General features: G+C 59.8%; 222 protein-coding genes and 2 tRNA genes (2 of these 224 running past the window's edge). 105 read left to right on the forward strand and 119 right to left on the reverse strand.

The features are described 5' to 3' along the window. Positions 1-597 carry the 3' portion of a vWA domain-containing protein gene (locus ACVWXD_RS17310; protein ID WP_095184104.1) on the forward strand. 582 nt of this gene lie to the left of the window's left edge, so the window shows 597 of its 1179 coding nt (coding positions 583-1179); its start codon lies beyond the left edge, outside the window; its stop codon occupies positions 595-597. A gap of 149 nt (positions 598-746) precedes the next feature. On the opposite strand, the gene ACVWXD_RS17315 is transcribed toward ACVWXD_RS17310, so the two are convergent. The 3 genes from ACVWXD_RS17315 to ACVWXD_RS17325 are packed head-to-tail and all read right to left on the reverse strand — an operon-like array spanning position 747 to position 3093. After that, positions 747-1655 carry a 5-oxoprolinase subunit C family protein gene (locus ACVWXD_RS17315; protein WP_095184103.1) on the reverse strand — a complete coding sequence of 303 codons (909 nt, stop codon included), beginning with the start codon at positions 1653-1655 and terminating at the stop codon, positions 747-749. Next, positions 1652-2356, reverse strand: coding sequence for a 5-oxoprolinase subunit PxpB (gene pxpB / locus ACVWXD_RS17320; protein WP_457371211.1), 705 nt, complete (start codon positions 2354-2356; stop codon positions 1652-1654). The genes ACVWXD_RS17315 and pxpB overlap by 4 nt, the downstream gene beginning before the upstream one ends. Next, positions 2353-3093 carry a 5-oxoprolinase subunit PxpA gene (locus tag ACVWXD_RS17325; protein ID WP_122752645.1) on the reverse strand — a complete coding sequence of 247 codons (741 nt, stop codon included), beginning with the start codon at positions 3091-3093 and terminating at the stop codon, positions 2353-2355. Before ACVWXD_RS17325 ends, pxpB begins: the two co-directional genes overlap by 4 nt. 177 nt (positions 3094-3270) lie before the next feature. Here ACVWXD_RS17325 and ACVWXD_RS17330 point away from each other — a divergent pair, with 177 nt between their 5' ends. Further along, a complete protein-coding gene (locus ACVWXD_RS17330; protein ID WP_122752644.1) occupies positions 3271-4185 on the forward strand; it encodes a LysR family transcriptional regulator in 915 nt (304 codons plus the stop codon). A gap of 123 nt (positions 4186-4308) precedes the next feature. Here the strand turns inward: ACVWXD_RS17330 and ACVWXD_RS17335 are convergent, their stop codons facing one another. The 3 genes from ACVWXD_RS17335 to ACVWXD_RS17345 are packed head-to-tail and all read right to left on the reverse strand — an operon-like array spanning position 4309 to position 6194. Continuing rightward, the gene (locus ACVWXD_RS17335) at positions 4309-4851 is read right to left on the reverse strand and encodes a DUF2937 family protein (protein ID WP_032888750.1); all 543 of its coding nucleotides are present in this window, start codon (positions 4849-4851) and stop codon (positions 4309-4311) included. A gap of 11 nt (positions 4852-4862) precedes the next feature. Further along, complete coding sequence (locus ACVWXD_RS17340; RefSeq protein ID WP_024074057.1) at positions 4863-5639, reverse strand: class II glutamine amidotransferase; 777 nt, start codon at positions 5637-5639, stop codon at positions 4863-4865. Positions 5640-5660: 21 nt separating this feature from the next. Next, positions 5661-6194, reverse strand: coding sequence for a hypothetical protein (locus tag ACVWXD_RS17345; RefSeq protein WP_032888746.1), 534 nt, complete (start codon positions 6192-6194; stop codon positions 5661-5663). A 24-nt stretch (positions 6195-6218) separates the two neighbouring features. Between ACVWXD_RS17345 and ACVWXD_RS17350 the strand changes: the two genes are divergently transcribed. After that, on the forward strand, positions 6219-8261 hold the full coding sequence (locus ACVWXD_RS17350) for a S9 family peptidase (protein ID WP_457371212.1): 2043 nt from the start codon (positions 6219-6221) through the stop codon (positions 8259-8261). Between the two features lie 67 nt (positions 8262-8328). Beyond that, on the forward strand, positions 8329-8802 hold the full coding sequence (locus ACVWXD_RS17355) for a cyclic nucleotide-binding domain-containing protein (RefSeq protein WP_032888741.1): 474 nt from the start codon (positions 8329-8331) through the stop codon (positions 8800-8802). Here the strand turns inward: ACVWXD_RS17355 and ACVWXD_RS17360 are convergent. Continuing rightward, positions 8799-9077 carry a hypothetical protein gene (locus ACVWXD_RS17360; RefSeq protein ID WP_032888738.1) on the reverse strand — a complete coding sequence of 93 codons (279 nt, stop codon included), beginning with the start codon at positions 9075-9077 and terminating at the stop codon, positions 8799-8801. The two genes, ACVWXD_RS17355 and ACVWXD_RS17360, sit on opposite strands and share 4 nt — an antisense overlap. A gap of 78 nt (positions 9078-9155) precedes the next feature. Here ACVWXD_RS17360 and ACVWXD_RS17365 point away from each other — a divergent pair, with 78 nt between their 5' ends. Beyond that, positions 9156-9842, forward strand: a complete 687-nt coding sequence (locus tag ACVWXD_RS17365) for a spermidine synthase (RefSeq protein ID WP_181643983.1) — start codon at positions 9156-9158, stop codon at positions 9840-9842. A 131-nt stretch (positions 9843-9973) separates the two neighbouring features. Here ACVWXD_RS17365 and ACVWXD_RS17370 read toward each other — a convergent pair whose 3' ends face one another. Further along, on the reverse strand, positions 9974-10894 hold the full coding sequence (locus ACVWXD_RS17370) for a ParB/Srx family N-terminal domain-containing protein (protein WP_457371213.1): 921 nt from the start codon (positions 10892-10894) through the stop codon (positions 9974-9976). Positions 10895-10995: 101 nt separating this feature from the next. Between ACVWXD_RS17370 and ACVWXD_RS17375 the strand changes: the two genes are divergently transcribed. From ACVWXD_RS17375 to ACVWXD_RS17385, 3 genes are all read left to right on the forward strand, one after another. Beyond that, positions 10996-11370 (forward strand): YajD family HNH nuclease, encoded by a 375-nt coding sequence (locus ACVWXD_RS17375; protein ID WP_003210675.1) that lies wholly within the window; start codon positions 10996-10998, stop codon positions 11368-11370. A 168-nt stretch (positions 11371-11538) separates the two neighbouring features. Next, positions 11539-12006: an RNA methyltransferase gene (locus tag ACVWXD_RS17380; protein ID WP_181643984.1), complete on the forward strand. Its 468-nt coding sequence runs from the start codon at positions 11539-11541 to the stop codon at positions 12004-12006. A gap of 67 nt (positions 12007-12073) precedes the next feature. Continuing rightward, complete coding sequence (locus ACVWXD_RS17385) at positions 12074-12424, forward strand: YgaP family membrane protein (protein WP_122680196.1); 351 nt, start codon at positions 12074-12076, stop codon at positions 12422-12424. Between the two features lie 145 nt (positions 12425-12569). Here the strand turns inward: ACVWXD_RS17385 and ACVWXD_RS17390 are convergent, their stop codons facing one another. Together ACVWXD_RS17390 and ACVWXD_RS17395 are read right to left on the reverse strand one after the other, a co-directional pair. Next, the gene (locus ACVWXD_RS17390; protein ID WP_457371214.1) at positions 12570-13790 is read right to left on the reverse strand and encodes a hypothetical protein; all 1221 of its coding nucleotides are present in this window, start codon (positions 13788-13790) and stop codon (positions 12570-12572) included. Between the two features lie 13 nt (positions 13791-13803). After that, positions 13804-14253: a YcgN family cysteine cluster protein gene (locus ACVWXD_RS17395; RefSeq protein WP_003172524.1), complete on the reverse strand. Its 450-nt coding sequence runs from the start codon at positions 14251-14253 to the stop codon at positions 13804-13806. A 153-nt stretch (positions 14254-14406) separates the two neighbouring features. Between ACVWXD_RS17395 and ACVWXD_RS17400 the strand changes: the two genes are divergently transcribed. Beyond that, the gene (locus tag ACVWXD_RS17400) at positions 14407-14991 is read left to right on the forward strand and encodes a nitroreductase family protein (protein WP_032888724.1); all 585 of its coding nucleotides are present in this window, start codon (positions 14407-14409) and stop codon (positions 14989-14991) included. Positions 14992-15037: 46 nt separating this feature from the next. On the opposite strand, the gene ACVWXD_RS17405 is transcribed toward ACVWXD_RS17400, so the two are convergent. The 6 genes from ACVWXD_RS17405 to ACVWXD_RS17430 form a co-directional block, all read right to left on the reverse strand. Next, positions 15038-17572, reverse strand: a complete 2535-nt coding sequence (locus ACVWXD_RS17405; protein WP_457371215.1) for an OspG family effector kinase — start codon at positions 17570-17572, stop codon at positions 15038-15040. Positions 17573-17714: 142 nt separating this feature from the next. Further along, the gene (locus tag ACVWXD_RS17410) at positions 17715-18647 is read right to left on the reverse strand and encodes a D-2-hydroxyacid dehydrogenase (protein ID WP_401382398.1); all 933 of its coding nucleotides are present in this window, start codon (positions 18645-18647) and stop codon (positions 17715-17717) included. A gap of 107 nt (positions 18648-18754) precedes the next feature. After that, positions 18755-19048, reverse strand: coding sequence for a YcgL domain-containing protein (locus ACVWXD_RS17415; RefSeq protein WP_032888718.1), 294 nt, complete (start codon positions 19046-19048; stop codon positions 18755-18757). Continuing rightward, entirely contained in the window at positions 19045-20178 is a 1134-nt protein-coding gene (rnd, locus tag ACVWXD_RS17420) for a ribonuclease D (RefSeq protein ID WP_099601387.1), read from the reverse strand. The genes ACVWXD_RS17415 and rnd overlap by 4 nt, the downstream gene beginning before the upstream one ends. Before the next feature lie 122 nt (positions 20179-20300). Next, on the reverse strand, positions 20301-20900 hold the full coding sequence (locus ACVWXD_RS17425; RefSeq protein ID WP_032888714.1) for a class I SAM-dependent methyltransferase: 600 nt from the start codon (positions 20898-20900) through the stop codon (positions 20301-20303). Between the two features lie 101 nt (positions 20901-21001). Further along, complete coding sequence (locus tag ACVWXD_RS17430) at positions 21002-22372, reverse strand: glutamine synthetase family protein (RefSeq protein ID WP_457371216.1); 1371 nt, start codon at positions 22370-22372, stop codon at positions 21002-21004. 367 nt (positions 22373-22739) lie between these two features. On the opposite strand from ACVWXD_RS17430, the gene ACVWXD_RS17435 reads away from it, so the two are divergent. Both ACVWXD_RS17435 and ACVWXD_RS17440 read left to right on the forward strand, forming a co-directional pair. After that, positions 22740-23513, forward strand: coding sequence for a transporter substrate-binding domain-containing protein (locus tag ACVWXD_RS17435; RefSeq protein WP_099601386.1), 774 nt, complete (start codon positions 22740-22742; stop codon positions 23511-23513). Between the two features lie 49 nt (positions 23514-23562). Next, entirely contained in the window at positions 23563-24402 is an 840-nt protein-coding gene (locus tag ACVWXD_RS17440) for a cache domain-containing protein (protein ID WP_032888706.1), read from the forward strand. A gap of 78 nt (positions 24403-24480) precedes the next feature. Here ACVWXD_RS17440 and ACVWXD_RS17445 read toward each other — a convergent pair whose 3' ends face one another. Next, positions 24481-25998, reverse strand: a complete 1518-nt coding sequence (locus ACVWXD_RS17445; RefSeq protein ID WP_457371217.1) for an MDR family MFS transporter — start codon at positions 25996-25998, stop codon at positions 24481-24483. 66 nt (positions 25999-26064) lie between these two features. Beyond that, positions 26065-27249: a 4-hydroxybenzoate 3-monooxygenase gene (pobA, locus tag ACVWXD_RS17450; RefSeq protein WP_178075188.1), complete on the reverse strand. Its 1185-nt coding sequence runs from the start codon at positions 27247-27249 to the stop codon at positions 26065-26067. A gap of 189 nt (positions 27250-27438) precedes the next feature. Between pobA and ACVWXD_RS17455 the strand changes: the two genes are divergently transcribed. Further along, on the forward strand, positions 27439-28317 hold the full coding sequence (locus ACVWXD_RS17455; RefSeq protein ID WP_032888697.1) for a helix-turn-helix domain-containing protein: 879 nt from the start codon (positions 27439-27441) through the stop codon (positions 28315-28317). On the opposite strand, the gene ACVWXD_RS17460 is transcribed toward ACVWXD_RS17455, so the two are convergent. Further along, a complete protein-coding gene (locus tag ACVWXD_RS17460) occupies positions 28310-28486 on the reverse strand; it encodes a hypothetical protein (protein ID WP_163033154.1) in 177 nt (58 codons plus the stop codon). The genes ACVWXD_RS17455 and ACVWXD_RS17460 overlap by 8 nt on opposite strands. Positions 28487-28586: 100 nt before the next feature. Beyond that, on the reverse strand, positions 28587-29492 hold the full coding sequence (locus ACVWXD_RS17465; protein WP_099601383.1) for a LysR family transcriptional regulator: 906 nt from the start codon (positions 29490-29492) through the stop codon (positions 28587-28589). A gap of 107 nt (positions 29493-29599) precedes the next feature. Here ACVWXD_RS17465 and ACVWXD_RS17470 point away from each other — a divergent pair, with 107 nt between their 5' ends. Next, positions 29600-30466 carry an MBL fold metallo-hydrolase gene (locus ACVWXD_RS17470; protein WP_099601382.1) on the forward strand — a complete coding sequence of 289 codons (867 nt, stop codon included), beginning with the start codon at positions 29600-29602 and terminating at the stop codon, positions 30464-30466. A gap of 34 nt (positions 30467-30500) precedes the next feature. Then, positions 30501-31115: an NAD(P)-dependent oxidoreductase gene (locus ACVWXD_RS17475; protein WP_095184086.1), complete on the forward strand. Its 615-nt coding sequence runs from the start codon at positions 30501-30503 to the stop codon at positions 31113-31115. A gap of 40 nt (positions 31116-31155) precedes the next feature. Here the strand turns inward: ACVWXD_RS17475 and ACVWXD_RS17480 are convergent, their stop codons facing one another. After that, a complete protein-coding gene (locus ACVWXD_RS17480; protein WP_122752635.1) occupies positions 31156-32034 on the reverse strand; it encodes a LysR substrate-binding domain-containing protein in 879 nt (292 codons plus the stop codon). Between the two features lie 110 nt (positions 32035-32144). Here ACVWXD_RS17480 and ACVWXD_RS17485 point away from each other — a divergent pair, with 110 nt between their 5' ends. The 4 genes from ACVWXD_RS17485 (at position 32145) to ACVWXD_RS17500 (ending at position 37707) form a co-directional block, all read left to right on the forward strand. After that, on the forward strand, positions 32145-33770 hold the full coding sequence (locus ACVWXD_RS17485) for a 5-guanidino-2-oxopentanoate decarboxylase (RefSeq protein WP_401382389.1): 1626 nt from the start codon (positions 32145-32147) through the stop codon (positions 33768-33770). Then, positions 33767-35209 (forward strand): aldehyde dehydrogenase family protein, encoded by a 1443-nt coding sequence (locus ACVWXD_RS17490; protein WP_457371218.1) that lies wholly within the window; start codon positions 33767-33769, stop codon positions 35207-35209. Before ACVWXD_RS17485 ends, ACVWXD_RS17490 begins: the two co-directional genes overlap by 4 nt. Positions 35210-35446: 237 nt before the next feature. Beyond that, positions 35447-36634: a CynX/NimT family MFS transporter gene (locus ACVWXD_RS17495; protein WP_457371219.1), complete on the forward strand. Its 1188-nt coding sequence runs from the start codon at positions 35447-35449 to the stop codon at positions 36632-36634. A 137-nt stretch (positions 36635-36771) separates the two neighbouring features. Next, positions 36772-37707 (forward strand): LysR family transcriptional regulator, encoded by a 936-nt coding sequence (locus tag ACVWXD_RS17500; RefSeq protein WP_099601376.1) that lies wholly within the window; start codon positions 36772-36774, stop codon positions 37705-37707. A gap of 3 nt (positions 37708-37710) precedes the next feature. Here the strand turns inward: ACVWXD_RS17500 and ACVWXD_RS17505 are convergent, their stop codons facing one another. From ACVWXD_RS17505 to ACVWXD_RS17515, 3 genes are all read right to left on the reverse strand, one after another. Continuing rightward, positions 37711-38073: a 5-carboxymethyl-2-hydroxymuconate Delta-isomerase gene (locus tag ACVWXD_RS17505; protein WP_032888675.1), complete on the reverse strand. Its 363-nt coding sequence runs from the start codon at positions 38071-38073 to the stop codon at positions 37711-37713. Positions 38074-38119: 46 nt separating this feature from the next. Beyond that, complete coding sequence (locus ACVWXD_RS17510; RefSeq protein ID WP_017526706.1) at positions 38120-39043, reverse strand: LysR substrate-binding domain-containing protein; 924 nt, start codon at positions 39041-39043, stop codon at positions 38120-38122. Between the two features lie 106 nt (positions 39044-39149). Beyond that, positions 39150-39296 carry a hypothetical protein gene (locus ACVWXD_RS17515; RefSeq protein WP_163034878.1) on the reverse strand — a complete coding sequence of 49 codons (147 nt, stop codon included), beginning with the start codon at positions 39294-39296 and terminating at the stop codon, positions 39150-39152. 197 nt (positions 39297-39493) lie between these two features. Here ACVWXD_RS17515 and tcuC point away from each other — a divergent pair, with 197 nt between their 5' ends. Both tcuC and ACVWXD_RS17525 read left to right on the forward strand, forming a co-directional pair. Further along, complete coding sequence (tcuC, locus tag ACVWXD_RS17520; RefSeq protein WP_032888673.1) at positions 39494-40798, forward strand: MFS transporter; 1305 nt, start codon at positions 39494-39496, stop codon at positions 40796-40798. Beyond that, a complete protein-coding gene (locus tag ACVWXD_RS17525) occupies positions 40798-41556 on the forward strand; it encodes a substrate-binding domain-containing protein (RefSeq protein ID WP_122680432.1) in 759 nt (252 codons plus the stop codon). Before tcuC ends, ACVWXD_RS17525 begins: the two co-directional genes overlap by 1 nt. Here ACVWXD_RS17525 and ACVWXD_RS17530 read toward each other — a convergent pair. Beyond that, positions 41548-42450: a LysR family transcriptional regulator gene (locus tag ACVWXD_RS17530; RefSeq protein ID WP_099601501.1), complete on the reverse strand. Its 903-nt coding sequence runs from the start codon at positions 42448-42450 to the stop codon at positions 41548-41550. The genes ACVWXD_RS17525 and ACVWXD_RS17530 overlap by 9 nt on opposite strands. Positions 42451-42661: 211 nt before the next feature. Here ACVWXD_RS17530 and ACVWXD_RS17535 point away from each other — a divergent pair, with 211 nt between their 5' ends. Further along, positions 42662-43504: a DUF6216 family protein gene (locus ACVWXD_RS17535; protein ID WP_095184080.1), complete on the forward strand. Its 843-nt coding sequence runs from the start codon at positions 42662-42664 to the stop codon at positions 43502-43504. A 68-nt stretch (positions 43505-43572) separates the two neighbouring features. Then, a complete protein-coding gene (locus ACVWXD_RS17540) occupies positions 43573-44463 on the forward strand; it encodes a hypothetical protein (protein ID WP_241089440.1) in 891 nt (296 codons plus the stop codon). A gap of 240 nt (positions 44464-44703) precedes the next feature. Here the strand turns inward: ACVWXD_RS17540 and ACVWXD_RS17545 are convergent. The 5 genes from ACVWXD_RS17545 to dapA form a co-directional block, all read right to left on the reverse strand. Beyond that, positions 44704-44793: transfer RNA gene (locus ACVWXD_RS17545), tRNA-Ser, on the reverse strand. A gap of 83 nt (positions 44794-44876) precedes the next feature. Next, positions 44877-45590 (reverse strand): phosphoribosylaminoimidazolesuccinocarboxamide synthase, encoded by a 714-nt coding sequence (gene purC / locus ACVWXD_RS17550; protein WP_003172493.1) that lies wholly within the window; start codon positions 45588-45590, stop codon positions 44877-44879. A gap of 27 nt (positions 45591-45617) precedes the next feature. Continuing rightward, on the reverse strand, positions 45618-46376 hold the full coding sequence (locus tag ACVWXD_RS17555; protein ID WP_032888564.1) for an MBL fold metallo-hydrolase: 759 nt from the start codon (positions 46374-46376) through the stop codon (positions 45618-45620). A gap of 4 nt (positions 46377-46380) precedes the next feature. Then, positions 46381-47496 (reverse strand): outer membrane protein assembly factor BamC, encoded by a 1116-nt coding sequence (gene bamC / locus ACVWXD_RS17560; protein WP_122680213.1) that lies wholly within the window; start codon positions 47494-47496, stop codon positions 46381-46383. Positions 47497-47513: 17 nt separating this feature from the next. Continuing rightward, a complete protein-coding gene (dapA, locus tag ACVWXD_RS17565; RefSeq protein WP_032888561.1) occupies positions 47514-48392 on the reverse strand; it encodes a 4-hydroxy-tetrahydrodipicolinate synthase in 879 nt (292 codons plus the stop codon). A gap of 272 nt (positions 48393-48664) precedes the next feature. Here dapA and ACVWXD_RS17570 point away from each other — a divergent pair, with 272 nt between their 5' ends. Both ACVWXD_RS17570 and ACVWXD_RS17575 read left to right on the forward strand, forming a co-directional pair. After that, positions 48665-49225, forward strand: a complete 561-nt coding sequence (locus ACVWXD_RS17570) for a glycine cleavage system protein R (RefSeq protein WP_003172487.1) — start codon at positions 48665-48667, stop codon at positions 49223-49225. A gap of 10 nt (positions 49226-49235) precedes the next feature. Then, on the forward strand, positions 49236-49709 hold the full coding sequence (locus ACVWXD_RS17575; protein ID WP_095184079.1) for a peroxiredoxin: 474 nt from the start codon (positions 49236-49238) through the stop codon (positions 49707-49709). 36 nt (positions 49710-49745) lie between these two features. Here the strand turns inward: ACVWXD_RS17575 and ACVWXD_RS17580 are convergent, their stop codons facing one another. After that, complete coding sequence (locus ACVWXD_RS17580) at positions 49746-50816, reverse strand: AI-2E family transporter (RefSeq protein WP_032888556.1); 1071 nt, start codon at positions 50814-50816, stop codon at positions 49746-49748. Positions 50817-50846: 30 nt separating this feature from the next. After that, positions 50847-51086: a sulfurtransferase TusA family protein gene (locus ACVWXD_RS17585; RefSeq protein ID WP_032888554.1), complete on the reverse strand. Its 240-nt coding sequence runs from the start codon at positions 51084-51086 to the stop codon at positions 50847-50849. A gap of 95 nt (positions 51087-51181) precedes the next feature. On the opposite strand from ACVWXD_RS17585, the gene ACVWXD_RS17590 reads away from it, so the two are divergent. Next, the gene (locus ACVWXD_RS17590) at positions 51182-52615 is read left to right on the forward strand and encodes a M48 family metalloprotease (protein ID WP_095184077.1); all 1434 of its coding nucleotides are present in this window, start codon (positions 51182-51184) and stop codon (positions 52613-52615) included. 67 nt (positions 52616-52682) lie between these two features. Here ACVWXD_RS17590 and ACVWXD_RS17595 read toward each other — a convergent pair whose 3' ends face one another. The 4 genes from ACVWXD_RS17595 to rpoE form a co-directional block, all read right to left on the reverse strand. Further along, on the reverse strand, positions 52683-54122 hold the full coding sequence (locus tag ACVWXD_RS17595; RefSeq protein WP_181644002.1) for a DegQ family serine endoprotease: 1440 nt from the start codon (positions 54120-54122) through the stop codon (positions 52683-52685). 223 nt (positions 54123-54345) lie between these two features. Beyond that, complete coding sequence (locus ACVWXD_RS17600; protein WP_457371220.1) at positions 54346-55308, reverse strand: MucB/RseB C-terminal domain-containing protein; 963 nt, start codon at positions 55306-55308, stop codon at positions 54346-54348. Between the two features lie 16 nt (positions 55309-55324). Further along, positions 55325-55906, reverse strand: a complete 582-nt coding sequence (locus ACVWXD_RS17605; protein WP_032888545.1) for a sigma-E factor negative regulatory protein — start codon at positions 55904-55906, stop codon at positions 55325-55327. A gap of 32 nt (positions 55907-55938) precedes the next feature. Further along, positions 55939-56520: an RNA polymerase sigma factor RpoE gene (gene rpoE / locus ACVWXD_RS17610; protein WP_003172477.1), complete on the reverse strand. Its 582-nt coding sequence runs from the start codon at positions 56518-56520 to the stop codon at positions 55939-55941. A 462-nt stretch (positions 56521-56982) separates the two neighbouring features. Between rpoE and nadB the strand changes: the two genes are divergently transcribed. After that, positions 56983-58599 carry an L-aspartate oxidase gene (nadB, locus tag ACVWXD_RS17615; RefSeq protein WP_401382277.1) on the forward strand — a complete coding sequence of 539 codons (1617 nt, stop codon included), beginning with the start codon at positions 56983-56985 and terminating at the stop codon, positions 58597-58599. On the opposite strand, the gene ACVWXD_RS17620 is transcribed toward nadB, so the two are convergent. Both ACVWXD_RS17620 and ACVWXD_RS17625 read right to left on the reverse strand, forming a co-directional pair. Next, positions 58568-59014: a protein YgfX gene (locus ACVWXD_RS17620; RefSeq protein WP_457371221.1), complete on the reverse strand. Its 447-nt coding sequence runs from the start codon at positions 59012-59014 to the stop codon at positions 58568-58570. The two genes, nadB and ACVWXD_RS17620, sit on opposite strands and share 32 nt — an antisense overlap. Continuing rightward, positions 58998-59252, reverse strand: a complete 255-nt coding sequence (locus ACVWXD_RS17625; RefSeq protein ID WP_032888540.1) for an FAD assembly factor SdhE — start codon at positions 59250-59252, stop codon at positions 58998-59000. The genes ACVWXD_RS17620 and ACVWXD_RS17625 overlap by 17 nt, the downstream gene beginning before the upstream one ends. Before the next feature lie 140 nt (positions 59253-59392). Between ACVWXD_RS17625 and ygfZ the strand changes: the two genes are divergently transcribed. Both ygfZ and ACVWXD_RS17635 read left to right on the forward strand, forming a co-directional pair. Then, the gene (gene ygfZ / locus ACVWXD_RS17630) at positions 59393-60334 is read left to right on the forward strand and encodes a CAF17-like 4Fe-4S cluster assembly/insertion protein YgfZ (protein WP_457371222.1); all 942 of its coding nucleotides are present in this window, start codon (positions 59393-59395) and stop codon (positions 60332-60334) included. A gap of 36 nt (positions 60335-60370) precedes the next feature. After that, the gene (locus tag ACVWXD_RS17635) at positions 60371-61192 is read left to right on the forward strand and encodes an HDOD domain-containing protein (RefSeq protein ID WP_032888536.1); all 822 of its coding nucleotides are present in this window, start codon (positions 60371-60373) and stop codon (positions 61190-61192) included. Here ACVWXD_RS17635 and ACVWXD_RS17640 read toward each other — a convergent pair whose 3' ends face one another. Next, positions 61193-62578, reverse strand: coding sequence for a sensor histidine kinase (locus tag ACVWXD_RS17640; protein ID WP_032888534.1), 1386 nt, complete (start codon positions 62576-62578; stop codon positions 61193-61195). After that, entirely contained in the window at positions 62571-63242 is a 672-nt protein-coding gene (locus ACVWXD_RS17645; RefSeq protein WP_017736361.1) for a response regulator, read from the reverse strand. Before ACVWXD_RS17645 ends, ACVWXD_RS17640 begins: the two co-directional genes overlap by 8 nt. Positions 63243-63477: 235 nt before the next feature. Here ACVWXD_RS17645 and ACVWXD_RS17650 point away from each other — a divergent pair, with 235 nt between their 5' ends. The 7 genes from ACVWXD_RS17650 to ACVWXD_RS17680 all read left to right on the forward strand — a co-directional run bounded on the left by ACVWXD_RS17650 (position 63478) and on the right by ACVWXD_RS17680 (position 71094). After that, positions 63478-64770: an OprD family porin gene (locus tag ACVWXD_RS17650; protein ID WP_032888532.1), complete on the forward strand. Its 1293-nt coding sequence runs from the start codon at positions 63478-63480 to the stop codon at positions 64768-64770. 41 nt (positions 64771-64811) lie between these two features. Further along, a complete protein-coding gene (locus tag ACVWXD_RS17655) occupies positions 64812-65801 on the forward strand; it encodes a Bug family tripartite tricarboxylate transporter substrate binding protein (RefSeq protein ID WP_163033161.1) in 990 nt (329 codons plus the stop codon). Between the two features lie 63 nt (positions 65802-65864). Beyond that, positions 65865-66323: a tripartite tricarboxylate transporter TctB family protein gene (locus ACVWXD_RS17660; RefSeq protein WP_032888529.1), complete on the forward strand. Its 459-nt coding sequence runs from the start codon at positions 65865-65867 to the stop codon at positions 66321-66323. Between the two features lies 1 nt (position 66324). Beyond that, positions 66325-67839, forward strand: a complete 1515-nt coding sequence (locus ACVWXD_RS17665) for a tripartite tricarboxylate transporter permease (protein WP_032888527.1) — start codon at positions 66325-66327, stop codon at positions 67837-67839. Then, entirely contained in the window at positions 67832-68866 is a 1035-nt protein-coding gene (locus tag ACVWXD_RS17670; protein ID WP_457371598.1) for an AbrB family transcriptional regulator, read from the forward strand. Before ACVWXD_RS17665 ends, ACVWXD_RS17670 begins: the two co-directional genes overlap by 8 nt. 69 nt (positions 68867-68935) lie before the next feature. After that, positions 68936-70246 carry an AAA family ATPase gene (locus tag ACVWXD_RS17675; RefSeq protein WP_457371223.1) on the forward strand — a complete coding sequence of 437 codons (1311 nt, stop codon included), beginning with the start codon at positions 68936-68938 and terminating at the stop codon, positions 70244-70246. Further along, positions 70243-71094: an HNH endonuclease family protein gene (locus ACVWXD_RS17680; protein ID WP_122755723.1), complete on the forward strand. Its 852-nt coding sequence runs from the start codon at positions 70243-70245 to the stop codon at positions 71092-71094. Before ACVWXD_RS17675 ends, ACVWXD_RS17680 begins: the two co-directional genes overlap by 4 nt. A gap of 11 nt (positions 71095-71105) precedes the next feature. On the opposite strand, the gene ung is transcribed toward ACVWXD_RS17680, so the two are convergent. Next, positions 71106-71798: a uracil-DNA glycosylase gene (gene ung / locus ACVWXD_RS17685; RefSeq protein WP_095184066.1), complete on the reverse strand. Its 693-nt coding sequence runs from the start codon at positions 71796-71798 to the stop codon at positions 71106-71108. A 136-nt stretch (positions 71799-71934) separates the two neighbouring features. Here ung and ACVWXD_RS17690 point away from each other — a divergent pair, with 136 nt between their 5' ends. Continuing rightward, positions 71935-73047 (forward strand): enoyl-CoA hydratase/isomerase family protein, encoded by a 1113-nt coding sequence (locus ACVWXD_RS17690; protein ID WP_095184065.1) that lies wholly within the window; start codon positions 71935-71937, stop codon positions 73045-73047. A 54-nt stretch (positions 73048-73101) separates the two neighbouring features. Here the strand turns inward: ACVWXD_RS17690 and ACVWXD_RS17695 are convergent, their stop codons facing one another. Next, positions 73102-73476 carry a hypothetical protein gene (locus tag ACVWXD_RS17695; protein ID WP_095184064.1) on the reverse strand — a complete coding sequence of 125 codons (375 nt, stop codon included), beginning with the start codon at positions 73474-73476 and terminating at the stop codon, positions 73102-73104. A gap of 307 nt (positions 73477-73783) precedes the next feature. Here ACVWXD_RS17695 and ACVWXD_RS17700 point away from each other — a divergent pair, with 307 nt between their 5' ends. From ACVWXD_RS17700 to ACVWXD_RS17730, 7 genes are all read left to right on the forward strand, one after another. Then, positions 73784-75406, forward strand: a complete 1623-nt coding sequence (locus ACVWXD_RS17700; protein ID WP_099601365.1) for a methyl-accepting chemotaxis protein — start codon at positions 73784-73786, stop codon at positions 75404-75406. A 67-nt stretch (positions 75407-75473) separates the two neighbouring features. Beyond that, complete coding sequence (locus ACVWXD_RS17705; protein ID WP_099601364.1) at positions 75474-75686, forward strand: cysteine-rich CWC family protein; 213 nt, start codon at positions 75474-75476, stop codon at positions 75684-75686. Next, positions 75676-76368, forward strand: a complete 693-nt coding sequence (locus tag ACVWXD_RS17710; RefSeq protein ID WP_401382264.1) for a pseudouridine synthase — start codon at positions 75676-75678, stop codon at positions 76366-76368. Before ACVWXD_RS17705 ends, ACVWXD_RS17710 begins: the two co-directional genes overlap by 11 nt. 306 nt (positions 76369-76674) lie before the next feature. Beyond that, positions 76675-77559 carry an alpha/beta fold hydrolase gene (locus ACVWXD_RS17715; protein WP_099601362.1) on the forward strand — a complete coding sequence of 295 codons (885 nt, stop codon included), beginning with the start codon at positions 76675-76677 and terminating at the stop codon, positions 77557-77559. Between the two features lie 122 nt (positions 77560-77681). Continuing rightward, positions 77682-77755, forward strand: a tRNA-Gly gene (locus ACVWXD_RS17720). Between the two features lie 184 nt (positions 77756-77939). Continuing rightward, positions 77940-78464, forward strand: coding sequence for a DUF3833 domain-containing protein (locus ACVWXD_RS17725; RefSeq protein ID WP_032888513.1), 525 nt, complete (start codon positions 77940-77942; stop codon positions 78462-78464). A 21-nt stretch (positions 78465-78485) separates the two neighbouring features. Next, a complete protein-coding gene (locus tag ACVWXD_RS17730; protein ID WP_032888511.1) occupies positions 78486-78791 on the forward strand; it encodes a DUF6482 family protein in 306 nt (101 codons plus the stop codon). A gap of 84 nt (positions 78792-78875) precedes the next feature. Here the strand turns inward: ACVWXD_RS17730 and ACVWXD_RS17735 are convergent, their stop codons facing one another. After that, positions 78876-80039, reverse strand: a complete 1164-nt coding sequence (locus ACVWXD_RS17735; RefSeq protein WP_181644013.1) for an MFS transporter — start codon at positions 80037-80039, stop codon at positions 78876-78878. 95 nt (positions 80040-80134) lie between these two features. Here ACVWXD_RS17735 and ACVWXD_RS17740 point away from each other — a divergent pair, with 95 nt between their 5' ends. From ACVWXD_RS17740 to ACVWXD_RS17755, 4 genes are all read left to right on the forward strand, one after another. Next, a complete protein-coding gene (locus ACVWXD_RS17740; RefSeq protein WP_181644014.1) occupies positions 80135-81028 on the forward strand; it encodes a LysR family transcriptional regulator in 894 nt (297 codons plus the stop codon). A gap of 125 nt (positions 81029-81153) precedes the next feature. Beyond that, positions 81154-81486, forward strand: coding sequence for a hypothetical protein (locus ACVWXD_RS17745; RefSeq protein WP_181644015.1), 333 nt, complete (start codon positions 81154-81156; stop codon positions 81484-81486). Positions 81487-81585: 99 nt separating this feature from the next. After that, positions 81586-82086 carry a methylated-DNA--[protein]-cysteine S-methyltransferase gene (locus ACVWXD_RS17750; protein WP_181644016.1) on the forward strand — a complete coding sequence of 167 codons (501 nt, stop codon included), beginning with the start codon at positions 81586-81588 and terminating at the stop codon, positions 82084-82086. A 111-nt stretch (positions 82087-82197) separates the two neighbouring features. Continuing rightward, positions 82198-82623 carry a low affinity iron permease family protein gene (locus ACVWXD_RS17755; protein ID WP_032888502.1) on the forward strand — a complete coding sequence of 142 codons (426 nt, stop codon included), beginning with the start codon at positions 82198-82200 and terminating at the stop codon, positions 82621-82623. Between the two features lie 54 nt (positions 82624-82677). Here ACVWXD_RS17755 and ACVWXD_RS17760 read toward each other — a convergent pair whose 3' ends face one another. From ACVWXD_RS17760 to ACVWXD_RS17775, 4 genes are all read right to left on the reverse strand, one after another. Beyond that, positions 82678-83205, reverse strand: coding sequence for a DUF4142 domain-containing protein (locus tag ACVWXD_RS17760; protein WP_005785958.1), 528 nt, complete (start codon positions 83203-83205; stop codon positions 82678-82680). Positions 83206-83323: 118 nt separating this feature from the next. Continuing rightward, entirely contained in the window at positions 83324-83965 is a 642-nt protein-coding gene (locus ACVWXD_RS17765; protein WP_032888500.1) for a LysE family translocator, read from the reverse strand. 54 nt (positions 83966-84019) lie between these two features. Then, positions 84020-84430 (reverse strand): fosfomycin resistance glutathione transferase, encoded by a 411-nt coding sequence (gene fos, locus ACVWXD_RS17770; protein ID WP_095184057.1) that lies wholly within the window; start codon positions 84428-84430, stop codon positions 84020-84022. Between the two features lie 12 nt (positions 84431-84442). Then, complete coding sequence (locus ACVWXD_RS17775; protein ID WP_375803679.1) at positions 84443-85360, reverse strand: LysR family transcriptional regulator; 918 nt, start codon at positions 85358-85360, stop codon at positions 84443-84445. A gap of 77 nt (positions 85361-85437) precedes the next feature. Here ACVWXD_RS17775 and ACVWXD_RS17780 point away from each other — a divergent pair, with 77 nt between their 5' ends. After that, positions 85438-85926 carry a DMT family transporter gene (locus ACVWXD_RS17780; protein ID WP_095184055.1) on the forward strand — a complete coding sequence of 163 codons (489 nt, stop codon included), beginning with the start codon at positions 85438-85440 and terminating at the stop codon, positions 85924-85926. A gap of 73 nt (positions 85927-85999) precedes the next feature. Here the strand turns inward: ACVWXD_RS17780 and ACVWXD_RS17785 are convergent, their stop codons facing one another. Together ACVWXD_RS17785 and yiaY are read right to left on the reverse strand one after the other, a co-directional pair. Continuing rightward, a complete protein-coding gene (locus ACVWXD_RS17785) occupies positions 86000-86674 on the reverse strand; it encodes an NAD(P)H-binding protein (protein ID WP_032888492.1) in 675 nt (224 codons plus the stop codon). A 91-nt stretch (positions 86675-86765) separates the two neighbouring features. Further along, positions 86766-87914, reverse strand: coding sequence for an L-threonine dehydrogenase (yiaY, locus tag ACVWXD_RS17790; protein ID WP_095184053.1), 1149 nt, complete (start codon positions 87912-87914; stop codon positions 86766-86768). A 124-nt stretch (positions 87915-88038) separates the two neighbouring features. Here yiaY and ACVWXD_RS17795 point away from each other — a divergent pair, with 124 nt between their 5' ends. Both ACVWXD_RS17795 and ACVWXD_RS17800 read left to right on the forward strand, forming a co-directional pair. Then, the gene (locus tag ACVWXD_RS17795; RefSeq protein ID WP_099601354.1) at positions 88039-89055 is read left to right on the forward strand and encodes a DUF4917 family protein; all 1017 of its coding nucleotides are present in this window, start codon (positions 88039-88041) and stop codon (positions 89053-89055) included. A gap of 460 nt (positions 89056-89515) precedes the next feature. Then, the gene (locus tag ACVWXD_RS17800; protein WP_032888485.1) at positions 89516-90415 is read left to right on the forward strand and encodes a DMT family transporter; all 900 of its coding nucleotides are present in this window, start codon (positions 89516-89518) and stop codon (positions 90413-90415) included. 41 nt (positions 90416-90456) lie between these two features. On the opposite strand, the gene ACVWXD_RS17805 is transcribed toward ACVWXD_RS17800, so the two are convergent. The 4 genes from ACVWXD_RS17805 to ACVWXD_RS17820 all read right to left on the reverse strand — a co-directional run bounded on the left by ACVWXD_RS17805 (position 90457) and on the right by ACVWXD_RS17820 (position 93879). Continuing rightward, on the reverse strand, positions 90457-91674 hold the full coding sequence (locus ACVWXD_RS17805; protein WP_122755715.1) for a class I SAM-dependent methyltransferase: 1218 nt from the start codon (positions 91672-91674) through the stop codon (positions 90457-90459). A 208-nt stretch (positions 91675-91882) separates the two neighbouring features. Next, positions 91883-92500 (reverse strand): TPM domain-containing protein, encoded by a 618-nt coding sequence (locus ACVWXD_RS17810; protein ID WP_032888481.1) that lies wholly within the window; start codon positions 92498-92500, stop codon positions 91883-91885. Between the two features lie 31 nt (positions 92501-92531). Beyond that, complete coding sequence (locus tag ACVWXD_RS17815; RefSeq protein WP_457371224.1) at positions 92532-93263, reverse strand: TPM domain-containing protein; 732 nt, start codon at positions 93261-93263, stop codon at positions 92532-92534. Positions 93264-93267: 4 nt separating this feature from the next. Next, positions 93268-93879, reverse strand: a complete 612-nt coding sequence (locus ACVWXD_RS17820) for a LemA family protein (protein ID WP_095184049.1) — start codon at positions 93877-93879, stop codon at positions 93268-93270. 244 nt (positions 93880-94123) lie between these two features. On the opposite strand from ACVWXD_RS17820, the gene bglX reads away from it, so the two are divergent. Beyond that, positions 94124-96415: a beta-glucosidase BglX gene (bglX, locus tag ACVWXD_RS17825; RefSeq protein WP_457371225.1), complete on the forward strand. Its 2292-nt coding sequence runs from the start codon at positions 94124-94126 to the stop codon at positions 96413-96415. Between the two features lie 127 nt (positions 96416-96542). Here the strand turns inward: bglX and ACVWXD_RS17830 are convergent, their stop codons facing one another. The 4 genes from ACVWXD_RS17830 to ACVWXD_RS17845 form a co-directional block, all read right to left on the reverse strand. Next, on the reverse strand, positions 96543-97700 hold the full coding sequence (locus ACVWXD_RS17830) for a phospholipase D-like domain-containing protein (RefSeq protein ID WP_032888320.1): 1158 nt from the start codon (positions 97698-97700) through the stop codon (positions 96543-96545). 1 nt (position 97701) lies between these two features. Beyond that, positions 97702-98292, reverse strand: a complete 591-nt coding sequence (locus tag ACVWXD_RS17835) for a YceI family protein (RefSeq protein ID WP_032888323.1) — start codon at positions 98290-98292, stop codon at positions 97702-97704. 83 nt (positions 98293-98375) lie between these two features. After that, a complete protein-coding gene (locus ACVWXD_RS17840) occupies positions 98376-98690 on the reverse strand; it encodes an amidase (protein WP_095184047.1) in 315 nt (104 codons plus the stop codon). Beyond that, positions 98687-99760, reverse strand: a complete 1074-nt coding sequence (locus ACVWXD_RS17845) for a serine hydrolase domain-containing protein (RefSeq protein ID WP_457371226.1) — start codon at positions 99758-99760, stop codon at positions 98687-98689. Before ACVWXD_RS17845 ends, ACVWXD_RS17840 begins: the two co-directional genes overlap by 4 nt. A 184-nt stretch (positions 99761-99944) precedes the next feature. Here ACVWXD_RS17845 and olsB point away from each other — a divergent pair, with 184 nt between their 5' ends. Both olsB and ACVWXD_RS17855 read left to right on the forward strand, forming a co-directional pair. Continuing rightward, entirely contained in the window at positions 99945-100700 is a 756-nt protein-coding gene (gene olsB / locus ACVWXD_RS17850) for an L-ornithine N(alpha)-acyltransferase (RefSeq protein WP_032888332.1), read from the forward strand. Continuing rightward, positions 100700-101491: a lysophospholipid acyltransferase family protein gene (locus ACVWXD_RS17855; protein ID WP_032888334.1), complete on the forward strand. Its 792-nt coding sequence runs from the start codon at positions 100700-100702 to the stop codon at positions 101489-101491. The genes olsB and ACVWXD_RS17855 overlap by 1 nt, the downstream gene beginning before the upstream one ends. 114 nt (positions 101492-101605) lie before the next feature. Here the strand turns inward: ACVWXD_RS17855 and ACVWXD_RS17860 are convergent, their stop codons facing one another. Beyond that, positions 101606-102190, reverse strand: coding sequence for an acyl carrier protein phosphodiesterase (locus ACVWXD_RS17860; protein ID WP_032888337.1), 585 nt, complete (start codon positions 102188-102190; stop codon positions 101606-101608). Positions 102191-102344: 154 nt separating this feature from the next. On the opposite strand from ACVWXD_RS17860, the gene ACVWXD_RS17865 reads away from it, so the two are divergent. Genes ACVWXD_RS17865 through ACVWXD_RS17875 form a run of 3 tightly spaced genes read left to right on the forward strand, consistent with a single transcriptional unit; the run spans position 102345 to position 104935 of the window. Further along, positions 102345-102671: an ArsR/SmtB family transcription factor gene (locus ACVWXD_RS17865; protein WP_260366649.1), complete on the forward strand. Its 327-nt coding sequence runs from the start codon at positions 102345-102347 to the stop codon at positions 102669-102671. A 13-nt stretch (positions 102672-102684) separates the two neighbouring features. Further along, a complete protein-coding gene (locus tag ACVWXD_RS17870) occupies positions 102685-103851 on the forward strand; it encodes an MFS transporter (protein WP_457371227.1) in 1167 nt (388 codons plus the stop codon). 28 nt (positions 103852-103879) lie between these two features. Continuing rightward, positions 103880-104935, forward strand: a complete 1056-nt coding sequence (locus ACVWXD_RS17875) for an alkene reductase (protein ID WP_181644502.1) — start codon at positions 103880-103882, stop codon at positions 104933-104935. A 305-nt stretch (positions 104936-105240) separates the two neighbouring features. On the opposite strand, the gene ACVWXD_RS17880 is transcribed toward ACVWXD_RS17875, so the two are convergent. After that, positions 105241-105873 (reverse strand): TetR family transcriptional regulator, encoded by a 633-nt coding sequence (locus ACVWXD_RS17880; RefSeq protein WP_032888346.1) that lies wholly within the window; start codon positions 105871-105873, stop codon positions 105241-105243. Positions 105874-106159: 286 nt separating this feature from the next. On the opposite strand from ACVWXD_RS17880, the gene ACVWXD_RS17885 reads away from it, so the two are divergent. From ACVWXD_RS17885 to adeC, 3 genes are read left to right on the forward strand one after another with little or no spacing between them, the layout of a single operon-like run. Then, complete coding sequence (locus ACVWXD_RS17885) at positions 106160-107308, forward strand: efflux RND transporter periplasmic adaptor subunit (protein ID WP_032888349.1); 1149 nt, start codon at positions 106160-106162, stop codon at positions 107306-107308. 3 nt (positions 107309-107311) lie between these two features. Further along, positions 107312-110473, forward strand: a complete 3162-nt coding sequence (locus ACVWXD_RS17890) for an efflux RND transporter permease subunit (protein WP_032888352.1) — start codon at positions 107312-107314, stop codon at positions 110471-110473. Beyond that, positions 110470-111927: an AdeC/AdeK/OprM family multidrug efflux complex outer membrane factor gene (gene adeC / locus ACVWXD_RS17895; protein ID WP_095184043.1), complete on the forward strand. Its 1458-nt coding sequence runs from the start codon at positions 110470-110472 to the stop codon at positions 111925-111927. Before ACVWXD_RS17890 ends, adeC begins: the two co-directional genes overlap by 4 nt. A gap of 81 nt (positions 111928-112008) precedes the next feature. On the opposite strand, the gene ACVWXD_RS17900 is transcribed toward adeC, so the two are convergent. Next, a complete protein-coding gene (locus ACVWXD_RS17900) occupies positions 112009-112956 on the reverse strand; it encodes a hypothetical protein (protein WP_032888358.1) in 948 nt (315 codons plus the stop codon). 209 nt (positions 112957-113165) lie between these two features. On the opposite strand from ACVWXD_RS17900, the gene ACVWXD_RS17905 reads away from it, so the two are divergent. From ACVWXD_RS17905 to ACVWXD_RS17920, 4 genes are all read left to right on the forward strand, one after another. Further along, on the forward strand, positions 113166-114863 hold the full coding sequence (locus ACVWXD_RS17905) for a molecular chaperone HscC (protein ID WP_122752602.1): 1698 nt from the start codon (positions 113166-113168) through the stop codon (positions 114861-114863). A 10-nt stretch (positions 114864-114873) separates the two neighbouring features. Further along, on the forward strand, positions 114874-116481 hold the full coding sequence (locus tag ACVWXD_RS17910; RefSeq protein ID WP_286818951.1) for a J domain-containing protein: 1608 nt from the start codon (positions 114874-114876) through the stop codon (positions 116479-116481). Between the two features lie 153 nt (positions 116482-116634). Continuing rightward, positions 116635-117885, forward strand: a complete 1251-nt coding sequence (locus ACVWXD_RS17915; protein ID WP_099601307.1) for an OprD family porin — start codon at positions 116635-116637, stop codon at positions 117883-117885. Positions 117886-117969: 84 nt separating this feature from the next. Beyond that, a complete protein-coding gene (locus ACVWXD_RS17920; protein WP_095184041.1) occupies positions 117970-118869 on the forward strand; it encodes a polysaccharide deacetylase family protein in 900 nt (299 codons plus the stop codon). 133 nt (positions 118870-119002) lie between these two features. Here the strand turns inward: ACVWXD_RS17920 and pcaC are convergent, their stop codons facing one another. The 11 genes from pcaC to pcaR all read right to left on the reverse strand — a co-directional run bounded on the left by pcaC (position 119003) and on the right by pcaR (position 129718). Beyond that, on the reverse strand, positions 119003-119401 hold the full coding sequence (gene pcaC / locus ACVWXD_RS17925) for a 4-carboxymuconolactone decarboxylase (RefSeq protein WP_032891541.1): 399 nt from the start codon (positions 119399-119401) through the stop codon (positions 119003-119005). Positions 119402-119411: 10 nt separating this feature from the next. After that, positions 119412-120203 (reverse strand): 3-oxoadipate enol-lactonase, encoded by a 792-nt coding sequence (gene pcaD, locus ACVWXD_RS17930; RefSeq protein ID WP_122764891.1) that lies wholly within the window; start codon positions 120201-120203, stop codon positions 119412-119414. Positions 120204-120213: 10 nt separating this feature from the next. Then, on the reverse strand, positions 120214-121578 hold the full coding sequence (locus ACVWXD_RS17935) for a 3-carboxy-cis,cis-muconate cycloisomerase (RefSeq protein WP_122680237.1): 1365 nt from the start codon (positions 121576-121578) through the stop codon (positions 120214-120216). Positions 121579-121588: 10 nt separating this feature from the next. Further along, entirely contained in the window at positions 121589-122884 is a 1296-nt protein-coding gene (locus ACVWXD_RS17940; RefSeq protein ID WP_032891544.1) for an MFS family transporter, read from the reverse strand. A gap of 188 nt (positions 122885-123072) precedes the next feature. Then, a complete protein-coding gene (gene pcaG / locus ACVWXD_RS17945; protein ID WP_032891545.1) occupies positions 123073-123639 on the reverse strand; it encodes a protocatechuate 3,4-dioxygenase subunit alpha in 567 nt (188 codons plus the stop codon). A gap of 1 nt (position 123640) precedes the next feature. Then, entirely contained in the window at positions 123641-124345 is a 705-nt protein-coding gene (gene pcaH, locus ACVWXD_RS17950) for a protocatechuate 3,4-dioxygenase subunit beta (protein ID WP_019817832.1), read from the reverse strand. 17 nt (positions 124346-124362) lie between these two features. Further along, positions 124363-125565 (reverse strand): 3-oxoadipyl-CoA thiolase, encoded by a 1203-nt coding sequence (gene pcaF / locus ACVWXD_RS17955; protein ID WP_177326468.1) that lies wholly within the window; start codon positions 125563-125565, stop codon positions 124363-124365. Then, positions 125562-126341: a CoA-transferase subunit beta gene (locus ACVWXD_RS17960; RefSeq protein ID WP_457371228.1), complete on the reverse strand. Its 780-nt coding sequence runs from the start codon at positions 126339-126341 to the stop codon at positions 125562-125564. Before ACVWXD_RS17960 ends, pcaF begins: the two co-directional genes overlap by 4 nt. Next, a complete protein-coding gene (locus tag ACVWXD_RS17965) occupies positions 126341-127198 on the reverse strand; it encodes a CoA transferase subunit A (RefSeq protein ID WP_457371229.1) in 858 nt (285 codons plus the stop codon). Before ACVWXD_RS17965 ends, ACVWXD_RS17960 begins: the two co-directional genes overlap by 1 nt. Positions 127199-127389: 191 nt before the next feature. After that, positions 127390-128730, reverse strand: a complete 1341-nt coding sequence (locus ACVWXD_RS17970; RefSeq protein WP_032891552.1) for an MFS transporter — start codon at positions 128728-128730, stop codon at positions 127390-127392. A 145-nt stretch (positions 128731-128875) separates the two neighbouring features. Next, complete coding sequence (gene pcaR / locus ACVWXD_RS17975; protein ID WP_032891554.1) at positions 128876-129718, reverse strand: pca regulon transcriptional regulator PcaR; 843 nt, start codon at positions 129716-129718, stop codon at positions 128876-128878. A gap of 569 nt (positions 129719-130287) precedes the next feature. Between pcaR and ACVWXD_RS17980 the strand changes: the two genes are divergently transcribed. Both ACVWXD_RS17980 and ACVWXD_RS17985 read left to right on the forward strand, forming a co-directional pair. Next, the gene (locus ACVWXD_RS17980) at positions 130288-130488 is read left to right on the forward strand and encodes a hypothetical protein (RefSeq protein ID WP_003172389.1); all 201 of its coding nucleotides are present in this window, start codon (positions 130288-130290) and stop codon (positions 130486-130488) included. A 312-nt stretch (positions 130489-130800) separates the two neighbouring features. After that, a complete protein-coding gene (locus tag ACVWXD_RS17985; protein WP_099601300.1) occupies positions 130801-132276 on the forward strand; it encodes an inorganic phosphate transporter in 1476 nt (491 codons plus the stop codon). Between the two features lie 178 nt (positions 132277-132454). Here ACVWXD_RS17985 and ccoM read toward each other — a convergent pair whose 3' ends face one another. Next, a complete protein-coding gene (gene ccoM, locus ACVWXD_RS17990; RefSeq protein ID WP_017530457.1) occupies positions 132455-132571 on the reverse strand; it encodes a cytochrome c oxidase subunit CcoM in 117 nt (38 codons plus the stop codon). Between the two features lie 143 nt (positions 132572-132714). Next, entirely contained in the window at positions 132715-132876 is a 162-nt protein-coding gene (locus tag ACVWXD_RS17995) for a hypothetical protein (RefSeq protein WP_095184037.1), read from the reverse strand. A 133-nt stretch (positions 132877-133009) separates the two neighbouring features. Here ACVWXD_RS17995 and ACVWXD_RS18000 point away from each other — a divergent pair, with 133 nt between their 5' ends. The 3 genes from ACVWXD_RS18000 (at position 133010) to ACVWXD_RS18010 (ending at position 135622) form a co-directional block, all read left to right on the forward strand. Continuing rightward, positions 133010-133882, forward strand: a complete 873-nt coding sequence (locus ACVWXD_RS18000; RefSeq protein WP_099601299.1) for a LysR substrate-binding domain-containing protein — start codon at positions 133010-133012, stop codon at positions 133880-133882. A 91-nt stretch (positions 133883-133973) separates the two neighbouring features. Further along, the gene (locus ACVWXD_RS18005) at positions 133974-134444 is read left to right on the forward strand and encodes a RidA family protein (RefSeq protein ID WP_099601298.1); all 471 of its coding nucleotides are present in this window, start codon (positions 133974-133976) and stop codon (positions 134442-134444) included. Continuing rightward, positions 134441-135622, forward strand: coding sequence for an aminotransferase class V-fold PLP-dependent enzyme (locus tag ACVWXD_RS18010; RefSeq protein ID WP_457371230.1), 1182 nt, complete (start codon positions 134441-134443; stop codon positions 135620-135622). The genes ACVWXD_RS18005 and ACVWXD_RS18010 overlap by 4 nt, the downstream gene beginning before the upstream one ends. On the opposite strand, the gene ACVWXD_RS18015 is transcribed toward ACVWXD_RS18010, so the two are convergent. Then, positions 135619-135960, reverse strand: a complete 342-nt coding sequence (locus tag ACVWXD_RS18015) for a hypothetical protein (RefSeq protein ID WP_032891563.1) — start codon at positions 135958-135960, stop codon at positions 135619-135621. The two genes, ACVWXD_RS18010 and ACVWXD_RS18015, sit on opposite strands and share 4 nt — an antisense overlap. 218 nt (positions 135961-136178) lie before the next feature. Here ACVWXD_RS18015 and rapA point away from each other — a divergent pair, with 218 nt between their 5' ends. Further along, positions 136179-139025 (forward strand): RNA polymerase-associated protein RapA, encoded by a 2847-nt coding sequence (gene rapA / locus ACVWXD_RS18020; RefSeq protein ID WP_032891564.1) that lies wholly within the window; start codon positions 136179-136181, stop codon positions 139023-139025. A 181-nt stretch (positions 139026-139206) separates the two neighbouring features. Here rapA and ACVWXD_RS18025 read toward each other — a convergent pair whose 3' ends face one another. Beyond that, positions 139207-140553, reverse strand: a complete 1347-nt coding sequence (locus ACVWXD_RS18025) for a spinster family MFS transporter (RefSeq protein ID WP_457371231.1) — start codon at positions 140551-140553, stop codon at positions 139207-139209. Between the two features lie 252 nt (positions 140554-140805). On the opposite strand from ACVWXD_RS18025, the gene ACVWXD_RS18030 reads away from it, so the two are divergent. The 3 genes from ACVWXD_RS18030 (at position 140806) to ACVWXD_RS18040 (ending at position 145954) form a co-directional block, all read left to right on the forward strand. Beyond that, a complete protein-coding gene (locus ACVWXD_RS18030; RefSeq protein WP_032891567.1) occupies positions 140806-141171 on the forward strand; it encodes a YkgJ family cysteine cluster protein in 366 nt (121 codons plus the stop codon). 138 nt (positions 141172-141309) lie between these two features. Next, complete coding sequence (locus ACVWXD_RS18035; protein ID WP_032891569.1) at positions 141310-143574, forward strand: putative bifunctional diguanylate cyclase/phosphodiesterase; 2265 nt, start codon at positions 141310-141312, stop codon at positions 143572-143574. Positions 143575-143776: 202 nt separating this feature from the next. Continuing rightward, on the forward strand, positions 143777-145954 hold the full coding sequence (locus ACVWXD_RS18040; protein ID WP_181642715.1) for a hypothetical protein: 2178 nt from the start codon (positions 143777-143779) through the stop codon (positions 145952-145954). A gap of 44 nt (positions 145955-145998) precedes the next feature. Here ACVWXD_RS18040 and ACVWXD_RS18045 read toward each other — a convergent pair whose 3' ends face one another. Continuing rightward, on the reverse strand, positions 145999-147090 hold the full coding sequence (locus ACVWXD_RS18045) for a hypothetical protein (RefSeq protein ID WP_122764887.1): 1092 nt from the start codon (positions 147088-147090) through the stop codon (positions 145999-146001). A 256-nt stretch (positions 147091-147346) separates the two neighbouring features. Beyond that, positions 147347-147652: a DUF2288 domain-containing protein gene (locus tag ACVWXD_RS18050; protein WP_099601291.1), complete on the reverse strand. Its 306-nt coding sequence runs from the start codon at positions 147650-147652 to the stop codon at positions 147347-147349. Positions 147653-147992: 340 nt separating this feature from the next. Between ACVWXD_RS18050 and ACVWXD_RS18055 the strand changes: the two genes are divergently transcribed. The 9 genes from ACVWXD_RS18055 to ACVWXD_RS18095 all read left to right on the forward strand — a co-directional run bounded on the left by ACVWXD_RS18055 (position 147993) and on the right by ACVWXD_RS18095 (position 155682). Beyond that, the gene (locus tag ACVWXD_RS18055; protein ID WP_032891577.1) at positions 147993-149120 is read left to right on the forward strand and encodes a branched-chain amino acid ABC transporter substrate-binding protein; all 1128 of its coding nucleotides are present in this window, start codon (positions 147993-147995) and stop codon (positions 149118-149120) included. Between the two features lie 229 nt (positions 149121-149349). Next, positions 149350-150273, forward strand: coding sequence for a high-affinity branched-chain amino acid ABC transporter permease LivH (gene livH, locus ACVWXD_RS18060; protein ID WP_003172375.1), 924 nt, complete (start codon positions 149350-149352; stop codon positions 150271-150273). Continuing rightward, positions 150270-151523 (forward strand): high-affinity branched-chain amino acid ABC transporter permease LivM, encoded by a 1254-nt coding sequence (locus ACVWXD_RS18065; protein WP_095184031.1) that lies wholly within the window; start codon positions 150270-150272, stop codon positions 151521-151523. The genes livH and ACVWXD_RS18065 overlap by 4 nt, the downstream gene beginning before the upstream one ends. Beyond that, positions 151520-152287, forward strand: a complete 768-nt coding sequence (gene livG, locus ACVWXD_RS18070; RefSeq protein WP_012722652.1) for a high-affinity branched-chain amino acid ABC transporter ATP-binding protein LivG — start codon at positions 151520-151522, stop codon at positions 152285-152287. The genes ACVWXD_RS18065 and livG overlap by 4 nt, the downstream gene beginning before the upstream one ends. A gap of 1 nt (position 152288) precedes the next feature. Continuing rightward, entirely contained in the window at positions 152289-152990 is a 702-nt protein-coding gene (locus ACVWXD_RS18075) for an ABC transporter ATP-binding protein (protein ID WP_095184030.1), read from the forward strand. A gap of 238 nt (positions 152991-153228) precedes the next feature. Next, on the forward strand, positions 153229-153525 hold the full coding sequence (gene bufA1 / locus ACVWXD_RS18080; RefSeq protein ID WP_032891579.1) for a BufA1 family periplasmic bufferin-type metallophore: 297 nt from the start codon (positions 153229-153231) through the stop codon (positions 153523-153525). A 26-nt stretch (positions 153526-153551) separates the two neighbouring features. Next, positions 153552-154427 (forward strand): MNIO family bufferin maturase, encoded by an 876-nt coding sequence (gene bufB / locus ACVWXD_RS18085; RefSeq protein ID WP_375803680.1) that lies wholly within the window; start codon positions 153552-153554, stop codon positions 154425-154427. Next, positions 154424-155200, forward strand: a complete 777-nt coding sequence (locus ACVWXD_RS18090) for an HvfC/BufC family peptide modification chaperone (protein WP_457371232.1) — start codon at positions 154424-154426, stop codon at positions 155198-155200. The genes bufB and ACVWXD_RS18090 overlap by 4 nt, the downstream gene beginning before the upstream one ends. Further along, positions 155197-155682, forward strand: coding sequence for a DoxX family protein (locus tag ACVWXD_RS18095; protein WP_032891582.1), 486 nt, complete (start codon positions 155197-155199; stop codon positions 155680-155682). The genes ACVWXD_RS18090 and ACVWXD_RS18095 overlap by 4 nt, the downstream gene beginning before the upstream one ends. Here ACVWXD_RS18095 and ACVWXD_RS18100 read toward each other — a convergent pair. After that, positions 155679-156587: a LysR family transcriptional regulator gene (locus ACVWXD_RS18100; protein ID WP_095184028.1), complete on the reverse strand. Its 909-nt coding sequence runs from the start codon at positions 156585-156587 to the stop codon at positions 155679-155681. The two genes, ACVWXD_RS18095 and ACVWXD_RS18100, sit on opposite strands and share 4 nt — an antisense overlap. 103 nt (positions 156588-156690) lie before the next feature. Here ACVWXD_RS18100 and ACVWXD_RS18105 point away from each other — a divergent pair, with 103 nt between their 5' ends. The 3 genes from ACVWXD_RS18105 (at position 156691) to ACVWXD_RS18115 (ending at position 159778) form a co-directional block, all read left to right on the forward strand. Continuing rightward, entirely contained in the window at positions 156691-157290 is a 600-nt protein-coding gene (locus tag ACVWXD_RS18105) for a short chain dehydrogenase (RefSeq protein WP_032891585.1), read from the forward strand. A 97-nt stretch (positions 157291-157387) separates the two neighbouring features. Beyond that, on the forward strand, positions 157388-158059 hold the full coding sequence (locus tag ACVWXD_RS18110; protein ID WP_032891587.1) for a COG3650 family protein: 672 nt from the start codon (positions 157388-157390) through the stop codon (positions 158057-158059). A 105-nt stretch (positions 158060-158164) separates the two neighbouring features. Further along, complete coding sequence (locus ACVWXD_RS18115; RefSeq protein ID WP_099601288.1) at positions 158165-159778, forward strand: NAD(P)/FAD-dependent oxidoreductase; 1614 nt, start codon at positions 158165-158167, stop codon at positions 159776-159778. Between the two features lie 122 nt (positions 159779-159900). Here the strand turns inward: ACVWXD_RS18115 and ACVWXD_RS18120 are convergent, their stop codons facing one another. Then, positions 159901-160995, reverse strand: coding sequence for a PLP-dependent cysteine synthase family protein (locus tag ACVWXD_RS18120; RefSeq protein WP_095184027.1), 1095 nt, complete (start codon positions 160993-160995; stop codon positions 159901-159903). Between the two features lie 216 nt (positions 160996-161211). Between ACVWXD_RS18120 and nhaA the strand changes: the two genes are divergently transcribed. Next, positions 161212-162387, forward strand: a complete 1176-nt coding sequence (nhaA, locus tag ACVWXD_RS18125) for a Na+/H+ antiporter NhaA (protein ID WP_095184026.1) — start codon at positions 161212-161214, stop codon at positions 162385-162387. Positions 162388-162464: 77 nt separating this feature from the next. On the opposite strand, the gene ACVWXD_RS18130 is transcribed toward nhaA, so the two are convergent. From ACVWXD_RS18130 to dinG, 6 genes are all read right to left on the reverse strand, one after another. Beyond that, on the reverse strand, positions 162465-162929 hold the full coding sequence (locus tag ACVWXD_RS18130) for an outer membrane lipoprotein (RefSeq protein ID WP_003189251.1): 465 nt from the start codon (positions 162927-162929) through the stop codon (positions 162465-162467). Positions 162930-163193: 264 nt separating this feature from the next. Then, a complete protein-coding gene (gene pdxH / locus ACVWXD_RS18135) occupies positions 163194-163841 on the reverse strand; it encodes a pyridoxamine 5'-phosphate oxidase (protein ID WP_032891594.1) in 648 nt (215 codons plus the stop codon). A gap of 27 nt (positions 163842-163868) precedes the next feature. Continuing rightward, positions 163869-165011, reverse strand: coding sequence for an OmpA family protein (locus tag ACVWXD_RS18140; protein WP_260366658.1), 1143 nt, complete (start codon positions 165009-165011; stop codon positions 163869-163871). A 143-nt stretch (positions 165012-165154) separates the two neighbouring features. Continuing rightward, on the reverse strand, positions 165155-166300 hold the full coding sequence (locus tag ACVWXD_RS18145; protein ID WP_181642718.1) for a serine hydrolase domain-containing protein: 1146 nt from the start codon (positions 166298-166300) through the stop codon (positions 165155-165157). Positions 166301-166382: 82 nt separating this feature from the next. Continuing rightward, positions 166383-168680 carry a beta-galactosidase gene (locus ACVWXD_RS18150; protein ID WP_260366659.1) on the reverse strand — a complete coding sequence of 766 codons (2298 nt, stop codon included), beginning with the start codon at positions 168678-168680 and terminating at the stop codon, positions 166383-166385. An 88-nt stretch (positions 168681-168768) separates the two neighbouring features. Continuing rightward, the gene (gene dinG / locus ACVWXD_RS18155) at positions 168769-170913 is read right to left on the reverse strand and encodes an ATP-dependent DNA helicase DinG (protein ID WP_181642720.1); all 2145 of its coding nucleotides are present in this window, start codon (positions 170911-170913) and stop codon (positions 168769-168771) included. Positions 170914-171012: 99 nt separating this feature from the next. On the opposite strand from dinG, the gene ACVWXD_RS18160 reads away from it, so the two are divergent. Beyond that, positions 171013-171477: a CopD family protein gene (locus tag ACVWXD_RS18160; RefSeq protein ID WP_032891599.1), complete on the forward strand. Its 465-nt coding sequence runs from the start codon at positions 171013-171015 to the stop codon at positions 171475-171477. Between the two features lie 76 nt (positions 171478-171553). Here the strand turns inward: ACVWXD_RS18160 and ACVWXD_RS18165 are convergent, their stop codons facing one another. Next, positions 171554-172312 (reverse strand): collagen-like protein, encoded by a 759-nt coding sequence (locus ACVWXD_RS18165; RefSeq protein ID WP_457371233.1) that lies wholly within the window; start codon positions 172310-172312, stop codon positions 171554-171556. A gap of 244 nt (positions 172313-172556) precedes the next feature. Between ACVWXD_RS18165 and ACVWXD_RS18170 the strand changes: the two genes are divergently transcribed. The 14 genes from ACVWXD_RS18170 (at position 172557) to pdeM (ending at position 187290) form a co-directional block, all read left to right on the forward strand. Beyond that, a complete protein-coding gene (locus ACVWXD_RS18170; protein ID WP_181642721.1) occupies positions 172557-173054 on the forward strand; it encodes a DUF6231 family protein in 498 nt (165 codons plus the stop codon). A 4-nt stretch (positions 173055-173058) separates the two neighbouring features. Beyond that, complete coding sequence (locus ACVWXD_RS18175) at positions 173059-173529, forward strand: YchJ family protein (protein WP_179179434.1); 471 nt, start codon at positions 173059-173061, stop codon at positions 173527-173529. A gap of 19 nt (positions 173530-173548) precedes the next feature. Beyond that, on the forward strand, positions 173549-174031 hold the full coding sequence (locus ACVWXD_RS18180; protein ID WP_032891606.1) for an LEA type 2 family protein: 483 nt from the start codon (positions 173549-173551) through the stop codon (positions 174029-174031). Further along, a complete protein-coding gene (locus ACVWXD_RS18185; protein WP_099601284.1) occupies positions 174028-174240 on the forward strand; it encodes an SEC-C metal-binding domain-containing protein in 213 nt (70 codons plus the stop codon). The genes ACVWXD_RS18180 and ACVWXD_RS18185 overlap by 4 nt, the downstream gene beginning before the upstream one ends. A gap of 180 nt (positions 174241-174420) precedes the next feature. After that, positions 174421-176862 (forward strand): penicillin acylase family protein, encoded by a 2442-nt coding sequence (locus ACVWXD_RS18190; RefSeq protein ID WP_181642722.1) that lies wholly within the window; start codon positions 174421-174423, stop codon positions 176860-176862. A gap of 201 nt (positions 176863-177063) precedes the next feature. Continuing rightward, complete coding sequence (locus tag ACVWXD_RS18195; RefSeq protein WP_260366660.1) at positions 177064-178068, forward strand: ligase-associated DNA damage response exonuclease; 1005 nt, start codon at positions 177064-177066, stop codon at positions 178066-178068. Then, positions 178065-179699, forward strand: coding sequence for an ATP-dependent DNA ligase (locus ACVWXD_RS18200; RefSeq protein ID WP_457371234.1), 1635 nt, complete (start codon positions 178065-178067; stop codon positions 179697-179699). The genes ACVWXD_RS18195 and ACVWXD_RS18200 overlap by 4 nt, the downstream gene beginning before the upstream one ends. A gap of 229 nt (positions 179700-179928) precedes the next feature. After that, on the forward strand, positions 179929-180708 hold the full coding sequence (locus tag ACVWXD_RS18205) for a transporter substrate-binding domain-containing protein (protein WP_032891615.1): 780 nt from the start codon (positions 179929-179931) through the stop codon (positions 180706-180708). A 57-nt stretch (positions 180709-180765) separates the two neighbouring features. After that, entirely contained in the window at positions 180766-181494 is a 729-nt protein-coding gene (locus ACVWXD_RS18210) for an ABC transporter permease (protein WP_032891617.1), read from the forward strand. Then, a complete protein-coding gene (locus ACVWXD_RS18215) occupies positions 181491-182201 on the forward strand; it encodes an ABC transporter permease (RefSeq protein WP_032891620.1) in 711 nt (236 codons plus the stop codon). Before ACVWXD_RS18210 ends, ACVWXD_RS18215 begins: the two co-directional genes overlap by 4 nt. A gap of 9 nt (positions 182202-182210) precedes the next feature. Further along, entirely contained in the window at positions 182211-183329 is a 1119-nt protein-coding gene (locus ACVWXD_RS18220) for a succinylglutamate desuccinylase/aspartoacylase family protein (RefSeq protein WP_457371235.1), read from the forward strand. A gap of 13 nt (positions 183330-183342) precedes the next feature. Further along, positions 183343-184107 carry an ABC transporter ATP-binding protein gene (locus ACVWXD_RS18225; RefSeq protein WP_032891624.1) on the forward strand — a complete coding sequence of 255 codons (765 nt, stop codon included), beginning with the start codon at positions 183343-183345 and terminating at the stop codon, positions 184105-184107. 58 nt (positions 184108-184165) lie between these two features. After that, positions 184166-186640: a ligase-associated DNA damage response DEXH box helicase gene (locus ACVWXD_RS18230; protein WP_099601281.1), complete on the forward strand. Its 2475-nt coding sequence runs from the start codon at positions 184166-184168 to the stop codon at positions 186638-186640. Further along, positions 186637-187290: a ligase-associated DNA damage response endonuclease PdeM gene (gene pdeM, locus ACVWXD_RS18235; RefSeq protein WP_457371236.1), complete on the forward strand. Its 654-nt coding sequence runs from the start codon at positions 186637-186639 to the stop codon at positions 187288-187290. The genes ACVWXD_RS18230 and pdeM overlap by 4 nt, the downstream gene beginning before the upstream one ends. 23 nt (positions 187291-187313) lie before the next feature. Here pdeM and ACVWXD_RS18240 read toward each other — a convergent pair whose 3' ends face one another. Together ACVWXD_RS18240 and dcd are read right to left on the reverse strand one after the other, a co-directional pair. Further along, positions 187314-187511, reverse strand: a complete 198-nt coding sequence (locus ACVWXD_RS18240; RefSeq protein ID WP_181642727.1) for a hypothetical protein — start codon at positions 187509-187511, stop codon at positions 187314-187316. 107 nt (positions 187512-187618) lie between these two features. Beyond that, positions 187619-188185, reverse strand: a complete 567-nt coding sequence (gene dcd / locus ACVWXD_RS18245) for a dCTP deaminase (protein WP_003172320.1) — start codon at positions 188183-188185, stop codon at positions 187619-187621. Positions 188186-188573: 388 nt separating this feature from the next. On the opposite strand from dcd, the gene ACVWXD_RS18250 reads away from it, so the two are divergent. Then, positions 188574-188783 (forward strand): cold-shock protein, encoded by a 210-nt coding sequence (locus tag ACVWXD_RS18250; RefSeq protein ID WP_002554837.1) that lies wholly within the window; start codon positions 188574-188576, stop codon positions 188781-188783. Positions 188784-188994: 211 nt separating this feature from the next. Here ACVWXD_RS18250 and rpoS read toward each other — a convergent pair whose 3' ends face one another. From rpoS to ACVWXD_RS18290, 8 genes are all read right to left on the reverse strand, one after another. Next, positions 188995-189999 (reverse strand): RNA polymerase sigma factor RpoS, encoded by a 1005-nt coding sequence (rpoS, locus tag ACVWXD_RS18255; protein ID WP_032891629.1) that lies wholly within the window; start codon positions 189997-189999, stop codon positions 188995-188997. Positions 190000-190104: 105 nt separating this feature from the next. Beyond that, positions 190105-190941, reverse strand: a complete 837-nt coding sequence (locus ACVWXD_RS18260; RefSeq protein WP_032891630.1) for a peptidoglycan DD-metalloendopeptidase family protein — start codon at positions 190939-190941, stop codon at positions 190105-190107. Positions 190942-191148: 207 nt separating this feature from the next. Further along, a complete protein-coding gene (locus ACVWXD_RS18265) occupies positions 191149-191784 on the reverse strand; it encodes a protein-L-isoaspartate(D-aspartate) O-methyltransferase (RefSeq protein WP_169899534.1) in 636 nt (211 codons plus the stop codon). A gap of 41 nt (positions 191785-191825) precedes the next feature. Continuing rightward, complete coding sequence (surE, locus tag ACVWXD_RS18270) at positions 191826-192575, reverse strand: 5'/3'-nucleotidase SurE (protein WP_032891631.1); 750 nt, start codon at positions 192573-192575, stop codon at positions 191826-191828. Then, on the reverse strand, positions 192563-193621 hold the full coding sequence (gene truD, locus ACVWXD_RS18275; protein ID WP_032891632.1) for a tRNA pseudouridine(13) synthase TruD: 1059 nt from the start codon (positions 193619-193621) through the stop codon (positions 192563-192565). Before truD ends, surE begins: the two co-directional genes overlap by 13 nt. Next, on the reverse strand, positions 193618-194091 hold the full coding sequence (ispF, locus tag ACVWXD_RS18280) for a 2-C-methyl-D-erythritol 2,4-cyclodiphosphate synthase (protein WP_181642728.1): 474 nt from the start codon (positions 194089-194091) through the stop codon (positions 193618-193620). Before ispF ends, truD begins: the two co-directional genes overlap by 4 nt. A 54-nt stretch (positions 194092-194145) precedes the next feature. Beyond that, complete coding sequence (gene fghA, locus ACVWXD_RS18285; protein WP_032891634.1) at positions 194146-194991, reverse strand: S-formylglutathione hydrolase; 846 nt, start codon at positions 194989-194991, stop codon at positions 194146-194148. An 8-nt stretch (positions 194992-194999) separates the two neighbouring features. Further along, a complete protein-coding gene (locus ACVWXD_RS18290) occupies positions 195000-196112 on the reverse strand; it encodes an S-(hydroxymethyl)glutathione dehydrogenase/class III alcohol dehydrogenase (RefSeq protein WP_032891635.1) in 1113 nt (370 codons plus the stop codon). Positions 196113-196222: 110 nt separating this feature from the next. Between ACVWXD_RS18290 and ACVWXD_RS18295 the strand changes: the two genes are divergently transcribed. Together ACVWXD_RS18295 and ACVWXD_RS18300 are read left to right on the forward strand one after the other, a co-directional pair. Then, a complete protein-coding gene (locus ACVWXD_RS18295; RefSeq protein WP_122755695.1) occupies positions 196223-197149 on the forward strand; it encodes a LysR substrate-binding domain-containing protein in 927 nt (308 codons plus the stop codon). A gap of 138 nt (positions 197150-197287) precedes the next feature. Then, the gene (locus tag ACVWXD_RS18300) at positions 197288-197743 is read left to right on the forward strand and encodes a hypothetical protein (RefSeq protein ID WP_122755694.1); all 456 of its coding nucleotides are present in this window, start codon (positions 197288-197290) and stop codon (positions 197741-197743) included. A gap of 138 nt (positions 197744-197881) precedes the next feature. On the opposite strand, the gene ispD is transcribed toward ACVWXD_RS18300, so the two are convergent. The 23 genes from ispD to rpsB all read right to left on the reverse strand — a co-directional run bounded on the left by ispD (position 197882) and on the right by rpsB (position 224026). Then, positions 197882-198589, reverse strand: a complete 708-nt coding sequence (ispD, locus tag ACVWXD_RS18305) for a 2-C-methyl-D-erythritol 4-phosphate cytidylyltransferase (protein ID WP_457371237.1) — start codon at positions 198587-198589, stop codon at positions 197882-197884. Next, a complete protein-coding gene (ftsB, locus tag ACVWXD_RS18310) occupies positions 198586-198864 on the reverse strand; it encodes a cell division protein FtsB (protein ID WP_003231201.1) in 279 nt (92 codons plus the stop codon). The genes ispD and ftsB overlap by 4 nt, the downstream gene beginning before the upstream one ends. Positions 198865-199035: 171 nt before the next feature. After that, positions 199036-200325, reverse strand: coding sequence for a phosphopyruvate hydratase (eno, locus tag ACVWXD_RS18315; protein ID WP_032891640.1), 1290 nt, complete (start codon positions 200323-200325; stop codon positions 199036-199038). 157 nt (positions 200326-200482) lie between these two features. Beyond that, positions 200483-201328 (reverse strand): 3-deoxy-8-phosphooctulonate synthase, encoded by an 846-nt coding sequence (kdsA, locus tag ACVWXD_RS18320; RefSeq protein WP_010563535.1) that lies wholly within the window; start codon positions 201326-201328, stop codon positions 200483-200485. A 5-nt stretch (positions 201329-201333) separates the two neighbouring features. Then, complete coding sequence (locus ACVWXD_RS18325; RefSeq protein ID WP_032891641.1) at positions 201334-202965, reverse strand: CTP synthase; 1632 nt, start codon at positions 202963-202965, stop codon at positions 201334-201336. Between the two features lie 273 nt (positions 202966-203238). Next, a complete protein-coding gene (gene tilS, locus ACVWXD_RS18330) occupies positions 203239-204549 on the reverse strand; it encodes a tRNA lysidine(34) synthetase TilS (RefSeq protein WP_457371238.1) in 1311 nt (436 codons plus the stop codon). Between the two features lie 161 nt (positions 204550-204710). After that, positions 204711-205658, reverse strand: a complete 948-nt coding sequence (locus tag ACVWXD_RS18335; RefSeq protein ID WP_457371239.1) for an acetyl-CoA carboxylase carboxyltransferase subunit alpha — start codon at positions 205656-205658, stop codon at positions 204711-204713. 128 nt (positions 205659-205786) lie between these two features. Beyond that, positions 205787-209308, reverse strand: coding sequence for a DNA polymerase III subunit alpha (gene dnaE / locus ACVWXD_RS18340; RefSeq protein WP_122680262.1), 3522 nt, complete (start codon positions 209306-209308; stop codon positions 205787-205789). A gap of 75 nt (positions 209309-209383) precedes the next feature. Next, positions 209384-210016 carry a ribonuclease HII gene (gene rnhB / locus ACVWXD_RS18345; RefSeq protein ID WP_122755691.1) on the reverse strand — a complete coding sequence of 211 codons (633 nt, stop codon included), beginning with the start codon at positions 210014-210016 and terminating at the stop codon, positions 209384-209386. Further along, on the reverse strand, positions 210013-211152 hold the full coding sequence (lpxB, locus tag ACVWXD_RS18350) for a lipid-A-disaccharide synthase (protein WP_032891645.1): 1140 nt from the start codon (positions 211150-211152) through the stop codon (positions 210013-210015). Before lpxB ends, rnhB begins: the two co-directional genes overlap by 4 nt. 2 nt (positions 211153-211154) lie before the next feature. After that, complete coding sequence (gene lpxA, locus ACVWXD_RS18355; RefSeq protein WP_032891646.1) at positions 211155-211931, reverse strand: acyl-ACP--UDP-N-acetylglucosamine O-acyltransferase; 777 nt, start codon at positions 211929-211931, stop codon at positions 211155-211157. Further along, positions 211928-212368 (reverse strand): 3-hydroxyacyl-ACP dehydratase FabZ, encoded by a 441-nt coding sequence (fabZ, locus tag ACVWXD_RS18360; protein ID WP_003172281.1) that lies wholly within the window; start codon positions 212366-212368, stop codon positions 211928-211930. Before fabZ ends, lpxA begins: the two co-directional genes overlap by 4 nt. 110 nt (positions 212369-212478) lie before the next feature. Further along, entirely contained in the window at positions 212479-213534 is a 1056-nt protein-coding gene (gene lpxD / locus ACVWXD_RS18365) for a UDP-3-O-(3-hydroxymyristoyl)glucosamine N-acyltransferase (protein WP_122680263.1), read from the reverse strand. A 3-nt stretch (positions 213535-213537) separates the two neighbouring features. Continuing rightward, positions 213538-214041 (reverse strand): OmpH family outer membrane protein, encoded by a 504-nt coding sequence (locus tag ACVWXD_RS18370; protein WP_003172279.1) that lies wholly within the window; start codon positions 214039-214041, stop codon positions 213538-213540. Positions 214042-214086: 45 nt separating this feature from the next. After that, positions 214087-216474, reverse strand: a complete 2388-nt coding sequence (bamA, locus tag ACVWXD_RS18375) for an outer membrane protein assembly factor BamA (RefSeq protein WP_095184009.1) — start codon at positions 216472-216474, stop codon at positions 214087-214089. A 74-nt stretch (positions 216475-216548) separates the two neighbouring features. Next, positions 216549-217901, reverse strand: coding sequence for a sigma E protease regulator RseP (gene rseP / locus ACVWXD_RS18380; RefSeq protein WP_095184008.1), 1353 nt, complete (start codon positions 217899-217901; stop codon positions 216549-216551). Positions 217902-217954: 53 nt separating this feature from the next. Next, positions 217955-219145, reverse strand: a complete 1191-nt coding sequence (gene ispC, locus ACVWXD_RS18385) for a 1-deoxy-D-xylulose-5-phosphate reductoisomerase (protein ID WP_457371240.1) — start codon at positions 219143-219145, stop codon at positions 217955-217957. Next, the gene (locus ACVWXD_RS18390; protein WP_032891652.1) at positions 219142-219951 is read right to left on the reverse strand and encodes a phosphatidate cytidylyltransferase; all 810 of its coding nucleotides are present in this window, start codon (positions 219949-219951) and stop codon (positions 219142-219144) included. The genes ispC and ACVWXD_RS18390 overlap by 4 nt, the downstream gene beginning before the upstream one ends. After that, entirely contained in the window at positions 219952-220707 is a 756-nt protein-coding gene (gene uppS, locus ACVWXD_RS18395) for a polyprenyl diphosphate synthase (RefSeq protein ID WP_401384671.1), read from the reverse strand. 16 nt (positions 220708-220723) lie between these two features. Beyond that, a complete protein-coding gene (gene frr, locus ACVWXD_RS18400; RefSeq protein ID WP_016974404.1) occupies positions 220724-221281 on the reverse strand; it encodes a ribosome recycling factor in 558 nt (185 codons plus the stop codon). Beyond that, complete coding sequence (gene pyrH / locus ACVWXD_RS18405; protein ID WP_003189161.1) at positions 221278-222021, reverse strand: UMP kinase; 744 nt, start codon at positions 222019-222021, stop codon at positions 221278-221280. The genes frr and pyrH overlap by 4 nt, the downstream gene beginning before the upstream one ends. 211 nt (positions 222022-222232) lie before the next feature. Then, positions 222233-223096 carry a translation elongation factor Ts gene (gene tsf / locus ACVWXD_RS18410; RefSeq protein WP_032891654.1) on the reverse strand — a complete coding sequence of 288 codons (864 nt, stop codon included), beginning with the start codon at positions 223094-223096 and terminating at the stop codon, positions 222233-222235. Between the two features lie 192 nt (positions 223097-223288). After that, complete coding sequence (gene rpsB, locus ACVWXD_RS18415; protein WP_003189158.1) at positions 223289-224026, reverse strand: 30S ribosomal protein S2; 738 nt, start codon at positions 224024-224026, stop codon at positions 223289-223291. A 387-nt stretch (positions 224027-224413) separates the two neighbouring features. Between rpsB and map the strand changes: the two genes are divergently transcribed. Together map and ACVWXD_RS18425 are read left to right on the forward strand one after the other, a co-directional pair. Beyond that, positions 224414-225196 (forward strand): type I methionyl aminopeptidase, encoded by a 783-nt coding sequence (gene map / locus ACVWXD_RS18420; RefSeq protein ID WP_032891656.1) that lies wholly within the window; start codon positions 224414-224416, stop codon positions 225194-225196. A 64-nt stretch (positions 225197-225260) separates the two neighbouring features. Beyond that, a protein-coding gene (locus ACVWXD_RS18425) for a [protein-PII] uridylyltransferase (RefSeq protein ID WP_032891658.1) crosses the window boundary here: on the forward strand, positions 225261-226491 show its 5' portion. Its footprint extends 1472 nt past the window's final position; 1231 of the gene's 2703 nt are visible here — the first part of the coding sequence; the start codon lies at positions 225261-225263; the stop codon falls past the right edge of the window.

The raw sequence follows: 226491 nt of genomic DNA on the forward strand, positions 1-226491 counted from the left end.
TTCGCGCGCCAGGGTGCGGCCGAAGAGCTGGACATCGACGGCACCATCGACCACACCGCCCGCGACGCCGGTTTGCTGAATATCCAGATGCGCCCGGAACGGCGCAACACCATCAAGTTGTTGCTGCTGTTCGATATAGGCGGCTCGATGGACGCCCACGTGAAGATCTGCGAAGAGCTGTTCTCGGCCTGCAAGACCGAGTTCAAGCACTTGGAATATTTCTACTTCCATAACTTCGTGTACGAGTCGGTGTGGAAGAACAACCAGCGCCGCACCTCGGAGCGCACTTCCACTCAAGACCTGCTGCACAAGTACGGCGCCGACTACAAAGTGATCTTTATCGGCGATGCGTCGATGGCGCCGTATGAAATCACCCAGGCTGGCGGCAGCGTGGAGCACTGGAACGAAGAGCCGGGGTATGTGTGGATGCAGCGCTTCATGGCCAAGTACAAAAAGCTGATCTGGATAAACCCGTATCCCAAGGATACGTGGGGTTACACCGCGTCAACGGGGATTGTGCGGGAGTTGGTGGAGGATCAGATGTATCCGCTGACATTGCGCGGGCTGGAAGAAGGGATGCGCTTCCTCTCCAAATAAACGCCGACCCAAATAATGCAGGAGATCTCATGTGGGAGGGGCGGTGCGACGATTCGACTTGCTCCCGATAGCCGTGTTTCAGTCAACACATCAGTGACTGAACCATCGTCATCGGGAGCAAGCCCCCTCTCACATTTTAAATTGCGGTGTTATGTAAATCGGCGCAAATACTCGACATGCTGCCGATGCGCCGTTTCCTGGACCACCGGTACCAACCTCACCTTTTCTCCCGGTAAACACTGCGCCAGCCGCGCCAGCGACAAAGGCGTCAACGCCCCCAGACGCGGATAACCGCCAATGGTCTGCCGATCATTGAGCAACACAATCGGCTGCCCATCCGGCGGCACCTGGATGCCACCCAACGGGATACCTTCGGAAATCAGCGACGGCCCTTGGTACCGCAACGGCGTACCGAGCAAGCGCATGCCCATGCGGTCGGCGCGACTGTCCAGGGCCCAATCGGTATTGAAGGCATCGAACAGGCTCTGGCCGCTGAACTGGCCGATTTGTGCACCGACGATCACATCCAGCGGCGCCTTGGCGGGCAACGCCTGTGCACTCAGCACTTTCATCGCGCCGCCCGTCCCGGAATAGGCCAACCGCCCGCCCTCGGCCAACGCTTTGCCGAATCCGTCCGGCCCGCCCAGTGCTTCACGCACCACCGTCGCACAACTGCCCAGCACATCCGGCGCATCAAACCCGCCGGGTGCCGCCAGGTACGCCCGCGCACCGTTGAACGGCTGGGTAAAGCGCAAACGCTGGCCTTTTTGCAGGATAAAACTGCGTCCCGGACTGATAGGGCGTTCATCGACATACGCGCCCAGGTCCGCACCGGCCAAGGCCAGCAGGCAATACTCCTCGGCCTGCACGGTAAAGCCGCCGAGGGTGATTTCCACCACCGGTGCGTCCAGCGCATTGCCCAGCAGCCAATTGGCCCACGACATCGACACCCAATCCAGCGCGCCGCCCTGGGTCACGCCCAGGTGGCGTACGCCAAAACGACCGGCGTCCTGCAACAGGCACAGCGGCGTGCTGGCCTCGATGATCAAGCGGCTCATGCCTGCGCCTCCAAAGGCGTGTCATCGCCACCCAGGTTGATAAATTCGGCACGACTGACCACTTCGAAGCGCACCGTGTCGCCAGGTTGCATGAGGCTGTAGCCGTCTCGCGCGCGGTCGAACAGTTTGGCGGAGGTGCGACCGATCAGGTTCCAGCCACCCGGAGAAACCACCGGGTAAGCAGCCGTTTGGCGCTCGGCGATCCCCACACTGCCAGCCGCCACGCGTTTGCGCGGTGTGCTGAGGCGTGGGCTGGCGAGGACTTCGTCCACCAACCCCATAAAGGCAAAACCGGGGGCAAAGCCAAGGGCGAAGACCTGATATTCGTGGGTGCTGTGGAGACGGATCACGTCGTCGACGGCCAGGCCACTGCGCTGGCTGAGTAAAGTCAGCTCCGGGCCGACGCTCAGGTCGTACCACACCGGCAGCACATGGCATTGACCGCTTCCCTGTGCCTGCGGCTGCAAGTCGGTGAGGGCGTGGTCGATCAGCTCTCGGGCCTGGGCAGGGCTCAGCGCGATGAGGTCGTAATGCACCATCAAGGTGGTGTAGGACGGCACCAGATCCACCAATGCAGCGCCGAACCCTTCTCGCAAGCGTTGCGCTGCGGCGAGCATCCACGGCATGTTGGCTTCTGCAATCGCATCGAACAGACGCACCATCAGGCAGTCGATGGCCACCACTTCAATCCGCGGCTTCATGCTGGCTTCAACGCCTCGCGGATACGCTGCACGGCAGCAATTGAACTGGCGTTGTCGCCATGCACGCACAGGGTATTGGCGTTTAGTACGAGGGCGCTGCCGTCGCTGGCCGTCAACGGTTCGCCACGAGAAATAGTCAGGGCTTGCTGGATGATCGTGTCGGCGTCGTGGTGCACAGCGCCGGGTAACTGGCGGGAAACCAAGTGGCCGTTATTGTCGTAGGCGCGGTCGGCGAAGGCTTCAAACCACAGGGTCACGCCATACTCATCGCCCAATGCCTGGGCTGCGCTGTTATCGCGAGTGGCCAGCAACATCAGCGGCAAGTCACCATAAGCGGCCACCGCCCCGATGACCGCACGCAGTTGTTTCGGGTTGGCCATCATGTCGTTGTACATCGCGCCATGGGGTTTGACGTAGCTGACGCGACCGCCTTGGGCACGGCAAATGCCATCGAGGGCGCCGATCTGGTAGTGCAGCAGATCCTGGATTTCCTGAGGGGTATAGGCCATGGAACGGCGGCCGAAGCCTTGCAAATCCTGGTATGCCGGGTGCGCCCCCACCTGCACGCCATGCTTGAGCGCCAAGCTAACAGTTTTGCGCATGATGCTCGGATCGCCGGCATGAAAGCCGCAGGCCACGTTGGCGCAATCAATGAACGGCATGACCTCGGCGTCCAGACCCATGGTCCAGTTACCAAAGCTTTCGCCGATATCGCAATTCAGTAAAAGACGGCTCACGGTCTGGCGCTCCTGTAGGACTTATTTTTTTGCAGTGTGGGATTTTTAACGCAGAACGTGCAACCTGTCCTGACACCCCCACGACGCTCATCGTGGAATACGCTCGATTTTTGGCGCTTGCCCGGTACGGCGTCCAACTAATAAAAACCGATCCATGCATAAGAAAAAGTTGATCCCATGAATTTGAAGTTCCTCGAAACCTTCGTCTGGGTGGCCAAGCTCAAGAGCTTTCGCCTGACTGCCGAGAAGCTGTTCACCACCCAGGCCTCGATCTCCAGCCGCATCGCCGTGCTGGAAAGCGAGCTGGGGGTGAAACTGTTTTTGCGTGATTCTCGAGGCGTAAGCCTGACCCCGGAAGGCTTGAAGGTGCTCGATTATGCCGAGCAGATGATGGTGACCATGCGGGGCCTGAAGCAGTCTCTGGAGACCACCAGCAGCAAGGTCGGGCGCATTCGGATCGGCGCGATGGACACGGTGATTCACACTTGGCTGAGCCCGTTGGTGGCGGAACTGATGGACCATTTCCCCTTGGTCGAAATCGAATTGGTCGCTGATACCGCGCTTAACCTCAGCGATCAGCTGCAAAAAGGCTTCCTTGACCTGATCCTGCAAACCGACCTGCTGCGCCTGGAAACCGTGCGCAGCCTGGAACTGTGCAGCCATCCCATGGCCTGGATCGTCGCCAGCCAATCGATCTATAACCGCGACTACGCCTCCCTCGCCGAACTGGCTCAGGAGCGGATCATCACCTACTCGAAAAACTCGCACCCACATCAGGATGTGCTGAGCCTGATGCAGGCCAACGGCGTGGCCGCGCCAAGGATGAACTGTGTGAATTCGGTGTCGGCGATTACGCGGTTGTTGCGCGATGGATTCGGCATTGGCGCACTGCCGCCGGTGTTGGTCAGCGAGGAACTGACGCGCGGGGAATTGGTAATGTTATCGATGGCGCAGAAACTGCCTAACCTGCAGGTGGTGGTGTCGTGGCGTGTGGGGGTGGAGTTGGTGGAGGAGATTGTCGGGCTGTGCCAGAAGGTCGTTGCCCGCTATGCCGAGGAAGTTGGCGAAGAGCGGATGGTGCTGGCCCCCTGACGAAACCCGGTTAAAAATGTGGGAGGGGGCTTGCTCCCGATAGCGGTGGGTCAGTACCTGAAGTATTGACTGACCTACCGCTATCGGGAGCAAGCCCCCTACCACATTTGACCGAGTTGGGCGTTAGAGACCTTTCAGGTCCCGCTCTTCAATCGGCCGGCTCTGGCGCAGGCGCTTGCCGCCCAACACGACCCAGTCGATCAGGCGGAACAGGCATTCCAATCCAAACGACAGCAGCATCGCCCCGCCCAATCCCCAACCCATGGCTTCTGGGGTCAGGAGGATCTGATAGCTGTAACCGTTCCAGGTTTCCTGGCGGATATCCGGGTCGGCGGCCACCGCCACTTGCAACGCGCGGATGTACCACGGGCCTTGCATGGCCTGGAATTGCTTGTCCAACGCAACTTGGCGATCAAGCATGGCGCCCAGGCTGTTGGCGTCGCTCTGGAAAACCGGGTCGTCACTGGCGCGGTAATGCGCGACCAACGCCTTCAAATCACCGTTGAAGAACTGCCGCGCGGTGGTTTCAAACCCGCTCAGCCCCGTCTGGGCCTCTATCAAGTGGGCTTCGACGCGCTTGGCGTAATCGTTGATAAATCCCGGCACTTGCACGCCGACCAACAGGCCAATGGCAAACAGCACCAACCGCAGATAGCTGAGCAACATGGTCGATATCCTTACTCAGTAATGCCCTGGCTGACGCATTCACCGCGTCGCCACAGGCTCCATTGGCCCGGTTCGTAACGGGTCCAGTTTTCGTTGTCGGTCAACGGCTCGGTGGCGATTACCGTCACTACATCATTGGGTGTGGTCTCGGCCTGAAAATCGACGATCACGTCGACATCTTTCAAGCGCGCCGGACCGAACGGGGCACGCCGGGTGATCTGCGCCAATTTGGTCGAGCAGTAGCAAAACAACCAGTCGCCATCGCTGAGCAGGCAGTTGAACACGCCTTTGCTGCGGTATTCGGCACAGGCGGCGATCAGGTCCGGCAGCATCTGTTCGATGTCCACCGGCTCGGGGAAGGCTTCGCGCACGCGGTTGAGCAAGTCGCAAAAGGCCGCTTCGCTGTCGGTATCGCCGACCGGGCGGTAGAAGGTGGCGCGGGGGTTGAAGTCCGCCAGTTGGCCGTTATGGGCGAAACACCAGTTGCGGCCCCACAGTTCGCGCACGAACGGGTGGGTATTGGCCAAGCTCACCTTGCCCACGTTGGCCTGGCGGATATGGCCGATCACCACTTCGCTCTTGATGGGATAACGCTGCACCAGCAGCGCGACTTCCGATTCACTGCTGGCGGCCGGGTCCTGGAACAGACGCAGACCACGGCCTTCGTAGAAAGCGATGCCCCAACCGTCGCGGTGGGGGCCGGTGCGCCCACCGCGCTGCATCAGCCCGGTAAAGCTGAACACGATATCGGTGGGGACGTTGGCACTCATGCCCAATAATTCACACATGCCAGGGCTCTCGCTGCAACGTTAAAGGCGCGGTTCGACCCGCATGCCACTGACAGGCGCCGGACGGCGGAATGGCTCGTCGTCTTCTTCCGCCGGCTCAGCGGCCAGGGCTGCATCGGTGGCAGCCTGGCGCTCACGACGCGCATTGGCGGCGCGCTCGATGGGCCAGCGGATCAACACAATCACCAGGTACACGCCAAAGGCGATCATGGTGTACATGAACAAATCGGAAATAGCCCGCCAGGCGTTATTGCCGACCTTGAGCACCAGGTCCAGGGCGGTAATTGCCACGGCCGGCGCGAACTGAGTCTTGACCGGGTCTACGATGGTCGGGCTGAACAGCAACACGGCCATCAGCAATTGCAGCGGCTCGCGCAACCAGCGCCACATCCAGCGCGTCATGCGCCACCACACCAACAGGCAGCCCAAAGCGGCGAAGGCGTAAAGGCCCCAAGCGGTCAGATAGTCGTTCTCGGTCATGGTGTCCATGGCAAGGTAGGCAAACAGGCGGCTATGATAACGGCTTTTGCGTGTCGCGGCTGCAAAGCCTGCCACCGTCCGCCAGATAGAGAATAATCCATGCCTGTATCGACGCCCCCGATTGCCCGAAAGGCCCCTGGCCAAGACCCTTACGCCTGGCTGCAAGAACGCGACAGCGCTGAAGTACTCGATTACCTCAAGGCCGAAAACGCCTGGCAGGAAGCCCAGCTCGCCGATCAGGCAGCCTTGCGCGAAAGCCTGTTTGAAGAGATCAAGGGCCGCATTCTCGAAACCGACCTGTCCCTGCCCTCGCCGTGGGGCCCGTACCTCTATTACACCCGCACCACCGCCGGTGACGAGTACGCCCGTCACTACCGCTGCCGCCGTCCGGCCGATGACAGCAACGTGGTGGACGACAGCAGCGAAGAGCTGTTGCTGGACCCGAACGAACTGGCCAACGGTGGCTTTTTCTCCCTCGGCGCATTCAGCATCAGCCCCGACCACAATCGCCTGGCCTACAGCCTGGACACCACCGGCGAAGAGATCTACACCCTGTTCGTGAAGGAATTGGCAACCGGCAAGGTCAGCGAGCTGGAGTTCCAGGACTGCGACGGCAGCATGACTTGGGCCAACGACAGCCTGACCCTGTTCTTCGGCGAACTGGACGAAACGCACCGCCCCCACAAACTCTATCGCTATCGCCTGGACGGCACGGCGGCGCAGGAAGTATTCCATGAGCCCGACGGGCGTTTCTTCCTGCATTGCTACCGTTCCAGCTCCGAACGCCAGTTGCTGGTGGCCCTGGGCAGCAAGACCACTAGCGAAGTCTGGGCCCTGGACGCCAACCAACCGCAGCAGGATTTCACCTGCCTGGCGCCACGGCTCGACGATCACGAATACGATGTCGACCACGGCCAACTGAATGGCGCCTGGACTTGGTTCATCCGTAGCAACCGTGATGGCATCAACTACGCCCTGTTTGTCGCAACCGACATTGGCGACGTGCCGACCGAGGATGAGTGGCAGAACCTGATCCCCCACAGCGATGAGGTGATGCTCGACGGCGTCAGCCTGAACACCAGCGCCATGACCTTAAGCCTGCGCATCGGCGGCCTGCCGGTGATCGAAGTGCACCCCGAGGGCCTGCCTGCCTATCGCGTGGAATTACCTGACGCCGCCTACAGCCTCTACGTACAGAACAGCCTGGAATTCGTCAGCGACAAGATCCGCCTGCGCTACGAAGCCCTCAACCGTCCGGCCCAGGTGCGTCAGTTGGAGCTGGCCAGCGGTACGCAGCAGGTGCTGAAGGAAACCCCGGTACTCGGCGTGTTCAATGCCGATGACTATGTCAGCCAGCGCCTGTGGGCCACCTCCGCCGATGGTACCCAGGTGCCGATCAGCCTGGTGGTCAAGCGCGACCAACTCGGCAAAACCACACCGCTGTACCTTTACGGCTACGGCGCCTACGGTTCGAGCTTAGACCCATGGTTCTCCCACGCACGCCTGAGCCTGCTTGATCGCGGCGTGGCGTTTGCCATCGCGCATGTGCGTGGCGGCGGCGAACTGGGTGAAGCCTGGTACCGCAATGGCAAGCAGGAACACAAGCAGAACACCTTCAGCGACTTTATCGCCTGCGCCGAACACCTGATCGCTCAAGGCCTGACCACCTCCAAGCAGCTGGCCATCAGCGGCGGCAGTGCCGGTGGCCTGTTGATCGGTGCGGTGCTCAACCAGCGTCCGGCGCTGTTCCACGCGGCGATTGCCGAAGTGCCGTTCGTTGATGTGCTCAACACCATGCTCGACCCGGAGCTGCCGTTGACCATCACCGAGTACGACGAATGGGGCAACCCCGAGGAGCCCGAGGTGTACGAGCGCATCAAGGCCTACGCGCCGTACGAAAACGTCCAGGCCCAGGCCTACCCGCACATGCTGGTGATCGCCGGCTACAACGACAGCCGCGTGCAGTATTGGGAAGCGGCCAAGTGGGTGGCCAAGCTGCGTGACACCAAGACCGACGACAACCTGCTGTTGCTCAAGACCGAACTGGGTGCCGGCCATGGTGGGATGAGCGGTCGTTACCAAGGATTACGTGACGTAGCGCTCGAATATGCATTTGTGTTCAAGGCGCTGGGGTTGATTTAGGAACTTAGCGCGGCGGGCCTGTCTGAACACAGGACCGCCTACTGATTGATGGACCAAGATTGCAGCCATGGCACTACCGACGCTAATGAATACCGAAATCCGCGACATGCTCATGGACTGCGGCCTGTTCGACCCTTTGTTGCCGGAAGATTTTCACGTCGCCGCCGGCTACTTCAATATCAGCAGCATTGCCCAGGACGAAGCGATCTTCCTCGAAGGCGATGCCGGCACCTTCATGTGCATCATCCACAGCGGCCAGGTGGCGGTGCAGAAAACCAATCACGACGGCCAGCGCCTGACCATCGCCACTCTGCGCAGCGGCCGGGCTTTCGGTGAGATGGCAGTACTCGATGGCGAGCGTCGCTCCGCCAGTTGCGTGGCTGCCAGTGATTGCGTGCTGTTGAACCTGGGCAAGGACTCCCTGGAAAAGATGCTCAACGAAACCCCGCGAGTGGCCGCGAAGATCATCCGCGCGATTGCGATAGCCCTGTCCAAGCGCCTGCGCATGGCTGATGGGCAGTTACTGTCGCAACAGTTTTAACCGCCGGGGGTCTTTGGTTTGCTGTCGTTCTGCTGCAGGCCGGGCACCGTCTGATCCTTCGGTGGCGTCGGTAACACGATGGGCGCCAAGGGCGGCGAGCCGTTGGTCTTGGGCAGCGCTGGCGGGCTGACTTGGGGATACAGCGTCGGCGTCGGCGTGCCCGGTGCACCGGGGGTTGGCGCGGGCGCGACCGGTACGGTTTGCAACTCCTGAGCCTGCGCCGCACCCAATGCGAGCGCGCTCAACACAATGACCGTTAGAATGCTGCACTTCATCGATGGCTCCATGGCCTGACCGGAATGTCGTAAGGCTACTCCCAACCGCGCAAGAATGCCCTTCCCAATGAGATTTCCATGAAACGTTTCGTTCTGCTGGACACCACCCCGATCCCCGACAACGGCGGTGCCTTGTGCCTGTTCGAATACGGCGAGGATTTTGTCATCAAGATCCAGGGTGGTGACGGCGGCCAATTGATGAACACGCGCATGCACGGCTCCGAAGATGCGCTGGCAGAAATTCCCTGCCGCAAAGTTGCCGGTCGTCATGATTCACGGGTGCTGATTGGTGGTTTGGGCATGGGCTTTACCCTGGCCTCGGCCCTCAAGCATTTGGGCAAGACTGCCGAAGTGGTTGTCGCCGAACTGGTGCCGGGCGTCGTGGAATGGAACCGTGGGCCGCTGGGGGAAAAATCCGGGCGCCCACTGCTGGACCCGCGCACCGTGATCCGCATGGAAGACGTGGCCAAGGTGCTGCAAGCCGAGCCCCAAGGCTTTGACGCGATCATGCTCGACGTCGACAACGGCCCCGAAGGCCTCACGCAAAAGGCCAACAGCTGGCTCTACTCTGCCGGTGGCCTGGCCGCCTGCGCCAAGGCCTTGCGGCCCAAGGGCGTGCTGGCGGTGTGGTCAGCGAGTGCCGACAAACTGTTCAGCGACAAACTGCGCAAGGCCGGTTTCAAGGCCGAGGAAGTGCAGGTATTTGCCCATGGCAACAAGGGCACCCGACACACCATCTGGATTGCGGAGAAGCTCAAGGGCTGAGCACCATTAACCAAACCACTGGAGATCCAATGTGGCAGGGGGCTTGCCCCTGATAGCGGTGGTTCAGTCAAAACATTTGGTGACTGACACTACGCTATCGGGGCAAGCCTCCTCCCACATTTTGATCCCTGTCAGTTGTGGGATTTGCGGTAGTCGATCACGTACGGGACTTTTTTGTCGAAGGTCTTCTGCAGCTCATCGCGATCCAGTTGGGTCATCCCACCCAGTTGCTGGGCGGTAAAACCGCTGCCTCCCACCGGTGATCCCGGCGCCAGGCTGACCATGCGCTTGGCGACTGCTTCGATCGCATCCTTGTAGCCGCCTTTTTTGTCCAGGTTGTACTGGCCCAGATCAATCTGCGTGCGCAGCCAGTTACCCCAATAGAACTCCAGGAATTCCGGGGCGATCTCGCCGCCATCCGGCTTGCCATAGGCGGCCTTGCGGGTGAAATACACCAGGCTGCGGAAGGTGTCGTCCTGCAGATTCTTGAAGCCCAGGTGAGCAGGCAGTTGCGTAGGCGGCAGGGTCTGGCCCCGATTGTCCTTGAGCCAGACCTTGCGCGCCGCTTCCATACGCTGCCAGAAGGTGGCGAGGTCTGGGCTGTTGCTGAAATCGTCAGTCACCTTGACCCACATTTTCAACTGAGGGCCGGCACCCGGCGTTTGCCAAAGGGTGGTGAAACTGTGGTGACCGTCGGTCAGGTACAACTGGCCACCAGGGCCGACCACCACGGTTTTCATGTCTTCGGGATGAGTGCCGACCGGGTCTTTGCACGTGAAGCTGGAAGGCGCAAGCAGGCTGGCGTTCTTGGGCACCTTGTCGGCCTCGCCCTGGCCGTTGGTTTCGCAGTATTCATCGAAGGCCTTGGTGGGTTTGTCGGCGAACAGCCCGAGGCTGTAGTAGATCTGGTCGAAACCCACCACGGCCTGGGTCGGGTGCAACTGTTCAAGGGTGACCTCAATCAACTGCCCGGGCTTGGGCGTCGAAAACGCTTGGGCTTGAGCCGCCAGCGCGCAGAAAAGCAGTGCAATTGTCCATGTGTACCAACGCATAGGTTTCAGATCCTTGTGAAATGAATGAACCGATACTACAAACGCCCGCCGACGGCTAGAATCAACGTTATCCGTGACCCACAAAATAGCCAGGAGCCATGATGAGCTCGACCAACCCGCCCTCCCACACCGCCAAGCTGGACCGCATCCTCGCCGATGCCCAGCGTGACCGGGAAATGGGCTACCGCGACAAAGCCCTCAAGATGTACCCCCACGTATGCGGCCGCTGCGCCCGTGAATTCGCCGGCAAGCGCCTGAGCGAACTCACCGTACACCACCGCAACCACAATCATGATGACAACCCTCAGGACGGCTCCAACTGGGAGTTGTTGTGCCTGTACTGCCACGACAACGAACACTCGCGCTACACCGATCAGCAGTACTTCGGCGAAGGCTCCACCAGCAGCCCGACGATTGCCAAGGCCACGCATAACCCGTTTGCGGCGCTGGCGGGGTTGATGAAGAAAGACGACTGAAGAGTGTTGTCGCCTGTCCTGGCCTCATCGGGAGCAAGCCCCCTCCCACATTTGAAAGTGTTCACAACTCAAAATGTGGGAGGGGGCTTGCTCCCGATAGCGTTAGCCCAAGCAATACATCACCTTCAAGCCGTATAATCGCCGCTTTTCTCCAAGGCACCCTTCCCCGTGGGCAATAAACGCTACAGCTGCATCGGTCTGTATAACCCCAAATCCCCCGAAAACGTCGGCTCGGTCATGCGTGCCGCCGGTTGCTACGGCGTGGCCTCGGTGTTCTACACCGGCGTGCGTTACGAGCGCGCCCGGGACTTCATCACCGACACCAAGAAGGTCCATCACGATATTCCGCTGATCGGCATCGATGACCTGAGAAAAATCCTGCCCCTGGGCTGTATCCCCGTCGCCGTGGAACTGGTGGATGGCGCCCGCCCCCTGCCTGAGTACACCCACCCCGACCGCGCGCTGTATATCTTCGGCCCGGAAGACGGCTCGCTGGATAAGGAGATCCGGGACTGGTGCGAAGACGTGGTCTACATCCCGACCACCGGCTGCATGAACCTGGCTGCCACGGTCAACGTGGTGCTCTATGACCGCCTGGCCAAGGGCAACAACACCCGTTCGGGCCCCAAGTATTGATTTTTTGGGAACATCCGACGCCCGCCAGCAGTCAGCTACTTACACTTGCCCTTGTTGGAGACAGATCATGAGCGACAGCAAAAACGTGCGACCTATCATCGAGCACACGCCCTTCCAGAGCCAGCCGACGCAAAACGTCCACGGCTGGGAACGCATCGGCTCGGTGGCCGGTGGCGTGATAATGCTCGGCAAAGGCCTGCGCCGTGGCGGGATTTTCGGTTTGATCCAGGTGGCGATTGGCGGTGTGGCACTGGCCCGTGGTTTTACCGGGCACAGCTCGCTCAAGGACAAGCTGGAACAGGGTCGCCAGGAAATGAACAGCGTGCGTACGAAGATCGAGCGTGCGGGTGCAGAGCTGAAAAACCTGAAGACCAAAGCTGAAGTGGCGGCTGAGAAAGCTGTGAAAACCACAGGCTGAAACTGGCTTTCGGTAGGTTAGAGATCCAAATGTGGGAGGGGGCTTGCTCCCGATAGCAGAATGTCAGTCAGCACATGTTGTGACTGAATCAGCGCTATCGGGAGCAAGCCCCCTCCCACATGTTGATTGATGCAGGGGTTGAAAATCAGCGCAGTAGCTTGGTATCCAGCACCACCGACGACTCGCCAATAATGCTCTCAGCCAGCTGCACGAACTCCGCCGTGGTAATGCTGTTCGCCCGCATCACCGCTTGCGCGAGGTCATCCAGCGAGCGTTTGTTATGGGTTTTCACCCGGATCTCGCTGTCCAGCTCCTGCAATATCACCACTGCCCGCGACACAGTTGCACCACTGACATGCTCGCCGCGTAGCGTCGTGACATCTTTGCCCTCCTTGCTCAACCGCGCCTGTATCGCCTGATACCGCTCATCGGTGATCCCACCGGCACGGCGCACCAGTTCGATGGCGTAATACTCCCCAAGCCCTTCGCTGATCCAGTCACTGGTGTCGTGATCGTTGAAACGTCCGATCGCCTGCACCACTTCACGAATCAACGGGCTGCTGCCGTTTTCGCTGACCAGCGGTGTGCGGCTGTTGAGGTAGATCGAGTCATGCGCCGAGAACACGCCACGGCGCATCGGATCACTGGCGCCCACCACCAACAGCTTGGTCGGATGACGCGGGAACGCGGCTTCGACCTGGGGCCAGACAAAGGTCAGCAACGTCAGCACGTCCATGCGGCGCATGGCCTGACCCTTGGGCGACGCCACGGTGACTTCGGTTTCGCCCAGGCGCACGCGGCGACTGCCAAGCGTGCCCGCGAGCATCCAGCCGGTGGGCCGGTCGAACAGGCGGGAAACGTTGTCGATGCGAAATTTATTCTTGCCGATACGGGGCCAGGCGGTTTCGACGCTTTTCCAGCCCGCAGGTAATTCGAACACCAGGCGCGAGACCAACTCGACGCCGTCCTGCTGGTCGAGCCGCGCGGTCGGCACCAGGTCTTCGCCGCGAAACAGCGCCCAACTCGCAGTCATACGTGCTTCATAGCTGCCCGGCTTGCGCGCCTGGGTGAGGTGCACGCGGTAGGTCAGACTGGCCTTGTCGGCGCTGGGCTGCCACACGCCCCGCTGGCCACTGACCTTCCACTGGCCGTCGGCCTTGAAGTCGCTATAACTGCCTGCCGGGCCCAGGTCAAAGTCCAGGCTGCGCACGGCCGAGCCTTGTGACAGGCTCAGGCGTACTTCAGCCTGATCGCTCTGGGGCAGCAATTTAACGTGATAATCCAGGTCGACTTTCCTGGCGCACCACGCAGGCATGCTCAGCGCCAGCAGCACCAGGCATGCCGCCAGCTGGGTTCCCACCTTCATACACACTCCTTTTTCAGCCTGCGCGGAAGATCAGGTAATCCTCCCAGTCGTCTTCAGGCACGCTGCCTTCGCTGAGCATGCGTCCAGACTGGGAAATGCGTTCGTGGTGCACGGCGTCGCGGTCGCCACAGACCAGGTGGTGCCACAGCGGTAAATCCTTGCGCTCGCTGACCAGGCGGTAGCCGCAGGTGGGCGGCAGCCATTTGAACTGATCGGCCTGGCCTGGGGTGAGCTGGATGCAGTCGGGCACCGAGGCGCGGCGGTTGGGGTAGTCGGTGCACTGGCAGGTTTTCAGGTCCAGCAGTTTGCAGGCGATACGGGTGTAATAGACGCTGTTGTCGTCTTCGTCCTCAAGCTTTTGCAGGCAGCACAGGCCACAGCCGTCGCACAATGACTCCCACTCCTCCTGGTCGAGGTGTTCAAGGGTTTTGCGTATCCAGAAAGGTTCGACTTTGGCGGCCATGGCTCTGCATCAGTATCGGTAGGTGAAAAGGCCGCCAGTCTAGTGCCCAAGCCCCTTGGAACCAAGCGCTTACGACTGGCGGTGTTACAACACTTGTCAGTCTAGCGGGCGCGCAGTAGCTTTGAGCGCCGAATTGACGATCAGGACCTGCTCATGACACGTGTTGCCGACTATCCGATCCACACCCAGTTCACCGACCGCTGGTCGCCCCGCGCCTTCACCGGCGAGAGCATCTCGAAAGAGACGCTGCTGAGTTTCTTCGAAGCTGCACGCTGGGCGCCGTCGGCCTACAACTCGCAGCCGTGGCGGTTTCTCTACGCGCGCCGCGACACGCCGGACTGGGAACGTTTCCTGGGCCTGCTCAATGAATTCAATCGCGGCTGGGCGCAGCATGCCTCGGCCCTGGTGATCATCGCCTCGAAAACCGACTTCGTCGCTCCCGGCGCCACGGAAGAAACCCCGGCGCTGTGGCACACCTTCGACACCGGCTCTGCTTGGGGCCACCTGGCACTGCAAGCCAGCCTCAGTGGCTGGCACACCCACGGCATGGCCGGTTTCGATCAGGAGCTGACACGCAAGGAGTTGAAGATTCCGGAAGGTTACGCGCTGCACGCGGCCGTGGCCGTTGGCAAGCTGGGAGACAAGTCGACCCTGCCGGAGTACCTGCAAGGGCGTGAAGTGCCGAGCCCGCGCAAGCCGCTGAGCGAGCTGGTGTCCGAAGGTGATTTCGGCCTCTGACAGCCAGCACCCTGCCGCCTGAACGCGGCAGGGTGTCTCTTGAGGACTACCGGGCGATCAGTTCGCTGAACGCCGAGCGCAGCTGCGTGATTTGCCGGTCATACACGTTCTTGACCGCCGGCACCATGAACTCGGCGGGCATACCGTTCATGTCGATGGGATAGAGCTTGTTGTCTGTTTTTGAGTACATGAAGTTACTCAACTGCGGGTCGTTATGAAAAATATCCCTGGCCTCCATTTGCGCTACCGCGTCGTCGAGTAACGAACGAGCTTCGGCGGGCAGGCTGCCTTTTTCGACATGGGCAAGATCAACCCCGTCAATTTTGCCCATCTTTATGTATTTGCGGCCGTCCTCGATCAATACCTCGGCAAAGCCCTCTCCGTAGTACTTGTTCAAATTGACCACTTCCATGTCGACGTAGCCCTCTACCGAGGTCAAGCGGGTCGGCCCCAAATCTTTATAAACACTCTTACCGTCGAGGCTTGTATACACCACGCCTTCGCCCCCACGGCCGATTTCGGGGCCGAGATCGGCTTTGACCGCAACCGGCTGGCCGCCCCGCGCGCCCAGTCGCCGCCATTGGTCATCCTGCACACGTTCGAGTAACAACGGAGTTTGCCGGTTGTTGTGGTACACCCGCGCCTGCACGCTGCCGTCCGCTCCGCGGGACACCTGCCGGACCTCATAAACGCCAGCCTGGCCGGACGCGTCGAGATGGCGCACATACGAGCGATGGCCGTCGGCAGCAACGTACACGCCCTGATTATTGCGCGAGAGCCCGGTGAGGCTCGACTCCGGTGCCCTGTAATGACGAAACAGCCCGTTGCTCAGCTCACCGGCAGAAGCACTGCCCCTGGTCACCCACCTGCCGCCGCTCACCAGCAGATCGCCGACGCCGCTCAAGGGGTTGAAGGCCTCCACCGCCGTTGCGCCAACAAACCTCACCGCCTTGGCCGCCTGGCGCGCAGTGGTCAAGGCGCCGCCCAGCACCTTACCCGCCTGCAGGGCTTTGCCGGCGCCCAACGTAACCAGGCCAACCGCATCCAGGCCCAGGTCGAACACGCCCTGCCCAATGTTGCCGTTTTGGAAGTTGACGATAGCCGAGCGCAAGGGGATCAGGTTCAGGAAGAATTCGCCAATGGCTTCATTGCGGGCGCTGTCCCGATCAAAGGACGTCAGGCCCCGGGCCTCGTTCATCAGATCGTCGTTGTTCAGGTCGAGGGATTTGACGAACACATCAGCAATGGCATGGCTGCGCCGCGAGTTGAGACTGTCAGAGGCTTGGGTGCCTTGGGGTTGCGCCGGGAAATCGCTGTCGGGCTCAAACTGAACGGTTCTAGAAAGAATATTCGCCTCGCGCGATTCCATATTCGCAGCGGTGTAAGGCGAAGTACGTCGGCGCAATAGAAAGTTTTCTTTCTCAACGGTGCCGTTTCGCGTGTCGAGGGTATAGAGATTGACCTCGCCGTTTCGAGTCGCCTTCACCTCCAGCGTATGGCCGCGCACGTGCAGCGCCGGCGGAGTAAACAGGTCTTTGGCAATTGTGTACTGGTTGGTGTGGAAGAATTCGAGCTTGCCGAACTCCAGGTTATTGCGGTCCTCCAGGGGCAACGTGGCGATCATCTGCCGCACACGACTCTGTTGCCCGGTTTGATGGGCGCTGATCGCCTGGTCGTAGGCCTTCGTGAATGCGCTGGCGACCTCCAGCTTGCCTTGTTGGTAAAGGCTGCAAAAACGGTCAATGGGCAGGCGTTTGTTATTGCTCACCCAATGTTCATCGGTCGCCAATGGGCCGCCGTGCATGACGATATCCAGCATAGAGCGTGAGCCGGGATGGATGCCTGGGCGCCCTTTGGTGAGCCTGGCCTTTTGAAAATGCCTGACTTCGAAGAGGCTCGGGTCGACGTCAGGAAACGCCCGCTCAAGCAGGGCCAGCGCCATGGCTCTGCGGCTGGGGATTGGCGTTTGCAGGAGGGCGCTGGTGCTTTTCAGCGCGCTGAGCTGTTCGTTGTAGGCCGCCCTCAGGCGCTCCATTGCACTGGCCGATGGCATCTCATCGGTGCGGGTCAGCACACCGTTGGCCACGCCCCACTCCGTCAGGGCCTGCCCATCGATGCGCTGGCGAGTGGCAGCGTCAAGGGTGAGCGATTCGGCGTTCAGCAAAATTTCGGCATACCCCATACCGAGCGTGCGGCCTGGCGCGTGGGCTTCGATCCTGCCCACAGCCATCGCCAACTGAGCCCAGAGCACACTGGCGCAGGTCACGCTGGCGGGAATGTCCTTGACCAAATATTCAGGTGCGGAATTGATCAGTAAGCGATACGCGGCCTGGTGGGCTGCTTGAACGCTGGCACCGCCTTTTTCGAGTAAATGGCTGGCCAATCGTTGGATGACGACCGAAGGCGGTTGCCCCCAATGGTCGCTACGCGTCAGGTCAAAGCCGGACAAGTCTTCAAGCGGTGCAGGGAGATCGACCGGACGCGAAGGGTCAGGCTCGCGGTCGGGGGTGCGGGTTACGTCATTGTGGTGGGCGGGCGCCATCGGGCGCGGCTGAACAGCGGGGGAAATAAGGGGCGTCATGGAAATACCTGTCCTTAGCCAAAAGGAGTCCGTTAAAGGCGCGACCTTGCGCCCTTTGCGGCCCTTGGGTGGAACGCGCCGTCAATGCGGTTCCATCCTGACTGTCAGGTTTTATGTAGGCCCAGCGAGCGGCGCGGTGACGTCAGTACCCGCGCTCGAAATCCACTTCTCCGCGTAATGCCTGCTTGGCCTTATACGCGCGGACATTTTCCAAGAACAACTCCACCATCATCGGCGGCGACGTGGGTGCGGAACTGTGCCCGGTCAACAGCAACCCCCAGGCGGTCCAGAATGGATGACGCTGCGGCAGTGGCTCCTGGCGACATACGTCGATCACTGCGCCGGCCAGGTGCCCTTCCTTCAGGGCTTCGACCAGATCAGCATCCACCACCGCCACGCCACGGCCGACATTGATAAACAAGCCCGTCGGTTTGAATTGCTTGAACAGCGCGGCGTCGTACAGGTCATGGGTGTTCGGCGTGTTGGGCAGCAGGTTGATCACGTAGTCCACCTCACCGACCAGACGCCCGATCTGATCAAGCCCGGCCACTTCGATAAACGGGGCCTGTTCACGCTCAGTACTGGCAATGCCATACAGCTTGACGCCAAACGGCACCAGAAACTCAGCCACACTCTGGCCAATATCGCCGGTGCCCACGATCAACACCTTACGCCCCGCCAGGCTCTGGCCGGTGCGGCTGTCCCACTTGCGCTCGACCTGGCTGACCAACCGCGCCAGTACTTCGCGTTCGTGGCCGAGCATATAAGTGAGGACAAACTCGGCCATGACCTGGCCAAAAATACCGACGGCGCGGGTCAAGCGATATTCGCGGGGCAAGCCTTCGGCCAGCAGGGGCGTGATACCGGCCCAAGTCGATTGCAGCCATTGTGGTTGGTGGCCCTGGCGCAACAGAGTGGCCAGCAGGTCCGGTTGGCCTAGCCAGACAGGGCAATCGGCGGCCAGACGAGACAGTTCGGCCGAGTCGCCACTGGTGAGCACCTCAAGGTCCGGCGCCACGTCATTGAGCAGTTGGGCGTAGAGCGGGTGATCCTGTTCAGCAATCAGAACACGCATGGTTCAAACCTTTCAAAAACAGTGCAGACGGCCGCCCGCTTCCTTACGGCCACCGCCCACTAATACGATTCCATTGAAACCTGTGCCCTGAAGCGGGCACTGACCGATTACATCGGGTCGTTACGACGCAGCAGCTCTTCGGGCAAGTGCTCGATGTACTCGTCCTCGGCCGGCGGCATTTGCAGGTGGTAGCCCTGCTTATCGAGGTTTTCCAGGACCACGACGATGTCTTCGCGCGACAGCTTGCGCTCTGGTGTCAGCACCATGTCGAAGGCGTGGTGCGGCTTGCCGAAGGCGACCATCAATGGCTCCGGCACGCGCTCAAGTGCATCGCTCTTGAGCACGTAGAGGTACATGCCGTCTTTTTTCAAGCTGCGGTAGATGGAACAAATACGTTTCAAGGCTGTTCTCCGGCAGTGGCCAGGCTGTCGAGCAGCGCCTGGCCCATCAACTCGCGGCGCCAGCCACGCAGCGAGTCTGGCAATTTATAAGGCCCATCGGGGTAGCCACTTTTAACCAGGGCTTCGAGGGTTTTCTTGCGCAGCATCAGTTCCGGCGCCATCTCCAGGCGTTCGGCGAATGTCTGGCCCAGGGCGCGCAGTTGCTTGATCAGCGTGGCAGCATCCACCGGCAGCGGTTCAGCCACAGCCGGCGGCCATTGGTCCGCGGGCACGCTGCCGGCACGTTTGATCAGGTCCAGCAGGAACTGGCCATCCTGACGCACGGTGCGCGGGTGCATGTCTTCGATCTTGCCCAGGGCGGCGAGGTTATCCGGCTGGGATTTGGCCAGGGGCCACAACGAGTGTTCACGAACGATGCGGTTGCGCGGCAGGTCACGGGCGCGGGCTTGCTGCTCGCGCCAGGCGCACAGTTCACGCAGTACGGCGAGTTGGGCGCGGGACAGTTTCCACGCCAGCTTGGCGTCGCGGTACACCTCGTACGGGTCGACTTCCCGGCGCAGGTTGGCCACCAGTTCGGCGCCATCTTCCAGCACCCAGGCATATTTATCGTCTGATAGCTGCGGCCGCAGGCGAATGTAGACCTCGGCCAGGTGTACCGCGTCTTCGGCGGCGTAGCTGATCTGGGTCTCGGACAACGGCCGCTGCAGCCAGTCCGAGCGGGTCTCGCCCTTGGGCAGCTCGATGTCGAGTACGGCTTGTACCAGGCGCGAGTAGCCCATGGAGAAACCGAGATTCAGGTAAGCGGCGGCCAATTGGGTGTCGAACAACGGCACTGGCAGGCTGCCAGTCAGGCGCAGCAACACTTCCAAGTCTTCGCTGCAGGCGTGCACCACCTTGATCACGGCTGGGTTTTCCAGCAGCTCGGCGAGGGGTTTCCAGTTGTCGATGGTCAGGGGATCGATCAGGTAAGCGCGTACGCCATCACCAATCTGGATCAGCCCGGCAATGGGGTAAAAGGTGTCGACCCGCATGAATTCGGTGTCGAGGGCGACGAATGGCAACTGCTGCCATTCGGCGCAATGCTGGCCGAGGCTATCGTTGTCGCAGATCCAGTGAATATCGATGGCCACACGGCTCTCCCTTGAAGAATGGCGCGCAGTATATATCGCGAAAGAGGCTAGCGAGCATCCGCAGTGCACTGGCAACCATGAAAACTCAGACAGGGGATGAAGAATAGCCCTACAGGACAGAGTTATCCTTTCTTACGAAGCACATAGACGCGCCACAGGCTGGAGCCGGGCATGAATTCCTGCTGGTTAAGGACCTTGAAACCAGCCTGACGAAACTCGTCGTCTACCGCCGTTCGCGAATTGACCGAGACAATCACCGTATCGCGGCTGACGCGGTGAAACTCCCGCAGCAACGCCAGACGTCCTTCGCTGCTGGGCACATGGCGAAATAACTCCAGGCAAAAGATGCAGTCCACTGCATTCGCCGACAAACCGATGGAAAACGCCGAACCCTGAAAGGTTTTGATCCGCTTTAGCAGCGTCGCCGGATGGTGGGTGCGCGCGTGATCGAGCATGTCCTGGGAGTTGTCCGAGGCAAGGATCACCCGGTTGATATGCTCGGCCAATACCGGCCAGAACCGTCCCGAGCCGCAGGCCAGGTCGAGGATCAGCCCCGGTTCGCCGGCAACCTTGAGTGCGTGGCGAACCAACCACTCGTCGCGCCATGACGCAAGGCGCCGCAGCATTCCGGGTGGGCGCGTGTCCGCACAGACCTTGGCATGTTCAAGGCCACAGCGCTCTGCGTATTCGATCTCGATGGAGGATGGTGGTTGTGGCGACATCACGGGCTCATTGGATTTAAACAGTGGTGAACGACCTTGATTCGCAGCTTAACTACCGCAACGTGAAAAAAAGGTCGAAGCCTCCACGCCCTTCAATCCATTCAGGCTTGATGCAGATACCAACGCCAATCCTGTTCGCCCACCTCGCCCATGAACTGCCGATACTCAGCGCGCTTCACCGCCAGGTACACCCCCAGGAACTCACTGCCAAACGTCTCGCGCGCCCAGCTTGAAGCTTCCAGCGCGCGCAGGGTGGTGAGCCAGTCGGTGGGCAGAAATTCCGTGGCCTGGGCGTAGCCGTTGCCTTCCACTGGTGCGCCCGGGTCGCGCTGTTCGCGGATCCCGCGATGAATACCTGCCAAGATCGCAGCAGCGGCAAGGTATGGGTTGGCGTCAGCGCCGCAGATGCGGTGTTCGATATGCCGGGAATTTGCCGGGCCACCGGGCACGCGCAGGCTGACGGTGCGGTTGTCCACGCCCCACGTGGCGGCCAGGGGCGCATAGCTGTTGGTTTGGAAGCGGCGATAGGAGTTGGCGTTGGGGCAAAACATCAGCAGCGAATCAAGCAAGGTGCTGAGCATGCCACCCACGGCCTGGCGCAACAGCGGCGTGCCGTCGGCAGCCTCGCTGGCGAACAGGTTATTGCCTTGGGCATCCGCCAGGCTGACGTGCATGTGCATGCCGGTGCCCGCCAGGTCGTCGAAGGGCTTGGCCATGAAGCAGGCAGCCATCCCGTGTTTGTGTGCCACGCCCTTGACCAGACGCTTGTAGCGCACCGCTTCATCCATGGCTTGCAGGGCGTCGGCGCGGTGTTCCAGAGTGATTTCCACTTGGCCGGGAGCGTATTCGGAGATCGCCGTGCGCGCCGGGATGCCTTGGAGCTTGCAGGCGCTATACAGGTCGGCGAGGAAGGGTTCGATCTGCTCCAGTTCGCGCAGGCCGTAGACCTGGGTCGAGCGCGGGCGACCACCGTCCACATTCCGCGCCGGTTGCGGGCGGCCGTGGCTGTCGGGTTTCTGGTCCAGCAAGTAGAACTCCAGTTCGGCGGCCATCACCGGGTAATAGCCATCGGCTTTAAGCCCGTCGATGACCTTCGCCAGCACATGCCGAGGGTCGGCCACGGTGGCGGGCAAACCTTCGGTGGGGTGCATGCTGACTTGCACCGCTGCGGTCGGGATCAACCGCCACGGCATAGGTTGCAGGCTGCCACTGACCGGATAAGCGCGGCAGTCGATATCTCCCACCTCCCACACCAGACCAGAGTTCTCCACGTCGTCGCCATTGATGGTCAGGCCGAGGATGGTACTGGGCAGGGGCCGGCCGCTTTCATACACCGCCAGCAGTTCATCGCGGTGCAGCAACTTGCCGCGGGGTACACCATTGTTGTCGAGGATAAACAGCTCGAACATCTCTATGTCCGGGTGTTGCTCAAGGAAGGACTGGGCTTCTTGCAGGCGCGCGAAATCGCTCATTGGGTTTCTCATACGTGTTCGTCAGGCAGGCGCACAGGCGCTGCCGGGCAGATGCGCAGGGGGCCGCGTCATCCATGGGGTAGATCAACGTAGGAGAAAGGCATCCGGCGGGCGCGCATGCCGACAGTGGAACAGCGCCCAGAACGCCAGTATGGACGGCAGTGTCGCGAGGTGGGTGGCGGCGGAACCGTCCATGGGAGAATCACGGTGATGAAGATGCCCGCAGCCTCACACGCCTGGATACGCTATTAAATTCAGGGATGACGGAGTTTGGTTACACCAACGCTAAACATTCGCCACGCCTTGCCACCCTGCCCCGGGCTGGAAATAATGACCGCCCCCGACCATGCCCCAAGGACTCGACCGCATGAAAGCTCCCTTCGCCCTGTGTGTACTTGCGAGCCTGGCCACCAGCGCCCTGGCCGACACTGCCCCGTCACGCCTCGACGACGTGCTCCAGCGCGGCACCCTCAGCGTGTGCACGACCGGCGACTACACGCCCTACACCAAGCTGCGCGCAGATGGCACCTATGAAGGCATCGACATTGCCATGGCCGAGTCCCTGGCCAAGAGCCTCAATGCGACAATCACCTGGGTGCCCACTACCTGGAAAACCCTGATGCCGGACTTCCTCGCCCAACGCTGCGATATCGCCGTGGGCGGTATTTCGGTGTCGCTGGAGCGTCAGAAAAAAGCCTTTTTCAGCCAGTCCCTCGGCGTTGACGGCAAGATCCCGCTGGTGCGCTGCGCCGATGTACAGCGCTACCAGACCGTCGAGCAGATCAACCAGCCCCAGGTGCGCGTGATCGAACCGGCGGGCGGTACCAATGAAGTGTTTGCCCGCGCCCATCTGGGCCAGGCGCAGATCCGCCTGCACGACAACGTGACCATCTTCGACGAACTGCTCGCCGGCAAGGCGGACGTAATGATCACCGACGCCAGCGAAGCCCGTTACCAGCAGAAGCAGAAGCCCGGGCTGTGCGCAGTCAACCCTGAGCGGCAAATGCAGTACAGCGAAAAGGCCTTTTTGCTGCCCCGCGATGATGTGGCCTGGAAAAGCTATGTCGACCAGTGGTTGCACCTGAGTGTCGCGACCGGTGTGTACCAGGGCATTGTCGACCAATGGTTGGCAGCGCCGTGAGCTAAGGCCGACTACGCTCTTGTCACACCAATAAGAACGAGGACGGAACATGAAGGGATTGCTCCGCATCACCTGGCTGCTGCTGTTGTGTTTCAGCCAGGTGCACGCCGAAACGACTCAGGATGAGGACGCCCAGGCGGCCAAGGCCCTGCTGGAAAAAGCCCTGGCTTACTACAAGACCAATGGCGATAAAGCCCTCGCCGTGTTCAGCCGCCAGGGGGAATTTATCGACCAGGACCGTTATGTGTTCGTGATCGATACCAAGGGCGTGCTACTGGCCAGTGGCGGCCCCTCCTCCGCGTTGATCGGCCGGGACGTTAACGAGGTATTGGGGCCGGACCTGAGCCAGTCATTCAAGGATGCCCTCAAGGTGCCTGAAGACCAGGGTATCCAGCAGGCCGATTACCGTTGGCAGAACTGGAACGACGGCAAGGTAGAGCGCAAACATGTGTTTTATCAGCGGGTGGGTGATCGCATCCTGGCCGTGGGCTACTACCTTCCACGGGCCACGCCGGAACAGGCGCGAGCCTTGCGCAACAAAGCGGTCAACGCGCTGCTCAAGGATGAACCCGGTACGCTCAAGGCCATCAACTCATTGCAGGGCGGCTTCCTACAGGATGACCTCTACGTGTTTGTGGTGGACCTGAACACCCAACGTTACGTGGCGCACGGCACCAACCTGCGGCTGGTCAACACTGACTTCAGCAAGATCAAGGACCCGGACGGCAAGCCGGTGGGCGAGCCGATCCTCAAGTTGATGGCGGAGCAGGACCAGGGGGAATACAAGTACCGCTGGAAAAACCCGGTGACCGACAAGATTGAGAACAAGCATGCCTATGTGCGCAAGGCCGGGCATTTCATGGTTGCGGTGGGTTACTACAGCCCGTGATCTGGACTGGAATGCAGTCAAATGTGGGAGGGGCGGTTCGACTTGCCCCCTTCCACACTTTGATCGCTATCGTGTCAGTTACTTAACTTTATCTTCCCGACCGCGCAGCACCCGGTTAGGCATCGCAATCGCCGCCGCCAACCCCAGCAACGAGACCGCCGCACTCACCATCAACGAATGTCGGAACGTCACCGCCAGCTCCCCGCGCAGTGCATCTTGCGCCGGGCCGGGAGCGGCGTTCAGGCCATCCAACAGCACATTGCCGGAGCTGCCCTCGGCCACCAGCGAACCGCTGGCCAAGTGAGCGAAGCTCGAATCCTGCAACAACGCCAGCAGCAGCGCCGACATGCACGCCACGCCCACCGCACCACCAAGGGAACGGAACAGGTTGGTGGTGCTGGTGGCGACGCCGATGTCGCGCTGTTCCACCGAGTTTTGCGAGCCCACCAGGGAGGTGGGGAATTGCATCCCGCCGGCGATCCCGCACAACAACATGAACACGCCGGTAAGCACTACGTCCTGGGGCGCGCTGAAGGCCATGCCCAGGATCGCCAGCGGGCTTAACAGTGCGCCGCCAAGGATCATCGGTTTATAACGTCCGGTCACCGAGGTCATGCGCCCTGCGGAATACGCGCCGATGGGCAAGCCGATGGCCAGTGGCAACAAGTGCAAGGCGGCACTGTCGGCCCCGCCTCCGGTCACGGTCTGAAAGCGCAGGGGCATCAGCACCGTCAGGGAAATCGCCTGGAAGCTGGTGAAGAACACCGTGCACCAACACAGCACCGCGCTGCGGTTGGCGAACAAGTGCATCGGCAGCAACGGCTCCCGCGCACGGCGCTCGTGCCACACGAACAACGCCAATGCCACCAGCGCGCAGGCCAGCAGCCCCAGCACCCCACTGTCACGCCAATGATGACCCTGACCAATTTCGGTGATACCCAGCAACAGGGCGGTCAGGCCAACGATCATCAACACGGTGCCGAGGTAATCGATGATCGGCTTGCGCTGCGGCACAGGCAGCCCCACCAGGGTGCGATGGGCCAAGTACCAGGCACCGGCGCCCAGCGGCAGGTTGATCAGGAATACCCAACGCCACGACAGGTACTCGGTCATGTAGCCGCCCAACACCGGACCGGCCACGCTGGCCACTGCGTACATGCTGCTGAAATAGCCTTGATAACGCCCACGTTCACGGGGCGGAATAATGTCGCCGATGATCGCTTGGCTCACCGAGATCATGCCGCCAGCGCCAATCCCCTGGAGCACCCGTGCCAGCACCAACTGCTCCATGCTTTGCGCCATGCCGCAAAACAGCGACGCCACGGTGAACAAGCCCATGCCGATCAGCATCATCGGCCGGCGCCCATACAGGTCGCCGAGCTTGCCGTAGATCGGCACCGCCACTGTCATTGCCACCATGTAGCCGGAGATCACCCAGGCCAGCAGGTTGACGTCGTGGAACCGCGCGGAGATAGCGGGCATGGACACGGCGACAATGGTCTGGTCCAGTGCGCCGAGGAAGATCGCCATCATCAACGAGGCGAGAATACTGCGCACCGCGGGAAGCGGTGGCGCGGGCTGATTGAGCTGAGTCACGACAGAACCTTCAAGCAAGGCCCGTGGGAAAAGTCGGCCCACGGCAATGCTCAATACGATAGCAGGCTATTCGATAGCCTCGTAAGGAAGCCCGACGTAATTTTCCGCGATGGTTTTGCGCCCGGCTTCGGAGTGGATGAAGTACTCCAGTTCGCTCTGGGCAATGCGCTGGCTGAAGCCGTCCGCCTCCGGGAATTGATGCAGCATCGAGGTCATCCACCAGGAAAACCGTTCGGCCTTCCACACCCGGCGCAGGCAGATGGCGGAATAGCGCTCCAACAAATCCACGCGCCCCTCGCGATACACCTTGAGCATGATCCTAAATAGCGTACTCACATCACTGGCCGCCAGGTTCAGGCCCTTGGCGCCGGTGGGCGGCACGATATGCGCAGCGTCACCCAGCAGGAACAGACGCCCGTACTGCATCGGTTCAGCCACAAAACTGCGCAACGGCGCGATGCTCTTTTCAATCGACGGCCCGGTGACCAACTGCTCGGCCAGGCTGCTGGGCAGGCGGGTTTTCAGCTCAGCCCAAAAGCGTGCGTCCGACCATTCATCCAACGGTTCTTCAGCCGGCACTTGCAGGTAATAGCGGCTGCGGGTCGGCGATCGCATGCTGCACAGCGCAAAGCCGCGGGGGTGTTTGGCGTACACCAGTTCGTCGTGCACCGGCGGGGTGTCGGCGAGAATGCCCAGCCAACCAAAGGGGTACACGCGCTCGAAGATTTTCAGTGATTCAGCGGGGATCGACTGACGCGCCACGCCGTGGAAGCCATCACAGCCGGCGATGTAGTCGCATTCCAGACGGAACGCCTCGCCCTGGTGTTCGAAGGTCAGCCAGGGTCGATCACTTTTGAGATCATGGGGCTGCACGTCACGCGCGTCGTAGAGCGTAACCGCGCCGGCAGCCGCGCGGGCGGCCATCAGGTCGCGGGTGACTTCGGTCTGGCCGTAGATCATCACCGATTGGCCGCCGGTCAGCGCCTTCAGGTCGATATGGGTGAGATGTCCGTCGAGCGCGAGCTCGAAGCCATCATGTACCAGGCCTTCGGCATCCATGCGTTGGCTAACGCCGGCTTGGCGCAGCAGGTCGACCATGCCTTGCTCCAGCACCCCGGCGCGGATGCGTCCTTGCACGTAGTCAGCGCTCTGGCGCTCTAGAATAAAGGTCTCGATGCCGGCGTTATGCAGCAGTTGGCCGAGCAACAGTCCGGAAGGACCGGCGCCGATAATGGCGACTTGGGTTTTCAGCGTTTTCATTATTTTTATGGCCCGCAAGTTCCACTCGAACGGATTGAGTGAAAGAGTTGTCATTGGTCTTGTGGCTGACATTTTTCACTTGAGTGCTTGGCATAAGAAGGTGAAAACTGCGACAAACCCTGCGCTTTTTGCCAATTTGGGCGATTACCGCACAACCGTCCTGAGTATCGGATTGAAACCATGACCAACACCGCGATTCCGGTCTTCAAGCTTTACGGGGAAAACCAGCAATGGCCGACCCCCGATTTGTTGCACTGCGAAACCATTTCCCGCCGCAGCCGGGAATACCAGTGGGAAATCCAGCCCCACCGGCACGCGGATCTGTGCCAGTTGTTGTACGTGCACAAAGGCCAGGCTCAACTGGAAATAGAAGGTCAGCGCACCACGCTCAACGAAGCCACGCTGCAGATATTGCCGCCGTTGTGCGTGCATGGGTTTCGCTTTGCCGAAGATGTCGAAGGTTATGTAGTGACACTCTCGGCGCCACTCGTGAGCCACTTGCAGGCCCAACTGGGCGCAACGGCCGGCGGTTTGCAGACCCTGGGCAGTTACCCGGCGGGCAAGGACAGTGACTACCTCAATAGCCAATTCGCCCGCCTGCAGGACGAATATGCAGAAGAGCAACCGGCCCGGGACATGATGATGCACGCCCTGGTCAGCGTGCTGCTGGTGTGGATCAGCCGTCAGGCCATCCAGCGTTGCCATCCGCGCGCGCCAAGAGGCCGCGAGTATTTCCGGCGGTTTACCCAATTGGTCGAACAGCACTACCGTGAGCACCCAAAGATTGAGGATCTGGCCCACAAGCTGGGTATCTCGGTCTCACATCTGAATGGGACATGTCGGGAACTCGGTGGCCAGCCCGCCCTGCAGATCATGCATGACCGCCAGTTGCTGGAAGCCAAGCGCCTGCTGACTTACACCAGCATGACCATCAATGAAATGTCGGAAGTGTTGGGGTTTTCCGACCCGACTAACTTTTCCCGGCTGTTTCGCCGCCGGGTCGGATTCTCACCCAAGGCGTTTCGCGAGCAACTCAAGGCCGAATCGACCACTACCTGAGCGCACTGAAACTGCCGGTGTGGGGGACACATTGGTCCTGGTTGCAGCTGATCGCAAAGGTCGGCTGCATACGGGTCTGCTCCACACGGTAGGCGGCAGTCCCGTACAGTGCGCTGGCCAAGGCGCAGAGAGTGAAAATCATCAGGTACTTTCTGGTTTTTATGCTCATGACAGAGACCTCTGGACGGATCTACATGACGCTGTTTAAAGCATAGGCCAGTCAGGGCGAGTTGCCATTATTGGACGACATTCAACAGGGTTATGTCGCCTCAGAGACCGATGTCCCACGCCGGCTCTTCAGGGAACCTCACCACCAGAAAATCCAGCAGGCTGCGCAACGCCGACGGCATGTGTTTGCGTGAGGCGTAGACCGCGTAGATGTTCATCTGCCGGGGTTCGGCGCGGGGCAGTAGGCGCACCAGTTCACCACGTCGGATGTGATCGCCGGCCTGGTAGCTGGGCAACATCGCCACCCCAGCGCCGGCCAGCGTCAGGCGTAGCAGCGTGCTCGCCTCGTTGGCGGTGATATTGCCGTGCACCGGCACCGACACGTGCTCGCCACTTTCTTCGAAATGCCACAGGCTTTTGCCGAAGTACGAGTGGGTCAGGCAGTTGTGCCGGGCCAGGTCTTCGACTTTTTGTGGGGCCGGATGCTCGCGTAGATACGCGGGGGTGGCGCAGACCACCGAGCGACAGACGGTCAGGCGCCGTGCGATCAGGTTCGGGTCCAGGTCATTGCTGGTGCGGATGGCCAGGTCGATGCGCTCGTCCACCAGATTCACCGTGCGATCGAGCATTTGCAGGTCGACCGTGACCAAAGGGTAGCGTTTGACGTACTCGGCAATCGCCTCGGCCAATTGCGCCTGGCCGAACGAGGTGCTGACACTCAGGCGCAGCAGGCCACGGGGCGCGTCATCGGGCTCACTGACGGCGGCCTGCATGTCGCCGCACAACTCCAGCAATTGGCGGCAGCGCGGCAAGGTCTCACCGCCCGCCGCCGTAAGACTAAGTTTGCGCGTGGTGCGGTGCAGCAGGCGCGCGCCGACCCAGTCTTCCAACTCGGCGAGGTAACGCGATACGACCGGCCGCGACAGGTCCAGATGGTCCGCGGCGGCGGACTGGCTGCCCAGGTCCACCACGGTGACAAACACGCGCATTGCTTGAAGACGATCCATGATTTGCCCGATTTCAGAAACAAACTATGTTCCAGCATCGCATTTTTAGTCTCGTTTAGTGCAACTAAGCTCTGTGCATCCTTTGAACCGATTGCTGGAGCTGCCCAATGCTTTCAACCCTCAAGCGCATGACCCTAGCCACCGCCGCCCTGGCCTTTGCCGCCCATGCCTCGGCGGCCGACTTGACCCTCGACGTGTACAACCCTGGCGAAGCGGCGATCTTCCCGGTGACCTCGGTGCTGGTCAGCGGCGCCAAAGACGCGATCCTGGTGGACGCGCAATTCGGCAAGGGCCAGGCCGAGCAACTGGTGCAAAAGATCCGCGCCAGCGGCAAACACCTGACCACCATTTACATCAGCCATGGCGATCCGGATTACTACTTTGGCCTCGACACCCTGACGGCCGCGTTCCCGGACGCCAAGGTGCTGGCTCCGCAACCGGTGGTCGACCACATCAACGCCACCGTGGCCGGCAAACTTGAGTTCTGGGGCCCGAAAATGGGCGCCGACAAACCGGCTAAAACCATCGTGCCCCAGGTGCTGCAAGGCCATAGCCTGACCCTTGAAGGGAAACAGTTGGACGTTATCGGCCTGGACGGCCCGCAGCCGGATCGCAGCTTTGTGTGGATCCCGTCGATCAAGGCGGTGGTCGGTGGCGTCGTGGTTGCCCAAAACATCCATGTGTGGATGGCCGATACCCAGGGCGCGCAATCCCACAAAGACTGGCTGGCCACCCTGCAACGCATCGAAAACCTGAAACCGCGTACCGTGATTCCGGGTCACTACCTGGGTACGCCGTCCGTGGCGTCGGTCACCTTTACCGCCGACTACATCAAGGCCTTCGACGTAGAAACCGCCAAGGCCAAAGACTCCGCCGCCCTCATCGCGGCCATGAAAAAGCGTTACCCCACCCTGGCGGACGAAAGCTCCCTGGAGCTGAGCGCAAAAGTCGCCAAGGGCGAAATGAAGTGGTGAAAACTCTCAAACCTTAACCGTACTGGAGAACGTCATGAGCAAGATCGCAATCATTGGGGCTACGGGCCGTGCCGGCAGCCAATTGCTGGAAGAAGCGTTGCGTCGTGGGCACAGCGTGACCGCCATTGCGCGTAACACCGACAAACTGGCAGCGCGCCCGAACGTCACTGTCAAACAAGTGGACGCGTTGGACGCCGATGCCCTGCAACAGGCCATCAGCGGCAACGACGTGGTGATCAGTGCCGCGCACTTCGCCACCCTGCCCGCCAGCGCCGTGATCGGGCCGGTGAAAAAGGCCGGTGTCAAACGCTTGCTGGTGGTGGGCGGTGCGGGTTCGCTGTTGCTGCCGGGTGGCGGTCGCGTGATCGACAGCGAAGGTTTCCCTGCTGAGTACAAGGCAGAGGCCAGCGCAGGAGCTGAATTCCTTGAAACCCTGCGTCAGGAACAAGAACTGGATTGGACTTTCCTGTCGCCATCGGCTCTGTTCGATGGCACCGAGCGCACCGGTAAATTCCGCCTGGGCCAGGATGATTTGCTGGTAAGCAGCGAAGGTACAAGCTCGATCAGCTTTGCCGACTATGCCATCGCGATGATTGACGAAGTGGAAACACCGAAGCACTCGCGCCAGCGTTTCACCGTCGGTTACTGACATTTGTGGGAGGGGGCTTGCTCCCTCCCACATTTGCCCTTCAGTGTTCTGGAGATTGTGCCTGGCTGACTAACCAATCCATTAGAGCTTCGAGCCCGGTCGACGGCGTCGTCCCCGGTGGATACACCAGGTAATACCCCATCCCCGTCTGTACCCGAAGTTCATACGGCATCACCAACCGCCCCGCCTTCACATCCTCGCCAATCAACGCACTGTCGCCTATCGCCACCCCGGAACCCTGGGAGGCCACCGTCATCGCCAAGTCCAGCGTTTCGAAATGATGGCCCTGGCTCAAATTGCTCAAGCGCGTGTTAGCAGCCTTCAACCATAACGCCCAGTCCCGTTCATCCCGCGTGGGATGCAGCAGCACCTGGTGCTGCAAGTCTTGCGGCGTGTGCAAGGCATCCGATAACCCCGGCGCGCAAACGGGCGTAAGTTGCTCATCGAACAAATGCCGCGCCTCGGCTGATTGTTCGGCAATGGGTGCGTAGATCACCGCTGCGTCAAACTGCTCGCGGCGAAAGTCCACGGTGTAAGCCACAGTGGTGGTGAGCTCCACCGGCACGTCCGGGCGCTCCTTTTGCCACTGCATCAAGCGCGGCAGCAACCAGCGCATCACACAGGTGGAGGCCTTGAGTTGCAGGGTCTGGCGGCGACTGCCGATCTGCTCCACCGCATCACCGAGCAAACCAAATACCTGCTGCGCACGCACTGACCACTCGCGCCCCTCTTCGGTCAGGCTCAAGCCCCGTGCCTGGCGTTGGAACAGCGCGTAACCCAAGTGACTTTCCAACCCGGCAATCTGCCGGCTCACCGCACCCTGAGTGATGTGCAGTTGCTCGGCGGCGCGGGTGAAGTTGCAGCACTGGGCCGTGACCCAGAAAGTGTGCAGCGCGGGCAGTGGTGGAAGACGTTTCATCGGGCTCAGCCATGACGTGAGGACATGGCTAGTATGACTTTTTATCGATTGTTGCCGCTACGGGCCAGCCGTTCCAATACCGCCTCGAATCAATAACAAGAGCGACTTGTATGGCGACCTGCGGCGAAGTGTTGGTGAAGCTCCTGGAAGGCTATGGCGTTGAACAGGTGTTTGGCATCCCCGGCGTGCACACCGTAGAGTTGTACCGCGGCCTGGCCCGTTCCAGTATCCGTCACGTCACCCCACGCCACGAGCAAGGGGCCGGGTTTATGGCGGACGGTTATGCACGCACCAGCGGCAAGCCCGGCGTGTGTTTCATCATCACCGGCCCAGGCATGACCAACATCACCACGGCCATGGGCCAGGCCTATGCCGACTCGATCCCGATGTTGGTGATTTCCAGCGTGCAATCACGCAGCCAGTTGGGCGGCGGGCGCGGCAAGTTGCATGAACTGCCGAACCAGAGCGCGATGATCGCGGGCGTGGCGGCGTTCTCCCATACCTTGATGTCGGCGGCGGAGTTGCCCGGGGTGCTGGCACGGGCATTTGCACTGTTCCAGGCCGGCCGTCCGCGGCCGGTGCATATCGAGATCCCGCTGGATGTGCTGGTGGAAAACGCCGACGCACTGCTGGGCAGCAAGCCGATCAGCGTCGCGCGCGCCGGTGCCGCACCCTCGGCGATCAAGCAGATGACTCAGTTGCTGGCGTGCGCCAAGCGCCCGTTGATTCTCGCCGGCGGCGGCGCCATCGATGCCGCGCCCGCGCTGACCCGCCTCGCCGAAACCCTCGGTGCGCCAGTGGCGCTGACCATCAACGCCAAAGGCATGCTGCCCGCCGCGCACCCGTTGCTGATCGGCTCCACCCAGACCTTGGTGGCCACCCGCGCATTAGTCGCCGAAGCCGATGTGGTGCTGGCCATCGGCACAGAGCTTGCGGAAACCGATTACGACGTGACCTTCGCGGGCGGGTTTGAAATTCCCGGCGCACTGCTGCGCATCGACATCGACCCGGACCAGACCGTGCGCAACTACACACCTCACGTCGCCTTGGTAGCCGATGCGCAGATCGCCACCGAAGCCGTGCTGGCCGAGTTGGACAGCAAGGAGTTACCCCTGCGCAACACCGACTGGGGCAGCCAACGCGTCGCGCGTTTGTGGGCTGAATTGGCCCCATCCTGGGACGCCGCCACCCGTGCGCAAACCCTGCTCCTCAATACGATCCTGGAAACATTGCCCGGTGCCGTCATGGTGGGCGACTCCACCCAACCGGTGTACAGCGGCAACCTCACCCTCAACCTCGACCACCCACGCCGCTGGTTCAACTCCTCTACCGGCTACGGCACCTTGGGTTACGCCTTGCCCGCCGCGATCGGCGCCTGGCTGGGGCGCGGCGATGGGCAACCGGTGGTGTGCCTGATCGGTGACGGCGGACTGCAATTCAGCCTGCCGGAACTGGCCAGCGCGGTGGAGGCACGCACGCCGATCATCGTGTTGCTGTGGAATAACCAGGGCTACGAGGAGATCAAGAAATACATGGTCAACCGCGCCATCGAGCCGGTCGGCGTGGACATCTACACACCGGACTTTGTCGGCGTGGCCAAGGCGCTGGGCTGCGCGGCTGAACGCATCGAGGGCATCGAGCCGTTACGCAACGCATTACTGGCCGCCTCTGATCGACAGGGGCCGACGCTGATTGAAATTGACCAAGAGCTTTGGATGAAGGAGGTCGCGGTATGAACGCAGTATTGAACGGTGTGTATATCGACGGCGAATGGCGTGCTGGCCACGACGTGCTGGAGGTGATCAACCCGGCGACCGAATCCCGCTTGGCCCAGGTCAGCGTAGGGGACATGGCTGCCGTGACCCAGGCAGTGGATGCCGCCAGTCGGGCGTTTGCCGGCTGGTCAAAAAGCACCGGCCGTGAGCGCGGCGCCCTATTACGCAAAATCGCCCAAGGCGCGCGCGAACAGCGCGAAGCCTTAATGCACCTGCAGTCGAGCAACAACGGCAAACCGCTGTTTGAGGCGGGCATCGATGTGGACGACGTGATCGCCACCTTCGAGTACTACGCAGGTGTTGCCGAGGACCTGGACGCCGGACAAGACCGGCCGGTGGCACTGCCCAGCGATGAGTTCAGCGCTCGCCTGCGCCGCGAGCCGTGTGGCGTAGTGGGGCTGATCGTGCCGTGGAATTTCCCCATGGTGACCACCGCCTGGAAACTCGCCCCCGCCCTCGCCTCCGGTTGCTGCGTGGTGCTCAAGCCGTCGGAAGTCACGCCCCTGGCAGAGCTGCAATTGGCGCGAATCATCGCCGAATCCGGGCTGCCCGCAGGCGTGTTCAACCTGGTCTGCGGCACGGGCCTGGCGGTCGGTGCACCGCTGGCAGCGGACCGTCGTGTGGCGAAAATCTCCTTTACTGGCAGTAATGCGGTGGGCGTGCAGGTGATGCAACGCGCCGCCGAAACCATCAAGGGCGTCAGTCTGGAACTGGGCGGCAAATCTTCGTTGCTGGTGCTGGCAGATGCTGACCTCGACTTGGCCGTGGAACTGGCCTGCGGCGGTGGATTTTTCAACGCCGGGCAGATGTGTTCTGCCACCAGCCGCGTCCTGGTGGCCGACACCTTGGCGGACGAATTCCTGCAACGCTTGCGGGCGCGGGCTGAAGGGATTCGCGTGGCTGACCCGTTTGCCGAGGACGTGGAAATGGGCGCGCTGATCAACCGTGCGCAGTATCAGCGGGTAGTGGGGCATATCCAGCGAGGCATCGAGGACGGCGCGCGGTTGCTGTGTGGCGGTGAACGTCCGGCGGATCTGGCCAGGGGTTATTTCATCCGCCCGACGGTGTTTACCGCTGTGCCGTTGGACAGTGCGTTATGGAACGAGGAAATCTTCGGCCCGGTGCTGTGTGTACGAAGTTTCGCAACTGAAGATGAGGCGATTGCCCTGGCCAACGACAGCGATTTCGGCCTGGTGGCCAGTGTGGTGGGCACCGATGTCGAGAGCGCCGAGCGAGTAGCAAATGCCCTGCAGGCCGGACTGGTATGGATCAACGCGCCGCAGGTGATCTTCCCGCAGACGGCGTGGGGGGGTTACAAGCAGAGCAGCATCGGACGCGAGCTGGGGCCTTGGGGGTTAGCGGCGTTTCAGGAGATAAAGCACGTCATTCGGTCTAACTGACACTGCAGCCCCTGCTGTAGAAGGTGAACCCCTGTGGGAGGGAGCTTGCCCCCGATAGCGGTGGATCAGTTACAGATGCTTAGACTGAAACACGGCTATCGGGGGCAAGCCCCCTCCCACATCTTGATTTGCGGTGTTTGTGGGAACTGCAATTTTTAGATAGTGCCTGCGACTTTCTCATTTGCCCCCCTGCCCCATGCGTGGCCTGATTCACCCTTGTTCACTCAAGGCAGGCCCATGGAAAACGTTCACGCAAAACCCACCACTGCCGTTTGGCTGATGATCAGCGTGGTGCTGGTCGCCCTTAACCTGCGCCCGTCGATGGCTGCAGTGGGGCCGTTGTTGTCTTCGATTCGTGGCGATGTGCCGTTGAGTTTCAGCAGCGCGGCGTTGCTGACCATGTTGCCGGTCATGACCATGGGCCTGGCGATGTTCTTTGGCATGGGCCTGGCCAAGCGTTTTGGTGAGCACCGCAGCATTGTCCTGTCGCTGCTGGTGATCGGCCTGGCGACGCTGTCGCGGTTGTTCCTGGATTCGGCGCTGGAGCTGATCGTCAGCGCGATTGCGGCGGGGATCGGTATTGCAATGATCCAGGCGTTGATGCCGGCGCTGGTCAAGTCGCGCTTCAGCGATAACGTTTCACTGTTCATGGGCCTGTACGTCACCGCCATCATGGGTGGCGCGGCGCTGGCGGCTTCGTTCTCGCCCTTCGTGCAAACGCACACCGGCAGTTGGCGTATCGGCCTGGCGATCTGGGCTGTGCTGGCGTTGCTCGCCTTGGTGTTCTGGTATGCCCAGCGCTCGGTAATGCCGCCATTACCCGAGGCCCGTTCCGGCCCGCAGGAATCATTTTTCGGCAATCGCCGCGCCTGGTTGCTGGCGATCTTTTTTGGTTTGGGCACTGCGTCCTACACATGTGTACTCGCGTGGCTGGCGCCGTACTACGTGGAGCAAGGCTGGAGCGAGCAGGACGCCGGTCTGCTGCTGGGCTTTCTGACCGCCATGGAAGTGGTGTCTGGCCTGATCACCCCCGCCATCGCCAACCGCCGCCAGGACAAACGCGGCGTGGTAGCCGTGCTGCTGGTGCTGATCATCATCGGTTTCTGCGGCCTGATTCTCAGCCCGCAATCCCTCAGTTTGCTGTGGCCGTGCCTGCTCGGCCTGGGCATCGGCGGCCTATTCCCCATGAGCCTGATCCTGTCCCTCGATCACTTGGACAACCCGCGCCGTGCCGGTGGCCTCACTGCCTTTGTGCAAGGCATCGGCTACCTGATTGCCGGCCTGTCGCCGCTGATCGCCGGGATGATCCGTGACCAACTGGGCAGTTTCGAATGGGCCTGGTGGTCGCTGACGGCGGTGATCGTATTGATGTTGCTGATCGTCACGCGCTTCAACCCGAGGCATTACGCGCAACATATCCGCTGAGGTCGTGTTGCAAACAGTATTTGTCCCACTGCAAACATAGAAACGCCCTACAGAGCTTTCTATTGGTACGCACGTTCCGTTAAGCTTTTGGGCTGTCTTGTACTGAGTTCGGTACAAAGGGTTTACGGACGAAACCGATGTTAAACAGTAACTTGCTCAGAAAACTCGATATGCAGGACTTGATGGTGTTTATCGCCGTCTACGACCAGAGCAGCGTTACCGAGGTGTCCGAAACGCTGTTCGTCAGCCAGTCCACCGTGAGCTACAGCCTGAAGAAGCTGCGCACCAGCTTTGAAGACGAGCTGTTTATCAACACCCGAGCGGGCATGCGTCCTACGTACAAGGCCACCACCATGTACGGCCATGTGCAGAAGATCCTCGAAAGCATCAACCTGTGCCACGCCGGTGGCCAGGCCTTCGACCCCACGCAAAAAGCCGTGACCTTCAACGTATGTGCACCGGAATACTTCGAACAGTTGATCCTGCCGCGCCTGCTGAAAACCTTCGACCGGGCCGACTTGCCGGTGATCGTCAATGTGCAGAAGCTGGAAACCGACATCCCCGCCGATGACTTGCGCGAAGGCCGTCTGGACTTGGTGATCTGCTTCGGCCCGCATTTTCATCGCGCCCACAAAGACTTCAAGACCCAGATGTTGCTAGAGGACGATTTGGTGTGTGTCTTCGATAAACGCTCAGCGCCCAGGGAGCCAGCATTCAGCCTGCAATCCTTCGTCGAACGGCGACATGTATTCCCCACGCCGTGGACCTCCGACACCAACATGATCGACGGCTGGCTGGCGCGCCAGGCCCACAAGCGCCAGGTGGTCGCCCGTGCTAACAGCTACAGCGCGGCATTGAAGATGATCACCGGCACCGACTTTATCCTCACCCTGCCCCGCCGCGTGCAAAAGCTACTGGCGCCGGAGCCGGTGTTCGGCCATTGCGAGGCGCCCAACGGGTTGCCGGGGTTCACCCTTGATATGCAGTGGAACGAAACCAGTGAACAGGACAGTGCCAATACCTGGTTTCGCGAGCAGGTGGTGAAGGTATGTGCCGATCAGGGCTTGTTGTAAGCCTTAGCCGATAGCGACTTTGCTATAGGCATCGCGGTCCATGTCGCGCAGTTCAACGCTCAGTTGTACCTGCACGCCTTCGGGCCACGGGCTAAGGTCCTGCAACACCGCCAGCAGGCTTTCCGACAGCTGCTGCTTGACCTGCGGCGAACGCCCGCTGAGCAATGACAGCTTCACCGCAATAAAGCCGCGCGGATTGAGGGAGGTACCTACCTGAAAATGCTCAAGCTTCACCGCACGGCTTTTGATATCGAACTCGGAGCCGAATTGCCCGGACGCCATTAGCACATTGTTGAGCCGCAACAGGGTTTTATCGACGGTCAGGTCTGTCAGGTTGGCGGTGTATTCCAGGTGCAGATGCGGCATGGGTTGCTCCGAGGCTTGTTGTAGGAAGATTCTTGAATATATAGCGTCACGCCTTGGCGCCCAACCCTCTATCGCTCATGAACGCCTCCAGTCTCGACCGCACCCAACGCTCGGCGGGGTCGGTGTCCACATGGCTGAGCCAAACCATGGACAAGTCCAACGTTGGTGTCTCGAACGGAAACGGCTCACAAAACAGATTGCCCGACACCGCCATGGCTTCGGCGGTGTAGTCCGGCAGGCTGGCGATGAGGTCGGTGCCGGCCAGCAACGCCGGCAACGCGCTGTATTGCGGTACCGATAAAACCACGTGGCGCTTACGGCCAATCTCGGCCAGCCACTCATCGGCAAAACCCGACACGTTGGCGGTGTGAGACACCAGCACATGGGGCCGCGAGCAATATTCGTCCAGGGTCAGCGGTGTGTCCGAGGCATCCGCGCGCAGGAGTCGCGGACGGATATGGCGCAGCAACTTGCGCTTGGCATTCGCCGGCAGACCACGGGTCTGGGTGATGCCAACGGTGATATCGCCGGACGCCAGCAGATCAGGGATGCGCCAATAATCCACATGCTGCACCACGAACACCACTTGGGGCGCTTCCTGGCGCAGCGCGCGCAGCAACGGCGGCAACAGGCCGAACTCGACATCGTCGGACAGACCGATGCGAAACGTCATGGTGCTGATGGACGGGTCAAAATCGTGGGTCAGGCTCAAGGCCGACGACAAGGAATCGAGGGCCGGGGACAGATGCTGAATGATTTCCTCGGCGCGCGCGGTGGGCTCCATGCGATGGCCAACACGAATAAACAATGGGTCGTTGAACAAGGTACGCAAACGGTTCAGGGCCGAACTGATGGTCGGCTGGCCGAGGAAAAGTTTCTCGGCCACCCGCGTCACATTGCGCTCAAGCATCAGTGCTTCGAAGACCACCATCAGATTGATGTCGGCCTTGCGTAATTCATTGCGATTCATCGGCGCCTGCCCGTTTCACCAAGACAGGTCGCAGTGTAGAAAGCGCGGCGCACGCCGTCTATGCGCTTAATTGCCGATAAGCTAGCATCACAGGCGGATAGGTTGCTCAGGGCTTGAGCGGAAACTCCTGATCGCGCTCGGAAAGCTCCGTACCGTCGTCCGGATGCTTCCAGGTCTGCGGCTTTTCCTCTTCGCGCTGCCGCTGGGGTTGCTCACGCTCTGGTTCATCGCGCCGCTTTTGTTCGTTACCCATAGCCACCTCTTTCCTTAAGCATAGGTCACCTGTTCAAGCATAGGACAGGGAAAGAGATTTTGACGGCCACAGGGATTGATAATCCCTGAACATCAATAAAGCCAAAATTTTCACTTATCATTTCTAAATGTGTCAGCCACTATCCATAGTCTTAAGCGAAATAAGCACTTTGAAAAGAACGCTGGAGACACAAAACCATGACTAGCCCTTCCCGCCCCGACTCTGCCCGCTCGAAAGTTGGCGCGGTATTCCGCGTTACTTCGGGCAATTTCCTCGAACAGTTCGACTTCTTTCTGTTTGGTTTCTACGCCACCTACATCGCGGCTGCGTTCTTCCCGGCCGCTAATGAGTTTGCGTCATTAATGATGACCTTCGCCGTGTTTGGCGCAGGCTTCCTGATGCGCCCACTTGGCGCAATCATTCTCGGTGCCTACATCGACGACGTCGGTCGCCGCAAAGGGCTGATCGTGACCCTCTCGATCATGGCCAGCGGTACGTTGCTGATCGTGCTGGTGCCGGGTTATCAGACCATTGGCCTGTGGGCACCGCTGCTGGTGTTGCTTGGTCGCTTGCTGCAAGGCTTCTCGGCCGGTGCGGAACTGGGCGGGGTGTCGGTGTACTTGTCTGAGATGGCCACCCCAGGCCGTAAAGGCTTCTACACCAGCTGGCAGTCGGGCAGCCAACAGATCTCCATCGTGGTCGCCGCTGCGCTGGGTTATGGCCTGAACGTGTGGATGGAACCGTCGGTGGTTGCCGACTGGGGCTGGCGCATTCCGTTCGCCGTCGGTTGCGTGATCATTCCGTTTATCTTTGTGCTGCGTCGCAACCTGGAGGAAACCGAAGAGTTCGCCAACCGCAAGCATCGCCCGACCATGCGCGAAGTGCTGGCAACCCTGGTGAAAAACTGGACCGTTGTGATCGGCGGCATGCTGATGGTGGCCATGACCACTACCGCGTTCTACCTGATCACCGTGTACGCGCCGACCTTCGGCAAGACCGTGCTGCAACTGAGCACCTCGGACGCCTTGCTGGTGACGTTGCTGGTGGCCGTGTCGAACTTTGTATGGCTCCCCATCGGCGGCACCCTCAGCGATCGCTTCGGCCGCAAGCCGGTACTGATCGCCATGACAGCGCTGGCGGTTCTTACAGCGTATCCAGCACTGTCTTACGTGGTGAATGCACCGAGCTTCGGCCATATGCTGGAAACCCTGCTGTGGTTCTCCTTCCTCTATGGCATGTACAACGGCGCGATGATCCCGGCGCTGACCGAAATCATGCCGGTGGAAGTGCGCGTGGCGGGCTTTTCCCTGGCCTATAGCCTGGCAACTGCGATCTTCGGTGGCTTCACCCCGGCGATCTCCACCTGGTTCATCCACATCACCGGGGACAAGGCCTCACCGGCCTACTGGATGATGTTCGCCGCACTGTGCGCACTGTGTTCGACCCTGGCGTTGTACCGCCGCGCCAACACTCGCGGGCAGATGCTGCAGGGGGCGGTATGATGCGACCTCTGCTCAACACACTGGCGGCCTTGGCCCTCGGCGCGCTGGCGCTGTCGGCCCAGGCCGAGGAGCTCAAGGTAATGACCTCCGGTGGCTTCACCGCCGCTTATAAGTTGCTTGGCCCGCAGTATGCCCAGCAAAGCGGTGACACCCTCGATACCATTCTCGGCCCGTCCATGGGCAAGGCGCCGGAAGCGATTCCCAACCGCCTGGCCAGGGGCGAACACGCCGATGTGGTGATCATGGTCGGCTACGCCCTGGATGACTTGATCAAACAAGGCAAGGTCGACCCAGCGTCTCGCGTGGAACTGGCGGACTCGCGGATTGGTTTGGTGGTGAAGGAAGGCGCGGCGAAACCCGCCATCGGCACCGATGCAGAGCTGAAGGCAGTGCTGAGCAAGGCCAAGTCAGTGGCGTACTCGGACAGTGCCAGCGGTGTGTATGTCGAGAAAGAGCTGTTCAAGAAGCTCGGCATGCCGGCCAAGGGCACGATGATCGAACGTATTCCGGTGGCTGAACAGGTTGCCAAAGGTGACTACGAAGTGGGTCTGCAGCAGGTCGCCGAATTGTTGCCCGTACCGGGCGTGACCTATGTGGGCAAAATCCCCGAAGACGTGCAGTCCGTTACGCGTTTTGCAGCAGGTATTCCGGTGAACGCCGAACACCCGACCCAAGCCAAGGCGTTGCTGAAGTACCTGGCCTCGCCCGAGGCGCAACCGCTGGTGCAATCCACCGGCCTGGATTCGGTGTCACGCTGACCGAAACGGCATCTCCCGCACCAACCGTTCCAACTCCAGCGCCGCGGGCGGCAATGTCCGCCCGCGGCGCTTGATCAAGCCCACATTGCGCATCACCTGCGGCTCCACCAACGGCACGCTTACCAGAACCGGGTGCGCGCACGCCGGCATTGCAATCGAAGGCACCATCGCTACCCCCAACCCCGCCTCCACCAACGCGATCATGGTGGTCACGTGGTGCGTCTCGCAGACACTCGGTTTTTTCACACGTACGCCGCGCAAGGCCTGGTCAAGCAGGAAGCGGTTGCCCGAAGTTTTGTCCACCGTGATGTAGTCATGCTCAAAGGCTTCGGCCCAGGTCACGCTGTCACGTTCGGCCAACGGGTGATCACGGCGACAGGCGAGTACGTATCGCTCCTGCAGCAGCAATTCGAACTCCACTTCATCGGGCAGGCTGCCGCTGAAACTCACGCCAAAATCCGCCTCGCCATTTTCCACCGCATTGCACACCTCACCGGCACTGGCATCCAGCACCCGCAGGCGAATCTTTGGATACAGCTTGTGGAATTCGGAGATCACGTGAGGCATGAAGTAGTACGCAGTCGAAGGCACGCAGGCGATGATGACATCGCCCATGCGCGTGGACGCGACGTTACTGATGCCCATCAGCGCGATGTCGAGGTCGTCGAGCATGCGCTCGACTTGCGGCAGGAATGCACGGCCCACCATGGTCAGGCTGACCCGTCGGGTGGTGCGCTCGAACAGCTTTACATCAAGCGCGGATTCAAGTTTTTCGATGCGCCGACTGAGCGCCGGTTGCGAGATACGGATGGCCTCCGCGGCGCCGCGAAAACTGCCCTTGTCTACCACAGCGCGGAAGGCTTGGAGGTCGTTGAGGTCGAAGTTAATGATCACGGAGAACGGCCAGTCAATAGCGGGATGGACGGCATTATCGTACGACTGTCGGTGGGAAGCCATGCATGAGGACCGCCAGAAAAACTGCAGTTGTGGCTTAGCCGGATTCTGAGAGCCCCGTCAGTTGCTTCCTGTTTTTTCTGACGTAAAGACACGCTCGCTCTGGTTCCCTAGAATCCCGCGTTCGACTTTATGACTAATGGACCCAGCCATGGCCGAACCGATCGTAAAAAGCACACCACTGACTTGGTACGTCGAGCATTTCGCCTTCTTCAGCGGTGCCTTTACCTTTCTCGCTATCGCGGGGCTGTTGATATTTATCTACCGACGTTCCGGATCGCTGCTGTTTTTGCGGGATTGGATATGGCGGTTTTTTGGGGGCAAAACGCGCTTCGAAACAGAACGTTTTGAACGCATGCGCAAGGATTTGCGCGAGCTTGAATATTACCGCTACGAATTCAACATCCCTGCCAAAACGCTGCGGGAGGCAGACTTGGCCGAGGATTGGATGTACAGCAATGAATTCGCCCCGCGCGACTTCGGCCGCGTGAAGCGCTACATAGAGTGGGGCGACTTCACAGCGCTGAATTTCATCACCCGGCGGTTCGCACAATGGCGCATCAACTGTTTTTTTGTACTCGCTTTCGTGCTTTTGGCAGGTGTAGCCATTGCGGTTCCTCTGATTGAATCAAAGTACCTGATGGTGTCCCTGAAAAACGCCCCAGATGCTCCATCGTTCTATTTATCTGAAGATAACGTGAAGTTCGGCATCTGGTCCGACAACGTCCTGATGGTAGAACACTGCCGGTCGTCCGAGTCGCTACAGGCTTTTCTTCTCCCGGGATTACCGGAAGAGAAACTCGACATCATTTGCTCATTCTTCCTCGACAAGAACTACAACAAATACGTACGAGAGGGTTTGAGCGAACAGCGCGGGCTACTGTTCTCGCTGGTACTCGTGTCGATGGCCTGGATGATTTACCTGGTGATCCTGATCGCGCGAATGGAAGTCGCCCGACGACTCTACAGACAATGGCAGGCCAACCAGTCTTGAAAAAGCTGCCTTGAAAAAAGCACTTAGGTGCGTAGTCTGCAATCCGTCCGTTTTCGACTGAGAGTTCAATGAGCAAGGCATCCGGCAGAAAAACGCTACATCGAGCGCTGAAAGGAGCTGTATGCCTGGTAGGCCTGCCCTGCCTCGCCGCGCTGGGCTTCTTCACTTGGCAAAACTTCTACCCCGTGAGTACGGCGAGCGGCTGGACTGTTCAGGTGCTGCACCGCGATGTGCCCAAAGCTGCCTCGCTGATGCCGTTACCGGACGGCGCGTTGATGGTCAGCCAGGAGCTCGACGACGCCAAGGGCAGTATCGTGCGCATTCACCTGGACGGGACACGCGAAGTGGTGGTGGGCAAGCTGTCCAAACCCGACGGTATGCTCTCCACCCGTGGCGGCTGGGTATTCAGCCAGGAAGCACTCGACTCTCCCGTCAGCTTCCTCAAGGACGGTACCGTCACAGAGTTATTCAGGGGCGAAAACGTGCAAGGTCTGTGGGACGACGGGGACTACCTCTATGCGATGGAGGACCGTCGCGACGAGGGCCGTCTCCTGCGTTATCGCTGGAGCGACCGGACCTTGAGCGTCGTGCGCAAAGACCTCGATGAGGGTGAATCCATCATCCGCTGCACCGATGGCCGCATGCTCTACACGAAGAAGAAAGAAGGCACGGTGCGTGAGCTAGCCGCAGACGGCAGTGATCCGGTGGTACTGGCCAAGCTGAACCAGCCGACGTTTTTGATGTGCGATGAGCGCGGGTTATGGATCAATGAAGACGCCACCCACCGTGCGCGGCTGTTGCTGATCGACAAACAAGGGCACCAGCAGACGATTTTGTCGTTCTTGAAAGCGCCACAATCGATCGTGCCGACTGCGCGCGGGACTTATCTGCTGGCCGAGGGCGGACGTGATCGCGTATTGGAGCTGACCCCGCCCCAACCCGCCGTCGCGCAGGAGTGAGCGCGCTGCTTATGCAGGTGATGCCATTTAGTGCGAGCGCCTCGGTGAGCGTCTCTCGGTAAATCAATATACCCGTCTCCCAAAAAACGATGGCGTGTCGACGAAGACCGGCAAACACCCAGGCTTCAATCTTGGAAGGAGGTATGAACAAAGCTGTGCGGAAGGGTATGTAGGACTTTTATGGCACCAAAAACGAAAAAGCCCCGTAGCTTATTCAGCTACGGGGCTTTTTCTATGTAATGGCGGAGAGATAGGGATTCGAACCCTAGGTACCGGTGAAGGTACAACGGATTTCGAATCCGTCCCATTCGGCCACTCTGGCATCTCTCCAACGGCGCGCATCATAACAGCATGATTCGTGGATGCAAAGCGCCTAAGCGATTTTTTTCCGTGCTATCAGATGCTTGCGTCGATTACAGCGGTACGCCGAGACGATTGGCGACTTCTTCGTAAGCTTCGATAACGTCACCGAGGCCCTGGCGGAAGCGGTCTTTGTCCATCTTCTTCTTGGTGTCCTTGTCCCACAGGCGGCAGCCGTCCGGGCTGAATTCGTCGCCCAGGACGATGGAACCGTCGTGGAACACACCGAATTCCAGCTTGAAGTCCACCAGCAGCAGGCCTGCGTCGTCGAACAGCTTGCTCAGTACGTCGTTGACCTTGAGGGACAGCTCTTTCATGCGAGCCAGTTGCTCAGCGGTGCCCCAGCCAAATGCCACGACGTGGGATTCGTTGATGAACGGGTCGCCCTTGGCGTCGTCCTTCAGGAACAGTTCGAACGTGTAAGGGTTGAGCTTGAGGCCCTCCTCCACACCCAGGCGCTTGACCAAGCTGCCGGCGGCGTAGTTACGCACGACGCATTCGACCGGGATCATGTCCAGCTTCTTCACCAGGCACTCGTTGTCGCCCAGCAGTTTGTCGAATTGGGTCGGAATGCCGGCCTCTTCGAGTTTCTGCATGATGAAGGCGTTGAACTTGTTGTTAACCATCCCCTTGCGGTCCAGTTGTTCGATGCGCTTGCCGTCGAACGCCGAGGTGTCGTTGCGAAACAGCAGGATCAGGCGGTTGGCGTCGTCGGTCTTGTAAACCGACTTGGCCTTGCCGCGGTAGAGTTCTTCACGTTTTTCCATGATGGGCTCCGCTTTGAGTGAGGTGGGCTAGGCGATATGTCGCCAGTCGAGCCCTGAATCTTGATCGGCCAATTGCAGCCAGTCCGGGTCGCACCCGAGGGTGTCGACAAAACATTGCCGGGCAAGCGTCGGCAGGTTGTTCTTGCTGCTCAGGTGGGCCAGGACCAGGTGTTGCAGGTCTTGCCAGCCCAACTCATACACCAGGTACGCCGCCTGGTGGTTGTTCAAATGTCCCAGTTCGCCGCCCACCCGCTGCTTGAGAAAGTAGGGATAGTGACCGCGAGCCAGCAGGTCTCGGCAGTGGTTGGACTCGATCATCAAGGCATCGAGGTCGCGGTAACCGTCCAGCACCTTGGCGCAGTAGGAGCCCAGGTCGGTCAGCACGCCGAAGCGTCGCTGGCCATCACTGAATACATACTGCGTCGGCTCCTGAGCGTCGTGCGCCACGGCAATCACATCAATGCTCAAGGCACCGATTTGCAGTTGCTCACCGCCAGCCAGGAAACCTGCGGGCTCAATGGGCTTGCGCATCCCGCGCAAGGTGCCGCGACTCAGGTACACCGGAAGATTGTAGCGCCGAGACAGCAAACCCACGCCATGCACGTGATCGGCATGTTCGTGGGTCACTAGAATAGCGCTCAGCTGCGTGGGGTGAACCCCCAGGCGCAGCAGGCGCCGCTCGGTTTCTTTTAACGAGAAACCACAATCCACCAGTACGTACGTGTCGTCGTGGGCGACCAGCGTGCCGTTCCCTTGGCTACCGCTACCGAGAACAGCAAAACGCATCGGATCAGCCCAGGTTGTCCTGAATTACGCCCAACACTTTGCGGGCTGTTTCAGCCGGCGCAACGGTGTTGATGTTCTTCTCAACAGTGACTTGCACAGTCTCGCCAACCTTGCTCAAACGAACCTGATAACGCTCGGCGCGGGTCTCGATTTCTTCCTTGGTCGGCTGGCTGCCAAACAGCTTGCCGAAGAAACCAGGCTCGTCGTCTTTGCGCTCGGCCTTTTCAGCCACGTTGATGTAGTAGAGGCCGAGGCTACGGTTGATGTCTTCAACACGCCAAGGGCCTTGCTCCAACGCGCGACCGACGCTGGCCCAGGCGCGGTCCAGGTCTTCACCCAGGTTCAGCACCACGTTACCACTGCCGTCCTCGGTGAGGCTGACGCGGCTCGGGGTGTCGTAATCACGTGCGGCGAGCAGGGAAACGGAACCGCCCTTCTCGGAAATACGGCTCATGCTGGCCAGCATCTCGTCGACCAGTGCCGAGTCAACGCCGGTGTTGACCGAACGGTTGGTGAAGGCGACGTTGGCGGTGCTGCCGGCAGGACGCTCGGCACTCACCACGTAGACTTCACTGGTATTGCGCTGCACGCCTGGCTCGATGCGAACACGCACGCGGGCTTCGCTGTCAGCCGCTACACCACTGGCTTGCAAACGCTTGGCCATGGTGGCGGACAGTTCGCTGCCTTGCTGCCATGCCGTGGTGAATTCGCCGGTCTGCGGGCGCTGCTCGTCGATGCGGAAACCGTTGTCCTGGAAGAACTGCACCGCCACTGGCCAGACTTCGGCAGGTGGGCGCTGAGCAACGATCCAGCGGGAATCACCGCTCTTCTGGAGGCTGTAGTCGCTGGCATCCGCCACGGCCGAGATCGGCTGTGGACGTGGCACTACGTATTCACCCTTGGTGGTGTCGTCGGCAACGTTGCGTGGAATCGGCAGCAACGGGTCAAGACGCTTTGCAACGTTGACGTCTGGCGGCAACTGCATCGGTTTGGTTGCTTGTGCTTCCAGGTAATCGCTGCCGCGGTCACGGAAGTAGCCTTCCGGGCCCCAGATCCAACCGCAGCCACTGGTGCTGGAGATAATCAAGGCAAGTGCGGAAAGTCCGGCCAATCGCTTCATGCGTAGTGCTTCCTCAATTAAACCAGGACGCCGGACTGGCGCAGGGCCTGTCGCAGCGGTTCGTGACAGGCTTCGCTGAGACGGGTGAGCGGCAGACGGATACCGTCCGGCATCAAGCCCATCTCGAACAGCGCCCATTTCACGGGAATAGGGTTGGATTCGATAAAGAGTGTCTTGTTGAGCGGCATCAGCTTCTCGTGGATCGCACGGGCGGTCACGGCGTCGCCAGCGATGGCAGCAGCGCACATGTCACTCATGGCACGTGGGGCCACGTTGGCGGTCACGGAGATGTTGCCCTTGCCACCCAGCAGAATCAGCTCGACAGCCGTGGCGTCGTCACCGGAATACAGCAGGAAGTCGCTGCTCACACCGGCCAGGATGTCTTTGGCGCGCTGCAGGTCGCCAGTGGCTTCCTTGATGCCGATGATGTTCGGCACGGTGGACAGGCGGATCACGGTCTCGGCCTTCATATCGCACGCGGTACGACCCGGCACGTTATAGAGGATCTGCGGGATGTCGACGGCTTCGGCAATGGTGCGGAAGTGCTGGTACAGGCCTTCCTGGGTCGGCTTGTTGTAGTACGGAGTCACCAGCAGGCAGGCGTCGGCGCCAGCCTTCTTGGCGTTTTTGGTCAGCTCGATCGCTTCGCGCGTCGAGTTGGCACCCGTACCGGCGATCACGGCGATGCGGCCCGCAACACGCTTGACCACGAACTCAATCACCTGGATGTGTTCTTCCACATCGAGGGTGGCCGACTCACCTGTGGTGCCGACCGCCACAATGGCGTTGGTGCCTTCTTGCAGGTGGAAGTCCACCAGTTTGCCCAGGCTGTCCCAGTCGAGATGACCTTGTGCATCCATGGGTGTGACCAGTGCCACCATACTGCCCGCAATCATGCAACCGCTCCTGCCGGAAAAAGAGAGCCGTAATGGTACTGGCGCCAAGATGCTTGTACAAGCGAAGTACCGCGTGAGGATGCGTTCTGGGGCAACTAAACGATGGGCAATGCCATCATTGGACGAAAGCATGGGTTACAGCAGGCTGGAATCACGCCGTTCACGTAATGAAAACGCCACCTCCTATCCCTTGGCGGCGCTTTTCGCTACCCTTCATGCTTTGATCGATACGGCCCTCATGGTATCGACCGCTCATCGTTTAGGAAGGCTGCATGTCCACCCCCACAGTTCGCGAACAATTCCTTGTTATCAGTGCCCTCGGCGCCAACCCCATGGAGCTGACGAACGTCCTGTGCCGCGCCAGCCATGAAAACCGCTGCGCCGTCGTGACCTCCCGCCTGACACGCCATGGCGAGTGCAGTGCGCTGGTCCTCCAGATCTCCGGCACCTGGGACGCCCTGGCACGCCTGGAAACCGGCCTGCCGGGCCTGGCCAAGAAACATGACTTCACCGTCAATGTAGTGCGTAGCGCCGCGCTGGAAAACCGTCCCCAGGCCCTGCCTTATGTGGCTTACGTCAGCTCGGCGTACCGCTCGGACATCGTCAACGAGTTGTGCCAGTTCTTTATCGACCATAACGTCGAACTGGAAAACCTGACCTGCGACACCTACCAGGCCCCGCAAACCGGCGGCACCATGCTCAACGCCACTTTCACCGTGACCCTGCCAGCCGGTGTGCAGATCAGTTGGCTGCGCGACCAGTTCCTGGATTTCGCCGACGCACTAAACCTCGACGCGTTGATCGAACCATGGCGCCCACAGAACCCAATGTAAGGAAGTATTCATGGCAGTAGTCATCGACCAACCCATAGCCGACTTCGAAGCCCAGGCCACCAGCGGCCAGACTTTTAGCCTTGCGGCCCTCAAGGGTAAGCAGGTGGTGATCTACTTCTATCCGAAGGACAGCACCCCCGGCTGCACCACTGAAGGCCAAGGCTTCCGTGACCAGTACGCGGCGTTCCAAGCGGCCAACACTGAAGTGTTTGGCGTGTCGCGCGACAGCGTGAAGTCCCACGAGAACTTCAAAGGCAAGCAGGAATTCCCTTTCGAGCTGATCAGCGACAAAGACGAGGCGGTTTGCCAGCTGTTTGATGTGATCAAACTGAAGAAGCTTTACGGCAAGGAATACTTGGGTGTGGATCGCAGCACCTTCCTGATCGACAAGGAAGGCGTGCTGCGCCAGGAATGGCGTGGCGTAAAAGTGCCAGGGCATGTGGATGCTGTACTGACAGCAGCGCAGGCTTTGAATAAGGCCTGAAAATGTGAGAGGGGGAGCAGGCTCCCCCTTTCCGTTTCAGAGTAAAGGCGCCACCACTGGCTCCTGCCGCGGCCACGCATCCAGCACTGCCTTGAACAGCGTTGCCAGGGGAATCGCAAAGAACACCCCCCAGAATCCCCATAGCCCACCAAACAACAATACCGCGCAAATGATCGCCACCGGATGCAGGTTGACCGCCTCCGAGAAGAGCAACGGCACCAGCACGTTGCCATCCAGGGTCTGGATGATCCCGTACACCGCCATCAGGTAGATGAACTGGTCGCTCCAGCCCCACTGGAACAAAGCGATCAGCGTAACTGGTACGGTCACCACTACCGCGCCGACATAGGGCACCACCACTGAAATACCGACCAGCAATGCCAACAGGGCCGCGTAATTCAGGTCCAGGGCAATAAAAGCGATGTAGGTAACGCCGCCGCAGATAATGATCTCGATGACTTTGCCACGAATGTAGTTGGCGATCTGCCGGTTCATTTCCTCGGCAACCCGAGTAATTAGCGCTCGCTCACGCGGCAGATAGCCACTCACCCAGCGACCGATCATGGCGCGATCCTTGAGAAAGAAGAACACCAGGATCGGGACAAGCACCAGGTAGATCATGATATTGACCAGCAGCGGCAAGCTGGACAGGGAAAACGTCAGCGCCCATTGCCCGAATTTCCCGATTTCGCCGCGCGCCACTTCAATGGCCTGCAACACCTGCTCATCCGATACCAGATGCGGATAGCGCTCCGGCAACAGCAGCAACAGCGACTGCCACTTGGCGAGCATGCCCGGCAACTCGTTGAACAGCGTTATCAGTTGGTGCCACAGCAGCGGCAACACCACCACGATAAACACCACCAGCAGGCCCATGAACAAGGCGAAGACCAGCCCCACTGCCGCACCACCTGGCAAGCGCAAACGCTCAAGGGTGGTGACCAGGCCCTGCATCAGGTAAGCGAGCACCATCCCCGCAAGTACGGGCGCCAGCATGCCACCCAAGGTGAGGACTGCGGTAAAGGCCAAAAACAACAGGACGGCTAGTACCACGGCTTCTTCATCAGAGAAGTAGCGCTGGATCCAGTCTCGTAACACTTTGAACATCAATCAACCTCGGGTGGTAGGGGCAACGGCTCAGGCCTTGCGCAACCAGTAACGGTACACACCGGCGGCATCTTCTTCATGCAACAACGTGTGGCCGGCCAGTTTGGCAAATGTGCGGAAATCCCTCTGGGAACCTGCGTCCGTTGCGGTCACCTTGAGCACGGCACCGCTGGTCAATCGGTTGAGTTCCAGCTTGGCCTTGAGCAAGGGCAACGGGCAATTGAGGCCGCTGGCGTCGAGCTCGGCATCAAAGGCTACAGCGTCGGTCATGGTTTTACTCCGGGCAAGCGTTCGGGGTGCTTAGAATATCTGGTCCGAAGCTCAGTGTCCGGCTACAGTAAGCTCTTTGTCGAAAGGCTATGTGCATGACTTTTTTGCGCCCCACCCTGCTGACGCTGGCTTGCCTGCTGGCCTCTCCAGGCTTCGCTGACGACCTGCCGTCGCTTGGCGACGCCAGTTCTGCCATTGTCTCGCCACAACAGGAATTCCAACTGGGCCGTGCCTGGCTGGCCTACCTGCGTGGGCAGGTTTCCCAACTGAACGACCCGCAACTCAAAGACTACGTCGAAACCAGCGTGTATAAGCTGGTAGAAACCAGCCAGGTGAACGACCGACGTCTGGAGTTCATCCTGATCAACAGCCCGCAACTCAACGCGTTTGCCGCGCCAGGCGGTATCGTCGGCGTGAACGGCGGCCTGTTCCTCAACGCCCAGACCGAAGGAGAATACGCCTCGGTGCTGGCGCACGAATTGGCTCACTTGTCACAGCGTCACTTCGCCCGTGGCGTTGAAGCGCAGCAGCGCATGCAGATCCCGATGATGGCTGCTCTCCTCGGTGGCATCATCGCGGCAGCCGCCGGCGCAGGTGATGCGGGCATTGCTGCGATCGCCGGCACCCAGGCGGCGGCAATCCAGGAACAACGGCGGTTCTCTCGGCAGAATGAACAAGAGGCTGACCGTATCGGTATCGTCAATCTGGAGAAAGCCGGCTACGACCCGCGCTCCATGCCGACCATGTTCGAGCGCTTGGGGCGTCAATACCGCTTCGACGCCAAGCCACCAGAATTCCTGTTGACGCACCCGGTCACTGAATCGCGGATCGCCGACACCCGAAACCGAGCCGAGCAATCCAAGCCCGGCGGAAAGGAAGACAGCCTGCGCTATCAACTGATTCGCGCACGGGTGCAGCTGCAATACGAGGACACCTCAGGACTCGCCGCCAAACGCTTCCAGGCGCAACTGGACGAGAATCCGAAAAACGATGTGGCGCGTTATGGCCTGGCCATCGCCCAAATCAAGGCCTCACAATTCAAGCAAGCGAGAGATAGCCTGCAACCGCTGCTGGCCAAAGCGCCCAATGACATCACTTATAACCTGGCGCAAATCCAGCTGGACATAGACAACAGCCGTCTAGCCGACGCCCAGCAACGCACGGATCGGATGCTGACCCAATACCCCGGCAACTATCCGCTGAATCAGATCCGAGTCGACCTGCTGCTTAAACAAAATCGTACCGCGGATGCGGAAAAGGCCCTGGATGGCCTGCTCAAGTCTCGTCCGGACGATCCGGACGTGTGGTATCAAGTCGCCGAGACACGCGGGTTATCCGGCAACATCATCGGCCTGCACCAGGCGCGCGCTGAATACTTTGCTCTGGTGGGCGACTTCCAGCAGGCGATTCAGCAACTGGACTTCGCCAAACGCCGCGCCGGCAGTAACTTTCCATTGTCGTCACGTATCGACGCACGCCAGCGTGAGCTGATCGAACAGGAACGCCTGGTAAAAGGGATGATGAGCTAAACCCATCACCCACAAAAAAGCCCCGCCATCGTTGACCGACGGCGGGGCTTTTTATTGGCTTAGCGGATTACTCGGCCAGCTTGAAGGTAATGAAGCTGGCGCGCCCCTGACGCAGCACGCGCATCGACACCGAGCGATTCTTCGGCAACGCCTTGGCGATATCAGTGAACTGCTTGATGGAGTCAATCGCCTGATTGTTCAGATGGGTGATCACGTCCCCCGGCTGCAGGCCGATCAACGCTGCTGGGCCATCCTGCACTTCCTTGATCACTACGCCGCCCTTGAGGTCGAAGCTTTTCTTCTGCTCTTCGGTCAGCTCAACGACTGCAATGCCCAGACGGTTGCTGCTTCGCTCAGCACCCGATTTGTTATTGCCGAGGGCGTCCAGAGTCGCACCTTCTTCAGGAATAGCGCCTACCGTCAGTTCAACGTTCTGGCGCTTGCCGTCACGAATTACTTCCAGCTTGGCCTTGCTGCCCGCCTTGAGTGCACCGACCAGGTGTGGCAGGTCGGCCGACATGACAATCGGTTGGCCATTCATGGTCAGGATCACGTCGCCGACTTGCAGACCGCCTTTAGCAGCAGGGCCGTCGTCCTGGATCTGTGCAACCAGAGCACCAGCAGGCTTGTCGAGACCGAAGGACTCAGCGAGGTCTTTGTTCACTTCCTGGATCACTACGCCCAACCAGCCACGGCTAACCTTGCCACCGCTTTTCAATTGGTTGGAAACATCCATGGCCACGTCGATCGGAATAGCAAACGACACGCCCATGAAACCACCGGAGCGGGTGTAGATCTGCGAATTGATACCCACTACTTCACCGGCCAGGTTGAACAGCGGGCCACCGGAGTTACCTGGGTTGATCGGCACGTCGGTCTGGATGAATGGCACGTAGTTCTCATTCGGCAGGCTGCGACCAATGGCGCTGACGATACCCTGAGTCACAGTGTGGTCAAAACCGAACGGCGAGCCGATGGCGACTACCCACTGCCCGGCCTTGAGGTCCTGGGATTTGCCCAGTTTCAAAACGGGAAGGTCCTTACCGTCGATTTTCAGCAGCGCAACGTCGGAACGTGGATCGGTGCCCACCAGCTTGGCTTTCAGCTCGCTGCGGTCGGCCAGGCGCACGAGAATCTCGTCAGCGTCAGCGATCACATGGTTGTTGGTAAGGATGTAGCCATCAGGGGAAATGATGAAGCCCGAGCCCAGGGACTGCGCTTCACGCTGGCCACCACCACCGCCACGAGGCGTGCGCGGTTGTGGCATGCCGCGCTCGAAGAACTCTCGCAGCATCGGCGGCAGGCCTTCCAGGTCAGGCATCTGCTGGTTCGACACTTTGCGATCTGGCAGTTTCTGCGTGGTGCTGATGTTCACCACGGCCGGCGAGGCTTGCTCAACCAATTGGGTGAAATCAGGCAACTCGGCCGCTTGTGCAGGCAAGGCCTGGCCAAGCACCAGTACCGTGGCGACTATGGATAGGTAGGATTTCAAACGTGGTATCGACATACAGCTCCCGTTACGACGAGCAGGGTTGAGCGACAGGGTTCAAGAAACGCCGAAAACTGCGACCGACATTTTTGTTCCGCGAACAAAACAAGGCCAGAGCCGACAAGCCCTGACCTATAAAAAACATGGGAGATTTTTGCAAGTGAAAATGCTGATCCAGACATTTCATGCTCTCGACAGCCAGCCTGACATGGACGTACAGTGGAAGAGCAGGATGAACAACTCACGGCTGGATGGTGGCCTTTTTTTCACCGCGCACCGACAGCGCGATACGCTCGGCGGTGCCTATAGGAATTTCACCAACTACCGTCACCATCATTTCGCCGTCCACCGTATTCAGCCGGCGGGACACAGCAACCGTGGGGCCCAATTGAGTGCGGGTTTCAGTCACGCTCACAGCGCTGATCGGCTCAAGAAATACCGAAAAACGTGCCAGCCCGTCTTCATACATCAAGCTGTCGACAGTGGCTTTGGTCTGAGCATCTTTACGGGCACTGCTAGTGGTCAGTTGAAAACCCGGCGGCAACCATTCCAAATGCCAAGCCTGAGTGGGCTCTACTTCCGACGCCTTAGTATCTGAGATAGCGATAGACGTGCATTCACTGCTGGGCTGCAAATCACGATCGGTGGGCGAGGTAGAAGTATTCAAGCGTGTGAATTGAAAGCGCTCCAGTAACTGCCCTTGATCGTTCAGCAACAGGGACTTGAGCGGCAATGCGGTTTCACGATCCAGATGCAGCTCAAAGCCATAACGGTATTGATCACGTGGCGTGATCGAAACGATGACTGCATTACGGCCGGCCACGCGGGACTTGCCGATGATGGCCAATTCGTAAAATTGATTGAGTTTTTGCGGGTCAAGCGCTCGTGAGGGTGCATCACGCGAATTGCCAATGCCAGCAACCAGCGTGCCGCTGACACATTGGGTGCGGCCATCCACTCGCACAACTTCCTGGGCAGAACCATCGAGCTGCAAGAGCCGCTCGCGTACCTGACCATTCTGGACACGATGCCAGATGTCGTGGGTGGAAAAACTGCCGTTACGTTCATAGACGAACGTACCTTCAAAGCTTTGCTGCTGCTCTGCACGCCCAAGTCGAGTCAGCCAATCTTGGGCTTCATCGGCATGGGCGGGTAGTGCAAACCAACCACTGAGAAACAGCGTAAGGAGCGGTATGGCGCGCATAATGCCCCTTAGCGGTTTAGCGATTTTCCAGGCTTGCAGCGCGAGCGTATGGCAGAGCGCTTTCAGTGCCTTTCAAGGCTGATTCCTGTGCGTGTTGGCGCAAGTAGCCTGGAAGACGCTGGTCCTGCGATTGCCCTTGAAGTACACCGTTGGCCATAGGGCCGGTGGTGTCAGAGCTTTCCTTGTAGCCGGCCAGTACAGCTGGGCCTTTGACTTGCGGACCGGCCATGACCGGCTGCTGAGTCTGTTGGGCCAGTTCGGCACCAGCAATTTCGTCCTGGTTGTACAGGCGAACACCAGCAAGCACTGCAACTGTCACCGAGGCAGCGACTGCCAGGCGACCCAGGCTACGCCAAGGACCACGAGCAGCTTTTGCCGGAACGGCTTCATCGGCCAGCGCAGCAGAAACAGCCGCAGCAATATCCAGACGAGGGATTAGAAGATCCTTATGCATCACCGCCCGAGCGACTTGGTAACGAGACCAGGTGTCACGGGTTTCGGCATCATCAAATGCGTTGAGCACTCGACGAAGTTCCAGTTCATCCGCTTCGTTATCCATCACTGCGGACAGCGATTCCTGCAGGGCATCACGACTCATGGCGGTTCCTCTCTTGGCTGTCGCCGCTGTCTTTAGTTTTCCTGCAACAAAGGTTGCAAGGCTTTATCGATGGCTTCCCGGGCCCGGAAAATCCGTGACCTCACAGTCCCCACCGGACACTGCATGACGCTCGCAATGTCTTCGTAACTCAGACCATCGAATTCACGTAAAGTTAACGCCGTACGCAAATCTTCTGGCAGTTGCTGAATTGTGCGATGAACGGTGCCTTCGATCTCGTCGCGCAGCAATGCACGCTCCGGCGACTCAAGATCTTTGAGGCCGTGATCACCATCGTAAAATTCTGCATCTTCTGAACTTACATCGCTATCTGGTGGGCGGCGTCCGCGAGACACCAGATAGTTCTTCGCCGTGTTGATGGCGATGCGGTACAGCCACGTGTAAAACGCACTATCACCGCGGAAATTGCCCAGTGCACGATAAGCCTTGATAAAGGCCTCTTGTGCAACGTCCTGCGCTTCATGGGTGTCGTGCACAAACCGCACGATCAACCCGAGAATTTTGTGCTGGTATTTCAGCACTAGCAGATCAAATGCTCGCTTGTCGCCGCGTTGAACGCGCTCGACGAGCTGCTGATCCTCTTCCTGGGTTAGCATGAACACTCCTCGTTGTACTTGAAGGAGGCTTGCATAACTAAACGATCAGGCTTGCAAACATAGACTCGGACTTTTCGCAAAAGTTCTCCCCCTTCAAGCAAGTTTCCGGCATGCACTGATTTGGCACACACGAAAAACGCAGCGCGGGCAACGCCGGCTGCGCGAATAATCTTGTCGCCGGTTTTCTGACGCGTCCAATGCTCCCGACGGGCCAATAAACTCAACGTTTCCCAGCTTTCGGGCAACCTGCTATTGAGTCGGGGCTTATGCAAAAAGTTCCCGCTTCAACAACCGGCTGATTTTACCCGAGCTGCGCACCGTAATCTCACATTGCCACGAATGCCCGGCTATTGTGCCGCTCCCCCCCTCTATATACTAGTGGCCCGTGTGACCCTTTGATTCGCCGATCCAGGCCTCCTGTCTGCGCCTGACCTTTGGATCGCTTTTTGCGGAATCCTTCAAATGAGCCAACAGTTTCAACACGATGTCCTGGTGATCGGCAGCGGCGCGGCAGGATTGAGCCTAGCGCTGACCCTTCCCAGCCATCTGCGCATTGCGGTCCTGAGCAAAGGCGACCTGGCCAACGGCTCCACATTCTGGGCCCAGGGTGGTGTGGCCGCCGTGCTGGATGATACCGACACGGTGCAATCCCACGTCGAAGACACCCTCAACGCTGGCGGTGGCCTGTGCAACGAAGATGCGGTGCGCTTCACCGTCGAGCATAGCCGCGAGGCGATTCAATGGTTGATCGATCAAGGCGTGCCGTTCACCCGCGACGAACACGCGAGCAGTGACGACGGCGGCTTCGAATTCCACCTCACGCGCGAAGGCGGCCACAGCCACCGCCGCATCATCCACGCCGCCGACGCCACCGGCGCCGCGATCTTCAAGACCCTACTCGACCAAGCCCGCCAGCGTCCCAACATCGAATTGCTGGAGCAGCGCGTCGCCGTTGACCTGATCACCGAAAAACGCCTGGGCCTGGACGGCGAGCGCTGCCTAGGCGCCTACGTGCTCAACCGTTCCAGCGGCGAAGTCGACACGTACGGCGCACGCTTCACCATTCTCGCGTCAGGCGGTGCGGCCAAGGTCTACCTCTACACCAGCAACCCCGACGGCGCTTGCGGCGACGGTATTGCCATGGCCTGGCGTTCGGGTTGCCGGGTGGCGAACCTGGAATTCAACCAATTCCACCCCACCTGCCTTTATCACCCGCAAGCCAAGAGCTTCCTGATCACCGAGGCGCTACGTGGTGAAGGTGCACACCTGAAACTACCGAATGGCGAACGTTTCATGCGGCGCTTCGACCCGCGCGCCGAACTGGCCCCGCGCGATATCGTCGCCCGCGCCATTGACCATGAAATGAAGCGCCTGGGTGTCGACTGCGTGTACCTGGACATCAGCCACAAACCCGAAGACTTCATTAAGACCCACTTCCCCACGGTCTATGAGCGCTGTCTGGCGTTCAATATCGACATCACCAAAGGCCCGATCCCCGTCGTGCCCGCCGCGCACTACACCTGCGGTGGCGTGATGGTCGACCAGCACGGCCGCACCGACGTGCCCGGCCTGTACGCGATTGGCGAAACCAGCTTCACCGGCCTGCACGGCGCCAACCGCATGGCCAGCAATTCGTTGCTCGAATGCTTTGTCTACGCGCGCTCGGCGGCGGCAGACATTCTCGACCAACTGCCGCACATCCCGGTGCCGACCGCCCTGCCCCGATGGGATGCCAGCCAGGTCACAGATTCGGACGAAGACGTGATCATCGCGCACAACTGGGACGAGCTGCGGCGGTTCATGTGGGACTACGTGGGGATCGTGCGAACCAACAAGCGCCTCCAACGGGCTCAGCACCGCGTGCGTTTGCTGCTGGATGAGATCGACGAGTTCTACAGCAACTATAAAGTCAGTCGTGACCTGATCGAATTGCGCAACCTGGCCCAGGTCGCGGAACTGATGATCCGCTCGGCCATGGAACGCAAGGAAAGCCGAGGCCTGCATTACACCCTCGACTATCCACAGATGCTGCCAGAAGCCCGCGACACTATTCTGGTGCCAACCACCTTCGGCGGCTGAACTTCAGGCGTACCCGCAGGCGCCGATGCACATCGGCGACCTGCGAATCCCATGGGACACAGACGGAACGCATCCGCCACTCGCCCTGAACCCGATAGCGCAATACGACAATCAGCGGCAACGCCAGGCTGTCGGGGCGCAACTGCACGCTGTGCCAACCGCGCTCATGACTGAACAACTGCCAGCCATCCTCATCGCGACGCAGGCCAACAATCGACGAACGGTGAGTCAACAGGACATGGCGCGGCAGCACCCAGGCCGCATGGGCCAGGCATAACAGCACGCCAAGGAAAGCAAAGGGGGAATCGAGGACCAACAACGCACCCAGCGCGAATAGCTGGGCAAGCACATACGCCGCCAGCATTAGCCGTGAGGCCTGCCAGCGGCATTCAAAACGATTACTTGGGCTGAACACGGTCCAGAATGATCCGAACCATACGCTGCAGCTCAGGATCTTCCGATTCGGCGCGTTCCATGAACCAGCCGAACATGTCCTGGTCTTCGCATTCGAGCAGACGGACATAGAGGTCGCGATCTACTTTATTGAGCGTGGCGTACACCTCTTTGGTGAAAGGCACCAACAACACATCCAGCTCCAGCATGCCACGACGGCTGTGCCAGTAGAGGCGATTGATTTCTACTTCTTCGACCATGGAGCGCTCCTCAAATAGCGCGCAAGTATACAGGCACCACGGCCCCGGAACAGCCGGCTTTGGTCGCACCATATGGAAACTATCCATTTGCCGGGCGCCCCTCTATGATGCACCCATGACTTTTTGACCTGCGATGACCCATGGCTGACTCCGCTTTTTTCTGCCCGCTGTCCCACGAAGGCGTTCTGGCCGTCCGCGGCTCCGACGCTGCCAAGTTCCTGCAGGGCCAGCTCACCTGCAACCTCAATTACCTGAGTGATACTCAGGCTAGCCTCGGCGCGCGCTGCACGCAAAAAGGCCGCATGCAATCGAGCTTCCGTATCCTCTTGCAAGGTGACGGAGTATTGATGGCGATGGCCACCGATTTGCTGGAACCGCAACTGGCCGACCTGAAGAAATACGCGGTGTTCTCCAAGTCCAAGCTCACCGACGAAAGCGCCGCCTGGGTGCGTTTCGGCCTATCGAACGCTGACCATGCACTCGCCAGCCTGGGTCTTGAACTTCCACCCGAGACTGACAGCGTAGCGCGTGCCGACGCACTGATCGCCATCCGCGTATCCCCAGCCCGCGCCGAACTCTGGGTGCCTGCCGAGCAAGCCGACACCGTGCGCAGCCAACTGGCCGCTCACGTAAAAGAAGCAGACTTGAATGAATGGCTGCTGGGCCAGATCCGCGCTGGCATCGGCCAGGTCATGCCGCAAACCCGCGAAGTCTTCATCCCGCAAATGCTCAACCTGCAAGCGGTGGGCGGCGTGAGTTTCAAGAAAGGTTGCTACACCGGCCAGGAAATCGTCGCGCGCATGCAGTACCTGGGCAAACTCAAGCGCCGCTTGTACCGCCTGAGCCTCAACGCGGCTGACATGCCCGAGCCAGGCACCCCACTGTTTTCCGCCAGCCACAACAGCTCGATCGGCGAAGTGGTGATTGCCGCAAAAGCTGACCAAGCGATTGAACTTCTGGCCGTATTGCAAGCCGAAGCAGCCGATAGTGGCGATGTGCACTTAGGCACACTGGAAGGCCCAGGTTTACACCTGCTTGAGCTGCCTTATACCCTCGACCGCGATCGAGAAATCCAGCGTTAGTCGCCGTACCTTTTTGCAGCACCCTAGAGAGCATGAATGAACAAACTGGCGGAAAAAGTCCAACAGGCGTTGGTTAAGGCCATCAACAACGATGACCTGGTTCTGCCGACATTGCCGGAAGTGGCCCTGAACATCCGTCAGGCCGCTGAAGACCCGGAAATCAGCATCAGCCACTTGAGCAAAGTCATCGGTCGCGACACCGCGCTGTCGGCGCGCCTGATCAAAGTGGTCAACAGCCCGTTGTTACGCGCCACTCAGGAAGTCACCGACCTGCACACCGCCATCACCCGGCTGGGTACCAACTACAGCAGCAACCTGGCCATCGGCCTGGTGATGGAACAGATCTTCCACGCCCGTTCCGAAACGGTAGAACAGAAAATGCGCGATGTGTGGCGCCGCAGCCTGGAAGTAGCGGGCGTGAGCTATGCCTTGTGCCGCAGCCACAGTCAGCTCAAGCCAGACCAGGCAGCGTTGGGCGGACTGGTGCACCAGATCGGCGTGCTGCCGATCCTGACCTACGCCGAAGACCACTACGAACTGCTGTCGGACCCGGTCAGCCTCAACCATGTCATCGACAGCATCCACCCGGTATTGGGCGACAAGTTGCTAGGTGGCTGGGACTTCCCGGAAATGCTGGCGAAACTGCCAGGCCAGTACCTGAACCTGGAACGCGACTCCGCCAGCCTCGACTACATCGACCTGGTGCAGATCGCCGTGCTGTATTGCCATCACGGCACCGATCACCCCTTGGCAAAGGTGGAAGTTTCCAACGTGCCGGCGATGAAGAAACTGCGGGTCGACCCCTACAGTGAAAAACTGCGCGCAGAGCTGGATGAAGCCCGCTTGATGTTCGACTGATCAACCGGCGATAAAACTTACCCGCACCTTCAACCCCGCCTGCGCACCATCGTGCAGGCTGATCTGCGCCAGATGGGCGCGGCAGATTTCGCCGACAATCGCCAACCCCAGGCCTGAGCCCATGCCTTGCTGGCTGCGGCGGTAGAAGCGCTCGAACACCCGGTCGCGTTCATCCAGCGGAATACCTGGGCCGTCATCTTCCACCTCCAGTACCGCAGGCGCCGACACCCGCAAAATCACGTTGCCACCCGGTGGCGTGTGGGCCAGGGCGTTGTCCACCAGGTTGCTCAGCAACTCGTTCAGCAGCGTCGGCTCACCGCGCAACCACACCGGCTCGTCGGCCTCAAGCGCCAATGCCACGCCACGCGCATGGGCCAGGGGCGCCATGGCCATGCCCAGTTCACGGGCCAGCTGGCTCAGATCCAGCAACTGCGCCCCCCCTTCGGCAATCGCCCGCGCGCCATTTTCAATGCGTGCCAGGGACAGCAATTGATTGGCCAGATGGGTCAGGCGGTCGGTGCCCTGGGCGGCGGTTTCCAGGGTGCTGCGCCAGGTCGCCGGATCTTCCGCGCGCAGACCCAGTTCCAGCCGCGCCTTGAGTGCCGCCAACGGTGTACGCAGTTCGTGGGACGCGTCGGCAATAAACTGCGCCTGGCGTTCGAACTGCCCGCGCAGGCGCTCAGTGAAGTGATTGAGGGAACGCACCAGCGGGCCGAACTCATGCTGCACCTCCACCAATGGCAAGGGCCGCAAGTCGTCGGGCTGGCGTTCTTCCACTGCCGTGCGCAAGCGCTCCAGCGGGCGCAGCGCTGCGCTTACGGCGAACCACACCAATAACAACGCGCCGATCGCAAGCATGCCCAAGCGCAGCAAGGTATCGGCCATCAGGCTGCGGGCCATGCTCACGCGCGCTTCATCGGTTTCGGCGACGCGGATTTCCGCCATGCCGTTCATATTCGGCTCGGAGACGGCCTTGAGCAGGCTGACCACACGCACCTGCTGGCCTTGGTACGTGGCGTTGTAAAACCGCGCCAGCGCCGGATAGTCATCGGTGCGAGGCGTGCCCGGCGGCGGGCCGGGCAGGTTCTCGTAACCGGAGATCAGCTTCTGGTCGATGTCATTGACTTGGTAGTAGATACGCCCGGCGCTGTCGTAGGCAAAGGTGTCCAGGGCGACATAGGGCACGTTGGCGCTGAGGGTGCCGTCCACTTGGGTCAGGCCGGCCGCGATGGTCCGTGCCGAGGCCAGCAACGTGCGGTCATAGGCGGTGTCGGCCGCTTCGCGACCGTTCCAGTAGGCACTCATGCCACTGGCGAGCATCAACAGCACCAGCAACAGCGCCAAGTTCCACAGCAGGCGCCAGCGCAGGCTGCTGGGCTTATGCATCGCGGGCTTCCAGCAGGTAGCCAAGGCCGCGGAAGGTCACGATGGCGATGGGCTGGCCATCGAGTTTCTTGCGCAACCGGTGCACGTAGATTTCGATGGCATCCGGGCTGGCCTCTTCGTCCAGGCCGAACACCTGGGACGCGAGTTGCTCCTTGCTCATCACCCGGCCCGGGCGCGCGATCAAGGCTTCGAGCACGGCTTGCTCGCGAGAGGTCAAGGTCATCAGCTCGCCGCCCACGGTGAAGCGCCGAGTATCGAGGTCGTACACCAACACGCCGCAGGTCTGCTGGCGCTCGCCGCCCAGCACGCTGCGGCGCAGCAGCGCCTTGACCCGGGCTTCCAGCTCCGTCAGTTCGAACGGTTTGGCGAGGTAGTCATCGGCGCCCAGGTTCAGGCCATGCACGCGGTCTTTCACATCACTGCGTGCGGTGAGCATCAGCACTGGCAGATTTTTTCCGCGAGCGCGTAGACGCGCCAGCACCTCGAAACCATCCATGCGCGGCAACCCCACATCAAGGATCGCCGCCGCGTATTCCTCGCTGCTCAAGGCCAAGTCCGCGGCCACGCCATCGTGCAGTACGTCGACGGTCAAACCCGTGCTCTTGAGCGCCTGGGCGACACTTTCGGCGAGTTGCAGATGGTCTTCAACCAAGAGGACACGCATGGATTTCTACCTCGTTCATGGGTGGTCGATGCCACGCCTTGGCGGGCAGTTTACAGGCGCCGCCTGCCCTGTGAAGCCCGAAAACATTGAAAGGCAGCTGAAAGGTTAGTGAAAGCTTCGCCCTTTAGCATCCAGCCAAGGTGGGTCATGCCCGCCGAGCGACCAGATGAGTCGCGACCGAAAAACGCCTCGATGCGTTTTCGCCAAAATAAGAACAATAACGGAGTGCAACACGATGCTGTCGACCCAGCCCCAGGCTTGCCCGCCTGTTCGTTTTTCCCGCCTGACCCACACAGCCCTTGCCAGTGCCGCTGCCCTTGCCGGCTTTTCGCCGCTTGCCCAGGCTGCCTTCTTTGAAGACAGCAGCGCGACCCTGGAAACCCGCAACATGTACTTCAACCGCGACTTTCGCGACGGCACCAGCGCACAGCAATCCAAGCGCGACGAATGGGCCCAGGGCTTCATGCTCAACCTGCAATCGGGCTACACCGACGGCACCGTCGGTTTTGGCGTCGACGCGCTGGGCATGCTCGGAGTCAAACTCGACTCCAGCCCCGACCGCACCGGTACCGGCCTGCTGCCGACCCATGACGATGGTCGCGCCGCCGATGAGTACTCCAAGCTGGGTTTGACCGGCAAAGTGAAGATCTCCGCCACCGAGCTGAAGATCGGCTCGCTGATGCCTGAACTGCCGATCCTCAAGCCCAACGACGGCCGCATCCTGCCGCAGACGTTCAACGGCGGCCTGCTGACTTCCAAGGAGTTCAAGAACCTGACGTTCACCGGCGGTCGCCTGGACAAGGCCAAGGACCGCGACGACAGCAACTACGAGGACATCGCCCTCAACAACAAGAACAGCCGCTTCCTCAGCGGCGCCACCGGCAAGCATTTCAACTTCGGTGGCGTGGACTATAAGTTCGCCGACAAGATCACCGGTAGCTACCACTTCGCCCAGCTCGACGACGTTTACCGCCAGCACTTCCTCGGCCTGGTGGCCGCACGCCCGATGGGCCCCGGCACCTTCGCCACTGACCTGCGCCTGGCTATCAGTGATGACACCGGTGCTGCCCGTGGCGGCAAGATCGACAATACCTCCCTCAACGGCCTGTTCAGCTATGCCCTCAATGGCCATAAGCTCAGCGCCGGCTACCAGCACATGTCCGGCGACAGCGCCTTCCCGTATGTGGATGGCAGTGACCCGTACCTGGTCAACTTCGTTCAGATCAACGACTTTGCCGGCGCCGACGAGCACTCCTGGCAGGCGCGCTACGACTACGACTTCGCCAAGCTGGGCATTCCCGGCCTGAGTTTCATGAGCCGTTACCTGTCGGGTGACAACATCAAACTCAAGAACGGCGAGACCGGTAAAGAGTGGGAACGCAACACCGAAATCAAGTACGTGGTGCAAACCGGCACGTTCAAAGACGTCGCTGTACGCCTGCGTAACGCCACGTACCGTTCCAACTACTCAGCCCGTGACGCGGATGAAATGCGCGTGCTGGTCAGCTACAGCGTTGCCCTTTGGTAAGTGTGCTCTGGAAGTAGAACCTCACAACAATAAAGACGGAGATAACCATGACCCTTTCACTGCGTAAATTTGCCCTCGCCGCCGGCTGCATGCTGTTCGCCGGCCAACTGCTGGCTGCCGATGAACCCAAGCGCCCGGAATGCATCGCCCCGGCCTCCCCCGGCGGTGGTTTTGACCTGACCTGCAAACTGGCGCAAAGCGCGTTGGTCAACGAGAAGTTGCTCAGCAAGCCGATGCGCGTGACCTACATGCCGGGCGGGGTGGGCGCAGTGGCTTACAACGCGGTGGTCGCCCAGCGCCCTGCTGATGCCGGCACATTGGTGGCCTGGTCCAGCGGTTCGCTGTTGAACCTGGCGCAAGGCAAGTTCGGTCGTTTTGATGAAAGCGCCGTGCGTTGGTTGGCGGCAGTTGGCACCAGCTACGGCGCCATCGCAGTGAAAAGTGATTCGCCCTACAAGACCCTCGACGATCTCGTCAAAGCCTTGAAGAAAGATCCGGGCAGCGTGGTGATCGGTTCCGGCGGCACCGTCGGCAGCCAGGACTGGATGCAAACGGCACTGATCGCCAAGGCAGCCGGGATCAACCCGCGCGAGCTGCGTTATGTCGCCCTTGAAGGTGGCGGCGAAATCGCTACTGCCCTGCTCGGCGGTCACATCCAGGTGGGCAGTACCGACATCTCCGACTCCATGCCGCACATCCTGAGTGGCGATATGCGCCTGCTGGCGGTGTTCTCCGAGAAGCGGCTGGACGAGCCAGAAATGAAGGACATTCCGACCGCCAAGGAGCAAGGCTACGACATCGTCTGGCCAGTGGTGCGCGGTTTCTACCTGGGCCCAAAAGTCAGCGATGCCGACTATGCCTGGTGGAAAGAGGCGTTCGACAAACTGCTGGCCTCGGACGAGTTCGCCAAGCTGCGTGACCAGCGTGAGCTGTTCCCGTTCGCCATGACCGGCCCGGAGCTGGACACCTACGTGAAGAAACAGGTGGCTGACTACAAAGTACTGGCCAAAGAGTTCGGCCTGATCCAGTAATCGCCCCGCCTTCTAAGTGCGGCCACGCCCTCTTTCACAAGGGGCGCGGCCCAGGAGTTCTACATGCTCTTACAACGCATTTTTGCCGCTGTGCTGTTGCTGGCCTGTGCCGGCCTTGCATTGATGGCTTGGCCGTATCAGGCGGCATTTTCCTACGAGCCGGTGGGGCCTCGTGCCTACCCGCTGCTGATGCTAGGGCTGATGAGCCTGGCACTGATCTACATGCTGTTTCGCCCGCAACCTACCAAGCACACCGAGGAAGAACCGGCGCTGGACCGCCAGACCCTGATCAAGATCTGCATCTGCGTAGCCCTGTTGATCGTGTTTGCCGCCACCTTCGAACCCCTCGGCTTCATTCTCAGCAGCATGCTGATCGGCATTCCCATGGCGCGTCTGTACGGCGGCCGCTGGGTGCCCAGCGTGGTGATCGTCAGCCTGATGGCCATTGGTCTTTATCTGCTGTTCGATAAAGCCATGGATGTTCCGCTGCCCCTCGGCCTGCTCGACGTTCTGGAGAACTGATATGGATACTTTCGGCTATTTGGGCCAGGGCTTCGGCGTTGCACTGTCCCCTTACAACCTGGTGACCGCCCTCTGCGGCACCTTGATCGGCACTGTGGTCGGCCTGCTGCCGGGCCTGGGCCCGATCAACGGCGTAGCACTGTTGATCCCCATCGCATTCGCACTGGGCCTGCCGCCGGAATCGGCGTTGATCCTGCTGGCGGCCGTGTATCTGGGTTGCGAATACGGCGGCCGTATCAGCTCAATCCTGCTGAACATTCCGGGCGAAGCGTCGACCGTGATGACCACCCTCGACGGCTACCCGATGGCCCGTAAAGGCCTGGCTGGCGTGGCGTTGTCCTTGTCGGCATGGAGCTCGTTCATCGGCGCGTTTATCGCTACCTGCGGCATGGTGCTGTTTGCGCCGCTGCTGGCCAAATGGGCAATTGCCTTCGGTCCGGCGGAATATTTCGTACTGATGGTGTTTGCGATTGTCTGCCTGGGCGGCATGGCCGGTGACAAACCGCTGAAAACGTTTGTTGCGGCGCTGATCGGCCTCTTCCTCTCGGCAGTGGGTATTGACGCCAACAGCGGCGTGTACCGGTTTACCGGCGACAACATCCACCTCACCGACGGCATCCAGTTTGTGGTGTTGGTGCTGGGCCTGTTTTCCATCAGTGAGATCCTGCTGCTGCTGGAAAAAACTCACCGTGGCCAGGAAGCGGTGAAGGCCACCGGGCGGATGATGTTCAACCTCAAAGAAGCGGGTTCGGTGTTCGTGGTGAACATCCGCTGCGGCCTGCTCGGTTTCATCATGGGTGTACTCCCCGGCGCAGGTGCGACATTGGCCTCGGCCGTCGCCTACATGACCGAGAAACGCCTGGCCGGTGCCAGCGGCAAATTCGGCCAGGGCGACATGCGTGGCCTCGCCGCGCCGGAAACGGCCATCGGTGCTTCCGCCTGTGGCGCCCTGGTACCGATGCTGACACTGGGTGTACCGGGTTCGGGCACCACGGCGGTGATGATCGGTGCTCTGTCGCTGTACAACATCACCCCTGGCCCGCTGCTGTTCCAACAGCAACCGGACATCGTCTGGGGCCTGATCGCCTCGTTGTTTATCGCCAACATCATGCTGGTGATCCTCAACATCCCGATGATCCGCATCTTCACGCGCATTCTCGCCGTGCCGAACTGGGCGCTGGTGCCGGTGATCGCCATCATCACAGCGATCGGTGTGTATGCGGTGCACGCCACCACCTTCGATCTGTTCCTGATGGTGGGTATCGGCATCTTCGGCTACATCCTGCGCAAGCTGGATTTCCCGCTGTCGCCGGTACTGCTGGGCTTTATCCTCGGCGGCCTGATGGAGCAGAACCTGCGCCGTGCGCTGTCGATTTCCAACGGTGCGCTGGAAATCCTGTGGTCGAGCCCGATCACCTTTGGCGTCTGGGTGCTGACCGCCATCATGCTGTTTGTACCGTTGCTGCGTATCTGGCGTAAACGTGCCCAACAGCGTCGTGCCGTGGCCGATGTCTGAGGTCACCTTTAAACAATGGTGGGGAACACCGCTGGTCGGTCTGGCCGGCGGTTACCTGGCCAGCCTGGTCGGCTGGCCTTTGCCGTATATGGTCGGTTCGTTGCTGGCGATCATCCTCGTGCGTTGCCTCACGCCGTGGCAGTTGGCGGAGATTCCCGGCGGGCGCAAATGCGGTCAATGGGTAGTGGGCATCGGCATCGGCTTGCACTTCACCCCGTTGGTGATTGAACAGGTGATGAGCCACTTCGGCCTGATCTTCTTCGGCGCGCTGGTCACCAGCCTGTCGAGCGTGGTCGGCGTGTGGCTGATGCGCCGCAGCGGTGAAGACCGCGCCACCGCGTTTTTCTCCAGCATGCCGGGCGGTTCCGGTGAGATGGTCAACCTCGGCGCACGCAATGGCGCGGTGCTTAGCCGCGTGGCAGCGGGCCAGAGCCTGCGGGTGCTGGTAGTGGTGTTGTGTGTGCCGGCGATTTTCAAGTATTTGCTGGAGGGCGGCGCGCCGCAGTTTCATCCGGCACCGGTGAGTTGGGCGTGGCTGGCGTTGCTGTTTCCTCTGGGTGCGCTGGTAGCCTGGGGCTGGCAGCGTTTGCGTCAGCCAAACCCTTGGTTGTTCGGCCCCTTGTTGGTGAGTGCCACCGCCAGCGTGGTGTGGGACCTGCACATCGGGTTACCTGACGGCGGCAGCCAGATTGGCCAATGGCTGATCGGCAGCGGCTTGGGCTGCCACTTCAATCGTCAGTTCTTCCGGCGCGCTCCGTCGTTCATGGTTCGCACCTTGATCGGCACGGCGTTGACCATGGCGCTGGCGACGCTGGCGGCGGTGGGCTTGAGTGCCCTCACCCACTTGGACCTGCGCTCATTGACCCTGGGCATGATGCCCGGCGGCATCGCCGAGATGAGCCTCACGGCCGAAACCCTGCAACTGTCGGTGCCGCTGGTGACGGCGATGCAGGTAATGCGGTTGTTGTTTGTATTGTTTCTGGCGGAGCCGTTGTTCCGGCATTGGAACCGCCAGTCGATGCACTAAATAGACGCCTTTGCCTGGCACCCAGATGAAACTTTGCTACCATCTGCGGCTTCGGAAGAGGTGGATTCCATGCATATTCAAAAGTTACAGATAGAGAACTTACGGTCTTTTAAGGCCGTAGGGCTCGACTTCAATGTGCCCGCCACAAGTAACTTACAGATCCAATACCCTAACGTGAATGTCTTGCTGGGAGATAACGGCCTCGGCAAGACCAGCGTATTGCGTGCAGTCGCATTGTCGGTGTTGGGGCCTTTGCTCAGCGGAGGGTCCGGCTTTGTTCCCGAAGGCCTGGTTCGTCGTACTGACGCCGCTGAAAAAAAAACGCCTCCCGCCACCATTACTGCAACGCTCCTTTCGACTGACGAAGAAAAAAATCCGAAGCAGACAGACCACCCGCTGCCCGATCAATTTTCGCTGAAGACCCAAATCAGTTCCTTCGGCTCCACTGAGCGCATGCGCAGCAAAGTGTCCCCACGCGATATCGAGAATACGGTCGAGTTTCTTCAGTTCAACGAAGACAATCCTGCGTTTTTCATTGTGGGTTATGGGGCGAGCAGAAGTGTCGAAGCCTCCGCCAGGGTAGATGAAAGTGCACGTAAAAAATCGCGCCTGCGCCGTTATGAACGGGTTGCCAGCCTCTTCGAAGAACACGTCACGCTAATGCCATTGTCCTATTGGCTGCCTGAATACGCCAAAAGCAACAAAGGCCGATACACCCAAGTCATCAACCTGATAAACGATCTGCTGCCTCTGAACTGTCAAATTCAGAAAACGGTGCAGGAAAACGAAAACTTATTTGAAATGAACGGCATTGTGCTGCCATTCCGAGCCTTGTCCGATGGGTTCAGGGCTTATATTGGCTGGATAGGCGACATGCTGTTTCATGTCTGCCAGGGTGTCGCGACAGGGCTGAAACTAAGGGAAATGCGAGGTGTTGTAATGGTCGACGAAATCGATCTGCACTTACACCCTGAATGGCAAAAAGTAGTCGTCCCCACTCTGGCAAAAGCCTTACCCAACGTTCAGTTCATCTTCACCACCCACAGCCCATTGGTGGTGGGTTCATTGATGTCACAAAACCTCTTTTTGCTGAGTCAGGAGAAAGGTTCGACGCTCATAAAGCGGCTGCCCGAACATGTGAGGGGCAAGAGTTCCGAACAAATTCTGCTTTCGCCCTATTTCGGCCTGGACAGTACTCGCGCCGAGTCTACGTCAATCAAACTCAACGAACTGGCACGCAGTGCCGTTTCCGGGAATCGCGACGCCAGCGCCAGCTACCTGAAACTTATGGCAACCGGCCTAGGGTTCGACCAGCCCCCGTCACCACCGACCACTTCTGCGCCTAAGCGAAGAAAGAACGGGGAAGGCGTCAAGAAATGATCCGTTATCCAATCCTGGAGAAAGATCTCATTGCACAAATCAAAGAGCGGAATAAAACCTGGCTTGGCCGTGCCAAGGCACGTACTGGAACTTACGTGGCTGCCGGTAAATACACCGGCGGTACTGAGTTCTGGGGCCAGATAAAAACCGTCTATATAGCGCTGCAATACGAAAAATGCGCATATTGCGAAACCAAACTTCAGGGTTCGGTGCTGGCGAGCAAAGTCCACGAAGTGGAGCACTATCGCCCCAAGTCCAGTATCCAGGCCTGGCCCATACACCTTAACTGGGCCACCGGCGCAGCGAGCGCAACGGGGTACTACAAGCTCGCTTATCATCACTTTAACTATGCGATTGCCTGCACCCGTTGCAACTCAACCCTGAAATCAAACTTTTTCCCCATCCGCGGCCATCGCGATGTGCAAGGTTCCGACCCCGCACAAATGGGCAACGAGTTAGCGCTGCTGCTCTATCCGATCTCAACGGTTGACGTGGACGACCCGCAAACGATCATTACTTTTGATGGCGTATTAGCGGTTCCGGCGCAGCAAAACGGGCACGCCTATGAACGGGCGGTCACCAATATCGAATTTTTCCAGCTGAACCATGAGGACCTCACCTCACGGCGAGCGCTTGCACTGATAGAGCTCTGGGTTGCGCTGGAAGCCTTGGCGGCGGACAAAACCGACGTCGCGACGCGAAAGGTCGCACAGCAACTGGTGACCTTCAAATGCAGCGCCCAGAGTGAGTTCACCGCTTGTAACCTCGCTTTCCGACAGCTCTACCAATCCGATCACAACGCCGCCAAACAGATGGCTCTCTTACTGGCGCAAGCCCTCCCGGAATAACCCAAGCCCCCTCACAGCAGCGGCAGCCGCCACTCAATCGGCGTCTCGCCATTCTGCTCAAGAAACTTGTTGGTACGGCTGAAATGCCCGCACCCCAGAAACCCTCGATACGCAGACAGCGGCGACGGATGCACTGACGTCAGTACCAAATGCTTGGTGGCGTCGACCAGTTTCTGCTTGCCTTGTGCATGGGCGCCCCACAACAGGAACACCAAATGAGGCTGGTGCTCGCTGACCACTTCGATAATCCGATCGGTAAAGAACTGCCAACCCTTGCCCGCGTGAGCGTTGGCGTTGGCGCGCTCCACGGTCATGGTGGTGTTGAGCAACAACACGCCTTGGTCGGCCCAGCTTTGCAGGCAGCCATGGTTGGGGATGTCGATGTTCAGGTCGCGCTTGAGCTCTTTATAGATGTTGGCCAATGACGGCGGCGTCGGCACGCCCGGTTGCACCGAGAAACACAAACCGTGGGCCTGGCCGGGGCCGTGGTACGGGTCCTGGCCGAGGATCACGACCTTGACCTTGTCCAGAGGCGTGGAGTTGAGCGCATTGAAAATCAGCGGGCCGGGCGGGTAGATCTCTTTGCCGGCTACGTGCTCCAGGCGCAGGAACTCGCGCAACTGAGCCATGTAGGGCTTATCGAACTCATCACGCAGGGCGTGTTTCCAGCTGGGTTCGAGTTTGATACGGTCGCCTTCGGTCATAGTTGAATTGTCTTGTAAAAAAGAATGAGGCGAACCCTAGGAAAGCCGGCCTTGCTTGTCAATTGATCTGACACACCATCGGCACTTTCCCACGAAGCGATCATACTGATCCTTCACCCTCCCGAATGAGGTCACAATGAACCTGCACTTCGAAGAGCTCACCGGCAGCGACGGCGCCCGCGTCGGCATCGCCAGCCTTGATGCTGAAGCATCCCTCAACGCCCTGTCCCTGCCGATGATCCTGGCCTTGAGCGATCGCCTGGATGCGTGGGCCAAAGACCCGAACATCGTCTGCGTGCTGCTGCGCGGTAACGGGCCCAAGGCCTTTTGCGCCGGTGGCGAGGTACGCAGCCTGGCAATGGCCTGCCTCGAACAACCCGGCGAAGTGCCCGCCCTGGGTGCACAGTTTTTTGCCGCGGAATACCGCCTCGACTACCGCCTGCATACGTACCCTAAACCGCTGATCTGCTGGGGCCACGGGTATGTGCTGGGGGGTGGCATGGGCCTGCTGCAAAGCGCGGCCATACGCATCGTCACGCCGAGCAGTCGCCTGGCGATGCCCGAAATCAGCATCGGCCTGTACCCGGATGTGGGCGCCAGTTGGTTTCTGTCGCGCCTGCCGGGCAAGCTCGGTCTATTCCTGGGCCTCACCGGCGCGTACATCAACGGCCGTGACGCCTTGGACCTGGGTCTGGCCGACCGTTTCCTGCGCGACGATCAACAGGACGAACTGCTTGATGGCCTGCTGCAACTCAATTGGCAGGAACAGACCGCGATGCAACTCAACAGCCTGCTCAAGGCCCTGGCCCAAGAGGCTGTCAGCCAGCAGCCCGAAGCCCAATGGCTGCCGCGCCGAGCGCAAATCGACGAATGGCTGGACGTGGGCGATGTGCGCTGTGCCTGGCGAGCGTTGAGCCCACTGCGCGACCACGCCGACCCGCTGTTCAGCCGCGCCGGCAAGACTCTAAGCGAAGGCTGCCCGCTGACTGCACACCTTGTGTGGGAACAGATCCAGCGCGCACGGCATTTATCCCTGGCCCAAGTGTTCCAGATGGAATACACCCTGAGCCTCAACTGCTGCCGTCACCCTGAATTCAGCGAAGGGGTACGCGCGCGGTTGATCGATAAAGACCAGAAACCCCATTGGCATTGGCCAGATATCAATACAGTCCCGGACGCCGTGGTACAGGCGCACTTTCATAAGGCGTGGGAAGGTCGCCATCCGCTGGCGGACTTGTCCGATTACTGATTGTTTTCTCCCACAAAAAACGGCGCTTCCTGCGCCGTTTGCATTCAACTCAGATCAACGGTGACCGCCGCGGCCACCGCCATGACCTCCATCGCGTCCATCGCGTCCGTGCCTGCCATTACCCCCATGTTCGCCCCAGCCCTGGTTCGGATAAGGCCGGTAACCGGCCCTCGGCCCAGCCGGGTAATAGCGTGGTGCCGGCTGGTAATAACGCGGCGCCGAGTAGTAACGCGGTGCTGGTGCGTAATAGCGCGGCGACGGGTAGTAATCACGGCGATATTGATACGCCGAGCCACCCCCGTAGTAATACGCCGGCGCCGGTGAGGTATAGACCTCGGATCGATAGTAGCTCTGGCCTCCATCGTAGTAGGGCACACAAGCGGAAAGGGTCAGACCGAGTAAAGCGCTGAGCAGCAGTCGTCGATACATGGCGGCCTCCTGGACCGCGAAAGAGCACCTCCAGCGACGCGGGAGGGCGGCATTCAGCTTTCACTGAATGACGAAATATCTGACATCAAAAACCGAATCTGGTGCGTTTTGGTAACAGATTGATACATCTGCATCCGCCAGATTTGTCATCCGCCCAAAATTGCCCATTGGTCGGAGTTTTTAACTGGATGGAACATTTTTGGATGTATTGAAACTTTAAATAATTGGATAGTGTCACTATGACATCGCACAATGCCAAGGAGGCTCTAGCGCGAGCACTCTACCCATATGACCTCGGATTTAAGCCATGAAGATTTCAACCAAACTGTTGCTCTCCTTTCTACTGTGCGCAGTCGTCACCCTGGGCGTGGGTTTACTGGGTATCAAGGGTGTGGTTCGCCTCGCCAACGCACTCGAACTGACGTTTTCGAACAATCTGGTTTCCGTGAGCAACACCGCGGCCACCCTCAACGGCCTGGTCGCCCACAACCGGGGCTTATACCGGTTGATGGATGCCAGCCAGGGCGACGTGTCCCAGCAAGACCGCGACCGCGTGCGCCAGGACATCGCCAAAGAACTCACGAACAGCCAGGCTGCCTACAAGATCTACCGCGCCACCCCGCTGGAAGACGACGAACGGGCAGCAGGCGACAAGCTCGACCAGCTGTGGCCCGCTTACATCAGCAGCTCCGAACGCATCATGTCGATGCTCGAAAGCAATCAGCTCGACCAGGCCCGCGCACAGCTCAACAGCACCAACAATGAAATGTTCCGCCAGGCACGCGACTTGATCCGCGTGATGATCGAGTCCAACAACCGCCAGATCAAAGAAGGCTCTATCGCCGCTGATGAGCTGCGCGACAGCGCGTTGACCTGGATGATCAGCGGCATCGTGCTTGCCTTCATCATCGCCATCACCATTGGTGTGTTGATCACCCGCCTGATCACCCGCCCCATCGCCCAGGCCGTGGAAAGCGCACAACGCATTGCCAAAGGTGACCTGACCCAAGCCATCGTCACCGAGCGTACCGATGAAGCCGGGCAACTGCTGATGGCGCTGTCCGATATGCAGGGTGGTTTGAAAAGCACACTGATGGAAATCGCCAACGCTTCTGACCAGTTAGCGTCGGCCGCCGAAGAACTGAGTGCGGTCACCGATGAAAGCAGCCGTGGCCTCACCCGCCAGAATGACGAAATCCAACAAGCCGCCACCGCCGTCAACCAGATGACCGCCGCGGTGGACGAAGTGGCAAGCAACGCCGTGTCCACTTCAGAAGCCTCGCGCCAAGCCACCACCGAAGCCGAAGAGGGCCGTGAGCAAGTGGCCCAGGCCGTGTCCGGCATGGGTTCGATGGTGGTCGAGATCAACGACTCCACCCAATCGGTCGCCGACCTTGCTGGCCAGGTCCGTGAAATCGGCAAGGTGATCGATGTGATTCGCGGCATCGCCGACCAGACCAACCTACTGGCCCTCAACGCGGCCATCGAAGCAGCCCGTGCGGGCGAACAAGGTCGCGGTTTCGCGGTGGTCGCCGATGAAGTCCGCGCCTTGGCTCATCGAACCCAAATCTCCACGGTCGACATCGAAAAAATGATCGGCGAAGTGCAGGTCGGCGCCGATGACGCCGTGGCCGCGATGAACAAGAGCCTGACCTGGGCCAACAACACCCAGACCCTGGCACAGAACGCCGGTGAGGCATTGGAGCGCATCACCGCCAGCGTGGCGAAGATCAATGAGCGCAACCTGGTGATCGCCTCCGCCTCCGAGGAACAGGCGCAAGTGGCCCGTGAAGTGGACCGCAACCTGCTCAACATCCAGGACCTGTCGACCCAGACCGCCGCCGGCGCCCACCAGACCAACGCCTCCAGCCAGGACCTGTCACGCCTGGCCACCTCGTTCAATGTGCTGGTCAGCAAGTTCCAGCTGTAAGTAGCCTGCCGTGGGTTGGCGCTGTATCGTGCAAGGCCAAGCGAACCTTGCCCGATCAGCCCACTCCATGACCACGCCAACCCTATGCCCCGCCTGCGGCGCCCGCAACGATTGCACCCTGGCCGACCCACGCACGGCCGACCAGGCCTGCTGGTGCTACAGCGTCACCATCGACCCCGCCGTACTTGAAGCGCTGCCGGATGAACTGCGCAACAAAGCCTGCCTCTGCCCGCGCTGCGCCCAAGTCGATGAACAGTTGCGTCGCCGCGATGCGAGTTGACCGTTTCCTCAGCAACCTAGCGCAGTTCAATCGCAAGCAGGTGCGTCTGCTATTGGTAGAACGGCGCGTGAGCGTCGATGGGGTGATCGTCAGCGACCCTCACCATGACGTACGGGAATTCAGCCGCGTGTGCGTTGACGACAACGTGCTACAGGCGGGCAAACCGGCGCGTTATTTCATGCTGCACAAGCCCCAGGGGTGTGTGAGTGCGACCTCAGACCCGCAACACCCCACGGTGCTGGACCTGCTACATGAGCCGGACAAAGCGGATTTACATATCGCCGGCCGTTTGGATTTCAACACCACCGGCCTGATGTTGATCACCAATGACGGCCAGTGGTCGCGCCGCTTGACGCAACCGACGACCAAGTTGCCCAAGGTCTATCTCGTTGCCACTGAACAGGCCATCGGCGCCGAGTACGCGACCACGTTCGCGGCGGGCCTGTATTTTGCGTTTGAGGACCTCACCACCCAGCCAGCCGAATTGGAGCTGCTGGGGCCGACGACCGCGCGGCTGAGCATCATCGAGGGCCGCTATCACCAGGTGAAGCGCATGTTCGGGCACTTCAATAACAAGGTGATCAGCTTGCATCGCGAACGTATGGGACCGCTTGAGTTGGATGCTGCACTGGCGCCGGGCGAATATCGGCCGTTGACGCTTCAGGAAATCCTCCAGGTCTGATGACCGTTCAGCCGGTGATGGCAAAAACCCATTTATAGGCCTTGCGACATCCCGAGTCTGTGCTTGAATCAAGCTCACCAGTTTAAATATGACTGGCGAGTCGCCTATAACCTCCAAGAAACACCTTGCCCACGCCCGCGCTTTATTCCACGGGCCTTCCAGGCAAACAGCCCGCCATAACAACACCCGTCGGCCAGCCGTCACCGGACCGACATGGGCCTTCATTTTTCAGGCGTATGCCTACCTGTCACAAAGCTCGTGCAGAGTTATCTGCGCGCCCTACCCGCTTGCCAGGAGTCTTACGACATGAGGCCAGAAATCGCTGTGTTGGATATACAGGGTCAGTATCGGGTTTACACGGAGTTCTATCGCGCGGACGAGGCTGAAAAGACCATCATTCTGGTCAACGGCTCAATGGCCACCACGGCATCCTTCGCCCAAACCGTGAAAAGCCTGCACCCGCAGTTCAACGTGGTTTTGTACGACCAGCCCTACGCCGGCCGTTCAAAAATCCATAACCGTCATGAGCAGATGCTGACGAAAGAAGTCGAAGGCCAGATCCTCCTGGAACTCATCGACCACTTTGCCGCCGAGCATGTGCTGTCGTTTTCCTGGGGCGGCGCCGCCACCCTCGTCGCCCTCGCCCAGCGCCCTCGCCGCGTGGAAAAGGCCGTGATCAGCTCGTTCTCCCCGGTGATCAACGCACCCATGCGCGACTATCTGGAGCGGGGTGTCGACTACCTCGGCAACCTTGACCGCGACCGCGTCGGCCACCTTGTTAACAGCACCATCGGCAAACACCTGCCATCGCTGTTCAAGCGTTTCAACTACAAACACGTCAGCAGCCTGGCCGAACACGAATACGGGCAGATGCACTTTCACATCAGCCAAGTGCTCACCAGCGACCGACTGTGCTACCTCAAGGCCGCCAAGGCGATCGATATTCCGGTGCTGTTCCTGAACGGCGAATGGGATGAATACACCAGCGCTCAGGACGCCAGGCAGTTTGGCAACTACGTGGCCAACAGCAGCTTCAGCACTATCCAGGCGACGGGGCATTTTCTGGACATGGAGCATAAGGCAGCGTGCAAGGATAGCCGGGAGGCGGTGGTGGGCTTTTTGAAACCGGAGCGGCAGGTCAGCCGATTGCGTTATCACCAAGGTCAGGCACAGCATGCATTTGCGATTTGAAATGATGATTCATGGCCTGGCTCGTTGTGGCGAAGGATCAGCCGCCTTCGCCGCAACCTGCACATTTTCAAAGAAAAACTTCAAATCCATGTGAACATCTGGTACAAAGTCAGCCGCTCTGAGCGGGTATAGTTTAATGGTAGAACAGTAGCTTCCCAAGCTTCCGACGAGGGTTCGATTCCCTCTACCCGCTCCACTCAGACATAGCACCCACGCCACTATCGTTTTGGCGGGGGATGCCCAAGAAACCGGCCCTTTGAGGCCGGTTTTTTTTATGCCCAGGATTTTCTCGTCCGCAAACCTGTACAAATACAAAATTCTGTACAACTATCAACGCTGGAGCGCTGGCACCACGCCTCGCACGATCAAGGAGCCGCGCAATGACGCGTCTGCTGGTTTCACTGTTGCTGGCGTTGAGCTTGGCGAGTTGCAGCCATGTGGAGGTCGATCACTACGCCGACCAGAAACCACAGCTGGACCTTGAGCGCTTCTTCAGCAAACCCGTCAAGGCCTGGGGCATCTTTGAGAAACGCTCGGGCGAAGTCGCCAAGCGTTTTGAAGTGGATATCGCCAGCCATCGCGAGGGCGACAAATTAATTCTCGACGAAAAATTCCTGTACAGCGACGGCACTCGCCAGCGACGTGTGTGGACCCTTACGCCCGATGGCCCGGGACGCTGGCGCGGACGGGCCGGTGATGTGGTCGGCGAGGCCATCGGCGAGGTCGCCGGGAACGCGTTGCGTTGGCGCTACCGGCTCAACCTCCCGGTGGAGGGCTCGGTATACGAGGTGAGCTTTGACGATTGGATGTACCTGATGGACGAGGACACGATGATCAACCGGTCGAGCATGACCAAGTTCGGCGTGGAATGGGGCCAGGTCACGTTGTTCTTTCGTCGCCAATAACCCCCAAAGGTAGGGTGAACCATGAATGTACAAAAGCTGACCCAACTGGCCGAGAAAGGTGAAATACGTAGTTTGGAGTTGCTGTCCCTGGAGGGCGGTTTCTATATCGCTCGTGTGAAACTGGATCAGGTCGACATCACATTACTGGACGATAACGGCAAGACACTGCGGCTGCGGTCCAGCACGCATTTGCGCGACCTGTTGCAGGGTGTTCCGCCATTTCCCTGTGTGCTGGTGCAACAGTGCGCCCATGACGAAATGTGTGGCATCCGTGAGGGCGCTATCGGGGCGTTGCGCATTCCATTTTCGCTGGGTGCAACCCTTTAAGATCGTTGCGTGTTTGGCTCTCGTCCCGCTTGGCGTGAGCGCTGCACTCAGTAATCAACGCCCCTCTACGGCTGCCTGGCAACTTTACGACGGCAGACCTCGCACAGGTTCGCAGGGTCGCCAACCTGTCAGCGCGATCAACAAGGTCAGCAGTTGGAACACGATGATCAGCACCACACAACCCGTCCAGCCCCATCGTTCCCAAATCAGCGCTGGGACAATCGCACCGCAACTGCCCCCCAAGTAGTAACACGTGAGGTATACGCCGACGGCACCCGCCTTGTTGTCGCGCGCCGTCGCGGTGGTGAAGGCATTGGCCGCGGCCTGGGCGAGGAACACGCCAGTGGAACTGAGGGCCAGGCCCGTCACGATGCACCACAGAGAGGGCACCAGCGTCAGGGCCGATCCACTGACGCCAAGTACGGCAGCGACCGTCAGCAATTGGGCATGTGGACGCGCCTTGCTCAGGCGGCCGGCGATAGGAATCACAATCAGCGCCAGCAAAAACACCATGTACAGCGTCCCCAAGGCCGCAGACCCAAGGTTGAACGGCGGTAAGCCGAGGTACAAACCTGCGTAGGTAAACGCCGCCACCTGGGAAAACAACACGCAAAAGCCTACGGCGTACGCAGCCAATAACGGTTTGCGAAAAACACTCGTAAAGGAAGCCCTGCCCTGCTCCACTCGCGCACGATTGGCGGGCAACAGAAACTGGATAAACCCGCCGACCATCAGGCTCAACACCGCCAGTAACTCAAAGGCTTCACGCCAGCCTACATATTCAGTCATCACCCCCGTGACAAAACGCCCGGCAAACCCGCCCAACACCGTGCCCGCGACATAAAGGCTGGTGACTTCGGTGACGTTGCCACCGCGCCAACGGTCGCCGATGTAGGCCACGCTGGTGGCAAACACCACGGGTATCACCATGCCCTCCACGAAGCGCCACACCAGCACTTCAGCAAAGCTGTCGGCATAGGCGGTCATGAGTGTCGGCCCCGCCAGCAGCAACGCGGCCACGCAGATCACCGTGCGTTGCTCGAAACGCCCGGTCACACGGCTGACAAACGGTGCAGTTATTGCCACGGCCAAAGTAGTCACGGTGATGCTCCAACCCGCTGCGTTGGCGCTGAGATGAAACTGCGCGGCAAAGGTCTGGAGGATGCTCTGGGTCGCATACAGGTTAAGAAATGCCGCACAGCCACACAGGAACAGGGCAAGGCGGGCACAATGCAGACGCGGCTTCATGAAACCTCTCGTTTTATTTTGAAAGGTCTTTATAGAATGGCCGGCAGGTCTGGAACCAATACCGAATTCAGACCGATTGATACCCAAGGATCAGGATGCTCGACCTACGCAAGCTGCGTTACTTTCTGACGGTCGCTGAAGAATTGCACTTCGGCCGTGCAGCCATTCGCCTGCACCTCGCGCAACCACCGCTGACCCGGCAGATTTCAGCGTTGGAAGCGCAGTTGGGTTTCAAACTGTTTGACCGCACCAGCCGCACCGTGACGCTCACCGCCCAAGGCCGGTCGTTCCTGCCCTACGCACGCGGGGTGTTGGAACAGGTGGACTTGGCCCAAGCGATCGCAGACAAATTGGCTGCGGGTACCGCCGGACAACTGTCCGTCGGTTATGCCAGCTCAATCGCCCTGTCAGATCTTTTCAGCCAAGCGATCCAGTCTTTTGCCCGGCAATTTCCGGATGTGCAGCTGACGCTGGTCGAAAGTGCCTCCGGCAGCCTGTGTGCTCAGGTAGCGGATGGGCGGCTGGATATCGGGTTGAGCCGCATGGTGCCGCAACGTCCAGAAGTGCAGGCGCTATCCCTCGCAGAAGAGCGCTTACTGGCGGCGGTGTCCAAAGACAGCCCACTGGCGACTCTGGCCGAGGTCAGCCTGGCGCAGCTCAGTGCCTACCCGTTGATATTATTTCCGGCGGATTATGGCTCGGGGCTTAACCAGTCCATCGAACAGCTTTACCGACACCACGGCGTGCGCCTGCACCTTGGGCCGACTGGGCGGCAGATCACCTCGATCATTGCGCTGGTGGCGGCCGGCCAAGGTGTGGCGTTGGTACCGGAATGCACACAAAGCTTGATGAACAAAGGCGTGACGTACAGGCCGTTGGTCGAGGGGGATGCTTACGCGCAGTTGTTAGTGTTGACCCCGGCTGAAACAAAAAGCGTGCTGGTGGAGGCCTTCCTCAGCGTGATCGTTGGGATCTCCCATAACCGGTAAAACCTGCGAAAAACCTCGCCACACCTCACAGGATCGCTAGCCTGATGTCAGCAATGACTGACAGCGGCAATTAACGAGTGTCCCGACAATCCCGGTTGGTCGGCCAGAAATGCGGAACCACAGCCATGCTTGAACCTGGACAAGCCACACCAAAGCCCCTATTGCGCCAAATACTCGGCTGGGTGCTTGTATTACCCCTGCTGATCTCGTTTGTACGGTTGCCATTCCCTCTAGGACTGGTGCTGGCACTGGGCGTCATGGCCGGATCGGTCTACGGCTTACGGCTAGCCCATCGTCATGCAACCCGACGAGTCACCCTGTTCGCCTTGATCGTCACCCTGCTGAATGGCATCTCATTGATCGCAATGGGGACAGCTTCACTGCTTAAAGCCGTGTTTTATCTTGTGTGGCTCTACGCGTATCCGCATTACGCCAACTGGGTGTACTGGAATTTCTAAGCACTGAAGAATTCGATCGCAAGAAACGTAGTTTCCAGTGCAGCGCAGGGAGCTACAGTCTCGATCACGTATCGACACGGCCTGACGAGGACCTCAACCATGCCCTACGAATACAAGCTCATGCCCTCCCCCGTCGGCCAACTCACCCTGGTGGCGCGCAATGGCAAGCTAAGCGCCATCCTTTGGGAGACAGAACGCGCCAACCGCGTGCGCCTGGGGGAGTTGCACGAGGCCAACCAGAATCCGGTGCTGCTGGAGACCGAGCGCCAGTTGCAGGAGTACTTCGCCGGCACGCGCAGCACCTTCGAGCTGGAACTGGATTTCAACGGCACCGCGTTCCAAAAGCAGGTCTGGCAGGCGTTGCTCACCATTCCTTTCGGCGAAACCCGCAGTTACAGCCAGATCGCCCGGCAGATCGGCAACCCCAAAGCCGTGCGCGCCGTCGGCGCTGCGAATGGGCGAAACCCGATTTCGATCGTTGCCCCATGCCATCGGGTCATTGGTGCGGCGGGCAGCCTGACCGGATTTGCCGGTGGACTGGAAGCCAAACACTACTTGCTCACGCTGGAAGGCACCGACCAGGCCCAATTGGCGTTCTAGGATTACGCGACAAAATCGTACACATGTGTTCAGGCGCACAATTGTAAAAAGAAATTTCAGCGAGCCACTGCGGTCCATCATTTCATCGCCATCTCAATAAGGAACCCGGTCATGAAATTCTCCGCAGTCTCGCAATCCCTGTCTCGCTGGGCTGGCAGCCCGCGCACGTTCTACGCAGCGGTGGCGTTGATCTTGGCATGGAGCCTGAGCGGGCCGTACTTTCACTACAACGACACCTGGCAACTGATCATCAACACTTCGACCACGATCATCACCTTCCTGATGGTGTTCCTGATCCAAAACACACAAAACCGCGACAACGACATCCTGCATATCAAGATCGACGAGTTGCTGCGCGTGTCCAAGGATGCGCAGAACGCCGTACTCAGCCTGGACGGCCTGGACCGCAAAGAGCTGGAAAAACTGCGCCAGGAATACCGCAGCATTGGCAATACCGGCACCGTCAACCTGAACAGCAGTTGCGGCCACGCCGCCGACGACGCGGCGCCCGCCAAAACCGATCTGAACCAGGCATAAAAAAACGGCGGTTGGAGAAGATCCAACCGCCGTTTTTCAATTCAGGTAACGGCTTCAACCGTCGCCTTGATGACCTTTACCGTAGGTGGACGCCAAGGCTCGGGCCTTCTGCAGGCGCTCCTCCAATTTGGGCAGTGTCTCATCCACCAACGCTTTTATTTCCGGCACATCCGACGCAGCGCCTTCCTTCTTGAACAGCGCGATGGCGTCTTCGTTTTCCTTCACCTGCTGCGCGGTGTAAGCGGCATCGAACGAGTCACCGTCCTTGAGTTCGGGCATCAGGGTTTCAGCTTTGTCGACGATTTTTTCGCGGGGCGCCACGGGCAGGTCAAGCTTCTTGGCGATGGCCGCCAAGTGCTGGTTGGCCAAGGTGCGCTCGTTGATCACCTCGATGGTGTAGTCCTTGATTTCCTGGGACGAGGTTTTCGCGTGTGCCATGCGGCTGGTCTCGATATCGGCCATGCCTTTGGCAGAAGCCTGCTCGATGAATTCAGCAGGCGACTGGGCGAAAGCATTGCTGGCGCCGAGGCCCAGCAGCATCGCGAAACTGGCGGTGCGTAACCGGATAGCCATGCGGCTCATGATGGGTTCCTCCAGGGCAAAAATAAGTACGGGGAACACACCCCGCCCTGAATTCGAATTTTCAGGGCGGTAAAGGTTTAGAAAAAACTCGCCGGTGCGACGAACGGTCGTCGGCGTATCAAGCGGATTTGCTGGCAAACAGGCCCGGCAATGCATGGGCCAGGGCATTGATGGCGAAGCCGATAAACATCACGCCACAGAGCCTGGTGATGAGTATTTCATGGCGCTGATACACCGTGCGTACGCGCTGGGCGCCGACCACGCCGATCAGGATTGCGTAGGCCAACACACCACCGACGAAGCTCAGGAAGATCAACGCCGGCAGCATCGACCAGGTCAGCAATTCGGCACGGCTGGACAGCAACGCCGTAAACGTCGCCACCGCGACTGGATACGCCTTGGGGTTGGTCAAGCCGAACACAATGCCGTGCCAGAACGGATGCCGCGCGGCGCCCTGAGGGGCATCACTGCTGCGACGCTGGGTGCGGATGGCCCGCCAGCCAAGCCAGAACAGATACAGGCCACTGAGCACGCCGAGCACATCGAACGCGCTGCTGCCGACTTCCCGCGCGCCCACAATCGCGACCAACGCCGTACTGCACCACAGCACATCGCCGAGCAAGTGCCCACACAGAAACCCCGCCCCGGCACGACGGCCGCGGGCGGCGCCGATGCCAAACACTGCCAAGACTCCGGGGCCAGGCGTAATACCGTAGATAAAACCCGACGCGAGGACGGCGAGCAGCAGGGATAGGGTCATGGGCGTGACTCAAACAAAGCGTGGGAAGGTGGAGCGATTCTGCACGTTCCTACGCTAAGGGTAAAACCTCATTCCCGAATAGGGTTTTTCGCGGCAAGCCAACAGACGCGAAGCCAGGTCGCCGACATGGGCTTCGAGCTTATGACCATCGGGATCAAGGAAATAGAACGAGGCGCCTTCGCTTCGGTTATCGCGCCACTCCTGCACCTCGGCGGCGCGCAGACGCGAAACCAGCGCAGCGAACTCACTCGTTCCGACGGTGAACGCATAGTGGGTGTAATCGGCACCTGGCTTCGACTCACGTAGCGGATCAAGCGACAGGCATAGCCATAGACCCGGCAATGACAAATAGGCGCCGCTGTCCCAAGTGGCGTCGAGCTTGAGCTGCAACAGCTCATGGTAAAAAGTGACGCTACGACTCAAGTCGGTGATGGCCAGGGTCAAGTGATTGAAGCCTGAGAGCATGTCTTTTTCCTGTTATCTGCGGCCTTCGGACAACATACCCTGCACCTGCCCAATCAACCACTGCAACCCAGAATCCCCTCCCCGTCGCGCATGCCACGCCAGCTCGAAGGCAAACGAGGGAATATGAAATGGCGGCGCCACGGCGACCAGATGCTGGTGATCAATATTCAGCAAGCCTCGCGACGATACGGTCAGGATCAAGTCCGTGCCCTCAATCAACTGCGGCGCCACGCCCCAGTGCGGCAGGCTGATCGCCACATGCCGCCGCTGACGAATCGCCGTCAGCGCTCGTTCGATTTCCGGCGTCCCGCTGCCGCGCATTTCCAGCAGCACATGGGGGCGCGAGAGGTAGGTGGGCAGGTCGAGAGAGCCGTCATGCGGCAGGCTGCTACGGTCCACCAGACAGGTGTAATGCTCGTCGAACAAGGGCGTAGTACGCAGTTCAGCAGGCATATCGGGGAACACGCCAGCGGCCAGGTCAAGGTCGCCATTGAGCACGCCGTCAACCATGCCTTCGCGGCTGGTCTGGATGATTTGCAGGTCGATGCCCGGTGCTTCACGGCGCAGTACACGAACCAACCTCGGTAAGAAAATCGCCGCGCTGTAGTCCGACATCGCCACACGAAAACGACGCTTTGCCGATGCCGGATCAAAGCGATTCGGCGCCAGTAGCGCCTGCACCTGCGCCAACGCTTCGGCCAGCGGTGCCGCCAATTCCAACGCACGGGCGGTGGGCACCAGCGTGCCGCCCTGACGCACCAGCAACGGATCACCCAGCACATCCCGCAACCGCGCCAGCGCATGGCTGACCGCCGGCTGGCTCAGGTGCACGCGCTCGGCGGCGCGGGTGACGTGTTGCTCACTGAGCAAGGCGTCGAGGATCACCAACAGGTTGAGGTCAATGCGGCGCAGATCATTCATCAGCTGCATATCCAGCATAAGAATTTGGAATTTAAATTTGATCGACGAATGACCTAGAGTCCAGCAAAACCTCTGGGAGATCCAACATGACAACGTTGCAGTGGGCAGGTTTATTGGCGCTAGCGGTAATCGCCGGGGCGGTGGTGCCGTTTCAGAGTGCCATCAATGCCAACCTTGGGCGCGGGCTCGGCCACCCGCTGTGGGCCACCCTGGCGTCACTGCTGGTGAGCATGATGGTGTTGCTGCCGGTGATCGTGGCGCTGCGTCTGCCGCTGCCCAGCCTCACGTTTATCGTCAAGGCGCCGCTGTGGATGTGGGCCGGAGGCGCGTTTGGTGTGTGCTTTATCGCGCTGGCGTTGATGCTGCTGCCCAAGCTGGGTGCGTCGGGGTTTATAGCCCTGGCGTTGGCGGGACAGATGCTTGCATCACTGCTGCTCGATCACTTTGGGTTGTTCGGTCTGGTGGAGCGTCAACTGACAACGCCACGGGTGCTTGGGGCGTTGTTGTTGATGGGAGGTGTGGCGCTGATTCAGTTTGGCAACACGTCCGCACGTGCACTGGCAACAGCGAGCTGATCAGCCTTTGGCATCGATTTCAGTGATGTCATCCGGTGCGCAAGGCAACTCACAGTTGCGCGCGGCCACAGCATCAGCAGCGCTCAGCAGCCAGGCGATTGATCTCGCCCTGCTCCACCACCGGTTGCGGCGCGCCATGGCGCACCGCTTGCAACATGGCTCGGCCGACAGTTTCCGTACTCACCACCCAGCCCGGCTTAACCCGACGCACCAACGAAAGCACTGGCCCGAGCACGGAGTAAAACGCTTGATACAGCGGCGTCTTAGAGCGCACACCGTGCAGCGGCTGAATGATCCCCGGCCGAAACAGGTACACCGCCTTGAACGGCAATCGCAGCAACGCGTTCTCGGTCTTGCCTTTGACCCGCGCCCACATCGAATGGCCCGCCTCGGAGCTGTCGGTGCCAGCGCCGGACACGTAGATAAACGTCATCTGTGGATTGAGCCGCGCCAAGGTGCTGGCAGCTACGAGCGTCAGGTCATAGGTGAGGTGGGTGTACGTGGTTTCATTCATGCCGGCCGACGACACGCCGAGGCAGAAAAAGCAGGCATCAAAGCCTTGCAGCAGGTTTTCCAGGGGTTGGAAATCCAGCATGTCGCTGTGCAATACCTGATGCAGCTTGCCGTGTTCCTGGGTCAGGGGCGTGCGGCCAACGGCGACGATTTCCTGGACATCGGCAGCCAACAGGCATTCACGCAGAACGCCTTGGCCAACCATGCCGGTGGCTCCGAATAACAGAACTCTCATAAGGTGACCTCAGCGGCAAGCCGCAAGCTTCATGCTCAAGTTGAATGCATCCAACCTGTAGCTTAACGCTTGCGGCTTGAGGCTGCCCCACTCAAAACGCGCTGCGAAAGATCTCCTCGATCTGACGCTGATCCGCGCGCCGTGGGTTGGTCAGGCCGCACGCATCCTTCAACGCATTGGTCGCCAGCAGCGGAATATCCTGCAACTTGGCACCCAGCTCACGCAGGCCCGCCGGAATTTCAACGTCCTGGGCCAGGCTACGAATGGCGGCGATGGCAGCTTGGGCGCCCTCTTCATCGGTGATGCCCTTGATGTCTGCCCCCAGCGCTCGGCCTACATCGCTCAAGCGTTTGGCGCTTACGCTGGCGTTGAAGCTTTGCACATGGGGCAGCAGCACCGCGTTGCACACGCCGTGGGGCAGGTCGTAGAACCCGCCCAGCTGGTGAGCCATGGCGTGCACAAAACCCAGGGACGCGTTGTTGAACGCCATGCCGGCGAGGAACTGCGCGTAAGCCATGTTTTCCCGCGCGACCTTGTCACTGCCATCACGGACGGCCAGGCGCAGGTTGGCGCTGATCAGTTCGATGGCCTTGATCGCGCAGGCGTCGGTGATCGGCGTGGCGGCGGTGGAGACATAGGCTTCGATGGCGTGAGTCAGGGCGTCCATGCCGGTGGCGGCGGTGAGCCCCTTAGGCATGCCAACCATCAGCGATGGGTCGTTGACCGACAGCAGTGGCGTGACGTTGCGGTCAACGATGGCCATTTTCACGTGACGGGTTTCGTCGGTGATGATGCAGAAGCGGGTCATCTCGCTGGCCGTGCCGGCAGTGGTGTTGATGGCTACCAGCGGCAGTTGCGGCTTGGCCGATTGGTCCACGCCTTCGTAGTCGCCGATATGCCCGCCGTTGGTGGCGCACAGGGCGATGCCCTTGGCGCAGTCATGGGGCGAGCCGCCGCCCAGCGACACCACAAAATCACACGCACTTTGCTGCAACAGCGCCAGGCCTTTCTCGACGTTTTCCACATTGGGGTTGGGTTTGGCACCGTCATAGATCACCGAGTCGATGTCTTGCATCGCCAGTTTCTCGGCGATCATGCTGGCGACGCCCGCCTTGGCCAGACCGGCGTCGGTGACAATCAGCGCCTTGCGAAAACCGTAGTTGCGGATGGCGTTCATGGCTTCGTCGAGGCAGTCGGTGCCCATGATGTTGACGGCTGGGATGAAGAAGGTGCTGCTCATGGCGAATCCTCGGATAACGTTTCTGCCTCTAGCATCGGCCTCAGTTGTCTGCGGCATCTTGATCAGGATCAACGTCAGCTCGTGATAAAGTCACCGCCCAGCCGATTTCGAGTAGCCCGCCGCAATGAAGGATTTCCAGGATATTGACGCCCACCTTGAAGACTGGAGTGCCCTGCGCAGCACCATCGACTTCACTGGGATTCTGATCGGCAACGGCGCGAGCCGTACGGTTTGGGAAGACTTTGCCTACGACTCGCTGTTCGAAAACGCCCGCACCGTCGAAGAAAAACCCCTCAGCCCATCCGAACTCAGTGTGTTCGACGCCCTGCAAACCCGCAGTTTCGAACAAGCACTGGGCGCGCTGAAAACCACCAGCCGGGTCAACAAGGCCCTGGCGGTCAGCTCGGCGGCGCCGCGTAATCGCTACTATGCGATCAAGGAAGCATTGATCAACACCATCCACGCCGTGCATATCCCGTGGCGCTTGGTGAAGCCATCGACACTGGCGACGATCAACGCGGAACTGGCCGGTTACTCCACCGTATTCACCAGCAACTATGACCTGCTCAACTATTGGGCGATCCTGCACACGCCGGGCATCGACGATCTGTTCCGCAGCGCCGACGCCAGCTTCGACCTGCGCAACACCCGCACCGACGCCACACGCATCCTGTACCTGCACGGCGGCTTGCACCTGGTGCGAAACCTCGACGGCACCGCACGCAAATTACCCACGACTGACAGCACCTTGCTCAGCAGCTTTGCCATCAACAACACGATCAAGACCCTGGACGATGTGCCGCTGTTTGTCAGCGAAGGCACCGTGCAGGAGAAGCTCAAGACCATCCGCAGTTCGGACTACCTGTCGTTCTGCTATGAGCAGTTGCTGACCTATGAAGGCGCGCTGTGCATCTTTGGGCACGGCCTTGGGCCTCAGGATCAGCACTTGGTGGATGCCATTCGCCACGCCAATTTGAGCACCCTGGCGATCTCGGTGTCGGGGCGCAGTGACGGGTTTATTCGCCAGCAGAAGCGGCGGTATTCGGAGTTATTTGACGGCAGCGGCGTGGAGCTGAAGTTTTTTGCGGCGCGCACGCATCCACTGGGTGATCCAGCACTCTCAGTACCTGTGGAACGCTGATCACGCCCGCCTTATCAAACTTAAATAAGTTACTGACTTCAAAGGCTTAAATAACAACCGTTAAGTCTAGAGTCTTGCATGAGTCATTTCAGTCCAGCGCCTTCTTGTAGCGAGCGGGCTTGTCCCGCGTAGGGCTGCGCAGCAGCCCCAAAACCAGGCGCAGAGAAGCGGCGGATACACCGCATTCGTCTTCATCAGGGAGCGCTTCGCCCCTCAACGCGAGACAAGCCCGGCCCGTTGTCGGCCGATGCCTTTCGCGGGTTCTATGGCGGGGCTAGCGCGCCCGCCATGCAGACACCCCGGTGTGTCAGTGACCACGACATGATGCAATCGCAGGCAAGCCAGCGCCCACACAAGATCAACTGTACGGATAAATCCGTATCCAGCTGTAGGCCCGCGTTCGACGGGGGTTGTGGCTATATGGGCTTCCCTTGAAGCCCTCTAGATTTCGGTTGCCCCCATGAGCTCGCGCGAAAACACCGGCATGGCCCTCGGCCTGCTGGGCGTCATCATCTTCAGCCTGACCCTGCCCTTCACCCGTATCGTGGTGCAGGAAATCCACCCGTTGCTCAATGGCCTGGGCCGAGCGTTGTTCGCGGCGGTACCGGCGGCGGCGCTGTTGCTGTGGCGCCGTGAGCGCTGGCCGACCTGGCGCCAGGTGCGGGGTTTGTGCCTGGTGATCGCCGGGGTCATTCTCGGTTTCCCGGTGCTGTCGGCGTGGGCCATGCAAACCTTGCCGGCGTCCCATGGTGCGCTGGTCAACGGTCTGCAACCGCTTTGCGTGGCGCTGTATGCAGCATGGCTGTCCCATGAACGGCCGTCGAAAGCCTTCTGGGCCTGCGCCGCATTGGGCAGTGCGTTGGTATTGAGTTATGCGTTGATCACCGGCGCCGGAAGCATCCAGGCGGGGGATCTCTTGATGCTCGGCGCGATTGCCGTGGGCGGTTTGGGTTATGCCGAGGGCGGTCGATTGGCCAAGGAGATGGGCGGCTGGCAGGTGATCTGTTGGGCGCTGGTGCTGTCCACGCCGGTGCTGATCGGGCCGGTGTGGTACTTGGCGGCGCAGCATCAAGGTGCGATTTCCATGCGTACCTGGTGGGCGTTTGGGTATGTGTCGCTGTTCTCGCAGTTCCTGGGGTTCTTTGCCTGGTACGCCGGGTTGGCCATGGGCGGCATTGCGCGGGTCAGCCAGATCCAGCTGTTGCAGATCTTCTTCACCATCGCGTTTTCGGCGTTGTTCTTTGGGGAACATATCGAGCCAATTACATGGGTGTTTGCGTGCGGGGTGATTGTGACGGTAATGCTGGGGCGCAAGACGGCGGTGCAACCTGCGCCGGTTCCCAAGCCAAGTGCAGTCTAAATGTGGAAGGGGGCAAGTCCCCTCCCACATTTGAGCAGTGTTCAGGCCAGGTAGCCATCCGCGCGCAGCAGGGTTTCCAGGCAGTGTTCGGTGATGTGGTAGAACGCCTTGAGTTCCTGAATCTTCTCCAGCAACTGCGTATTGTCCACCGGCTCGTTACGCTTGACCGCGAGGATCATCTTGTTCTTGTTGGTGTGTTCCAACGAGATGAACTCGAACACTTTCGTCTCGTATCCACAGGCTTCGAGAAACAATGCCCGCAAACTGTCGGTAACCATTTCCGCCTGCTGGCCCAGGTGCAAACCGTATTGCAGCATCGGTTTGAGCAGCACCGGGCTCTGGATCTGCAAGCGGATCTGCTTATGGCAGCACGGCGAACACATGATGATCGACGCGCCGGAGCGGATGCCGGTGTGGATCGCATAGTCGGTGGCGATATCGCAGGCATGCAGGGCGATCATCACGTCCAGCTCGCTCGGCGCCACGCTGCGTACGTCGCCGCATTTGAATACCAGACCCGGGTGTTCCAGGCGCGCAGCGGCGGTGTTGCACAGGGTCACCATGTCTTCGCGCAATTCAACGCCGGTAACTTCGCCTTCGGCCTTGAGGGTGTTGCGCAGGTAGTCGTGGATCGCAAACGTGAGGTAGCCCTTGCCCGAACCAAAGTCGGCGACACGCACCGGTTGATCCAGCTTCAGCGGTGAAGAGGTCAGTGCATGGCTGAACACTTCGATGAACTTGTTGATCTGCTTCCACTTGCGCGACATCGACGGGATCAGCGCCTGCTTGGAATCGGTCACGCCCAGATCGGCGAGGAACGGCCGGCTCAGATCGAGGAAACGATTCTTCTCACGGTTATGCTCCGCCGAAGGTGCCTCGCGCAGTTGCTGTGGCTTGCTTTTGAACAGCGAGCTTTTGTTCTTCTTGCTGTATTCCAACTGGGCTTCGTCGGTCAGCGACAGCAAGTGCGCATTCTTGAACGACGCCGGCAGCAGCTCGGCAATCGCCGCCACGCCGTCGGCCAGCGGCAAGTTCTTGGTGATGTCACGGGTCTTGTAGCGGTAGACGAAGGACAGGCATGGCTGCTCCTTGACGGTCACCGCCTTGATGATCAGCCGCTGAAGCTCGGCTTCGTCACCAACGTACTTGGCCAGCACCAGCTTGATAAAGGCGTTCTGCGCAAGGCTTGTGCTCAACAGTTCGATGAACTGGGCGTGGTGATCCGGCGCAGGGCGGACAGGTTGAGCGGTGACGGACATGAACAAAAACGCCTCGGGCTGGGAATGCCGGGCATTTTAGGGGGGATAGTCCACCAGGGCACGGAGTTATTTGACCAGTGGTCACCGCAGACTCAAATGTGGGAGGGGGCTTGCCCCCGATAGCCGTGGATCAGTTGGAACATCGTTGACTGACACTCTGCAATCGGGGGCAAGCCCCCTCCCACATTTTCAGCCAGTGGTGGCGGGGCTATTCCAGTACGACCAGCCGGTTTGGCAGTTCATTGCGGGTCTGCGTTACCGGCACATGCACCTTCAGCAATTCACCGCATGCATCGATACACGCGATAAACCCAGCCAGCGTCTGCCCCTGTTTCACCTGCTGGGTAAACGCCCTGACGATCCCATCCCAATGACTGTCATCCAGGCGGCTGGAGATGCCATCGTCCACCAGGATTTCCACATAACGCTCCGCCTCACTGACAAAAATCAGCACCCCGGTACTGCCCAGCGTGTGGTGCAGGTTCTGCTCCAGAAACTGCCGGCGCGCCAGGTTGGAAGCGCGCCAGTGCCGCACGGAGCGCGGGATCAAGCGGGTCGTGACCTTGGGCAGGCGGAACACCAGGCACAACACAATGAACGTCGCCCATTGCGCCAGCAGCAAGGTGTACATGGTCAGGTAGCCGGACAGGTAATGCACCACACCCGGCACCACCAAGGCGATCAAGCTGGCCCACAACAAGGGGATGTAGGCGTAATCGTCGGCACGCGCGGCCAGCACGGTAACCAACTCGGCGTCGGTCTGTTGCTCGACCCGGGCAATCGCCTCAGCGACTTGGCGTTGCTCGTGTTCAGTCAGTAATGCCATGGTTGTACATGCTCTTTTCTAGTTATTGTCATCACCAGCCACCTGAAGCACCGCCGCCGCCGAAGCCGCCACCGCCGCCGCGAAAACCACCGCCGCCACCGCCTCCCCCGCCGCCGCCGCGTCCACTGCTGCTGAGAATCGCCAGCAGGATCGCGCCCACCGGCAGGCCCATGCGGTTACACAGCCACAACACGCCAATCAGCAGGATAAACAGGCCGATGGAAAACCCGGGATTATCCTTGGCAAAATTGGCATCCGCCACATGGGCCGGTACAGCCAATGGCTCACCGCCCACCACCTGGATCATCGCGGCCACCCCGTCGCTGATGCCCTGGCTGAAATTGCCGGTTTTGAATTTGGGGGTGATCACCTGATTGATGATCACCCAGGACTGCGCATCGGTCAGCACGCCTTCCAGGCCGTAACCGACTTCGATGCGCAATTTGCGCTCATCGCGGGCGACGATCAACAGCGCGCCGTTGTCCTTGCCCTTCTGGCCAATGCCCCAGTGGCGCCCCAGTTGATAACCGAAGTCTTCAATAGGCACGCCTTGCAGGTCAGGCACGGTGACCACCACGATCTGGTCGCCGGCGGTTTGCTCCAGCGCCTGCAACTGCTGGGACAACTGCGCGCGCACCGCCGGGTCGATCATCTGGGCGTTGTCGACCACCCGTCCGGTCAACTCCGGGAAGGTCAGCGCTGCCTGGGCCACGCCCACGCAGGCCAGCAGCCACAGCGCCAGCCCTATCCGTAATAAGCGCATCGGCTTACTTGAACTTCACTTGCGGTGCTTTATCGGCATCGGCACTGGTGGCTTCAAACGTTTGGCGGATCGGCAAGTCGCTGTACATCACGCTGTGCCACAGGCGACCTGGGAAGGTGCGGATCTCGGTGTTGTAGGCCTGCACGGCCTGGATGAAATCACGACGTGCCACGGCGATACGGTTTTCGGTGCCTTCAAGCTGGGATTGCAGGGCCAGGAAGTTCTGGTTGGCCTTGAGGTCCGGGTAGCGCTCGGACACCACCATCAAGCGGCTAAGCGCGCCGCTCAAACCGTCCTGGGCTTGCTGGAACTGTTTGAGTTTCTCGGGATTGTCGAGGGTGCTGGCGTCGACCTGGATCGAGGTGGCCTTGGCTCGCGCTTCGATCACGGCGGTGAGGGTGTCTTGTTCATGGGCAGCGTAGCCTTTGACCACTTCCACCAGATTAGGGATCAGGTCGGCGCGGCGTTGGTATTGGTTCTGCACCTGGCCCCACGCGGCTTTGGCCTGTTCGTCCAGGGTGGGGATAGTGTTGATGCCGCAACCGCTCAGCACCGTGCTGATCAATAGCAAAGCTGCGGCTTTGAAGCCCCAGCGGTAACTTTGTGCTGCTTGCATGGTGTCTCTCCTGAGCAATCTTGATGGAATTTGACGACTGACCCTATAAACCGCGCGCTTGGGGCATAATCCGCTCCCACTACTGGATTGCATCGAATCATTCAGCTAAAAAGATGCCCAGCGCAAATAAGAGTTCAGAAGTGTGGTGCATTTTCTGCAATAACACTCGAACAACAACATATGTTCCCCACATTTTGGCAGAACAGCGCATGTTTGCTGTGCAGTGAGCCGAAAAAGGATATTCATGAAGAAGCTGTGTTTGCTCGGCCTTGTTGCCACGCTGGCCACCCACCCCGTCTGGGCAGAAACAAAGCCTGCTGCGCTTAAAGACAAGGACGCCTTCGTCAGCGACCTGCTCAAGCAGATGACCCTCGATGAGAAGATCGGCCAATTGCGCCTGATCAGCATCGGCCCCGAAATGCCCCGCGAGCTGATCCGCAAGGAAATCGCCGCCGGCCGAATCGGTGGCACGTTCAACTCCATCACCCGCCCGGAAAACCGTCCGATGCAGGACGCGGCCATGCGCAGCCGCTTGAAGATCCCGATGTTCTTCGCCTATGACGTGATCCACGGCCACCGCACCATTTTCCCGATCAGCCTGGCCCTGGCCTCCAGCTGGGACATGGACGCCATCGGCCGCTCAGGGCGCATTGCTGCACAGGAAGCCGCCGCTGACAGCCTCGACATCACCTTCGCGCCGATGGTCGACATTTCCCGCGACCCACGCTGGGGTCGTACCTCCGAAGGTTTCGGCGAAGATACCTACCTGGTGTCGCGAATCGCCGAAGTCATGGTCCGGGCCTTCCAGGGCGCCAGCCCCGCAAATGCCGACAGCATCATGGCCAGCGTCAAGCACTTCGCCCTGTACGGCGCGGTGGAAGGCGGCCGCGACTACAACGTGGTCGATATGAGCCCGGTCAAGATGTACCAGGACTACCTCCCGCCGTACCACGCGGCGATCAAGGCCGGCTCCGGCGGCGTGATGGTGGCGCTCAACTCGATCAACGGCGTGCCCGCCACCGCCAACACCTGGCTGATGAACGACCTGCTGCGCAAGGACTGGGGCTTCAAAGGCTTGGCCGTCAGCGACCATGGCGCGATCTTCGAACTGATCAAGCACGGCGTGGCTAAGGACGGGCGTGAAGCCGCGAAGCTCGCGATCAAGGCCGGCATCGACATGAGCATGAACGACTCGCTGTACGGCAAGGAATTGCCTGGGCTGCTCAAGTCCGGTGAGATCGATCAGAGCGACATCGACAACGCCGTGCGCGAAGTGCTCGGCGCCAAATACGACATGGGCCTGTTCAAGGACCCGTACCTGCGCATCGGCAAGGCCGAGGATGACCCGGCAGACACCTATGCCGACAGCCGCCTGCACCGCGCCGAGGCCCGCGATATCGCGCGCCGCAGCCTGGTATTGCTGAAAAACCAGAACAACACCCTGCCACTGAAAAAATCCGCGACCATCGCGCTCGTGGGCCCACTGGCCAAGGCGCCGATCGACATGATGGGCAGCTGGGCCGCTGCCGGTAAGCCGGAACAATCGGTGACCCTGCTCGACGGTTTGAATGCGGTCATCGGCGAGAAAGGCAAGATCATCTACGCCCGTGGCGCCAACATCACCAACGACAAGGCCGTGGTGGACTATCTCAACTTCCTCAACTTCGATGCCCCGGAAGTAGTGGATGACAAGCGCGCACCGCAGGTGCTGATCGATGAGGCCGTCAAAGCGGCCAAGGATGCCGACGTGATCGTCGCGGCCGTGGGTGAGTCCCGTGGCATGTCCCACGAATCGTCGAGCCGCACCGACCTGAACATCCCGCAAAGCCAGCGCGACCTGATCAAGGCGCTCAAGGCCACCGGCAAGCCGCTGGTGCTGGTGCTGATGAATGGCCGCCCGCTGTCGATCCTGGAAGAGAACCAACAGGCCGACGCGATCCTGGAAACCTGGTTCGCTGGCACCGAAGGCGGCAACGCCATCGCCGACGTGCTGTTCGGTGACTACAACCCGTCGGGCAAGCTGCCGATTACGTTCCCACGCTCCGTGGGCCAGATTCCGACCTACTACAACCACCTGACCATCGGCCGGCCGTTTACCCCAGGCAAACCGGGCAACTACACCTCGCAGTACTTCGATGACACCACCGGGCCGCTGTTCCCGTTTGGTTATGGCCTGAGCTACACCACGTTCAGCCTGTCGGATATGGCGCTGTCGTCCACCACCCTGAACAAGACCGGCAAGCTCGACGCCAGCGTCACGGTGCGGAACACCGGCAAGGTCGACGGCGAAACCGTGGTGCAGATGTATATCCAGGACGTCGCGGGTTCGATGATCCGTCCGATCAAAGAACTGAAGAACTTCCAGAAAATCATGCTCAAGGCTGGTGAAGAGCGCACCTTGCACTTCACCATCACCGAGGAAGACTTGAAGTTCTACAACACCCAGCTCAAGTACGCGGCGGAACCCGGCGAGTTCAATGTGCAGATCGGCCTGGACTCCCGGGATGTGCAGCAGCAGACGTTCGAACTGCTCTAACGCCTGACACGGTCAAACAATATGGGAGGGGGCTTGCCCCCGATTGCGGTGTACCAGCCAGCATATCTGGAGCTGAGTCATCGCTATCGGGGCAAGCCCCCTCCCACATTTGATCTCAGTGTTCTTGCTAGCCGCGTCGGTCCAGCACGTTCACCACCAACCGATCAATCCACCCCCACACCCGCTGCTTCACCCGCCGCCACAACGGTCGCGCCTTCCACGCCTCCAGGCTCACCGCCTGACTCTGGGCAAAATCCCGTTCGAAACTGCCTTCCACCGCCAGCGTCAATTCCGGGTCCAACGCTTCAAGGTTGGCTTCCAGGTTGAAGCGCAGATTCCAGTGGTCGAAGTTGCACGAGCCAATGCTGACCCAATCGTCCACCAGCACCATTTTCAGGTGCAAAAAGCACGGCTGGTATTCAAAGATCTGCACGCCCGAGCGTAATAAGCGTGGGTAATAGCGATGCCCGGCGTAACGCACCGACGGGTGATCGGTACGCGGGCCGGTGAGCAGCAAACGCACATCCACCCCACGCCCTGCCGCCCGGCGCAAGGCACGGCGCACGCCCCATGTGGGCAAGAAATACGGCGTGGCCAGCCAGATTCGTGTCTTGCTGCTGTTGAGCGCGCGGATCAGCGATTGCAGGATGTCGCGGTGCTGACGGGCGTCCGCATACGCGACACGGCCCAGTCCCGGGCCGGTCGCTGGTACTTTGGGCAGGCGCGGCAAGCCGAAATGGGTGGCCGGTTTCCACTCCCGGCGCGCCACGTTGGCGTGCCATTGGCGATCGAACAGCGCCTGCCAATCCAGCACCAGCGGGCCGCTGATCTGCACCATCACTTCGTGCCATTCGGCGGTGTCTTCGCCCGGCGTCCAGAATTCATCGGTGACGCCTGTACCGCCGACCACGGCGATATTCTGGTCGATAAGCAGCAGCTTGCGGTGGTCGCGGTACAGGTTGCGCATCCAACGGCGCCAGCTCAGGCGATTGTAGAAACGCAGCACTACACCGGCATCGGTCAAACGCTTACGCAGTCCCAGGGTGAACGCGAGACTGCCGTAGTCATCGAACAGGCAACGCACCAGCACGCCACGTTCGGCGGCGAGCACCAGCGCCTGCACCAGCGCTTCGGCGCACGCGCCCGCCTCCACCAAGTACAACTCAAGATCCACCTGGCGCTCAGCGCGGGCAATGCCCACGAGCATTTGTGGAAAGAAATTCGGTCCGTCGATCAACAACTCGAAACGGTTGGCGCTGCGCCACGGGAACACCGCGCCGCTCACGTCAGCGCGCCGTAAAAATCAGCACCGCACCCACCGGCACCGACAAGCTGATCGACTTGAGCCCCGCCGCTTCACGCAATGCCGCCACACCCGGTGCCAGGTCGAAGTCCTCGGCGTGCAACACCACAGGTTCCAGGGTCACCACCTGGAAACGCCGGTCATCCAGGCGCGTGGCCAGGAGTTCTGCGCTGTAGGTCTGGGTTTTGCCGTGCAAGGTGACGTTCAGTGGCAGGCGCAATTCCAGTTGCGCGCCGGGGGCCAGGTCATTGATCGGTTGCAGGTTGATCTGTGCACTGATCAGCGCATCAGGAAAAGTCTTGATCTCGAAAAGCTGATTGCGCATGCGCTCGTCACGCAGCGGGATGCTGCTGTTGACTGACTCCAACTCCACTTCCAATTGCGCCGCGCCCTTGCTGTCGACCTTACCGTGCAGCACCAGGAAGCGATGGACTTCAGCGATCTCGGTGTTTTTGGTGGTGACGAACGACAGGCGCGAGGACTCGTTGTCCAGGTACCAATCGGCGTGGGCGGGTACGGCGGCAGCGACCAGCAGGGCAAAGGCCAGGGGTTTGATAACAGACGCGTTGAACATTAAGGACTCGTGGGGAAAAAACCTGCACGAACCTTAAGCGCAATGTCACAAGCGGCGCAAATCCAATGTGGAAGCGAGACGGGTCAAGGACTCAGGCGACAGCCCTGGCGGTCGCCGAACCAGCGTGCACGGTGCGTACGCCCCAACCCGCTCGCCGTCACTTCACTGCGCTCCGGGTTATCACTGAACGCACTGGTGGGCACGTACTGCTTCACATATCCCCGGCAATAGTCGGCTGGATTGTTCGCCACATACCGGCACGAGCAATACTCCTTGGCGGTATACGCCGCAATGATGTCGGGGAAGGCTTGCAGGTTAACGCGCTCGTGCCAGATCCAACCCAGCAGGCCCAGGACCAACAGTAAAAAGACACTGGTAAACGGCCGACGACGGATCATGGTTGCACCGCCGCAAGCACGCGTTTGAGCAGTTCGTTGTGGCGGTAGCTGCCGTCGCGATCGTCGCCGTAACGCACGATCACCAGGTGTTCGGTGGGCATCACGTACAGCGCCTGGCCCCAATGGCCGAGGGCGGCGAAGGTGTCGGCGGGGGCGTCGGGCCAGGGTCGTGGGGTGCCCTGGTTCAGCCACCAATGACCGCCAGGGACGGCTTCGTCCTGGCCGGCCTTGTATTTGTCGAAGGGCTGGCGGTTGAACGCCACCCAGTCTTCAGGCAGCAATTGTTGCTCGCCCCAGCGACCGTCCCGCGCCATCAGCAAACCGACGCGGGCCAAATCGCGCGCGGTCAGGTAGGCATAGGACGAGGCGACGAAGGTTTCATCGGCATCGGTTTCCCACGTGGCGTTGCGAATGCCCAGCGGCTTGAACAGCGCATCCCACGGGTAACTCATATAAGCCTTGTGACCCAGCATGCCTTTGAGCGCGGCGGACAAAATATTGCTGTCGCCGCTGGAATAGCGGAAGACCTGGCCCGGCGCACTGAAGGATTCGGTATTGGCGGCGAACTCAGCCATATCGGCACGGCCACGGGTATAGAGCATCGCCACCACCGAGGATTTCAGCGGGGCGTATTCGTAGTCTTCCTGCCAGTCCAGGCCCGAGGCCCAGTGCAGCAGGTCGACCATGGTCACCGTGGGATGTTGCTTCATCGGCGGGTAGAAGCGCGCCACCGGGTCAGTCAGTTTGAAGCGATTATCGCCATAGGCGACGCCCAGAACGGTGGCCATCAGGCTCTTGCTGATAGACCAGGTCAGATGCGGCGTGTCGGCGGTGGTGGGCGCGGCGTAGCGTTCATAGATGATCTGGCCGTCGCGGATTACCAGCAGCGCATCGGTGCGAACGCCTTGGCGAGTGGCATCGTCACGCGGCGGGAACGCGTAGGCATCCAGTGCTTGGATGGCGGGCCCGGCGAGCGGCGTGCCCTTGGCCCAGTCCTTGTCGGGCCAGGTGTCGGCGCGGGCGGTAACGGTGGCAAACAGCAGGGCAACGCACAGCAGGCCTCTGACCATGGACACAAACTCAAGGGGGCATTCAAGCCCGCGAGCCTAGCCGAGGGTGATGACAGATTTGCGACAAAGGGGCTGTCATCCAAGCGTCACCATAACTTCATGGAGATGACACCGAGCCTACATAGCCTGAGTTTGGACAAACAAGTCGACCGGCCGGAACGTGGCTGGCACTCGGAGATTCGCCATGACTCAGATCGCCCGCATCAGCGACACCGGCAATGAACGCCGTCTGCAAGCCGAACGCCTGGTTGGCGCACAAGCGTTGCAGGAAGCCCAGGCCCTGCGGTTCAACGTATTCAGCGGCGAGTTCAACGCCAAGCTGAAAGGCGCGGAACTGGGTCTGGACATGGATGACTATGATGTTCACTGCAGCCACATCGGCGTGCGGGATTTGAACAGCGGACGACTCGTCGCCACCACCCGTTTGCTCGACCACCAGGCTGCCAGCACCTTGGGCCGGTTCTACAGCGAAGAAGAATTCAGCCTGCACGGCTTGCTGCACCTGCAAGGCCCAATCCTGGAAATCGGCCGCACCTGCGTCGACCCGGCCTACCGTAACGGAGGCACCATCGCTGTACTGTGGGGCGAGTTGGCTGAAGTCCTCAACCAAGGCGGCTATAGCTATTTGATGGGCTGCGCGAGCATCCCGATGCACGACGGCGGCATCCAGGCCCACGCAATCATGCAGCGCCTGCGCGAACGCTACCTGTGCAACGAACACCTGCGCGCCGAACCGAAAAAACCGCTGCCGGCGCTGGACCTGCCGACCAACGTAATCGCGGAGATGCCTCCGCTGCTCAAGGCCTACATGCGCCTGGGCGCAAAGATCTGCGGCGAGCCGTGCTGGGATGAAGATTTCCAGGTGGCCGACGTGTTCATCCTGCTCAAGCGCGATGAGTTGTGCCCGCGTTATGCGCGCCACTTCAAGGCGGCCATGTGATGAGCCGCCTGCGCGTGTACGGGCGCATTGCCCGCGTGCTGGTGGTCGTGGCGCTGGGTTTAAGCATGGCCAGTGTGTTTGGTGTGTTCGAGCGCTTGGGCATCGCCAACTCCATGGTGCGGCGCCAGCGTTGGTCGCGATTCTTTATGGCGCGGCTGACCAACGCCCTGCCCTTTCGCGTGACCGTGCACGGTGAGTTGCCGACGCAGCCGATGCTGTGGGTGAGCAATCACGTGTCCTGGACCGATATTCCGTTACTGGGCGCGGTGGCGCCGATGTCGTTCCTGTCCAAGGCGGAAGTGCGCACTTGGCCGGTGGCGGGATGGTTGGCAGCCAAGGCCGGTAGCCTGTTTATCCGTCGTGGTTCGGGCGACAGCCAGTTGATCCGCAAGCAGATGACCCGTCACCTGGAACAACAGCATCCATTGCTAATGTTCCCCGAAGGCACCACCACCGACGGGCGCAGCCTGCGTACCTTCCACGGACGCTTGCTGGCCAGTGCGATTGATGCGGACGTGGCGCTTCAACCGGTGGCGATTCGTTATCTGCGCGATGGGCAAGTGGACCCATTGGCACCGTTTATTGGCGATGATGATTTGCTGTCGCACCTAATGCGCTTGTTCGGCAATGATCAGGGCGATGTGGAGATCCATGTGCTCAAGCCGATTGCCTGCGCCGGGCAGGAACGCGCGGCGCTGGCGCATCAGGCGCAGCAGGCGGTGCAGAGGGCGTTGTTTGGGCCGGTGCCGGAGACTGAACAAGTAGCGACGCGACCAGCCTTTGCCGCGTGATATGAGCCAGACACTTTTCCAAATGTGGGAGGGGGCTTGCTCCCGATAGCAGTGGATCAGCCAGCATCAGTGGTGGCTGGCACACCGTAATCGGGAGCAAGCCCCCTCCCACATTTAGCTTTGTGTTGTCAGGTGGTTATGCGCGAAGGCTTGCAGTTCGGGGTAGAAGATCCGGAAGTCTTCACTCAACGGCTCATACAACTCACGCAATTCCTGCATCGCAAACCCTAATTCCTGGGGTTGTGTCAGCCGTCGCGAAATCCCCCGCAACACCTGCTCCATCACCGCAAACTCGCGGTACGAACCCAACCAATCATCCGCCGCCATATACGGCGCAATCTGCGCCAAGCGCCCCGGTAACTGCGGTTCGGCCGCCAGCACGCGGTACACCTGCGAAGTGAAGTGCTCCAAGGGTTGGTCGGCATACAGAGCCCAGTCCCGCGCCAGGCAGTGATCGAAAAACACGTCGAGGACGATTCCCGCATAACGCCTGCGGGTGAGGCTGAAACGCGACAACGCCTCTCCCACCCGCGGGTGACTGTCGGTGAAGCGGTCGATGGAGCGATGCAGCTGGATCGCCGTTTCGATGGGCGGGCTGAACTGGCCCTGCAGGCGACCTTTGACGAAATCGCCATAGAGGCTGCCCAGCAGTTGTGCAGGAAGTTGGCCGCCCAGGTGCAGATGTGCGAGATAATTCATGGCGCGCAGTCTAGCACTGCCGTCAACGTATCGTTATAACCCGATATACCGATTTAGGCTGAGTTAAGACCAAAATCATATTGGTATATCGGGATATAACGATTTAAGGTTCGCCTCATCGCGATATAACGCTTTACGACACTGAGCACCTGCCATGTCCATCGACCTCGACGAAATAATAAAAGCCCTGGCGCACCCAGTACGACGAGACATCCTCACCTGGCTCAAAGACCCGAAAGTGCAATTCCCCGAGCAACTGCACAACCACGAATACGGCATCTGTGCCGGTCAGATCGACCAACGCTGCGGCTTGTCCCAGTCGACCGTGTCGGCCCACCTGGCCACCTTGCAACGGGCGGGTTTGATCAGCAGCCAGAAGGCCGGGCAGTGGCACTTCTTCAAACGCAACGAGGAAACCATCCAGGCCTTCCTTACGGCGCTCACCACAGAACTCAGCGCTGACGACAACGCAGCGCTGTAACAAGGAAACCCAAATGCCCCTCTCGCTACTCATACTGGCCCTGAGCGCCTTCGCCATCGGCACCACCGAGTTCGTCATCATGGGCCTGTTGCCCGATGTGGCGGCAGACCTCGGCGTGTCGATCCCCGGCGCCGGCTGGCTGGTCACCGGTTATGCCTTGGGCGTGGCCATTGGCGCGCCCTTCATGGCACTGGCCACCGCCAAGCTGCCGCGCAAGGCCGCGCTGGTAGCGTTGATGGGCATCTTTATTGTCGGCAACCTGCTCTGCGCCCTGGCCAGCGACTACAACGTGCTGATGTTTGCCCGCGTGGTTACCGCGCTATGCCATGGCGCGTTCTTCGGGATCGGCTCGGTGGTGGCGGCCAACCTGGTGCCAGCCAACAAACGCGCTTCGGCCGTGGCATTGATGTTCACTGGTTTGACCCTCGCCAACGTACTCGGCGTGCCGCTGGGCACCGCGCTGGGCCAGGAAGCCGGCTGGCGCTCGACCTTCTGGGCGGTGACGGTGATTGGTGTGGTGGCGTTGATCGGCCTGATCCGCTTCCTGCCAGCCAAGCGTGACGAAGAAAAACTCGACATGCGCGCCGAACTGGCCGCCCTCAAAGGTGCCGGCATCTGGTTGTCGCTGAGCATGACTGCGCTGTTCGCAGCATCGATGTTCACCCTCTTCACCTATGTTGCGCCGCTGCTCAGCGATGTCACCGGCGTGACACCCAAAGGCGTGACCTGGACCCTGCTGTTGATCGGCCTGGGCCTCACCGTGGGCAACATCATCGGCGGCAAACTGGCCGACAAACGCCTGGCCGCAACCTTGATCGGCGTGTTTATCAGCATGGCGGTGGTATCCACCGCACTGAGCTGGACCAGCGTCGCGGTGATCCCGACTGAAATCACGCTGTTCCTCTGGGCTACCGCGTCGTTTGCCGCTGTCCCTGCGTTGCAGATCAACGTGGTGACCTTCGGCAAGGCCGCACCGAACCTGGTGTCCACCTTGAACATCGGCGCCTTCAACATCGGCAACGCCCTCGGCGCCTGGGTCGGCGGCAGCGTGATCGCCCACGGCTTCGGCCTGACCAGCGTGCCTCTGGCGGCAGCGGCCCTGGCGATCCTGGCGCTGCTGGTGACCCTGATTACTTTCCGTCAGGGCGGCGATGCCGACCTGGCCCCTGCGACCAACTGATCAACTTCAAAGAGAAGGGTGTTTTCCCATGACGACTATTTTCGATCCGATCACACTGGGCGACCTGGAACTGTCGAACCGCATCATCATGGCGCCGCTGACCCGCTGCCGCGCTGATGAAGGCCGCGTACCCAACGCACTGATGGCTGAGTACTACGTGCAGCGTGCGTCCGCAGGGCTGATCCTCAGTGAAGCCACCTCCGTGACCCCGCTGGGCGTGGGCTACCCGGACACCCCAGGCATCTGGTCCAACGACCAAGTGCGCGGCTGGGCCAACGTGACCAAGGCGATTCACGGCGCGGGCGGCAAGATCTTCCTGCAACTGTGGCATGTGGGTCGTATCTCCCATGAGTCGTACCTGAACGGCGAAACCCCGGTGGCGCCGAGTGCGATCCAGCCAAAAGGCCACGTCAGCCTGATTCGCCCACTGGCCGACTACCCTACCCCGCGCGCCCTGGAAACAGCTGAAATCGCCGACATCATCGACGCCTACCGCACCGGTGCCGAAAACGCCAAGGCCGCTGGTTTTGACGGCGTGGAAATCCACGGCGCCAACGGCTACCTGCTCGACCAGTTCCTGCAAAGCAGCACCAACCAGCGCACCGATAACTACGGCGGCTCCCTGGAAAACCGTGCGCGCCTGCTGCTGGAAGTGACCGACGCAGCCATCGAAGTCTGGGGCGCCGGGCGTGTGGGTGTGCATTTGGCACCGCGTGCCGACTCCCACGACATGGGCGACGATAACCTCGCGGAAACCTTCACCTACGTCGCCAGCGAACTGGGCAAACGTGGCATCGCCTTCATCTGCTCCCGTGAAAAAGAAGGCGCGGACAGCCTCGGCCCACAGCTGAAAAAAGCGTTCGGCGGCGTATACATCGCCAACGAACGCTTTACCAAAGACAGCGCCAATGCCTGGCTGGCCGAGGGCAAAGCGGATGCGGTGGCTTGGGGCGTACCATTCATTGCCAACCCGGATCTGCCAGCACGTCTGAAGGCCGATGCGCCGCTCAACGAAGCACACCCGGAAACCTTCTACGGCAAGGGCCCGGTGGGTTACATCGACTACCCGACCCTGCCGCTTTAATCGGCCGAAACTAAAACCAGATGAGAAAGGGGGCTTGCCCCCGATGGCGGTGCGTCAGTCACTGTATGTGTTGACTGAACCACTGCCATCGGGGGCAAGCCCCCTTTCACGTTGTTGGCGGCCTACAGGTTCTGGCTACATTGCTTCACAGAACCGCAACAAAATCCCTACAAAATACTTAGGCGGCTACCTATCAACCGCCCACCAGCCCGTATATAAAGTCATCCCACCAATCAGGCAGAAGGACGATTGACCGTCCTTAAGCTTTACTGTTGACACAACCTGATGCAATTACGCATTTTGTTTCAATTGCGCAGGCTCGGGCTCAGACGCAGCATGTCTAGCCCTGCATCTACCCAGCGCTCGGCTTCCTGATGTAATTGGAAGCTGTCGGGGACCAACAGCCACTGGCCAATCAGCCCGTTGATGTAGGCATGCATGCAAACGGCACCGCGGGTGGTATCGAGGTTTTCCGGAAGTTGCCCGCGATGGACCGCATTACGCAGAGTCAGGCCGATGCGCAGATTGCATTCCAGACTGTGGGTCTGGCGCTGGCGGCGCATGTCGCACATTTCATCGGTGAATTCGCACTTATGAAACAGAATCTCATTGATGCGGCGGGTTTTCGGGTCCAGGGCCACTTGATGAAACAGATGAATCAGCAGCTTGCGCATGCACCCCAGTGGATCGAGTTCGTCCTCGCTCTCACTGGCCCTGGCCAATTCGTCCAGCGGCTCATGCAAAGTGTCGAGCAGCGCCTGCAACAGGTCGGACTTATTGCTGAAGTGCCAGTAAATCGCGCCCCGCGTCACGCCGGCCAACGCGGCGATGTCCGCCAGCGTCGTACGCGCGACGCCGCGATCGTAAAAGGCTTGCTCGGCGGCTTGAAGAATTTGGCTGCGCGTTTCCTGAGCTTCCTCTTTAGTGCGACGAACCATGGCAGTAGAACCTCAATCAGGACACTTGAGACTATCGTTAACGCAATGTTAATAGACGCGAACGATCATCTGAATATTTGTGGGACGACACCGTCATGGGTGCCGAACGTAATGGAATCGAGGCTTCGGGTGTTGCTTTGTCAACATTGCGCGAAGCCTGTCAAGAGTTTACAAACAACCATGAACGTAAGTATATTGCGTAGCAAGCTACTTATCTACTCACAGCCTGTTTTTTACCCTTCCACCCTTCTTGTGCGCACCCTGCGCGCCTGACCCGAGGATCTTCATGCAACTTAAGCCAGCTGTTACCGCTCTGGTCACTGCCGTCGCCCTGGCATCGCTGCTCAGCGGATGTAAAAAGGAAGAAGCGGCTCCGCCCGCTCAAATCCCTCAGGTCGGCGTGGTCACCCTTCAACCGCAAGCCTTTACTCTGACATCCGAGCTACCAGGCCGCACCACCGCCTACCGCATCGCGGAAGTTCGCCCTCAGGTCAACGGCATTATCCTCAAGCGTCTGTACAAAGAAGGCGCGGACGTGAAGGAAGGCCAGCAGCTGTATCAGATCGATCCGTCGGTCTATGAGGCCACCCTGAAAAGCGCACAAGCCACGCTGACCCAGACCAAGTCCATCACCGATCGCTACAAGCAGTTGGTTGATGAACAAGCCGTCAGCCGTCAGGAATACGACACCGCTGTCGCGAACCGCATGACTGCCGAAGCAAACGTTCAAACCGCCCAGATCAATGTGCGCTACACCAAGGTGTACGCGCCGATTTCCGGGCGTATCGGCCGTTCTGCCGTCACCGAAGGCGCGCTGGTCAGCAATGGCCAGGCCGATGCGATGGCCGTGATTCAGCAACTGGACCCGATCTACGTCGACGTCACACAGTCGTCGGCTGAAATGCTGAAACTGCGCCGCGACCTGGAAAGCGGCCAGCTGGAAAAAGCCGGTGCGAATGCCGCCAAGGTCAAGTTGACCCTGGAAGACGGCAGCGATTACGGCCAGGACGGCAAGCTGGAGTTCTCCGAAGTCTCGGTCGACCAGACCACCGGCTCGGTCACCCTGCGCGCTGTGTTCCCTAACCCTGACCACACCCTGCTGCCGGGCATGTTCGTACACGCCCAATTGCAAGCCGGTGTGAACAGCAAGGCCATCCTGGCACCGCAGCAAGGCGTGACCCGTGATCTCAGGGGTATTCCAACAGCGCTGATCGTCAACGCCGACAACAAGGTCGAGCAGCGTGAACTGGTGGCCAACCGCACCGCCGGCGCCTACTGGCTGGTGGAAAAAGGCCTGAACGCCGGGGACCGCCTGATCACCGAAGGGCTGCAGTACGTCAAGCCGGGCGCTGAGGTCAAGGTCAAGGACGCTGACAACGCCAAGCCCGCAGGTTCCGCTGCTGCTCCTGCTGCCGCTGCTGGCAAAGGGGAGTAATCCATGTCGAAATTTTTTATCGACCGTCCCATTTTCGCCTGGGTAATTGCCCTGGTGATCATGCTGGTCGGGGCACTTTCGATCATGAAGTTGCCCATCAACCAGTATCCGGCCATTGCGCCGACCGCCATTGATATTCAGGTGACCTACCCAGGCGCGTCCGCACAAACCGTGCAGGACACCGTGGTACAGGTCATCGAGCAACAGCTCAACGGTATCGACAACCTGCGTTATGTTTCCTCGGACAGCAACTCCGACGGCAGCATGACGATTACCGTGACGTTCAACCAGGGCACTAACCCGGACATCGCCCAGGTTCAGGTGCAGAACAAGCTGAACCTGGCGACCCCACTGCTGCCGCAAGAAGTGCAGCAGCAGGGTATCCGCGTGACCAAGTCGGTGAAGAACTTCCTGATGGTAATCGGTCTGGTGTCGGAAGACGGCAGCATGACCAAGGACGACCTCTCCAACTACATCGTCTCGAACATCCAGGACCCGATTTCACGGACCGCTGGTGTGGGTGACTTCCAGGTGTTCGGTTCGCAGTACGCCATGCGTATATGGCTTGACCCGGCAAAGCTGAACAATTACCAGCTTACGCCGGTGGATGTCAGCACGGCGATTTCCGCACAGAACGTACAGGTGGCCACCGGCCAACTGGGCGGCCTGCCTGCCCTGCCCGGCACCCAGTTGAACGCCACGATCATCGGCAAGACCCGCCTGCAGACGGCCGAGCAGTTCGGCAATATCCTGATGAAGGTCAATACCGACGGTTCACAGGTACGCCTGAAGGATGTCGCCCGTATTGAGCTCGGTGGCCAGAACTACAGCATTGCTGCGCAGTTCAACGGCAAGCCCGCTTCGGGTATGGCGATCAAGCTGGCGTCGGGCGCCAACGCGCTGGACACCGGCAAAGCCATCCGCGCTACTGTGGCGTCGCTCGAACCGTTCTTCCCGCCTGGCATGAAGGCCGTGGTGCCCTATGACACCACGCCTGTAGTGACCGAATCGATCTCCGGTGTCGTCGACACCCTGGTCGAAGCGATCGTGCTGGTGTTCCTGGTGATGTTCCTGTTCCTGCAGAACTTCCGCGCCACCATCATCACCACCATGACGGTGCCGGTGGTATTGCTGGGTACCTTCGGGATCCTGGCCGCGTTTGGCTTCACCATCAACACCCTGACCATGTTCGGCATGATCCTGGCCATCGGCTTGCTGGTGGACGATGCCATCGTGGTGGTCGAAAACGTTGAGCGGGTAATGGCCGAGGAGCACTTATCGCCAAAAGACGCGACGATCAAATCCATGGGCCAGATCCAAGGCGCCCTGGTGGGTATTGCCCTCGTACTGTCGGCGGTACTGTTGCCGATGGCGTTCTTCGGTGGATCCACCGGTGTGATCTACAAACAGTTTTCCATCACCATTGTCTCGGCGATGGCGCTGTCGGTACTGGTTGCCCTGATCTTCACCCCGGCCTTGTGCGCCACCATGCTCAAGCCGATCGACCCCGAGAAGCACGGCCAACCCAAGCGTGGTTTCTTCGGCTGGTTCAACCGCACCTTCGACCGTGGCGTACTGAGCTACGAGCGCGGCGTGGGCAACATGATCAAGCACAAGATCCCGGCGTTCCTGGTGTACGCGCTGATCATCGCCGGCATGATCTGGCTGTTCATGCGCATCCCTGCTGCGTTCCTGCCCGATGAAGACCAGGGCGTGATCTTTGCCCAGGTGCAGACGCCAGTCGGCTCTTCGGCTGAACGGACGCAAAAAGTCATCGACGATATGCGCGCGTTCCTTCTCAACGACAAGGAAGGCGAGCCGGGCGAAGGCAAAGGCGTGAAATCGGTGTTTACCGTGAACGGCTTCAACTTCGCCGGTCGTGGCCAGAGTTCGGGCCTGGCCTTCGTGATGCTCAAACCGTGGGGCGAGCGTGATGCTTCCACCTCGGTATTCGAGATCGCCAAGCGCGCCCAGGGCTACTTCATGCAGACCTTCAAGGACGCCATGGTATTCGCCATCGTTCCGCCGTCTGTACTGGAACTGGGTAACGCCACCGGCTTCGACGTGTTCCTGCAAGACCAAGGCGGTGTCGGCCATGACAAACTGATGGCGGCACGTAACCAGTTCCTGGGTATGGCAGCACAAAGCAAGATCCTGGCAGGTGTGCGCCCTAACGGCGTGAACGATGAGCCGCAGTACGAACTCACCGTTGACGACGAAAGGGCCAGTGCCCAAGGCATCACCCTGTCGAGCATCAACCAGACCCTGGCGATTGCCTTGGGTGGTAGCTACGTCAACGACTTCATCGACCGTGGTCGGGTGAAGAAGGTTTACGTGCAAGGTGAAGCCGCCAGCCGGATGTCCCCGGAAGACCTGAACAAATGGTTCGTGCGCAGCGACTCCGGGAAGATGGTGCCGTTGTCGTCCATCGCCTCGGGCAAGTGGATCTTCGGTTCGCCAAAACTCTCGCGTTACAACGGTGTGGCGGCGATGGAAATCCTCGGTACGCCAGCACCGGGTTACAGTACCGGTGACGCCATGGCCGAAGTCGAACGCATCGCTAAGCAATTGCCAGCGGGCGTGGGCTACGCCTGGACGGGCCTGTCGTATGAAGAACGCCTCTCCGGCTCCCAGGCGCCGGCGTTGTATGCGCTGTCGCTGCTGGTGGTGTTCCTGTGCCTCGCGGCACTGTACGAAAGCTGGTCGATCCCAATCGCAGTGATCCTGGTGGTTCCGCTCGGCGTGGTGGGTGCGTTGATCGCCACCAGCATGCGCGGCTTGTCCAACGACGTGTTCTTCCAGGTGGGCTTGCTCGTGACGGTAGGTCTGGCGGCGAAGAACGCCATCCTGATCGTGGAGTTCGCCAAAGAGCTCCACGAACAAGGCAAAGGCATTGTCGAGTCCGCCATCGAAGCATCGCGTATGCGCTTGCGTCCGATCATCATGACCTCCATGGCGTTCGTCCTCGGCGTACTGCCGCTGGCGATCTCCTCGGGCGCCGGTTCAGGCAGCCAGCACGCGATCGGTACCGGCGTAATTGGCGGTATGATCACGGCCACTGTCCTGGCGATCTTCTGGGTGCCACTGTTCTTTGCAACCGTGTCCGCCGCGGGCGAGCGTAAAAAGACTGAACCTAAGCAAACTCCTAAAGAGGCTGGCCAATGAGCAAGTCGCTACTTTCCCTAGCCGTCACCGCCTTCGTGCTCAGTGGCTGCTCGCTGATACCTGACTACCAGCGCCCCGAAGCGCCGGTGGCGGCACAGTTCCCGCAGGGGCCGGCGTATTCGCCAGCCCAGGCGCCGAACCAAGCCGCTGCCGAGCAGGGCTGGAGGCAGTTTTTCCATGACCCTGCTCTGCAACAGCTGATCAAGACTGCGCTGGAAAACAACCGTGACCTGCGCGTTGCTGCCCTGAACATCGATGCCTATGCCGCGCAGTACCAGATCCAGCGCGCCGATCTGTTCCCGGCCGTATCGGCCACGGGCAGCGGCAGCCGTTCGCGTACGCCGGCCAAGCTGTCGCAGACCGGTGAAGCGACCATCGCCAGCCAGTACTCGGCTGGCTTGGGGATCAGTTCCTACGAGCTGGACCTGTTCGGCCGTGTCCGCAGCCTGAGTGAAGAAGCGCTGCAGAAGTACTTCGCCACCGAAGAAGCGCGGCGCAGCACCCAGATCAGCCTGGTGGCCAGTGTGGCCAATGCCTACCTGACCTGGCAGGCCGACAAGGAACTGCTCAAGCTCACCCAGGACACCCTGGGCGCGTTCGAGCAGAGCTTCAAACTGACCTCGCGCAGCAACGAAGTAGGCGTGGCCTCGGCCCTCGATCTCAGCCAGGCCCGCACGTCGGTGGAAAACGCCCGCGTGCAACTGGCGCGTTATACCCGCCAGGTGGCCCAGGACGAAAACAGCCTGACCCTGCTGCTGGGCACCGGCCTGCCGGCGAATATCGCCAGCAAGCCACTGTCGGATGACCTGCTCAGCGACGTGCCGGCCGGGTTGCCATCGGACCTGCTGCAACGTCGTCCCGACATCGTGCAGGCCGAGTACAACCTCAAGGCGGCCAACGCCAACATCGGCGCGGCCCGTGCAGCGTTCTTCCCGAGCATCACCCTGACGGCCAGTGCGGGCACCGCAAGCCCGACCCTGGGCGGTCTGTTCAAAGGCGGTTCGGGCACGTGGTCGTTTGCACCGCAGATCAACATCCCGATCTTCAACGCTGGTAGCCTGCGCGCAAGCCTGGACTACTCGAAGATCCAGAAAGAGATCAACGTGGCGAACTACGAGAAAGCCATCCAGACCGGCTTCCAAGAAGTCTCCGACGGACTCGCCGCCCGTGAGACCTACAAGCAGCAGTTGGATGCCCAACGTGGCTTCGTCGGGGCCAACCAGGATTACTACCGCCTGGCTGAGCGTCGCTACCGCATTGGTGTCGACAGCAACCTGACCTTCCTCGACGCACAACGCCAACTGTTCAGTGCCCAGCAATCGCTGATCACCGACCGCCTGGCGCAGCTGACCAGCGAGGTCAACCTGTACAAGGCCCTCGGCGGCGGCTGGAACGAGCAGACGGCGAAGAATGAGCCGTTGAAAGAAGAAGCACCGGCGTTGAAGTTGTTCTGATCACGCTGAACTAAAAAACCGCTTCCTTGCCGGGAAGCGGTTTTTTTATGCCTAACGTTTCATTGAGATCTGGCGTCTGTCTCACGCGTTCGCTTCACTGACTTGAATCTGGAATACAAGGCTTTCAACCTTATATTCTGAGCCACCCGCAGTCACTGAAAACTCAAACTCACATTGACACCAGAATCCTTCTTCGGAATCGTGAGTACGCAGAACTCGAAATTCTCCGGTGGGGTCAGAAAAGCTACCTGAGAATTCAGGCCGCAATATAAAAAATGTGTCAACACTGCCTGCCTGACGCTTCCGGCCATCAATTCCGGTTATCGGATAATTGGTGTAGGCCTTCAATTCATCGCCACGAAATTCAAGCGTTGCGCGCGTGGAGCCATTTCGTGGCGTGCACTGTATGAAGAAGCTCAAGTCCGGGTATCTGACAAAGTAAATATTCCCCAAATCTATGACTTCGTATCCCCCATTCACCCTGACCGCAATCTCACAAAACGTTGGAATCGGTGCAAGCGCTGCCTCAGTGCTGCCTTTTGACGCCTTTTCAAACGTACCGCCCACCGGCGTCCCCCCTGCCGCAAAGGCTGAAAGTTCAAGAGTCTGGCAACTAACTTCCATCTCTGGTTTGCCATCGGGTTTGAAATAGATCGAAAAACGCAGACTTAGGGTTGTATTACCAACATCGCTACGCTCAATGCGCTCAACCGTCAGAAAACCCGAATAATCAGCCGGGAAATACTCAACATAGCCTTCCAGGCCAAAGCTCGCTTTGATCCCCGGTGCTTGTGGGCCGATAGGGTAGGTCTGGCCTGTTTTCAGCTCACGGGCCTCAAGGGTCAATTCGTTTTTCGAACCAGGGTTGTCCTCAAGCCCCAGGCGAATAAAGAATTGGAAGCCCTCGATATAGCTCACTTCATAGGTGTCGAAATTGATCGGGGTCGGCTCTTCGCCCTCAATAATCAAGTGGGCTTCAAATTTATCGGAAGACGTCAAATAGCTACCTATATCTGATCCAAAGCTCATGAGTTCTTCTCCTTGAGCATCTTAAAAAGCGACTGCCACCACCTTGAACATAAGCCCTTGCCCCTCGCCCTTCTACTGTCAACCCTGACAGTAGACTCCCCCAGCCATAGCTCCGAAGCTGGCGAGTTGAGCGCGCCTTGCTTTCCCGACAACCTTTCAGGCTAAAATTGGTCACAGATTCTTACAGACCACAGAGGGAGCTTGTCGTAATGATCGTAGGAATCGACCTGGGAACCACCAACAGCCTCGCGGCCGTCTGGCGTGGGGATGCCGCTGAACTGGTGCCCAATGCCCTTGGCCAGTTGTTGACCCCTAGCGTGGTCGGGCTGGATGATCAAGGCCGTGTCCTGGTAGGCCAGGCCGCCAAAGAGCGCCTGCACACCCACCCGCACCTGACGACTTCGCTGTTCAAGCGCTACATGGGCAGCGCCACTGAAGTGCGTCTGGGTGATCGCTCGTTCCGCCCCGAAGAACTCTCGGCGCTGGTACTCAAGAGCATCAAGGAAGATATCGAACGTACCTACGGCCACCCCGTCACCGAAGCCGTCATCAGCGTGCCCGCCTACTTCAGCGATGGTCAGCGCAAAGCCACGCGCATCGCCGGTGAATTGGCGGGGCTCAATGTTGAAAAACTGATCAACGAGCCCACCGCCGCCGCCCTCGCCTACGGCCTGCACCAGCGCGACAAAGAGACGTCATTCCTGGTCTTCGACCTAGGCGGCGGCACCTTTGACGTGTCGATCATCGAACTGTTCGACGGCGTAATGGAAGTACGTGCCAGTGCCGGCGACAACTTCCTCGGTGGCGAAGACTTCGACACCCTGCTGCTGGAACACTTCGTCGACAGCCAGCGTAATGCCGACGGTTTCCCGCCCACCAACAGCGTACTGCAGGCCCTGCGCCGCGAAGCCGAACGTGTGCGCAAAGCCCTGGGCCAGGACGACAGCGCCGAGTTCGCTCTGCGGGTCGATGGCCAACAGTGGGTGCAGACCATCACTCAACAGGAAATGGCCAAGCTCTACACACCGCTGCTGGAACGCCTGCGCGCACCGATTGAACGCGCCCTGCGCGATGCACGGATTCGCGTCAGCGACCTCGATGAGATCCTGTTGGTGGGCGGTACCACGCGCATGCCGCTGGTGCGCAAACTCGCCGCCGGATTGTTCGGGCGCTTCCCGTCGATCAGCCTCGACCCCGACCAAGTGGTCGCCCACGGCGCCGCGATCCAGGCCGCGCTCAAAGCCCGTTCCGCTGCGCTTGAAGAAGTCGTTCTGACCGACGTGTGCCCCTACACCCTGGGCATCGAAACCTCGAACCAGTACGGCGGCCATATCGAAAGCGGCCATTACCTGCCGTTGATCGAACGCAACAGCAGCGTACCGGTAAGCCGGGTCAAAAGCGTGGTGACGCTGCACGACAACCAGAGCCAGGTGCTGCTGAAGATCTACCAGGGCGAAAGCCGTCTGGTGAAAGACAACATCGAACTGGGCCAACTGGACATCGCGGTACCCAAGCGCAAGGCAGGTGAAGTCTCGCTGGACGTACGCTTCACCTACGACAACAACGGCCTGCTGGAAGCCCAGGTGAGCATCCCCCTGACCGGCGAGCAGCACTCACTGGTGATCGAAAACAACCCCGGCGTGCTCAGCCCGCAGGAAATCCAGCAACGCCTGCAAGCCCTGGCGCAGCTGAAAGTTCACCCACGCGACCAGCAGGTCAACACCGTGCTCACCGCGCGCCTCGAACGGCTCTACCAGGAAAACCTCGGCGAGCTGCGTGAGCAACTCGGCCACTGGGCCGCACAGTTCCAGCAGATACTCGATACCCAGGACGAACGCCGCATCCGCGAGGCCCGCAGCGAACTGACCCGGCAACTTGAGCAGCTCGACAATGGGTTCTGGCGCTGAGGGCACACTCATGGATTGCTGGAGCGTGCTGCAACTGCCGGAAGACGCCGACGAACGTGCCATCAAGCGCAGCTATGCGCGGATGCTGAAAAGCTGTCGCCCGGATGACGATGCCAAAGGCTTCCAGCGCCTGCGCGAAGCCTATGAACAAGCGCTGAGTGAAGTACGCTGGCGGGCTGATAACGAAGAGGAAGAACACGTCCAGGCGCCCGTGGCCGAAGCGGTCTACGGAAACCTGAATGACCTGACCGAACTGATGGACCTCAGCCCCGTCAGCCCTGCGCCCTTCGAGCCACTCACAACAGCCCCAGCCCAGGCACTGCTCAATGGCCTCAACGCGCGTAACCTTGATGAACGCTGGGCCCAGGCTCAGCGACAGGGCTGCACCGATGCGTTCCAGGCCGGCCTGTTGCGCCATTGCTTCGAAGCACCGGGCGAACGCAGCGCCATCGCCGGTTGGGCCGCGCAACACCTGGAATGGCTGACCCCCTGGCAGCAGGTGGCAATGACGTCCTGGCAATACGAAGCGCTGACCGGCGAGCTGCTGCAAGACTACCGCCGCACCCTGCAGGAACTGCTGGAGCAAAAGGCCGAGCGCGAATTCATCACCCAGCTCACGCAGTACAACGACCAACCCTGGCTGCAGGTGTTCGACCTGCAACAGCAGTGGCAGCGCATCGTCCTGCACCTGTTGCATGACACCCAATGGAGCGTGCCGCTGTTCGAGCGCGTGTGCCAGGCATTCGGCTGGGACGACCAGAAAGGCGTGTACCCGGAACCGGTGTGGATGTGGCGCGAATTGGTGTCGCGTTGCGAACAGGAAAGCTTCTACGCCAACCTGCAAGACAAGGCCCGGGACACGACATGGAAATCCGCCGACGCCATGGCGGCGCGCCTGTTGCTCACGCCAATGTCGGCGACGCAACAAAAACAGATGACGCAGAGCTTCGACAGTAATGCCTGGAACGCCTGCCAGCATCTGGCCGAAGTTCTGGCCTGGCGCTACCCGCAGTTGGTTGAGCGGCTTCCCCAGGCCAATGTATTTTTTTGGCGAGAATTCCTCCCCAGGCCGGTCTCCCATCGAAGCTGGATACGGGTATGGGGTGGCCTGGCGCTGGCAGCCGCCTTGGCCGTTTCCCCACATACAAAAATGGATAGGCTCAGCGACGCCGTCATTGTGGTGATACTGACCTTTGCTCCGGCCATTATCGGCATCCGTGGCACTCAGTTGTGGGCTGTCTTGACATCACACCTGATCGTCCAGGACCTGTGGCTCAGCAAGCGCCTGCTGCCTTCACGGTTCAACCCTCATCAACACTGGCTGGTGCTGCGCCACGGCATTCCTCAAGTGGGCATGCTGCTGATGTTCGGCTTACTGCTGGGCGTGATGGGCATGCTGACGTACGTGGGAATGATCGGCATACATCTGTTTCACCGCAGGCGTATCGGCAAAGTGAATGAGTATGTCGAGCACTTTTACCCTTGGGTCAGCGGCTTGCATTGGGCGCACTGGAGTCCGCTGCAGGTGGCTTTCCTGGCCGTGATGGCAGCGATCACCCTACTCTGCCAGAGGTACTTGCCAGAGATCCCGTGGACGAGCCTGCTCTACTTCCTCTGAGCCATTGAACCGACGCCTCCCTGGCAAAGGGAGGCCCGGTAACTTGCGTTCGATCATCGCCCACAACCCGCCCGCCCCCGATTGAACCCCTCCCGCACCGCCCCGCACCATGGCCGCCACCTGCACAACCCCAATAACAACAGGTCCAACGCCATGAGCACGCTCCGTCCTCGCCAGCTTTTGCTGGCCACCGCTGTCGCCAGCCTTGCCCTTCCCGTCGTCGCCGAAGAACACGGTTTCCTGGAAGACGCCAGCGCCAACCTCAACCTGCGTAATTTCTTTATCAACCGCAATTTCACCAACCCAACCAAAACCCAGGGTGGCGCGCAGGAGTGGACGCAGAGTTTCATCCTCGACGCCAAGTCCGGCTTCACCCAAGGCACGGTGGGGTTCGGTGTGGATGTGCTGGGGCTGTACTCGTTGAAGCTTGATGGCGGGCGCGGTACTGGCGGCACGCAGTTGCTGCCGCTGGATCATGACGGCCGGCCGGCGGATGAATTCGGGCGTCTCGGCGTTGCGTTCAAAGCGCGTATTTCGAAGACAGAAGTAAAGGTCGGCGAATGGATGCCTGTGCTGCCGATCCTGCGTTCGGATGACGGCCGTTCCCTGCCGCAAACCCTGCGCGGCGGGCAGATAACGTCCAAGGAAATCGACGGCCTGACACTGTACGGCGGCCAGTTCCGCGCCAACAGCCCGCGAGACGACAGCAGCATGTCGGACATGTCGATGGTCGGCAAAACCGCTTTCACTTCGGACCGCTTCAACTTCCAGGGCGGCGAATACGCGTTCAACGACAAACGCACCCAGGTCGGCCTCTGGAATGCCCAGCTCAAGGACATCTATAGCCAACAATACGTCAACCTGACCCACAGCCAGCCACTCGGTGACTGGACCCTGGGCGCCAACCTCGGGTTCTTCTACGGCAAGGATGACGGCAGCGCCCGCGCAGGCGACTTGGACAACAAGACCTGGTCCGGCCTGTTCTCCGCCAAGTACGGCGGCAACACGTTCTATGTCGGCCTGCAAAAACTCACCGGCAACAACGCCTGGATGCGCGTCAACGGCACCAGCGGGGGCACCCTGGCCAACGATAGCTACAACTCCAGCTACGACAACGCTCAGGAAAAATCCTGGCAACTGCGCCACGACTACAACTTCGCCGCCGTCGGTGTGCCGGGGCTGACGCTGATGAACCGCTATATCAGCGGCAGCAACGTACACACAGGCACCATCACTGACGGTAAGGAATGGGGTCGCGAAAGTGAATTGGGCTACACCGTGCAAAGTGGCAGCCTGAAAAACCTGACGATGCGCTGGCGCAATTCGAGCATGCGCCGCGACTACAGCAACAACGAGTTTGACGAAAACCGGTTGATCGTCAGTTACCCGATAAGTCTGCTGTAATCCGGCGCGGCACTTACTGTATCGTGCGCGCCTGCCGCTGCTGATCCGCCCAGCAGCGGCCTCTTTTTCGAGCCCGCGCACACCATGAAATCCTTCGCCATCGCATCCGCCGTGCTGGCCCTGGCCGTGAGCCTCAGTGGCTGCATCGGCGCGCCTATCGCCCTGACGCCCCAGACCGAACAGCGCCTGCAAGCACAGGCGCCGATCCGTTTTCTGCTGACCTTCGATGACGGCCCCAGCGCCTCGGGTTACAACAACCCGAGCCGTTCGGTGGTGGCCGACCTGGCGCACAACCCGGTGTTGCCGGGAATCAAGGCCGTGTTTTTTTTACAGACCGAAGCGGCCCGTTCCGGCGGCAGTTCACGGGGTCGCAAGACCATGGAGCGTGAGTACGCGGGCGGTCATATTCTGGCGTTTCACACGGCCACCGCGTTCCATACCAACCACCGCTGGCTGAACAACGCCGAACTGGATAGCACCCTGGCCCAGGGTTCTGCCGATATCGCCTCGATCACCGGCGCACCACCGGTATTGGTCCGTCCGCCGTTCTGGAACTACGACCGCCGCACCTTCGCCGCCTACCAGCGCCATGGCATGCACGTTCTGCTGACCGACTTGAGCGCCAATGACGGCAAGATCTGGGGTTTCAACGGCAGCCCACGCCGCCGCGCCAACCTGTATCGACAACTGTCGGTCGTGCGCGAACGCATCGCGCTGGGGGAGTTGCCGACAGTGGACGGCGTGATACCGGTGGTGGTGACCTTCCACGACATCAACCGCTACACCGCGCGGCATATGCAGGAATACCTGCAGATCCTGCTGGACAGTGCCCAGGTCACCGGCATGAAGACCGCCGCCGAGCCGTTCTACACCGACCGTGGCGCACTCGAACGGGCAGCGCTGTCACGCACCGTGAAGGCTGTCAGTGAGGAAGTGCATTTACCGGGCGTGTGGAATTGGGTGTGGGACGCCGACTCCCACTGACCTTAAGCCGTGTGAAGAGCAAAAATGTGGGAGGGGGCTTGCTCCCGATGCCGGTGGATCAGTCAGAGTTATTGAGACTGCACCACCGCTATCGGGAGCAAGCCCCCTCCCACATTTCGACCGCGTTTCAAATCTACTCTGGTTGCCGGGACTCAACACCCAATTCATCCCACACTGACTCTGCCAGGTGAAAGGTGGCATTCGCCGCCGGGATACCGCAGTAGATCGCGCTCTGCATCAGCACTTCCTTGATCTCGGCACGGGTCACGCCATTGCTGGCAGCCGCGCGCAGATGCAACTTGAGCTCTTCGGCGCGGTTCATGCCGATCAGCATCGCAATCGTGATCAGGCTACGAGTGTGCCGAGGCAGGCCAGGACGGGTCCAGATATCACCCCAGGCGTGGCGGGTGATCATTTCCTGAAACTCGCTGTTGAACTCGGTCAGGGCATTGAGGCTGCGGTCGACATGGGCATCGCCCAGCACTTCGCGGCGTACTTGCAGGCCCTCGGCATAACGTTGTTTCTCTTCCACAAACAGCTCCTCAACGGGCCAGCAAAAATTCAATCACGCGGTCGCTGAATGCAGCGCCGGCCTGAACGTTGGACAGGTGCGCCGCGTAGAACTCAGCGTACTCGGCCCCCTGCACATGATTCTGGATAAAGTGGCTACCGGCCGGCGGTGTGACGGCATCTTCGGTGCCCGCAATCACCAGCGTCGGCACTTTGATCGAGCGCAGTTGCTCACGGAAATCCGCATCACGCACGGCGCCGCAGCTGGCCGCGTAACCTTGGGGTGACGTGGACGCGAGCATGTCAGTGATCTGCTGGGCCTGATGGGGGTTCGCCGCTGCAAAGTCGGCGGTAAACCAGCGTGCAATGGAGGCATCGCGCAAAGCGACCATCGCCGCCGCGCCATCGCGCAACACCATCTCGATGCGCGGGTTCCAGATCTCCAGCGTGCCGATCTTGGCGGCGGTGTTGCACAGCACAAGGCGGTTCAGGCGGCCACCGGCGTGGATGCCGAGCCATTGGCCGATCAAGCCACCCATGGACAGCCCGCAAAAATGCGCACGTTGAATATCCAGTGCGTCCAACAGCGCCAGCACATCACGGCCGAGTTGCTCGATGCTGTAGGGCCCTTCGGTAACCAGGGATTTGCCGTGGCCACGGGTATCGAAACGCAACACGCGAAAATGCTCGGTGAAGGCCTGGATCTGGATGTCCCACATATGCAGGTCGGTGCCCAATGAGTTGGACAGCACCAGTACCGGCGCGTCCACCGGCCCATCCAGTTGGTAATGCAGGTCGCCCTCGGCGAGTTGTACAAATGGCATGGGGGCCTCCTCAGGCAGTCAGTTCAAAATGTTCGGTGACAGCACGCGTGACCCAGGTATGGGCCTGGCCCAGATAGTGGGCAGGGTCGAGCAGTCGATCCAGTTCGGCCGCAGATAACTCAGCGGTGATCTGCGGTTCGTCCGCCAATACCGCGCGCAGATGGCGCCCCTCGGCGACCGCACGCTTGCAGCACTGCTCCAGCAGATGGTGCGCGGTTTCGCGGCCAAGGCGTTGGGCAAGCACAATGCTGACGGCTTCGGCCAGTACCAGGCCTTGGGTCAGGTCGAGGTTCTGCTTCATGCGCTCGGGGTCGACTTCCAACCCTTCGCTCACCAGTAGCGCCTGTTGCAAGGCACCGGACACCAACCGGCAAATCTCCGGCAAGGTTTCCCATTCCGCATGCCACAGTCCCAGGCTGCGCTCGTGCTCCTGGGGCATGGCGCTGAACATCGTCGAGACCAACCCAGGCACGCGCGTAGCCGCACTGATCAGCACCGCAGCGCCTACCGGGTTGCGTTTATGGGGCATGGTGGACGAGCCGCCCTTGCCAGGCGCCGACGGTTCGAACACTTCCGCCGCTTCAGTCTGCATCAACAGGCTGATGTCCCGGCCCAGCTTGCCGAGACTGCCCGCGATCAAACCCAGCACGCTGGCGAACTCCACCAGACGATCTCGCTGAGTGTGCCAGGGCTGTTCGGGCAGGCTCAGTTGTAACTGGGCCGCCAAGGCCTCGGCCACGGGCATCGCCTGTTCACCCAACGCCGCGAGGGTTCCGGAGGCGCCACCAAATTGCAGCACCAGCAAGCGCGGTTTCAACTCCGCCAAGCGCTGGCGGCTACGCGTCACGGCGCCCAGCCAACCGGCGATTTTCATCCCCAGCGTGACCGGCGTGGCGTGCTGCAACCAAGTGCGCCCGGCCAACGGCGTCACCGCGTAACGCTGGGCTTGGGCGGCAAGCACATCGCCCAAGCGGGCCAGGTCGGTTTCGATCAACAGCAGTGCACGCCGCAGTTGCAGCACTAGGCCGGTGTCCATCACGTCCTGGCTCGTCGCCCCCAGATGCACGTAGCGCTCGGCACCGGCATCTTCACTGGCTATCAACTTGCCCAAGGCCTTCACCAATGGAATCGCCGAGTTCCCGGCCGAGGCAATCGCCACACCGAGGGCGTCCATGTCATACAGTGACGCCAGGCACGCCTGGGCAATTGGTGCGACGGCCGACGGCGGGATCAACCCGACCTGAGCTTGCGCCCGGGCCAGGCCGGCTTCGAAATCCAGCATGCCCTGCAAGCGCCCCTCGTCGCAGAACACCTCGGCCATGCTGTCAGCGGTGAAGTAGGCGTCGAACAGTTGGTTGCTCGTGCGCAGTGTCATAACGCGTCCCTTACAAATCGTGGTGCAAGTACTCCGCCTGTTTCGGCAGACGCAAGCTGAACAGGAAGGCCACGGCCATCATGCCGGTGACGTACCAATAAAAAGTGTTTTCCATGCCCATGGATTTGAGTCCCAAGGCCACGTATTCCGCCGAGCCACCGAAGATCGCGTTAGCCACTGCGTAAGCCAGGCCCACACCCAGGGCTCGTACGTGCGGCGGGAACATTTCCGCTTTCACCAGGCCGCTGATCGAGGTGTAGAAACTCACGATAGCCAACGCCAGGGAAATCAGTACAAAGGCCAGGAACGGGCTTGTCACGGTTTTCAGGGTCAGCAGGATCGGCACCGTGCAGAGGGTACCGAGGGCGCCGAACCAGAGCATCGAGTTACGTCGGCCGATCTTGTCCGAGAGCATGCCGAACAGCGGCTGCATGCACATGTACACAAACAGCGCGCCGGTCATGATGTAGCTGGCGGTCTTGGCGTGCATCCCGGCGGTGTTCACTAGGTACTTCTGCATGTAGGTGGTGAAGGTGTAGAAAATCAGCGAGCCGCCCGCGGTGTAGCCGAGCACGGTGATGAAGGCCGCTTTGTGATTGCGAAACAGCGCGGCGACGCTGCCGGCGTCCTTGTCCTGGCGGGTTTCCTTGCTGGTGGTTTCCTTGAGGGTGCGCCGCAGCAACAGGGAGATCACCGCCGCAATCGCACCGATCACGAACGGAATCCGCCAGCCCCAGGCGCGCAGTTCTTCTTCAGTGAGGATCTGTTGCAGGATCACCACCACCAACACCGCCAGCAGTTGCCCGCCGATCAGGGTGACGTACTGGAACGAGGCAAAGAAGCCGCGCTGGCCTTTGAGTGCGACTTCACTCATGTAGGTCGCGGTGGTGCCGTACTCGCCACCCACCGACAAGCCCTGGAACAACCGCGCCACCAGCAGCAATGCCGGGGCCCAGGCGCCGATGTCTTTGTAAGTAGGCAGGAAGGCGATGACCAACGAACCGGCGCACATCATCAGCACCGAAATCATCATCGAATTTTTGCGCCCGTGCTTGTCAGCGACCCGGCCGAACAGCCAGCCGCCGATGGGGCGCATCAGGAACCCGGCGGCGAATACACCGGCGGTGTTGAGCAGTTGCACCGTGGGATCGTCCGACGGGAAAAATGCGGGGGCGAAGTAGATAGCGCAGAAGGCGTAGACGTAGAAGTCGAACCATTCGACCAGGTTGCCGGAGGAGGCACCGACAATCGCAAAGATCCGTTTGCTGCGCTCTTCTCCGGTGTAGTGACTGGTGGCTGTTGTCATGATTTTTTCACTCAGTGGGAACGGTTATAGCCTAGACATACTTTGCAACAACCATGTTCCGCAAGCAGACATTTGGATAGGGATCTCCTGAACCGGCCTCATCGGGGGCAAGCCCCCTCCCACATTTGATAGGCGGCGCGCTCAAAATGTGTGAGGGGCTTGCCCCCGATGAGGCCCTGACAAGCGACTCAGTAGTCGAAGAACACCGTCTCCTTATCTGTCCCCTGCAAAATCACATTCCACTGATACACACCGTCAGCATCCTGCTTGGCAATCAAGGTGCTACGACGCTCGGCAGGCACGCACGCCAGCAACGCGTCATCCCCATTCAACGCCTCACCGTCAAAATAAATCCGCGTGAGCAAGTGCTTCACCAAGCCACGGGCAAACACCAGCACCACCAAGTGCGGCGCCTGGGTCGTGCCTTTCAGGCCCGGCACGCTGCCCGGCTTGATGGTGGTAAAGCGAAAACGTCCTTCGGCGTCCACCGGCACCCGACCGAAACCCTCGAAGTTGGGATCGACGGCCTTGTCCTGGTCATCTTCCGGGTGGTCGTATTTGCCGGCGGCGTTGGCCTGCCAGACTTCGAGCATGGCGTCGTTGACCACATCACCGTTGCCATCCACCACTTGCCCGCTGATCGCCACGCGCTCACCAAGGGTGGCGGCGACGGTCAGGTCTTCGCGGTTCAGCCAGGTCAGGCCAATGTGGTAGTACGGCCCGACGGTGTGGGACGTGGTTGCGTAAAGGCTCATCTCATTTCTCCATCGGCGTGGCGTCGCGGCCGCGCAGGACGATGTCCCAGCGGTAGCCGAGGGCATAGGAAGGAATGGTTTTTTCCAGGTCGAAACTGGCGATCAGGCGCTGCTTGGCCGAAGTGTCCGGCACACAGTTGTATATCGGGTCGTATTCCAGCAGCGGGTCGCCAGGGAAATACATCTGCGTGACCAAGCGCGTCAGCACGCTGGGGCCGAACAGCGAAAAGTGGATATGCGCCGGGCGCCACGCGTTGTGGTGATTGCCCCATGGGTAAGCGCCGGGCTTGATGGTCTGGAACTGATACCAGCCATCCGCGTCGGTGACGGTACGGCCGGTGCCGGTGAAGTTCGGGTCCAGCGGCGCGTCGTGCAGGTCACGCTTGTGGTTGTAGCGGCCGGCGGCGTTGGCCTGCCAGATCTCCACCAGAATGCCTGGCACCGGCAAACCGTTTTCGTCCAGTACACGCCCATGGATGATGATGCGTTCGCCCTGGGGCTCGCCTTCATGCTGGGCGGTGAGGTCGTTGTCTTTCTCGTTGATCCGCTCGGCGCCGATGGTCGGGCCGGTGATTTCCGACAAGGAATGGGGCAGGAACACCAACGGCTGTGACGGCGAACGCAAGTTCGTCGACTGGTAGGCCGGGTGCAGGTAATCAGGTTGGGTGCCCGCTTGCGGGCGCCGGTAACCGGGCTTGTCACTCATGGAGCAATCCTCTCTTATTAGATGCGTTCAATCGCCAGGGCCAACCCTTGGCCGACGCCGACACACATGGTCGCCAGGCCTTTACGGCCACCGGTTTTTTCCAACTGATGCAGGGCTGTCAGTACCAACCGCGCACCGCTCATGCCCAACGGATGACCGAGGGCGATGGCGCCGCCGTTCGGATTGACCTGGGGCGCGTCGTCGGCAATACCCAATTCGCGCAGTACCGCCAGGCCTTGGCTGGCGAAAGCTTCGTTGAGTTCGATCACGTCAAAGTCGGTGACCGCCAACCCCAGGCGTTCCACCAGTTTGCGCACCGCTGGCACCGGACCGATGCCCATCACACGCGGGGCGACACCGGCGCTGGCCATGCCCAACACGCGGGCACGCGCCGTCAGGCCGTGTTTCTTGACCGCTTCGGCGGACGCCAGAATCAGCGCCGCCGCACCATCGTTCACACCTGAAGCATTACCGGCGGTGACGGTCTTGTCAGGGCCGTTGACCGGCTTGAGTTTGGTCAGGGCTTCCAGGGTGGTGTCTCGTGGATGCTCATCGTGCTCGACCACGGTTTCGCCTTTTTTATGGGCAACCCTTACCGGCACGATTTCTTCGGCAAAAAAGCCCGCAGCCTGAGCGGCCGCCGTGCGTTGCTGGCTGCGCAGGGCGAAGGCGTCCTGATCAGCACGTGAAACCTGGTAGTCATCGGCGACGTTATCGGCGGTCTGCGGCATCGCGTCCACGCCGTACTGGGCTTTCATCAAGGGGTTGATAAAGCGCCAGCCGATGGTGGTGTCTTCCAGCTTCATGTTGCGCGAAAACGCCGCGTCAGCCTTGCCCATCACGAACGGCGCACGGGACATCGACTCAACGCCCCCGGCAATCGTCAGCTCCATTTCGCCGCTGGCGATGGCGCGAAAGGCGGTGCCAATGGCGTCCATGCCCGAGGCGCACAAACGGTTAAGGGTCACGCCCGGAATGCTTTCCGGCAGACCCGCCAGCAACAGCGCCATGCGGGCGACGTTGCGGTTGTCTTCACCGGCCTGGTTGGCGCAGCCGAGGAACACCTCATCCACCGCGCTCCAGTCCACCGACGGATTGCGCTCCATCAGCGCCTTGATCGGCAATGCCGCCAAGTCATCGGCGCGTACGGTGGACAGGCCACCGCCAAAGCGGCCGATGGGGGTGCGAATGGCATCACAGATAAATACGTCGCGCATCAGGCTTCTCCCGGTGCTTGGCCGTGGGCGGCAGCGGTGCGGGCTTCGAGGTCACGCAGGGCGGTCAACTCGACCTCGGTCGGCTCGGCGGTGTTGCTGACTTGGTCGGCAAAGCGAATCGCCCAACCGGTAGCGGCCACCACTTGCTCGCGGGTCACGCCAGGGTGCAGCGCGGTAACCACGAATTCATGGGTGCCCTCTTCCGGCTCCATGATGCACAGGTCGGTAATGATTCCGACAGGACCGGCACCCGGCAGGCCCAGGCGTTTACGTGAATCGCCGCCCTCGCCGTGGCCGACTGAGGTGATGAAGTCCAGCTTGTCCACAAACGAACGGGACGACTGCTTGAGGATAATCAGCACGCTCTTGGCGGAGCCGGCGATTTCCGGCGCGCCACCGGCACCCGGCAGGCGTACTTTGGGCTGGTGATAGTCACCGACCACGGTGGTGTTGATGTTGCCGAAACGGTCGACTTGGGCTGCACCGAGAAAGCCCACGTCGATACGTCCGCCTTGCAGCCAGTAGCGAAAAATCTCACCGGTTGGCACCACGGTGTCAGCGGTTTCCGCCAGTTCGCCATCACCAATGGACAGCGGCAGTACCGAGGGCTTGGCGCCAATCGGGCCGGACTCGTAGATCAACACCACATCGGGCGATGAGGTCAGGCGCGCCAGGTTGGCCGCTTTGGATGGCAGGCCGATGCCGACAAAGCACACCGAGCCGTTCTTGAGGCGGCGCGCGGCGGCGACGGTCATCATTTCATTGGTCGAGTAAGCCATTACTTGGCCTCCTGCGCGGTGGCCAACTTGGCCTGGTATTCACTGAAATCGGCAGTGCCGTGGATGTATTCGTCGATCCAGGCGGTAAACGTCCCACGGTCGCGGGCAATCGGATCCCACGCCTGGTAGAAGCGGTTGTCGCGCTCGTTGTAACCGTGGGCGTAGGACGGATGCGCGCCGCCGGGTACGTGGCACACAGCAGTCAGGGCCCAGGTGGGCAACACGCAGCTGTTCATCGGTGCATTCAGGTCGTCGACAATTTCTTCCACGGTGACGATGCAACGCTTGGCCGCCAACGCCGCTTCCTTCTGCACACCGAGAATCCCCCAGAGCAGCACATTGCCCTTGCGGTCGGCCTTTTGCGCGTGGATCACCGTGATGTCCGGACGCACCGACGGCACCGCCGCCAGCACTTCGCCGGTGAACGGGCATGTCACGCTTTTGATCAATGGGTTGACTTTGGGCAGGTCGGAACCGGCGTAGGCACGCAGTACCGCGAACGGCAGGCCAGAGGCGCCGGCGACGTAGGCATTGGCCAGGTCGGCGTGGCTGTGTTCTTCGATTTCCAACGGTTGTGGCCATTGCTTCTCGACTGCGTCACGCAGGCGATGCAGGGAGCCCACGCCCGGGTTGCCGCCCCAGGAGAAAATCAGCTTGCGTGCGCAGCCGGCACCGATCAACTGGTCGTAGATCAGGTCAGGCGTCATACGCACCAGCGTCAGGTCTTTCTTGCCCTGACGAATGATTTCATGGCCTGCGGCGGTAGGGATCAGGTGGGTGAAGCCTTCGAGAGCGATGGTATCGCCGTCGTTCACGAAACGCTTGACCGCATCACGCAGGGTGAGAATTTCAGCCATGGGGTTGGGCTCCCGGTGTTGATCGAAAAAGGCGCTGAGGTGGCGCCGAAGTGCTTGAAGATTAAGCCGGGGAAATGGGCCAAACAATCCGATAATCGACTCAGCGTTCGATTATCGAACATATTGTTGTCTAGCTAATCTTCTGGTGTGAGAGGGCGCTTGCCCTCTCCCAGCTTAGAAACCTGCCAAGCTCAGGTGGCATCCGCATGGCTGACCATGCCCTTGATCACCACCGCCGTCGTGGCCACAGCGGCCGGGATCACCAGGGCGGTGAGCACCTGCTCAAAGTTCCAGCCCAGGCCCAGCAAGGTGGCGCCCATCCAGGCGCCGAGGATCGCGCCGAAGCGGCCGATGCCGAGCATCCACGACACGCCGGTGGCGCGGCCTTGGGTCGGATAAAAGCGCGCCGCCAGGGACGGCATCGCCGATTGCGCGCCGTTGACGCACATTCCGGCGATCAGCACCAACGTCGCCAGCACGGTGATATTGCCCAGGCTCTGACCTACCGCGTAGGCAAACACCCCGGCCAGCAGGTAAAAGATGCCGATGACTTTGTGGGGATTGAACCTGTCCATCGCCCAGCCCACGCCGACGGCGCTTAACACCCCACCGAACTGGAACAACGCGCCAATAAACGCGGCCTGCTCCATGCTCGCGCCACTGTCACGCATCAGCGTCGGCAACCAACTGGTGAGCAAGTACACGATCACCAGGCCCATGAAGTAGGTGAGCCACAGCAGCAAGGTCCCGGCGCTATAAGTGCCGGAGAAGATCACCGCGAACACGTTGCGGGCCTTGACGGTTTTTTGTTCGGGCACACTGAAGGCGGTGGCCTGGGCGACGATGTTGGGCTCGATGGGTGACAAGGTTTTGCGCACCTTATCGGTGCCGCGGTTGCGCACCACCAAGTAACGCGCCGACTCCGGCAGCCAGAGCAGCAGCACCACCACCAGGATCAGCGGCAGGATGCCGCCGATCATCAACAACGCGTGCCAGCCGAACGCCGGGATCAGCTTGGCCGAGATAAACCCGCCACCGGCCATACCCAGATTGAAACCACAGAACATGCTGGTCACCAGCAGCGACTTGTGGCGCTCGGGGGTGTACTCGGACAGCAGCGTGGTGGCATTAGGCATGCCTGCTCCCAGGCCCAGCCCTGTGAGGAAACGCAGCACGAGCAACTGGTCGACGTTGCTGCTGTAGGCCGAAGCCAGGCTGAACGCGCCAAACACCAAAACCGCGCCGACCAGCACGACTTTACGACCGAAACGGTCGGCCAGCGGGCCCGAACCTAACGCACCGAACACCATGCCGATCAACGCGGCACTCATCACCGGACCAAGGCTGGCGCGGTCGATGCCCCAGTCCTGGGACAGCGCAGGCGCAATAAAGCCCATGGCGGCGGTGTCGAGGCCATCAAGGAAGACAATCAGGAAACACAGGATAACCACGCGCCACTGATAGCGTGACAGTGGCTGGGTGTTGATGAAGGACTGCACGTCCAGCGTGGTACCGACAGAAGGCTGATTCATTATTTTTATTCCACACCGAGGGCGGGCCAACGACCTGGGGTCGTCATTATTATTGGGGCGCCCTTAAGAGCGCTGCCGCACAGTAATAAGCCGGAGGAAATAGCGTCAATTGATCAAGCCGGGATCTGTGCGGTCACCGAACACCTTAGGCAAACAACTGCGCACTCAGCTCACGGCTGGCGCTGAGCATGCTCGGCAGGAAGCGCTGTTCCAGCTCGCTGCGGCTGACGCGTCCGGCATGGGTACTGACGTTGAGCGCTGCCAATACTTGGCCAGACGCGTCATACACCGGCACGGCGATGGAGCGCAGGCCTTGCTCCAGTTCCTGGTCGACGATGCACCAACCCTGCTGACGCACTTGTTGCAGGCATTCGAACAAAGCTTCGGGGGTGGTGAGGGTGCGGCTGGTCTTGATTTGCAGGTCCGCGTGGTCGAGGTAATCCTGCAGCGAGGCGTCGTCCAGCGCCGCGAGCAGGATGCGCCCCATGGACGTGCAATAGGCCGGCAAACGCCCGCCCACCGACAGGTCCACGGAAATCAGGCGTTGGGTGGTGGCCGAACGGGCGATATAGAGGATGTCGTCGCCTTCGAGGGTCGCCATATTGCAGGCTTCGTGCAGTTGTTCACTCATGCGGTCCAGATATGGCTGAGCCGACACCGCCAATGGCGTGGACGACAGGTAGGCATGGCCGAGGGTCAGTACTTTGGGCAACAAGGAATAGGTACGCCCATCGGTGGTGGCGTAGCCAAGTTTGATCAGGGTATGCAGGCAACGACGCACAGCGGCGCGGGGAATTTCGGTGCGATGGCTGATTTGGGCAATCGTCAGGTGGCGTTTGCGCTCCTGGAATGCCTGCACCACGGCCAGGCCACGGGCCAGGGAGGTCATGAAATCCGGGTCACCGGTAAACGCCTGGATACGCTTGGCCGGCGAGGCAACGATCGGCGGCGCCACTGAGGCGAAAGAGTTGCGCAATTGATCGTTCATCTCAGGTTCCTTTCTCTTATTGTCAACCGCAGGGATTGGGCAGGTATTACAAGCCGCACCGACCGATCTGCACAAGGCAGGGCCGGCAACATTGGGCGATTATCGGACGATCATGCGATTATCGCAATTTGGGGCGTACCTGAGCGACCGGTCTCGCGATGGCGCCTTGGCAAAGTAAAGTTACGGTGAAAGGCTTGAACCTTTAGTTGCTTGTTGAATTTATGGCGCCAGAATCTCAGCAACTACTCACGTGTGCGTGTAACAAAACGCTCACACAAAGTTGACGCTTTTCAACTTTATGCCGATAGTGTTATTCAAATGCGCCGCTATAATGCACCCTGTGCGGAGGTCAGCCCGGTTTTACTTTCGGGGCCAGAGCTCGCCAGGCCAGGCACATGCAGTGCATGGACAGTCGCAACTACCTGCTTTGAATGACAGCCATAACCAACGGTTTCCAGTATCCGTTGTTCAAACTTGAACGCATCAACTGCTCAACTTTGAACAATCCGAGGGCGACATTCAGGCATAACGCTGCAGCGTAATTACACTCAACTCAATTAGGTAACAATGTGACGAAAGATGAACTGCGCGCGGAACTTGAGCGCCAGGAGCAACGTTACAAGGATGTTTACGGCGGGGAAGTCACCACCTACGCCGCCCAGCCTGAACCTGAACGCAAACCATGGCGCAAGCGAGCCAGCCTGCTCGACCAGGCATTTGCCCAGGAAATCCAAAAGATTGAACAGGAACTCAAAGCCGAAGAGCCATAAGCGCTTCGGATTGAGCCTAGGGTTCGGCCCTGACTGCTGGCAGCTAGCCATCGGTCGGGCACCCTGAGTCCCACTCCCACCAGTAAAATTTCATACAAATGTTTCAAGGATGACGATTCGGTGACAAAACCGTGTCTTTTCAGCCCTGCACTTTATAAATCAAAGACTTGCTAAAGCCCCGAAAACCTTGGGATCGCCCGGTTTCGCCCCAGGCGTTTCAATGAAGATTGTTACCGACGAGCAGCTAATGCATCGATTACTGAGGTTTTCTGGCATAATCGCGCCCCCTTACGACCGGGTCAGAAAACCTTCATGATCGATTTATTCAGCGGACTGGATGCTTGGGTTCTAGTGAGCCTGTTGCTCGCCCTCGCCTTTGTCCTCGCCTTCGAGTTCATCAATGGCTTTCATGACACCGCTAACGCGGTGGCCACAGTCATCTATACCAAAGCCATGCCGCCGCATCTGGCCGTGTTCTTCTCCGGGGTGTTCAACTTCCTCGGCGTATTGCTCGGTGGTGTCGGTGTCGCCTACGCCATCGTGCATCTGCTACCGGTGGAGTTGCTGATCAATGTGAACACCGGCCATGGTTTGGCGATGGTCTTCTCGTTGTTAGCCGCGGCGATCACCTGGAACCTGGGCACCTGGTACTTCGGTATCCCTGCTTCCAGCTCCCACACCTTGATCGGTTCGATCCTCGGTGTCGGCCTGGCCAATGCCCTGATCAACGATATCCCCCTGGCTGACGGTGTGAACTGGCAGAAAGCTGTTGATATCGGCGCATCCCTGGTGTTCTCGCCAATGGCTGGTTTCCTGGTCGCAGCCCTGGTGCTGATCGGTCTTAAATGGTGGCGTCCGCTGTCGAAGATGCACAAGACTCCGGACCAGCGCCGCAAGCTCGACGACAAGAAGCACCCGCCGTTCTGGAACCGCCTGGTCCTGGTGATCTCCGCCATGGCCGTGAGTTTCGTGCACGGCTCCAACGATGGCCAGAAAGGCATCGGCCTGATCATGCTGGTGCTGATCGGCATCGTGCCGGCGCAGTTCGTACTCGACCTGGGCAGTACCACCTATCAGATCGAACGCACTCGCGACGCCACCGTGCATTTGAGCCAGTTCTACCAGCGCAATAACGCCACCCTCGGCGAATTCCTGGCCCTGGGCAAAAGCGTGAAAGACGATCTGCCGGGCAAGTTCCAGTGCAACCCGCAGCAGACCGAACCGACTATCAATGCGCTCGTCAGTACGCTGAAAGGTGTCTCCGACTACCATTCGCTGACTTCGGATCAGCGTATCGAAGTGCGTCGCTACCTGCTCTGCCTGGACGACACTGCGAAGAAAGTCGGCAAGCTGCCGGGCCTGGATGCGCGTGAGAAGTCCGACCTCGACAAACTGCGCAAAGACCTGACCGCCACCACCGAGTACGCGCCGTTCTGGGTGATCCTCGCCGTCGCACTGGCCTTGGGCCTGGGCACCATGGTGGGTTGGAAGCGTGTGGTACTGACCATCGGTGAGAAGATCGGCAAACAGGGCATGACGTATGCCCAGGGCATGTCGGCACAGATCACCACCGCTACCATGATTGGTTTTGCCAATATCTTCGCCCTGCCGGTGTCCACGACCCACGTGCTGTCTTCGGGCGTGGCCGGCACCATGGTCGCGAACAAAAGCGGCCTGCAAGGTGGCACGGTCAAGACCATCCTGATGGCCTGGGTGTTGACGTTGCCTGCGACTGTTGGGCTGTCGGCCGGGTTGTTCTGGTTGGCTTCCAAGGCGTTGGGTAGCTGATAGATTTGGGTTGGAAAAGAAGGCGTGATCCTGATGGGGGTTGCGCCTTTTTTTTGGTTTTTTTGGCGGGGGACCTATCCGTTGCTGCAGCGACGGATATACACACAAAAACAACTCAAAAAAAAAGGCGACCGAAGTCGCCCAAAATGCCTTGCGTGCTCATGTAACCCGGAAAGACCTAAGGTTTTTTACGCTTGTTTGCGTCTTTCCAGATGAAGAATCCAAACCCTACAAAAAACAACACCATGAGGCTTACAGTCAGCACTCCGGCGAATACCACATTATCGATAAACATGACCGGCCTCCTGCACTTGCCCTGTTGCGATAGGGCTAAGTTACTGGAGAAGGCGTATTGAAAAATTGACGGGGATCAATGTCGCCCGCAACGGGGCGTAAAGAAGGGGACTAACTGACCTGCATCAACAGATGCAGGCCGTGTTAACGCTTTTTCGGTTTGTTCTTTGATTTTTTCTTGCCTTTGCCTAAAGGCATTGCGTGTTCAAACGCCTGGCGCACTTCATTCAGGCGTTTGTCATTGAGGTCATGTACGCGCTTGGCGCGTTCGGCATTCAGGTCGATCAGCTTGTCGTCATCACTCATGGCTTGTCTTACGTCGTGGCGAGTAGGGTCCAATAATGCGGGCTGCTGCGCCCGACGGCAAATCAGCGCGCGACAAATGGCAGGCCGTCGCCCAAAATCGGCACTTTCCGCACGACCCAGGAGGCGCACTCGGGTGGCTCTGCACAAGGATCTTCCACCGTTGCTGGCACTACGAGCCTTTGAAGCCGTGGCCCGCCACTTGAGTTTTATCAAGGCGGCGAGTGAGTTATCGGTTACCCAAAGCGCCCTAAGCCATCAGGTGCAAAAGCTCGAACAGCATCTGGGTAAACCGCTGTTTATCCGACGCACCCGCGCGATCGATCTGACCGCCGACGGGCAGCGTTACTACGATGAAATCCGCCCCGCCCTTGACGCCATCGCTGCCGCGACCCGCGCCCAACGGCAGCTGCCCAGCGCCACTGTGTTGCGCATCGGCCTGCTGGCGTCTTTCGCCACCTTGTGGCTGGCCCCGCGCCTGGCGGGGTTTCTTAACCGCTATCCGCACATCCAGGTGGAGCTGTTGCCAGCGATTCAACTGGCCAACGTCGCCGCCGCCGAAGTCGACCTGGCCATCCGTTACGGCAAAGGCGATTGGCCGGACGTGCGGGCCACGCGGCTGATGGCTGAAGTGATTTCACCGGTGTGCAGCCCGGCATTCAAGGCCAGTCAACTGCACAACGGCCCCTTGCTGATGGCAACCTCGCACCGGCCGTTCGAATGGACGGATTGGTCCCAGCATTATCAAGTCGACCTCGAACACCATCCGCGCGTCATGCTGCATGACTACAACATCGTGGTCGAAGCCGCCGTCGCCGGCCAGGGCATTGCCATGGGCCGTCACCGCCTGATCCAACGCCGGCTTCAGGACGGCAGCCTGGTTGAAGCCTTCGACTGGCCGCCCTACCACAGTGACATCGGCTATTGGCTGATCGCCCCCCAAGGTTCCACCGGTGAAGCGGCCGAGTGTTTCAGCCAATGGTTAAAGGAGGTCTGCGCTGACGCGTGAGTTATTTCGATACGTCGCGTGAGATCTATCCGTTTGTCGCAGCCTCCCACAGACCAACATGCTCAAACCTCTTGAAATCAGAGGATTCAGCATGAGCAACTCCATCCGCCAACGCGTGCACGCCCTTGGCTTGACGCTGCCAGCCCCCAGCCAGCCGATTGCCAACTACATCAACCATGTCATCAGCCAGAACCAGCTGTTTATTTCCGGGCAGATCCCCCTGCTCGACGGCAAGCCTGCTTACCTCGGCAGACTGGGGGAATCCCTCAGCGAGGAAGACGGCACCCAGGCGGCAGAACTGGCTGCACTGAGCTTGCTCGCGCAATTGAGCGATGCCTTGGGCGATGACCTGTCGCGCTTGGTACGCACCCTGCGCCTGGGGGTTTTTATCGCCAGCAGCGCTGACTTCCAGCACCAGGGCGCGGTGGCGAACGGTGCGTCGAACCTGCTGGTGAATGCACTCGGCGAACAGGGCCGGCATGTGCGAACAGCGGTGGGTGTTGCCAGCCTGCCGGCCGGCGTGGCGGTGGAGGTTGACGCAATTTTCGAGTTGCAGCCGTGAGCCCGCTGGATATTCAACGATTAAGGGAGGCCACTCCCGGCTGCCAATCGGGCCTCGTGCACTTCAACCATGCCGGCGCGTCCCTGCCAAGCCAGGCGACACTGGACGCCATCATCGACCAACTACAGCGCGAAGCCCGCGACGGTCCAATGGAGGCCGGTGAGCATGGCGCCATGCTGATGGAAAAAGCCCGCCACGCCGCCGCGCAACTGCTCAATGCGCCCGCCGCGTCCATAGCGTTTGCCAGCAGCGGCTCAACTGCCTGGAGCATGGCGTTCCAAGCCTTGGGCGCGTGGCAACCCGGTGATCGCATTCTGGTGGGGCGCCACGAATGGGGCGGCAATCTGGCGAGCATGCAGCTGGCCGTGCAGGCGGGTGCACGGGTGGAAGTCATCCCCTGCGATGCAACCGGCGCGGTTTGCCCCGTGGCGCTGGAGTCAATGATCGATGCCCATGTAAAGCTGATCGACCTCACCTGGCTCCCGGCCAACGGCGGCCTGATCAACCCCGCCCAGGCCATCGGCGCAGTGGCCAAGCGTCATGGCATCCCCTACTTTGTCGACGCCGGCCAAGCCGTCGGCCAAGTGCCGGTGGATGTACAAGCGTTGCAGTGTGACGTACTCAAGTCGGCCGGTCGCAAACACCTGCGCGGGCCGCGAGGCACGGCGCTGCTGTATGTACGGCCGGACTTTCTCCAGCACCTGGACCCGGCCCAGCGTGACGTGCTTTCTGCCCCCTTGGCCGCAACCGGTTTCGACCTGCGCGACGACGCCAGGCGCTTTGAAACCAGCGAAGTGTCCTTCGCGCTGTTAGCGGGTTTGGGAAATGCGCTGCGCGAGATGAATCACCTGGGGATTGAGCGCGTATGGGAACGCGTCGCACAGACCAGCGCGCAAATTCGTGAAGCTCTACGTGAGATTCCGGGGATTTCCCTACATGAACTGGGCACGCTTCAATCAGGGCTGATCGCTTTCAACCTCGCCGGCTGGGACGCCTTCGAACTCAAACGGCAATTGGGATTGAAGCGCATCAATATCGGCGCCAACGGCGTGGGCTACACCCCGCTGGATATGCAGGCGCGTGGCCTGGCAAGCGTTGCAAGAATCTCCGTCAGCCCCCTGAACAACGATCACGACATCAAGTCGCTGATGGCAGCCCTGCGGCAACTGAGCGCTTAAACTTCGACGTCAACCCACAAGCCCTGGCGCGGCGCGTCTTCGATCAACGGCACGACCGGTACGGTGTTGTCGGCATTGAGCAGGTCGCCCGGGATCGCCAGGTGCTGATCCGGGTTTTCATCGGCTTCGCGCCGACGTTTCTGTTGTTCCTGCTGGCGGCGTTGTTCCTCGCGCAGCAAAAAGGTCGACTGCTCGGCATCGCCCTTTTTCAGGTCGATCGTGCTTTCGTTGGAGCCCGCTTGCACAGGGACCACGGGCGGAATATCCGGTTTCTGGCGGACCGGGTCGAGTTGCGACGTAACCGGTACAACGCTGACGGGCAGCATGGGTGGCAGCATGATAGTTGTTCTCCTGTCAGCAGGCTGTCGGCGGGCCGGGCGACGACTTGAGCACGGACTCGCCAACCTGTGACCCAGTCGACACTCGCAAGTGCCCGCCACCCGTCGATTCAGCGCTCGCCCCTGCACTCAAACGGAGTAGTTTTCGTCAGAGTCCTTTGGCTGAGGGCCTTGTTCCGTTAAGATAGTCGGCTTTTTCACGGCGGGAGTCAGGCAGCATGGCGCAGCAGTATCAACCGGGGCAACGCTGGATTAGTGACAGCGAAGCAGAGCTGGGGTTAGGCACCGTTCTGGCACAGGACGGCCGCTTGTTGACCGTGCTCTATCCGGCCACTGGCGACACTCGCCAGTATGCGCTACGGAATGCGCCCCTCACCCGCGTGAGGTTCTCGCCGGGTGACTCCATCACCCATTTCGAAGGCTGGAAAATGACCGTTCAGGAAGTCGACGACGTCGACGGTCTGTTGGTTTACCACGGCCTCAATGGGCAGAACGAGCAGGTTACCCTGCCGGAAACCCAACTCTCCAACTTCATCCAGTTCCGACTGGCCAGCGACCGTCTGTTCGCCGGCCAAATCGACCCGTTGGCGTGGTTCTCGCTGCGCTACCACACCCTGGAACACACCAGCCGCCAATTGCAGTCCTCGCTGTGGGGCCTGGGTGGCGTGCGTGCGCAACCCATTGCTCACCAACTGCATATCGCCCGTGAAGTCGCTGACCGTATCGCGCCGCGGGTATTGCTGGCGGACGAAGTAGGCCTGGGCAAGACCATCGAAGCCGGCCTGGTGATCCATCGCCAATTGCTGTCGGGCCGCGCCAATCGTGTGCTGATCCTGGTCCCGGAAAACCTGCAGCACCAGTGGCTGGTGGAAATGCGCCGCCGCTTCAACCTGCAAGTTGCGCTGTTCGACGAAGAACGCTTCATCGAAAGCGATGCCGCCAACCCGTTCGAAGACACCCAGTTGGCCCTGGTTGCACTGGAATGGCTGGTGGACGACGAGAAGGCCCAGGACGCGCTGTTCGCCGCCGGCTGGGACTTGCTGGTAGTCGACGAAGCCCACCACCTGGTCTGGCATGAAGAAAAAGCCAGCCCGGAATACACGCTGGTGGAGCAACTCGCCGAAGTGATCCCCGGCGTACTGCTGCTCACCGCTACCCCGGAGCAACTGGGCCAGGACAGCCACTTCGCTCGCCTGCGCCTGTTGGACCCGAACCGATTCCACGACCTGCACGCCTTCCGCGCCGAGAGCGAGAACTATCGCCCGGTGGCCGAAGCCGTGCAGGAGCTGCTCGATAAGGGCCGCTTGTCACCGACCGCACACAAGACCATCCAAGGCTTCCTCGGCAACGAAGGCGAAGCGCTGCTCACCGCCGTCAACGATGGCGACGCCGAAGCCAGCGCGCGCTTGGTGCGTGAGCTGCTCGACCGCCACGGCACCGGCCGCGTGCTGTTCCGTAACACTCGTGCCGCCGTGCAGGGTTTCCCGGAGCGCAAGCTGCACGCCTACCCAATGCCGAACCCGGATGAATACCTGGAGTTGCCGCTGGGCGAACACGCCGAGCTGTACCCGGAAGTCAGCTTCCAGTCGCAACCGGACATCGATGAAGAAAACCGCTGGTGGCGCTTCGACCCGCGCGTCGAGTGGCTGATCGACCAGCTCAAAATGCTCAAGCGCACCAAAGTGCTGGTGATCTGCGCCCACGCCGAAACCGCCATGGACCTGGAAGACGCCCTGCGCGTGCGCTCCGGCATCCCGGCCACGGTGTTCCACGAGGGCATGAACATCCTCGAACGTGACCGCGCCGCCGCCTACTTTGCCGACGAAGAGTTTGGCGCACAGGTGCTGATCTGCTCGGAAATCGGCAGTGAAGGCCGCAACTTCCAGTTCTCCCACCACTTGGTGCTGTTCGACCTGCCGTCACACCCCGACCTGCTGGAACAGCGGATCGGTCGTCTGGACCGGATCGGCCAGAAGCATGTGATCGAACTGCACGTGCCGTACCTGGAAACCAGCCCGCAAGAGCGCCTGTTCCAGTGGTACCACGAAGCGCTGAACGCGTTCCTCAACACCTGCCCGACCGGCAACGCCTTGCAGCATCAGTTCGGCCCGCGCCTACTGCCGCTGCTGGAAAACGCCGACGACGGCGAGTGGCAAGCCCTGATCGACGAAGCCCGTGCCGAGCGCGAGCGCCTGGAGCAAGAGCTGCATACCGGTCGTGACCGTCTGCTGGAGCTCAACTCCGGCGGCGCTGGCGAAGGCGATGCGCTGGTTGAAGACATTCTTGAACAAGACGACCAGTTCGCCCTGCCGATCTACATGGAAACCCTGTTCGACGCATTCGGCATCGACAGCGAAGACCATTCGGAAAACGCGCTGATCCTCAAGCCCAGCGAAAAAATGCTCGACGCCAGCTTCCCCCTGGGCGACGACGAAGGTGTAACCATCACCTACGACCGTAACCAGGCACTGTCGCGCGAAGACATGCAGTTCATCACCTGGGAACACCCGATGGTGCAGGGCGGCATGGACCTGGTGCTGTCCGGTTCCATGGGCAATACCGCCGTGGCGCTGATCAAGAACAAGGCGCTCAAGCCGGGCACCGTGCTGCTGGAGCTGCTCTACGTCAGCGAAGTCGTCGCACCACGCGCACTGCAACTGGGTCGCTACCTGCCGCCGGCGGCACTGCGCTGCTTGCTGGATACCAACGGCAACGACCTGTCCGGCCGCGTCTCGTTCGAAACCCTGAACGACCAGTTGGAAAGCGTGCCACGGGCCAGCGCCAACAAGTTCGTGCAAGCCCAGCGCGATCAACTCACCCCGCGCATCAACGCCGGTGAAGAGAAGATCACTCCGCGCCACGCCGAACGTGTGGCCGAGGCCAAGCGTCGCCTGGCGGCAGACACCGACGAAGAACTGGCACGCCTGACCGCGTTGCAAGCGGTCAACCCGACCGTGCGTGACAGTGAGTTGGTTGCCCTGCGCAACCAACGCGAGCAAGGCCTGGCCATGCTCGACAAAGCGGCGCTGCGACTGGAAGCCATTCGGGTGTTGGTAGCGGGTTGATTACCGCCCTGCCCTGCTGAACAAGAAGGCCCGCGCAATGCGGGCCTTTTTTATTCGCTGGAGAACAGCGTTGGCTTTGGGCTTCATCGGGGGCAAGCCCCCTCCCACATTGATCAGTGGTCGACATGACAACTCGGTCAACTGCGGGAGGAAGCTTGCCCCCGGTGGAATCACCGCGGTTTCAAGCAGTCGCTGCCGCAGCCGGCACCTCAACCGCCATCAAGCCTTCCTTCATACGCTTGGCATCACGCACAAAACTGCATGACGCCTGGAACAGAAACAACATCGTCAAAAACAGCGCCACCGGAATCAGGTACATGGCGTCGTGCAAGCCCACGGCTTTATAAGCCTCGGTCATCTGCGCAGCCCCATCGGCATACATCGCCGAATGGGCAAAGTGGTCGGACAGCCCGCCCACCACAATCGGCCCCATCCCGCCGCCGAGCAAGTACAACCCGGCAAAGAACAACGCCATCGCCGTGGCCCGCAGGCGCGGCTCGACCACGTCCTGGATCGCGGTGTACACGCAGGTGTAGAAGTTATACGCAAACAACCAGCCCACACTGAACAGGGCCACAAACACGCCGATCTCGATGCGCCCGGCATGCAATGCCCAGGCGGTGGTCACAGTGGAGATGATCAGGCTGAACGCCGCAAACAGCAGCCGGCCATTGGCAACACGTTGATGGATCTTGTCGGCAATCCAGCCCCCCAAGGTCAAGCCCACCAGGCCGGTCAACCCGACAATGACGCCAGTGGCGACCGCCGCGTCCTGCAGTGGCATAAGGAAATAGCGCTGCAGCATCGGCACCAGGAACGAGTTGCACGCGTAGGTGGCAAAGTTGAAGCACAGGCCAGCCAGCACCAGCCACAGGAAAGTCGGCACAGCCAGTACGCGGCGAATCGGGCGGTCGACGCGTTCCTGGGAGACTTGTACGGTTTCGGCGGCGCCGCGCTTGGGCTCCTTGATATAGAACATGAACACCGCAAGGATCATCCCAGGCACGGCGGCGATAAAGAACGGCGCGCGCCAGCTGTCGAAGGCCTTGACCATCCAGCCAATGGTAAAGAATGCCAGCAATAGGCCAAGCGGCAGGCCCAGCATGAAAATCCCCATGGCTCGAGCACGGCGGTGCGCCGGGAACAGATCGCCAATCAGCGAGTTGGCGGCAGGCGCATAACTGGCTTCACCGATACCGATGCCCATGCGCACCAGCAAGAATGTCCAGAAACTGCCGACCAAGCCGTTGACCGCCGTCAGGCCGCTCCACGCGAACAGGCCCCAGCCCATGAGTTTGCTGCGCGAGCCGGTATCGGCCATGCGCCCCAGCGGCAGGCCGGCAATGGCGTAGACGATAGTGAAAGCGGTGCCGATGATGCCGAGCTGGAAGTCGCTCAGGTGCCATTCCATGCGGATTGGCTCAATGATGATCGCCGGAATCGTGCGGTCGAAGAAGTTGAACAGGTTGGCCAGAAACAGCAGGAACAGAATGCGCCAGGCATTCGCCGCTTGGGTCGAGTTCTGCATGGGTCCGTCTCTTTTATTGTTATGAGAGCTGCGATGCCCGATGCATCCTGCCCGGTACCTGCAACATAGTCAGGCGAGCTCTGGTTGTCTGTAATGATTCGTAAAGCTGATAGGGCATGATTTCACCCGGTGCTGCGGGACTTCACCTACAAAAATATAAGTGCGCCACCCTCTTCCCAACGGCCATGGCGCGGATAGAATGGCGAGCCTTCCCGTAGCACCCCCTTCTTACCTTTCTTATCGATGACGCCCATGTCCGAAGCCAGTCCGTGTCTGAGTTGCGGTGCCTGCTGTTCACACTTCCGTGTGTCTTTCTTCTGGGGTGAGTGTGCCTCATCGGGGGGCACGGTGCCGGATGACCTGGTGGTGCAGATCAACCCGACCCGCGTGGCGATGATCGGGACTGATCAAAAGCCCGCACGCTGCTGCAGCCTTGAAGGTGAAGTCGGCAAAGGCACCAGTTGCTCAATATATGAGCAGCGTTCAAGCCCCTGCCGAGAGTTCGATGCGTCGTGGAGTCAGGGCGAACAGAACGTCGACTGCGATGCAGCCCGCGCCGCATTTGGCCTGCCGCCGTTGCAAGCGCCGTTCGAATTGGAACTGCCCATCAGCGCTTAGCATTAATCGCTATGGGTGGCATGCCAAAATCATTCAGAGCAAAGTGCCATTATCCCTGGCAAATCCTTCGAGGCTTCTATACTCGACCCCATAGGTCATTGCCGCAGGCTGTGACGTGACGCTATGACGGGACATGCTATGGAATGGCTGGGTCTGCACTTCTTTACCGATCTTCCAGCGAACGGGCACTTATTACTCAATTGCAGTCATAACCCTTTCCTGGTGTTGCTGGCCTATCTGGTGGCCTGTGCGGCGGGGTTCGGCACCCTGGACATGGCTGAACGCGTTGGCCATGTCGAAGATCCCACCGCACGCCGCCACTGGCGCTGGCTGGGTGCCGGCTGCCTGGCGGGTGGCATTTGGTCTACCCACTTCATCAGCATGCTGGCCTTCCAAGCCCCCATTGCGATTCACTACGAACTGATTACAACGTTCGCCTCGCTGCTGATCGCCCTGATCGCCTCGTTGTTCGCCATGAAAACCCTCAGTCATGCCAACCTGCGGTTCCACCAATACGTGCTGGCGTCGGTCTGGATGGGGTTTGGCATCGCGTTGATGCACTACGTCGGCATGTCAGCCATGCGCTCCCAGGCTCAGATGTATTTCGAGTCGGGACTGTTCCTCGCCTCTGTGGGCATCGCCATGGGCGCCAGCCTGGCCGCGTTATTGCTGTCGAGTTACCTGCGCACCGGCACTGGGGTATTTCATCAACTGCTCAAGTACGCCGCCAGCCTGGTGCTGGGCGCGGGCATTCTCAGCATGCACTTTACCGGCATGGCCGCGACGCAATTGATCGTGCCCACGGGGGCCGACCTTTCATTGCCGCTGGACAACAACCCGATCCAATTGGGACTGTCGGTCGCCGTGATCACCCTGCTGGTAATCGGCAGCAGCATCAGCGCTGCTCTGGCGGACAAGAAACTGCAGCACAAGGAACGCGACCTGCGTCGGGTCAACGCACTGCTCAGCGAACTGGACCAGGCGCGCGCCTCTCTACAACAGGTAGCCCATTACGATGCCCTGACCAGCCTGCTCAATCGCCGGGGTTTCAATCAGATCTTTGCGGAGAAAATCGCCGAAAAAACCGCTTCAAACGGCATGATGGCCGTTATTTTCCTGGACATCGACCACTTCAAGCGCATCAACGACAGCCTCGGTCATGACGCCGGCGATCAATTGCTCACCGTACTCGCCAGCCATATCAAAGGCTCGGTGCGCAGCCATGCAGACGTGGTCGCCCGGTTTGGCGGCGATGAGTTCTGCATCCTGATCAGCGTCCACCACCGCGACGAAGCGCGGCACCTGGCCCAGCGCATCATGCAGAAAATGAAAGAGCCCATCGAACTGGCCGGCCGCCGCATGGTAATGACCACCAGCATCGGCATCAGCCTGTTTCCCGACGATGGCCTGACCTGCGAAGAGCTGCTCAAGACCGCCGACCTGGCGCTTTACCAGTCCAAGGATACGGGGCGTAACAGCCTGAACTTCTTCAGTTCCAACCTGAAGACCCGGGCCTTCCTCGAACTGCAATTGGAAGAAGAACTGCGCAGCGCCTTGCGCGCCCAGAACCAACTGGTGCTGTTCTACCAACCGATATTTGACATGAAACTGGGCAAAGTCACGCGCCTGGAGGCCCTCGTGCGCTGGCAGCATCCGCAACATGGGCTGCTGGCCCCGGACCGATTTATCGGCATTGCCGAAAGCAACGGACTGATCGCCGACCTCGACCACTGGGTACTGCGCCAGGCCTGCCATGACTTGAGCCTGCTAACCGACCGAGGCTATACCGACCTGACCATGGCGGTGAACTGCTCGGCCCTGAACCTGGCCCGCGATGAGCTGGCAGATGAGATAGAAGACGCCCTGCGCTTCAGCGGGATCGGCGCTAATCGCCTGGAGCTGGAAGTGACTGAAAATGCGCTGATGGGCAACATCAGCAGCACCCTGGCACTGTTGCGGCAAATACGTTCGCTGGGCGTGTCGCTGGCCATCGACGATTTCGGCACCGGCTACTCCTCCCTCGCTTACCTCAAGCGCCTGCCGCTCAACACCTTGAAGATTGATCGTTCGTTCATCCAGGACATTCCCAAATCGACCGCCGATATCGAGATCGTCCAGGCGATTATCGGCATGGCCCATACCCTGCACCTGCAGGTGGTGACCGAAGGCGTGGAAACCCATGCCCAGTTCGAACTGCTGCTCCAACACGGCTGTGATTACGTCCAGGGTTACCTGCTGAGCCCAGCAGTGGCCGCCAGTGACATCATCAGCGTTATGCAGGGCATCGACATACACAACCCGCTTTATTCGTTGAGCATGGCAGCCACCAAAGACACCATCGCGCCGAGAGAACCTGCCCCGGGCCGACCTGGGCCCACCTCTATCGTGAGGCCAATTCGCTGACGCCGATTCCTTGGCATTTCGCCATCATTCATCTAAAGATTCCCGACGAACGGCCGATTCATCAGAGTCCGGCCAGGTTTTCCCTGAGAACACGGGGTCAGCCCGATCGTCCCGGACAAGGACGCACTGCAAAGTCGCGAACTCCCATTCCGTGATGGCCCTTTGATTCTTTCCAGCCATCCGCCCAGGCACATGGCGCACAATGACTTCTAAAAATAACTCTGCCACCGTGGTATCCGACGTGTTGCTCGCAGCGCCTGCGCAGAAGCCCTCAGGTTCAACGTCATTGACCACTGCCCGCCCGCTGTCCACCCAGCAATACCTGTACTTCACCGAAACCAATACCGACCGTATCCTCGATAACCTCGATGGCCTGCGCGACATGGTGTTTCCATGCCCGCCTCATCTGGAAGTGGACGGCGAGCAGCGCAGCGAGCAAGAGTTTCCGTCGGTATGCCTGATCGGCCTGGGCCGCTGCGGTTCGAACATTGCGCTGGACGTGGCGGAGTTGGTGTACAACGCGCGAAAGTTCTACCTGAACGAGTTCAGCAACGAAGATAAATCGTTGGACAAGGGTTACAGTCCGGCCCAGTGGATCCGCAATAACCTGCGCCTGGGCGGCGGCAAGGCCAGCAAGCCGGTGTTCCTGGTGGAACCGTTGGTGATGCTCGGCGACCTGGACAAGGACATCGCCGGGCGTATTCGCTTCTCACGCAAGGGCGAAAAAAGCGGCTTCCTGCGCGACTACAGCAAGATGAAAATCATGGACCTCTCCGAAGTCCATGCCGGTGGCGCCGGTAACGCGCCGATCCTCGGCCAATACCTGGCGAAGATCATCCTCAACAAAGACACCCAGCGCTTTTCCAGCCCCGACTGGAAAATGATCCACTCGTACCTCATCGACTCCTGCGGCATCAAGGCCAATCAGTCGCGTCTGTACTTCTCGATCTTCAGCGCCGGTGGCGGTACCGGCTCAGGCATGGCCTCGGAATTCGGCCTGGCCCAGCAGCACTCGTACATGAACAAGACCTTCGACACCAAGCCCGCCGATGAGCACGACAGCAAAAGCGGCCATGCTTTCGTCTTCGAGCCGATCTTCACCAGCGGTATTTGTGTGCTGCCGAACATTTCCGATCACCGCAGTGAAATGTCCGAGGCGCTGCACATCAACGCCGGCCGGCTGCTGTGCAAATACCTTTCGGAAGAGTGGGACTTCTCGTACAACTTTGACAACGAAGACAGCAGCGAAGCCAGCGTGAAGGGGCGTATCCGCCCATGGAACGCGATGATGCTGATCTCCAACGACATCATGCGCTATGCCGAAGAAAGCGATGACGGCAACATCCAGAACATTGACGTCAATGCCATGGAAAAACACGCCAACCAGTACATCTCCCAGCAGATCTTCAACATCCTCACCGCCCAGGCCGTGACCACCGACTACGACCAGAACTACTTCCGTCGCGCCGGTATCGACATCGGCGAAACCATCCGCCTGGACGCCAACGACCTATTCATGAGCCTGGCCGGCCCGGTGGCGATTGCCTACGCCGAGTCCGTGGTTCCGGAAACACCGGTTCCTTCGAATGACAAGTTCAAAGTCTTCGAGAAGGAGCCCCAGCGCCTGAATATCGACGATCTGTTCTTCCGCTCCATCGACCTGCCGCACTTCAATAAGGTCACCCAGGCCATCGAAGGCATCAGCCTGTTGCCAATCGAGTCCAAGCGCTACAAAGCGTCCCTGGAGCAGTACAAGAATTCCGGCTATGACGCAGCGGCGCTGCACGACCTGCACTTCTTCAAGAACTGCTCGTCGGTGGTGTCCATCGTCTCGCTGCCCAAGGACTACAAACTGTCCTACATGGACCTGAACCGGCTCAAGACTCACCTCAACAGCCTGTTCCCCAATACCACGCTCAAGCGCTACGCCTTGGTCATCGGCGCGTCGGCCAACCTGTCGCTGACCACCCTGATTGCCAAGAGCCCCTGCCTGTCGGATGACTTCCTGACGCTGATCGTGGCGTTTATCAAACGTTGCTTCGCGCGCAATCCGTACCGCTTCGATGACACGCTGGACAACTCGATCCTGGATTTCATCATCCACGAGGACTTCGACGAAGACCGTATCGACGAGCTGCTCAACGAGTTTGAAAACCCGGCCAAGATCCTCGACACCAACTGGTACGCGATCAAACCGATGTATGAGAAGAAGTACCGGGAGCTGATCAACGACAAAGACAAGTTCGTATCGATCAATGACATTCGCCTGTCACGGGACTGCGTGAAGAAAGCGATCAAGTACCTGCGTGAGATCTATCGTCACCGTATCGGCAAGACCAAGGTTATTTCGTTGAATAACCATACCGGCAAGACGGCCTGATACTGTGCGACGGCGCCGCGTGGCGCCGTCGCAACGTCATTGCGTCATTGCGTCATGCGCTGGCGCAGGAACGCGAGGATGGTTTGTTCGTCAGCGCGCTTGGCAGGCCGGGGAATATGCTTCGGCCAGCCGGCGTCTTTCGCGCCGAAAAACCGCTGCTGCTCCGCCTCATCCCAGCCGCGAATCTCCCGGGAAGCCGATTCCCACCAGCCATGTCGGCACACGTCGTAGTACGGATGCTCGGGCGCCGAACTGCCGTAGAGCAGATCGCGGCCGACCTTTTTGACACGCTTGCACTGATTGCGCAGCTTCCATTTGATGCGCAATCGCTGCCAGGGCGAGGGCACCGGCTTGACCCGCGGCACATCAAGGCAACGCGCTACCAACTCAGGGCCGAATACCTCACCGTGCTGGGCGAAGAAGTGCGCCTGCATGGCATGGAAGAAGCGCTTGTCGGCATAGTAGTGATGCACAAACTTGCACGCCTCGCGCACCTTCTGTTCGCGCATCGCAAAGGAAATCGCGATTTGCTCGATGGTGTGGATATCGAACGAGTGCTGGGTCCACTCGTCGATCAGGCAGATGGACGCTTCGAGCAGCGGCGCATCACTGGCGCGGACACCGCACAGGCCACTGTTGTAGAGCTTGAAGCTGTTATCGGCAGAGATGCCATGGGCCTGTAGGTGCTCGCCCAACTTGAGGTAGTCAGGACGCTTGCACACGTAGCTCCAGTCGTATTCGAAGCCATCCATCACGTACTGGCCCGGCTCGATCAGCTCAAGCACGCGATGGGGGGATTTGAGAAACAGGGTGTCGGTGTCAACGAACAGGGTCTTGTCCGCAAGCGCAAGCCCGTGGGCAATCGCGCACGCCTTGCGGCGGTGGGCATAGCCGTTTTCACCCTGCCATTGGGTCAGGGTCTGCTCGTCCAAGGTGATGGTCTCAACCGGCCAGCCGAAGTAATCCTGGGGGCGATCGGTCATGACACGGATGCACAACGACTCGCCCGCTTTGAGCTGGGACAAGGCAGTGAGGATACTGAACTTGGCTTCGCGCCGATAAACGTCCTGATTACCGTAAATAAGGTAAAGCAGCTGGTGCGAGGACTTGGCTAAAGGGGGCAGCGCTGACGGCATGACGAGCTCCGGGTGACAAGCGGCGAACTTTACCGGAATTCACCCTTTCCCATGTCATGATCTGACAGCCGCTACGCTTTATTCACACTGAGAAACAATTCTCCCGCCTATTCGCTCGCAAGATAACTGTTCCCATGACGCGCACGTCACCCTGAGCTGTGACCTTTCTCCACGGCAAGATGCCATCACCGTATCTGCGGTTACTCCGCTACACACTTTTGCCACGGAAAAACACGCACCGTTTTAGTGCTCACCTCTATTGCGCTGCCCTTTCCTGGATCAATATCCACGGCGAAACCACCACCGCCCACAAACTCGGGTCACGCTCCACCAGGTCCAATGCCCGCGTCGCAGACACTTCGCCCAGGCTACCCGAGGCCAGCCAGGCAGCGACTTTGTCACGGTTGTCCTCGGCCATTCCCTCGGCGGCTTCGATCAAATCCAAGCCGGTGTCGACCCACAATAGGGCACCCTTGGCAAAGAACGGTTCAAGCTCCTTCCAGGAAATTTCGGCGGTTTCACCGAGCAGCTTGGCATAGAGGGTGCTAGGTTCTTGCGTCATGGGAGTTCACCTTGGGAAAAAATCGGCGCAATCATAACGTCGCGACCGAGGTAGAAAAACCCAGTTGCAAATGAGTCATCGATAGAAAGTGTCAGGAAAGCCAAGGATTGCCCGAAACTCTGGCATCACCCCGCCGCAATTCTGTCTTTTTCTTTCATTTAAGCGACACGCCAAGGTTTTGCCCCCAGCAGCCAGCTTTTCAAGCGATGAACCGGCGCTCTACACTGTACCGGTACAGTTGCCAGGGCACTGCCGGGGGATATCCGAGATATCTGATCCGGTTCTGCAGCTCACAAGGCCGCTAGAACTATAAAAAATACAACAGTAAGAGTGGAGCACTATGAATAAGGCTACTAAGCAGATTTCCAAACTGTTTGCCGCTATGGTCCTGGCTGGGGTTGCCGGCCATTCGTTCGCAGCTGACACCATCAAGATCGGCATCGCCGGTCCAAAGACTGGTCCTGTAACGCAATACGGCGACATGCAATTCATGGGTGCCAAGCAAGCTATCGCCGACATCAACGCCAAAGGCGGCGTCGACGGCAAAATGCTTGAAGCCAAGGAATACGACGACGCTTGCGACCCTAAACAAGCCGTGGCTGTCGCCAACAAAGTGGTTAACGACGGCGTTAAGTTCGTGGTCGGTCACCTCTGCTCCAGCTCCACTCAGCCAGCGTCCGACATCTATGAAGACGAAGGCGTGATCATGATTACCCCGGCGGCCACCAGCCCGGAAATCACCGCCCGTGGTTACAAGCTGATCTTCCGTACCATCGGCCTCGACAGCGCCCAAGGCCCAGCGGCCGGCAACTACATCGCCGACCACGTGAAGCCTAAAATCGTTGCCGTCCTGCACGACAAACAGCAATACGGCGAAGGCATCGCCACCGCCGTCAAAAAGACCCTGGAAGAAAAAGGCACCAAAGTTGCCGTCTTCGAAGGCCTGAACGCTGGCGACAAAGACTTCTCCTCGATCATCCAGAAACTCAAACAAGCCAACGTCGACTTCGTTTACTACGGCGGCTACCACCCTGAGCTGGGCCTGATCCTGCGCCAAGCCAAGGAAAAAGGCCTGAACGCCAAGTTCATGGGCCCTGAAGGCGTCGGCAACGACTCCATCTCGCAAATCGCCCAAGGTGCTTCCGAAGGCCTGCTGGTGACCCTGCCGAAATCCTTCGACACCGACCCAGCCAACAAAGCCATCGTTGAAGAGTTCACCAAGAACAAGCAGGACCCAACCGGTCCGTTCGTGTTCCCGGCCTACTCGGCCATTGAAGTCATCGCCGGCGGTATTACCGCTGCCAAGAGCGAAGACACCGCCAAAGTGGCTGCCGCCATCCACGCGGGCACCTTCAAGACCCCTACCGGCGAGCTGAGCTTCGACGCCAAGGGCGACCTGAAGGACTTCAAGTTCGTGGTCTACGAATGGCACTTCGGCAAACCAAAAACCGAAGTTTCCCCTCAGTAAGCCAGGCGTTACTGGTCCAACAAGCCCACTGTGAGAGCAGTGGGCTTTGTTTTACGAGGTTTATGGGCCTGTCACCCGCGATCCGGGCGCTGGCTCACCTGAAAATCTTAAAACCGTCACCAGCGGTTCGCTGGCAAACGCTTTGTGCAAATGTGCTCACAGAACACAGCACAGAGCCGGAACATGACTCCACCAGTGAAATGCGTATCGGGTTTTTAGGAGCGCTGTAATGCCTGAGATCTATCATTTTTTCCAACAGCTGGTTAATGGCCTGACCATTGGCAGCACCTATGCCTTGATAGCCATTGGCTACACAATGGTTTACGGCATCATTGGAATGATCAACTTCGCCCATGGCGAGGTGTACATGATTGGTTCCTACGTGGCCTTCATCGCCCTTGCCGGGCTGGCCATGATGGGTATCCACTCCCTGCCGCTGTTGATGACCGCCGCGTTCCTTGCGTCGATCGTCGTAACCAGTGCCTATGGTTACAGTATCGAGCGCGTTGCCTACCGTCCCTTGCGTGGCAGCAACCGTTTGATCCCGCTGATTTCCGCCATCGGCATGTCGATTTTCCTGCAGAACACCGTATTGCTGTCTCAGGACTCCAAGGATAAATCCATCCCCAACCTGATCCCGGGGAGCTTCTCCTTCGGCCCAGGTGGTGCGGAAGAAGTGCTGATTTCCTACATGCAGATCCTGGTCTTCGTCGTCACCCTGGTGGCCATGCTGGGCCTGACCCTGTTCATCTCCCGCTCCCGTCTGGGGCGCGCCTGCCGGGCCTGTGCCGAAGACATCAAGATGGCCAACCTGTTGGGCATCAACACCAACAACATCATCGCCCTGACCTTCGTGATCGGTGCTGCGCTGGCAGCCGTCGCGGCGGTACTGCTGAGCATGCAGTACGGCGTAATCAACCCCAACGCCGGTTTCCTGGTAGGCCTCAAGGCTTTTACCGCAGCGGTATTGGGCGGCATCGGCAGTATTCCGGGCGCGATGCTCGGCGGGCTGGTGCTGGGTGTGGCCGAGGCGTTTGGTGCCGATATCTTCGGCGACCAGTACAAGGACGTCGTGGCGTTCGGCCTGTTGGTTCTGGTGCTGTTGTTCCGTCCGACCGGCATCCTGGGCCGTCCGGAGGTTGAGAAAGTATGAGCAGATATCTTAAATCGGCGTTTTTCAGCGCCTTGCTGGTGTGGGCCGTGGCCTTCCCGGTACTCGGCCTCAAGCTGAGCATTGTCGGCATCAACCTGGAAGTGCATGGCACCGGTCCCGTGACCCTGACCATCATCGCCCTGTGTTCGGTGCTGATGTTCCTGCGTGTGCTGTTCACCCAGCAGGTCGGCGCTCTGTTCAAGAGCAACCGTGGTCCGTTGGTATCGCCTAAGGTCAGCCAATTCCTGACCCTGCCGCGCACCCAGCGCTACATCATCATCGGCCTGATCGTGGCCGCGCTGATCTGGCCGTTCTTTGGCTCGCGCGGTGCCGTAGACATCGCCACCCTGATCCTGATCTACGTGTTGCTAGGCCTGGGCCTGAACATCGTGGTGGGCCTCGCCGGCCTGCTCGACCTGGGTTATGTGGGTTTCTACGCCGTGGGTGCCTACACCTACGCGCTGCTCTCGCACTATCTGGGCTGGAGCTTCTGGATCTGCCTGCCGCTGGCCGGCATGGCGGCGGCCACGTTCGGCTTTCTGCTGGGCTTCCCGGTACTGCGACTGCGCGGTGACTACCTCGCCATCGTGACCCTGGGTTTCGGCGAGATCATTCGTCTGTTCCTGCGTAACCTCACGGACATCACCGGCGGCCCCAACGGCATTAGCAGCATCCCCAAGCCAACGTTCTTCGGGCTGTCGTTCGACCGCACCGCTGCCGAAGGCATGCAGACCTTCCACGAGTACTTCGGGATTGCCTACAACCCGGTAAGCAAAGTGGTGTTCCTGTACCTGGTGGCGCTGTTGCTGGCGCTGGCGGCATTGTTCGTGATCAACCGCCTGCTGCGCATGCCAATCGGCCGTGCTTGGGAAGCGTTGCGCGAAGATGAAATCGCCTGCCGCGCCCTGGGCCTGAACCCGACCATCATCAAGCTCTCCGCCTTCACCCTGGGTGCTGCGTTCGCCGGTTTTGCCGGCAGCTTCTTCGCCGCGCGCCAAGGCCTGGTGACACCGGAGTCGTTCACCTTTATCGAGTCGGCGATCATCCTTGCCATCGTGGTATTGGGCGGCATGGGCTCGCAACTGGGCGTGATCCTGGCCGCGATCGTGATGATCCTGCTGCCGGAAATGATGCGTGAGTTCAGCGAATACCGCATGTTGATGTTCGGCGCCATGATGGTGCTGATGATGATCTGGCGTCCTCAAGGTCTGCTGCCCATGCAACGTCCACACATGGAGCTGCGCAAATGAGCCGCGAGATCCTGAAAGTCGAAAATCTGAGCATGCGCTTTGGCGGTTTGCTGGCGGTCAACGGCGTGGCCCTGACCGTGAAAGAGAAACAGGTGGTTGCATTGATCGGCCCCAACGGCGCCGGCAAGACCACGGTGTTCAACTGCCTCACCGGCTTCTACAAGCCAAGCGGTGGCAGCATCCTGCTGGACGGCCAGCCGATCCAGGGTTTGGCCGGTCACGAGATCGCCCGCAAGGGCGTGGTGCGTACCTTCCAGAACGTGCGGTTGTTCAAAGACATGACGGCGGTCGAAAACCTGTTGATCGCCCAACACCGTCACCTGAACACCAACTTCTTTGCAGGCCTGTTCAAGACCCCGGCGTTTCGCAAAAGCGAGCGCGAGGCCATGGAATACGCGGAGTACTGGCTGGACAAGGTCAACCTCACCGAGTTTGCCAACCGTCCCGCCGGCACCCTGGCCTACGGTCAGCAACGTCGCCTGGAAATCGCCCGCTGCATGATGACCCGCCCGCGGATCCTCATGCTCGACGAACCAGCCGCCGGCCTGAACCCAAAGGAAACTGAAGATCTCAAGGCGCTGATCGGTGTGCTGCGTGAAGAAAACAACGCCACGGTGCTGTTGATCGAACACGACATGAAACTGGTCATGAGCATTTCCGACCACATCGTGGTGATCAACCAGGGCACGCCCCTGGCCGACGGGACGCCGGAGCAGATCCGCGACAATCCTGAAGTGATCAAAGCCTATTTGGGGGAAGCGTAAAATGCTGCAATTCGAAAACGTTTCCACTTTCTACGGCAAGATCCAGGCCCTGCACAGCGTCAATGTGGAAGTACGCCAGGGTGAAATCGTGACCCTGATCGGCGCCAACGGCGCCGGCAAGTCCACCCTGTTGATGACCTTATGCGGTTCGCCACAGGCCCACAGCGGCAGCATCCGCTACATGGGTGAAGAACTGGTGGGCCTGCAGTCTTCGCAGATCATGCGCAAGAGCATTGCGGTGGTGCCGGAAGGCCGCCGCGTGTTCTCGCGACTGACCGTCGAAGAAAACCTGGCCATGGGCGGGTTCTTCACCGACAAGGGCGACTACCAGGAGCAAATGGACAAGGTGCTGCACCTGTTCCCCCGGCTCAAGGAGCGCTTCAGTCAGCGCGGCGGCACCATGTCCGGCGGCGAGCAGCAAATGCTCGCCATCGGCCGGGCGCTGATGAGCAAGCCCAAGCTGTTGCTCCTGGACGAACCGTCCCTGGGCCTGGCACCGATCATCATCCAGCAGATTTTCGACATCATCGAACAGCTGCGCAAAGACGGTGTGACCGTGTTTCTGGTGGAACAGAACGCCAACCAGGCGCTGAAAATCGCCGACCGCGCCTATGTACTGGAAAACGGTCGTGTGGTGATGCAGGGCACTGGCGAGCAGTTGCTGACGGATCCGAAGGTGCGCGAGGCGTACTTGGGCGGCTAAGAGACGGTTGCTGAATAAACCGGATCTAAATGTGGGAGGGAGCTTGCTCCCGATGGCGGCATATCAGGCACAGAGCATGTGACTGATAGTCCGCCATCGGGAGCAAGCTCCCTCCCACATTTGTTTTGCACCGTTTGAAAGTTTTTCAACTGCCTTTGTAACGAACTCAATCCTCCCTTCTCTAGTGGTGCATGCAGGCAATCAAGCCTGCCCACTCAACCACTGCTGGAGAAACACCATGACGACCAAACTGTCCGCCGCATCCCTCGTCCTCGCCCTGAGTTCTGCCTTGAGCCTCTCCGCTCTGACCAGCACCGTCCACGCCGCCGACGACATGCAAAAATGCTTCGGCGTCGCTGAAGCCGGTAAGAACGATTGCGCCGCAGGCGCAGGCACCTCCTGTGCCGGCAGCTCGAAAACCAAGGATCAGGCCAACGCCTGGAAACTGGTCCCCGCCGGCACCTGCACCCAAACCCCCAGCTCCACCTCGCCGACCGGTTTCGGCCAGGAAGCTGCCTTCACCGCCAAGTCGTGAAACCCTGCACAGCCTGAGTACGGATCATGACGCTTTCACGCCAGCACACGGTCTCACACGCTCAGGCGCCCGGCCTCCCCTGTCGGGCCGGGCTGGGGCTGAAGAGCGAGCACTTCACCGAAGTGCTCCAGACCCTTCCCGATGTCGGTTTTTTTGAAATACACGCCGAAAACTACATGGTGGCCGGCGGCCCGTTTCATCACTACCTAGGGTTGATTCGCCAACAGTACTCGCTGTCGCTGCACGGCGTGGGCCTGTCCATCGGCGGCGAAGGCCCGCTCAACCGTGAGCACCTGGCACGCCTGGCAACGCTGATCGAACGCTACCAACCCCACTCCTTTTCCGAACACTTGGCCTGGTCCAGCCACGGCCCGGTGTTTCTCAATGACTTACTGCCCCTGGCCTACGACGCAGACACGCTGAACCGGGTATGCGAACACGTCGACCAGGTGCAGAGCACGCTCAAGCGGCCCATGCTGCTAGAGAATCCATCGACCTATTTGCAGTTCCAGCGCTCTACCCTGGACGAGACCGACTTCATCAGCGAGACCATCCGCCGCACTGGCTGTGGCTTGCTGCTGGATGTGAACAATGCCTACGTGTCGTGTATCAACCACCAGCGCGACCCGCTCACTTACATCGACGCCCTGCCGTTGCACGCGGTGGGCGAGATTCACCTGGCCGGCTTTGGCGAGGACACAGATAACCTGGGTGATCGCCTGCTGATCGATGACCATGGTGCCCCCATCAACAACGCCGTATGGCAACTGTACGAACAGGTGCTCACACGAACTGGCCCGGTCGCCACGCTCATTGAACGTGACAACCACGTGCCGGCCTTTAACGTTTTGCACGCTGAAGCCCAACAGGCCGAACACTATTTATCGCAGGTCCGCCCATGAGCCTTCACGACGCCTTCACCAGCGCCTTGCTGGCACCCGACCTGCCCTGCCCGGACGGCCTGTTCAGCAGTAACGGTGCCGACCCGGCCAGTCGCTTTGCGGTATATCGCAACAATGTTCACAGCTCATTGATCAATGCACTGGCATCGGCCTATCCCGTGACAGTGCAATTGGTAGGCGATGAGTTTTTCCGCGCCATGGTCGGCGTTTACGTCCAGGCGCACCCGCCTACCAGCCCACTGATCAGTGACTACGGCAGCACATTCGCCGACTTCATCCAGGGTTTCGATCCGGCCTCCAGTGTGCCTTATCTGGCCGACGTGGCCCGCTTGGAACGCTTGTGGGTTCGTGCCTATCACGCGGCAGATACGCCCGCGGTGAGTCAGCAAGCCGCCCTGCAACAGCTGCAGGCCCAAACGGAGCTGGGCGCATTGCGCCTACGGCTGCACCCATCCCTTGCCGCTTTGAACTCAGCCTACGCCGTGGTTGCGGTATGGGCGGCGCACCAGACCGAGGGCGCCTTGGCCACTCTTGATCCTTACAAAGCCCAAAGTGCATTGGTGCTGCGCCAGGGGTTGATCGTCAAGGTCTTCGCCGTCGACGGCGGCTCTGTCGCTTTTATCAATAGCCTGAACCACGGCGCCGCATTGGAAATGGCCGTGGCGGATGCGCTTAAAGCCTGCGCCGAGTTCGACCTACACCAGTGTCTGTCACTGCTGATCAACCACGACGCCATCACTCACTTGCTCCCAGAACAAAAGGTATCGCCATGAACACTAGCCCTTCGTGCCGGATCAAACAGGCCATCGTTCTTTTCGAGAAAATCCCCTACAGCCTGATCGCGTTTATTGCGCGCTTTTCAATCGCGGCAGTGTTCTGGAAATCCGGGCAAACCAAGGTAGAAGGCTTCGCCATCGATCTGGTCAGCGGCACGTTCCAACTCGGTGAACCCTCACTCGCCGCCTCGACACTGCCGCTGTTTCGCAGTGAGTACCACGTGCCGTTGATATCGCCGGAAGTGGCCGCGCACATGGCGGCGTTTGCAGAGCACTTTTTCCCGGTGCTGATATTGGTGGGGTTCGCCACGCGCTTCTCAGCCCTGGCCTTGATTGGCATGACGTTGGTCATTCAATTGTTCGTGTACCCGGACGCCTACCCCACCCATGGCACTTGGCTTGCGCTGCTGTTGCTATTGGTTGCCAAGGGCCCTGGTTGCTTGTCCATCGACCACTTGATCGCCCGCCGCTACCGTTAGAGACGATCCAACGCCTCGCCGCTGCGCTTGAACCACTCCACCAGGTAGTCGGCCAGAACCTGGGTGCGCCTGGGCAGGCCACCTTGATAAGGGTGAACCAGGTACATCGGCAGGCTTCGAGTCTGATAGTCACGCAGCAACCAGCGCAATCGACCGTCGGCCAGTTCCGTCGGCAGCACGTAGGACGGCAACCGGGCAATACCAGCGCCTACCAGCGCTGCCTTCTTCAGCAAGTTGTAATGGTTGGAGGCAAAGGTGCCGCTTACCCTGACCCGCAACAACTCGTGCTGCTGGTGATACAGCCATTCCTCGCGGCCGCTGTAGTGGCTGTTGAGCAAGCAGGTGTGCGCCGCAAGATCCGCCGGGGTCAGCGGTTCGCCGTGCTGCTCCAGATAGGCGGGGCTGGCGCAAGTCATCTCATGCCAGGCCAGCAGAGGCTTGGCCACCAGGCGCTCGTTTTCAATCGCACCCGAACGCACCCCCAAGTCGAATCCATCACGCGCGAGGTCTCGATAGCTGTTGTTGAGTTCAATCTCGATCTGCACCTGAGGGTACTGCTTGGAAAATTCCAGCAACAAGCCATCGAAGAAAGTTTCGCCTAATGAAACGGGAACCGTCATACGCACCGGCCCGGCCAGATCGTCCTTGAGCCTCGCCAGTGCCTGACGCGCACGTTCCACCTGCACCACCAATGCCTGGGCCTGTGGCAACAACGCCGCGCCGGCAGCGGTCAGGCTGAGCTTGCGGGTGGTGCGGTGCAACAACACCACACAAAACTGCGCTTCCAGCTGGGAGATACGCTTGGATAACTGGCCCTTACTGCAACCCAGTTGCTCGGCGGCCACCGTAAAACTGCCGGCTTCGATCAGTACGGCAAAGGCCGCCAGGTCATCCATCTCGCTCATGGATTGTTTCCATTTGAAAACTAAAGGTTGCCTATTACCACGTTTATCCAGCGAAAAAGCCACCCTAGACTGAGCCCTCACTTATCACTGGAGGAACAGCACCATGAAAATCCTATTGATTGGCGCGAGTGGCACCGTCGGCTCGGCAGTCAAGGCCGAACTGGCTCAGCGTCATGAAGTGATCAGCATCGGCCGCACCAGCGGCGACTTCCAAGTGGATATCAGCGACAGCGCGTCAATCCGCAGGTTGTTTGAGCAAACCGGTAAATTCGACGCCCTCATCTGCGCGGCCGGTAGCGTGAATTTCGTGGCGCTGGGTGATATGAGCGAAAACGACTTTGAACTTGGCCTGCGTGACAAGCTGATGGGCCAGGTAAACCTGCTGCTGATAGGCCGCGAGTATGCTAACGACGGCGCCTCGTTCACCTTCACCAGTGGCATTCTCAACCGTGATCCGATTCGGACTGGCGCTTCTGCGGCGCTGGTCAATGGCGCACTCGATGCGTTTGTCAAAGCGGCAGCGATCGAATTGCCACGAGGCCTGCGCATCAACTCCGTGAGCCCCACAGTGCTGGAAGAGGCCATGGGCAGCTACGCACCTTACTTCCGAGGCTATAAGCCGGCTCCGGGCGCTGACGTGGCCTTGGCCTACGCTAAAAGCGTGGAAGGCCTACAGACCGGCCAGACATTTATGGTTGGCTGAATGTAAGGGTTGTAAGAATTACCTGAAGCGGGACAGCGGGGTTGTGATGCACCGCCAGCCTGCGTAACGTGGCGGCACTTGCCTGGAGACCCCGATAATGCGTGCCGCCCGTACCTTTGCTTTGTGTGCTTTGCTTCCCTTTCTAACCGCGTGTCAGGTCTTCGAGAGCGAGCCGGCCAAGCCGTCTACGGTTGGGCTGACCCGCATGCAGGGCCAACTCACAGCCGTAGGCGACAAACTGTTGTTCCAAGCGTGCCACGACCAACGTAACTACGTGGTCAAGGACACCGGCGGCACCAGCATCCTGCAGGAAGCCGCCTCCCTGGCCGGCCAGCAAGGTGCGCTGTTTGCCGACCTGCGCGGTAAGTTTTCGGGCGTCGCCACCGGCACTCAGGGCGAAGTGGAGTTGCAACAGCTCTACCGTGTCGAACGGTCGACCTCGGCCTGCGACGACCCCGATTTCAAACGCATGATCTTGCGCGCCAACGGCCACAAGCCGGCCTGGGCGATGAACGTCACCGCCAAGGGCATGGTGCTGGAACGTGAAGGCCAGCCGCCTTTGGCCGTACCTTATGTAGAAGAGCAGATAGGCGACGGCCGCTTTAACCTGATGACCGAAGCCAACAACCAGCACATCGAGCTGTGGGTGGCTCCGCAACGTTGTGTGGACAGCGTCAGCGGCAGCCTGCAACACATGACCGCCGAATTGCGGATCAACGGTCAAGTCCAGCGTGGCTGCGCGGCTTTCGGTGGTTCGCGGGACGATTGATAGTGTCCTGCGCTTTTTAGCATGACGGGACACCACCGTTGGGGCTTATAATCGCCGGTTTGCAAAACCGCCGGCCTTACCGAATGCCGCACACCGGATCCCGTCATGTTACGAATCACCGAACTCAAGCTGCCCATCGACCATCCCGAAGAAGACCTGCGGCCTGCCATCCTGGCGCGCCTTGGCATCGCCAGTGATGACCTGCTCGATTTCACCCTCTTCAAACGCAGCTACGACGCCCGTAAAAAATCGTCGGAGCTGTGCTTCATCTACACCATCGACTTGGATGTGAAGGGTGAAGCCGCCCTGCTGCTCAAGTTTGCCGATGACCGCAACGTCAACCCGGCGCCGGATGTCAGCTACAAAGTAGTCGGCCAAGCGCCCGAAGGCCTGGCTGAACGGCCGATCGTAGTCGGTTTTGGCCCGTGCGGGATCTTCGCCGGGCTGCTGCTGGCACAGATGGGTTTCAAGCCGATCATCCTCGAACGCGGCAAGGAAGTGCGCCAGCGCACCAAAGATACCTGGGGCCTGTGGCGCAAAAGCGTACTGAACCCCGAGTCCAACGTGCAGTTTGGTGAAGGCGGCGCCGGCACCTTCTCCGACGGCAAGCTTTACAGCCAGATCAAAGACCCGAAATTCCACGGTCGCAAAGTACTCCACGAGTTCGTCAAAGCCGGCGCGCCGGAAGAAATCCTCTACGTCAGTAAGCCGCACATCGGTACCTTCCGCCTGACCGGCGTGGTGGAACACATGCGCGAGCAGATCATCGCCCTGGGCGGTGAGGTGCGTTTCGAGCAACGCGTGACTGACGTGCTGATTGAAGACGGCCAACTGAACGGCGTGGTGGTGGATGGCGGCGAGCAGATCCTGTCCAGGCACGTGATCCTGGCCCTGGGCCACAGCGCCCGAGATACCTTCCGCATGCTTCACGGTCGTGGCGTATACATGGAGGCCAAGCCGTTTTCGGTGGGCTTCCGCATTGAACACCCTCAATCGCTGATCGATGCCGCGCGCCTGGGTAAATACGCCGGGCATCCGAAGCTGGGCGCCGCCGACTACAAACTGGTGCACCACGCGAAGAATGGTCGCTCGGTCTACAGCTTCTGCATGTGCCCTGGCGGCACCGTGGTGGCGGCCACCTCCGAGCCGAACCGCGTTGTGACCAACGGCATGAGCCAGTACTCACGTAACGAGCGCAATGCCAACTCCGGCATCGTGGTCGGCATCACGCCGGAAGTGGACTACCCCGGTGGCCCGCTGGCGGGTATCGAGTTGCAGGAACGCCTGGAGTCCCACGCCTACATTCTCGGTGGCAGCAACTACGAAGCCCCGGCACAACTGGTGGGTGATTTCATCGCCGGCAAGCCGTCCACTGCCCTCGGCAGTGTGGAACCGTCCTACAAGCCTGGCGTGGCTCTGGGCGACCTGGCGTTGGCGCTGCCGGACTTCGCCATCGAAGCCATCCGCGAAGCGCTGCCGGCGTTCGAGAAGCAAATCAAAGGCTACTCGCTGCACGATGCGGTACTGACCGGTATCGAAACGCGCACCTCGTCGCCGCTGCGGATAACCCGTGACGAATCGATGCAGAGCCTGAACGTTAAAGGCCTGTTTCCGGCCGGTGAAGGCGCGGGTTATGCCGGTGGGATTTTGTCGGCGGGTGTTGATGGGATTCGAATTGCCGAGGCGTTGGCGCGGGATATGTTGGGCATCGAGGCCTGAGCACATCCGTGTTCACAAGTGGGAGGGGGCTTGCTCCCGATAGCAGTGGATCAGTCAGGACACATGTGACTGGTCCACCTTCATTGGGAGCAAGCTCCCTCCCACACGGTTTTTGCGTGATTTCAGATGTTAGCGCGCAGGATGCAATCCGGTAGCGGCTCGCCCCGCTCCACACTGGCCGCAACGGCCGCGATTAGCCCTTGCAACTCGTACCCCTGCCCCGCCAACCACACCGGGTTGTAATAGGTTGTGGCGTATCGCTCGCCACCATCGCACAAGATCGCCACGATAGAACCCGACTCCCCCGCAGCCTTCATCTGCTGCGCTGCCACCAACGCGCCAACCAAGTTGGTCCCGCTGGAACCGCCCACTCTCCGCCCCAATCGCTCTGCCAGGTAATGCATGGCTGCCAGTGAAAGCGCATCCGGGACCTTGACCATTGCGTCGATCACCTTCGGCAAAAACGACGCCTCGACCCGTGGCCGGCCAATGCCTTCGATACGCGAACCGCAGTCCAGGCGCAGGCTGGCGTCACCCGTCTGGTAATAGTCAAAAAACACCGATCGCTCAGCATCGGCGCATAGCACGCGGGTGGCGTGCTGGCGATACCGCACGTAGCGACCCAATGTCGCCGTGGTGCCGCCAGTGCCGGGGCTGGAAATCAGCCAGCTCGGCTCGGGATGCTGCTCGAAACGCATCTGCTGGAAGATCGACTCGGCGATGTTGTTGTTCGCGCGCCAGTCGGTAGCGCGCTCGGCGTAGGTGAACTGATCCATGAAGTGACCGCCACTTTCCCGCGCCAAGCGCTCGGATTCTGCGTAGATCTGTGTGGGATCTTTTACCAGATGGCTCTTACCGCCATAGAAGGCAATCTGCGCGATTTTTTCCTGGGAAGTGCTGGCCGGCATCACCGCGATAAACGGCAGGCCGAGCAGCCGAGCAAAGTAGGCTTCGGAGATCGCCGTGGAGCCGCTGGAGGCTTCAATCACTGGTGCTCCGGGCTTGAGCCAACCATTGCACAGCGCATACAGAAACAGCGAGCGGGCCAGCCGGTGTTTGAGGCTGCCGGTGGGATGGCTCGACTCGTCCTTGAAGTACAACTCGATACCCGGCAAACCTGGCAGCGGCAAGGGGATCAGGTGGGTGTCAGCGCTGCGCTGGAAGTCTGCTTCGATGATACGAATGGCTTCGCGAGCCCAGGGACGATGGTCACTCATGGTCGGTTTCTCTAAGAATTTCCAGGTCAATATTAGGATCTTTCCTACACTCGACACAGATACAGTAACGTCTCAATTGGACACACAATTTCAAGCCCCTGACGCAACGCTGAACCTGCCCCCTGCTTATAACAAATAAGAATATAACTTTTGTTTTAACAACTAACGGTACGGGTTAGGGTACCCGCCTATTGAATCCGGATTGGAGAGCACCCCTTGGCTCTGCGTAGCACTTTCACTCGTTTCTTCCAGCTGGAAGCCGCCAGCGGTCTGTTGTTGATCGCCGCTGCGGCCCTGGCATTGATCATCAATAACTCACCGTTGTCCCACCTGTACGGCGCGTTTCTCGACGTGCCGGTGGTGGCGCAGATTGGCGCGTTGAAAATCGACAAGCCAGCCTTGTTGTGGATCAACGATGGCCTGATGGCTCTGTTCTTCCTGTTGATCGGCCTGGAGGTCAAGCGCGAGTTGCTTGACGGCCATCTGTCCAAACCGTCGCAAGTGGTCCTGCCCGGTGCAGCCGCCATCGGCGGTATGGTGGTGCCGGCGCTGATCTACTGGGCGATCAACAAGGACTACCCCGCCGCCCTCTCCGGTTGGGCAATCCCCATGGCCACCGACATTGCCTTCGCCCTGGGCGTGTTGGCGCTGCTGGGCAAGCGCGTCCCGACGTCCTTGAAACTGTTCCTGATGACCCTGGCGATCATCGATGACCTGGGCGCGATCATCGTGATCGCAGTGTTTTATTCCGCCGATTTGTCCGGTGCAGCCTTGGCTGGCGCGGGCGCCTGTCTGGTGGCCTTGATCGCGATGAACCGCCTCGGAGTGATCAAGCTCTGGGCCTATCTGATCGTCGGCCTGATCCTGTGGGTATGCGTGCTCAAGAGTGGCGTGCACGCCACACTGGCCGGCGTGACGCTGGCGTTCTGCATCCCGATGCGCACTAAGAACGCCGAGCCCTCGCCGCTGCTGACCCTCGAACACGCTCTGCACCCGTGGGTGGCGTACGGCATCCTGCCGCTGTTCGCCTTCGCTAACGCTGGCGTTTCCCTCACCGGCGTCAGCCTGGAGAGCTTCACCCACCACGTGCCCATGGGCATTGCCGCCGGCCTGCTGATCGGCAAGACCATCGGTGTGTTCGGCCTCACTTGGCTGGCCATCAAGACGGGTCTCGCCACACTGCCTAACGGCGCCAACTGGGGCCAAGTCTTCGGCGTGGCGATCCTGTGCGGTATCGGCTTCACCATGAGCCTGTTCGTCGGCTCCCTGGCATTCGTGCCGGGCGCCAGCGAATTTGCCGGCGAGGATCGAATGGGGATTCTGACCGGGTCGATATTGGCAGCATGTATTGGATATCTGGTGACGGCGATGGCGAGTCGTAAAAAAGCCTGATCCCCCAGAAACCGCGCCCACAAAAAAACCCCAACCGGTCACCCGGTTGGGGTTTTTCTTTACCTGCTGCTTACCGATTAACGGGTAACGCGACTGGTACCATCGACCGTCATGATGCGCACGCGGTCGCCAATGCGGAAGATTTCGTTCTCCTGCACAGCCTGGACGTAAGCGCGCATGCTGCCATCGTCTTCGCGAACGGTGATTTCCACGCCTTGAGTGCGGGTCAGACCTTCTTCAGTGGCCGAGCCCAGCAGGCCGCCAGCGACTGCGCCGATCACAGCAGTGACGATGCTGCCACGGCCGCCGCCGATGGCGCTGCCGCCAACGCCGCCGATGACTGCGCCGGCAGCGCCGCCGATTGGGGTCTTGGTGCCTTCGATTTTCACCGGACGCAGGGATTCGATGGTACCCATGCGCACGGTCTGTACACGACGCGCTTCATCACGGGAATACGAATCGCCGGTCAAACTTGAGGCGCAGCCACCCAGCAGCAGCGACAGGGTGGTAAAGCAGGCAACCAGTAAAACGGACTTACGCATAGCATCAACTCCAAAGGACAGGTGTTCATTAGACGCTGCGGCTTGGCGCCTGTCACGGCAAGCACCGCAGAAAACTGCTTTCATTCAGCCTGAGTACAGACTGCGTACACCGGAAAACTCGACAAACGGTAGCTCAGTTCGTGTACCAAGAGATGTCACAACGGTTTCATCATTGTAGCCGCGCAGCCGCATGCGACCGAAGTCTCTCCCATAGAGACGTCGGTGCTGCGAACAACATTCAGATGAAGTGACGAAAGGTGACGCTCAGGGCGCCAGGCGCTCGCGGGTCCACTCGCCCCCTTGCAGGCGGTAATTCAAGCGGTCATGCAGGCGGCTGGCGCGACCTTGCCAGAACTCAATACGCTCCGGCAGCAGACGATAGCCACCCCAATGCTCGGGGCAGTCGGGCTGGGTATCGCTGAAGCGCTGCTCAGTGGCCGTGAGCAGGTCTTGCAGTTCTTCACGGTCACGAATGACCTGGCTTTGCGGGGAAGCCCAAGCGCCGAGACGGCTGCCCAGAGGACGGACCTGGTAATAAGCATCCGACTCCTGAGGCGTGACCTTGACCACCCGCCCTTCGATGCGCACCTGGCGCTCCAGGGTCGGCCAGAAAAACGTCATGGCTGCAAACGGCCGCGCCGCGAGTTGTTCACCCTTGGCGCTCTGATAGTTGGTGAAGAAGGTAAAGCCCTGCGTATCCAAGCCCTTGAGCAGCAGGATGCGGCAGTGCGGGCGACCTTCCTGGTCGACCGTAGCCAGGGTCATGGCATTGGCTTCCACCGGGGGCTGCTCGGTTTTCACCGCATCGGCAAACCACTGGTGGAACAACGCAAACGGCTCGCCCGGGGCCTGGGCCTCGCTCAAACCGTCCCGTGTGTAGTCACGGCGCATATCGGCCAGTGCCTGGGTCATGCGGCTTTATCCTTCTGGTTCAGCAGATCAGTTTTTTGCCTGGTCGTTCGCCGGTGCAGCAGCCTTGGCTTTGGCCGGGGCAGTTTTCTTGGCAGCTGGCTTGGCCGGCGCCTTTTTAGCGGCTGGCTTGGCGGCAGCTTTCTTCGCGGCCGGAGCTTTTTTCGCCGCAGCTTTGGCTGCCGGAGCCGGTGCAGGTACGTTCTGCACGGCAACCATTTCAGCCACAGGCGGCGTCTTGCCCGAGTTGTACTTGCTCAGCAGCGCCAACATAGTTGTACGCTGAGTGAACATAATTTCCATGCGACGGTTCAGCGCACGGCCCTGGGTGCTGTCGTTGGCGGCACGTGGCATCAGGTCACCCATGCCACGCAGCATCAGGCGATCCTGCTTCAAACCGCTGAGGCTGAAAATCGAAGCGATAGACTGCGCGCGCTCCCTGCTCAGCGCCTGGCTCGCCGGGGCGGTGCCGGTGGCGTCAACGTGACCCAAGACCAGTACGGCGGTCTTGGGATCTGCTTCAACAGCCTTGGCAACACGCGTGAACGGGCCAAGGGTAACCGGCAACAGCATGGCTGGACGTTTTGGGTTGTAGGAGCCATCGACCGGCGCAATCACGACGAGCACGTTGTCGCGACGTTCCAGTTGCAGGTTGCTGTCCTTGATGGCGGCGCGCAGGCGCGGCTCATAGTCGTCCAACCAGGCCTGGGTGATTTTCGGGTCCGGCATCGGCACGTTGGTCACGTCGACCTTGGACAATGGCTTGGGTTTGCTTTCGAACGGCCACCACCAGTGAGTTTCGCTGTCGGTCTTGGCGACGGCTGGTGCAGCGGCAGCGGCCGGAGTGGCGGCCTTGAGGTCGGCTTTCAGGTCTGCGGCCTTGGCATCGGCAGCCTTTTCGTCGGTGCTTTTGGAGGAGAACGGCCACCAGCTGGAGCCGGTGTCAGCCTTGGCTGCCGGAGCAGGCGCAGCGGCTACAGGTGCGGCAGGCTTGGCGCCAACTGCGGGTTTGGCATCCGGCTTGGCCTCGGTCTGGGTCACGACGTCCTTGGTAGCGGCCTTATCAGATCCAAATGACCACCAATGCCCACCCTCGGCATCATTCTGTGGAGTTTGTGCGCAGCCGGTAATGGTGAGGCAAAGCGCCAGTGCCAAGGACTTGTTCGATAACATGAGATATCCACAAAATGAGAAAAGAAACGGGGGTCTGGATGACCCGTTAAACAGACGCTTACAGAACATTAAAGTTACATCATTTCGTTCAGCGTCTTCTTATAGTTGCCTTTGTAACAAAAAAATGTGAAACAGCAAGGGGTTTACAGACAACCGGCCAATATTCCGACCAACTTCTGTGCACGAGGGTCCATAAGTACATAAGGCCCCAATGTATTAGTCACGAAACCAAACGCTACATCGTGTTCGGGGTCGGCAAAACCTACCGATCCACCTGCACCAGGATGCCCAAAAGCACGCGGGCCAAGGCCGAATGTGGCATTAGGCATCTGCGGTTGATCCAACATGCAGCCCAAGCCAAAGCGAGTTTGTGTCAATAATGTTTTATCCGGCCCGATACTGTGTTCACGGGTCAACTCTTCGAGCATGTCGGCTTCCAACAAACTACCGTCCAACAAACCACTATAAAAACCCGCCAGGCTACGCGCATTACCGTGACCATTAGCCGCGGGCTGCTGCATGCGTCGCCATTCAGGTTTATTAGTACTGGTCAAAATAGACGGTGGATTGGCAAATGCCCGTGTGGTCATGGCGGTGGGTTCACGCATCATTACTTGCAGTAAACGTTGCGCAGCTTCATCGCCCATATTGCCTTTGCTGCGCGCTATATGGGCAACACGATAAAACTCTTCATCCGCCAGGCCCACATGAAAGTCCAGGCCCAACGGCCGTGCAACGCGCGCCACAATGGATTCACCAGGCCCACGCCCATCGGCGCGGCGCAGCAGTTCGCCGACCAGCCAGCCGTAGGTGATCGCCTCGTAACCATGGCCTTGGCCCGGCGTCCACCAGGGTGCTTCGGCCGCGAGGGTGTCGACCATCAGTTGCCAGTCATACAGGGCCTCGGTGGGCAGCATCTCGCGGATCGCCGGCAAACCCGCCTGATGGCAGAGCAACTGGCGCAGCGTGATGCTTTCCTTACCGGCAGCGGCAAATTCCGGCCAGTACTTGGCAACTGGAGCGTCCAACTGCAACTTACCCTCAGCCACCAATTGCAGGGCCGTGACGGCAGTAAATGTCTTGGTGCAGGAGAAAAGATTGACGATGGTGTCGCTGTGCCAGGCCTCGGCACCGTCCTTGTCAGCGGTGCCGGCCCACAGATCGACCACGGTTTCGCCGCCGATCTGAATGCAAAGCCCGGCGCCACGCTCCTGTGGGTCATCGAACAGCGCGGCAAACGCTTCACGTACCGCTTCGAACTGGAGTTCGTAATGACCCTGAATCTGCACGTAAGCCGCCTCGAAAAACACCATTGAAAGTGGCCGACATTGTTCCAGCCCTTGTAGGTTTTGTGAACCCGTCAGCGATCAATCAATGACCGTTGGCGGAGTGCCCACCGGCATGCCCGGCGCCCTGCCCTGCGCCTTTGCCGTCATGCCCAGACTTACCGCCTTCACCTTCACGGACAGCGCTTGCCGCCTTGGCCTTTTCCGCCTCCTTGCCCAGTTGGTCCACCGCCGCCAGGTTGCTTTTACGCACGCTGTCGACAAAGCCCTGATAAGGCACGTCGGTGATGCCCACCAAGCCGAAGTGGCCGTTTTCACCGTCCAGCAAACGGCCGGTCACGGGTTGGTCCAGGTACTGGAACCAGTGCACACCCACAATCGAAGGTTCGGCCATGGCTTGCTTGAGGAAGTTGGCGTACGCCGCGCCACGGTCCTCTTCCCTGGCCAACTGGGTCACGCCGCCCCAGAACGGGCCACGGTCGGCAGAGCCAAAGTTGAATTCAGTGATCAGCACCGGTTTATCCAACGCGCGCAGCGCAGCGAAGTCGTAACCGTCCTGGGGCTTGAGGGTGTACATGTTGAAGCTCAGCACATCGCAATACTGTGCGCACGAAGCCACAGCCTCGGGCGTGCTCACCGCATAGCGACCACCCAGCAACAACTGGTTCGGCGCGTGCCATTTCAGCGAATCGGAGATGGTCTTGAAATAAGCATCGGCAAAGGTTTTCTGGAAGTATTTAAAGTCGGCCTCGATTTCCGGGTGCTCAGTGTTGGGAATCGGTGGTTCAAAGCCTGGATCTTCCATCAGCTCCCAACCCGCCAATTCGATGCCCCAGGCTTTCGACAAGCCTTCTTCATTGCGGTACTTGTCCCGCAATTGTTTGAGGAAAGCGCGTTTGGCTGGAACGTCGGTGGTCATACGCAACGTGCCGTAGGCCAAGGCGTAGCGGGATTTCGGATCATCACCCGGCCCTGCCCAGGCCAGTTCGTTATCGGCAAAGAAGCCGATCAGCCACGGGTCGTCGCGATGGTCGCGGGCAGCAATCGCAACGGCACGCTCGGTCGCCATGGCGAAGCGTGGGTCAAACGGATCGGGCATGCCGCCCCACCAGTCGGTGCCGGTGCTGATGCTGGCGTAATCGCCGACGATCGACAGCGGCAAGGTATAGGGGACGCGGTCGGCACGGGCCAAAGCCTCGTCGCTCCAGTTGCCCACGGTGTTGAAACCCCAGGCTTGCAGGCGGTCTAGGGTGTGAGTCACCCAGCGTTTCTGGTCGAAGCCTTCGCCACCATAGGCCCGCTGCAGGTTGGCGCCATAGAAATCGTACCAACGCCCGGCGCCAAAACTACGCCCCTCACCCGCACCGTTACCGGTGCGGTTATCGCCGCTGCCGTAATACTTTTCCAAGGGCTCACCAGCCTTGGGCAACGCCGCAAACATCCATTCACGACCGGCCACGTAGGTCTGGCTGTTATCCGGGGCCACGGTATTGACGCCCAGGGAGTAGAACGGATGGCCCTCAGGCGTTACCAGATACCAGCGGCCGTCACGCTTCTCCGTGTGGAAAAAGCCGCTGGCATTGAATGCAGGGCCTTTGTTCCAGCCACCAAACCTGTCCAATGCGGACTTATCCCGCGCAGCCAACCAGCCTTGAAGCTGGGTTTGCTCTTTGGCCGCGGCGGCCTTGAGCTGCTCGTCGCTGCTGACCTTCTCTGGCCAACGCGCACGGGTGGATTGGCCATAGGTATCCACTAACTCGCTGTAGGCGGCCTTCAATACCGGCTCACTATCCTGAACACCAAAGCGCTCCAGCAGGATGCTTTGGGCCGCGTTGGGCTTGATCATCGACAACGTCACCGAGACCACCTGGCTGCGGTCGATTTCCCCAGCGCTGCCAGCCAGCAACACACGCTGGCCATCAACAGTAATCGGCATCGGCGGGCCGGCCTTCATGCCCTGACTCAGCGGCGAGTTGGCTTGCAGCGGGATCAGCAGGGTCTGTGCCGGGCCGGCCGGCAGGTCGATTCGACTGACCAACGTCTTGCCGTCACTGCTCTGCACCTTGACGTAAAGGGTCAGCGCCCAGTCCATGGCACTCTGAATACGCAGGCTCATGGCGCTGGACTGCGACCAGTCCCACACCCCCGTCTGCGGGCTAAGCACCAAGCTGGGTTCGGCGGCCGGGTTGAAGGTGATACGGCGCAACACCTCACCTTCGGGGGTTTGCTCGGCGTTGTATTGCGGCAGGCTGGCGTCCTGGGTCGCCACCTTGACCACATCGGCAGGCCGGACGAAGTTGAACAGGGTTTGTTGCCCGGCGGGCGCCGCCATCAAGGGCGCAGCGAACAGCAGGGCAAAAAGGGCGGGCAGCGTGCGAATCATACGAGCAAGGTTCTCCCAAACGGCCGGTGAATGGCCTGATGACATTGATGAGATAGACCACGAAGTGGGCGAATCCGCCCACAGTGGCTTAAGAAATTTCGCGCCGGAACGGCGGTAAAGCATTCAGGATAGCTTTGCCGTAGCGCTGGGTGACCAAACGACGGTCGAGCAAGGTGATGGTGCCGCGGTCTTCTTCCGTACGCAGCAACCGCCCGCAGGCCTGCACCAGCTTCAACGAAGCATCCGGCACCGAGATTTCCATGAACGGGTTACCGCCCCGCGCTTCGATCCATTCGGCCAACGCGGCCTCTACCGGATCATCCGGCACCGAGAACGGGATCTTGGCGATCACCACGTGCTCGCAGTACGCGCCCGGCAAGTCGACACCTTCGGCAAAGCTCGCCAGGCCGAACAATACGCTGGAGTCCCCGCCGTCGACGCGCGCCTTGTGCTTATTCAGGGTTTCCTGCTTGGACAGGTTGCCCTGGATAAACACCTGCTTGCGCCAGTCGCGGTCGAGGCCGTCGAACACGTCCTGCATCTGCTTGCGCGACGAGAACAGCACCAGCGTGCCCCGAGAGCCTTCGACCAAGCCCGGCAAGTCACGAATGATCGCGGCAGTGTGGGCCGGCGCGTCCCGAGGATCGGCCTTGAGGTCCGGCACCCGTAACACACCGGCGTCGGCGTGATGGAACGGGCTCGGCACCACGGCGGTGACGGCTTTTTTCGGCAGCCCGGCGCGCATGCGGAACCGGTCGAAAGTGCCCAGGGCCGTCAGCGTGGCGGAGGTGACGAGGCAGCCGTAGGCCACGTTCCACAGATTGCGCCGAAGCATTTCGGCGGCGAGGATCGGGCTGGCATTGACCTCAATATCAAACAGCGCGCCGCTTTCCGACAAGGTCAGCCAACGGGCCATGGGCGGGTTGTCTTCCGGGTCTTCGACGGTAAACGCGGTCCACAGCTCCCAGTTACCTTGGGAACGGGACAACAGGCTGCCGAACAGTGGGTACCACTCCTCGGCCTGGTTACTGGCGATGCCGATATTGACCTCGCCATCCATACCTTCCTTGAGCAAATCCGTGAGACGGGTAAACAGGTCAGTCAGGCGTGAAAAGCCTTTCTTCAGTTCAATGCCCATTTCGCGCATATGCTCGGGGATCATCCCGCCGACAAAGCGGTGACGTGGGCGCTCACGGCCCTCCACATCTTCGCCGGGCCTGAAGTCGGCGACCTGCTCGCAGGCGCTGAACATGAACTGCTGCTGGGTCTTGATCTCCCGCGCCAGCTCCGGCACCTGCTCAATCAGCTTGCCCAAGTCGCCGGGCAGCGGGTGCTGGGCGAGCAATTTGGTGAGGTTCTTCGCGGTGGTTTCCAGCCAGTCGGCGGTGGAACGCAGGCGCGTGTAGTGGGCGAAGTGGCCGATGGCCTTGTCGGGCAGGTGATGGCCTTCGTCGAACACATAGAGCGTGTCGCGAGGGTCCGGCAGGACGGCGCCGCCGCCCAGGGCCAGGTCGGCCAGGACCATGTCGTGGTTGGTGACGATTACGTCGACTTTGCCCATGCCCTCGCGCGCTTTGTAGAAAGCGCACTGACCGAAGTTCGGGCAATGGCGGTTAGTGCATTGGCTATGGTCGGTGGTCAGGCGTGCCCAGTCGGCGTCTTCAAGGGCGGTGGGCCAGCTGTCGCGGTCGCCGTCCCATTTATTGCCGGCCAGTTTCTCGATCATGCTGGTAAACAGTTTCTGGCTGACTTCATCAACCTCAATCTTGAAGCCTTCTTCTTCGAACAGCGACGCCGTGGCGGTCTGCGCGTGGCCTTCCTGCAGCAGCACGTCGAGCTTGGACAGGCACATGTAGCGGCCACGGCCCTTAGCCAGGGCAAACGTGAAGTTCAGGCCACTGTTGCGCATCAGGTCGGGCAGGTCTTTGTAGACGATCTGCTCTTGCAGGGCGACGGTAGCGGTGGCGATCACCAAGCGTTTGCCTGCGGCCTTGGCGGTCGGGATCGCAGCGAGGCTGTAGGCAACGGTCTTGCCGGTACCGGTGCCGGCTTCGACGGCCACGACCGCTGGATCACCTTCGCGGCGACCTTCGTCGTCGGTGTCGATATCCCCGAGGACCTTGGCCACTTCGGCGATCATCAGGCGTTGGCCGTAGCGCGGTTTCAAGCTCTTGGCTTCGAGAAAACGCGAGTAGGCGCCCTGGATCGTGGTTTTGAGTTCAGTGCTGATCATGGATAGTCGGGCGCAAAAAACGCTGGATAAATTTTCAGTGGTTCGGATCGGCCGCTATCATACCCCGCTAATTAATCCCGCGCAGAACGGAGTACCACAATGACCGCGTTTAGCCTCGCTTACACCCTGCATGTATTGGCCGCCCTGGTATGGGTGGGCGGTATGTTTTTCGCCTGGATGATCCTGCGACCCGCCGCCATGGCGGCACTTGAGGGCCCTGCCCGACTCAAGTTGTGGGCAAATGTGTTTCAACGTTTTTTCGTGTGGGTATGGGTGGCGGTGCTGGTTTTGCCGATCAGCGGTGTGGGCCTGCTGCAACTGCGTTTCAGCGGGTTTGAGACTGCACCGCGTTACGTGCAGGTGATGATGGGCTTATACCTGGTGATGACCGCGTTGTTTATCCGCATCCAGGCGTTGAAATTTCCGGAGTTGAAGGCGGCGGTGGCGGCTGAGGATTGGCCGGCGGGCGCGGCTGCGCTGGGGCAGATTCGCAAGTTGGTGGGGGTTAATCTGATTGTTGGGTTGGTGGTGGTCGCGATTGCTTCGGCTCGGCCGATGTTCTGAGACGACCTTTAGCCCGCTATCGGCAGCAAGCCCCCCACACCCGGAATGTATTCCAAGGTGGGAGGGGCTTGAAGTATCAGAGACGCTGAATAGTCACAGTCCCCGCAGGCCCAACCGGCCCCGGTTGTCCTTCCAAACCAGGACGGCCCTTTTCGCCGCCATCGGCGCGATACACCAGGCAGCCTTTGGATTCCCCGCCTTTGCCCGGTTTGCCCGCTGTACCCGCCAGCCCGCCAGCGCCGCCGTCCACCCAGACCTTGATATGTTCAGCCGGGAAGTCCCTAGGCAACTCCACGCGTACCTGCGCACCTGCGCCCCCCGGCAGGCCATCACCGCCATTATCACCATTGAAACCGCGCCCGGCTGAACCCCATGTGCAACCCGGATCCACACCATTGGCACCATCAAGCCCGGCATAACCCTGAGCACCGGCGCCGCCACGGGCATCCACCGACAGCTCTTCAGCCGCCAGCGAATTGATGCGCAAGGTCAGGTCTCGACCGGCTTTCGCAGGTTTTTCATGGGTGCCTGGCGCGCCGCGCGAGGTGATCTGGCTGCCATGTTCCAGTTGCGCATGACCCACCTGCAATTGCAGCCCGACAGCGCCGGGGACGATGGCGATACGTGCATCGCGCCCCAAATGCAGCTCATCGACGGTGACCTGGCTGATGGTCGAGGGGATCAGCAAGGTGCCGTAGTCCGCCACTTCCAAGCGTTCCAGCTGCAACACACTGGTGCTGCTGGGCAGGCGCATCAACGAGTTGGTTTCGACACTGACGCTCTGGGCCAGGGCAACGGGGCTGGCCAACAGAGCCAACAGAAAAACCTTACGCATCATGGGGCTCCTGAGTGTTTTCAAATTTTTCTTTGATCGCACAGTAACGACTTCTACAGGCGATTTGCCAGTGAAGGTTCAAAAAACTTGAAAGGGCGGCGGTTAAAGAGAGGATCTGCGCCGCGGCACCCCATCCCCGCATTCATTGAGGATGAACATAAAAGTAGGACTTTTCGCCATCACCTGCTCTAGGCCCACACGCTCAGCCGCGCTAGTCTCTACGGTCCTGATGTGAGGATCTCTGATGACCGCTGGTTTTTCTGCCCGTACCCCCCAGCAAGCCCTGGCCGCATTGCTCGATCTGCACCAGCCCAAACGCCTGTTGCTGTTGGGTGCCAGCCAGTTCCCGGCGCTGGATGCCTTTAAGGAAGCGCATCCCGACACCCAAGTGTTTGTGGCAACGCCTGGGCCGTTGCCCGCAGAGCTGGCCGCGCTGCGCTTTGACCTGGCATTGGTGGTCGATTGCCTGGAGCACCTGTCAAAACCTCAAGGCCTGACCCTGCTCGGCGGGATTCGCAACCTCAACGCCAGCCGCATTGCGGTGCTGGTGGATCTGGGCGCCTGCGACTGGAAGGACACAGACTTCTTCTCTCTGGCCCTGCAGGCCGGCGAACGCTTCCAGCGCGATGAGCAGGTGCTGACGCTGTTTACCTACGATCTGCTTGACTATAAACAGGTGCCGGACTGGCTCAATGCCCGCTTCTGGGCCAACCCGGAAAATTTCGGTAAGTATTGGTGGTAACCCAATGAGTACATCCATTTGTCCCTGCGGCAGTGGCAACCTGCTGGATGCCTGCTGCGGTCATTATCACGCCGGTCACCCGGCGCCCTGCGCCAGCGCGTTGATGCGCTCGCGCTACAGCGCCTATGTGCTGGGCCTGGTGGACTATTTGGTGGCGACCACATTGCCCGCGCAACAGGCGGGTTTGGATCGCGAATCCATCAGCGCCTGGAGTGCCCAGAGCACCTGGCTCGGCCTTGAGGTGGAAAGCTCGGAGGTGTTCGGCGGCCAGCCGGAACATGCCTTCGTGACCTTTACAGCGCGCTGGCACGACAGCACCGGCGAACATAGCCACCGCGAACAGTCTTCTTTCGTACAGAATGACGGGCACTGGTACTTCATCGATCCGACGGTGGAGGTGAAGGCTGGGCGCAATGACGCGTGCCTGTGCGGCAGCGGGCAAAAATTCAAGAAGTGCTGCTCCAGCTACTTCTAACCACAATAGGACCAACGCCATGCTCCGGATCTACAGCTTGATGCTGGCGTTAATCTTCGGTCTAAGCGGCTGTGCGTCGTGGTTCGAGGACGACGCGCCGCCGCCCCACGTCTCTCTGGTTAAGGTCGAAGTGGTGCGGGCCAAGTTGCTGGAACAGAAATTCAAACTGTACTTTCGCGTAGACAACCGCGACGACGCCGACCTGACCGTGCGCGGCCTGATCTACAAGGTCACCCTGGATGATTTTGTGCTGACCGAAGGCGAGTCCAACGAATGGCTCACCGTGCCGCCCCGAAGCCATGCGTTTTTCAAAGTTTCCGTACGCACCAACCTCTGGCCGCAGATACGCAGTGTCGTGCAGCTGTTGAAAAAACCCGACCAACCCGTGCCCTATCGCTTGGAAGGCGAGCTCAAAACCGGATTATTCATCGGTTATGACGTGCAGGTGGCCCACAATGGCGTGATAATCCCCGGCGATTTTATTCCGGAGCGACATCAATGACTCAGCAACCCCATGTCCATGGTCCTGACTGCAACCACGATCACGATCACCATGATCACGACCACGGCCACGATCACGGCCATGTCCACGGCCCGAACTGCGGCCACGCTCATCAAGAGCCAGTGCGCAACGCGTTGAAGGACGTTGGCCGCAACGATCCTTGCCCATGCGGCAGCGAGAAAAAATTCAAGAAGTGCCACGGGGCGTAAGCTCGATACTGTAATAGGCGCCCGGCGACGGTTCGGGCATATGAATGGGCACGGAAGGCCAATCCGCCCAAGTCCTCTTGGGCCGTTCATGAAAATAAGGCTGAGCTCCTGCTTGCGTCGGTTCGCCGCGCTCACTAACGTAGCGCCTTTACTGACGCTACCCCCCGCAGGAGCTTTGCCATGGCCTCGCCAGCCCTCTCACATTTTCTCCCCCGGTTCGGCGTTGCCGCGGCAGTGGCCAGTGCATTAAGCCTGGCCGGTTGCCAGCTCCAGAGCACCCAGGACACCTTGCCGCCCGTTGCGGGCGTACAGCCGATCAAAGGCCTGGCACAAAACGTGTCGGTGCGCCGCAATGCCCAAGGCATGCCGCTGATCGAAAGCAACACATTCCACGACGCACTGTTCAGCCTTGGGTATGTGCACGCCAGTGACCGCATCACCCAGATGGTCACCCTGCGCCTGCTGGCCCAAGGCCGTCTGGCAGAAATGTCCGGCCCAGAGGTGTTGGATGTCGACCGCTTCATGCGTGCGGTCAACCTGAAAAAAAGCGCCGGCGAGCTGTACAACGCCTCATCGCCGCGCCTCAAGCGCTTCTTCGAAGTGTATGCCCGTGGCGTCAACGCCTACCTGTTCCGCTACCGCGACAAGCTGCCGCCGGACCTGGCCCAGACCGGCTACAAGCCCGAATACTGGAAGCCGGAAGATTCGGCGCTGTTGTTCTGCCTGCTGAATTTCAGCGAGTCGGCCAACCTGCAAGAAGAGCTCGCCTCTCTGGTGCTCGCGCAAAAAGTCGGCGTCGACAAACTCGCCTGGCTTACCCCAAGCGCACCGGATGAGCCAATCCCACTGGCCGAAGCCGAGAAGCTCAAGGGCGTGAACTTCAGCCAGATCACCGGCCTGGCGGGGCTGGACACCGTCAGCCAGCAACTGGGCAGCCTCAATGCCCTGGCCGTGACCACGTCGAGCAACTGGGCCATCGGCCCGCAGCGCAGCCGCAGTGGCAAGAGCCTGCTGGCCAACGATCTCGCCGCCCAACCGCAAGCACCGTCGCCATGGAGCTACGTGCAGATTCGCGCCCCGAAATACCAGGCCGTCGGCGCCTCGATTGCCGGCTTGCCAACGCTGCTCTCCGGGTTCAACGGCAAAGTCGCGTGGAGCATGAGCACGGTCAAGGGCGATACCCAGGACCTGTTCCTGGAAAAGGTCAAACGCCAAGGCAACGCGCTGTACTACGAGAACAACGGCAAATGGCTGCCGGCCGGCGTGCGGAATGAAACCTTCTTCGTCAAAGGCCAGCGCTCGACTCGCGAAGTTGTCTACGAAACCCGTCACGGCGCCCTGCTCAACAGCAGCCAGGCGCTCACAAGCGGTCTGGGCCTGGCGTTGCAAACAGCCGACTTTAAAGACGACAAGAGCCTGGATGCGTTCTTCGACCTGTCCCGCGCGCAAAACGTCGCCAAAGCCTCGGATGCGACCCGCGAGATTCGCGCCATTGCCTTAAACATGGTGTTCGCCGACGCCACCAATATCGGCTGGCAGGTCACCGGCCGCTTCCCCAACCGCCGCGAAGGCGAGGGTCTGCTGCCGTCGCCAGGCTGGGATACGCGTTTTGACTGGGACGGCTACGCCGACGCGATGCTGCATCCTTATGACCAGGACCCGGCCCAAGGCTGGATCGGCACCGCCAACCAGCGCACCGCGCCGCGTGGCTATGGCATGCAGTTGTCCAACTCCTGGGACGCCCCGGAGCGCAGCGAGCGCCTGGCGCAATTGGCCAATGCCGGCAAGCACGACAGTCGTAGCATGATCGCCATGCAATACGACCAGACCACCACGTTCGCCGCCAAGCTCAAGACCATGTTCCAGGCTCCGGGCATGGCCCAGCCGCTGAAACAGGCGATTGATGGGTTGCCTGCGGCCGAACAGACTAAAGCGCGTGAAGCGCTGAATCGCCTGATGGCCTTCGACGGTCGCCTCGTCGCGACATCCGCCGACGCGGCCCTCTATGAGTTATTCCTGCAGGAAAGTACCAAGCAGATCTTCCTCGACGAACTCGGCCCGGAAAACAGCGCCAGTTGGAAAGCGTTTGTCAGCAACGCCAACCTCTCCTACGCCGCCCAGGCCGACCACTTGCTGAGCCGCGAAGACAGCCCGTTCTGGGACGACGTGCGCACACCGCAGAAAGAAGACAAACCGGCGATCCTGGCCCGCAGCCTCGCGGCCGCGATCACCGCGGGCGACAACCAGCTGGGCGCCGATCACAAGGCCTGGCAGTGGGGCAAGCTGCACATCACCACCTGGAAGAACACTGCTGGCCAAGTCATTCGCGGCCCGTTGGCGTCCGGCGGTGACCACAACACCTTGAATCCGGCGCCGTATAGCTGGGGCCAGGATTTCAACACCACTCAAGTCCCGGCGCTGCGCATGATCGTCGACTTCGGCCAGGTGGAACCGATGATGGGCCAGGGCGGCATCGGCCAATCCGGCAATCCCGCCAGCCCGAGCTACGCCAATGGCATCGACCCGTCGCTCAAGGCGCAATACCTGAGCTTCCCGATGCAGCCGCAGAACTTTGAGAAGGTCTATGGGAAAGCTCGGTTGACCCTGACTCCAGGCAAATAAACCAGCTTTCTCCTGAAGAAACCGGGTCAAAATGTGGGAGGGTGCTTGCTCCCGATAGCAGTGGGTCAGCCAATACAAATTTGACTGATCCACCGCCATCGGGAGCAAGCACCCTCCCACATTTGGCTCTCTGCATTTAGATAGAACTTCTCCAGGTTCATTCTCCTCCTACTGATAAGCCCATCGCCCACGGCACACCCCATGGACCTTGTCATCGCCCGCCCTGAAGGTCTCTACTGCCCCGCCGGTGATTTCTACATCGACCCTTGGCGCCCGGTAGAACGCTCCGTCATCACCCACGCCCACGGCGACCACGCCCGCACCGGCAACCAGCATTACCTGGCCGCCGCGCCCGGCGAAGGCATCCTGCGCTCGCGCCTGGGACAGGACATCAACCTGCAAACCCTGGCTTACGGCGAGAAACTGCAGCATCACGGCGTGACGTTGAGTTTCCATCCGGCCGGGCATGTGCTCGGCTCAGCCCAGGTGCGCCTGGAATACCAAGGTGAAGTCTGGGTGGCGTCTGGCGATTACAAAGTCGAGCCTGATGGCACCTGCGCGCCCTTCGAACCGGTGCGTTGCCACACCTTTATCACCGAATCCACCTTTGGCCTGCCGATCTACCGGTGGCAGCCCCAGGCGCAGATTTTTGCCGGGATCAACGATTGGTGGCAGGCCAATATCACTGCCGGCAAGGCCAGCGTGTTGTACTGCTATTCCTTCGGCAAAGCCCAGCGCATCCTGCATGGCATCGACGCCAGCATCGGCCCGATCCTCAGCCACGGCGCAGTCGAACCGCTGAACCGGGTGTACCGCGAGGCCGGCGTCTACATTCCCGAGACGCTCTACGCCGGTGACTTCACCAAGACCGACCCGCTGCTGCGCCAAGCCCTGATCATTGCCCCGCCCTCCGCCGGCGGCAGCAGTTGGATCAAGCGTTTCGGCGACTACAGCGACGCGTTCGCCAGCGGCTGGATGCGCCTGCGCGGCACACGGCGGCGGCGCGGTGTGGACCGAGGTTTTGTGCTCTCGGACCACGCCGACTGGCCCGGTTTGTTGTGGGCCATCGAACAAACCGGCGCGGAACGGGTGATGGTGACCCACGGCTCAGTCGGCGTATTGGTGCGCCACTTGCGGGAAAAAGGCCTGGACGCCCAGGGTTTCACCACCGAGTACGGTGACGACGAAGAAGAGGTCAGCGCATGAAGGCCTTCGCCGAGCTGTACGCCAACCTCGACGCCACCACTTCCAGTAACGCCAAGCTCGCGGCCCTGCAAGCCTACGTCCTGAAGGCGCCGCCTGAGGATGCGGCATGGGCAGTGTATTTCCTGTCCGGCGGACGCCCTCGACAACTGGTGCCGACGCGCCTGCTGCGGGACATGGCCACCGAAGCGTCCGGCATCGAGCCTTGGCTGTTCGAAGAGAGCTATCAGTCGGTGGGAGACCTGGCCGAAACGATTTCCCTGCTGCTGCCGGAATCAACCTACACCTCAGAAGACGGCCTTGCCGTATGGCTGGAAGAAAAACTCCTGCCCTTGCGCGGCCTCTCACCTCAGGACCTGGCAGAGCGCCTGCCAGCGTTATGGGCACAGCTGGATCAACCGAGCCTGATGGTGTGCATCAAATTGATCACCGGCAGCTTTCGTGTGGGCGTCTCCAAATTGCTGGTCACCCGCGCCCTTGCCGCCATGGCCGGGCTGGACAGCAAACGCGTGGCCCAGCGGCTGGTGGGCTACACCGATCTGTCCAACCGCCCGACACCCCAGGGCTACCTCAAACTGATCGCCGCAGAATCGTCCGACGAACATGCGCAACGCGGCGGTCAGCCGTATCCGTTTTTTCTTGCTCACGGGTTGTCGCAGCCGGTAGAGCAATTCGATGCATTGCTTGGCTCCCCAGCCGACTGGCAGGTGGAGTGGAAGTGGGACGGCATTCGAGCGCAAGTGGTCAAGCGCGAGGGGCGCCTGTGGGTCTGGTCCAGGGGTGAAGAATTGGTGACTGACCGTTTTCCCGAACTTCACAGCCTGGTAAGTGGCCTGCCCGATGGCACGGTGATCGACGGCGAAATCGTGGTGTGGAAAGAATCAGTGCAACCCTTCGCTCTGTTGCAGCAGCGTATCGGTCGCAAGACCCTGAGCAAAAAAGTCCTTGAGGATGCGCCGGTAGCGGTGCTGGCCTACGACCTGCTGGAACATGCGGGCGACGACTGGCGCAACCACACCCAGGCCGAGCGCCGCGCACAGTTGGAACAGGTGATTGCTGTGTGCAACCAACCGGTATTGCAGCCCTCACCGCTGCTGACGGGTGCAACTTGGCAGGACCTTGCGCAGCAACGCGAAGCCTCCCGCAGCCTCGGCGTCGAGGGCATGATGCTCAAGAATCGCCAAGGCCTGTATGGCGTCGGCCGCACCAAGGACATGGGCCTGTGGTGGAAGTGGAAAGTCGACCCGTTCAGCGTCGACGCCGTGTTGATCTACGCCCAGCGCGGCCATGGCCGGCGCGCCAGCCTCTACAGCGACTACACCTTTGCCGTGTGGGACGGCCCGCCCGGCAGCGAGCGCAGCCTGGTGCCGTTTGCCAAGGCCTATTCCGGATTGACCGACGAGGAGATGCGCAAGGTCGACGCGATTGTGCGCAAGACTACGGTGGAGAAGTTCGGCCCGGTCAGCAGCGTCACGCCAAGTATGGTGTTCGAGTTGGGGTTTGAGGGGATCGCCCTGTCCAAGCGGCATAAAAGCGGGATTGCGGTGCGCTTTCCGCGGATGTTGCGGTGGCGCCAGGACAAGGCGGTAGAGGAAGCCGACAGCCTCGCCACTCTGCAAGATCTCCTGGCCTGACGTAACGCCCGCTCCCAGGTTTTAATTTCCGTATGACTCGTAATGGTGCACTCATTTTCCGATGCCCACTTTCGGGCATCTCCTACACTCAAGATTCCCTCTGCCCACCTTTTAAAACGATCATTCGGAACTATGGTGCAGAAATTGCTACTTGTGTTCCGTCTGACACCGTTCAGTAACAGTCCTAAACGCGCCACAAGCGCTTATCTTGGTTTCCAGGGATTACATAATGAAAAAAGCATTGCTGACCCTTTCTGCACTGGCTCTGTGCATGGCCGCCGGTACCGCGCTGGCCAAGGAATACAAGGAATTGCGTTTTGGTGTCGATCCGTCCTACGCGCCCTTCGAATCCAAAGCTGCTGACGGCAGCCTTGTGGGCTTCGATATCGATCTGGGCAATGCCATCTGTGCCGAGCTGAAGGTCAAGTGCAAGTGGGTCGAAAGCGACTTCGACGGCATGATCCCAGGCCTGAAGGCCAACAAGTTCGACGGCGTGATCTCGTCCATGACCGTGACCCCGGTGCGTGAAAAGGCCATCGACTTCTCCAACGAGCTGTTCTCCGGCCCAACCTCGCTGGTGTTCAAGAAAGGCGCTGGCTTCTCGACACCTGAGTCGCTCAAAGGCAAGTCCGTGGGCTACGAGCAAGGCACCATCCAGGAAGCCTATGCCAAGGCTGTGCTGGACAAGGCCGGTGTGACCACCAAGGCCTACGCCAACCAGGACCAGGTTTATGCTGACCTGACTTCCGGCCGTCTCGACGCTTCCGTACAGGACATGCTGCAAGCCGAACTCGGTTTCCTGAAGTCGCCAGCCGGTGCCGGCTACGAAGTCAGCGCAGCTATTGACGACCCATTGCTGCCGTCGAAAACCGCGATCGGTATCAAAAAAGGTAACACTGAACTCAAGGCGCTTTTGGATAAAGGTATCAAAGCGTTACACGATGATGGCACCTACGCCACTATCCAGAAGAAACACTTTGGCGATCTGAACCTGTACAGCGGCAAATAATGCCCGGGGCGCCCCTCCAGTGGAGGGGCGCTTTTTTATCGCCATAGGTCCTGATTTATGTTCGAAGATCTGTTGCAAACCCTCGGGCTGAGCGCGTTCAGCTTGAAGGGTTTCGGCCCGCTGTTGCTGCAAGGCACCTGGATGACCCTCAAGTTGTCGGTGTTGTCCCTGGCCGTCAGCGTGTTGCTGGGCCTGCTCGGCGCCAGCGCCAAACTCTCCAGCCTGCCCTTCCTGCGCATTCCCGCCCAGCTCTACACCACGTTGATCCGTGGCGTACCCGACTTGGTGCTGATGCTGCTGATTTTTTACAGCCTGCAAACCTGGCTTACCGGCCTGACCGACTTTATGGAATGGGAATACATCGAGATCGACCCATTCAGCGCCGGGGTGATCACCCTGGGCTTTATCTACGGTGCCTACTTCACCGAGACCTTTCGCGGCGCGATCCTCGCCGTGCCCCGTGGCCAGTTGGAAGCCGCCACTGCCTATGGGCTCAAGCGCGGGCAACGCTTTCGCTACGTGACCTTCCCGCAGATGATGCGCTTCGCCCTGCCGGGCATCGGCAATAACTGGATGGTGATGCTCAAGGCCACCGCACTGGTATCGATCATCGGCTTGGCGGACTTGGTCAAGGCGGCCCAGGACGCGGGTAAAAGCACTTATCAGTTGTTTTATTTCCTGGTGCTGGCCGCGCTGATCTACCTGGTGATCACCAGCGTCTCCAACTTTGTCTTGCGCCGTCTTGAACGTCGCTACTCCGCAGGCTCCCGGGAGGCGGTGCGATGATCGAACTCTTGCAGGAATACTGGCGCCCGTTCCTTTACAGCGACGGCCAACACATTACTGGCCTGGCCATGACCATGTGGTTGCTCAGCGCCGCACTGGTGATCGGCTTTCTGGTGTCGATCCCGCTGTCCATCGCCCGCGTGTCGCGCAACCCGCTGGTACGCTGGCCGGTGCAGTTCTACACCTACCTGTTTCGTGGCACACCGCTCTATATCCAGTTGCTGATCTGCTACACCGGCATCTACAGCATCGCCGCCGTGCGCGAACAACCGGTACTGGATGCGTTCTTTCGCGATGCAATGAACTGCACGATCCTGGCCTTCGCCCTTAACACCTGCGCCTACACCACGGAGATTTTCGCCGGGTCCATCCGCAGCATGGCCCACGGCGAAGTCGAGGCGGCCAAGGCCTACGGGCTCAGCGGCTGGAAGCTGTACGCCTATGTGATCATGCCGTCCGCACTGCGCCGTTCGCTGCCGTACTACAGCAACGAAGTGATCCTGATGCTGCATTCGACCACCGTGGCGTTTACCGCGACGATTCCGGACATCCTCAAAGTGGCGCGAGATGCCAACTCGGCGACCTTCATGACCTTTCAATCGTTCGGCATTGCCGCGCTGATCTACCTCGCCGTGACCTTTGCCCTGGTCGGCCTGTTTCGGCTGGCGGAACGTCGCTGGCTGGCCTTTCTCGGGCCGAGCCATTAAGGAGCCTTCATGCGTCATCAGCTACATGAACTGATTGCGCCGGTGCCAGGCACGGCGCGGCAAATCCACAGTTTCCACTTCGGCCCGCAGCAGGCCGCAGGCAAGGTTTACATCCAGTCGTCGCTGCATGCCGATGAGCTGCCCGGCATGCTGGTGGCCTGGCACTTAAAGATGCGCCTCGCCGAATTGGCGGCGGCTGGGCGGCTGTTGAGCGAGATCGTGTTGGTGCCCATCGCCAACCCGGTGGGCCTGGAACAGGTGTTGATGGATATCCCCCTGGGCCGCTACGAGTTGGAGAGCGGGCAGAACTTCAATCGCCTGTTTGTCGACCTCAGTGATGAGGTGGGCAACCAGGTCGAGGCGCTGCTCGGAGATGATCCGCAACACAATGTCGAACTGATTCGCGCCTCATTGAGCACCGCCTTGGCCGGGCAAACCGCCGCAACCCAGTTGCAGTCTCAACGACTGGTACTGCAGCGCCTGGCCTGCGACGCCGACATGGTGCTGGACCTGCATTGCGACTTCGAAGCCGTGGCGCACCTGTACACCACACCAGAGGCCTGGCCGCGGGTGGAGCCGTTGGCGCGCTATATAGGCTCGGAAGCCAACTTGCTGGCCACCGACTCCGGCGGGCAGTCTTTCGATGAGTGCTTCACCCTGGTCTGGTGGCAGTTGCAGCAACGTTTTGCCGGACGCTTTCCGATTCCCATGGGCAGCTTTTCGGTAACCGTCGAACTGCGCGGCCAGGGCGACGTCAACCACGGCCTGGCCAGCCTCGATTGCCAGGCGATCATCGATTACCTGATTCACTTCGGCGCAATTGCCGGCGACCCTGCACCGCTGCCCGACCTGCCCTACCCGGCCACGCCCCTGGCAGGCGTCGAACCCGTGGCGACGCCGGTGGGCGGCCTGTTGGTGTTCAGCGCCCTGCCCGGTGAATACCTGGAAGCCGGGCAACTGATCGCTGAGATCATCGACCCCATTACCGACCGCGTAACGCCCGTGCACTGCCACAACGCAGGCCTGCTTTACGCCCGCTCGCTACGCCGCATGGCCACTGCGGGGATGGTCATCGGCCATGTCGCAGGCTCAGAGGCCTATCGCAGCGGCTATCTACTTTCGCCTTGAGGATGCACGCCCCATGTACAAATTGACCGTTGAAGGCCTGCATAAAAGCTATGGCGACAATGAGGTGCTCAGAGGTGTCTCGCTCAAGGCCAAGACCGGAGATGTGATCAGCCTGATCGGCGCCAGCGGCTCGGGCAAAAGCACCTTTTTGCGCTGCATCAATTTTCTGGAAACCCCCAACGACGGCGCCATGACCCTCGACGGCAAACAGATCCGCATGGTCAACGACCGCCACGGCATGCGCGTAGCCGACGACGCCGAATTGCAGCGCCTGCGCACGCGGCTGGCGATGGTCTTCCAGCACTTCAACCTGTGGAGCCATATGAGCGTGCTGGAAAACATCACCATGGCCCCGCGCCGGGTATTGGGTTGCAGCAAGAAAGACGCCGAGGACCGTGCTCGCCGCTATCTGGACAAGGTCGGCCTTCCGGCACGGGTGGCCGACCAGTACCCGGCGTTTCTCTCCGGTGGTCAGCAGCAACGCGTGGCCATCGCCCGCGCGTTGGCCATGGAGCCGGAAGTGATGCTGTTCGACGAACCCACCTCAGCCCTGGACCCGGAACTGGTGGGTGAAGTGTTGAAGGTGATCCAGGGGCTGGCTGAGGAAGGCCGCACCATGATCATGGTCACCCATGAGATGAGCTTTGCGCGCAAGGTGTCGAACCAGGTGCTGTTCCTGCACAAGGGCATGGTCGAAGAGCAAGGCGCGCCTGAGGATGTGTTGGGCAACCCGAAGAGCGAGCGCTTGCAGCAGTTCCTGAGTGGCAATCTGAAGTAAACCTTTGCTGTGCCGGGAGGGTCTGTGGGAATAGACCCTCCAGAGCGTCAGGCACCGCATGGCAAAACCCCACGACTTCGCCAAGACATGGTTCGCCGCCAAGGGCTGGAAGCCGTTCGACTTCCAGAAAGCGGTTTGGACGGCGGTCAAAGATGGCCAGTCCGGGCTGCTGCACGCCAGCACCGGCGCCGGTAAAACCTATGCGCTGTGGTTTGCCGCCCTCAATCGCTTCGCCAACATCCGCCCGCCTGCTACGGGCAAACGCAAACCGCCTGCCGAGCCCCTCACCGTCCTGTGGATCACGCCGATGCGTGCGCTGGCCGCCGACACGGCTCGCGCCCTTGAAGCGCCGCTGGCGACCTTGCAGATTCCCTGGAGTGTCGGCCTGCGCACGGGCGATACCAGCAGCAGCGAGCGCGCCCGGCAAACCCGCCGCCAACCCACCGCTCTGATCACCACCCCGGAAAGCCTGACGCTGATGCTCGCCCGCGCCGACAGCGAGTCGAGCCTGGCGCACCTGCGCATGGTGGTGGTGGATGAATGGCATGAGCTGATCGGTAACAAGCGCGGCGTGCAGTTGCAATTGGCGTTGGCGAGGCTGCGGCGCTGGCATCCGGATCTGATGGTGTGGGGCATTTCGGCGACCCTGGGTAATCAGGCCCACGCGCTTGAGGTTTTGGTCCCACAAGGCGGTGCAATCAATGTGCAGGGGCAAACGGCCAAATCCCTAAAAGTCGACACCTTGTTGCCGCTGGTTACCGAGCGTTTTCCCTGGGCCGGGCATATCGGTTTGAAGATGTTGCCGCAGGTGGTCGCCGAGGTGGAGGCCAGCAGCAGTTGCCTGGTGTTTACCAACACGCGGGCGCAGTCGGAAATCTGGTACCAGGCCTTACTGGAGGCGCGGCCCGATTGGGCTGGATTGATTGCCCTGCACCACGGCTCGCTGTCCCGGGAAACCCGCGATTGGGTAGAGCGCGCCTTAAAAGACGGCCAGCTTAAAGCGGTGGTGTGCACTTCCAGCCTGGACCTTGGGGTGGATTTTTTACCGGTGGAGCGGGTACTGCAGATCGGTTCGGCCAAAGGTATCGCCCGCCTGATGCAACGCGCCGGGCGCTCCGGCCACGCGCCGGGGCGACCGTCGAGGGTGACGCTGGTGCCGACCCACAGCCTGGAGCTGGTTGAGGCTGCGGCAGCCCAGGATGCAATTGCAGCGCGACGCATCGAAGCCCGCGAATCGCCCTACAAACCGTTGGATGTACTCGTACAACATTTGGTGAGCATGGCCTTGGGCGGTGGCTTTACACCGGATGCCTTGCTGGCGGAAGTGCGCGGCGCCTGGGCGTATCGCGACCTTACGGATGCGGACTGGGCCTGGGCGCTGGGATTTGTGCGCCATGGCGGCTTGTCGCTCACCGCTTATCCGGATTACCGCCGTGTGGAGCCCGACGAGCATGGCATCTGGCGCGTCCCCGACGCTCGGTTGGCGCGGCGCCATCGCATGAGCGTAGGCACCATTGTCAGCGACGCGAGTATCCAGCTGAAGTTCTGGAGCAAAGGCGGCGGCGGCAAGAATCTGGGCAGTGTGGAGGAAGGTTTTATCGCACGGCTCAAGCCCGGCGATGGTTTTCTGTTCGCCGGACGTCTGCTGGAGCTGGTGCGGGTAGAAAACATGACCGCTTACGTACGCCGCAGTACCGCAAAAAAGGCAGCCGTACCGCGCTGGAATGGCGGGCGTATGCCGCTTTCCAATGAACTGGCCCAGGCCGTGGTGGAGCGCTTTGACGCTGCGGCCCATGGGCGTTTCGACGGCCCCGAGATGCGGGCGGTGCAACCGTTGTTGCAGACGCAGTTGCGCTGGTCCGGCCTGCCGACACGGGAACACTTGTTGGCCGAAGTGCTGAAGTCCCGGGAGGGGTGGCATCTGTTTCTATACCCGTTTGCCGGGCGTCAGGTGCATTTGGGGCTGGCGAGTTTGCTCGCCTGGCGGGTCAGCCAAGGGCAGGCGGTGACCTTCTCCATTGCCGTCAATGACTATGGTCTGGAGCTACTGAGCGCCACGCCGTTGGATTGGACAGTGTTGCTGAACGAGACCCTGCTTAGTCCGGCGAATTTGCTGACGGATGTAGCCGCCAGCCTGAATGCCGGGGAACTGGCGCTGCGGCGCTTTCGTGAAATCGCCCGTATCGCCGGGCTGGTGTTTGCCGGTTACCCCGGTGCGCCGAAAAGTACGCGGCAGGTGCAGGCGTCCAGTGGATTGTTCTTTGAAGTGTTCAAGCAATATGACCCGCAAAACCTGTTGCTGGCCCAGGCAGGGGAAGAAGTCCTGCGTGACGAGTTGGATATTCGCCGACTCGAAGAGACCTTGCTTCGGTTATCGGCGCTGAAAATGGATGTGTATGTGATCGAACGTCCAACGCCCCTGGCGTTCCCGCTGCTGGTGGAGCGGATGCGCGAAAGCATGAGTTCGGAAAAACTTTCAGAGCGCATTGCGCGGATGGTCAAGGACTTGGAAAAAGTTGCGGAGAAACGATGACGCATTGCTCGGTGACGCTTGGGGGCGAAGAACTGTGGTTGCTGGCGGACAAAGCGGTTTACTGGCCTGCGCGCCAGTGCCTGTTGATTGCCGATGCGCACTTTGGCAAGGCATCGGCCTATCGAAGCCTGGGGCAACCGGTGCCACAAGGCACGACCTCCGACAATCTGCAACGATTGGACCGCGTGTTAAACGCCCTGCCGTGCGCGCAGGTGATCTTTCTCGGCGACTTTCTGCATGGTCCAGGCTCCCACGCCAGCGGCACGCTGAGCGCACTGAGAAGCTGGCGAGCGCGCCACAGCGACCTGGCGATGACCTTAATCCGCGGCAATCACGATAAACGCGCGGGTGACCCGCCTGCCGACTTGAGGATCGAAGTGGTTCCTGAACCCCTGCTGATGGGCCCATTCGCCCTGCAACACGAACCGGACGCCCATGCCAGCCACCTTGTGTTGGCGGGGCATGTGCACCCGGTGTATCGCTTGCGCGGCAAGGGCCGGCAAAGCCTACGCCTACCGTGCTTCCTGCTGAGCTCGAGCGTCAGCCTGTTGCCGGCGTTTGGCGCGTTTACGGGCGGATATACCGTGGAGCAAGACAATGATCACCAAATCTTTGTGATTGGCGACCGTCAGGTCTGGCCAGTTGGCTGAAACACCGACTGGCCTGGCTGGTATCAAGCGACAGGTGCGGGTGGCGGCTCGTCCGGAAGAGTCGGCTCGCCGGGTTCGGTGGGCTGCGGGTAATCCGGCTCGGGTTGGCCAGGGATGCCGCCCGCGTAAGCGGGATCGGCCATCAGGGCCCAGGCCAGAACACCAATCTGGTTGGGTTCAAGCCGGGCAAGTTCTGCGCTGATTCGCGGGTCGATCTTCATAAGGTACTCCTCAAGCGTGGCCCGACGCGTTTTGCACGCGCCGAGGCAGTACACCCAATAGAGTCACTTTCTTCGGACTAATTCCCTTTACGCGTAGGACCTTTCGATCAAGCGCGTGGCAAGGTGACGCCGCGCTGGCCTTGGTACTTGCCTGCGCGGTCTTTGTAGGACACTTCACAGGCCTCATCAGACTGAAGGAACAGCATCTGCGCTACGCCTTCGTTGGCGTAGATCTTGGCCGGCAGCGTGGTGGTGTTGGAGAACTCCAGGGTCACGTGACCTTCCCACTCAGGCTCAAGCGGCGTCACGTTGACGATAATGCCGCAACGCGCGTAGGTGCTTTTACCCAGGCAGATGGTCAGTACGTCACGCGGAATACGGAAGAACTCCACGGTGCGCGCCAGGGCGAAGGAGTTTGGCGGAATGATGCACACGTCGCTCTTGACGTCGACGAAACTCTTTTCGTCGAAGTTCTTCGGATCGACGATTGCCGAGTTGATGTTGGTGAACACCTTGAACTCATCGGCGCAACGTACATCGTAGCCGTAGCTGGAAACGCCGTACGAAATCACTCGGTCATCGCCTTCACCACGAATCTGGCGCTCGACGAACGGTTCGATCATGCCGTGCTCTTGCGCCATGCGGCGAATCCACTTGTCCGATTTGATGCTCATGGCGGGTGTCCTGAATAGCGAGGTGGAAAAATTCTGTGTGGCATCTTACCGGGGCCGGCGTTGGGGTTCAAAGGCCGTGGGGCTTTTCTTGATCAATACCCCGCCGTTTATAAGGCGCAACCAACGGGGCCGGGGCCGAACTGCCGGATCAGGGGTCTGTAAACACCACCGCCAGTCACGAAAATAGAGAAACCTTCGGAAATACCATTGGCACGTTCCGGAAAAAGGGTTAAGGTGGCGCCACTGTGCTGCTTGTGTCACTGAGAATCTCTACACGATATGTTGAATTTCGATCCAACCATCTCCAAGAATTTTTCCTGCTCTTTGCACTCAGTCTCGGCCAGGGCTTTTCCTGAGTCGCAGTTAACTTTGTCCAAGGAGATACACCATGTCTAATCGCCAAACTGGTACCGTTAAGTGGTTCAACGATGAAAAAGGCTTCGGCTTCATCACTCCACAATCCGGTGACGACCTGTTCGTTCACTTCAAAGCTATCCAATCCGACGGCTTCAAAAGCCTGAAAGAAGGCCAACAGGTTTCTTTCATCGCTACCCGCGGTCAGAAAGGCATGCAAGCTGAAGAAGTTCAAGTTATCTAACTTGTACTGACTTAGTCGAAAAGACCCCGCCCTTAAAAGCGGGGTTTTTTTATGCCTGGGATTTGGTATTCGCACCAACTTTATGCCCGGCACAAAAAATGTGGGAGGGGGCTTGCCCCCGATAGCGGTGTGTCAGTCAATGCAAGTATCGACTGCTACGCCGCCATCGGGGGCAAGCCCCCTCCCACATTCAAGCATTCAAGCCGTGTCGTTATTGAAACAACGACTCACTCGACAAGCCATTCTTCTCCAGGATCTCGCGCAAGCGCTTAAGCCCTTCCACCTGGATCTGCCGCACCCGCTCACGGGTCAGGCCGATCTCCAGGCCTACGTCCTCCAGGGTGCTGCTCTCATGGCCGCGCAGGCCGAAGCGGCGAATCACCACCTCACGCTGCTTGTCCGTAAGCTCCGACAACCACTGGTCAATACTTTGGGACAGATCATCGTCCTGCAACAGCTCGCAGGGATCTGTAGGCCGATCATCCGTCAGGGTGTCCAACAGGGTTTTATCCGAATCCGGACCCAGCGAGACATCGACCGAAGACACACGCTCGTTAAGGCCCAGCATGCGCTTGACCTCCCCTACCGGTTTTTCCAGCAGGTTGGCGATTTCTTCGGGCGAGGGTTCATGATCGAGTTTTTGAGTGAGCTCACGCGCTGCCCGCAGGTAGACGTTGAGCTCCTTAACCACATGGATCGGCAACCGGATCGTGCGGGTTTGATTCATGATCGCCCGTTCGATGGTCTGGCGGATCCACCAGGTAGCATAGGTTGAAAAGCGGAAGCCCCGCTCTGGGTCAAACTTCTCCACCGCGCGGATCAAGCCCAGATTGCCCTCCTCGATGAGGTCCAACAAGGACAACCCACGATTGACGTAGCGTCGGGCGATTTTCACCACCAGGCGCAGGTTGCTTTCAATCATGCGCTTGCGCCCAGCCGGATCCCCCTTTTGCGACAACCGCGCAAAATGGACTTCTTCTTCGGGGGTAAGCAGGGGGGAAAAGCCGATTTCATTGAGATACAGCTGGGTCGCGTCGAGCGCCCGTGTGTAATCAATGTATTTATGCTGCTTTAAAGCGGTAGAGTTCTTGGATTTGGTACGAACTGAAGGTGTTGCAGGTCCCTCATTCGACATCGATTCCATAGCGATACCGGTCTCCATAAGGAGAACCTCATCGTCGATGTCAAACTCCGGCGCTTCTTTACTGAGAGCCATTGTTATAGTCCTTTGGTGAGTTCGACCTCAAGCTCAAGCGACGCCTTTATCCTTGGCAACGCTGGAGCCTGTTCCTTCTACGTGAGGGAACAGGCTGGCAACACATCAACGACGGGGTAAGAATTGCAGCGGATCTACAGGCTTCCCTTGACGGCGAATCTCAAAGTGCAGTTTCACCCGGTCTGTACCCGTTGAACCCATTTCGGCAATTGTCTGTCCGACTTTGACCTGCTGCCCCTCCCGAACCAACAGCCTGCGGTTATGACCGTAAGCACTGACGTAGGTATCGCTGTGTTTGATGATGACCAGCTCGCCGTAGCCCCGTAAACCACTCCCGGCGTACACCACCGTCCCATCAGACGCAGCTAAAACAGGCTGTCCCAAATCACCGGCGATATCAATGCCTTTATTCAAACTACCGTTTGAAGAGAATTTTCCAATTAATACTCCGTTTGAGGGCCATCCCCAGCCCGTCGGAGCAGGCCCGGCAGGCGGCAACGGCGCAGCTGTTGGCTTGCCTGAGGCCGCCGGGACAGCAGTGCCGGCAGGGCGTGTAATGATGGTGGTTTTGCTAGAAGACGACGGCGAAGATCCTGTGTTTGTCACAACCGTCGTAGGCGTGGAACCGGTGCGACCGTCAAAGCGAATCGTCTGACCCGGATGTATGGTGTAAGGCACAGGAATATTGTTACGAGCTGCTAGTGCCTTGTAATCCCACCCGTAACGGAAGGCGATTGAGAACATCGTGTCGCCTTTGCGCACCACATATTGCCCGGTGGTTACCGTGGGCTTTTGCGGTGCCGCACTATTACGGTCAACGACCCGTGCGCCGCTGCTTGGCGAGCTGGAACAGCCGACCAACAAGGAACCGAAGACAAGGCCAAGCACCAGTCGTTGAAAACTTGTTTTACCCATACGCTGCGCAAGACCTGTGAGACTCACCCGCCGCTCCCTTTGTGGTGGCTGAACATGAATGCCTGTATCAGGCTTGAAATATGTCGCAAGTATAACTGGGCACTGAAGTTTTACCGGCACGCGACTGAAACGAATCATTCAGCGTGTTGAATCACCGCACCTATCATGTTGACTTGATAGACCCCGCCGTAAGACAAATCCCCGTCCGCAGAATTCAGTAGCGTCGAAAATTCGTCAGGCCAGCGGTCCGTTGAGCAACGGAACAAAACGCACGGCGCCCAATACATGCCGGGAAAAACCGTCGTCCTCACGGACAATAAGCATCAATTGTTGCACTTCGCCGGAACCGACCGGGATGACCAGGCGCCCGCCTGGGGCCAATTGGTCGAGCAACGCTTGCGGAACATCGGTGGCCACGGCGGTGACGATAATGCCGTTGTACGGCGCCAGCGCCGGCCAGCCTTCCCAGCCATCGCCCCAGCGAAATACCACGTTGCGCAAGTTCAGCTCCACCAGGCGCTCCTTGGCACGGTCTTGCAGCACCTTGATGCGCTCCACCGAGAACACGCGCTCCACCAACTGCGACAGCACGGCGGTCTGGTAGCCGGAACCGGTGCCGATCTCCAGCACCTTGTCCAGCGGGCCCGCCGCCAGCAGCAGCTCGCTCATGCGCGCCACCATGTAGGGCTGGGAGATGGTCTGGTTATGGCCAATCGGCAACGCCGTATCTTCATAAGCGCGATGGGCCAGGGCTTCATCGACAAACAAATGACGAGGGGTGCGGCGGATCACTTCCAACACCTGAGCGTTGGACAACCCCTCTTCATAAAGGCGCTGAATCAAACGCTCACGGGTGCGCTGGGAGGTCATACCGATGCCACGACGCAGCAGGTCGTCTTGTTCACGAGCCATCAGCGCAATCCCTCCAGCCAGACTTCAAGACCACTGAAGGCATCGCTGAAGGTGCGGTCGAATTGCAACGGAGTAATCGACACATAACCCTGCATCACCGCGTGAAAGTCCGTGCCCTCGCCACCGTCTTCGGCATCGCCAGCTGCCGCTATCCAATAGCCTTCCTTGCCACGCGGGTCGACCACCTTCAACGGTGCCGCCGCACGGGCACGGTGGCCAAGACGTGTCAGCTTGATGCCGCGAATGTGATCGAGGGGCAAATTGGGAATATTGACGTTGAGCACCGTGCGCGGCGGCAGGTCCAGGGAGGCATGAGCCTCCACCAACTTGCGTGCGAAATAGGCGGCGGTGGGCAAATTGTCCAGTTGCCGCGAGGCAAACGAAAAAGCGAACGAGGTACGACCCAGAAAGCGCCCTTCAAGCGCTGCCGCCACGGTGCCGGAATACAGCACATCATCGCCCAGGTTGGCGCCGAGGTTGATGCCCGACACCACCAGGTCCGGCTCTTGATCCAACAGGCTGTTGATCGCCAGGTGCACGCAGTCGGTGGGCGTGCCGTTGACACTGATAAAGCCATTAGCCAGAACCTGCGGGTGCAGGGGACGGTCGAGCGTCAGCGAACTGCTGGCGCCGCTCTTGTCCTGGTCGGGGGCAACCACCACGCACTCGGCGTAATCTTCCAGCGCAGCATAGAGCGCAGCAAGACCGGGTGCGGTGGCACCGTCATCGTTTGATATCAGAATACGCATGGGCTGTCCGTCTGCCCCACCGGCACCAGATCAACGAGCTCGCGCACCAAGACAGTGGCGAAGCATCCGGCCGGTAGGACGAATTCCAATTGCAGAATGTCAGGCCCGGGATAATGCCACGTCAACCCGCCAATGGGCAGTCGCAGAATGCGACGTTCCTGGCTCATGCCGGCATTCACCAGCCAATCCCGCAGGTCGGCTTCACCGGCGGCAACCGCCTGCTCCAACTCAAACGTGGCGCCAGTCGCCGGAGAATCACCCTCGCCCCACTGCGGGCCGGTGGGGTGCAGATCCAGGATCGCCAGGCGCGGGTCGCTGCACTCAGCCTCACCCGCCGGAAAAAAACTGCGGCTGTCAGTAAACGCCAGCAGATCACCCACTTGCGCACGCTGCCAGGAACCGTCGGCGACGCGCGCCGCCAGTACTTTGTTGAAGAGGAAACTACGCGCCGTAGACAACAACCGCGAACGCACATTGCGCTGCTCCGGCAGGGCCTTGCGCGCAGCCCATCCACGGGCGTCGACAACGTTGCCACCGTCGTGGCCGAAACGCTGGGTGCCGAAATAGTTGGGAATGCCGTGCTGGGCAATCAGTTGCAGGCGCGCGTCGATGGCGGCGGTATCACCCACCAGTTGGGTCAGGCGCAAGGTGAATCCATTGGCCGCGTGCGCGCCGCGCTGCAGCTTGCGCTTGTGACGGGCAGTCTTGAGGATCTTGAGCGTGTCGTTTTCAGCAGTGCTCATGTCCGGGTCGGCCTTGCCCGGCAGTTGCACGCTGAACCACTGGCGGGTCAGCGCCTGACGGTCCTTGAGCCCGGCATAGCTGACGGTGCGCAACGGCACGCCGGCGGCCTTGGCGATACGGCGCGCAGCTTCCTCGGTGTTGAGGCCACGTTTTTCCACCCACAGCCAAAGGTGCTCGCCCTCGCCGGTCAGCGGGATATCCAGCACTTCGTCCACCTGAAAATCTTCGGCAGTGGCCTTCAGGACGGCGCTGCCCAAAGCTTCGCCGTAGGCACGCGGGCCCAGCAGTTCCAGATCATTCATGCGCGCAGCAACAAGGCGACGGAGTGCACCGCAATGCCCTCTTCACGACCGGTAAACCCGAGCTTTTCGGTGGTGGTGGCTTTCACGTTCACTTGATCCAATTCAATTTGCAGGTCTGCGGCAATCAGTGCACGCATTGATTCGATATGGGGCGCCATCTTCGGCGCCTGGGCCACGATAGTGTTGTCGACGTTACCGACCTTCCAGCCCTTGGCGTGGATCAGGCTGACCACGTGGCGAAGCAATACACGGCTATCAGCGCCCTCGAAGGTGGGGTCGGTGTCCGGAAAATGCTTGCCGATATCACCCAACGCCGCCGCGCCGAGCAAGGCATCGCTCAAGGCATGCAAGACAACGTCGCCGTCGGAATGAGCCAGCAACCCATGGTGGTGTGCTATGCGCACGCCGCCCAGGGTGATGAAATCGCCTTCAGCGAAACGGTGCACATCGTAGCCGTGGCCAATACGCATAAAAAAACGCCCCGATTTAATTCAGGGCGTGATTCTACCTACTTTTGCCTCACATTAACCGAGCAAAGCGCGGCCATGGTGTCGCAAATGGTCTTCGATGAAGCTGGCGATGAAGAAGTAGCTGTGGTCATAGCCGGGTTGCAGGCGCAGTTCCAGCGGATGCTTGGCCGCCTTGGCCGCTTGCTGCAAGGCCTCAGGCTTGAGCTGCACCGCGAGGAAATCATCGCGATCGCCCTGATCAACCAGCAAGGGCAGCTTTTCCGAGGCTTCGCTGATCAATACGCAGGCATCCCATTCACGCCACTTAGAGCGCTCTTCACCCAGGTAACGGGAGAAGGCTTTCTGGCCCCACGGGCAATCCATCGGGTTATTGATAGGCGAAAACGCCGACACCGACAGATAACGTCCGGGGTTGCGCAACGCACACACCAGTGCGCCGTGTCCGCCCATGGAGTGGCCGCTGATACCACGCTTGTCCGAAGCGGGGAAATGCGCTTCAACCAAAGCAGGCAATTCCTGCACCACATAGTCATGCATCCGATAATGCTTGGCCCATGGTTCCTGGGTGGCATTCAGGTAAAAGCCAGCGCCCAGGCCAAAGTCCCAGGCGTTATCTGGATCACCCGGGACACCGGGACCGCGAGGGCTGGTATCCGGCGCCACGATGATCAGCCCCAGCTCGGCGGCCATGCGTTGCGCGCCAGCCTTCTGCATGAAGTTCTCATCGGTGCAGGTCAACCCGGAGAGCCAATACAACACCGGCAGCTTGCCGCCCTGCTCCGCTTGCGGCGGCAGGTAAACGGCGAAGGTCATGTCGCAATCGAGCACATCGGAATGATGCTTGTAGCGTTTATGCCAGCCGCCGAAGCTCTTCTGGCAGGACAGGTTTTCCAGACTCATGGGAGACCTCAGAAGTGGATGACGGTACGAATGCTCTTGCCTTCATGCATCAGGTCAAACGCTTTGTTGATGTCTTCCAGGCCCATGGTATGGGTAATGAATGTGTCCAGCGGGATTTCGCCGGTCTGGGCCATTTCCACGTAGCTTGGCAACTCGCTACGACCGCGTACGCCGCCGAATGCCGAACCGCGCCAGACGCGACCGGTCACCAACTGGAATGGGCGCGTAGCGATTTCCTGGCCCGCACCGGCCACACCGATGATCACCGACTCGCCCCAACCTTTGTGGCAGCACTCAAGGGCAGCACGCATCAGTTGCACGTTGCCGATGCACTCGAAGGAAAAATCCACACCGCCGTCAGTCAAATCAACAATCACGTCCTGGATCGGGCGATCGTATTCTTTCGGGTTGATGCAGTCGGTGGCGCCCAATTGCTTGGCGATTTCGAACTTGGCCGGGTTGATGTCGATGGCAATGATGCGACCGGCCTTGGCTTTCACCGCGCCAATAATGGCCGACAGACCAATTCCACCGAGACCGAAAATGGCCACGGTGTCGCCCGGTTTGACCTTGGCAGTGTTGATCACCGCGCCAATACCGGTGGTAACGCCACAGCCCAGCAAGCAGACTTTTTCCAGCGGCGCTTCTTTAGGAATCTTGGCCACGGAAATTTCCGGCAGCACGGTGTACTCGGAGAAGGTCGAGGTGCCCATGTAGTGGAAAATCGGCTGACCCTTGTAGGAAAAACGCGTGGTGCCATCTGGCATCAGGCCTTTGCCTTGGGTGGCTCGAATGGCTTGGCACAGGTTGGTCTTGCCCGACAGGCAGAATTTGCACTTGCCACATTCCGGGGTGTACAGCGGGATCACATGGTCGCCGACGGCAACTGAAGTCACACCCTCGCCAATCGCTTCAACCACCGCACCGCCCTCGTGGCCGAGAATCGATGGAAAGATGCCTTCCGGGTCAGCACCCGACAGGGTGTAAGCGTCGGTGTGGCATACGCCGGAGGCCACAACGCGCAGCAGGACTTCGCCAGCCTTGGGCATGGCGACATCCACTTCAACAATCTCAAGGGGTTTCTTGGCTTCGAAGGCGACGGCGGCGCGGGACTTAATCATCCGGTATTTCTCCAGGGCGTTAAAAATTGAGAGGGAGAGTGTAAAACATGGCGTACTGATTAATAATCCAGCCAAAAGCAAAACATTATTGCTGTACAGGGACAATCATGATGTCGGAGAACCGCTGGGAAGGCATCGACGAGTTCGTCGCCGTGGCTGAATGCAGTCAATTTACAGCTGCCGCCGAGCGCCTGGGTGTGTCGTCGTCCCATATCAGTCGCCAAGTCGCACGCTTGGAGGAACGGCTGCAGACACGGTTGCTTTATCGCAGTACACGCAAAGTGACCCTGACCGAAGCCGGGCAAACCTTCCTCCAGCATTGCCAACGCTTGCAGGACGGCCGCGAAGAAGCATTGCGGGCGGTGGGCGACTTGACCAGCGAGCCAAAAGGCATGTTGCGCATGACGTGCGCCGTGGCTTATGGCGAGCGATTTATCGTGCCTTTGGTGACGCGGTTCATGGGGCTGTACCCGCAGTTGCGGGTGGATATCGAACTGAGCAACCGCCAGCTCGATCTGGTACACGAAGGCCTGGACCTGGCAATTCGCTTGGGGCGCCTCTCAGACTCAAGAATGGTTGCCAGCCGTCTCGCGCCGCGGCGCATGTATTTGTGTGCATCGCCGTCCTATCTCGAACGCTATGGGCGCCCCCATAGCTTGTCGGAATTGAGTCGGCATAACTGCCTGATTGGCAGCTCGGATATCTGGCAACTGGCTCAGGACGGCCGGGAGTTTTCCCAGCGGGTGCAGGGAAACTGGCGTTGCAACAGTGGGCAAGCGGTGCTGGATGCTGCATTGCAGGGCGTGGGATTGTGCCAACTGCCGGATTATTACGTGCTGGAACATTTGCGCAATGGTGCACTGGTGTCGCTGCTGGAAGCGCATCAGCCGCCGAATACAGCGGTGTGGGCGCTGTATCCGCAGCAACGGCATTTGTCGCCAAAGGTGCGCAGTTTGGTGGATTACCTAAAAGAAGGCCTATCAAACAGGACAGAATACAAAGCCTCTGACGTCCTGTTCTCCCACGACCTCATATGATGACCAGCGCTACTGTCAACTCTGACAGTAGTGAGCAAAGATGAATGGTGGTTCCCTACGGTTTCACTGCTGGCGCTGCATCATCAATTTTACGGCGCTGCCCAATGAGGCCTATCAAGATGACGCAGGGAAACTGCCATGAAAAATGTAAACACCGCAGATATCGAAAAGCAGCTTGAACAGAACATAGCTGCATATAAAAAGCACAACGTCGATTCAGAGGGTTCAGCCGACTTAAGGATCGAAAGTACTGAACGCTATGCGACCAAAGACGCACATTTTTATCAATTCGACAATCATGAAGTGATTCAGATAGGAGTGCCCGCAACAGACCCTGAAGCCCCCGGTCATCCGGTAATCATAGATATTTTTTCTTTTAGCCCACCCTTTGAATCGGGAAGTTTCGATCTCATCACCGGATTCCCCATCCGGCTAAACGTTCACCATCCTTTGCTACGCGACGCCAAAATGAAGCATGGCAACTTGGAACTGACAGTAGAAGATAGACAACTAAATGGCCGACTCAGCTGCGAGTTCACCCATGAACACCTTGAACTTAGAATGAACACGGCATTCGCGATCACAAAATCATAGGAAGACGACGTATCAATAATCGGTGCTACGCGCGACCGGTGCCCATGACAGCGGTATGGGCACTTTCAGGTCAAACATACCGAAGATGAAGACGCCGCCGAGAGCAGCGTTTGCCTGGCACAGCCTCTCAGCCAACAATCACTGCCGATTTGCCCAGCGTAACCGTAACCACTCCAGATCCTCGGGCCGGGTCACCTTGATATTGTCCGAACGCCCCTCAATTAACCGCGGCGCCTGACCGGACCATTCCATTGCCGAGGCCTCATCGGTGATGACCGCATCCGCTACCAGGCTATCGGCCAAGGCACGATGCAACGCACCGAGTCGGAACATCTGCGGCGTGTACGCTTGCCAGATCAGGCTGCGGTCGACGGTTTCATCGACACGACCGTGTTTGTCGGCGCGCTTTAGGGTATCGCGGGCCGGGACGGCCAGTAGGCCACCGACAGCATCATCGGCCAGTTCGCTTAACAGTTTGTCGAGATCATCGCGGCTTAAATTGGGCCTGGCGGCGTCGTGCACCAGCACCCAGTCGTCATCGCTCGCGCCCAGGGCATTGAGGTGCAACAGAGCGTTTAGCACCGAACCCGAGCGCTCCGAACCGCCGTCCGCACGCTGTATACGTGGATCAATGGCGCATGCCAGGTTGGGCCAATAAGGGTCATCCATGGCAAGGCTGACCACCAACCCCTTGAGATTGGGGTGGTCGAGAAAACAGTAGAGGCTGTGTTCAAGAATAGTGCGCCCGCCCAGTTGCAAATATTGCTTGGGACGGTCCGCAGCCATACGGGCACCGACGCCCGCGGCGGGAATTACGGCCCAGAAGGCCGGCAAACTTTTGTTCATTGGGCCAACTGGTAGAGGGTTTCGCCCTCCTTGACCATGCCCAGTTCGTGACGAGCCCGCTCTTCAACGGTCTCCGTGCCTTTTTTCAACTCAAGCACTTCAGCGTCCAGGACGCGGTTGCGCTCCAGCAGGATCTCATTTTCGGCGTGCTGTGCAGCAATTTGCTCAGTCAGGTCTTTTACCTGCGCGAAGCTGCCATTACCCACCCACAGGCGGTACTGCAGGCCAGCCAGCAACAAGAGCAAGACGAGGAACAACCAATTGGGACTGCGCATCGAATATCGGGTATCCAGTGAAAAAAGACAGCCATGCATAACTTTTGAAGCAACTGATAGCACGAAGCCTGGAAGAACCAGGCTTGTGCTTGATAGCCATCAGATTAGCGCCGAAATGTTCACTATCGTGAACTTTCCGACGCAATCCGCCGACTTTTTACCATTTACAGATTAGCCGCGAAACTCGCCGCGACCGTTGTACTTGGCTTTGCCAGCCAGTTGCTCTTCGATACGCAGCAATTGGTTGTACTTGGAAACGCGATCGGAACGGCACAGCGAACCGGTCTTGATCTGGCCCGCCGAAGTGCCTACAGCCAGGTCGGCGATGGTCGAATCTTCGGTTTCGCCGGAGCGGTGGGAGATCACGGCGGTGTAGCCCGCAGCCTTGGCCATCTGAATGGCTTCCAGGGTTTCGGTCAAGGTGCCGATCTGGTTGAACTTGATCAGGATCGAGTTGGCGATCTTTTTATCGATGCCTTCTTTCAGGATCTTGGTGTTGGTCACGAACAGGTCATCGCCCACCAATTGGACTTTCTCGCCGATCTTGTCGGTGAGGATTTTCCAGCCGTCCCAATCGGACTCATCCAGGCCGTCTTCGATCGAGATGATCGGATAGCGCTGGGTCAGGCCCTTCAGGTACTCAGCAAAACCTTCGGAGTTGAACACTTGGCCTTCGCCGGACAAATTGTATTTGCCGTCTTCGTAGAACTCGCTGGCCGCGCAGTCCAGGGCCAGGGTCACGTCAGTGCCCAGCTTGTAGCCAGCGTTGGCCACGGCTTCGGAGATCACTTTCAGCGCATCTTCGTTGGATGCCAGGTTTGGAGCGAAGCCACCTTCGTCGCCTACAGCAGTGCTCAGGCCACGGGCCTTCAGAACAGCTTTCAGGTGATGGAAAATCTCGGTACCCATGCGCAAGCCTTCGGAGAAGGTCTTGGCGCCAACCGGCTGCACCATGAATTCCTGGATGTCGACGTTGTTATCAGCGTGCTCGCCACCGTTGATGATGTTCATCATCGGCACCGGCATCGAGTAAACACCCGGAGTGCCGTTCAGGTTGGCGATGTGAGCATACAGCGGCAAGTCCTGGTCCTGGGCAGCAGCCTTGGCAGCGGCCAGGGAGACGGCGAGGATAGCGTTAGCGCCCAGGCTACCTTTGTTTTCGGTGCCGTCGAGCTTGATCATCGCGTGGTCCAGAGCTTTCTGGTCCAGCGGATCCTTGCCCAGCAACAGGTCACGGATCGGGCCGTTAATGTTGGCTACAGCCTTGAGTACACCCTTGCCCAGGTAACGGCTCTTGTCGCCATCACGCAGTTCCAGCGCTTCGCGCGAACCGGTAGAAGCACCGGACGGCGCGCAGGCGCTACCGATGATGCCGTTATCGAGAAGCACGTCGGCTTCGACGGTGGGGTTGCCACGGGAGTCGAGAACTTCACGACCTTTGATGTCGACGATTTTTGCCATTGTTGTAAACACTCCAAAGTTGACGAAAACGACGCAGCTGAAGGGAAACTTTTGACCGACCGCAAGGGTGGAACAACGGGGCAGGCTTGCAGGCGACAAGGCTCAGGCCCGAGGGCCTGAACAGAAAACGTGGGAAAGTCTACCGGAGAAACGACGCTTACGCGGTCTCTACTGTCGGAAAACTCTTGACCAGTTCGTCCAACTGCTTGAGCTGGGCCAGGAATGGCTCCAGCTTGTCCAGGCGCAGGGCGCATGGACCGTCGCATTTGGCATTATCCGGGTCCGGGTGGGCCTCCAGGAAAAGGCCAGCCAGGGACTGGCTGATGCCGGCCTTGGCCAGGTCCAGCACCTGGGCACGGCGCCCGCCTGCGGAATCGGCGCGACCACCGGGCATTTGCAGCGCGTGGGTCACGTCGAAGAACACGGGGTATTCGAACTGCTTCATGATGCCGAAACCGAGCATGTCCACCACGAGATTGTTGTAGCCGAAGCTCGAACCACGCTCGCAGAGGATCAACTGGTCGTTACCCGCTTCCACACACTTGTTCAGGATGTGCTTCATCTCCTGAGGTGCGAGGAACTGGGCTTTCTTGATATTGATCACTGCGCCGGTCTTAGCCATCGCGACGACCAGATCGGTCTGGCGCGACAGAAAGGCCGGCAACTGGATGATGTCGCACACCTCGGCGACCACGGCAGCCTGTTCAGGCTCGTGGACGTCGGTGATGATCGGCACGCCGAAGGCTTGTTTGATGTCCTGGAAGATCCGCATGCCTTCTTCAAGGCCTGGGCCGCGGTAGGACGTTACGGACGAGCGATTGGCCTTGTCGAAGCTGGCCTTGAACACGTAAGGGATACCCAATTTCTGGGTAACCTTGACGTACTCTTCACAGACCTGCATCGCCATGTCGCGGCTTTCCAGCACGTTCATGCCGCCGAACAGCACCATGGGTTTGTCGTTGGCAATCTCGATGTCGCCTACGCGAATGATCTTCTGGGCCATCAGGTTTACGCCTTCTTCTGATGTTGCGTCAGTGCAGCTTTGACAAAACCGCTGAACAACGGGTGACCGTCGCGTGGAGTCGAGGTGAACTCTGGGTGGAACTGGCAAGCGACGAACCATGGATGATCCGGTGCTTCGACCACCTCAACCAGCGCGCCATCACCGGAGCGACCGGAGATTTTCAGGCCGGCTTCTTTGATTTGCGGCAGCAGGTTGTTGTTCACTTCGTAACGGTGACGGTGACGCTCGACGATCACGTCCTTGCCGTAGCAATCGTGAACCAGCGAGCCCGGCTCCAGCAAGCAATCCTGCGCGCCAAGGCGCATGGTGCCGCCCAGGTCGGAGCTTTCGGTACGGGTTTCAACAGCGCCGGTGGCGTCTTCCCACTCGGTAATCAGGCCCACGACCGGGTGACCGCTCTTGCTGTCAAACTCGGTGGAGTTGGCGTCTTTCCAGCCAAGCACGTTGCGGGCGAACTCGATAACCGCCACTTGCATGCCCAAGCAGATACCCAGGTACGGCACCTTGTTCTCACGAGCGTACTGTACGGCGGTGATCTTACCTTCCACGCCACGCAGGCCGAAACCGCCTGGAACGAGGATCGCGTCAACACCTTCGAGCAGCGCGGTGCCCTGGTTCTCGATGTCTTCGGAGTCGATGTAGCGCAGATTGACCTTGGTACGGTTGCTGATACCCGCGTGGCTCATCGCTTCGATCAGCGACTTGTACGCGTCGAGCAGCTCCATGTACTTGCCGACCATCGCGATGGTGACTTCGTGCTCAGGGTTGAGCTTGGCGTCAACCACAGCTTCCCACTCGGACAGGTCCGCACCGTTGCATTGCAGGCCGAAACGCTCGACCACAAAATCGTCCAGGCCTTGCGAGTGCAGGATGCCCGGGATCTTGTAGATGGTGTCGGCGTCTTCCAGGGCGATCACCGCACGTTCTTCAACGTTGGTGAACTGCGCGATCTTGCGACGCGAGGAAATGTCGATCGGGTGATCGGAGCGGCACACCAGTACGTCCGGCTGCAGGCCGATGGAACGCAGTTCCTTGACCGAGTGCTGCGTAGGCTTGGTTTTGGTTTCGCCAGCGGTGGCGATGTACGGCACCAACGTGAGGTGCATCAGCATCGCGCGCTTGGCGCCGACTTCGAAACGCAACTGGCGGATAGCTTCGAGGAATGGCTGGGATTCGATGTCACCCACGGTGCCACCGATCTCGACCATCGCCACGTCGGCATCGCCTGCACCCTTGATGATGCGGCGCTTGATTTCATCGGTAATGTGCGGAATCACCTGGATGGTTGCACCCAGGTAGTCACCACGGCGCTCTTTGCGCAGAACGTGCTCGTAGACACGGCCGGTGGTGAAGTTGTTGTTCTGGGTCATGGTCGTGCGGATGAACCGCTCGTAGTGGCCCAGGTCCAGGTCGGTCTCGGCGCCGTCGTGTGTGACGAACACTTCACCATGCTGGAACGGGCTCATGGTGCCCGGGTCGACGTTGATGTACGGGTCCAGCTTGAGCATGGTGACTTTAAGCCCCCGCGCCTCCAGGATGGCCGCCAATGAAGCGGAGGCAATGCCTTTCCCCAATGAAGAAACAACACCGCCCGTGACGAATATGTAGCGCGTCATGAAAAACCCTAGAAGTCTGCGTTAAAGCGGTCCGAGCCGCCGGGGAAAGCGAAGAGAGGCCGAAGCCCCCGATCACCAGCATTAATCACAGTGCACCTTTCAAAAAAACCGCCGCGTTGTGACAGACCAGCAGTGAAACACCGGTGCGTTGATCGCTACACATTTTTTGGAATCGCCCAGCAAAGACGGCTTGGTAATCGGCAACTGCTGCGATTCAGGCGAATCCACAGAAGTTGTATCAAGAAGGGAGCGTAGTCTACCGGAAAGGCTCTATCAGCTCAAACCTTGATCGCAGCTCTGTGGCATCCAATGTAATTTCCAGCCATCACTCGGTGAGGCCCAGAGTCCAGTGAGGTTGGGCACGCCGAGCAATTGCTCGCCCTGATACAGCAGCGGCAATCTGCCACGGACGAAGCCCGGCACTCCATGCTCATTGAGCAGGCGCTTCAGGTCACGCCGGCCTCGGCCTGGCACTTCAAGCATTTCACCGCCATGGCGATAACGGACCTCCAGCGGGACTTCGGGCACCTTGCCGATAATTTCCAGCAGGCCATTGCCGGGTAACTCTAGTGGGTTTTGCGGGCGAGGCCAGCTCACCGACGCGCGGGAAAATTCCGACCAGGCGCGAGACAACCACCAGATGCGTTCGCCACAACGGTGCAATTCTCCATCGGCCAGGCGCCACAAGGGCTGTGCGTCACCCTTGGCATCGCGTAGGGAATACCAGCCAGCCCAGTGGTCGGTGTCGGGCAACCGGGTCAGCGGCGCCAGCCAATGGCGTAGGACGTTGCGCTGACGGGCATCGGAAAGATCGCGCAGTGGGCCGAGGGCCAATGACGGCAAAGGCAGCCAAGGAAACCGTGAAGGTTGATCCGCGACTTGTAGGTCCATGCTGGCTAACTCACCCAGCAATGCCTGGGCTTCACCGAAGTGTTCGGCAGTGCGGGCCAGGCTGGAGACGGCTTGGGGCCAACGCTCCGTCAGCGTCGGGATCACGCGGTGACGCAGGTAATTACGGGAGAACTGCATGTCGGCGTTGGAAGGGTCTTCGATCCACTTGAGTTGATGTTCATAGGCGTAGGCCACCAGCTCGGTGCGCGGGACATCCAACAACGGCCGCACCAAATGGCCGCCCGCCAATGGACGGTGCACAGGCATTGCCGCCGCCCCCCGCACGCCGGCCCCGCGCAACAGGCGAAACAGCAGGGTTTCAGCCTGATCGTCGCGATGCTGGCCCGTGAGCAACACCTCCCCTGCCCCGATCACCTCGGTAAACGCCCTGTAACGTGCATCACGCGCTGCACGCTCAAGGCTGGCGCCGGGCTGTACCTGCACACGCATTACGCGCAGGGGCACGCCCAGCCTGTCGCAAATGGACTGGCAATGGCTCGGCCAGGTGTCGGCGGCGGATTGCAGGCCATGGTGGACATGGACAGCGCTTAGAGGCGGAAGGGCTTCGGCGCTGGCCAGGAGATGCAGCAGGACAGTGGAATCAAGACCACCAGAGAAGGCGATATGCCAAGCCGGGGCTTTGCGCCAAGGGGCTAGGGCGTGCAGGAGTTTGGCGGATAAAGTCGGTTTCATCACAGGTTACCGCCGCAAATCTGGAATACCCAAGCCAAGCATACACAAGGCAAATGTGGGAGGGGGCTTGCCCCCGATAGCGGAGCATCAGCCAGTGAATACAGTGACTGACACTCAGCAATCGGGGGCAAGCCCCCTCCCACATTAGTACCGCTGCGGCCTTAGAGGCCGTAGCTCATCAGGCGTTCGTAACGACGGGCCAGCAGCGCTTCGTTGTCCAGTTTTTTGAGCATCGCAAGCTGCGAACCCAACTCGGCACGGATAGTCGAGGCGGCAGCAGCCGGGTCGCGGTGGGCGCCGCCCAATGGCTCGGCGATCACTTTGTCCACGATACCAAGGCCCTTGAGGCGATCAGCAGTGATGCCCATGGCTTCGGCAGCGTCCGGTGCCTTTTCTGCAGTCTTCCACAGGATCGAGGCGCAACCTTCTGGCGAGATCACCGCGTAGGTCGAATATTGCAGCATGTTCAGTTGGTCGCAGACGCCAATGGCCAATGCACCGCCGGAACCGCCTTCACCAATCACCGTGGCGATGATCGGGGTTTTCAGGCGAGACATGACGCGCAGGTTCCAGGCAATCGCTTCGCTCTGGTTGCGTTCTTCAGCGTCGATACCTGGGTATGCACCCGGCGTGTCGATGAAGGTCAAGATCGGCATCTTGAAGCGCTCAGCCATTTCCATCAAACGGCAAGCCTTACGATAGCCTTCCGGACGCGGCATGCCGAAGTTGCGGCGGACTTTCTCGCGCACTTCACGGCCTTTCTGGTGACCAATCACCATTACAGGCTGGTCGTCCAGGCGAGCGATACCGCCCACGATGGCCGCGTCGTCGGAGAAGTGGCGATCGCCATGCAACTCGTCGAACTCGGTGAAAATGTGCTGAATGTAGTCCAGGGTGTACGGACGGCGCGGGTGGCGGGCCAGGCGCGCGATCTGCCAGCTGGTCAGCTTGCCGAAGATGTCTTCGGTGAGCGTGCTGCTCTTGTCTTGCAGGCGAGCGATCTCATCGCCGATATTCAGCGAATTGTCATTGCCGACCAGGCGCAGTTCTTCGATCTTGGCTTGCAGGTCAGCGATCGGCTGTTCGAAATCAAGAAAATTCGGGTTCATAAGCGTCCGTCTTGGGTCGACGGCCAGGGAGTGCCTGGCCAGCCGGTTGTCTGTTCGCGCCCTACCTTAAGGGAGAGGCGCGTTCAGGTCGAGATTAAATGTTCAGCCGAGGTCAGACGTTCTGACCGTCAGCGGTATTGGAGGAAGACGTTGTCTCGACCGAACTGGTCACGCAAAGCTTGAATCAAGCCATCAGCCGGATCAATTCGCCAGGTCTCGCCGAACTGCAACATCGCCTTGGCGTCGCCGCCGGTGTACTCCATGGTCACCGGGCATGCGCCACGGTGACGCTTGAGCAAGTCACCCAGCCAGCGTAGCTGATCGCCCTTGAGCGCCTCGGTCTTGACCTTCAAGCGCAGGCTTTCAGCCAGGTTGGTGCGCGCATCTTCCATGCTCATCACCCGCTTGATACGCAGGCGCAGGCCACCGGAGAAGTCATCGTTGCTGACCTCCCCTTCCACAACCACCATGGCATCGGTCTGCAGCAGCGACTGCGCCGAATGGAAGGCATCAGCAAACAGCGAAGCTTCGATACGGCCCGAGCGGTCATCGAGAGTGATGAAACCCATCTTGTCGCCCTTCTTATTTTTCATCACCCGCAGGGCGATAATCATGCCGGCGACGGTTTGGGTGTCCCGCGCCGGTTTCAGGTCGATGATGCGCTGACGGGCGAAACGGCGGATCTCGCCTTCGTATTCGTCAATCGGGTGACCGGTGAGGTACAGGCCCAAGGTGTCTTTTTCACCCTTGAGGCGCTCCTTGAGAGTCAACTCTTTGGCCTTGCGGTGATTGCCGTACACGTCCGCATCTTCTTCGACGAACAACCCGCCAAACAGGTCGGCGTGGCCGCTGTCATGGGTACGGGCGGTCTGCTCGGCAGCTTTGATCGCTTCTTCCATGGCAGTGAGCAGCACCGCGCGGTTGCGGTCGATATTTGCCTGGTAGGCCTTCGGTTCATCGTGAAAGTAAGGGCCGAGACGGTCCAGCGCACCGCTGCGGATCAAGCCATCAAGGGTTCGCTTGTTGATGCGCTTGAGGTCAACCCGCGCGCAGAAGTCGAACAGATCCTTGAACGGCCCGTCCTGACGCGCTTCGGTAATCGCCTCCACCGGGCCTTCGCCCACGCCTTTGATCGCGCCCAGGCCATAGATGATGCGGCCTTCGTCATTCACCGTGAACTTGAACTCCGAGGCGTTCACGTCAGGCGCGTCGAGGCGCAGCTTCATGGTGCGCACTTCCTCGATCAAGGTCACAACCTTGTCGGTGTTGTGCATGTCCGCAGAAAGTACCGCAGCCATGAACGGCGCCGGGTAGTGGGCTTTCAGCCAGGCGGTCTGGTAAGACACCAGGCCGTAGGCGGCGGAGTGAGATTTGTTGAAACCATAACCGGCGAATTTTTCCACCAGGTCAAAAATGTTACCGGCCAGATCGGCGTCGATATTGTTGGTGGCGCAACCCTCAATGAAACCGCCGCGCTGCTTGGCCATTTCCTCGGGTTTCTTTTTACCCATGGCTCGACGCAGCATGTCCGCACCGCCGAGGGTGTAGCCCGCCATCACCTGAGCGATCTGCATCACCTGTTCCTGGTACAGGATGATGCCGTAGGTTGGCGCCAACACAGGCTTGAGGCCTTCGTACTGGTAGTCGGAGTGCGGGTAGGCCAATTCGGCGCGGCCGTGCTTACGGTTGATGAAGTCGTCAACCATGCCCGACTGCAGCGGGCCCGGACGGAACAGGGCCACCAGTGCGATCAAGTCTTCCAGGCAGTCGGGCTTGAGCTTTTTGATCAGCTCTTTCATGCCCCGCGACTCAAGCTGGAACACAGCTGTTGTTTCAGCTTTTTGCAGCAATTGGTAAGTCGGCTTGTCATCCAACGGGATGAACGCAATATCCAGCGGCTCTTCGTCGACCTTGGCGCGCTCGCGGTTGATGGTCTTCAGCGCCCAGTCAATGATCGTCAGGGTCCGCAGGCCGAGGAAGTCGAACTTCACCAGGCCGGCCGCCTCAACGTCGTCCTTGTCGAACTGGGTAACCAGGCCGCCGCCTTCTTCATCGCAATAGATCGGCGAAAAGTCAGTGAGTTTGGTCGGCGCGATCACTACGCCACCGGCGTGTTTACCGACGTTACGCACGATACCTTCGAGCTTGCGCGCCATGTCCCAGATCTCGGCGGCTTCCTCATCGATCTTGATGAAGTCACGCAGGATTTCTTCCTGCTCGTAGGCCTTTTCCAGGGTCATGCCGACTTCGAACGGGATCATCTTCGACAGCCGGTCGGCCAGGCCGTAGGACTTGCCCTGCACCCGGGCCACGTCGCGGATTACCGCCTTGGCCGCCATGGAACCGAAAGTGATGATCTGGCTTACCGCGTTGCGGCCGTATTTCTCGGCCACGTATTCGATCACGCGGTCGCGACCGTCCATGCAGAAGTCGACGTCGAAGTCGGGCATGGAAACCCGTTCCGGGTTCAGGAACCGTTCGAACAGCAGGTCATATTCAAGAGGGTCGAGGTCGGTGATCTTCTGCACATAAGCCACTAGCGAGCCGGCACCCGACCCACGGCCAGGGCCTACGGGCACGCCGTTGCTTTTCGCCCACTGGATGAAGTCCATTACGATCAGGAAGTAACCGGGGAACCCCATCTGGATGATGATATCCAGCTCGAAATTCAGCCGGTCGACATACACCTGGCGCTTGGCTTCGTAATCTTCAGTGGTGTCCTTGGGCAACAGCACGGAAAGCCGTTCTTCCAGGCCATCGAACGACACCTTGCGGAAATATTCATCGATGGTCATGCCATCGGGAATCGGGAAGTTGGGCAGGAAGTGCGTACCCAGCTTCACTTCAATGTTGCAGCGTTTGGCGATCTCGACAGAGTTTTCCAGGGCCTCGGGCAAGTCGCTGAACAACTCGGCCATCTCTTCGGCGCTTTTGAGGTATTGCTCTTCGCTGTAATTTTTCGAGCGGCGCGGGTCATCCAGGGCCCGGCCTTCACCGATGCAAACACGGGTTTCGTGGGCTTCGAAATCTTCTTTCTTGATAAAGCGCACGTCGTTGGTGGCGACCAGTGGCGCGCCCAGCTTTTCGGCCAGGGCAACGGCGGCGTGCAGATGTTCTTCATCATTGGGGCGGTTGGTGCGCTGCACTTCAAGGTAGAAACGGTCGGGGAAGACCTGCATCCACTCCTTCGCCAGCACTTCGGCTTCCTGGGGATTGCCCCCCAGCAGTGCGAGACCAATCTCCCCCTCTTTAGCGGCCGACAGCATGATCAGGCCTTCGCTGGCCTCGGCAACCCATTCACGCTCGATAATGATCGAACCGTTGCGTTGACCATCGATGAAGCCACGGGAGATCAGTTCAGTGAGGTTGCGATAACCCACGCCGTTCATCGCCAAAAGGCTGATGCGGCTCAGCGCGTTATCCGGATCTTTGTTGGACAGCCACAGGTCGGCACCGCAGATAGGCTTGATGCCGGCCCCCATGGCGTTCTTGTAGAACTTGACCAGGGAACACATGTTGTTCTGATCGGTAACCGCCACCGCGGGCATGTTCATGCCCACCAGGGTTTTGACCAGAGGCTTGATCCGTACCAGGCCGTCGACCAGGGAGTACTCAGTGTGCAGGCGTAGGTGAACGAATGAAGCCGGCATAGTGATCCTGTCTTATACGTGGAAACAACAAGGCCCGGATTGTACCGGGCCTTGGCAAAAACATCAGCCTCGCGACTACACCTCGCTGAGACTCTCCCGCGCTTCGTAAGCCAGGCGCACCGGGGCAAACGAGCGGCGGTGGATAGGCGTGGGGCCGAGGCGGACCAGGGCTTCCAGATGAACGGGCGTCGGATAGCCTTTGTGACCACCGATGCCGTAGCCGGGATAGATCAACTCGAACGCGGCCATTTCCCGGTCACGACTGACCTTGGCCAGGATCGATGCCGCTGCGATGGCCGGAACCTTGCTGTCACCTTTGACCACTGCCTCGGCCGGCATCGCCAATTTAGGGCAGCGGTTACCGTCGATCATCGCCAGTTTGGGTGTGATGTGCAGGCCTTCAACAGCACGCTGCATGGCAAGCATGGTGGCGTGGAGAATGTTCAGCTCGTCAATTTCTTCGACTTCGGCCCGGGCGATATGCCAGCTCAGGGCTTTTTCACAAATCTCGTCGTAGAGCTTTTCGCGACGAGCTTCGGTGAGCTTCTTCGAATCGTTGAGGCCAAGGATCGGACGGTTCGGGTCAAGAATCACAGCTGCGGTGACCACCGCACCGCAGAGGGGACCGCGCCCTACTTCATCAACACCGGCCACCAGTTCATGGGCTTGTGCAACCAGGCTGAAATCCAGGCCCATCTGCGTACTCATAACGTTTCCTGTTTGTGGCCGATCAAACTCAACACGGCGTCTGCTGCCTGGTTCGACGCATCACGGCGCAGGGTGCGATGAATCTCATCAAACCCTCGGGTCTGCTCTTCGCCGCCATCGATCAGGGGCAGCAGTGTCTGCGCCAAGGCCTCCGGTGTCGCATCGTCCTGCAGCAACTCCGGCACCAACAAGCGCTGGGCCAGCAAATTGGGCAAAGAGATATAGGGGCTTTTGACCATGCGTTTGAGAATCCAGAACGTCAGCGGTGCCAGGCGATACGCCACAACCATCGGACGCTTGTACAACAAGGCTTCCAGGGTTGCCGTGCCTGAAGCAATCAGCACCGCATCGCAGGCCGCCAATGCCAGGTGCGATTGACCATCAAGCAATGTCAACGGCAGGTTACGACCTTCCAGCAGCGTTTCGATCTGTGCGCGACGCTGTGGGCTTGCACAGGGCAGTACGAAACGCACACCTGGCTTCAAGGCTTGCAGGCGCTCGGCGGCATCGAAGAACACGCTGGCCAGCCGACCGACTTCTCCCCCCCTGCTGCCCGGCATCAACGCGACGAGCGGGCCATCGGGCAAGCCCAACTGCCCACGGGCCGCCACGCGATCGGCCTGCAAAGGGATGTCGTCCGCGAGCGTATGCCCAACGAACCGTACCGGCACGCCCTTTTCTTCGTAGAACCTGGCCTCGAACGGCAACAGGGTGAGCATCAGGTCACAGCCTTCACGGATCTTCAGCACACGCTTTTGTCGCCACGCCCACACGGAGGGGCTAACGTAGTGCACGGTTTTGATCCCGGCCTGACGCAGCTTGAGTTCGATATTGAGGGTGAAGTCCGGTGCATCGATTCCGATAAAGACGTCGGGTTTTTCTTCGATCAGGGTCTGAATCAGCAGCTTGCGGCGCGCCAACAGCTCACGCAGGCGACCCAGCACTTCCACCAACCCCATAACCGACAGGCGCTCCATGGGGAAATAGGAAGTGAGGCCTTCAGCCTGCATCAATGGGCCACCAACACCGATGAATTCAACCGCCGGATGCTGGGCCTTGAGGGCCCGCATAAGACCTGCGCCCAGGATATCGCCGGAAGCTTCTCCGGCCACCAGCGCAATTCGCAGATTAGCCATGATCAGCGAGTGATGCCGCGAGTCGACGCCTGGATCGAATCACGGAACACCGCGACTTCCGGGAACAACGCTGCCGGCTCGGTCAGTTGGGTCAACGCCTGATCTACTGTCAGCCCCTGGCGATAAACGACCTTATAGGCACGACGCAGGGCGTGAATGGCCTCTTCGCTGAAACCACGACGGCGCATGCCTTCGAAGTTCATGCTGCGAGCTTCAGCGGGGTTGCCGAACACCGTGACGAACGCCGGGACGTCCTTGCCGATGGCGGTGCCCATGCCGGAGAAGCTGTGGGCCCCAATGTGGCAGTACTGATGGACGAGCGTGAAGCCTGAAAGGATTGCCCAATCGTCGACGTGCACGTGGCCAGCCAACGCCGTGTTGTTGACCAGGATGCAGTGGTTGCCGATCACGCTGTCATGCCCGATATGGGCATAGGCCATAACCAGATTGTGATCACCCAGTGTGGTCTCGGCACGATCCTGCACGGTGCCACGGTGAATGGTCACGCCTTCACGGATGATGTTGTGATCACCGATTACCAAGCGTGTTTCTTCACCCTTGTACTTCATGTCCGGGGTGTCTTCGCCTACCGAGGAAAACTGGTAGATGCGGTTGTGTTTGCCAATGCGGGTCGGACCTTTGAGGATCACGTGCGGCCCGATGACAGTCCCCTCGCCGATTTCCACACCTGCGCCGATGATCGACCAGGGGCCGACCTCAACGTCGGCGGCCAGTACGGCCGACGGATCGATGATTGCGCGAGGGTCAATCAAACTCATAGTTTGCGTTCCGCGCAGATGATCTCGGCAGAGCACACTGGCTTGCCGTCTACCGAGGCCTGGCATTCGAACTTCCAGATCTGGCGCTTGCAGCTGATGAATTTGGCTTCCAGGATCAACTGGTCACCCGGAGTAACCGGGTTGCGAAAGCGCAGCTTGTCGGAGCCCACGAAATAGTAAAGCGTGCCGTCGGCAGGCTTAAGGTCAAGCATTTTGAAACCAAGGATACCGGCAGCCTGGGCCATCGCTTCGATGATCAACACGCCCGGCATGATGGGATGCGCGGGAAAGTGACCGTTGAAGAACGGTTCGTTGATGCTGACATTCTTGTAGGCACGAATGCGCTTTTCCTCAACATTGAGGTCCACTACGCGGTCCACCAGCAGGAACGGGTAACGGTGAGGCAGGTATTCGCGAATCTCGTTGATGTCCATCATTTCGGGGGGAAGCCTGTAATAAAGATTGGGGGCGGGCGACTAAACGCACGCCCCGCTAGCAAATCAAGGAGGCAGTCTAGCGGCTGTGCACACTTGATATGGAAATGGTATCAGCCTTCAGATGAAGCATTACCGCCAGGGGTCACGTCCCCAACACGCTTTTCCAGCTGTTTGAGACGTCGAGCCATGTCGTCAAGCTGCCTCAAACGTGCCGCACTCTTGCGCCATTCAGCCGCAGGCTGCATGGCGGTACCGGATGAATAGGCCCCAGGCTCGGTAATCGAGTGAGTGACCATGGTCATTCCGGTGATAAAAACGTTGTCGCAAATATCAATATGCCCCACCAGACCGACGCCACCGGCGAGCATGCAATGCTTGCCGATTTTGGTGCTGCCGGAAATCCCCACGCATGCAGCCATGGCGGTGTGATCGCCAATCTGTACGTTGTGAGCAATCTGGATCTGGTTGTCGAGCTTCACACCGTTGCCGATCACGGTATCGGCCAAGGCCCCGCGATCGACAGCTGTATTAACACCAATTTCCACGTCGTCGCCGATCAAAACGCCGCCGACCTGGGCAATCTTGTTCCAGATACCTTTGGAGTTGGCAAAGCCGAAGCCTTCCCCTCCGATCACCGCACCTGACTGGATAACCACCCGCTCACCGATACGCACATCGTGGTAAAGGGTCACGCGAGGTGCCAGCCAACCATCGGCACCGATTTCACAACGCGCACCAATAAAGCAATGCGCACCAACAGTTACACCGGCCGCAATGCGCGCACCACTCTCGATCACCGCAAAAGCGCCAATGCTCGCCGCAGGATCAACCCGGGCATCATCGGCGATCACCGCCGACGGGTGAATCCCGCTGGCTGCCTTGGGTTTTGGATCAAATAGGTGCGAAACCTGTGCATAGGCCAGATACGGGTCAGCTACCACCAGCGCATCCCCAGCAAACCCTTCGGCGTCAGCTGCCTTGAGCAATACGGCTGCGGCTTGGCTATCGACGAGGTATTTACGGTATTGAGGGTTTGCGAGGAAGCTCAACTGAGATGGGCCAGCCTCCTGCAAGGTGGCTAGCCCAGTAATTTCCTTCTCCTGGGAGCCACGCAAGGTGGCCCCCAGGAACTCGGCCAACTCGCCGAGTTTGATAGTCGCGGTCATGGCTTACTTCAGCTGGTTCATGCGCTCGATCACCTGGCGGGTGATGTCGTATTGAGGTTTGACGTCAATTACTGCGCCACGCTCGAACACCAAGTCAAAGGCACCTTTCTTGATGACTTCTTCCACAGCGCTGTCGAGTTTCGGCTTGAGCTGCTTGAGCATTTCACGGTCGGCAACAGCCTTGGCTTCGTTCAGCTCCTTGGATTGGAACTGATAGTCACGGGCCTTTTGCTTGAACTCAAGCTCCAGACGCTCGCGCTCGCCTTGCTGCATTTTGTCCCCACCCGCTACCAGACGATCCTGGATGCCCTTGGCGCTGCTTTCCAGCGTCTTAAGCTTGGTCAGTTGCGGACCGAATTTCTTCTCGGCATCCACGGCGTATTTTTTGGCCGCATCGGATTCCAGCAATGCCATCTGATAGTTCAGAACGGCGATTTTCATTTCGGCGAAGGCCGGGGTGGTCACCAGCACGGTGGCCAGCAGAACCAATTGAGTCAACTTACGCACGATGTACTCCTACAGAATCCGTTGTCGTTATCTTGGGTCAGACGCTTAGAACGTCTGGCCGAGGGAGAATTGGAAAATCTGGGTTTCAGCGTTATCCGGTTTCTTGATCGGCATGGCCAGAGCAAAGCTCAACGGACCAAGCGCAGTCACCCAAGTAACACCTACACCCACGGAGCTCGCCAGGTTGGTCAGGCTCACGTCGTTGCACTGAGTGTTGGATTTAACACCGCTCGGGTTTCTAATCTGCTCGCACTTAGAGTCGAACACGTTACCCACGTCCCAGAACACGGACGTACGCAGCGAACGCTGATCCTTGACGAATGGCAGCGGGAACAAAATCTCCGCGCCGCCCTGGATCAACACGTTACCACCGAACGGCAGTGGGTCGTTGTCGGAGTCAGCCACAGTGCCTTGGTTACCGGTTACGCCAGCACCTCGGCTCGGAGTACCACGAGGACCCAAGGTGCTGTCTTTGAAGCCACGTACGGAGTTGAAGCCACCCGCATAGTAGTTCTCATAGAACGGCAAACCATTGGTCGAACCATAACCGTCGCCATACCCCAGCTCAGTGTGCAGGCGCATGGTGTAGTTGTCGCTCAGCGGCTGGAACAACTGACCACGGTAGTCGAGCTTGAAGAACGACAGGTCGCTGCCCGGCGTAGTGGTTTCCAGAGTCAGGCTCTGGGAATGGCCACGGGTTGCCAGTACACCTTTGTTCAGGGTCGACTCGGACCAGCCAGCAGACGCCTTGAAGTTCAGGAACTTGTCACCTTCACGACGAGTGAAGTCGAAGATTTCGTCCACGGTGTAGACACCGGTCTTGATCTCATCCTGCTGCGCGGTCAGGCCGAAGGTCAAACGCGAGGTTTCGCTGATCGGATAACCGACGTTGACACCCGCGCCAAGGCTGTCGATTGCATAGCTTGCAACGTCAACATCGAGGTCTTTGTAGTCGGTGGTGCGGTAGAAGGCGTTGTAGCCCAAGCTCACACCGTCAGCAGTCCAGTAGGGGTCGGTATAACCAAAGTTATATCGGCTCTGGTATTCGCTTCGAGTCAGGCCGATAGACACACGGTTACCGGTACCGAGGAAGTTGTTCTGGGTGATGGAACCACCGAGGATCAGACCTGCGCTTTGTGCAAAGCCGACGCTGGCAGTGATAGAACCCGATGCTTGCTCTTCTACTGCGTAGTTAACGTCAACCTGGTCATCCACGCCCGGTACAGCCGGGGTTTCAACGTTGACTTCCTTGAAGAAACCCAGGCGCTCAAGACGGGTCTTGGATTGGTCGATCAAGTACGTCGACGCCCAGCCACCTTCCATCTGACGCATTTCACGGCGCAGCACTTCATCCGCAGACTTGGTGTTGCCACGGAAATTGATACGGTTCACGTAGGCACGCTTACCTGGGTCGACCACAAAGGTAATGTCCACTGTGTGATCATCATCGTGCGGGGTCGGTACGCCGTTGACGTTGGCGAAGGTATAGCCTTCGTTACCCAGACGACGGGTGATCAGTTCGGACGTGGTGGTCATCAGCTTACGCGAGAACACCTGGTCTTTCTGCACCAGCAGCAGGGACTTGACCTGGTCTTCAGGCACTTTCAAGTCGCCGCTCAGCTTGACGTCACGAACCTTGTACTTCTCGCCTTCGTTGACGTTAACGGTGATATAGACGTGCTTCTTGTCCGGGGTGATGGACACCTGGGTCGACGCGATATCCATATTGATATAGCCACGGTCCAGGTAGTACGAGCGCAGACGCTCCAGGTCACCGGAGAGTTTTTCACGGGCGTACTTGTCGTCGTTCTTGAAGAACGACAGCCAGTTGGTGGTCTTGAGCTCGAAGAGGTCGATCAGGTCGTCATCAGCAAACTTGGTGTTACCCACCACGTTGATGTGCTGAATGGCCGCCACGGTGCCTTCGTTGATGTTGACCTTGAGGCCGACACGGTTACGAGGCTGCGGGACCACTTCCGTCTCCACGGTCGCCGAGTAGCGGCCCTGGGCAACGTACTGACGCTGCAGTTCGTTACGCACACCTTCAAGAGTGGCGCGCTGGAAGATCTCGCCCTCGGCCAGGCCGGACTGCTTGAGGCCCTTCATCAGGTCTTCAGTAGAGATCGCCTTGTTACCTTCGATCTCGATACTGGCGACAGAAGGTCGCTCGACGACGGTGATGACCAAGACGTTACCTTCGCGCCCCAGTTGGATGTCTTGAAAGAAACCGGTTTTGAACAGCGCACGAGTGGATTCCACCAGGCGACGATCATCAGCCTGTTCACCGACGTTCAACGGTAATGCACCAAAGACGCTACCCGCGGAAACCCGCTGGAGGCCGTTGACGCGAATATCGGAGATGGTGAAGGACTCGGCGTGAACTTCGGCGATCATCAATACGGTGAGAACCGCAGTTAGCAGCAGACGTTTCATGAAGTCCTTTCTTATTCCAACTGGCAATAAACAAACTGCCGCAAAATGCGGCAGATTCGCAATTCAGCGAAGCGTTACAGTCGACCCAGATCGTTGACCAAGGCTAATAACATCACCCCGACAACCAAACTGATACCGATCTGTATCCCCCAACCCTGCACTCGATCTGACAAGGGGCGACCACGCACCCACTCGACCAGATAAAACAACAGATGCCCCCCATCCAGTACAGGAATGGGCAGCAAATTCAGAACACCCAGGCTAATACTCAGATAAGCCAGGAAATTCAGGAAATCCGCGACACCCGACTGGGCAGAAGCGCCCGCCACTTTAGCAATGGTTATCGGTCCACTCAAGTTTTTTACCGAGAGCTCGCCGAACAACATTTTCTTGAGGGATTCCAGGGTCAGTACGCTCATGGTCCAGGTGCGTTTTGCACCCTCGCCAATCGCCGCCAACGGCCCGAAGCTGACCTCGCGCACCATTGATGGCGGCCACTCCGGACTCTTGACGCCAGCACCCAAGTACCCCCCGGCTGCCTTGGCTTCGCCACGCACCGCCAGAGTAACGGGAACGTCGATTTGAGCACCGTCGCGCTCAATTTTCAGCACAATTTTGGTATCAGGGCGTACACGAACGAGATCGACCACTTGCTGCCATTCACCCAGCGCCTGGCCATCGAGGGCCAACAGACGATCGCCGGTTTTCAGACCTGCAGCCTGGGCTGGCCCCTTCGGATCCAGCTCGGCAAGGACCGGCGGCAGTGCCGGACGCCACGGACGAATACCCAAGGACTTGATCGGATCAGGCTCATCAGCGCCTTTGAGCCAATGATCCAAGGCCAACGACCGCGGGATTTCGGCGCTGGAGTCCTGCTCACGCACCACAACATTAACAGTGCCGCTTTCACCCAAGCGACGCACCAACTGCAAATTGACCGCCCCCCAACCCGTTGTCGGTTCGCCATCAATAGACACAATTTCCTGGCCAGCGACCAGGCCAGCCTTGGCAGCGATACTGTCCGCCTCAACCGCGCCGATAACTGGACGCACCTGCTGGCTGCCCAGCATGGCCAACACCCAGAAGAACAGCATCGCCAGCAGGAAGTTGGCGATCGGACCAGCGGCAACGATAGCGATACGCTGACGAACAGTCTTGCGATTAAAGGATTGGTCCAACTGATCAGCCGGCACTTCGCCTTCGCGCTCATCGAGCATCTTGACGTAGCCACCCAACGGGATGGCCGCAATCACAAACTCGGTGCCACGACGGTCGTGCCAGCGAACCAGCGGCATGCCGAAACCGACGGAAAAACGCAGTACCTTGACGCCGCAACGACGCGCCACCCAGAAGTGGCCGAATTCGTGGAAGGTGACCAGCACACCCAGAGCAACCAGGGTGCCGACAATCATGTAAAGCGCACTCATCTAATTTCTCCGCAATCCAATCCAGTACCCGAAGGCTCAAGCGCGCCCACAGACTAACGCGTGTTGCGGCTCAACCATTGCTCGGCCAAGGTCCGCGCCTTGGTATCTGCCTCAAATACCGCCCCGAGGTCATTTACAGCCACCACAGGCTCAAGACTCAAAACGTCCTCGATAATACTCGCGATCTGCGGAAAGCGGATGCGCCGTTCGAGAAACGCCGCCACGGCCACCTCATTGGCCGCATTGAGCATCGCTGGCGCACTGTTACCCGCCTCCGCCGCCTGCCGCGCCAAGCGCAGACAAGGAAAGCGCTGTTCGTCCGGCACTTCAAAATCCAGGCGAGCAACTGCAAACAGGTCGAGTGGCGCCACGCCGGAATCAATCCGCTCCGGCCACGCCAGGGCATTAGCGATCGGCGTACGCATATCGGGATTGCCCAATTGGGCCAAGACTGAACCATCCACGTAGTCGACCAAGGAATGAATCACGCTTTGCGGGTGAATAACCACCTCGACCTGATCCGGCCGCGCATCGAACAACCAGCAGGCCTCGATCAATTCCAGGCCCTTGTTCATCATGCTTGCCGAATCCACGGAGATTTTGCGGCCCATGGACCAGTTCGGATGGGCGCATGCTTGATCCGGAGACACATGCTCCAGCTCTACCAACGGAGTTTGCCGGAAAGGCCCACCGGAAGCGGTCAGCAGAATCCGACGAACGCCTACCTGACTCAAGCCACGAGCATAGTCTCCGGGCATGCACTGAAAGATTGCGTTGTGCTCACTGTCTAACGGCAACAGCACCGCACCGCTTTTACGCACCGCCTGCATAAAGAGCGCGCCAGACATCACCAGCGCTTCTTTATTGGCCAGCAGGATTTTTTTGCCCGCGTCGACGGCAGCCAAGGTTGGGCGTAAGCCGGCGGCACCGACAATAGCGGCGACTACAGTGTCCACCTCGGCATCGGCCGAGACCTGACACAATCCCGACTCGCCTACCAGCACCTGCGTGGCAAGTCCGGCAGCCCGCAGGTCATCCTGCAGGCCCTGCGCTGCCGCTGCTTCAGGCACCACAGCAAAGCGAGGCGCATGACGCACACACAGCGCCAGCAGCTCGCTCAGACGGGTGAATCCCGTCAGGGCAAACACTTGATAGCGATCAGGGTGACGAGCGATCACATCGAGGGTGCTCAACCCTACCGAGCCGGTTGCGCCCAACACGGTTACTTGCTGCAGACGGCTCACGAAGCAGTCATCCACAACAGCACGGCAAAGATCGGAATAGCAGCGGTAAGGCTATCAATACGGTCCAGCACCCCACCGTGCCCTGGCAGCAGATTACTGCTGTCCTTGACCCCGGCCTGGCGCTTAAACATGCTTTCAGTGAGGTCGCCCACGACCGAGATGAACACGACGATAGCCGTACCCAGAAGAGCCAGGAAGATGTCCGTTACTGACCAATCCCGCACCACACCGACCACCAAAGTGATCAGCAGGGTCAATGCCAGGCCGCCGTAAACCCCTTCCCAACTCTTGCCCGGACTGACTGCCGGTGCCAGCTTGCGCTTACCGAATGCCCGTCCCGAGAAGTAGGCGCCGATATCTGCGCCCCACACCAGCACCATCACCGCCATGATCAGCCAATTGCCCATCGGCGAGTTCTTGATCTCCACTAACCCTTGCCAGGCTGGCAACAGAATCAATAAGCCAATCACCAACTTGCTGGCAACACTGGACCAATGACCACTGCTGCGCGGAAACGTCAACACCAGATAGGTCGCAAGCGCCCACCACAGCACCGCAGCACCCAGCACCCAAGGCACGATGATGCTCGACAGGGTGTGCATCAGAAACAGTAACACCGCTACGACAGCGGCATACACCAAGCGCGGCAATTGCGCGTTGAAACCTGCCAATCGTGCCCATTCCCAGGCGCCCAAGGTTACGACCAGCCCGATAAATAGGGCAAAACCGGACCCATCGAGCAGGAAAAACCCACATAAGGCGATCGGCAACAGGATGAGCGCTGTGATGATTCGTTGTTTAAGCATTTAAACCCGGGCTCCAGCTTCGACCTGCTCACTCGTTTTACCGAAGCGACGCTGGCGGGAAGCGAAATCGGCCAGCGCAGTACGCATGGCATCGTGTTTGAAGTCCGGCCAGAACAGGTCGGAGAAGTACAGCTCGGTGTAGGCCAACTGCCACAGCAGGAAATTGCTGATGCGATGTTCACCGCCGGTACGGATGCACAAGTCAGGCAATGGCAGATCACCGGTCACCAGGCAGGTTTGCAACAGTTCAGGCGTGATGTCGTCCGGTCGAAGATGACCGGCTTGCACTTCGCGAGCCAGCCGCTGTGCAGCCTGGGCGATATCCCACTGGCCGCCGTAATTGGCTGCGATCTGTAGCACAAAACGGTTGGCGCCAGCCGTGATGGCCTCCGCCTCGCGCATGGCCGCCTGCAGCTCCGGGTGGAATCGCGAGCGATCACCGATGATGCGCAGACTGATATTGTTGTCATTAAGGCGCTTCGCCTCACGACGCAACGCCTTGAAGAACAGATCCATCAAGGCGCTGACTTCTTCGGCGGGCCGCTGCCAGTTCTCACTGGAGAAGGCGAACAAGGTCAACACCTCGACCTTGGCCTCGGCACACACCTCAATCACAGCCCGCACCGCATCGACACCCGCTTTATGCCCGGCGACACCCGGCATAAAGCGTTTCTTCGCCCAGCGATTATTTCCATCCATGATGATCGCGACATGGCGCGGCACCAAAGAGGGTAAAGTCTGCTTGGTCTTTTCCATGAAGGCGTCCTGACCCTTATACGGCCATCAGGTCCTTTTCTTTTTCTTCCGTGGCCTTGGTGATCTGGGCCTCGGCATCTTTGGTCAGCTTGTCGATATCAGCGACGGCACGACGCTCTTCGTCTTCGCTGATCTCCTTGTCCTTAACCAGTTTCTTCAGGTCACCCAGGGCATCACGACGGATGTTGCGCACAGCAACGCGTGCATCTTCAGCCGCGCTACGTGCCTGCTTGGTGAAGCCCTTGCGGGTTTCTTCGGTCAAGGCAGGCATGGAGATCAGCAGCAGTTCGCCAAGGTTGGTCGGATTGAGGTTCAAGCCGGCACTCTGAATCGCCTTGTCGACCGCAGCGAGCATGTTGCGCTCGAAAGCCACGACTTGCAGGGTGCGCGAATCTTTAACGGTAACGTTTGCCACGCCGCTCAGCGGAGTGTCAGCGCCGTAGTAAGGCACCATCACGCTGCCCAGAATACTCGGGTGCGCCTTGCCAGTACGAATCTGGCCGAATGCATGGCTCAAAGATTCCAGGGATTTCTGCATACGCGCTTGGGCGTCTTTCTTGATTTCATTGATCATTGTTGGCCTTCCTCGATCAGAGTCCCTTCCGCGCCGCCGTGTACGATATTCAGCAGGGCGCCGGGCTTGTTCATATTAAATACGCGCAGCGGCATCTTGTGGTCGCGGCACAGGCAAATAGCCGTCAGGTCCATGACACCCAGCTTGCGATCCAGCACTTCATCGTAGGTCAGATGATCGAACTTCTCGGCATGCGGGTCTTTGAATGGGTCTGCGGTGTACACACCGTCTACCTTGGTTGCCTTCAAAACCACGTCAGCGTCGATTTCGATGGCACGCAGGCACGCCGCCGAATCAGTGGTAAAGAATGGGTTACCGGTACCAGCGGCGAAGATCACCACTTCTTTTGAGTTCAAATGGCGCATGGCTTTGCGACGATCATAGTGATCGGTCACACCCACCATGGAAATAGCCGACATCACGATAGCCGAGATATTGGCACGCTCCAGGGCATCACGCATCGCCAGGGCGTTCATCACAGTGGCCAGCATGCCCATGTGGTCGCCAGTGACCCGATCCATACCGGCCGCACTCAGCGCCGCGCCACGGAACAGGTTACCGCCGCCGATCACCAAGCCGACTTGCACGCCGATGCCAACCAGTTGGCCGACTTCCAGCGCCATGCGGTCGAGCACCTTGGGATCGATCCCGAACTCTTCCGAGCCCATCAGGGCCTCGCCGCTGAGCTTGAGTAGAATGCGTTTATAGCGAGCCTGATAACCACTGCCCTGCTGAGCCATTGCGAATCTCTCCTGCGGCGTATTTTTTAAAAATTCTTGGCGAGCCGTTTACGGCTTGCGTTCACTCTAGCTGGACGCTCTCACAGCGCCATCGGAACACGGCTTTGTAAGCCAGTTCCGAGGGTAAGCCAAATTAATTCGGCCTGCCCATTTGAAAAGAGGCTGCGCGCGTGAGCGGGCAGCCTCTTTCGGGCGACAGTCGAAAACTGTCTTATTGCTTGGCGGCAGCCAGCTGGGCAGCAACTTCTTCAGCGAAGTTGTCGACCGGCTTCTCGATACCGTCGCCTACTTTGAAGTAAGTGAAGGAAACGATTTCAGCACCGGCTTTCTTAGCCAGTTCGCCAACCTTGATTTCAGGGTTCTTAACGAACGCCTGCTCAACCAGGCTTGCTTCGGCCAGGAACTTGCTAATACGGCCTTTGACCATATTTTCAACAATGTTTTCTGGCTTGCCTTTGATTTTTTCTTCGTTCAGCTGCAGGAACACAGCCTTTTCGCGCTCGATCGCTTCGGCAGAAACTTCCGAAGGCAGCAGGAACTCTGGGTTGCTGGCCGCTACGTGCATAGCGATGTCTTTAGCCAGCTCAACGTTGCCGCCCTTCAGGACAACTGCAACACCGATCTTGTTGCCGTGCAGGTAACCACCAACAACGTCACCTTCAACGCGTACCAGGCGACGGATGTTGACGTTTTCGCCAACTTTGCCGACCAGTACCAGGCGTGCAGCTTCTTGTGCTTCGATCAGCGGAGCGACGTCAGTCAGTTTGTCGTCGAACGCTTTATCAACGCTGGCAGCAACAAATGCCTTGAAGTCGTCTTGCAGAGCCAGGAAGTCGGTCTGCGAGTTCACTTCCAGCAGAACAGCAGATTTGCCGTCTTCTTTCAGAGCGATAGCGCCTTCAGCAGCCACGTTGCCTGCTTTCTTGGCAGCCTTGATTGCGCCGGAAGCACGCATGTCATCAATTGCTTTTTCGATGTCGCCGTCAGCCTTTTCCAGGGCTTTCTTGCAATCCATCATGCCTTCGCCGGTACGCTCACGCAGTTCTTTAACCAACGCTGCAGTAATTGCTGCCATTTTCAAATTCCTCTTGGATAGGTTTTCAACCATTCCACCCGATCGAACGGGGGATCAATTCTTCCCGAACCACCCTTGTAGGCCGCTGCACGTTACAGATGATGTAGCTGCGCTGCGCACAAATGGTTTTCGAGGGGGCAAAAAGGGGGCCAAGCCCCCTTTTTGCTTACTGAGTCAACGCCAGGGCGTCAATTACTCAGCTGCGGCTACCGGAGCTTCTTCAACGAACTGCTCGGTACCACCAGCAACGTGGTTACGACCACGGATTACAGCGTCAGCCATCGAACCCATGTACAGCTGGATAGCGCGGATTGCGTCATCGTTGCCTGGGATGATGTAGTCAACGCCTTCCGGGCTGCTGTTGGTATCGACTACGCCGATAACAGGGATGCCCAGCTTGTTGGCTTCGGTGATCGCGATGCGCTCGTGATCAACGTCGATAACGAACAGTGCGTCAGGCAGACCACCCATGTCCTTGATACCACCCAGGGAACGATCGAGCTTTTCCAGGTCACGGGAGCGCATCAGCGCTTCTTTCTTGGTCAGCTTGGCGAAAGTACCGTCTTCGGCTTGCACTTCAAGGTCACGCAGACGCTTGATGGAAGCACGGATGGTTTTGAAGTTGGTCAGCATGCCGCCCAACCAGCGGTGATCGACGTACGGCGAACCGCAACGTGCTGCTTCTTCAGCAACGATCTTGCCAGCGGAACGCTTGGTGCCGACGAACAGAATCTTGTTTTTGCCCTGGGCCAGACGCTCTACGAAAGTCAGAGCTTCGTTGAACATTGGCAGGGTTTTTTCAAGGTTGATGATGTGGATCTTGTTACGCGCGCCGAAAATGTATTTACCCATTTTCGGGTTCCAGTAACGGGTCTGGTGACCGAAGTGCACACCGGCCTTCAGCATATCGCGCATATTGACTTGGGACATGATAGTTCCTTAATAAGTCGGGTTTGGCCTCCACGTATCCCAATGACCAACCAGCGGCATCAAGGCCTCCGGCACCCAGGTCATCGTGTCGACACGTGTGTGGATTTAAGCTCTTCGGGGCATCCCCGGAAAGCGGCGCATTTTATACCACACGAAGGGCGAAAACGAAACCCGCAATCACATTTGGCGTGCGCGGCTTATGCGCAACCCTTTGAATAGAGCGGATATAGCCCCACCTTATAGAGAGAAGCGATCGTCAGGGGCTCATGATTTGCCGCCCGCGTCTGTTAGAATCGCGTTTTTTGGGGCTTTTGCGAATTCTGTAACCTTTTGTCGCGCGCCCGTAAACCGTATTGATTTCAGCGCTTCGCGCTAGAGAGAGCCTGTATGACCGTTAGTTTGAAAACCGCCGAAGACATTGCCGGCATGCGCATTGCCGGCAAACTGGCTGCCGACGTGCTGGAAATGATTGCCGAGCACGTCAAGCCGGGCGTCACCACGGACACCCTCAACCAGATCTGCCATGACTATATCGTCAATGTGCAGGGTGCCATTCCTGCGCCGTTGAATTACAAGGGCTTCCCCAAGTCAATCTGCACGTCGATCAACCATGTGGTCTGCCACGGTATTCCGTGCGACAAACCCCTAAAGGACGGCGACACCCTGAACATCGACGTCACCGTGATCAAGGATCGCTACTTCGGCGATACCAGCCGCATGTTCCACGTCGGCACCGTGCCGGTCTGGGCCGAACGCCTGTCCCAAGTCACCCAGGAATGCATGTACAAGGCGATCGAAATCGTCAAACCCGGCTGCCGCCTGGGCGATATCGGTGAAGTGATCCAGAAGCACGCTGAAAAGAACGGCTTCTCGGTGGTACGTGATTTCTGCGGCCACGGCATCGGCACCGTGTTCCATGAAGAGCCACAGATCCTGCACTACGGCCGCGCCGGCACCGGCATGGAGCTCAAGGCAGGCATGACCTTTACCATCGAGCCGATGATCAACCAGGGCAAAGCCGACACCAAGGTGCTGGGCGACGGCTGGACCGCCATTACCAAGGACCGCAAGCTTTCGGCGCAGTGGGAACACACCCTACTGGTCACCGAAACCGGCTACGAGATCTTCACACTGCGCGCCGACGATACGATCCCACGCGTTTCAGCCTGAAGGTTGCCCAGGTTTTCCCAAAGCGTGTTGTGACTGACTGATAGATAGAAAGGAAAGCCGATCGATGCCCCAGGTGGATCCCGAACTCTTCGACCGTGGCCAGTTCCAGGCCGAATTGGCCCTGAAGGCAAGCCCCATCGCCGCCTTCAAGAAGGCGATCCGCCAGGCCCGCGAAGTGCTCGACGAGCGCTTTCGTAGCGGCCGCGACATCCGCCGGCTGATCGAGGACCGTGCCTGGTTCGTCGACAACATCCTTCAAAAGGCCTGGGAACAGTTCAACTGGAGCGAAGACGCCGACATCGCCCTGGTGGCCGTTGGCGGCTATGGCCGTGGCGAACTCCACCCCTACTCCGATATTGATCTGCTGATCCTGCTGGACAGCGCCGATCATGAGATCTTTCGCGATTCCATCGAGCGTTTTCTGACACTGCTGTGGGACATTGGCCTGGAAGTCGGCCAGAGCGTGCGCTCGGTGGACGAGTGCGCCCAAGAGGCCCGTGCCGACCTCACCGTCATTACCAACCTGATGGAAAGCCGCACCATCGCCGGCCCAGAGCGCTTGCGCCAGCGGATGCTGGAAGTCACCAGCACCGCGCATATGTGGCCGAGCAAGGACTTCTTCCTGGCCAAACGCGCCGAGCAGAAAGCCCGGCACCACAAGTACAACGACACCGAATACAACCTGGAGCCCAACGTCAAAGGCTCGCCCGGCGGGTTGCGCGACATCCAGACGATTTTGTGGGTCGCCCGTCGCCAGTACGGCACGCTTAACCTGCGCGCCCTGGCCGGCGAAGGTTTTTTGGTAGAGAGCGAAAACGCCCTGCTGGCCTCGTCCCAGGAATTCATCTGGAAAGTGCGCTACGCCCTGCACATGCTCGCCGGGCGCTCCGAAGACCGCCTGCTGTTCGATCACCAGCGCTCCATCGCCACGCTGCTGGGCTTTGAAGGCGAGGACGCGAAGACCAGCATCGAAAGCTTCATGCAGCAGTACTACCGGGTGGTCATGAGCATCGCCCAGCTCAGCGACCTGATCATCCAGCACTTCGAAGAAGTGATCCTGGCCCCCGAGGATGAGGCGCCGCCGCAGCCGATCAATGCGCGTTTCCAACTGCACGACGGCTATATTGAGGCGCGCAACGACAACGTGTTCCGCCGCACCCCATTCGCCATGCTGGAAATCTTCGTATTGATGGCCCAGCAGCCGGAAATAAAAGGCGTGCGCGCGGATACTATCCGCCTGCTGCGGGAAAACCGTCACTTGATCGACGATGATTTTCGCAACGACATCCGCAACA

Source organism: Pseudomonas sp. TE3911 (assembly GCF_054062775.1).

Coding starts and splice junctions, on each gene's coding strand:
- ACVWXD_RS17315 (WP_095184103.1), bottom strand. CDS start 1,655: ATGAGCCGCTTGATCATCGAGGCCAGCACGCCGCTGTGCCTGTTGCAG.
- pxpB (WP_457371211.1), bottom strand. CDS start 2,356: ATGAAGCCGCGGATTGAAGTGGTGGCCATCGACTGCCTGATGGTGCGT.
- ACVWXD_RS17330 (WP_122752644.1), top strand. CDS start 3,271: ATGAATTTGAAGTTCCTCGAAACCTTCGTCTGGGTGGCCAAGCTCAAG.
- ACVWXD_RS17335 (WP_032888750.1), bottom strand. CDS start 4,851: ATGTTGCTCAGCTATCTGCGGTTGGTGCTGTTTGCCATTGGCCTGTTG.
- ACVWXD_RS17340 (WP_024074057.1), bottom strand. CDS start 5,639: ATGTGTGAATTATTGGGCATGAGTGCCAACGTCCCCACCGATATCGTG.
- ACVWXD_RS17350 (WP_457371212.1), top strand. CDS start 6,219: ATGCCTGTATCGACGCCCCCGATTGCCCGAAAGGCCCCTGGCCAAGAC.
- ACVWXD_RS17355 (WP_032888741.1), top strand. CDS start 8,329: ATGGCACTACCGACGCTAATGAATACCGAAATCCGCGACATGCTCATG.
- ACVWXD_RS17360 (WP_032888738.1), bottom strand. CDS start 9,077: ATGAAGTGCAGCATTCTAACGGTCATTGTGTTGAGCGCGCTCGCATTG.
- ACVWXD_RS17365 (WP_181643983.1), top strand. CDS start 9,156: ATGAAACGTTTCGTTCTGCTGGACACCACCCCGATCCCCGACAACGGC.
- ACVWXD_RS17370 (WP_457371213.1), bottom strand. CDS start 10,894: ATGCGTTGGTACACATGGACAATTGCACTGCTTTTCTGCGCGCTGGCG.
- ACVWXD_RS17375 (WP_003210675.1), top strand. CDS start 10,996: ATGAGCTCGACCAACCCGCCCTCCCACACCGCCAAGCTGGACCGCATC.
- ACVWXD_RS17385 (WP_122680196.1), top strand. CDS start 12,074: ATGAGCGACAGCAAAAACGTGCGACCTATCATCGAGCACACGCCCTTC.
- ACVWXD_RS17390 (WP_457371214.1), bottom strand. CDS start 13,790: ATGAAGGTGGGAACCCAGCTGGCGGCATGCCTGGTGCTGCTGGCGCTG.
- ACVWXD_RS17395 (WP_003172524.1), bottom strand. CDS start 14,253: ATGGCCGCCAAAGTCGAACCTTTCTGGATACGCAAAACCCTTGAACAC.
- ACVWXD_RS17400 (WP_032888724.1), top strand. CDS start 14,407: ATGACACGTGTTGCCGACTATCCGATCCACACCCAGTTCACCGACCGC.
- ACVWXD_RS17405 (WP_457371215.1), bottom strand. CDS start 17,572: ATGACGCCCCTTATTTCCCCCGCTGTTCAGCCGCGCCCGATGGCGCCC.
- ACVWXD_RS17410 (WP_401382398.1), bottom strand. CDS start 18,647: ATGCGTGTTCTGATTGCTGAACAGGATCACCCGCTCTACGCCCAACTG.
- ACVWXD_RS17425 (WP_032888714.1), bottom strand. CDS start 20,900: ATGTCGCCACAACCACCATCCTCCATCGAGATCGAATACGCAGAGCGC.
- ACVWXD_RS17430 (WP_457371216.1), bottom strand. CDS start 22,372: ATGAGCGATTTCGCGCGCCTGCAAGAAGCCCAGTCCTTCCTTGAGCAA.
- ACVWXD_RS17435 (WP_099601386.1), top strand. CDS start 22,740: ATGAAAGCTCCCTTCGCCCTGTGTGTACTTGCGAGCCTGGCCACCAGC.
- ACVWXD_RS17440 (WP_032888706.1), top strand. CDS start 23,563: ATGAAGGGATTGCTCCGCATCACCTGGCTGCTGCTGTTGTGTTTCAGC.
- ACVWXD_RS17455 (WP_032888697.1), top strand. CDS start 27,439: ATGACCAACACCGCGATTCCGGTCTTCAAGCTTTACGGGGAAAACCAG.
- ACVWXD_RS17460 (WP_163033154.1), bottom strand. CDS start 28,486: ATGAGCATAAAAACCAGAAAGTACCTGATGATTTTCACTCTCTGCGCC.
- ACVWXD_RS17465 (WP_099601383.1), bottom strand. CDS start 29,492: ATGGATCGTCTTCAAGCAATGCGCGTGTTTGTCACCGTGGTGGACCTG.
- ACVWXD_RS17470 (WP_099601382.1), top strand. CDS start 29,600: ATGCTTTCAACCCTCAAGCGCATGACCCTAGCCACCGCCGCCCTGGCC.
- ACVWXD_RS17475 (WP_095184086.1), top strand. CDS start 30,501: ATGAGCAAGATCGCAATCATTGGGGCTACGGGCCGTGCCGGCAGCCAA.
- ACVWXD_RS17480 (WP_122752635.1), bottom strand. CDS start 32,034: ATGAAACGTCTTCCACCACTGCCCGCGCTGCACACTTTCTGGGTCACG.
- ACVWXD_RS17485 (WP_401382389.1), top strand. CDS start 32,145: ATGGCGACCTGCGGCGAAGTGTTGGTGAAGCTCCTGGAAGGCTATGGC.
- ACVWXD_RS17490 (WP_457371218.1), top strand. CDS start 33,767: ATGAACGCAGTATTGAACGGTGTGTATATCGACGGCGAATGGCGTGCT.
- ACVWXD_RS17495 (WP_457371219.1), top strand. CDS start 35,447: ATGGAAAACGTTCACGCAAAACCCACCACTGCCGTTTGGCTGATGATC.
- ACVWXD_RS17500 (WP_099601376.1), top strand. CDS start 36,772: ATGTTAAACAGTAACTTGCTCAGAAAACTCGATATGCAGGACTTGATG.
- ACVWXD_RS17505 (WP_032888675.1), bottom strand. CDS start 38,073: ATGCCGCATCTGCACCTGGAATACACCGCCAACCTGACAGACCTGACC.
- ACVWXD_RS17510 (WP_017526706.1), bottom strand. CDS start 39,043: ATGAATCGCAATGAATTACGCAAGGCCGACATCAATCTGATGGTGGTC.
- ACVWXD_RS17515 (WP_163034878.1), bottom strand. CDS start 39,296: ATGGGTAACGAACAAAAGCGGCGCGATGAACCAGAGCGTGAGCAACCC.
- tcuC (WP_032888673.1), top strand. CDS start 39,494: ATGACTAGCCCTTCCCGCCCCGACTCTGCCCGCTCGAAAGTTGGCGCG.
- ACVWXD_RS17525 (WP_122680432.1), top strand. CDS start 40,798: ATGCGACCTCTGCTCAACACACTGGCGGCCTTGGCCCTCGGCGCGCTG.
- ACVWXD_RS17535 (WP_095184080.1), top strand. CDS start 42,662: ATGGCCGAACCGATCGTAAAAAGCACACCACTGACTTGGTACGTCGAG.
- ACVWXD_RS17540 (WP_241089440.1), top strand. CDS start 43,573: ATGAGCAAGGCATCCGGCAGAAAAACGCTACATCGAGCGCTGAAAGGA.
- purC (WP_003172493.1), bottom strand. CDS start 45,590: ATGGAAAAACGTGAAGAACTCTACCGCGGCAAGGCCAAGTCGGTTTAC.
- ACVWXD_RS17555 (WP_032888564.1), bottom strand. CDS start 46,376: ATGCGTTTTGCTGTTCTCGGTAGCGGTAGCCAAGGGAACGGCACGCTG.
- bamC (WP_122680213.1), bottom strand. CDS start 47,496: ATGAAGCGATTGGCCGGACTTTCCGCACTTGCCTTGATTATCTCCAGC.
- dapA (WP_032888561.1), bottom strand. CDS start 48,392: ATGATTGCGGGCAGTATGGTGGCACTGGTCACACCCATGGATGCACAA.
- ACVWXD_RS17570 (WP_003172487.1), top strand. CDS start 48,665: ATGTCCACCCCCACAGTTCGCGAACAATTCCTTGTTATCAGTGCCCTC.
- ACVWXD_RS17575 (WP_095184079.1), top strand. CDS start 49,236: ATGGCAGTAGTCATCGACCAACCCATAGCCGACTTCGAAGCCCAGGCC.
- ACVWXD_RS17580 (WP_032888556.1), bottom strand. CDS start 50,816: ATGTTCAAAGTGTTACGAGACTGGATCCAGCGCTACTTCTCTGATGAA.
- ACVWXD_RS17585 (WP_032888554.1), bottom strand. CDS start 51,086: ATGACCGACGCTGTAGCCTTTGATGCCGAGCTCGACGCCAGCGGCCTC.
- ACVWXD_RS17590 (WP_095184077.1), top strand. CDS start 51,182: ATGACTTTTTTGCGCCCCACCCTGCTGACGCTGGCTTGCCTGCTGGCC.
- ACVWXD_RS17595 (WP_181644002.1), bottom strand. CDS start 54,122: ATGTCGATACCACGTTTGAAATCCTACCTATCCATAGTCGCCACGGTA.
- ACVWXD_RS17600 (WP_457371220.1), bottom strand. CDS start 55,308: ATGCGCGCCATACCGCTCCTTACGCTGTTTCTCAGTGGTTGGTTTGCA.
- ACVWXD_RS17605 (WP_032888545.1), bottom strand. CDS start 55,906: ATGAGTCGTGATGCCCTGCAGGAATCGCTGTCCGCAGTGATGGATAAC.
- rpoE (WP_003172477.1), bottom strand. CDS start 56,520: ATGCTAACCCAGGAAGAGGATCAGCAGCTCGTCGAGCGCGTTCAACGC.
- nadB (WP_401382277.1), top strand. CDS start 56,983: ATGAGCCAACAGTTTCAACACGATGTCCTGGTGATCGGCAGCGGCGCG.
- ACVWXD_RS17625 (WP_032888540.1), bottom strand. CDS start 59,252: ATGGTCGAAGAAGTAGAAATCAATCGCCTCTACTGGCACAGCCGTCGT.
- ygfZ (WP_457371222.1), top strand. CDS start 59,393: ATGGCTGACTCCGCTTTTTTCTGCCCGCTGTCCCACGAAGGCGTTCTG.
- ACVWXD_RS17635 (WP_032888536.1), top strand. CDS start 60,371: ATGAACAAACTGGCGGAAAAAGTCCAACAGGCGTTGGTTAAGGCCATC.
- ACVWXD_RS17640 (WP_032888534.1), bottom strand. CDS start 62,578: ATGCATAAGCCCAGCAGCCTGCGCTGGCGCCTGCTGTGGAACTTGGCG.
- ACVWXD_RS17645 (WP_017736361.1), bottom strand. CDS start 63,242: ATGCGTGTCCTCTTGGTTGAAGACCATCTGCAACTCGCCGAAAGTGTC.
- ACVWXD_RS17650 (WP_032888532.1), top strand. CDS start 63,478: ATGCTGTCGACCCAGCCCCAGGCTTGCCCGCCTGTTCGTTTTTCCCGC.
- ACVWXD_RS17660 (WP_032888529.1), top strand. CDS start 65,865: ATGCTCTTACAACGCATTTTTGCCGCTGTGCTGTTGCTGGCCTGTGCC.
- ACVWXD_RS17665 (WP_032888527.1), top strand. CDS start 66,325: ATGGATACTTTCGGCTATTTGGGCCAGGGCTTCGGCGTTGCACTGTCC.
- ACVWXD_RS17670 (WP_457371598.1), top strand. CDS start 67,832: ATGTCTGAGGTCACCTTTAAACAATGGTGGGGAACACCGCTGGTCGGT.
- ACVWXD_RS17675 (WP_457371223.1), top strand. CDS start 68,936: ATGCATATTCAAAAGTTACAGATAGAGAACTTACGGTCTTTTAAGGCC.
- ACVWXD_RS17680 (WP_122755723.1), top strand. CDS start 70,243: ATGATCCGTTATCCAATCCTGGAGAAAGATCTCATTGCACAAATCAAA.
- ung (WP_095184066.1), bottom strand. CDS start 71,798: ATGACCGAAGGCGACCGTATCAAACTCGAACCCAGCTGGAAACACGCC.
- ACVWXD_RS17690 (WP_095184065.1), top strand. CDS start 71,935: ATGAACCTGCACTTCGAAGAGCTCACCGGCAGCGACGGCGCCCGCGTC.
- ACVWXD_RS17695 (WP_095184064.1), bottom strand. CDS start 73,476: ATGTATCGACGACTGCTGCTCAGCGCTTTACTCGGTCTGACCCTTTCC.
- ACVWXD_RS17700 (WP_099601365.1), top strand. CDS start 73,784: ATGAAGATTTCAACCAAACTGTTGCTCTCCTTTCTACTGTGCGCAGTC.
- ACVWXD_RS17705 (WP_099601364.1), top strand. CDS start 75,474: ATGACCACGCCAACCCTATGCCCCGCCTGCGGCGCCCGCAACGATTGC.
- ACVWXD_RS17710 (WP_401382264.1), top strand. CDS start 75,676: ATGCGAGTTGACCGTTTCCTCAGCAACCTAGCGCAGTTCAATCGCAAG.
- ACVWXD_RS17715 (WP_099601362.1), top strand. CDS start 76,675: ATGAGGCCAGAAATCGCTGTGTTGGATATACAGGGTCAGTATCGGGTT.
- ACVWXD_RS17725 (WP_032888513.1), top strand. CDS start 77,940: ATGACGCGTCTGCTGGTTTCACTGTTGCTGGCGTTGAGCTTGGCGAGT.
- ACVWXD_RS17730 (WP_032888511.1), top strand. CDS start 78,486: ATGAATGTACAAAAGCTGACCCAACTGGCCGAGAAAGGTGAAATACGT.
- ACVWXD_RS17735 (WP_181644013.1), bottom strand. CDS start 80,039: ATGAAGCCGCGTCTGCATTGTGCCCGCCTTGCCCTGTTCCTGTGTGGC.
- ACVWXD_RS17740 (WP_181644014.1), top strand. CDS start 80,135: ATGCTCGACCTACGCAAGCTGCGTTACTTTCTGACGGTCGCTGAAGAA.
- ACVWXD_RS17745 (WP_181644015.1), top strand. CDS start 81,154: ATGCTTGAACCTGGACAAGCCACACCAAAGCCCCTATTGCGCCAAATA.
- ACVWXD_RS17750 (WP_181644016.1), top strand. CDS start 81,586: ATGCCCTACGAATACAAGCTCATGCCCTCCCCCGTCGGCCAACTCACC.
- ACVWXD_RS17755 (WP_032888502.1), top strand. CDS start 82,198: ATGAAATTCTCCGCAGTCTCGCAATCCCTGTCTCGCTGGGCTGGCAGC.
- ACVWXD_RS17760 (WP_005785958.1), bottom strand. CDS start 83,205: ATGAGCCGCATGGCTATCCGGTTACGCACCGCCAGTTTCGCGATGCTG.
- ACVWXD_RS17765 (WP_032888500.1), bottom strand. CDS start 83,965: ATGACCCTATCCCTGCTGCTCGCCGTCCTCGCGTCGGGTTTTATCTAC.
- fos (WP_095184057.1), bottom strand. CDS start 84,430: ATGCTCTCAGGCTTCAATCACTTGACCCTGGCCATCACCGACTTGAGT.
- ACVWXD_RS17775 (WP_375803679.1), bottom strand. CDS start 85,360: ATGCAGCTGATGAATGATCTGCGCCGCATTGACCTCAACCTGTTGGTG.
- ACVWXD_RS17780 (WP_095184055.1), top strand. CDS start 85,438: ATGACAACGTTGCAGTGGGCAGGTTTATTGGCGCTAGCGGTAATCGCC.
- ACVWXD_RS17785 (WP_032888492.1), bottom strand. CDS start 86,674: ATGAGAGTTCTGTTATTCGGAGCCACCGGCATGGTTGGCCAAGGCGTT.
- yiaY (WP_095184053.1), bottom strand. CDS start 87,914: ATGAGCAGCACCTTCTTCATCCCAGCCGTCAACATCATGGGCACCGAC.
- ACVWXD_RS17795 (WP_099601354.1), top strand. CDS start 88,039: ATGAAGGATTTCCAGGATATTGACGCCCACCTTGAAGACTGGAGTGCC.
- ACVWXD_RS17800 (WP_032888485.1), top strand. CDS start 89,516: ATGAGCTCGCGCGAAAACACCGGCATGGCCCTCGGCCTGCTGGGCGTC.
- ACVWXD_RS17805 (WP_122755715.1), bottom strand. CDS start 91,674: ATGTCCGTCACCGCTCAACCTGTCCGCCCTGCGCCGGATCACCACGCC.
- ACVWXD_RS17810 (WP_032888481.1), bottom strand. CDS start 92,500: ATGGCATTACTGACTGAACACGAGCAACGCCAAGTCGCTGAGGCGATT.
- ACVWXD_RS17815 (WP_457371224.1), bottom strand. CDS start 93,263: ATGCGCTTATTACGGATAGGGCTGGCGCTGTGGCTGCTGGCCTGCGTG.
- ACVWXD_RS17820 (WP_095184049.1), bottom strand. CDS start 93,879: ATGCAAGCAGCACAAAGTTACCGCTGGGGCTTCAAAGCCGCAGCTTTG.
- bglX (WP_457371225.1), top strand. CDS start 94,124: ATGAAGAAGCTGTGTTTGCTCGGCCTTGTTGCCACGCTGGCCACCCAC.
- ACVWXD_RS17835 (WP_032888323.1), bottom strand. CDS start 98,292: ATGTTCAACGCGTCTGTTATCAAACCCCTGGCCTTTGCCCTGCTGGTC.
- ACVWXD_RS17840 (WP_095184047.1), bottom strand. CDS start 98,690: ATGATCCGTCGTCGGCCGTTTACCAGTGTCTTTTTACTGTTGGTCCTG.
- ACVWXD_RS17845 (WP_457371226.1), bottom strand. CDS start 99,760: ATGGTCAGAGGCCTGCTGTGCGTTGCCCTGCTGTTTGCCACCGTTACC.
- olsB (WP_032888332.1), top strand. CDS start 99,945: ATGACTCAGATCGCCCGCATCAGCGACACCGGCAATGAACGCCGTCTG.
- ACVWXD_RS17855 (WP_032888334.1), top strand. CDS start 100,700: ATGAGCCGCCTGCGCGTGTACGGGCGCATTGCCCGCGTGCTGGTGGTC.
- ACVWXD_RS17860 (WP_032888337.1), bottom strand. CDS start 102,190: ATGAATTATCTCGCACATCTGCACCTGGGCGGCCAACTTCCTGCACAA.
- ACVWXD_RS17865 (WP_260366649.1), top strand. CDS start 102,345: ATGTCCATCGACCTCGACGAAATAATAAAAGCCCTGGCGCACCCAGTA.
- ACVWXD_RS17870 (WP_457371227.1), top strand. CDS start 102,685: ATGCCCCTCTCGCTACTCATACTGGCCCTGAGCGCCTTCGCCATCGGC.
- ACVWXD_RS17875 (WP_181644502.1), top strand. CDS start 103,880: ATGACGACTATTTTCGATCCGATCACACTGGGCGACCTGGAACTGTCG.
- ACVWXD_RS17880 (WP_032888346.1), bottom strand. CDS start 105,873: ATGGTTCGTCGCACTAAAGAGGAAGCTCAGGAAACGCGCAGCCAAATT.
- ACVWXD_RS17885 (WP_032888349.1), top strand. CDS start 106,160: ATGCAACTTAAGCCAGCTGTTACCGCTCTGGTCACTGCCGTCGCCCTG.
- ACVWXD_RS17890 (WP_032888352.1), top strand. CDS start 107,312: ATGTCGAAATTTTTTATCGACCGTCCCATTTTCGCCTGGGTAATTGCC.
- adeC (WP_095184043.1), top strand. CDS start 110,470: ATGAGCAAGTCGCTACTTTCCCTAGCCGTCACCGCCTTCGTGCTCAGT.
- ACVWXD_RS17900 (WP_032888358.1), bottom strand. CDS start 112,956: ATGAGCTTTGGATCAGATATAGGTAGCTATTTGACGTCTTCCGATAAA.
- ACVWXD_RS17905 (WP_122752602.1), top strand. CDS start 113,166: ATGATCGTAGGAATCGACCTGGGAACCACCAACAGCCTCGCGGCCGTC.
- ACVWXD_RS17910 (WP_286818951.1), top strand. CDS start 114,874: ATGGATTGCTGGAGCGTGCTGCAACTGCCGGAAGACGCCGACGAACGT.
- ACVWXD_RS17915 (WP_099601307.1), top strand. CDS start 116,635: ATGAGCACGCTCCGTCCTCGCCAGCTTTTGCTGGCCACCGCTGTCGCC.
- ACVWXD_RS17920 (WP_095184041.1), top strand. CDS start 117,970: ATGAAATCCTTCGCCATCGCATCCGCCGTGCTGGCCCTGGCCGTGAGC.
- pcaD (WP_122764891.1), bottom strand. CDS start 120,203: ATGCCATTTGTACAACTCGCCGAGGGCGACCTGCATTACCAACTGGAT.
- ACVWXD_RS17935 (WP_122680237.1), bottom strand. CDS start 121,578: ATGACACTGCGCACGAGCAACCAACTGTTCGACGCCTACTTCACCGCT.
- ACVWXD_RS17940 (WP_032891544.1), bottom strand. CDS start 122,884: ATGACAACAGCCACCAGTCACTACACCGGAGAAGAGCGCAGCAAACGG.
- pcaG (WP_032891545.1), bottom strand. CDS start 123,639: ATGAGCCTTTACGCAACCACGTCCCACACCGTCGGGCCGTACTACCAC.
- pcaH (WP_019817832.1), bottom strand. CDS start 124,345: ATGAGTGACAAGCCCGGTTACCGGCGCCCGCAAGCGGGCACCCAACCT.
- ACVWXD_RS17960 (WP_457371228.1), bottom strand. CDS start 126,341: ATGGCTTACTCGACCAATGAAATGATGACCGTCGCCGCCGCGCGCCGC.
- ACVWXD_RS17965 (WP_457371229.1), bottom strand. CDS start 127,198: ATGGCTGAAATTCTCACCCTGCGTGATGCGGTCAAGCGTTTCGTGAAC.
- ACVWXD_RS17970 (WP_032891552.1), bottom strand. CDS start 128,730: ATGAATCAGCCTTCTGTCGGTACCACGCTGGACGTGCAGTCCTTCATC.
- pcaR (WP_032891554.1), bottom strand. CDS start 129,718: ATGAACGATCAATTGCGCAACTCTTTCGCCTCAGTGGCGCCGCCGATC.
- ACVWXD_RS17985 (WP_099601300.1), top strand. CDS start 130,801: ATGATCGATTTATTCAGCGGACTGGATGCTTGGGTTCTAGTGAGCCTG.
- ccoM (WP_017530457.1), bottom strand. CDS start 132,571: ATGTTTATCGATAATGTGGTATTCGCCGGAGTGCTGACTGTAAGCCTC.
- ACVWXD_RS17995 (WP_095184037.1), bottom strand. CDS start 132,876: ATGAGTGATGACGACAAGCTGATCGACCTGAATGCCGAACGCGCCAAG.
- ACVWXD_RS18005 (WP_099601298.1), top strand. CDS start 133,974: ATGAGCAACTCCATCCGCCAACGCGTGCACGCCCTTGGCTTGACGCTG.
- ACVWXD_RS18015 (WP_032891563.1), bottom strand. CDS start 135,960: ATGCTGCCACCCATGCTGCCCGTCAGCGTTGTACCGGTTACGTCGCAA.
- rapA (WP_032891564.1), top strand. CDS start 136,179: ATGGCGCAGCAGTATCAACCGGGGCAACGCTGGATTAGTGACAGCGAA.
- ACVWXD_RS18025 (WP_457371231.1), bottom strand. CDS start 140,553: ATGCAGAACTCGACCCAAGCGGCGAATGCCTGGCGCATTCTGTTCCTG.
- ACVWXD_RS18030 (WP_032891567.1), top strand. CDS start 140,806: ATGTCCGAAGCCAGTCCGTGTCTGAGTTGCGGTGCCTGCTGTTCACAC.
- ACVWXD_RS18035 (WP_032891569.1), top strand. CDS start 141,310: ATGGAATGGCTGGGTCTGCACTTCTTTACCGATCTTCCAGCGAACGGG.
- ACVWXD_RS18040 (WP_181642715.1), top strand. CDS start 143,777: ATGACTTCTAAAAATAACTCTGCCACCGTGGTATCCGACGTGTTGCTC.
- ACVWXD_RS18045 (WP_122764887.1), bottom strand. CDS start 147,090: ATGCCGTCAGCGCTGCCCCCTTTAGCCAAGTCCTCGCACCAGCTGCTT.
- ACVWXD_RS18050 (WP_099601291.1), bottom strand. CDS start 147,652: ATGACGCAAGAACCTAGCACCCTCTATGCCAAGCTGCTCGGTGAAACC.
- ACVWXD_RS18055 (WP_032891577.1), top strand. CDS start 147,993: ATGAATAAGGCTACTAAGCAGATTTCCAAACTGTTTGCCGCTATGGTC.
- livH (WP_003172375.1), top strand. CDS start 149,350: ATGCCTGAGATCTATCATTTTTTCCAACAGCTGGTTAATGGCCTGACC.
- ACVWXD_RS18065 (WP_095184031.1), top strand. CDS start 150,270: ATGAGCAGATATCTTAAATCGGCGTTTTTCAGCGCCTTGCTGGTGTGG.
- livG (WP_012722652.1), top strand. CDS start 151,520: ATGAGCCGCGAGATCCTGAAAGTCGAAAATCTGAGCATGCGCTTTGGC.
- ACVWXD_RS18075 (WP_095184030.1), top strand. CDS start 152,289: ATGCTGCAATTCGAAAACGTTTCCACTTTCTACGGCAAGATCCAGGCC.
- bufA1 (WP_032891579.1), top strand. CDS start 153,229: ATGACGACCAAACTGTCCGCCGCATCCCTCGTCCTCGCCCTGAGTTCT.
- bufB (WP_375803680.1), top strand. CDS start 153,552: ATGACGCTTTCACGCCAGCACACGGTCTCACACGCTCAGGCGCCCGGC.
- ACVWXD_RS18090 (WP_457371232.1), top strand. CDS start 154,424: ATGAGCCTTCACGACGCCTTCACCAGCGCCTTGCTGGCACCCGACCTG.
- ACVWXD_RS18095 (WP_032891582.1), top strand. CDS start 155,197: ATGAACACTAGCCCTTCGTGCCGGATCAAACAGGCCATCGTTCTTTTC.
- ACVWXD_RS18100 (WP_095184028.1), bottom strand. CDS start 156,587: ATGAGCGAGATGGATGACCTGGCGGCCTTTGCCGTACTGATCGAAGCC.
- ACVWXD_RS18105 (WP_032891585.1), top strand. CDS start 156,691: ATGAAAATCCTATTGATTGGCGCGAGTGGCACCGTCGGCTCGGCAGTC.
- ACVWXD_RS18110 (WP_032891587.1), top strand. CDS start 157,388: ATGCGTGCCGCCCGTACCTTTGCTTTGTGTGCTTTGCTTCCCTTTCTA.
- ACVWXD_RS18115 (WP_099601288.1), top strand. CDS start 158,165: ATGTTACGAATCACCGAACTCAAGCTGCCCATCGACCATCCCGAAGAA.
- ACVWXD_RS18120 (WP_095184027.1), bottom strand. CDS start 160,995: ATGAGTGACCATCGTCCCTGGGCTCGCGAAGCCATTCGTATCATCGAA.
- ACVWXD_RS18130 (WP_003189251.1), bottom strand. CDS start 162,929: ATGCGTAAGTCCGTTTTACTGGTTGCCTGCTTTACCACCCTGTCGCTG.
- pdxH (WP_032891594.1), bottom strand. CDS start 163,841: ATGACCCAGGCACTGGCCGATATGCGCCGTGACTACACACGGGACGGT.
- ACVWXD_RS18140 (WP_260366658.1), bottom strand. CDS start 165,011: ATGTTATCGAACAAGTCCTTGGCACTGGCGCTTTGCCTCACCATTACC.
- ACVWXD_RS18150 (WP_260366659.1), bottom strand. CDS start 168,680: ATGATTCGCACGCTGCCCGCCCTTTTTGCCCTGCTGTTCGCTGCGCCC.
- dinG (WP_181642720.1), bottom strand. CDS start 170,913: ATGATCAGCACTGAACTCAAAACCACGATCCAGGGCGCCTACTCGCGT.
- ACVWXD_RS18160 (WP_032891599.1), top strand. CDS start 171,013: ATGACCGCGTTTAGCCTCGCTTACACCCTGCATGTATTGGCCGCCCTG.
- ACVWXD_RS18165 (WP_457371233.1), bottom strand. CDS start 172,312: ATGCGTAAGGTTTTTCTGTTGGCTCTGTTGGCCAGCCCCGTTGCCCTG.
- ACVWXD_RS18170 (WP_181642721.1), top strand. CDS start 172,557: ATGACCGCTGGTTTTTCTGCCCGTACCCCCCAGCAAGCCCTGGCCGCA.
- ACVWXD_RS18175 (WP_179179434.1), top strand. CDS start 173,059: ATGAGTACATCCATTTGTCCCTGCGGCAGTGGCAACCTGCTGGATGCC.
- ACVWXD_RS18180 (WP_032891606.1), top strand. CDS start 173,549: ATGCTCCGGATCTACAGCTTGATGCTGGCGTTAATCTTCGGTCTAAGC.
- ACVWXD_RS18185 (WP_099601284.1), top strand. CDS start 174,028: ATGACTCAGCAACCCCATGTCCATGGTCCTGACTGCAACCACGATCAC.
- ACVWXD_RS18190 (WP_181642722.1), top strand. CDS start 174,421: ATGGCCTCGCCAGCCCTCTCACATTTTCTCCCCCGGTTCGGCGTTGCC.
- ACVWXD_RS18195 (WP_260366660.1), top strand. CDS start 177,064: ATGGACCTTGTCATCGCCCGCCCTGAAGGTCTCTACTGCCCCGCCGGT.
- ACVWXD_RS18200 (WP_457371234.1), top strand. CDS start 178,065: ATGAAGGCCTTCGCCGAGCTGTACGCCAACCTCGACGCCACCACTTCC.
- ACVWXD_RS18205 (WP_032891615.1), top strand. CDS start 179,929: ATGAAAAAAGCATTGCTGACCCTTTCTGCACTGGCTCTGTGCATGGCC.
- ACVWXD_RS18210 (WP_032891617.1), top strand. CDS start 180,766: ATGTTCGAAGATCTGTTGCAAACCCTCGGGCTGAGCGCGTTCAGCTTG.
- ACVWXD_RS18215 (WP_032891620.1), top strand. CDS start 181,491: ATGATCGAACTCTTGCAGGAATACTGGCGCCCGTTCCTTTACAGCGAC.
- ACVWXD_RS18220 (WP_457371235.1), top strand. CDS start 182,211: ATGCGTCATCAGCTACATGAACTGATTGCGCCGGTGCCAGGCACGGCG.
- ACVWXD_RS18225 (WP_032891624.1), top strand. CDS start 183,343: ATGTACAAATTGACCGTTGAAGGCCTGCATAAAAGCTATGGCGACAAT.
- ACVWXD_RS18230 (WP_099601281.1), top strand. CDS start 184,166: ATGGCAAAACCCCACGACTTCGCCAAGACATGGTTCGCCGCCAAGGGC.
- pdeM (WP_457371236.1), top strand. CDS start 186,637: ATGACGCATTGCTCGGTGACGCTTGGGGGCGAAGAACTGTGGTTGCTG.
- ACVWXD_RS18240 (WP_181642727.1), bottom strand. CDS start 187,511: ATGAAGATCGACCCGCGAATCAGCGCAGAACTTGCCCGGCTTGAACCC.
- dcd (WP_003172320.1), bottom strand. CDS start 188,185: ATGAGCATCAAATCGGACAAGTGGATTCGCCGCATGGCGCAAGAGCAC.
- ACVWXD_RS18250 (WP_002554837.1), top strand. CDS start 188,574: ATGTCTAATCGCCAAACTGGTACCGTTAAGTGGTTCAACGATGAAAAA.
- rpoS (WP_032891629.1), bottom strand. CDS start 189,999: ATGGCTCTCAGTAAAGAAGCGCCGGAGTTTGACATCGACGATGAGGTT.
- ACVWXD_RS18265 (WP_169899534.1), bottom strand. CDS start 191,784: ATGACCTCCCAGCGCACCCGTGAGCGTTTGATTCAGCGCCTTTATGAA.
- surE (WP_032891631.1), bottom strand. CDS start 192,575: ATGCGTATTCTGATATCAAACGATGACGGTGCCACCGCACCCGGTCTT.
- truD (WP_032891632.1), bottom strand. CDS start 193,621: ATGAATGATCTGGAACTGCTGGGCCCGCGTGCCTACGGCGAAGCTTTG.
- ispF (WP_181642728.1), bottom strand. CDS start 194,091: ATGCGTATTGGCCACGGCTACGATGTGCACCGTTTCGCTGAAGGCGAT.
- fghA (WP_032891634.1), bottom strand. CDS start 194,991: ATGAGTCTGGAAAACCTGTCCTGCCAGAAGAGCTTCGGCGGCTGGCAT.
- ACVWXD_RS18290 (WP_032891635.1), bottom strand. CDS start 196,112: ATGATTAAGTCCCGCGCCGCCGTCGCCTTCGAAGCCAAGAAACCCCTT.
- ACVWXD_RS18295 (WP_122755695.1), top strand. CDS start 196,223: ATGTCGGAGAACCGCTGGGAAGGCATCGACGAGTTCGTCGCCGTGGCT.
- ACVWXD_RS18300 (WP_122755694.1), top strand. CDS start 197,288: ATGAAAAATGTAAACACCGCAGATATCGAAAAGCAGCTTGAACAGAAC.
- ispD (WP_457371237.1), bottom strand. CDS start 198,589: ATGAACAAAAGTTTGCCGGCCTTCTGGGCCGTAATTCCCGCCGCGGGC.
- ftsB (WP_003231201.1), bottom strand. CDS start 198,864: ATGCGCAGTCCCAATTGGTTGTTCCTCGTCTTGCTCTTGTTGCTGGCT.
- eno (WP_032891640.1), bottom strand. CDS start 200,325: ATGGCAAAAATCGTCGACATCAAAGGTCGTGAAGTTCTCGACTCCCGT.
- kdsA (WP_010563535.1), bottom strand. CDS start 201,328: ATGGCCCAGAAGATCATTCGCGTAGGCGACATCGAGATTGCCAACGAC.
- ACVWXD_RS18325 (WP_032891641.1), bottom strand. CDS start 202,965: ATGACGCGCTACATATTCGTCACGGGCGGTGTTGTTTCTTCATTGGGG.
- tilS (WP_457371238.1), bottom strand. CDS start 204,549: ATGAAACCGACTTTATCCGCCAAACTCCTGCACGCCCTAGCCCCTTGG.
- ACVWXD_RS18335 (WP_457371239.1), bottom strand. CDS start 205,658: ATGAACCCGAATTTTCTTGATTTCGAACAGCCGATCGCTGACCTGCAA.
- dnaE (WP_122680262.1), bottom strand. CDS start 209,308: ATGCCGGCTTCATTCGTTCACCTACGCCTGCACACTGAGTACTCCCTG.
- rnhB (WP_122755691.1), bottom strand. CDS start 210,016: ATGAGTACGCAGATGGGCCTGGATTTCAGCCTGGTTGCACAAGCCCAT.
- lpxB (WP_032891645.1), bottom strand. CDS start 211,152: ATGGCTAATCTGCGAATTGCGCTGGTGGCCGGAGAAGCTTCCGGCGAT.
- lpxA (WP_032891646.1), bottom strand. CDS start 211,931: ATGAGTTTGATTGACCCTCGCGCAATCATCGATCCGTCGGCCGTACTG.
- fabZ (WP_003172281.1), bottom strand. CDS start 212,368: ATGATGGACATCAACGAGATTCGCGAATACCTGCCTCACCGTTACCCG.
- lpxD (WP_122680263.1), bottom strand. CDS start 213,534: ATGACCGCGACTATCAAACTCGGCGAGTTGGCCGAGTTCCTGGGGGCC.
- bamA (WP_095184009.1), bottom strand. CDS start 216,474: ATGAAACGTCTGCTGCTAACTGCGGTTCTCACCGTATTGATGATCGCC.
- rseP (WP_095184008.1), bottom strand. CDS start 217,901: ATGAGTGCGCTTTACATGATTGTCGGCACCCTGGTTGCTCTGGGTGTG.
- ACVWXD_RS18390 (WP_032891652.1), bottom strand. CDS start 219,951: ATGCTTAAACAACGAATCATCACAGCGCTCATCCTGTTGCCGATCGCC.
- uppS (WP_401384671.1), bottom strand. CDS start 220,707: ATGGAAAAGACCAAGCAGACTTTACCCTCTTTGGTGCCGCGCCATGTC.
- frr (WP_016974404.1), bottom strand. CDS start 221,281: ATGATCAATGAAATCAAGAAAGACGCCCAAGCGCGTATGCAGAAATCC.
- pyrH (WP_003189161.1), bottom strand. CDS start 222,021: ATGGCTCAGCAGGGCAGTGGTTATCAGGCTCGCTATAAACGCATTCTA.
- tsf (WP_032891654.1), bottom strand. CDS start 223,096: ATGGCAGCAATTACTGCAGCGTTGGTTAAAGAACTGCGTGAGCGTACC.
- rpsB (WP_003189158.1), bottom strand. CDS start 224,026: ATGTCCCAAGTCAATATGCGCGATATGCTGAAGGCCGGTGTGCACTTC.
- map (WP_032891656.1), top strand. CDS start 224,414: ATGACCGTTAGTTTGAAAACCGCCGAAGACATTGCCGGCATGCGCATT.